Annotated in this window: 200 protein-coding genes, 2 tRNA genes, 2 pseudogenes and 1 riboswitch; of the genes and pseudogenes, 82 read left to right on the forward strand and 122 right to left on the reverse strand. The window is 67.7% G+C overall.

Annotated features, from left to right (window positions below; genetic code table 11):
* Both ACSFBE_RS20525 and ACSFBE_RS20530 read left to right on the forward strand, forming a co-directional pair.
* Positions 1-136: pseudogene (locus ACSFBE_RS20525) on the forward strand (ABC transporter ATP-binding protein); the annotation flags it as partial.
* On the forward strand, positions 133-1,377 hold the full coding sequence (locus tag ACSFBE_RS20530; RefSeq protein ID WP_435492277.1) for a phenylacetate--CoA ligase family protein: 1,245 nt from the start codon (positions 133-135) through the stop codon (positions 1,375-1,377). The pseudogene ACSFBE_RS20525 and the gene ACSFBE_RS20530, both read left to right, overlap by 4 nt.
* On the opposite strand, the gene ACSFBE_RS20535 is transcribed toward ACSFBE_RS20530, so the two are convergent.
* Positions 1,368-2,573 (reverse strand): glycosyltransferase, encoded by a 1,206-nt coding sequence (locus ACSFBE_RS20535; RefSeq protein WP_435492278.1) that lies wholly within the window; start codon positions 2,571-2,573, stop codon positions 1,368-1,370. The two genes, ACSFBE_RS20530 and ACSFBE_RS20535, sit on opposite strands and share 10 nt — an antisense overlap.
* A gap of 135 nt (positions 2,574-2,708) precedes the next feature.
* On the opposite strand from ACSFBE_RS20535, the gene ACSFBE_RS20540 reads away from it, so the two are divergent.
* The gene (locus ACSFBE_RS20540; protein WP_435492279.1) at positions 2,709-4,067 is read left to right on the forward strand and encodes a cytosine deaminase; all 1,359 of its coding nucleotides are present in this window, start codon (positions 2,709-2,711) and stop codon (positions 4,065-4,067) included.
* Positions 4,068-4,076: 9 nt separating this feature from the next.
* Here the strand turns inward: ACSFBE_RS20540 and ACSFBE_RS20545 are convergent, their stop codons facing one another.
* Positions 4,077-5,063 (reverse strand): SDR family oxidoreductase, encoded by a 987-nt coding sequence (locus ACSFBE_RS20545; protein ID WP_435492280.1) that lies wholly within the window; start codon positions 5,061-5,063, stop codon positions 4,077-4,079.
* A 194-nt stretch (positions 5,064-5,257) separates the two neighbouring features.
* On the opposite strand from ACSFBE_RS20545, the gene ACSFBE_RS20550 reads away from it, so the two are divergent.
* Together ACSFBE_RS20550 and ACSFBE_RS20555 are read left to right on the forward strand one after the other, a co-directional pair.
* The gene (locus ACSFBE_RS20550; RefSeq protein WP_435492281.1) at positions 5,258-6,235 is read left to right on the forward strand and encodes a tripartite tricarboxylate transporter substrate-binding protein; all 978 of its coding nucleotides are present in this window, start codon (positions 5,258-5,260) and stop codon (positions 6,233-6,235) included.
* Positions 6,236-6,380: 145 nt separating this feature from the next.
* Complete coding sequence (locus ACSFBE_RS20555) at positions 6,381-7,397, forward strand: Bug family tripartite tricarboxylate transporter substrate binding protein (protein ID WP_435492282.1); 1,017 nt, start codon at positions 6,381-6,383, stop codon at positions 7,395-7,397.
* Between the two features lies 1 nt (position 7,398).
* Here ACSFBE_RS20555 and ACSFBE_RS20560 read toward each other — a convergent pair whose 3' ends face one another.
* Positions 7,399-7,725, reverse strand: a complete 327-nt coding sequence (locus ACSFBE_RS20560; protein ID WP_435492283.1) for a DUF1840 domain-containing protein — start codon at positions 7,723-7,725, stop codon at positions 7,399-7,401.
* 5 nt (positions 7,726-7,730) lie between these two features.
* Positions 7,731-8,996, reverse strand: coding sequence for a class I SAM-dependent methyltransferase (locus ACSFBE_RS20565; protein ID WP_435492284.1), 1,266 nt, complete (start codon positions 8,994-8,996; stop codon positions 7,731-7,733).
* A 100-nt stretch (positions 8,997-9,096) separates the two neighbouring features.
* Here ACSFBE_RS20565 and ACSFBE_RS20570 point away from each other — a divergent pair, with 100 nt between their 5' ends.
* Genes ACSFBE_RS20570 through ACSFBE_RS20595 form a run of 6 tightly spaced genes read left to right on the forward strand, consistent with a single transcriptional unit; the run spans position 9,097 to position 15,982 of the window.
* Positions 9,097-11,448, forward strand: a complete 2,352-nt coding sequence (locus ACSFBE_RS20570) for a bifunctional salicylyl-CoA 5-hydroxylase/oxidoreductase (protein ID WP_435492285.1) — start codon at positions 9,097-9,099, stop codon at positions 11,446-11,448.
* The gene (locus ACSFBE_RS20575) at positions 11,448-11,933 is read left to right on the forward strand and encodes a MarR family winged helix-turn-helix transcriptional regulator (RefSeq protein WP_435492286.1); all 486 of its coding nucleotides are present in this window, start codon (positions 11,448-11,450) and stop codon (positions 11,931-11,933) included. The genes ACSFBE_RS20570 and ACSFBE_RS20575 overlap by 1 nt, the downstream gene beginning before the upstream one ends.
* Positions 11,930-12,784 carry an enoyl-CoA hydratase family protein gene (locus ACSFBE_RS20580; protein WP_435492287.1) on the forward strand — a complete coding sequence of 285 codons (855 nt, stop codon included), beginning with the start codon at positions 11,930-11,932 and terminating at the stop codon, positions 12,782-12,784. The genes ACSFBE_RS20575 and ACSFBE_RS20580 overlap by 4 nt, the downstream gene beginning before the upstream one ends.
* A 1-nt stretch (position 12,785) precedes the next feature.
* Entirely contained in the window at positions 12,786-13,973 is a 1,188-nt protein-coding gene (locus ACSFBE_RS20585) for an acyl-CoA dehydrogenase family protein (RefSeq protein ID WP_435492288.1), read from the forward strand.
* 3 nt (positions 13,974-13,976) lie between these two features.
* A complete protein-coding gene (locus ACSFBE_RS20590) occupies positions 13,977-15,587 on the forward strand; it encodes an AMP-binding protein (RefSeq protein WP_435492289.1) in 1,611 nt (536 codons plus the stop codon).
* Positions 15,584-15,982 carry a RidA family protein gene (locus ACSFBE_RS20595; RefSeq protein ID WP_435492290.1) on the forward strand — a complete coding sequence of 133 codons (399 nt, stop codon included), beginning with the start codon at positions 15,584-15,586 and terminating at the stop codon, positions 15,980-15,982. The genes ACSFBE_RS20590 and ACSFBE_RS20595 overlap by 4 nt, the downstream gene beginning before the upstream one ends.
* Before the next feature lie 147 nt (positions 15,983-16,129).
* On the opposite strand, the gene ACSFBE_RS20600 is transcribed toward ACSFBE_RS20595, so the two are convergent.
* The 18 genes from ACSFBE_RS20600 to rplN form a co-directional block, all read right to left on the reverse strand.
* Positions 16,130-16,206, reverse strand: a tRNA-Met gene (locus tag ACSFBE_RS20600).
* Positions 16,207-16,224: 18 nt separating this feature from the next.
* Positions 16,225-16,626 (reverse strand): 50S ribosomal protein L17, encoded by a 402-nt coding sequence (gene rplQ, locus ACSFBE_RS20605; protein ID WP_286646968.1) that lies wholly within the window; start codon positions 16,624-16,626, stop codon positions 16,225-16,227.
* 83 nt (positions 16,627-16,709) lie between these two features.
* Positions 16,710-17,699 (reverse strand): DNA-directed RNA polymerase subunit alpha, encoded by a 990-nt coding sequence (locus tag ACSFBE_RS20610; protein ID WP_435492291.1) that lies wholly within the window; start codon positions 17,697-17,699, stop codon positions 16,710-16,712.
* Between the two features lie 129 nt (positions 17,700-17,828).
* The gene (gene rpsD, locus ACSFBE_RS20615) at positions 17,829-18,452 is read right to left on the reverse strand and encodes a 30S ribosomal protein S4 (protein ID WP_140840879.1); all 624 of its coding nucleotides are present in this window, start codon (positions 18,450-18,452) and stop codon (positions 17,829-17,831) included.
* Between the two features lie 161 nt (positions 18,453-18,613).
* The gene (gene rpsK, locus ACSFBE_RS20620; RefSeq protein ID WP_009124825.1) at positions 18,614-19,018 is read right to left on the reverse strand and encodes a 30S ribosomal protein S11; all 405 of its coding nucleotides are present in this window, start codon (positions 19,016-19,018) and stop codon (positions 18,614-18,616) included.
* A 13-nt stretch (positions 19,019-19,031) separates the two neighbouring features.
* Positions 19,032-19,397 (reverse strand): 30S ribosomal protein S13, encoded by a 366-nt coding sequence (rpsM, locus tag ACSFBE_RS20625; protein ID WP_262073265.1) that lies wholly within the window; start codon positions 19,395-19,397, stop codon positions 19,032-19,034.
* A gap of 23 nt (positions 19,398-19,420) precedes the next feature.
* Positions 19,421-19,534, reverse strand: a complete 114-nt coding sequence (gene rpmJ / locus ACSFBE_RS20630; RefSeq protein WP_038201958.1) for a 50S ribosomal protein L36 — start codon at positions 19,532-19,534, stop codon at positions 19,421-19,423.
* 40 nt (positions 19,535-19,574) lie between these two features.
* The gene (gene secY, locus ACSFBE_RS20635; protein ID WP_435492292.1) at positions 19,575-20,885 is read right to left on the reverse strand and encodes a preprotein translocase subunit SecY; all 1,311 of its coding nucleotides are present in this window, start codon (positions 20,883-20,885) and stop codon (positions 19,575-19,577) included.
* A gap of 24 nt (positions 20,886-20,909) precedes the next feature.
* Positions 20,910-21,341 carry a 50S ribosomal protein L15 gene (gene rplO, locus ACSFBE_RS20640; RefSeq protein ID WP_435492293.1) on the reverse strand — a complete coding sequence of 144 codons (432 nt, stop codon included), beginning with the start codon at positions 21,339-21,341 and terminating at the stop codon, positions 20,910-20,912.
* An 11-nt stretch (positions 21,342-21,352) separates the two neighbouring features.
* Positions 21,353-21,541 carry a 50S ribosomal protein L30 gene (gene rpmD, locus ACSFBE_RS20645; protein WP_435452352.1) on the reverse strand — a complete coding sequence of 63 codons (189 nt, stop codon included), beginning with the start codon at positions 21,539-21,541 and terminating at the stop codon, positions 21,353-21,355.
* 14 nt (positions 21,542-21,555) lie between these two features.
* On the reverse strand, positions 21,556-22,074 hold the full coding sequence (rpsE, locus tag ACSFBE_RS20650; RefSeq protein ID WP_183028316.1) for a 30S ribosomal protein S5: 519 nt from the start codon (positions 22,072-22,074) through the stop codon (positions 21,556-21,558).
* An 18-nt stretch (positions 22,075-22,092) separates the two neighbouring features.
* On the reverse strand, positions 22,093-22,458 hold the full coding sequence (gene rplR / locus ACSFBE_RS20655) for a 50S ribosomal protein L18 (RefSeq protein WP_262073592.1): 366 nt from the start codon (positions 22,456-22,458) through the stop codon (positions 22,093-22,095).
* Between the two features lie 14 nt (positions 22,459-22,472).
* Positions 22,473-23,006: a 50S ribosomal protein L6 gene (gene rplF, locus ACSFBE_RS20660; RefSeq protein WP_262073259.1), complete on the reverse strand. Its 534-nt coding sequence runs from the start codon at positions 23,004-23,006 to the stop codon at positions 22,473-22,475.
* Positions 23,007-23,030: 24 nt separating this feature from the next.
* Positions 23,031-23,426 (reverse strand): 30S ribosomal protein S8, encoded by a 396-nt coding sequence (gene rpsH / locus ACSFBE_RS20665; protein WP_192194037.1) that lies wholly within the window; start codon positions 23,424-23,426, stop codon positions 23,031-23,033.
* Between the two features lie 20 nt (positions 23,427-23,446).
* Positions 23,447-23,752, reverse strand: coding sequence for a 30S ribosomal protein S14 (gene rpsN, locus ACSFBE_RS20670; RefSeq protein ID WP_093436359.1), 306 nt, complete (start codon positions 23,750-23,752; stop codon positions 23,447-23,449).
* Positions 23,753-23,760: 8 nt separating this feature from the next.
* A complete protein-coding gene (gene rplE / locus ACSFBE_RS20675) occupies positions 23,761-24,300 on the reverse strand; it encodes a 50S ribosomal protein L5 (RefSeq protein ID WP_286646972.1) in 540 nt (179 codons plus the stop codon).
* 11 nt (positions 24,301-24,311) lie between these two features.
* Positions 24,312-24,629 carry a 50S ribosomal protein L24 gene (gene rplX / locus ACSFBE_RS20680; RefSeq protein WP_286646973.1) on the reverse strand — a complete coding sequence of 106 codons (318 nt, stop codon included), beginning with the start codon at positions 24,627-24,629 and terminating at the stop codon, positions 24,312-24,314.
* A gap of 13 nt (positions 24,630-24,642) precedes the next feature.
* Positions 24,643-25,011 (reverse strand): 50S ribosomal protein L14, encoded by a 369-nt coding sequence (gene rplN / locus ACSFBE_RS20685; protein WP_068674584.1) that lies wholly within the window; start codon positions 25,009-25,011, stop codon positions 24,643-24,645.
* A gap of 247 nt (positions 25,012-25,258) precedes the next feature.
* Here rplN and proC point away from each other — a divergent pair, with 247 nt between their 5' ends.
* On the forward strand, positions 25,259-26,095 hold the full coding sequence (gene proC, locus ACSFBE_RS20690; RefSeq protein ID WP_435492294.1) for a pyrroline-5-carboxylate reductase: 837 nt from the start codon (positions 25,259-25,261) through the stop codon (positions 26,093-26,095).
* Positions 26,096-26,112: 17 nt separating this feature from the next.
* Here the strand turns inward: proC and ubiA are convergent, their stop codons facing one another.
* The 5 genes from ubiA to ACSFBE_RS20715 all read right to left on the reverse strand — a co-directional run bounded on the left by ubiA (position 26,113) and on the right by ACSFBE_RS20715 (position 31,978).
* On the reverse strand, positions 26,113-26,982 hold the full coding sequence (gene ubiA / locus ACSFBE_RS20695; RefSeq protein WP_435492440.1) for a 4-hydroxybenzoate octaprenyltransferase: 870 nt from the start codon (positions 26,980-26,982) through the stop codon (positions 26,113-26,115).
* Between the two features lie 96 nt (positions 26,983-27,078).
* Complete coding sequence (locus ACSFBE_RS20700) at positions 27,079-27,684, reverse strand: Dps family protein (RefSeq protein ID WP_435492295.1); 606 nt, start codon at positions 27,682-27,684, stop codon at positions 27,079-27,081.
* 140 nt (positions 27,685-27,824) lie between these two features.
* The gene (locus ACSFBE_RS20705; RefSeq protein WP_435492296.1) at positions 27,825-28,793 is read right to left on the reverse strand and encodes a LysR substrate-binding domain-containing protein; all 969 of its coding nucleotides are present in this window, start codon (positions 28,791-28,793) and stop codon (positions 27,825-27,827) included.
* A 39-nt stretch (positions 28,794-28,832) separates the two neighbouring features.
* Positions 28,833-30,926: an ATP-dependent DNA helicase RecG gene (gene recG / locus ACSFBE_RS20710; RefSeq protein WP_435492297.1), complete on the reverse strand. Its 2,094-nt coding sequence runs from the start codon at positions 30,924-30,926 to the stop codon at positions 28,833-28,835.
* Between the two features lie 65 nt (positions 30,927-30,991).
* Positions 30,992-31,978 carry a TIGR01777 family oxidoreductase gene (locus ACSFBE_RS20715; RefSeq protein ID WP_435492298.1) on the reverse strand — a complete coding sequence of 329 codons (987 nt, stop codon included), beginning with the start codon at positions 31,976-31,978 and terminating at the stop codon, positions 30,992-30,994.
* 129 nt (positions 31,979-32,107) lie between these two features.
* Between ACSFBE_RS20715 and queA the strand changes: the two genes are divergently transcribed.
* Positions 32,108-33,148, forward strand: coding sequence for a tRNA preQ1(34) S-adenosylmethionine ribosyltransferase-isomerase QueA (queA, locus tag ACSFBE_RS20720; RefSeq protein WP_435492299.1), 1,041 nt, complete (start codon positions 32,108-32,110; stop codon positions 33,146-33,148).
* Between the two features lie 4 nt (positions 33,149-33,152).
* Positions 33,153-34,325: a tRNA guanosine(34) transglycosylase Tgt gene (gene tgt / locus ACSFBE_RS20725; RefSeq protein WP_435492300.1), complete on the forward strand. Its 1,173-nt coding sequence runs from the start codon at positions 33,153-33,155 to the stop codon at positions 34,323-34,325.
* A 15-nt stretch (positions 34,326-34,340) separates the two neighbouring features.
* Here tgt and ACSFBE_RS20730 read toward each other — a convergent pair whose 3' ends face one another.
* The 9 genes from ACSFBE_RS20730 to ACSFBE_RS20770 all read right to left on the reverse strand — a co-directional run bounded on the left by ACSFBE_RS20730 (position 34,341) and on the right by ACSFBE_RS20770 (position 41,877).
* Positions 34,341-34,715, reverse strand: a complete 375-nt coding sequence (locus tag ACSFBE_RS20730; RefSeq protein ID WP_435492301.1) for a hypothetical protein — start codon at positions 34,713-34,715, stop codon at positions 34,341-34,343.
* Between the two features lie 138 nt (positions 34,716-34,853).
* Positions 34,854-35,237: a DUF3597 domain-containing protein gene (locus ACSFBE_RS20735; protein ID WP_435492302.1), complete on the reverse strand. Its 384-nt coding sequence runs from the start codon at positions 35,235-35,237 to the stop codon at positions 34,854-34,856.
* A 65-nt stretch (positions 35,238-35,302) separates the two neighbouring features.
* Positions 35,303-36,385: a serine endopeptidase gene (locus ACSFBE_RS20740; protein ID WP_435492303.1), complete on the reverse strand. Its 1,083-nt coding sequence runs from the start codon at positions 36,383-36,385 to the stop codon at positions 35,303-35,305.
* A gap of 36 nt (positions 36,386-36,421) precedes the next feature.
* Positions 36,422-37,228, reverse strand: a complete 807-nt coding sequence (locus ACSFBE_RS20745; protein ID WP_435492441.1) for a DUF2145 domain-containing protein — start codon at positions 37,226-37,228, stop codon at positions 36,422-36,424.
* Between the two features lie 83 nt (positions 37,229-37,311).
* On the reverse strand, positions 37,312-37,758 hold the full coding sequence (locus ACSFBE_RS20750; RefSeq protein WP_435492304.1) for a hypothetical protein: 447 nt from the start codon (positions 37,756-37,758) through the stop codon (positions 37,312-37,314).
* A 35-nt stretch (positions 37,759-37,793) separates the two neighbouring features.
* Positions 37,794-38,279, reverse strand: coding sequence for a YiaA/YiaB family inner membrane protein (locus ACSFBE_RS20755; protein ID WP_435492305.1), 486 nt, complete (start codon positions 38,277-38,279; stop codon positions 37,794-37,796).
* A 126-nt stretch (positions 38,280-38,405) separates the two neighbouring features.
* A complete protein-coding gene (locus tag ACSFBE_RS20760; protein ID WP_435492306.1) occupies positions 38,406-39,074 on the reverse strand; it encodes a phosphatase PAP2 family protein in 669 nt (222 codons plus the stop codon).
* The gene (locus tag ACSFBE_RS20765) at positions 39,074-41,005 is read right to left on the reverse strand and encodes an MFS transporter (protein WP_435492307.1); all 1,932 of its coding nucleotides are present in this window, start codon (positions 41,003-41,005) and stop codon (positions 39,074-39,076) included. Before ACSFBE_RS20765 ends, ACSFBE_RS20760 begins: the two co-directional genes overlap by 1 nt.
* On the reverse strand, positions 41,002-41,877 hold the full coding sequence (locus ACSFBE_RS20770; protein WP_435492308.1) for a hypothetical protein: 876 nt from the start codon (positions 41,875-41,877) through the stop codon (positions 41,002-41,004). Before ACSFBE_RS20770 ends, ACSFBE_RS20765 begins: the two co-directional genes overlap by 4 nt.
* Positions 41,878-42,017: 140 nt before the next feature.
* On the opposite strand from ACSFBE_RS20770, the gene ACSFBE_RS20775 reads away from it, so the two are divergent.
* Positions 42,018-42,776, forward strand: a complete 759-nt coding sequence (locus tag ACSFBE_RS20775) for a helix-turn-helix domain-containing protein (protein ID WP_435492309.1) — start codon at positions 42,018-42,020, stop codon at positions 42,774-42,776.
* A 187-nt stretch (positions 42,777-42,963) separates the two neighbouring features.
* A riboswitch (glycine riboswitch) is annotated at positions 42,964-43,070 on the forward strand.
* Positions 43,071-43,152: 82 nt separating this feature from the next.
* The gene (locus ACSFBE_RS20780; protein WP_435492310.1) at positions 43,153-44,382 is read left to right on the forward strand and encodes an FAD-dependent oxidoreductase; all 1,230 of its coding nucleotides are present in this window, start codon (positions 43,153-43,155) and stop codon (positions 44,380-44,382) included.
* On the opposite strand, the gene ACSFBE_RS20785 is transcribed toward ACSFBE_RS20780, so the two are convergent.
* Together ACSFBE_RS20785 and ACSFBE_RS20790 are read right to left on the reverse strand one after the other, a co-directional pair.
* Positions 44,383-45,645, reverse strand: coding sequence for an FIST signal transduction protein (locus tag ACSFBE_RS20785; protein ID WP_435492311.1), 1,263 nt, complete (start codon positions 45,643-45,645; stop codon positions 44,383-44,385). It abuts the gene before it with no gap.
* 66 nt (positions 45,646-45,711) lie between these two features.
* Positions 45,712-46,422, reverse strand: a complete 711-nt coding sequence (locus tag ACSFBE_RS20790) for a PhaM family polyhydroxyalkanoate granule multifunctional regulatory protein (protein ID WP_435492312.1) — start codon at positions 46,420-46,422, stop codon at positions 45,712-45,714.
* A gap of 213 nt (positions 46,423-46,635) precedes the next feature.
* On the opposite strand from ACSFBE_RS20790, the gene ACSFBE_RS20795 reads away from it, so the two are divergent.
* The gene (locus tag ACSFBE_RS20795) at positions 46,636-47,232 is read left to right on the forward strand and encodes a MarC family protein (RefSeq protein ID WP_435492313.1); all 597 of its coding nucleotides are present in this window, start codon (positions 46,636-46,638) and stop codon (positions 47,230-47,232) included.
* On the forward strand, positions 47,229-48,392 hold the full coding sequence (locus ACSFBE_RS20800) for a toxin-antitoxin system YwqK family antitoxin (RefSeq protein WP_435492314.1): 1,164 nt from the start codon (positions 47,229-47,231) through the stop codon (positions 48,390-48,392). Before ACSFBE_RS20795 ends, ACSFBE_RS20800 begins: the two co-directional genes overlap by 4 nt.
* A gap of 165 nt (positions 48,393-48,557) precedes the next feature.
* Here the strand turns inward: ACSFBE_RS20800 and ACSFBE_RS20805 are convergent, their stop codons facing one another.
* Positions 48,558-50,219 (reverse strand): ATP-binding protein, encoded by a 1,662-nt coding sequence (locus tag ACSFBE_RS20805; protein ID WP_435492315.1) that lies wholly within the window; start codon positions 50,217-50,219, stop codon positions 48,558-48,560.
* Positions 50,220-50,225: 6 nt separating this feature from the next.
* Positions 50,226-51,302 carry a fumarylacetoacetate hydrolase family protein gene (locus ACSFBE_RS20810; RefSeq protein WP_435492316.1) on the reverse strand — a complete coding sequence of 359 codons (1,077 nt, stop codon included), beginning with the start codon at positions 51,300-51,302 and terminating at the stop codon, positions 50,226-50,228.
* 97 nt (positions 51,303-51,399) lie between these two features.
* On the opposite strand from ACSFBE_RS20810, the gene ACSFBE_RS20815 reads away from it, so the two are divergent.
* The 3 genes from ACSFBE_RS20815 to ACSFBE_RS20825 all read left to right on the forward strand — a co-directional run bounded on the left by ACSFBE_RS20815 (position 51,400) and on the right by ACSFBE_RS20825 (position 53,838).
* Entirely contained in the window at positions 51,400-52,557 is a 1,158-nt protein-coding gene (locus tag ACSFBE_RS20815) for a DUF3108 domain-containing protein (RefSeq protein ID WP_435492317.1), read from the forward strand.
* A 107-nt stretch (positions 52,558-52,664) separates the two neighbouring features.
* Positions 52,665-52,943 carry a BTH_I0359 family protein gene (locus ACSFBE_RS20820; RefSeq protein ID WP_435492442.1) on the forward strand — a complete coding sequence of 93 codons (279 nt, stop codon included), beginning with the start codon at positions 52,665-52,667 and terminating at the stop codon, positions 52,941-52,943.
* A 124-nt stretch (positions 52,944-53,067) separates the two neighbouring features.
* On the forward strand, positions 53,068-53,838 hold the full coding sequence (locus ACSFBE_RS20825) for a ChaN family lipoprotein (RefSeq protein WP_435492443.1): 771 nt from the start codon (positions 53,068-53,070) through the stop codon (positions 53,836-53,838).
* Here the strand turns inward: ACSFBE_RS20825 and aptA are convergent.
* Positions 53,822-55,156 carry an omega-aminotransferase AptA gene (gene aptA, locus ACSFBE_RS20830; RefSeq protein ID WP_435492318.1) on the reverse strand — a complete coding sequence of 445 codons (1,335 nt, stop codon included), beginning with the start codon at positions 55,154-55,156 and terminating at the stop codon, positions 53,822-53,824. The two genes, ACSFBE_RS20825 and aptA, sit on opposite strands and share 17 nt — an antisense overlap.
* 115 nt (positions 55,157-55,271) lie before the next feature.
* On the opposite strand from aptA, the gene purU reads away from it, so the two are divergent.
* Genes purU through ACSFBE_RS20850 form a run of 4 tightly spaced genes read left to right on the forward strand, consistent with a single transcriptional unit; the run spans position 55,272 to position 58,751 of the window.
* Positions 55,272-56,117, forward strand: a complete 846-nt coding sequence (gene purU, locus ACSFBE_RS20835) for a formyltetrahydrofolate deformylase (protein WP_435492319.1) — start codon at positions 55,272-55,274, stop codon at positions 56,115-56,117.
* A 43-nt stretch (positions 56,118-56,160) separates the two neighbouring features.
* Complete coding sequence (locus ACSFBE_RS20840; RefSeq protein ID WP_435492320.1) at positions 56,161-57,663, forward strand: FAD-linked oxidase C-terminal domain-containing protein; 1,503 nt, start codon at positions 56,161-56,163, stop codon at positions 57,661-57,663.
* 11 nt (positions 57,664-57,674) lie between these two features.
* Positions 57,675-58,019, forward strand: a complete 345-nt coding sequence (locus ACSFBE_RS20845) for a CidA/LrgA family protein (protein WP_435492321.1) — start codon at positions 57,675-57,677, stop codon at positions 58,017-58,019.
* A gap of 6 nt (positions 58,020-58,025) precedes the next feature.
* Positions 58,026-58,751, forward strand: coding sequence for an LrgB family protein (locus ACSFBE_RS20850; RefSeq protein WP_435492322.1), 726 nt, complete (start codon positions 58,026-58,028; stop codon positions 58,749-58,751).
* Positions 58,752-58,758: 7 nt separating this feature from the next.
* Here the strand turns inward: ACSFBE_RS20850 and ACSFBE_RS20855 are convergent.
* Positions 58,759-58,983: pseudogene (locus ACSFBE_RS20855) on the reverse strand (YXWGXW repeat-containing protein); the annotation flags it as partial.
* A gap of 94 nt (positions 58,984-59,077) precedes the next feature.
* Between ACSFBE_RS20855 and ACSFBE_RS20860 the strand changes: the two are divergent.
* The 3 genes from ACSFBE_RS20860 to ACSFBE_RS20870 all read left to right on the forward strand — a co-directional run bounded on the left by ACSFBE_RS20860 (position 59,078) and on the right by ACSFBE_RS20870 (position 61,186).
* Positions 59,078-59,713 (forward strand): TetR/AcrR family transcriptional regulator, encoded by a 636-nt coding sequence (locus ACSFBE_RS20860; RefSeq protein WP_435492323.1) that lies wholly within the window; start codon positions 59,078-59,080, stop codon positions 59,711-59,713.
* Between the two features lie 48 nt (positions 59,714-59,761).
* Positions 59,762-60,673, forward strand: coding sequence for an arginase (gene rocF / locus ACSFBE_RS20865; RefSeq protein WP_435492324.1), 912 nt, complete (start codon positions 59,762-59,764; stop codon positions 60,671-60,673).
* Between the two features lie 114 nt (positions 60,674-60,787).
* The gene (locus tag ACSFBE_RS20870) at positions 60,788-61,186 is read left to right on the forward strand and encodes a response regulator (RefSeq protein ID WP_435492325.1); all 399 of its coding nucleotides are present in this window, start codon (positions 60,788-60,790) and stop codon (positions 61,184-61,186) included.
* Positions 61,187-61,192: 6 nt separating this feature from the next.
* On the opposite strand, the gene ACSFBE_RS20875 is transcribed toward ACSFBE_RS20870, so the two are convergent.
* A complete protein-coding gene (locus tag ACSFBE_RS20875; RefSeq protein ID WP_435492326.1) occupies positions 61,193-61,912 on the reverse strand; it encodes a DUF2242 domain-containing protein in 720 nt (239 codons plus the stop codon).
* Between the two features lie 85 nt (positions 61,913-61,997).
* Positions 61,998-63,272: a Glu/Leu/Phe/Val family dehydrogenase gene (locus ACSFBE_RS20880; protein WP_435492327.1), complete on the reverse strand. Its 1,275-nt coding sequence runs from the start codon at positions 63,270-63,272 to the stop codon at positions 61,998-62,000.
* Between the two features lie 193 nt (positions 63,273-63,465).
* Between ACSFBE_RS20880 and ACSFBE_RS20885 the strand changes: the two genes are divergently transcribed.
* Positions 63,466-64,320, forward strand: coding sequence for an IclR family transcriptional regulator (locus tag ACSFBE_RS20885; RefSeq protein WP_435492328.1), 855 nt, complete (start codon positions 63,466-63,468; stop codon positions 64,318-64,320).
* 11 nt (positions 64,321-64,331) lie between these two features.
* Here ACSFBE_RS20885 and ACSFBE_RS20890 read toward each other — a convergent pair whose 3' ends face one another.
* From ACSFBE_RS20890 to ACSFBE_RS20920, 7 genes are all read right to left on the reverse strand, one after another.
* Positions 64,332-65,492: an alpha-hydroxy acid oxidase gene (locus ACSFBE_RS20890; protein WP_435492329.1), complete on the reverse strand. Its 1,161-nt coding sequence runs from the start codon at positions 65,490-65,492 to the stop codon at positions 64,332-64,334.
* A 10-nt stretch (positions 65,493-65,502) separates the two neighbouring features.
* Positions 65,503-66,405: a 4-hydroxy-tetrahydrodipicolinate synthase gene (dapA, locus tag ACSFBE_RS20895; RefSeq protein WP_435492330.1), complete on the reverse strand. Its 903-nt coding sequence runs from the start codon at positions 66,403-66,405 to the stop codon at positions 65,503-65,505.
* Positions 66,406-66,446: 41 nt separating this feature from the next.
* Positions 66,447-68,237: an ABC transporter permease subunit gene (locus tag ACSFBE_RS20900; protein ID WP_435492331.1), complete on the reverse strand. Its 1,791-nt coding sequence runs from the start codon at positions 68,235-68,237 to the stop codon at positions 66,447-66,449.
* A gap of 3 nt (positions 68,238-68,240) precedes the next feature.
* Positions 68,241-69,338 (reverse strand): ABC transporter ATP-binding protein, encoded by a 1,098-nt coding sequence (locus ACSFBE_RS20905; protein ID WP_435492332.1) that lies wholly within the window; start codon positions 69,336-69,338, stop codon positions 68,241-68,243.
* Between the two features lie 34 nt (positions 69,339-69,372).
* Positions 69,373-70,458: an ABC transporter substrate-binding protein gene (locus ACSFBE_RS20910; RefSeq protein ID WP_435492333.1), complete on the reverse strand. Its 1,086-nt coding sequence runs from the start codon at positions 70,456-70,458 to the stop codon at positions 69,373-69,375.
* A 60-nt stretch (positions 70,459-70,518) separates the two neighbouring features.
* The gene (locus ACSFBE_RS20915) at positions 70,519-71,958 is read right to left on the reverse strand and encodes an FAD-binding oxidoreductase (protein ID WP_435492334.1); all 1,440 of its coding nucleotides are present in this window, start codon (positions 71,956-71,958) and stop codon (positions 70,519-70,521) included.
* A gap of 201 nt (positions 71,959-72,159) precedes the next feature.
* Complete coding sequence (locus ACSFBE_RS20920) at positions 72,160-75,123, reverse strand: L-glutamate gamma-semialdehyde dehydrogenase (RefSeq protein ID WP_435492335.1); 2,964 nt, start codon at positions 75,121-75,123, stop codon at positions 72,160-72,162.
* A 97-nt stretch (positions 75,124-75,220) separates the two neighbouring features.
* Between ACSFBE_RS20920 and ACSFBE_RS20925 the strand changes: the two genes are divergently transcribed.
* On the forward strand, positions 75,221-75,700 hold the full coding sequence (locus tag ACSFBE_RS20925) for an Lrp/AsnC ligand binding domain-containing protein (protein WP_435492336.1): 480 nt from the start codon (positions 75,221-75,223) through the stop codon (positions 75,698-75,700).
* Between the two features lie 2 nt (positions 75,701-75,702).
* Here ACSFBE_RS20925 and ACSFBE_RS20930 read toward each other — a convergent pair whose 3' ends face one another.
* Positions 75,703-76,614: a LysR family transcriptional regulator gene (locus ACSFBE_RS20930; RefSeq protein WP_435492337.1), complete on the reverse strand. Its 912-nt coding sequence runs from the start codon at positions 76,612-76,614 to the stop codon at positions 75,703-75,705.
* Between the two features lie 150 nt (positions 76,615-76,764).
* On the opposite strand from ACSFBE_RS20930, the gene ACSFBE_RS20935 reads away from it, so the two are divergent.
* Both ACSFBE_RS20935 and ACSFBE_RS20940 read left to right on the forward strand, forming a co-directional pair.
* The gene (locus tag ACSFBE_RS20935; protein WP_435492338.1) at positions 76,765-77,481 is read left to right on the forward strand and encodes an SDR family NAD(P)-dependent oxidoreductase; all 717 of its coding nucleotides are present in this window, start codon (positions 76,765-76,767) and stop codon (positions 77,479-77,481) included.
* A 6-nt stretch (positions 77,482-77,487) separates the two neighbouring features.
* Entirely contained in the window at positions 77,488-77,772 is a 285-nt protein-coding gene (locus ACSFBE_RS20940; protein ID WP_435492339.1) for a tautomerase family protein, read from the forward strand.
* Here ACSFBE_RS20940 and ACSFBE_RS20945 read toward each other — a convergent pair.
* A complete protein-coding gene (locus ACSFBE_RS20945; RefSeq protein ID WP_435492340.1) occupies positions 77,695-78,381 on the reverse strand; it encodes a YggS family pyridoxal phosphate-dependent enzyme in 687 nt (228 codons plus the stop codon). The two genes, ACSFBE_RS20940 and ACSFBE_RS20945, sit on opposite strands and share 78 nt — an antisense overlap.
* A gap of 39 nt (positions 78,382-78,420) precedes the next feature.
* On the opposite strand from ACSFBE_RS20945, the gene ACSFBE_RS20950 reads away from it, so the two are divergent.
* Genes ACSFBE_RS20950 through ACSFBE_RS20965 form a run of 4 tightly spaced genes read left to right on the forward strand, consistent with a single transcriptional unit; the run spans position 78,421 to position 82,052 of the window.
* Positions 78,421-79,464, forward strand: a complete 1,044-nt coding sequence (locus ACSFBE_RS20950) for a type IV pilus twitching motility protein PilT (protein ID WP_435492341.1) — start codon at positions 78,421-78,423, stop codon at positions 79,462-79,464.
* A 32-nt stretch (positions 79,465-79,496) separates the two neighbouring features.
* Positions 79,497-80,633 (forward strand): PilT/PilU family type 4a pilus ATPase, encoded by a 1,137-nt coding sequence (locus ACSFBE_RS20955; protein WP_435492342.1) that lies wholly within the window; start codon positions 79,497-79,499, stop codon positions 80,631-80,633.
* Between the two features lie 40 nt (positions 80,634-80,673).
* Positions 80,674-81,372, forward strand: coding sequence for a ligase-associated DNA damage response endonuclease PdeM (gene pdeM, locus ACSFBE_RS20960; protein ID WP_435492343.1), 699 nt, complete (start codon positions 80,674-80,676; stop codon positions 81,370-81,372).
* Positions 81,369-82,052 carry a Crp/Fnr family transcriptional regulator gene (locus ACSFBE_RS20965; RefSeq protein ID WP_435492344.1) on the forward strand — a complete coding sequence of 228 codons (684 nt, stop codon included), beginning with the start codon at positions 81,369-81,371 and terminating at the stop codon, positions 82,050-82,052. The genes pdeM and ACSFBE_RS20965 overlap by 4 nt, the downstream gene beginning before the upstream one ends.
* A 6-nt stretch (positions 82,053-82,058) precedes the next feature.
* On the opposite strand, the gene ACSFBE_RS20970 is transcribed toward ACSFBE_RS20965, so the two are convergent.
* The 3 genes from ACSFBE_RS20970 to ACSFBE_RS20980 are packed head-to-tail and all read right to left on the reverse strand — an operon-like array spanning position 82,059 to position 84,119.
* Entirely contained in the window at positions 82,059-82,577 is a 519-nt protein-coding gene (locus ACSFBE_RS20970) for a TPM domain-containing protein (protein WP_435492345.1), read from the reverse strand.
* Positions 82,578-82,579: 2 nt separating this feature from the next.
* Entirely contained in the window at positions 82,580-83,506 is a 927-nt protein-coding gene (locus tag ACSFBE_RS20975) for a TPM domain-containing protein (protein WP_435492346.1), read from the reverse strand.
* A 10-nt stretch (positions 83,507-83,516) separates the two neighbouring features.
* The gene (locus ACSFBE_RS20980; protein ID WP_435492347.1) at positions 83,517-84,119 is read right to left on the reverse strand and encodes a LemA family protein; all 603 of its coding nucleotides are present in this window, start codon (positions 84,117-84,119) and stop codon (positions 83,517-83,519) included.
* Positions 84,120-84,247: 128 nt separating this feature from the next.
* Here ACSFBE_RS20980 and ACSFBE_RS20985 point away from each other — a divergent pair, with 128 nt between their 5' ends.
* Genes ACSFBE_RS20985 through ACSFBE_RS20995 form a run of 3 tightly spaced genes read left to right on the forward strand, consistent with a single transcriptional unit; the run spans position 84,248 to position 86,252 of the window.
* The gene (locus ACSFBE_RS20985; protein WP_435492348.1) at positions 84,248-84,700 is read left to right on the forward strand and encodes a YybH family protein; all 453 of its coding nucleotides are present in this window, start codon (positions 84,248-84,250) and stop codon (positions 84,698-84,700) included.
* 34 nt (positions 84,701-84,734) lie between these two features.
* Entirely contained in the window at positions 84,735-85,700 is a 966-nt protein-coding gene (locus ACSFBE_RS20990; RefSeq protein ID WP_435492349.1) for a YheT family hydrolase, read from the forward strand.
* 21 nt (positions 85,701-85,721) lie between these two features.
* Positions 85,722-86,252, forward strand: coding sequence for a DUF2946 family protein (locus ACSFBE_RS20995; protein ID WP_435492350.1), 531 nt, complete (start codon positions 85,722-85,724; stop codon positions 86,250-86,252).
* Between the two features lie 64 nt (positions 86,253-86,316).
* Here the strand turns inward: ACSFBE_RS20995 and ACSFBE_RS21000 are convergent, their stop codons facing one another.
* From ACSFBE_RS21000 to ACSFBE_RS21015, 4 genes are all read right to left on the reverse strand, one after another.
* Entirely contained in the window at positions 86,317-86,925 is a 609-nt protein-coding gene (locus tag ACSFBE_RS21000) for a c-type cytochrome (protein WP_435492351.1), read from the reverse strand.
* 95 nt (positions 86,926-87,020) lie between these two features.
* The gene (locus ACSFBE_RS21005) at positions 87,021-88,442 is read right to left on the reverse strand and encodes an efflux transporter outer membrane subunit (RefSeq protein ID WP_435492352.1); all 1,422 of its coding nucleotides are present in this window, start codon (positions 88,440-88,442) and stop codon (positions 87,021-87,023) included.
* Positions 88,435-91,590, reverse strand: a complete 3,156-nt coding sequence (locus ACSFBE_RS21010; RefSeq protein ID WP_435492353.1) for an efflux RND transporter permease subunit — start codon at positions 91,588-91,590, stop codon at positions 88,435-88,437. The genes ACSFBE_RS21005 and ACSFBE_RS21010 overlap by 8 nt, the downstream gene beginning before the upstream one ends.
* A gap of 13 nt (positions 91,591-91,603) precedes the next feature.
* Positions 91,604-92,887 (reverse strand): efflux RND transporter periplasmic adaptor subunit, encoded by a 1,284-nt coding sequence (locus ACSFBE_RS21015; RefSeq protein ID WP_435492354.1) that lies wholly within the window; start codon positions 92,885-92,887, stop codon positions 91,604-91,606.
* 166 nt (positions 92,888-93,053) lie between these two features.
* On the opposite strand from ACSFBE_RS21015, the gene ACSFBE_RS21020 reads away from it, so the two are divergent.
* The 6 genes from ACSFBE_RS21020 (at position 93,054) to ACSFBE_RS21045 (ending at position 100,596) form a co-directional block, all read left to right on the forward strand.
* Positions 93,054-93,722 (forward strand): TetR family transcriptional regulator, encoded by a 669-nt coding sequence (locus tag ACSFBE_RS21020; protein WP_435492355.1) that lies wholly within the window; start codon positions 93,054-93,056, stop codon positions 93,720-93,722.
* A gap of 42 nt (positions 93,723-93,764) precedes the next feature.
* Positions 93,765-93,839 (forward strand) — tRNA-Arg (locus tag ACSFBE_RS21025).
* A 391-nt stretch (positions 93,840-94,230) separates the two neighbouring features.
* Positions 94,231-95,784 carry a class I SAM-dependent DNA methyltransferase gene (locus ACSFBE_RS21030; protein WP_435492356.1) on the forward strand — a complete coding sequence of 518 codons (1,554 nt, stop codon included), beginning with the start codon at positions 94,231-94,233 and terminating at the stop codon, positions 95,782-95,784.
* Positions 95,774-96,937 (forward strand): restriction endonuclease subunit S, encoded by a 1,164-nt coding sequence (locus ACSFBE_RS21035; protein ID WP_435492357.1) that lies wholly within the window; start codon positions 95,774-95,776, stop codon positions 96,935-96,937. Before ACSFBE_RS21030 ends, ACSFBE_RS21035 begins: the two co-directional genes overlap by 11 nt.
* Positions 96,938-96,947: 10 nt before the next feature.
* Positions 96,948-100,133, forward strand: a complete 3,186-nt coding sequence (locus tag ACSFBE_RS21040; protein WP_435492358.1) for a type I restriction endonuclease subunit R — start codon at positions 96,948-96,950, stop codon at positions 100,131-100,133.
* 19 nt (positions 100,134-100,152) lie between these two features.
* On the forward strand, positions 100,153-100,596 hold the full coding sequence (locus ACSFBE_RS21045; RefSeq protein ID WP_435492359.1) for a GIY-YIG nuclease family protein: 444 nt from the start codon (positions 100,153-100,155) through the stop codon (positions 100,594-100,596).
* Positions 100,597-100,602: 6 nt separating this feature from the next.
* Here ACSFBE_RS21045 and ACSFBE_RS21050 read toward each other — a convergent pair whose 3' ends face one another.
* Positions 100,603-101,217: a hypothetical protein gene (locus ACSFBE_RS21050; RefSeq protein ID WP_435492360.1), complete on the reverse strand. Its 615-nt coding sequence runs from the start codon at positions 101,215-101,217 to the stop codon at positions 100,603-100,605.
* Between the two features lie 4 nt (positions 101,218-101,221).
* Positions 101,222-102,361: a helix-turn-helix domain-containing protein gene (locus ACSFBE_RS21055; protein WP_435492361.1), complete on the reverse strand. Its 1,140-nt coding sequence runs from the start codon at positions 102,359-102,361 to the stop codon at positions 101,222-101,224.
* Between the two features lie 621 nt (positions 102,362-102,982).
* On the opposite strand from ACSFBE_RS21055, the gene ACSFBE_RS21060 reads away from it, so the two are divergent.
* Complete coding sequence (locus ACSFBE_RS21060; RefSeq protein WP_435492362.1) at positions 102,983-105,178, forward strand: AAA family ATPase; 2,196 nt, start codon at positions 102,983-102,985, stop codon at positions 105,176-105,178.
* A complete protein-coding gene (locus ACSFBE_RS21065) occupies positions 105,175-106,125 on the forward strand; it encodes an HNH endonuclease family protein (RefSeq protein ID WP_435492363.1) in 951 nt (316 codons plus the stop codon). Before ACSFBE_RS21060 ends, ACSFBE_RS21065 begins: the two co-directional genes overlap by 4 nt.
* A gap of 268 nt (positions 106,126-106,393) precedes the next feature.
* On the opposite strand, the gene ACSFBE_RS21070 is transcribed toward ACSFBE_RS21065, so the two are convergent.
* The 4 genes from ACSFBE_RS21070 to ACSFBE_RS21085 all read right to left on the reverse strand — a co-directional run bounded on the left by ACSFBE_RS21070 (position 106,394) and on the right by ACSFBE_RS21085 (position 110,371).
* Positions 106,394-106,675: a hypothetical protein gene (locus ACSFBE_RS21070; protein WP_435492364.1), complete on the reverse strand. Its 282-nt coding sequence runs from the start codon at positions 106,673-106,675 to the stop codon at positions 106,394-106,396.
* Between the two features lie 267 nt (positions 106,676-106,942).
* The gene (locus ACSFBE_RS21075) at positions 106,943-107,296 is read right to left on the reverse strand and encodes a hypothetical protein (RefSeq protein WP_435492365.1); all 354 of its coding nucleotides are present in this window, start codon (positions 107,294-107,296) and stop codon (positions 106,943-106,945) included.
* Positions 107,297-108,010: 714 nt separating this feature from the next.
* Positions 108,011-109,216: a tyrosine-type recombinase/integrase gene (locus ACSFBE_RS21080; protein ID WP_435492366.1), complete on the reverse strand. Its 1,206-nt coding sequence runs from the start codon at positions 109,214-109,216 to the stop codon at positions 108,011-108,013.
* A gap of 186 nt (positions 109,217-109,402) precedes the next feature.
* Positions 109,403-110,371 carry a LysR family transcriptional regulator gene (locus ACSFBE_RS21085; RefSeq protein ID WP_435492367.1) on the reverse strand — a complete coding sequence of 323 codons (969 nt, stop codon included), beginning with the start codon at positions 110,369-110,371 and terminating at the stop codon, positions 109,403-109,405.
* Between the two features lie 66 nt (positions 110,372-110,437).
* Here ACSFBE_RS21085 and ACSFBE_RS21090 point away from each other — a divergent pair, with 66 nt between their 5' ends.
* On the forward strand, positions 110,438-111,496 hold the full coding sequence (locus ACSFBE_RS21090) for an NADP-dependent oxidoreductase (RefSeq protein WP_435492368.1): 1,059 nt from the start codon (positions 110,438-110,440) through the stop codon (positions 111,494-111,496).
* Between the two features lie 73 nt (positions 111,497-111,569).
* Here the strand turns inward: ACSFBE_RS21090 and ACSFBE_RS21095 are convergent, their stop codons facing one another.
* Complete coding sequence (locus ACSFBE_RS21095; RefSeq protein WP_435492369.1) at positions 111,570-112,337, reverse strand: SDR family oxidoreductase; 768 nt, start codon at positions 112,335-112,337, stop codon at positions 111,570-111,572.
* Between the two features lie 147 nt (positions 112,338-112,484).
* On the opposite strand from ACSFBE_RS21095, the gene glf reads away from it, so the two are divergent.
* From glf to ACSFBE_RS21115, 4 genes are all read left to right on the forward strand, one after another.
* Complete coding sequence (glf, locus tag ACSFBE_RS21100) at positions 112,485-113,624, forward strand: UDP-galactopyranose mutase (protein WP_435492370.1); 1,140 nt, start codon at positions 112,485-112,487, stop codon at positions 113,622-113,624.
* Between the two features lie 41 nt (positions 113,625-113,665).
* Positions 113,666-113,956, forward strand: a complete 291-nt coding sequence (locus ACSFBE_RS21105; RefSeq protein WP_435492371.1) for a hypothetical protein — start codon at positions 113,666-113,668, stop codon at positions 113,954-113,956.
* A 105-nt stretch (positions 113,957-114,061) separates the two neighbouring features.
* On the forward strand, positions 114,062-116,539 hold the full coding sequence (locus ACSFBE_RS21110; protein WP_435492372.1) for a glycosyltransferase: 2,478 nt from the start codon (positions 114,062-114,064) through the stop codon (positions 116,537-116,539).
* Between the two features lie 21 nt (positions 116,540-116,560).
* Entirely contained in the window at positions 116,561-116,812 is a 252-nt protein-coding gene (locus ACSFBE_RS21115; protein WP_435492373.1) for a hypothetical protein, read from the forward strand.
* Between the two features lie 45 nt (positions 116,813-116,857).
* Here ACSFBE_RS21115 and ACSFBE_RS21120 read toward each other — a convergent pair whose 3' ends face one another.
* The gene (locus ACSFBE_RS21120; protein ID WP_435492374.1) at positions 116,858-117,115 is read right to left on the reverse strand and encodes a hypothetical protein; all 258 of its coding nucleotides are present in this window, start codon (positions 117,113-117,115) and stop codon (positions 116,858-116,860) included.
* Positions 117,116-117,231: 116 nt separating this feature from the next.
* Between ACSFBE_RS21120 and ACSFBE_RS21125 the strand changes: the two genes are divergently transcribed.
* Genes ACSFBE_RS21125 through ACSFBE_RS21135 form a run of 3 tightly spaced genes read left to right on the forward strand, consistent with a single transcriptional unit; the run spans position 117,232 to position 119,253 of the window.
* A complete protein-coding gene (locus ACSFBE_RS21125) occupies positions 117,232-117,516 on the forward strand; it encodes a hypothetical protein (RefSeq protein ID WP_435492375.1) in 285 nt (94 codons plus the stop codon).
* Between the two features lie 52 nt (positions 117,517-117,568).
* Entirely contained in the window at positions 117,569-118,723 is a 1,155-nt protein-coding gene (locus tag ACSFBE_RS21130) for a zinc-dependent alcohol dehydrogenase (protein WP_435492376.1), read from the forward strand.
* Positions 118,724-118,746: 23 nt separating this feature from the next.
* Entirely contained in the window at positions 118,747-119,253 is a 507-nt protein-coding gene (locus ACSFBE_RS21135; RefSeq protein ID WP_435492377.1) for a hypothetical protein, read from the forward strand.
* A 4-nt stretch (positions 119,254-119,257) separates the two neighbouring features.
* Here ACSFBE_RS21135 and ACSFBE_RS21140 read toward each other — a convergent pair whose 3' ends face one another.
* Entirely contained in the window at positions 119,258-123,406 is a 4,149-nt protein-coding gene (locus ACSFBE_RS21140) for a CheR family methyltransferase (protein ID WP_435492378.1), read from the reverse strand.
* Between the two features lie 123 nt (positions 123,407-123,529).
* On the opposite strand from ACSFBE_RS21140, the gene ACSFBE_RS21145 reads away from it, so the two are divergent.
* On the forward strand, positions 123,530-128,125 hold the full coding sequence (locus ACSFBE_RS21145) for a PAS domain S-box protein (RefSeq protein WP_435492379.1): 4,596 nt from the start codon (positions 123,530-123,532) through the stop codon (positions 128,123-128,125).
* A 100-nt stretch (positions 128,126-128,225) separates the two neighbouring features.
* Positions 128,226-129,119, forward strand: coding sequence for a manganese catalase family protein (locus ACSFBE_RS21150; protein WP_435492380.1), 894 nt, complete (start codon positions 128,226-128,228; stop codon positions 129,117-129,119).
* 52 nt (positions 129,120-129,171) lie between these two features.
* Here the strand turns inward: ACSFBE_RS21150 and ACSFBE_RS21155 are convergent, their stop codons facing one another.
* Complete coding sequence (locus ACSFBE_RS21155) at positions 129,172-130,581, reverse strand: sigma-54-dependent transcriptional regulator (protein WP_435492381.1); 1,410 nt, start codon at positions 130,579-130,581, stop codon at positions 129,172-129,174.
* A gap of 109 nt (positions 130,582-130,690) precedes the next feature.
* Entirely contained in the window at positions 130,691-130,963 is a 273-nt protein-coding gene (locus tag ACSFBE_RS21160) for a histidine kinase dimerization/phospho-acceptor domain-containing protein (RefSeq protein WP_435492382.1), read from the reverse strand.
* 229 nt (positions 130,964-131,192) lie between these two features.
* Between ACSFBE_RS21160 and rpoN the strand changes: the two genes are divergently transcribed.
* Positions 131,193-132,608, forward strand: coding sequence for an RNA polymerase factor sigma-54 (gene rpoN / locus ACSFBE_RS21165; RefSeq protein WP_435492383.1), 1,416 nt, complete (start codon positions 131,193-131,195; stop codon positions 132,606-132,608).
* A gap of 21 nt (positions 132,609-132,629) precedes the next feature.
* Here the strand turns inward: rpoN and ACSFBE_RS21170 are convergent, their stop codons facing one another.
* Entirely contained in the window at positions 132,630-133,292 is a 663-nt protein-coding gene (locus ACSFBE_RS21170) for a response regulator (RefSeq protein ID WP_435492444.1), read from the reverse strand.
* Positions 133,293-133,455: 163 nt separating this feature from the next.
* On the opposite strand from ACSFBE_RS21170, the gene ACSFBE_RS21175 reads away from it, so the two are divergent.
* Positions 133,456-133,692 (forward strand): KGG domain-containing protein, encoded by a 237-nt coding sequence (locus tag ACSFBE_RS21175; protein WP_435492384.1) that lies wholly within the window; start codon positions 133,456-133,458, stop codon positions 133,690-133,692.
* A gap of 50 nt (positions 133,693-133,742) precedes the next feature.
* On the opposite strand, the gene ACSFBE_RS21180 is transcribed toward ACSFBE_RS21175, so the two are convergent.
* From ACSFBE_RS21180 to ACSFBE_RS21195, 4 genes are all read right to left on the reverse strand, one after another.
* A complete protein-coding gene (locus ACSFBE_RS21180; RefSeq protein ID WP_435492385.1) occupies positions 133,743-134,231 on the reverse strand; it encodes a DUF4142 domain-containing protein in 489 nt (162 codons plus the stop codon).
* Between the two features lie 62 nt (positions 134,232-134,293).
* Positions 134,294-134,884, reverse strand: a complete 591-nt coding sequence (locus ACSFBE_RS21185; RefSeq protein WP_435492386.1) for a hemerythrin domain-containing protein — start codon at positions 134,882-134,884, stop codon at positions 134,294-134,296.
* Between the two features lie 106 nt (positions 134,885-134,990).
* Positions 134,991-135,350 (reverse strand): hypothetical protein, encoded by a 360-nt coding sequence (locus tag ACSFBE_RS21190; RefSeq protein ID WP_435492387.1) that lies wholly within the window; start codon positions 135,348-135,350, stop codon positions 134,991-134,993.
* 7 nt (positions 135,351-135,357) lie between these two features.
* Positions 135,358-135,609 carry a hypothetical protein gene (locus ACSFBE_RS21195; RefSeq protein WP_435492388.1) on the reverse strand — a complete coding sequence of 84 codons (252 nt, stop codon included), beginning with the start codon at positions 135,607-135,609 and terminating at the stop codon, positions 135,358-135,360.
* 254 nt (positions 135,610-135,863) lie between these two features.
* Between ACSFBE_RS21195 and ACSFBE_RS21200 the strand changes: the two genes are divergently transcribed.
* Entirely contained in the window at positions 135,864-136,481 is a 618-nt protein-coding gene (locus tag ACSFBE_RS21200; protein WP_435492389.1) for a pyridoxamine 5'-phosphate oxidase family protein, read from the forward strand.
* 5 nt (positions 136,482-136,486) lie between these two features.
* Here ACSFBE_RS21200 and ACSFBE_RS21205 read toward each other — a convergent pair whose 3' ends face one another.
* Positions 136,487-137,386: a LysR family transcriptional regulator gene (locus ACSFBE_RS21205; RefSeq protein WP_435492390.1), complete on the reverse strand. Its 900-nt coding sequence runs from the start codon at positions 137,384-137,386 to the stop codon at positions 136,487-136,489.
* A 164-nt stretch (positions 137,387-137,550) separates the two neighbouring features.
* Here ACSFBE_RS21205 and ACSFBE_RS21210 point away from each other — a divergent pair, with 164 nt between their 5' ends.
* Entirely contained in the window at positions 137,551-138,030 is a 480-nt protein-coding gene (locus tag ACSFBE_RS21210) for a nuclear transport factor 2 family protein (protein ID WP_435492391.1), read from the forward strand.
* Positions 138,031-138,046: 16 nt separating this feature from the next.
* On the opposite strand, the gene rsmI is transcribed toward ACSFBE_RS21210, so the two are convergent.
* A complete protein-coding gene (gene rsmI, locus ACSFBE_RS21215) occupies positions 138,047-139,015 on the reverse strand; it encodes a 16S rRNA (cytidine(1402)-2'-O)-methyltransferase (RefSeq protein ID WP_435492392.1) in 969 nt (322 codons plus the stop codon).
* Here rsmI and ACSFBE_RS21220 point away from each other — a divergent pair.
* The 3 genes from ACSFBE_RS21220 to ACSFBE_RS21230 all read left to right on the forward strand — a co-directional run bounded on the left by ACSFBE_RS21220 (position 139,015) and on the right by ACSFBE_RS21230 (position 140,815).
* Entirely contained in the window at positions 139,015-139,419 is a 405-nt protein-coding gene (locus tag ACSFBE_RS21220) for a YraN family protein (protein ID WP_435492393.1), read from the forward strand. The genes rsmI and ACSFBE_RS21220 overlap by 1 nt on opposite strands.
* 62 nt (positions 139,420-139,481) lie before the next feature.
* Positions 139,482-140,081 carry an SIS domain-containing protein gene (locus tag ACSFBE_RS21225; protein WP_435492394.1) on the forward strand — a complete coding sequence of 200 codons (600 nt, stop codon included), beginning with the start codon at positions 139,482-139,484 and terminating at the stop codon, positions 140,079-140,081.
* A complete protein-coding gene (locus tag ACSFBE_RS21230) occupies positions 140,078-140,815 on the forward strand; it encodes a BON domain-containing protein (protein ID WP_435492395.1) in 738 nt (245 codons plus the stop codon). The genes ACSFBE_RS21225 and ACSFBE_RS21230 overlap by 4 nt, the downstream gene beginning before the upstream one ends.
* 29 nt (positions 140,816-140,844) lie before the next feature.
* Here the strand turns inward: ACSFBE_RS21230 and ACSFBE_RS21235 are convergent, their stop codons facing one another.
* The 5 genes from ACSFBE_RS21235 to ACSFBE_RS21255 form a co-directional block, all read right to left on the reverse strand.
* A complete protein-coding gene (locus tag ACSFBE_RS21235; protein WP_435492396.1) occupies positions 140,845-141,747 on the reverse strand; it encodes an NAD(P)-dependent oxidoreductase in 903 nt (300 codons plus the stop codon).
* Between the two features lie 56 nt (positions 141,748-141,803).
* Entirely contained in the window at positions 141,804-142,109 is a 306-nt protein-coding gene (locus ACSFBE_RS21240; protein ID WP_435492397.1) for an NIPSNAP family protein, read from the reverse strand.
* A 104-nt stretch (positions 142,110-142,213) separates the two neighbouring features.
* On the reverse strand, positions 142,214-144,886 hold the full coding sequence (locus tag ACSFBE_RS21245; RefSeq protein WP_435492398.1) for a ligase-associated DNA damage response DEXH box helicase: 2,673 nt from the start codon (positions 144,884-144,886) through the stop codon (positions 142,214-142,216).
* The gene (locus ACSFBE_RS21250; protein WP_435492399.1) at positions 144,883-146,535 is read right to left on the reverse strand and encodes an ATP-dependent DNA ligase; all 1,653 of its coding nucleotides are present in this window, start codon (positions 146,533-146,535) and stop codon (positions 144,883-144,885) included. Before ACSFBE_RS21250 ends, ACSFBE_RS21245 begins: the two co-directional genes overlap by 4 nt.
* Entirely contained in the window at positions 146,532-147,587 is a 1,056-nt protein-coding gene (locus tag ACSFBE_RS21255; protein ID WP_435492400.1) for a ligase-associated DNA damage response exonuclease, read from the reverse strand. Before ACSFBE_RS21255 ends, ACSFBE_RS21250 begins: the two co-directional genes overlap by 4 nt.
* A gap of 206 nt (positions 147,588-147,793) precedes the next feature.
* Between ACSFBE_RS21255 and ACSFBE_RS21260 the strand changes: the two genes are divergently transcribed.
* The 10 genes from ACSFBE_RS21260 to hpxZ all read left to right on the forward strand — a co-directional run bounded on the left by ACSFBE_RS21260 (position 147,794) and on the right by hpxZ (position 158,222).
* Positions 147,794-149,815, forward strand: a complete 2,022-nt coding sequence (locus ACSFBE_RS21260; protein ID WP_435492401.1) for a sensor domain-containing diguanylate cyclase — start codon at positions 147,794-147,796, stop codon at positions 149,813-149,815.
* 22 nt (positions 149,816-149,837) lie between these two features.
* Positions 149,838-150,743: a LysR family transcriptional regulator gene (locus ACSFBE_RS21265; RefSeq protein ID WP_435492402.1), complete on the forward strand. Its 906-nt coding sequence runs from the start codon at positions 149,838-149,840 to the stop codon at positions 150,741-150,743.
* 157 nt (positions 150,744-150,900) lie between these two features.
* A complete protein-coding gene (gene atzD, locus ACSFBE_RS21270) occupies positions 150,901-152,076 on the forward strand; it encodes a cyanuric acid amidohydrolase (protein ID WP_435492403.1) in 1,176 nt (391 codons plus the stop codon).
* Positions 152,073-153,479: an amidase gene (locus tag ACSFBE_RS21275; RefSeq protein ID WP_435492404.1), complete on the forward strand. Its 1,407-nt coding sequence runs from the start codon at positions 152,073-152,075 to the stop codon at positions 153,477-153,479. Before atzD ends, ACSFBE_RS21275 begins: the two co-directional genes overlap by 4 nt.
* A complete protein-coding gene (locus ACSFBE_RS21280) occupies positions 153,476-154,696 on the forward strand; it encodes an FAD-dependent oxidoreductase (protein WP_435492405.1) in 1,221 nt (406 codons plus the stop codon). Before ACSFBE_RS21275 ends, ACSFBE_RS21280 begins: the two co-directional genes overlap by 4 nt.
* On the forward strand, positions 154,693-155,211 hold the full coding sequence (locus tag ACSFBE_RS21285) for a VOC family protein (RefSeq protein WP_435492406.1): 519 nt from the start codon (positions 154,693-154,695) through the stop codon (positions 155,209-155,211). Before ACSFBE_RS21280 ends, ACSFBE_RS21285 begins: the two co-directional genes overlap by 4 nt.
* Before the next feature lie 6 nt (positions 155,212-155,217).
* On the forward strand, positions 155,218-156,219 hold the full coding sequence (locus ACSFBE_RS21290) for an ABC transporter substrate-binding protein (RefSeq protein ID WP_435492407.1): 1,002 nt from the start codon (positions 155,218-155,220) through the stop codon (positions 156,217-156,219).
* Entirely contained in the window at positions 156,219-157,061 is an 843-nt protein-coding gene (locus ACSFBE_RS21295; protein ID WP_435492408.1) for an ABC transporter ATP-binding protein, read from the forward strand. Before ACSFBE_RS21290 ends, ACSFBE_RS21295 begins: the two co-directional genes overlap by 1 nt.
* Positions 157,058-157,828, forward strand: a complete 771-nt coding sequence (locus tag ACSFBE_RS21300; RefSeq protein WP_286647054.1) for an ABC transporter permease — start codon at positions 157,058-157,060, stop codon at positions 157,826-157,828. Before ACSFBE_RS21295 ends, ACSFBE_RS21300 begins: the two co-directional genes overlap by 4 nt.
* A 4-nt stretch (positions 157,829-157,832) precedes the next feature.
* Complete coding sequence (gene hpxZ / locus ACSFBE_RS21305) at positions 157,833-158,222, forward strand: oxalurate catabolism protein HpxZ (RefSeq protein ID WP_435492409.1); 390 nt, start codon at positions 157,833-157,835, stop codon at positions 158,220-158,222.
* A gap of 3 nt (positions 158,223-158,225) precedes the next feature.
* Here the strand turns inward: hpxZ and ACSFBE_RS21310 are convergent, their stop codons facing one another.
* From ACSFBE_RS21310 to ACSFBE_RS21375, 14 genes are all read right to left on the reverse strand, one after another.
* Entirely contained in the window at positions 158,226-159,353 is a 1,128-nt protein-coding gene (locus tag ACSFBE_RS21310; protein WP_435492445.1) for a Gfo/Idh/MocA family protein, read from the reverse strand.
* A gap of 40 nt (positions 159,354-159,393) precedes the next feature.
* On the reverse strand, positions 159,394-160,356 hold the full coding sequence (locus ACSFBE_RS21315) for a substrate-binding domain-containing protein (protein ID WP_435492410.1): 963 nt from the start codon (positions 160,354-160,356) through the stop codon (positions 159,394-159,396).
* 44 nt (positions 160,357-160,400) lie between these two features.
* Positions 160,401-161,408 (reverse strand): ABC transporter permease, encoded by a 1,008-nt coding sequence (locus tag ACSFBE_RS21320; RefSeq protein ID WP_435492411.1) that lies wholly within the window; start codon positions 161,406-161,408, stop codon positions 160,401-160,403.
* A complete protein-coding gene (locus ACSFBE_RS21325; protein WP_435492412.1) occupies positions 161,389-162,906 on the reverse strand; it encodes a sugar ABC transporter ATP-binding protein in 1,518 nt (505 codons plus the stop codon). The genes ACSFBE_RS21320 and ACSFBE_RS21325 overlap by 20 nt, the downstream gene beginning before the upstream one ends.
* The gene (locus tag ACSFBE_RS21330) at positions 162,903-164,072 is read right to left on the reverse strand and encodes an ROK family protein (RefSeq protein ID WP_435492446.1); all 1,170 of its coding nucleotides are present in this window, start codon (positions 164,070-164,072) and stop codon (positions 162,903-162,905) included. The genes ACSFBE_RS21325 and ACSFBE_RS21330 overlap by 4 nt, the downstream gene beginning before the upstream one ends.
* Before the next feature lie 226 nt (positions 164,073-164,298).
* On the reverse strand, positions 164,299-164,718 hold the full coding sequence (locus tag ACSFBE_RS21335) for a F0F1 ATP synthase subunit epsilon (RefSeq protein ID WP_435492413.1): 420 nt from the start codon (positions 164,716-164,718) through the stop codon (positions 164,299-164,301).
* An 18-nt stretch (positions 164,719-164,736) separates the two neighbouring features.
* The gene (atpD, locus tag ACSFBE_RS21340; RefSeq protein WP_435455744.1) at positions 164,737-166,152 is read right to left on the reverse strand and encodes a F0F1 ATP synthase subunit beta; all 1,416 of its coding nucleotides are present in this window, start codon (positions 166,150-166,152) and stop codon (positions 164,737-164,739) included.
* 46 nt (positions 166,153-166,198) lie between these two features.
* On the reverse strand, positions 166,199-167,074 hold the full coding sequence (gene atpG / locus ACSFBE_RS21345; protein WP_435492414.1) for a F0F1 ATP synthase subunit gamma: 876 nt from the start codon (positions 167,072-167,074) through the stop codon (positions 166,199-166,201).
* A gap of 32 nt (positions 167,075-167,106) precedes the next feature.
* Complete coding sequence (gene atpA, locus ACSFBE_RS21350; RefSeq protein WP_435455746.1) at positions 167,107-168,660, reverse strand: F0F1 ATP synthase subunit alpha; 1,554 nt, start codon at positions 168,658-168,660, stop codon at positions 167,107-167,109.
* Between the two features lie 45 nt (positions 168,661-168,705).
* On the reverse strand, positions 168,706-169,236 hold the full coding sequence (locus ACSFBE_RS21355) for a F0F1 ATP synthase subunit delta (protein WP_435492415.1): 531 nt from the start codon (positions 169,234-169,236) through the stop codon (positions 168,706-168,708).
* Positions 169,237-169,243: 7 nt separating this feature from the next.
* Positions 169,244-169,714, reverse strand: coding sequence for a F0F1 ATP synthase subunit B (locus ACSFBE_RS21360; RefSeq protein ID WP_435492416.1), 471 nt, complete (start codon positions 169,712-169,714; stop codon positions 169,244-169,246).
* Between the two features lie 33 nt (positions 169,715-169,747).
* Complete coding sequence (gene atpE / locus ACSFBE_RS21365) at positions 169,748-170,017, reverse strand: F0F1 ATP synthase subunit C (protein ID WP_140844704.1); 270 nt, start codon at positions 170,015-170,017, stop codon at positions 169,748-169,750.
* A 64-nt stretch (positions 170,018-170,081) separates the two neighbouring features.
* Entirely contained in the window at positions 170,082-170,960 is an 879-nt protein-coding gene (gene atpB / locus ACSFBE_RS21370; protein ID WP_435492417.1) for a F0F1 ATP synthase subunit A, read from the reverse strand.
* Positions 170,961-170,982: 22 nt separating this feature from the next.
* Positions 170,983-171,441 carry an ATP synthase subunit I gene (locus tag ACSFBE_RS21375; protein WP_435492418.1) on the reverse strand — a complete coding sequence of 153 codons (459 nt, stop codon included), beginning with the start codon at positions 171,439-171,441 and terminating at the stop codon, positions 170,983-170,985.
* 165 nt (positions 171,442-171,606) lie between these two features.
* On the opposite strand from ACSFBE_RS21375, the gene ACSFBE_RS21380 reads away from it, so the two are divergent.
* The 5 genes from ACSFBE_RS21380 (at position 171,607) to ACSFBE_RS21400 (ending at position 175,238) form a co-directional block, all read left to right on the forward strand.
* Positions 171,607-171,909 carry a YbeD family protein gene (locus ACSFBE_RS21380; RefSeq protein WP_435492419.1) on the forward strand — a complete coding sequence of 101 codons (303 nt, stop codon included), beginning with the start codon at positions 171,607-171,609 and terminating at the stop codon, positions 171,907-171,909.
* A complete protein-coding gene (lipB, locus tag ACSFBE_RS21385) occupies positions 171,906-172,616 on the forward strand; it encodes a lipoyl(octanoyl) transferase LipB (RefSeq protein ID WP_435492420.1) in 711 nt (236 codons plus the stop codon). Before ACSFBE_RS21380 ends, lipB begins: the two co-directional genes overlap by 4 nt.
* An 8-nt stretch (positions 172,617-172,624) precedes the next feature.
* Entirely contained in the window at positions 172,625-173,620 is a 996-nt protein-coding gene (lipA, locus tag ACSFBE_RS21390) for a lipoyl synthase (protein WP_435492421.1), read from the forward strand.
* Positions 173,621-173,628: 8 nt separating this feature from the next.
* Positions 173,629-174,318: an AraC family transcriptional regulator gene (locus ACSFBE_RS21395; protein ID WP_435492422.1), complete on the forward strand. Its 690-nt coding sequence runs from the start codon at positions 173,629-173,631 to the stop codon at positions 174,316-174,318.
* A gap of 65 nt (positions 174,319-174,383) precedes the next feature.
* Complete coding sequence (locus ACSFBE_RS21400) at positions 174,384-175,238, forward strand: DMT family transporter (RefSeq protein WP_435492423.1); 855 nt, start codon at positions 174,384-174,386, stop codon at positions 175,236-175,238.
* Here ACSFBE_RS21400 and ACSFBE_RS21405 read toward each other — a convergent pair.
* From ACSFBE_RS21405 to ACSFBE_RS21445, 9 genes are all read right to left on the reverse strand, one after another.
* Entirely contained in the window at positions 175,206-176,585 is a 1,380-nt protein-coding gene (locus tag ACSFBE_RS21405) for a HAMP domain-containing sensor histidine kinase (RefSeq protein ID WP_435492424.1), read from the reverse strand. The genes ACSFBE_RS21400 and ACSFBE_RS21405 overlap by 33 nt on opposite strands.
* Complete coding sequence (locus ACSFBE_RS21410; RefSeq protein ID WP_435492425.1) at positions 176,582-177,262, reverse strand: response regulator transcription factor; 681 nt, start codon at positions 177,260-177,262, stop codon at positions 176,582-176,584. Before ACSFBE_RS21410 ends, ACSFBE_RS21405 begins: the two co-directional genes overlap by 4 nt.
* 99 nt (positions 177,263-177,361) lie before the next feature.
* Entirely contained in the window at positions 177,362-177,814 is a 453-nt protein-coding gene (locus ACSFBE_RS21415; RefSeq protein WP_435492426.1) for a Spy/CpxP family protein refolding chaperone, read from the reverse strand.
* Positions 177,815-177,857: 43 nt separating this feature from the next.
* Entirely contained in the window at positions 177,858-178,220 is a 363-nt protein-coding gene (locus ACSFBE_RS21420) for a DUF4148 domain-containing protein (RefSeq protein ID WP_435492427.1), read from the reverse strand.
* Between the two features lie 130 nt (positions 178,221-178,350).
* Complete coding sequence (ptsP, locus tag ACSFBE_RS21425) at positions 178,351-180,153, reverse strand: phosphoenolpyruvate--protein phosphotransferase (RefSeq protein WP_435492428.1); 1,803 nt, start codon at positions 180,151-180,153, stop codon at positions 178,351-178,353.
* Positions 180,154-180,259: 106 nt separating this feature from the next.
* Complete coding sequence (locus tag ACSFBE_RS21430) at positions 180,260-180,529, reverse strand: HPr family phosphocarrier protein (protein ID WP_435492429.1); 270 nt, start codon at positions 180,527-180,529, stop codon at positions 180,260-180,262.
* A complete protein-coding gene (locus ACSFBE_RS21435; protein ID WP_435492430.1) occupies positions 180,498-180,953 on the reverse strand; it encodes a PTS sugar transporter subunit IIA in 456 nt (151 codons plus the stop codon). Before ACSFBE_RS21435 ends, ACSFBE_RS21430 begins: the two co-directional genes overlap by 32 nt.
* Positions 180,954-181,002: 49 nt before the next feature.
* A complete protein-coding gene (locus ACSFBE_RS21440; protein WP_435492431.1) occupies positions 181,003-181,524 on the reverse strand; it encodes a hypothetical protein in 522 nt (173 codons plus the stop codon).
* A gap of 53 nt (positions 181,525-181,577) precedes the next feature.
* On the reverse strand, positions 181,578-182,282 hold the full coding sequence (locus ACSFBE_RS21445) for a DUF4197 domain-containing protein (RefSeq protein ID WP_435492432.1): 705 nt from the start codon (positions 182,280-182,282) through the stop codon (positions 181,578-181,580).
* Positions 182,283-182,295: 13 nt separating this feature from the next.
* Here ACSFBE_RS21445 and ACSFBE_RS21450 point away from each other — a divergent pair, with 13 nt between their 5' ends.
* Positions 182,296-182,793, forward strand: a complete 498-nt coding sequence (locus ACSFBE_RS21450) for a TlpA disulfide reductase family protein (protein ID WP_435492433.1) — start codon at positions 182,296-182,298, stop codon at positions 182,791-182,793.
* Between the two features lie 63 nt (positions 182,794-182,856).
* Here ACSFBE_RS21450 and ACSFBE_RS21455 read toward each other — a convergent pair whose 3' ends face one another.
* Positions 182,857-183,312, reverse strand: a complete 456-nt coding sequence (locus tag ACSFBE_RS21455) for a c-type cytochrome (protein ID WP_435492434.1) — start codon at positions 183,310-183,312, stop codon at positions 182,857-182,859.
* Between the two features lie 154 nt (positions 183,313-183,466).
* Between ACSFBE_RS21455 and ACSFBE_RS21460 the strand changes: the two genes are divergently transcribed.
* Both ACSFBE_RS21460 and ACSFBE_RS21465 read left to right on the forward strand, forming a co-directional pair.
* Positions 183,467-184,177: a cytochrome b/b6 domain-containing protein gene (locus ACSFBE_RS21460; protein WP_435492435.1), complete on the forward strand. Its 711-nt coding sequence runs from the start codon at positions 183,467-183,469 to the stop codon at positions 184,175-184,177.
* A complete protein-coding gene (locus tag ACSFBE_RS21465) occupies positions 184,174-184,752 on the forward strand; it encodes a GNAT family N-acetyltransferase (RefSeq protein ID WP_435492436.1) in 579 nt (192 codons plus the stop codon). The genes ACSFBE_RS21460 and ACSFBE_RS21465 overlap by 4 nt, the downstream gene beginning before the upstream one ends.
* 18 nt (positions 184,753-184,770) lie before the next feature.
* Here ACSFBE_RS21465 and ACSFBE_RS21470 read toward each other — a convergent pair whose 3' ends face one another.
* From ACSFBE_RS21470 to ACSFBE_RS21540, 15 genes are all read right to left on the reverse strand, one after another.
* Positions 184,771-185,277 (reverse strand): peroxiredoxin, encoded by a 507-nt coding sequence (locus ACSFBE_RS21470; protein WP_435492437.1) that lies wholly within the window; start codon positions 185,275-185,277, stop codon positions 184,771-184,773.
* Positions 185,278-185,349: 72 nt separating this feature from the next.
* Positions 185,350-185,619 (reverse strand): 30S ribosomal protein S17, encoded by a 270-nt coding sequence (rpsQ, locus tag ACSFBE_RS21475; RefSeq protein ID WP_262073158.1) that lies wholly within the window; start codon positions 185,617-185,619, stop codon positions 185,350-185,352.
* 9 nt (positions 185,620-185,628) lie between these two features.
* Positions 185,629-185,835 (reverse strand): 50S ribosomal protein L29, encoded by a 207-nt coding sequence (rpmC, locus tag ACSFBE_RS21480; RefSeq protein WP_140844756.1) that lies wholly within the window; start codon positions 185,833-185,835, stop codon positions 185,629-185,631.
* Positions 185,836-185,897: 62 nt separating this feature from the next.
* A complete protein-coding gene (gene rplP / locus ACSFBE_RS21485) occupies positions 185,898-186,314 on the reverse strand; it encodes a 50S ribosomal protein L16 (protein ID WP_262073157.1) in 417 nt (138 codons plus the stop codon).
* Between the two features lie 52 nt (positions 186,315-186,366).
* Positions 186,367-187,290, reverse strand: coding sequence for a 30S ribosomal protein S3 (rpsC, locus tag ACSFBE_RS21490; RefSeq protein WP_262073583.1), 924 nt, complete (start codon positions 187,288-187,290; stop codon positions 186,367-186,369).
* 13 nt (positions 187,291-187,303) lie between these two features.
* The gene (rplV, locus tag ACSFBE_RS21495; protein ID WP_007838134.1) at positions 187,304-187,636 is read right to left on the reverse strand and encodes a 50S ribosomal protein L22; all 333 of its coding nucleotides are present in this window, start codon (positions 187,634-187,636) and stop codon (positions 187,304-187,306) included.
* A gap of 9 nt (positions 187,637-187,645) precedes the next feature.
* Complete coding sequence (rpsS, locus tag ACSFBE_RS21500; protein ID WP_007838132.1) at positions 187,646-187,924, reverse strand: 30S ribosomal protein S19; 279 nt, start codon at positions 187,922-187,924, stop codon at positions 187,646-187,648.
* 11 nt (positions 187,925-187,935) lie between these two features.
* Positions 187,936-188,760, reverse strand: coding sequence for a 50S ribosomal protein L2 (gene rplB / locus ACSFBE_RS21505; RefSeq protein WP_435452465.1), 825 nt, complete (start codon positions 188,758-188,760; stop codon positions 187,936-187,938).
* A gap of 2 nt (positions 188,761-188,762) precedes the next feature.
* Positions 188,763-189,101, reverse strand: coding sequence for a 50S ribosomal protein L23 (gene rplW, locus ACSFBE_RS21510; RefSeq protein ID WP_286647087.1), 339 nt, complete (start codon positions 189,099-189,101; stop codon positions 188,763-188,765).
* Positions 189,098-189,718, reverse strand: coding sequence for a 50S ribosomal protein L4 (gene rplD, locus ACSFBE_RS21515; RefSeq protein WP_140844740.1), 621 nt, complete (start codon positions 189,716-189,718; stop codon positions 189,098-189,100). The genes rplW and rplD overlap by 4 nt, the downstream gene beginning before the upstream one ends.
* Positions 189,718-190,398 (reverse strand): 50S ribosomal protein L3, encoded by a 681-nt coding sequence (gene rplC, locus ACSFBE_RS21520; protein WP_435452477.1) that lies wholly within the window; start codon positions 190,396-190,398, stop codon positions 189,718-189,720. Before rplC ends, rplD begins: the two co-directional genes overlap by 1 nt.
* A gap of 197 nt (positions 190,399-190,595) precedes the next feature.
* Entirely contained in the window at positions 190,596-191,144 is a 549-nt protein-coding gene (locus ACSFBE_RS21525; protein WP_435492438.1) for a hypothetical protein, read from the reverse strand.
* Positions 191,145-191,155: 11 nt separating this feature from the next.
* Positions 191,156-192,628 (reverse strand): hypothetical protein, encoded by a 1,473-nt coding sequence (locus ACSFBE_RS21530; RefSeq protein ID WP_435492439.1) that lies wholly within the window; start codon positions 192,626-192,628, stop codon positions 191,156-191,158.
* 254 nt (positions 192,629-192,882) lie between these two features.
* The gene (gene rpsJ / locus ACSFBE_RS21535) at positions 192,883-193,197 is read right to left on the reverse strand and encodes a 30S ribosomal protein S10 (protein ID WP_028250951.1); all 315 of its coding nucleotides are present in this window, start codon (positions 193,195-193,197) and stop codon (positions 192,883-192,885) included.
* Positions 193,198-193,218: 21 nt separating this feature from the next.
* A partial coding sequence (locus ACSFBE_RS21540) for an EF-Tu C-terminal domain-related protein (protein ID WP_475539687.1) occupies positions 193,219-193,334 on the reverse strand: 116 nt, incomplete at its 5' end.

The raw sequence follows: 193,334 nt of genomic DNA on the forward strand, positions 1-193,334 counted from the left end.
CGTGATGGACGGCGAGGCCAAGAGCCTGCGCGAGAACGAGGACGTCAAGGAGTTCTACCTGGGTGTCGGTGGTGGCGACCGCAAGAGCTTCAAGGACGTGAAGAGCTACAAGCGCAGGAAGCGGTGGTTGGCATGAGCGACTTCTACGACCGACTCGAGGTGCGCGACCCGGCCGAGCGCGAGGCCGACCTGCTCGCAGCCCTGCCCAAGCAACTGCTGCACGCGCAGACCGCAACCGCGGCCTTCGCCAACATCCTGCAGGGCATCGACTGCACCGCCGTCACCAGCCGCGCGGCACTGGCCCGCCTGCCGGTCACGCGCAAGTCCGAACTGCTGGAGCGCCAGAAGCAGCAACGCGCGCGCGACCCCTTCGGTGGCTTCAGCGCCATGGTGCGCGGCCCGGCGATGCTGCGCGTGTTCGCCAGCCCCGGCACCATCTACGAGCCCGAGGGCGCGTCGCGCGATTACTGGCGCACCGCGCGCGCGCTGCACGCCGCGGGCTTTCGCGCCGGCGACCTGCTGCACAACAGCTTCAGCTACCACATGACCCCCGCCGGCGCGATCCTGGAGAACGGCGCCCATGCATTGGGCTGCACCGTGTTCCCGGGCGGCACCGGCCAGACCGAGCAGCAGCTCGAGGCCATGGTCGAGCTGCGGCCCGACGGTTACGTCGGCACGCCGAGCTTCCTGCGCATCCTGCTGGAGAAGGCCGCTGCGATGAACGTCGCGCTGCCGAGTCTGACCAAGGCGCTGCTTACCGGCGAGGCCTTCCCACCGAGCCTGCGCGACTGGCTGGCCGAGCGCGGCGTGGTCGGCATGCAGTGCTACGCCACGGCCGACCTGGGCCTCATCGCCTACGAGACCCAGGCACGCGAAGGCCTGGTGCTCGACGAAGGCGTGCTGATGGAGATCGTGCGCCCCGGCACCGGTGACCCGGTGCCCGACGGCGAGGTCGGCGAGGTCGTCGTGACCACCTTCAACCGCGACTACCCGCTGGTGCGCTTCGGCACCGGCGACCTCTCAGCCGTGCTGCCCGGCGCTTGCCCGACCGGCCGTACCAACACCCGCATCAGGGGCTGGCTCGGCCGCGCCGACCAGACGACGAAGGTCCGCGGCATGTTCGTGCACCCCGGCCAGGTCGCGGCGGTGCTCAAGCGCTTCCCGTCCGTGCAGCGTGCGCGGCTGGTGGTCGAGGGCGAGATGGCCGATGACCGGATGACGCTGCGTGTCGAGACGCCGGCCGACGAAACCCTCGAGCCCCGCATCGCCGAGGCGATGCGCGAGACCACCAAGCTGCGCTGCGACGTGGTGCGCGTGGCACCCGGCACGCTGCCGAACGACGGCAAGGTGATCGAGGACGCGCGGAGCTACAAGTAGGCGCGCTGCGCAGCCACCGCGCGCAGCAGCTGCGCCGCATGGTCGGTGTCGGCGTCGGCCCAGGAGAAGTCGGTATCGGGGTAGTGACCCATCCAGTCGCGGTAGCGAACCAGGCCGGCGCGAACGCCGTGGTAGTGCGCGAAGCCGGGGCCGTACTCGGTGTTCGCGGACCAGTGCGTGGCGACCACCGGTGTGCCCATCTCGAGAAACTCGCGGATGTTCAGGCCATAGGCCTCGGCGCGGTGCAACGACAGGTAGACATCGGCCATGCGCTGGAACGCGACCTGTTCCACATCGGAGAAGTCCTGCTGCACCAGGCGGATGTTGCCGGCCGCGCCGATCATCTCGCGCAGCTCGCGTTCGACGACCCGCGTCGCCGACGAGCAGCGCAGCTTGATCAGCAGGACATGGTCGGCACTGTCGCCGAAGGCCTTCTGCCAGGCCTCGACATGGGCCCAGGGGTTCTTGCGCTCCGGGCACACCTTGATGTCCATGATCGCAATGCCGAGGAACGCATCGGAGGGCACATCGAACACGCCCCGCTCGGTGGCCAGGATCGTCGGGTCGACGGCGACGTGGTGGGGCACGACCACCACGGGCAGCGCCGAGGCGCTCTGGATGGCGGCGCGCGAGAAGGCCGACGGCGTCCAGATCTCGTCGACCAGGCGCAATGCAAAGCGCCAGGCGCGCGGAAAGACCTCGTTCTCCCAGGCCCAGAGGCCGGTGCGGTGGGCGCCGGCGAGCTGCTCGGGACGGAACAGCCGAAGCGCGCGCCGGTAGCGGTTGGGCTGGCACAGCAGATAGAGGCGCGACACCACGCCCGGCAGCTCACGTCCACTGACGGCAGGTGCCCCGGCAGGCTGCGCCGACAGGCTGAGCAGGATCAGGCCGGGATGGCGTAGCCGCAGCCGGGTGGCCTCGTATTGCGCCGCCCGGCACAGCCCGGTCTTGCCGCCGAAATCGCCGACGGCGACGACGCAGCCCTGATCCTCGGCCAGCAGCGCGGTCGCCGGATCGCGGCGGTAGGGCCGCGACACGCGCCAGTTGGTCAACTCCAGGCGCCAGCGCCTGAGCGGTTGACCAAGCCGCTGCAGCAACAGGCCGACGTTCCAGCGCCGCAGCGCACGCGGAAGGCGGCGGAACTGCTGCGGCGCGAGCGGCACGGCGAACGGCGGGTGGGAGTCGAGCAGGGACATGATCGGCGTTGGCGGGCGAGCCAGTGAAGCGGAGAGGCGGAGAAGCACCGGGATGGCGGGGAGGCGCTGCGCGATCCTACCTGCCGGCTCACCCGACCCTGGGCAGAGCCGAGCGTCTTCAGCCATACTTTTCCCATGACCCATTCCTTCTTCCAGCCGCCCAGGCAGGGCAGCTACACCCTGCGCAACCTGCGCGCGCCCCTCTGCCTGTTGCGCGGCGATGCGGACCTGGCCGACCGTCTGGCGCCCATCGGCGACGGCCATGGCGAACTGGTCGCGATCGACCTGCGCATCGCCGACGGCCGCATCGACGCCATTGCGGCGGCGGGCAGTTTCGATGCCGCGAGCGGCCCAGACCTCGACGCCTCCATGGTGCTGCCCGGCATGGTCGACGTGCACACGCACCTCGACAAGGGCCACATCTGGCCGCGCCAGCCGAACCCGACCGGCGACGGGGCCGGGGCCGGTGCGGCCACCGCGCGCGACCGCACGGCCAATTGGCACGCCGAAGACGTGCGCCGTCGCATGGACTTCGGTCTGCGCACCGCCTACGCCAAGGGCGTGGTCGCGATCCGCACGCACCTCGACTCGCTGGCGCCGCAGGCGGCGATCTCGTTCCCGGTGTTCCGCGAAATGCGCGAACGCTGGGCCGGCCGCATCGAACTGCAGGCCTCGTCGATCGCGCCGCTCAACATCTTTCTGACCGACGAGGGCCGGCAACTCGCCGACATCGTGGCCGAGAGCGGCGGGCAGCTGGGCTGTGTCACCAAGTCGATGACCTATCCGAGCCAGACCATGCCGCCCGATCTCGACGAAGCGCTGCTGCGGGTGTTCCAGCTGGCGGCCGAGCGCGGGCTGAACGTCGATCTGCACGTCGACGAGTCGACCGACCCAGCAGCGCGCGCACTGATTCGCGTGGCGCGCACGGCCGTCGCACAGAAGTTCACCGGCCGCATCCTCTGCGGCCACGTCACCTCGCTCGCGCTGCAGAGCGACGACTTCATCGAAGAGACGATCGCCGCCTGCAAGGACGCGGGCATCGACATCGTCAGCCTGCCGACCGTCAACATGTACCTGCAGGACCGCAGCCCCGACACGCGCACCCCGCGCTGGCGCGGCGTGACGGTGCTGCACGAGATGAAGGCACGCGGCCTGCGGGTGGCGGTAGCCGGCGACAACTGCCGCGATCCCTTCTATGCCTATGGCGACCACGACATGCTCGACACCTTCACCCAGGCGGTGAAGATCCTGCACCTCGACCATCCGCTGGGTGACTGGATCCGCGCCGCGACCGAGACCCCGGCCGCCATCATGGGCATCGACTGCGGCACCCTGCGCCAGGGCGGCGCGGCCGACCTGCTGGTGCTGCGGGCGCGCAACTATTCCGAGATGCTGGCACGCACGCAGTTCGACCGCACGGTGATCCGCGCCGGCCGCGCCATCGACACCACCCTGCCCGACTACCGCGAACTCGACGCACTGATGGTGGCCTGAGGCCGCCGATCAGATCGCGGCCACGTTGCCGGTGATCGGCAGCACGATGCCGGTGATGTAGCCGGCGCACACCGGCGACGCCAGGAACACATAGGCCGGCGACAGCTCCTCCGGCTGGGCCACCCGCTTGAAGTCGGTTTCCTTGCCGAACTTGCGCACGTCGGCGGCCTTCTTGTCGGCCGGATTGAGCGGTGTCCACACCGGGCCCGGTGCCACGGCGTTGACGCGGATGCCGCGGTCGATCACGTTGAGTGCCAGCGCCTTGGTGAAGGCGTGGATCGCCCCCTTGGTGGCGGAGTAGTCGATCAGGTTCTTGCTGCCCTGCAGCCCGGTACGCGAGCCCGTGTTGATGATCGATGCGCCGTTCTTCATGTGGGGCAATGCCGCGCGCGCCATGCGCATGTAGCCGCCGATGTTCGTCTGCAGCGTGAGGTCCATGCGCTCGTCGCTGATGTCTTCCAGCGCATCGGCATGCATCTGGAAGGCCGCGTTGTTGACCAGCACGTCGAGCTTGCCGAAGGCCTTGACGGTGCGCTCCACGGCCCGCTGGCAGAAGGCGCTGCGGCGCACGTCGCCCTGGATCAGCAGGCAACGCCGGCCTTCGGCCTCGACCGCGGCCTGCGTTTCTTCGGCGTCCACCTTCTCGCTCAGATAGACGATCGCGACGTCGGCGCCCTCCCGCGCGAACAGCACGGCCACGGCCCGGCCAATGCCCGAATCGCCACCGGTCACGATGGCGCTCATGCCGACCAGCTTGCCGCTGCCCTCGTAGCCGGGCGCGGTGTAGCGCGGCCGCAGCGCCATGTCCTTCTCGCGGCCGGGCTTGGGCAGCTTCTGACCCGGGAGCGTTTCGGGCTGCACGCGGGCGCCGGCCTGGACGGCCTTCGTGGCCTTGCGCGCTGCAGGGGCGGCGCGGTCGCGCGCATCCTGGCGGCGCTGGATGGCGCGTTGGCGCTCGACCAGCGGACGGGTGGCGGGGTTCGGTGTGGTGGCCATGGACAAGGTCTCCTGCGGATGTGGCAAAGCGCTTCATGCTCGGGCGCGGCGTTGCGCGCGGCTGTCGTCAAATACCGCACGCCCACGGGCGAAAAATCCGCCCTGGCCTACGCTCTCTTAGGGCTTTCCGGGGGCGGTCAGGTCCCGTTCAGTCGATAAGATCGGCGCCCCTTGACCCCCTCCGGAGTGCTCTCATGAAGAAACTGCTCGCTTTGGCCGCGATCGCCGCAGCCGCCTCGGGCGCCCTCGCCCAGGATTTTCCGGGTGGCAAGCCCATCACCATCGTCGTGCCCTTCGCTGCGGGCGGGCCGACGGACCGCGTCGCGCGCGACCTGGCCGAAGCGCTGCGCAAGCCGCTGGACGGCGTGAGCATCGTGGTCGACAACACCGCGGGCGCCGGCAGCACCATCGGCAACGCCAAGGTCGCGCGGGCCAAGAACGACGGCTACACGCTGCTGCTGACCCACGTGGGCATGGCCACCACCCCGGTGCTCTACCGCAAGCTGCCCTACAACTACGAGACCGACTTCGAATACCTGGGCATGATCAACGACGTGCCCATGACCGTCATCGGCAAGCCGCAGCTCGAAGCCAAGAACTTCAAGGAGTTGCGCGAGTGGATCGGCAAGAACCCGGGCAAGGTGAACCTCGGCAACGCCGGCATCGGCTCGGCTTCGCACCTGTGCGGGCTGCTGTTCCAGAGCGAACTGAAGGCCGAGATGACCACCGTGCCGTACAAGGGCACGGCCCCGGCCATCGCCGACTTGCTGGGCGGCCAGATCGACCTTCTGTGCGACCAGACCACCAACACCACGAGCCAGATCGAGGCCAAGAAGGTCAAGCCCTACGCGGTGACGACGCTCAAGCGCCTGACGACGCCGGCGCTGAAGGACATTCCGACGCTCGACGAGTCGGGCCTGAAGAACTTCCAGGTCACGATCTGGCACGGCCTGTATGCGCCCAAGGGCACGCCGGCACCGGTGCTCAAGAAGATCAACGACGCGCTGAAGGTGGCGCTGAAGGACCCGGACTTCATCAAGAAGGAAGAAGGCCTGGGCGCGGTCGTGGTGGCGGACAAGCGCGTCGAACCCGAGGAGCACAAGAAGTTCGTGATGTCCGAAGTCGCACGCTTCGGCCCGGTCATCAAGGCCGCCGGCGTCTACGCCGACTGAGCTTGTCGCTCGCCCCCTGGCAAATCACTGCACGGCCGCCGCGCCCTCGGGCCCGGCGGCTTTTTTGCGGGTGTGCGAGTCGACGGGACGGGCGACCGGGGTTTTACCTGCGACGGCTGTCACGGCTTCGCGGTACAACCCGCGCATGAACTTTTCTTTTTCCTCCTCTCGCCGTACGGCCCTCACCACCACCGCGCTGGCCGCGCTCACGCTGCTGGCCGGCCCGGCCGGCGCCCAGGCCACCTGGCCCACCAAGCCGGTGCGCATCGTGGTTCCCTTCGCTGCCGGCGGCACCACCGACATCCTGGCGCGCGCGATGGCGCCGGAACTGTCGAAGGCCTTCGGCCAGCAGTTCATCGTCGACAACCGGGCCGGCGCGGGCGGCAACGTGGGCACCGACATCGTGGCCAAGTCGGCAAACGATGGCTACACGCTGCTGATGGGCACGGTGGGCACGCACGGCATCAACCGCGCGCTGTACCCGAAGCTGCCCTTCGACCCCATTAAGGATTTCGTGCCGATCACGCTGGTGGCCGCGGTGCCGAACGTGATGGAGATGAACACCGAGAAGGCGAAGGAACTGAACATCCGCAACGTGCAGGACTTCATCAAGTACGCCAAGGCCAACCCGGGCAAGCTCAACATGGCCTCGAGCGGCAGCGGCACCTCGATCCATCTGGCCGGCGAGCTCTTCAAGAGCATGACCGGCAGCTTCATGACACACATCCCCTACAAGGGCTCGGGCCCGGCCCTGCTCGACATGGTCGGCGGCAATGCGGACGTGATGTTCGACAACCTGCCCTCGTCGATGCAGCAGATCAAGGGCGGCAAGCTGGTCGCGCTGGCGGTGACGAGTTCGAAGCGCTCGCCGGCGCTCCCGGACGTGCCCACGGTCGAAGAGGCCGGCGGCCCGGCGCTGAAGGGCTTCGAGGCGAGCTCATGGTTCGGCCTGCTGGCGCCGGCCGGCACGTCGCCCGACATCGTCAACCGCATTCAGCAGGAGGTGCGCAAATCGCTCGGCACGCCGGGCATGCAGGAAAAGCTGCTGGCGCAAGGCGCGATTCCCAGCGGCAACACGCCGGTCGAGTTCGCCAAGCACATCGACAACGAGCACAAGAAGTGGGCGAAGGTCGTGAAGGACTCGGGCGCGAAGGTCGACTGAGCTAGACGCCCCAGACGACGTCGCGGCCTTCCGCTTGCGAGCGCTTGAGCATGTCGATCAGCGGTGCGGCGCGCTGATGCAGGGCGATGTGCTCGCGCTCGGCGGGTTCTTCGTGGTTCTCGGCGGCGAACGCATCGCCGTTGTGGCGGTGCTGCTCATGCTCGCGGCTCACTGCGGCTTCAAGCGCCGAGATGGCCGCGGGGATCTGCTCGCGGGTGATGATGCCTTGCGGACCAGGGGCCTTGCCGATGATGTCCAGCAGCTGCCGGGCATTGGGTTCGAGCATCACGACATCGGCGGTCGCCTGCGATTTGAAGCGGTAAAGCATATTGTTTACTTGTAGATGAAGTCTCGGGCGAAAGGGTACACCGATTGGGCTCCCCGCATCGGGCCCTTCGTCATATCGCCGTCCGGTCGCGTGGCCAGCATCTGGTGCAGGGAGATCCACCCCCGCTCGAAACTCATTGCCGAGCCAGCCAGGTACAGCCGGTAGGCGCGCAGGATGCGCTCGGCCCGCGCGTCGTCGCCGCTGGTGCGGCGGAGCACCGCACGGGCGTCGTCGAGTCGCGACTCCAGCGCATCGGACCAGGCCCAGAGCGTGCGCGCATAGTGCGGCCGCAGGTTCTCGGTGTCGACCATCTCCAGCCCGGCGCCGGCCATGTCGCGCAGCACATGCGTCAAATGCAGCAGTTCGCCGCCCGGGAAGATGTACTTTTCGATGAAGTCGCCCATGCCGGCGCCCAGTTGCTGGTAGTCGAGCCGACCGGAGGTGATGCCATGGTTCATGACCAGGCCGCCCGGTGCGAGCAGGCCGTGGATCTGCTTGAAGTACGTCGGCATGTTGGCGCGGCCGACGTGCTCGAACATCCCGATCGACGAGATCTTGTCGAAAGGCTGCGCCGGATCGAGCGCCCTGTAGTCGCGCAATTCCACGCGCACCCGGCCCTGAAGGCCTTTCTCCTCGATCAATCGCGTGACGTGCGCATGCTGGTTCTTCGACAAGGTGATGCCGGTCGCGTCCACGCCGTAGTGCTCGGCCGCCCACAGCAGCAGCCCCCCCCAGCCGGAGCCGACGTCGAGGAAGCGCTCGCCGGGCTGGAGCATCAGCTTGCGGCAGATGTGATCGAGCTTGGCCTCCTGGGCCTCGGTCAGCGTGAGATCGGTGGTTCGGTAGTAAGCGCAGGAGTACACGCGCCGCGGATCGAGCCAGAGCGCATAGAAGTCGTCCGAGACGTCGTAATGGAACGCGATCTGCGCCGCATCCTTGCCCAGCGTGTGCGAGCCGCGGGACTTGGCGCGCCGCAGCATGCGCGACCACCAGCCGGTGTCGGTCTCGGCCGGATTGCCGGGCAGCAGACCGGCCGCGGCGTCGGTCAGGTCGCGCATGGCGCCTTCGATCTGTACCCGGCCTTCGACATAGGCCTCGCCGATCGCGCCGACCTGCCGCGCGGCCAGCTTGGCCAGCGAGGTCCAGTCGTCGAACGCCAGCTTGACCCGGGAGCCCGGCTGCGACACCGTCCTGCCGTCTGGCAGTTGCAGGGCGATGGGAACCGGCAGAGAAGCCAGTTGCGACTCGATCTTCGGTATCAGGCTTGGCATGGGAAGGGTTTTGCCAGTACCTTCGACGCGCGTCAACCGACCGCGGTCGAAGACCTTGTGCCCATTGACACCAGAATGTTTATGTCTAAACTATTTATTCATGAACATCCTTGCACCCGGACTCCAACGCATCCTCTGTATCGGTGGGGGCCCGGCGGGGCTGTATTTCGCGCTGCTGATGAAGGCGCGGCACCCGCAGCTGGAGATCACGGTGGTCGAGCGCAACCGCCCGTTCGACACCTTCGGCTGGGGCGTGGTGCTGAGCGACCAGACGCTCGCCAACCTGGCGCGCGCCGAGTCGGGCACCGCCGGGCTCATCGGTGAATCCTTCCACCATTGGGACGACATCCAGGTCTTCTTCAAGGGCGGCCAGGTGCGCTCGGGCGGCCACGGCTTCTGCGGCATCGGCCGCAAGCGGCTGCTGAACATCCTGCAGGAGCGCTGCCTCGAACTGGGCGTGAACCTGGTGTTCGAAACCGACGCCACCGACGACCAGGCCCTGGCCGCGCAGTACCAGGCCGACCTGGTGATCGCCAGCGATGGCCTCAACAGCCGCATCCGCACGCGCTACGCCGAGGTCTACCAGCCCGACATCGACCTGCGCAAATGCCGCTTCGTCTGGCTCGGCACGCACCAGACCTTCGACGCCTTCACCTTCGCGTTCGAAAAAACCGAGCACGGCTGGTTCCAGGCGCACGCCTACCAGTTCGACGACACGACCTCGACCTTCATCATCGAGACGCCGGAGGAAGTCTGGAAGGCCCACGGCCTCGACGAGATGGAGCAACCCGAGGCCGTTGCCTTCTGCGAGAAGCTGTTCGCCAAATACCTCGGTGGCCATTCGCTCATCAGCAATGCGTCGCACTTGCGCGGCTCGGCCAACTGGATCCGCTTCCCGCGCGTGATCTGCAAGCACTGGACGCACCGCGTCGACATCGGTGGCAAGGCGGTGCCGGTGGTGCTGATGGGCGATGCGGCCCACACGGCGCACTTCTCGATCGGCTCGGGCACCAAGCTGGCGCTTGAAGACGCGATCGACCTGGCCGACGAGTTCGGCCATGGCGGCAGCATCGACGAGGTGCTGACCGGCTACGAGGCGCGCCGCAGCGTCGAGGTGCTGAAGATCCAGAACGCCGCGCGCAACTCGACCGAGTGGTTCGAGAACGTCTCGCGCTACACCGGAATGCAGATCGAGCAGTTCGCTTATTCGATGCTTACCCGCAGCCAGCGCATCAGCCACGAGAACCTGCGGCTGCGCGACGCGAAGTGGCTGGGCGGCTACGAGAAGTGGCTGGCCGGCGGCCAGCAGATCCCGCCGATGCTCACGCCGTTCAAGGTACGCGGGCTCGAGCTAAAGAACCGCATCCTGGTCTCGCCGATGGCGACCTACAGCGCGGTCGACGGCGTGCCGCAGGACTTTCACCTGGTGCACCTGGGCGCACGCGCCATGGGCGGCGCCGCACTGGTCTTCGTCGAGATGACCAGTCCCACGCCCGAAGGCCGCATCACGCCGGCCTGCCCCGGCCTGTACACCGACGAGCAAGGTAGGGCCTTCAAGCGCATCGTGGACTTCGTGCACACGCAGAGCAGTGCGAAGATCGGCATGCAGCTCGGCCACAGCGGTCCCAAGGGCTCGACGCAGGTCGGCTGGGAAGGCACCGACGAGCCGCTGCCGACCGGCAACTGGCCATTGATGGCCGCGAGCGCCCTGGCCTATGGCGAGCAGAACCAGACACCGGCTGCGATGACGCGTGCCGACATGGACCGGCTGCGCGACCAGTTCGTCGCCTCGACGCGCCGCGCGGCGGACGCGGGCTTCGACTGGCTCGAACTGCACTGCGCGCATGGCTACGCGCTCGCATCCTTCCTGAGCGCGCTCACCAACCAGCGCACCGACGAGTACGGTGGCGACATCGCTGCCCGAGCACGCTACCCGTTGGAAGTGTTCGCCGCGATGCGTGCGGCCTGGCCGCAAGAGCGACCGATGAGCGTACGCATCTCGGCGCACGACTGGGCACCTGGCGGCAACACCGACGACGACGCGGTCGAGATCGCGCGCCTGTTCAAGGACGCGGGTTGCGACTTCATCGACGTGTCGTCCGGTCAGACCACGCGCGCGGCCCAGCCGATCTACGGCCGCATGTACCAGACGCCTTTCGCCGACCGCATCCGCAACGAAGTCGGCATCGCGACGATCGCCGTGGGTGCCATCACCGACGCCGACCAGGCCAACAGCATCGTCGCGGCCGGCCGCGCCGACCTGTGCGCCGTCGCACGACCGCACCTGGCCGACCCGGCCTGGACGCTGCACGAAGCCGCCAAGCTGCAGAGCCGCTACGTCGAATGGCCGAAGCAGTACACGGCAGGCCGCGACCAGATGTACCGCGAGATCGCCAAGCAGCAGGCGATGGCGGCGGTGCCGATGAACGTCGCGAGCGAAGAGGAGCGTTGATGGACCTCGAAGCCCGCGCCCACAGCGAACACCCCGACGAACTTCGGCTCTGGCTGCGGCTGCTCACCTGCACGCAGCTCATCGAGAAAGAAGTGCGCAACGGCCTGCGCGAGCAGTTCGCGACCACGCTGCCGCGCTTCGACCTGATGGCGCAGCTCGAACGTGCGCCCGACGGTCTGAAGATGAACGAGCTGTCGCGCCGCATGATGGTGACCGGCGGCAACGTGACCGGCATCACCGACCAGCTGGTGGCCGAAGAACTGGTCGAGCGCGTCAATGTCGAGGGCGACCGGCGCGCCTGGCGCGTTCGCCTCACCGTGCGCGGCCGCAAGCTGTTTCACGAGATGGCGCAGCAGCACGAGGCCTGGATCGTCCAGGCCTTCGCAGGCCTGGCCCCCAAGGAAATCACGCAGCTGCACAAGCTGCTCGGCAAGGTCAAGCAGCACACGACCTCCCCCCTCACGACAACGACGGAGACGGCATGAAGCACTACATCGGCGCGGGCAATCCCATGCATGCGCAATTCGAAGCGAAGGCCGGCTATACGGCAACGCACTTCCAGTGGTCGTACGAGGACGGTGTGGGCACCGTCACGCTCAACCGGCCCGAGCGTAAAAACCCGCTGACCTTCCAGTCGTACGCCGAACTACGCGACCTGTTCCGTGCCCTGCACTTCGCGACCGACGTGAAGACGGTGGTCGTTACGGGTGCCGGCGGCAACTTCTGCTCGGGCGGCGACGTGCACGAAATCATCGGCCCGCTCACGAAGATGAGCATGCCCGAGATGCTCGAGTTCACGCGCATGACAGGCGATCTGGTGAAGGCGATTCGCCAGTGCCCGCAGCCGATCATCGGCGCCATCGACGGCATCTGCGCCGGTGCCGGCGCGATGATCGCGCTGGCCTGCGACATTCGTTACGGCACGCCCGCCGCACGCACCGCCTTTCTGTTCACGCGCGTCGGCCTGGCGGGCGCGGACATGGGCGCCTGCGCCCTGCTGCCGCGCATGATCGGCCAGGGCCGCGCGTCGGAGCTGCTCTTCAGTGGCCGTGCGATGACAGCGGACGAAGGCCTCGCGTGGGGCTTCTTCAATGCACTGCATCCAAGCGATGCGGTGCTCGATGCAGCGACCAAGATGGCACTCGAGCTCGCGGCCGGCCCGACCTTCGCGCACGGCATGACCAAGACGATGCTGTCGCAGGAATGGTCGATGACCATCGAGCAGGCGATCGAAGCCGAGGCGCAAGCCCAGGCGATCTGCATGCAGACGGCAGACTTCACACGCGCCTACGACGCCTTCGCGGCCAAGCAGAAGCCGGTCTTCGGCGGAGACTGACATGTCTGCCTCCCAGGTCGATCCCTCGACGGCGCATCTTGCGCTCCCCTTCTTCGACGACGCGCACCGCGAACTCGCGCGCGGCCTGCTGCCGTGGGCTGCATCGCAGAACGTGGATGAACGCGACGACCGCGCCGCGTGCCGTGACTGGGTGAAGCGCCTGGGTGATGGGGGCTGGCTGCGCTACTGCGTGCCCGCCGCGTTCGGCGGTGCGCTCGAACGCCTGGACTCGCGCGCGCTCGTGCTGCTGCGCGAGATCCTCGCCTTTCATTCGCCGTTGGCCGACTTCGCCTTCGCGATGCAGGGGTTGGGCAGCGGCGCGATCACGCTGGCCGGCAGCGCATCGCAACAGGCGGACTACCTGAGCGCCGTCGCGCGCGGCGACAAGATCGCCGCCTTCGCGCTGAGCGAACCCGAGGCCGGCTCCGACGTCGGCGCAATGGCGATGCGGGCCGTCGACACCGGCACCGGCTGGCGGCTCGACGGTGTGAAGACGTGGATCAGCAACGGCGACATCGCCGACTTCTACTGCGTGTTCGCGAAGACCGAGCCCACCGGCGGCACGCGCGGCATCACCGCCTTCATCGTCGATGCCGATGCCCAAGGTCTCGACACGAGCGAGCATATCCAGGTGATGGCACCGCATCCGCTCGCGACGCTGCGCTTTGGTGCCTGCGAGGTGCCGCACGGTGCACAGCTCGGCGAACTCAACGGCGGCTTCAAGCTCGCGATGCGCACGCTCGACATCTTTCGTGCATCGGTGGCGGCGGCCGCACTCGGCATGGCACGGCGCGCACTGAGCGAAGCCATCGCGCACGCGAAGTCGCGCCGCATGTTCGGCCACACGCTGGCCGACTTCCAGCTCACGCAGGCGAAGCTCGGCGACATGGCTGCGCTCATCGACGGTGCCGCGTTGTTGACGTACCGCGCCGCATGGATGCGCGACGAAGGCGAGCGCACTGGCAAGCCGTTCGGCGACTACACCGCAGCCGCCGCGATGGCCAAGATGTGCGCCACCGAAAACGCGCAACGCGTGATCGACATGGCGCTGCAGATGCATGGCGGCAGCGGCGTGCAAGTGGGCACGAAAGTTGAGAGTCTCTACCGCGACATCCGCGCGCTTCGCATCTACGAAGGCGCGACGGAAGTCCAGCAACTGATCATTGGAAAATCCGTCTTGCGGGAGTAGACCTTGAGCGCACAAATCGACCGTTTCGTCCACGATGGGCTTCCACCGCCTGAGCTGCTGCCGGTCTTCCGGTACGACCTGCCGGAACTGCAGTTGCCCGACCAGTTGAACCTGGTCGAGGAGCTGCTCGACAAGGCCGTGGCGAAGGGCTTCGCCGACAAGCCGATGCTGCGTTCGCCCACGCGCACGCTCACGTACGCGCAGGCGGCGGTGGAAGTGAACCGCATGGCCCAGGTGCTGACCGAGGACCTCGGCCTGGTGCCCGGCAACCGCGTGCTGCTGCGCGGCGGCAACTCGATCCCGATGGCGCTCGCGTGGCTGGCCGTGGTGAAAGCCGGGCTCATCGCCGTGGCGACGATGCCTTTGCTGCGCGCGCGTGAGCTGGGCGACATCATCGACAAGGCGAAGCCGGCGGTCGCGTTGTGCGAAGCCAAGCTCATCGACGACATGCTGATCTCGCAGCAGGCGAACCCGGTATTGCGAAAGGTGCTCGCCTTCAAGTCCGACGCACCCGATGCACTCGAAGCACTGGCTGCGAAAAAGAGCGGCGTCTTCCCCGCGTGCCCAACCGCGGCTGACGACATCGCGCTGCTCGCCTTCACCTCGGGCACCACTGGCAAGCCCAAGGCGCCGGCCACCACGCACCGCGACGTGCTGGCGATGTGCGAGACCTGGCCGCGCCACATCCTGAAGGCGACGAGCGACGACATCGTGATGGGCTCGCCGCCGTTGGCCTTCACCTTCGGGCTCGGTGGCCTGCTGGTCTATCCGATGTGGGCCGGCTCGTCGATCTACTACCCCGACATCCCGTACACGCCGGAAGGCATGGTCAAGCTGATCAACGAGACCGGCGCAACCATCGTCTACACCGCGCCCACCTTCTACCGCCAGATGGCGCCCTTCGCCAAGCAGCATGGCGTGCCCACGCTGCGCATCACGGTGAGCGCCGGCGAGGCGCTGCCCGACGCCACGCGCCAGTTGTGGAAGGACGCGACCGGCATCGAGATGCTCGACGGCATCGGCGGCACCGAGGTGTTCCACATCTACATCTCGGCCGCAGGGCATGAGGTGAAGCGCGGCGCCATCGGGAAAGCGGTGCCCGGCTTCATCGCGAAGGTGGTCGACGACGATGGCAACGAGGTGCCGCGCGGCACCGTCGGCAAGCTCGCGATCCAGGGGCCGGTAGGCTGCCGTTACTTCGACGACGCGCGCCAGACCGCGTACGTGAAGGACGGCTGGAACTATCCTGGCGACGCCTTCATGCAGGACGATGACGGCTACTTCTTCTACCAGGCACGTGCGGACGACATGATCATCACGGCCGGCTACAACGTGGGCGGGCCGGAGGTCGAAGACGCGCTGCTGCAGCACCCGGCCGTCGCCGAATGCGGCGTGATCGGCAAGCCCGACGAGGACCGCGGCATGATCGTCAAGGCCTACTGCGTGCTCAAGCCCGGCCACACCGGCGACGCGACGCTCTGCAAGGCCCTGCAGGACCACGTCAAGGCCACCATCGCACCGTACAAGTACCCGCGCGAGATCGAGTTCGTCGACGTGCTGCCCCGCACCGAGACCGGCAAGCTCCAGCGCTTCAAACTGAGACAGAAACCATGATGAACAAGCTTCTTCAACCCACCGGCTGGTTGCCGCCCAAGGGCTATGCCAACGGCATCGCCGCGCGTGGCACGCAGATCTTCGTTGGCGGCCAGATCGGCTGGAACGGACAACAGCAGTTCGAGACGGACGACTTCATCGCGCAGTGTGGTCAGGCACTGCGCAACATCGCCGAGGTGCTGCGCGAGGCCGGCGCCGGACCCGAGCACATGGTGCGCATGACGTGGTACATCACCGACCGCGACGAGTACAACCGCCGCCTCGGCGAACTCGGCCCGGTGTACCGCGACGCGATGGGCCGCAATTTCCCGGCGATGACTTGCGTGCAGGTCGCTGCGCTGGTGGAGGCGCGTGCCAAGGTCGAAATCGAAGTCACGGCGGTGCTGCCGGACTGACCAGACACACCAACATCCACAAAAGAAAAATGGGGCTGCGGCCCCTTTTTTCTTTGCTCTCTTTGCCCTTCTATCGGCAGATACTCACCATCCAAAACTCATCACCCAAAACAAAAAGGCCCTGTTCGAAAACAGGGCCTTTCAATTTGGTTGCGCGAGCAAGATTTGAACTTGCGACCTTTGGGTTATGAGCCCAACGAGCTACCAGGCTGCTCCATCGCGCGGCAAGATGGAATTATAGCTTATTCTGAAGCAGTCTGCTCATCGGCAGCTACTTCTTTCACTTCGGGACGGTCAACCAGTTCGACCAGCGCCATGGGTGCATTGTCGCCCACGCGGAAACCCATCTTCAGGATGCGGGTGTAGCCGCCCGGACGCGTGTTGTAACGCGGGCCCAGTTCGGCGAAGAGCTTCACGACGCTGTCGCGGCTGCGCAGGCGGTCGAAGGCCAGGCGCTTGTTGGCGAGCGTGGGCTTCTTCGCCAGCGTGATCATCGGTTCGATGACGCGGCGCAGCTCCTTGGCCTTGGGGACCGTGGTCTTGATGACTTCGTGCTCGATGAGCGAATTCATCATGTTTTGCAGCATCGCAAGGCGGTGCGAGCTGGTGCGGTTGAGTTTGCGGAGTCCGTGTCCGTGACGCATGGTGCTTTCCTTTACTTTATAAAAACAGGCAGCCGTGTCAGGTACTGCCCGGTGCACTGGCCCTTGGGGGAGCCGATTTTAGATTAACGCTTGTCGAGACCGGCCGGCGGCCAGCTTTCGAGCTTCATGCCCAAGGTGAGGCCACGCGATGCGAGGACTTCCTTGATTTCGTTGAGCGACTTGCGACCGAGGTTGGGGGTCTTGAGCAGCTCGTTTTCGGTGCGCTGGATCAGATCACCAATGTAGTAGATGTTCTCGGCCTTCAGGCAGTTCGCCGAACGCACCGTGAGTTCGAGCTCGTCGACCGGGCGCAGCAAGATCGGATCGAACTGCTGGGCGCTGCGCGGTGCGGGCGTATCGAACGCAGCGAGTTCGCCACCTTCGAGCTGCGCGAACACAGCGAGCTGCTCCACCAGGATCTTGGCCGAGGCACGGACCGCGTCTTCTGCGGTGATGGCGCCGTTGGTTTCGATCTCGATGAGCAGCTTGTCCAGGTCGGTGCGCTGTTCGACGCGGGCGCTTTCGACGGTGTAGCTCACGCGCTTGACGGGCGAGAACGAGGCATCGAGAACGATGCGGCCGATGGACTTCGTCGGCTCGTCCGCATAGCGGCGCATCGTGCCGGGCACGTAGCCGCGGCCCTTCTCGACCTTGATCTGCATGTCGAGCTTGCCGCCTTGCGACAGATGGGCGATGACATGGTCAGGGTTGATGATCTCGACGTCGTGCGGCGTCTGGATGTCCGACGCCAGCACCGGGCCTTCGCCGTCCTTGCGCAGGCTCAGCGTGACTTCATCGCGGTTGTGGAGCTTGAACACCACGCCCTTGAGGTTCAGCAGGATGTTGACGACGTCTTCCTGGACGCCATCGATCGAGGAGTACTCATGGAGCACGCCGGCGATCGTCACTTCGGTGGCCGAATAACCGACCATCGACGACAGCAGCACGCGACGCAGCGCGTTGCCGAGCGTGTGGCCGTAGCCGCGCTCGAAAGGCTCGAGCGTGACCTTTGCCTTGTTGGCGGCCAGTTGCTCGACCTGGATGGTCTTGGGTTTCAGCAGGGTGGTTTGCATGCAGACTTCCTCTCAATACCCCCGGTTCGTTACACCGGTAAGGCTGGTGAAGTGCCCTGTCGCGGTGCAGCGCGGAGGGAACAAAAAATCACAAGGACGAGGCTGCGCAGCAGCCTCGTTATCGTCCGTTTAGCGCGAATACAGTTCGACGATCAGCGATTCGTTGATGTCGGCGGCGAATTCGTCGCGATCCGGAACCTTCTTGAAGGTGCCTTCGGCCTTGTCGGCGTTCACTTCCACCCAAGCCGGCATGCCGACTTGTGCAGCCAGCTGCAGCGCTTCGGCGATACGGGTCTGCTTCTTGGACTTGTCGCGCACGGCGATCACGTCACCGGTCTTCACCAGGTACGACGCGATGTTGACCGACTGGCCGTTCACCGTGATAGCACGGTGCGACACGAGTTGGCGTGCCTCGGCACGGGTCGAGCCGAAGCCCATGCGGTAGACGACGTTGTCCAGGCGCGATTCGAGGATGAACAGCAGATTGGCGCCGGTGTTGCCACGGCGGCGATCGGCTTCCTCGAAGTAGCGGCGGAACTGCTTCTCGAGCACGCCGTACATGCGCTTGACCTTTTGCTTTTCGCGCAGCTGCAGACCGAAGTCGGAGGTGCGTTGACCCGAAGTGCGGCCGTGCTGGCCGGGCTTGGAGTCGAACTTCGACTTGTCCTGAATCGAGCGACGAGCGCTCTTCAGAAACAGGTCGGTGCCTTCACGGCGGGAAAGTTTGGCCTTGGGGCCGAGGTAGCGTGCCACGTGATCTTCCTTTGTGTCATCTGCTGCAGCGGTGATCTGCAGGAGCCATCAGCGGCGTGCCGATGGCGGTGGGCTTGTGAAAACAAAATGCGCAGCCGCTGTGAAGCGGACTGCGCGGTGGCTTCGACGCTTGGATGCGACGACGCCTGATCGCCAAGCGATCAGATCCGGCGACGTTTTTGCGGACGGCAACCGTTGTGCGGAACCGGGGTCACATCGGCAATGGAATTGATCCGGATGCCGAGCGCCGCCAGGGCGCGCACTGACGATTCACGACCGGGGCCAGGGCCCTTGATCTCGACGTCGAGGTTCTTGATGCCTTGTTCGACAGCAGCACGGCCGGCCACTTCCGACGCCACCTGGGCAGCGAAAGGCGTCGACTTGCGCGAGCCCTTGAAACCCTGGCCACCCGACGAGGCCCACGACAGAGCGTTGCCCTGGCGGTCCGTGATCGTGATGATCGTGTTGTTGAACGAGGCGTGCACGTGGGCGATGCCGTCCGCAACGTTCTTGCGAACCTTCTTGCGAACGCGCTGTGCGGCGTTATTGGCAGGAGCTTTAGCCATGCTGTTTCAATCCTTATTTCTTCAGGGACTGCGCGGCCTTGCGCGGACCCTTGCGGGTACGGGCATTGGTGCGCGTGCGCTGGCCGCGCATCGGCAGGCCACGGCGATGGCGGAAGCCGCGATAGCAGCCGATGTCCATCAATCGCTTGATGTTCATCGTCGTCTCGCGACGCAGGTCGCCTTCGATGGTGAAGAGAGCGATCTGGTCGCGGATCTTTTCGAGATCGGCGTCGGTCAGATCCTTGATCTTCTTCGAATAGTCGATGCCGCTCGCTTCGCAGATTTGACGGGCGCGGGTGCGACCGATACCGAAGATGGCGGTCAGGCCGATCTCAGCGTGCTTGTGCGGCGGAATGTTGATGCCAGCAATACGTGCCATGTGCGTCCTCTAATACTCTTTGATCAACCCTGGCGCTGCTTGTGGCGCGGGTCGGTACAGATCACACGCACCACACCCTTGCGGCGGATGATCTTGCAATTGCGGCAGATGGTCTTGACCGAAGCCGAAACTCTCATATGACTCTCCTAAAACGTGTTCGATGTGTTGCAGCAGTGCTCAAGATGTCTTGAAGTTGGCCTTCTTGAGCAGCGATTCGTATTGCTGCGACATCATGTAGTTCTGTACTTGGGCCATGAAGTCCATCGTGACGACCACGATGATCAACAGGGAGGTGCCGCCGAAATAAAACGGCACGTTGTATTTGAGGATCAGGAACTCGGGCAGCAGACAGACGAAGGTGATGTACACCGCGCCAGCCAACGTCAAGCGAACCAGGATCTTGTCGATGTAGCGTGCCGTCTGGTCACCCGGACGGATGCCCGGAATGAACGCCCCGCTCTTCTTCAGGTTGTCGGCGGTTTCCTTGCTGTTGAACACGAGGGCCGTGTAGAAGAAGCAGAAGAAAACGATTGCAGCCGCGTAGAGCATCACATAGATCGGTTGACCCGGTGTGAGCGCGCCGGCAATGTCCTTGATCCAGCGCATGCTGTCGCCCGTGCTGAACCAGCCCACCACGGTGGCCGGCAACAGGATGATCGACGACGCGAAGATCGGCGGAATCACGCCAGCCATGTTCAGCTTCAGCGGAAGGTGTGACGACTGGCCACCGTAGACCTTGTTGCCCACCTGGCGCCGCGCATAGTTCACCAGGATCTTGCGCTGGCCACGTTCGACGAACACCACGAAGTAGGTCACCAGCACGACCACTGCCACGATGAACAGTGCAACGAGCACGTTCATGGCACCGGTGCGCACCAGCTCCAGCAGACCGCCGATGGCGTTCGGCAGACCGGCAGCGATGCCCGAGAAGATCAGGATCGAGATGCCGTTGCCCAGGCCGCGTTCGGTGATCTGCTCGCCGAGCCACATCAGGAACATCGAACCAGCCGTCAGGCTGATCATGGCCGTCAGGCGGAAACCGAAGCCGGGCGTGATCACCAGGCCGGCCGACGACTCGAGCGCCACCGCAATGCTGAAGGACTGGAACAGGGCTAGGCCCAACGTGCCGTAACGCGTGTACTGCGTGATCTTGCGACGACCGGACTCGCCTTCCTTCTTCAACTGCTCGAAGGTCGGCACCACATAGGTCATCAACTGCATGATGATCGAAGCGGAGATGTACGGCATGATGCCCAGCGCGAACACGGTGAAGCGCGACAGCGCACCGCCCGAGAACATGTTGAACAGGCTCAGGATGCCGCCCTGCTGGCCCTGGAACAACTGCGCCAGCTGGTCCGGGTTGATGCCCGGCACAGGGATGTGCGCGCCGATCCGGTAGACCACGAGCGCGAGCAGCAAGAAGACCAGCCGGCGACGGAGGTCACCGAACTTGCCTGTCTTTGCGAGCGTTGCCGCGTTAGTTGCCACGGAGATCTTCTTTCAGTCCGGTCTTTAGGCGACGCTGCCGCCAACGGCTTCGATCGCAGCCTTGGCGCCGGCGGTCGCGCCGATGCCCGTCAGCTTGACGGCCTTGGTCAGTTCGCCGGTCTTGATGACCTTGACGACCTTGATCATGTGACCGACCAGGCCCGCCTGCTTCAGCGTCAGCATGTCGACTTCGGCAGCGCCGAGGGCTTCGAGCGACGTCAGCGTGACTTCGGCGTTGTACTTGAGCGATTGCGACTTGAAGCCACGCTTCGGCAGACGACGCTGCAGCGGCATTTGACCGCCTTCGAAGCCGACCTTGTGAAAGCCGCCCGCACGGGACTTCTGACCCTTGTGACCGCGACCCGCGGTCTTGCCGATGCCGGAGCCGATACCGCGGCCGACGCGACGCTTCGCGTGCTTGGCGCCCGCTGCCGGCTTGATGCCATTGAGTTCCATATCAGTCTCTCTTACAGAACTTTGACCAGATAACTGATCTTGTTGATCATGCCGCGCACGGCGGGCGTGTCCTGCAGCTCGCTCACGCTGTTGAGCTTGCGAAGGCCGAGGCCACGCACGGTCGCACGATGCGATTCCTTGGTGCCGATCGGGCTCTTCACCAGCTGCACCTTGACGGTGGTTTGTTCTTGCGTCGTCATGTCGATGCTCCTGTTCAGGCGAACAGCTCTTCGACCGTCAGACCGCGCTTGGCAGCAACGGCAGACGCGGTCGTCGAGTTCTTCAGGCCGTCCAGCGTGGCACGGACCATGTTGTAGGGGTTCGACGAACCATGGCTCTTGGCCACGATGTCGGTGATGCCCAGGACTTCGAACACGGCGCGCATCGGACCGCCGGCGATGATGCCGGTACCCTTCGGGGCAGGGATCATGACGACCGAAGCGGCGCCATGGTGACCCGTCACGCGGTGATGCAGCGTGCCGTTCTTGATCGAGATCTGGAACAGGTTGCGGCGTGCTTCTTCCATGGCCTTCTGCACGGCTGCCGGCACTTCCTTCGACTTGCCCTTGCCCATGCCAACCTTGCCGTCGCCGTCGCCGACCACGGTGAGTGCCGCGAAACCGAGGATACGACCACCCTTCACCACCTTGGTGACACGGTTGATCGCGATCATCTTCTCGCGCAAACCGTCTTCAGGGCCTTCGTTCTGCGTTCTTGCTTGAATCTTTGCCATTTTGAATCTCGTGTCCGTTTAGAACTGCAGGCCGGCTTCGCGGGCGGCCTCGGCCAGCGCCTTGACGCGGCCGTGGTAGGCGAAACCAGCGCGGTCGAAGGCGACCTTCTCGACACCGGCAGCCTTCGCCTTTTCAGCGATGCGCTTGCCGATGGCCGTTGCAGCGGCGGCATTGCCACCCTTGCCCGAACCGCCCAGCGCCGTGCGCACTTCGGCTTCGGCCGTCGATGCAGTGGCGATCACCTTGGTGCCGTCGTCGGAGATGACGGTGGCATAGATGTGCAGGTTGGTGCGATTCACCGTCAGGCGCGCAACGCCTTGCGTCGCGATCCGGATGCGGGTCTGACGCGAGCGGCGCAGACGTTGTGCTTTTTTGGTCAACATCATTTTGCTGCCCCTTACTTCTTCTTGGTCTCTTTGATCACGATCTTCTCGTCCGAATAACGGATGCCCTTGCCCTTGTAAGGCTCAGGCGGACGAACAGCGCGGATCTCAGCGGCGATTTGACCAACGCGCTGACGGTCAGCGCCCTTGATCACGATTTCGGTCGGGGTCGCGGTGGCCACCGTGATGCCCTGGGGCATCTCGATGTTGACCGGGTGCGAGTAACCGACTTGCAGGTTCAACTTGTTGTTCGAGGCCGCAGCCTTGAAGCCCACGCCGACGAGGTTGAGCTTCTTCTCGAAGCCCTTCGTCACGCCGACGACCATGTTGTTGACGAGCTGACGGAACGTGCCGCTCATCGCGTTGGCTTCACGCGATTCGTTGGCGGGTTCGAAGCTCAGCTTGCCGTCTTTGTTGACGACGTTGACCAGGGCATTGCGCGTCAGCGCGAGCGTGCCGCCCGTGCCCTTCACGTTGATCTGGTCGTCTTTGATCGACACATCCACACCTGCGGGGATGGCGACCGGCATTTTTCCGACTCGGGACATTTCAGTGACTCCTCAATGTCTCGGTTAGGCGACGTAGCACAGGACTTCGCCACCGACACCGGTAGCGCGTGCCTTGCGGTCGGTCATCACGCCCTGGGGGGTCGTGACGATGGCGACGCCGAGGCCGTTCTGGACTTGCGGGATGGCTGCGCTGGCCTTGTAGACGCGCAGACCTGGGCGGCTCACGCGTTCGATACGCTCGATGACCGGGCGGCCAGCGTAGTACTTCAGCGTGATGACGAGTTCGGACTTGCCGGCTTCGGTCTTGACTTCGAAACCGTCGATGTAGCCTTCGTCCTTGAGGACTTGTGCGATCGCAGCCTTCACCTTGGAAGACGGGATCGACACGGTGGGCTTCGCCACCATCTGCGCGTTACGGATACGCGTCAGCAGGTCGGCAATGGGATCACTCATGCTCATGTTGTTTGCTCCTGCCTGGCTTACCAGCTGGCCTTGGTGACACCGGGGATGTCGCCAGCGAAAGCCAGTTCACGGATCTTGGCGCGGGCCAGACCGAATTGACGGAAAGTACCGCGGGGGCGACCCGTGATGGCGCAACGGTTGCGCTGACGCGTGGGGTTCGCGTTGCGCGGGAGCTTCTGCAGACCCAGACGGGCAGCAGCGCGCTCTTCGTCGCTCTTCTTCAGGTCGTTCGAGGCGGCCTTCAGTTCGGCGTGCTTTGCAGCGAACTTGGCGACCAGCTTGTCGCGCTTGAGTTCGCGTTGGATCAGGGATTGTTTAGCCACGGTTCGCCTCAGTTCTTGAACGGGAAACGGAAACCAGCGAGAAGCGCCTTGGCTTCTTCGTCGGTCTTGGCCGTCGTCGTGATGCTGATGTTGAGACCGCGCAGGGCATCGACCTTGTCGTATTCGATCTCGGGGAAAATGATCTGCTCTTTCACGCCGATGTTGTAGTTGCCGCGGCCGTCGAAGGCGCGACCGGAGATCCCGCGGAAGTCGCGAACACGCGGCAGCGCCACGGTCACGAAACGGTCCAGGAACTCATACATCTGCACGCCGCGCAGCGTGACCATGCAGCCGATCGGTTGCATTTCGCGGATCTTGAAACCAGCGATGGCCTTCTTCGACTTGGTGACGACCGGCTTCTGGCCGGCGATCTTGGTCAGGTCGCCGACGGCGTTGTCGAGAACCTTCTTGTCGGCGACTGCTTCACCCACACCCATGTTGAGCGTGATCTTGGTCAGACGCGGAACCTGCATCGGCGACTTGTAGCCGAACTTCTCGGTCAGGTCCTTCGCGATCTTGTCGCGGTAGATTTGTTGGAGACGTGCCATGTGAGTTCCCCTTAGGCGATCTTGATTTCGTCGCCGCTGGACTTGAAGACGCGAACGCGCTTGCCGTCCGCAACCTTGATGCCCACGCGATCGGCCTTGCCGGTCGCGGCATTGAAGATCGCCACGTTCGATTGGTGGATGGGCATGGTCTTTTCGACGATGCCACCGGTCGTACCCTTGAGCGGGTTCGGCTTGGCGTGCTTCTTGACGATATTGACGCCGTCGACGATCAGGTACGAGTCGTCGGTGCGCAGCGAGACCGTGCCGCGCTTGCCCTTGTCGCGCCCGGCCAACACGATGACCTGGTCGCCTTTGCGAATCTTGTTCATGGCGTAGTTGTCCTTACAGAACTTCGGGAGCCAGCGAGACGATCTTCATGAACTTCTCGGTACGCAGTTCGCGCGTCACGGGTCCGAAGATGCGGGTGCCGATCGGCTCCAGCTTGGCGTTGAGCAGCACGGCGGCATTGCCGTCGAACTTGACGAGCGAACCGTCTGCGCGACGGATGCCCTTGGCGGTACGCACCACGACGGCGCTGTAGATCTCGCCCTTCTTGACACGCCCACGCGGAGCAGCTTCTTTGATGCTGACCTTGATGACGTCGCCCACGCTGGCATAACGCCGCTTGGAGCCACCGAGCACCTTGATACACAGGACGGATTTCGCGCCCGTGTTGTCGGCCACGTCGAGCCGGGATTCAGTTTGGATCATTGCTAGTAGTTCCCAACTTGTACCGAGCAACCCCTCATGGCGCTGCGCAGTCAGTCTTGGGCCCGTCGTCGGCACCCCAAACCACTTGGAGTGCTTCCGTCTGGGCGGAATGCTTCGCCTTTTTGAAGCGAAGCCCGCGATTGTTGCACGGTGTTCCTGGCATGTCAACGCCCTGCCTTCAAAGATTTCGAGCAGCGGTGGGGCTGGAGCGACAATTCTGGCCTCTTCTGCCTTTTCCCAGCCCGCCATGCCCGACACCTTCGCCGCCGCCCTGCCCCCGATCGCCTTCATCGGAGGCGGCAACATGGCCAGCGCCATCCTGGGCGGGCTGATTCGCCAAGGCCTGCCGGTCTCGGCGGTCGAGGTGGTCGAGCCTTTCGAGGAAGCGCGCGCGCGCTTGGCGCGTGACTTCGGCATCACGCCACTGGCCTGTGCCGGCGAGGCCCTGGCGCGCTGCCAGGTCGTCGTCTGGGCGGTCAAGCCGCAGACCTTTGCCGACGCGACCCGGCCGGTCCGCGCCCTGACCACGGGCGCGCTGCACCTGAGCGTCGCTGCGGGCATTCCGTCTGGCAGCATTGCCGGCTGGCTGGGCACCGACGCGGTCGTTCGCGCCATGCCCAACACGCCCGCGCTTGTCGGCCAGGGCATGAGCGGCCTGTTCGCCCGTCCCGGCGTGACCGCCGCCGGACGCGCGCTGATCGAACGGGTGCTGGCACCGACCGGCCAGCTGCTCTGGGTCGATGCCGAGAGCGCCCTGGACGCAGTGACGGCCGTCTCGGGCTCCGGGCCGGCTTATGTCTTCTATTTCATCGAGGCGATGACCGAGGCCGGGGTCGAAATGGGCCTGCCGCTGGCCCAGGCGCAGCAACTGGCGATCGGCACCTTCACCGGTGCATCGGCGCTGGCCCAGGCTTCGAGCGAACCACCGTCGGTGCTGCGTGAGCGCGTCACTTCAAAGGGCGGCACCACCCATGCCGCGCTGAGCGCGCTGGAGGCGGCCGGCGTCAAGGCGCAGTTCAAGACGGCGATTCGCGCCGCCGAGCAACGCGCCCGGGAGCTGGCGCAGGAATTCGGCCGCGCCTGAGGCACGGCGGCCGCGATTCAGGGGGGCGTGTAGCCGGCCACGATGCCGACAAAGACGGCGAACCCGACCCAGTGGTTCAGCCGGAACGCACGAAAGCAGCCTTCGCGCGTCCGATCGTGGATCAGGCGCCAGTGCCAGACGACCTGCGCCGCTGCGGCGGCAAGGCCGGCCGCAAAGGCGACGCCCAGCCCCGCACGGAAGCCGACCGTGCCCCACAGCACCAGAAACAGGGCATAGCAGAGCATCACGGCCGCCACGTCGAAGCGCCCGAAGGTGATGGCCGAGGTCTTCATCCCGATCTTCAGATCGTCGTCGCGGTCGACCATCGCATATTCGGTGTCGTAGGCCAGCACCCAGCCCAGGTTGCCCAACAGCAACGCCCAGCCCGCCAGGGGCACGCGCGCGAAGGCCTCGGCCGCCGGCACCGACGGCCCGCCGGCTGCGCAAAAGGCCATCGGGATGCCGATCGAAAAGGCGATGCCGAGGACCGCCTGCGGGAGCGAGACGAAGCGCTTGGCGAAGGGATAGACCAGCGTCACCGCCAGGCCGACAAAAGCCCAGACGATCACCGCCGCATTGGTCGTCAACGCCAGGCCGAAGGCCAGCAGCGCCAATAGCGCGCCCAAGCCCAGTGCCTGCTTGACGGACACCGCCCCGCTGGTCACCGGCCGCTGCGCGGTGCGCTTGACGTGCCGATCGAAGTCGCGGTCGGCCACGTCGTTGACGCAGCAACCGGCGCTGCGCATGAGGATCGTGCCGAGCACGAAGACGGCCAGCAGATGCCAGCCGGGCCACCCGCCTGCAGCGAACCACAGCGCCCCCAGCGTCGGCCACAGCAGCAGCAGCCAACCGGCGGGCCGGTTCCAACGAATGAGATCCAAGTACAGCGCGAGTCGCCCGCCAGCCTTCACGAAAGCTCCAGAAACGAAAAGAGCGGCATTGTGCCGCTCCTCTTCATGACAGGGCTTGCGCCCCGCACGAACTCACTCCTCGAGCAGCGAGCGCAGCATCCATGCCGTCTGGTCATGCACCGTGCAGCGCGCCGTCAGCATGTCGGCGGTCGGATCGTCGCCTGCTTCTTCGGCCACCGGGATGAACTCGCGCGCGATGCGCGACACGGTCTCGTGGCCCTTCACCAGGATGCGCACCATTTCCATCGCCTTCGGCGGCACCAGCGGAACGTCGGGCACGGTAGCGATCTTGCTGAACTCGGCGTACGAGCCCGGCGCATAGTGGCCCAGCGCACGGATGCGCTCGGCGATGACGTCGGTCGAATTCCACAGCTCGGTGTACTGGCCCATGAACATCGCATGCAGCGAGTTGAAGTGCGGGCCGGTCACGTTCCAGTGGAAGTTGTGCGTCGTGAGGTACAGCGTGTAGGTGTCGGCCAGCACGCGGCTCAGGCCTTCGGCGATGGCGGCGCGGTCCTGGCGGTCGATGCCGATGTTGATGATCGGCGCATTCCGGCTGCCCGACTCTTGCGACACCTTCGCGTCGCCCTTGGTCGGCACCTTGCCGGCGCCGGCGGCGGGGGCCGCGCTGATCGTGGACTTGAGCTTCTTCTCGGGCTTGTTGGGGGCTTTGGCCATGACGACGATTTCCTTCGAAGGATTGAACAGGGAGACGTTGGCGACTGTAGAGGCCTGCCGGCTGCGTCGCAACAGCGAGACTCTATCGCAGCGATTGGCCCCCGCCGCGCCGTGGCGCGTAGGCAAAGGCCGCATCTCGATCAGGACAGCCGCGTCACACCCGGCAGTTCGCAGGCATAGATGGCGTTGCGCAGCGCTGCGATGGCCTCGTAGCGGGTGAAGCTGCGTCGCCAGGCGAGCACCACCCGGCGCGTCGGCGGTGCGCGTCCCTCGCCGTCGTGGATCGGCAGGTAGCGCACCATCTGCTCGGGCTCCTTGCTGCGGCCGCGGCCCTTGGGCTTGAGCGCTTCCGCCGGCACCGACAGCCGCGGCACCAGCGTCACGCCCATGCCCGAGGCCACCATGTGCTTGATCGTCTCGAGCGACGAGCCCTCGAAACTCTTGCGGATGCCCTCGGCATTGCTCGAGAAGCGCGCGAACTCCGGGCACACCTCGAGCACATGGTCGCGGAAGCAGTGGCCGGTGCCGAGCAACAACATCGTCTCGTTCTTCAACGCATCGGAGCTGATCGACTCGCGCACGGCCAGCGGGTGGCTCGTGGGCAGCACTGCGACGAAGGGCTCGTCGTAGAGCGGCGCCACGGCCAGGCCGGTGTCCGGGAAGGGCTCGGCCATGATGGCGCAGTCGATCTCGCCGGCGCGCAGCATCTCCAGCAGCTTGACGGTGAAGTTCTCCTGCAGCATCAGCGGCATCTGCGGCGTGCGCGCGATGTTCTGCCGCACCAGGTCGGGCAGCAGGTACGGCCCGATCGTGTAGATGATGCCGAGGTTCAGGGCGCCCGCCAGCGGGTCCTTGCCGCGCTTGGCGATCTCCTTGATGCTGGCCGCCTGGTCGAGCACGCTCTGCGCCTGCTGCACGATTTGCTCGCCCAGCGGCGTGACCGTCACCTCGCCGGCGCTGCGCTCGAAGAGCTTCACCTCGAGCTCGTCCTCCAGCTTCTTGATGGCGACGGACAAGGTCGGCTGCGAGACATAGCAGGCTTCCGCCGCCTTGCCGAAATGCCGCTCCCTGGCGACCGCGACGATGTATTTGAGTTCGGTGAGGGTCACCGCAGCGATTATGCGCAAGAGCCCGAAACGACGCCGGGCTCAGGCCTTCAGATATTCCGCCTTGCTGCCCAGCCAGCGGTCGACGTGCTTTTGCGCGAGTTCGGGATGCTGGTCGAGCATCTGCGGCGCCAGCGCGCGCGCCCAGTCCAGCAGCAGCGCGTCCTCGGTCAGGTCCGCGAAGCGCAGCAGCGGCGCACCCGACTGCTTGGCACCGAGGAATTCGCCGGGACCGCGGATTTCCAGGTCGCGCCGGGCAATCTCGAAGCCGTCGCCGGTTTCCGCCATCGCCTTCAGTCGCGCCCGGGCCGTCTCGCCCACGCGCCCGCCTTCGTTCGGCGCGTAGAGCAGCACGCAGGCCGACGCCGCGGCGCCGCGCCCCACGCGGCCGCGCAGCTGGTGCAGCTGCGACAGGCCGAAACGCTCCGCATGCTCGATCACCATCAGCGAGGCATTCGGCACGTCGACGCCGACCTCGATCACCGTCGTGCTGACCAGCACCTGCACCTCATTGGCCGTGAAGCGCGCCATCACGTCCTGCTTCTCGGCCGTCGGCATGCGCGAATGCAGCAGCCCGACCTGCACCGCGTCGCCCAGCATGCCGGCGAGTTCGTCGCGCGTCTCGGTGGCGTTGCGCAGGTCGACCGCCTCGCTCTCCTCGATCAGCGGACAGACCCAATACACCTGCCGGCCCTGCGCGAGCTGCGCCTGGATGCGGTCGATGACCTCGTCGCGCCGGTGCTCGGCCACCAGCTTGGTGACGATGGGCGTGCGGCCGGGCGGCAGCTCGTCGAGCGTGGAGACGTCCAGGTCGGCGTAGTAGCTCATGGCGAGCGTGCGCGGGATGGGCGTGGCGCTCATCATCAAAAGATGGGGTTCGAGGACGGCACCTGCCTTGCCCCCGGAGCTTCGGTCCACGGCCTTGCCGCGGAGTGCCAGCCGCTGCGCCACACCGAAACGGTGCTGCTCATCGATGATGGCCAGCGCCAGGCGCTTGAACTGCACCTTCTCCGAGATCACCGCATGCGTGCCGATCACCAGCGCCGCCTCGCCGCTCTCGACGGCCGCGGTCATGGCGTCGCGCTCCTTCTTTTTCTGGCTGCCGGTGAGCCAGGCCACGCACAGCCCGCGCTCGGCCAGCAGCGGGTCGAGCCAGCCGATCAGTTTGCCGAAGTGCTGCGCGGCGAGGATCTCGGTCGGCGCCATCAACGCGCACTGAAAGCCGGCGTCGATGCAGCGTGCCGCGGCGAGCGCGGCGACCACCGTCTTGCCCGAACCGACATCGCCCTGCAGCAGGCGGTGCATCGGTGCCGTGCGCGCCAGGTCGTGCGTGATCTCCTCGCCCACGCGCTGCTGTGCGCCGGTGAGCGCAAAGGGCAGCACCGCCAGCAGGCGCGCATGCAGCGAATCCGAGGCGGTCGACGGCGACAGCACCGGCGCGCGCTGCGCCGCCCGCTCGCGTCGGGCCTGCAGCTGCGACAGCTGCTGCGCCAGCAGTTCCTCGGCCTTCAGCCGCTGCCAGGCCGGGTGGCTGTGGTCTTCCAGCGCGGCGATCGACACGTCGGGCGTCGGGTAGTGCAGAAAGTTCAGCGCATCGCGCAGCGGCCACGCACCGCGCAGGCCGATCTGCGCGGGCACCGTCTCGTCGAGCACCGCGCGCGCCAGGCCGGCGCGCACCTCGCGCCGCAGCACCGGTTGCGCCAGGCCGGCGATGGTGGAGTACACCGGCGTCAGCGCATCGGGCAGCGCGGTGCCGGCCGCCTTCACCGTCGGATGCATCATCTGCCGCCCGAGGAAGCCGCCACGCGCCTCGCCCCGCACACGCACGCGGGCGCCGACCGCCAGTTGCTTCTGCTGCGACGGATAGAAATTGAAGAAGCGCAGCTGGCAGGTGTCGCTGCCGTCGTCGACCGTCACGACGAGCTGGCGGCGCGGGCGAAAGCTCACCTCGCTCTCGGTCACCACCGCCTCGATCTGGCCCAGATCGCCGTCGCGCAGATCGGCCAGCCGGACGATGCGGGTCTCGTCCTCGTAGCGCATCGGCAGGTAGAGCGCGAAGTCGATGTCGCGCGAGAGGCCGAGCTTGCGCAGCGCGCGCTGCACCAGGCTCAGGCCCGTACCCGGTGATACGGGCACGGACGGCGGGCCCGTCGGCTTTGATGACGGATCGGGCACGGACGATGAAGGCTTGCGCGGCACGTTCAGCAGAGGTCCTGCAGCGCGCTGCGCGCATCGGGGAAACGGAAGCGAAAGCCTGTATCGGTCAGGCGTTTCGGTGCCACGCGCTGGCCTTCGAGCAGCACGTCGGCCTGCTCGCCGAGTGCGAGGCGCACCGGCGCGGCCGGCACGGGCAGCCAGAACGGCCGGTGCAACACCTGGGCGGCGGTGCGCATGAAGTCTTCCTGCGCCAGGGCCTCGGGCGCCGTGAAGTTCCAGGCCTGCGGTTCGGTCGGCGCGCCTGGGGCTGCCCCGATGCGCCACACGTGGGCCATGGCGCCCAGCAGATCCTGCAGATGGATCCACGACACCCACTGCCGGCCGGTGCCCAACCGGCCGCCGGCACCCATCTTCACCGGCAGCAGAAGCCCCGGCAACGCACCGCCGTGCCCCAACACCAGGCCGAAGCGCAGGCAGGCCACACGCACGCCGTGCGCGGCAGCAGCGTGCGCCGACGCTTCCCACGCCTGGCACAGACGCGACATGAAGAGGGGTTGCGGCGGGCTCGCCTCGGTCAGTTCCGCCACAGCGCCCTGCGGCTGCACGCCGTAGTAGCCGATGGCCGAGCCGGACAGCATCAGCCACGGCTTGACAGGCCGGCGCGCGATCCACGCGACCAGCGCATCGGTCAGCCCCGCGCGGCTCGCAAGCAATGCGGCCTGGCGCGCAGCCGTCCAGCGCGGACCGACGATGCGCGCACCGGCGAGATTGACCACCACGTCGACCGCGGGCGTCGCAGGGATCTCGTCGAGCTGTCGAACGCAACGCACGGTCGCGCCGAATCGCCGGGCGGCGGCCGCCACATCGCGCGTCCACACGGTCACGCTGTGGCCGTCGGCCCGCAGCGCCGCGACCAGATGGCGGCCGACGAAGCCGGTGCCCCCGGTGACCAGCACATGCTGCGGCGCATCGCCGAAGCGTGGCGCCGACACGCCCGCGGCGTCGGGATTCGAAACGGGTGGCGTGGTCATGCACCGATTCTGCCGCGCCGCCCTGCCGCGCATCCGGCCTTTTCCGCCATGGGACAATCGCGCCCGATTTCCGTCTCCAGTCCGTCTCCCCCGCCTCCTTGGCACGGGCCCGTCCGGCCCTCAAGCACCATGCGCGCCTTCACGCTTTCCGATTTCGATTTCGCCCTGCCGCCCGATCTGGTCGCGCAGCACCCCGCCACCGAACGCACCTCGTCGCGCCTGCTCGATGGCACGGGCGCCGCACCGGTCGACCGCATCTTCCGCGACCTGCCCAGCCAGCTGAAGCGCGGCGACCTGCTGGTCTTCAACGACACCCGCGTGGTCAAGGCGCGGCTTTTCGGCGAGAAGCCGACGGGCGGCAAGCTCGAGCTGCTGGTCGAGCGCGTGCTGCAGGGTCAGGAGACGGTGTGCCACATGAAGGTCAGCAAGAAGCCGCCTGTCGGCACCACACTGCAGATGGTCGGCGGCTTCACCGCCACGCTGCTCGGCCGCTGGCCGGAAGAAGACGGCGCTCTCTTCCGCTTCGCCTTCGAAAGCCCGGCCGGCGAAGACCCCTACGCGCTGATGGCGCGCTGCGGCCATGTGCCACTGCCACCGTACATCGCGCACACCGACTCGGCCGAAGACGAAAGCCGCTACCAGACCGTGTTCGCGCGCGTCCCCGGTGCCGTGGCCGCACCGACCGCCGCGCTGCACTTCGATGAAGGGCTGCTGGCCGAGCTCGAAACGCGCGGCGTGCAGCGAGCCAGCGTCACGCTGCACGTCGGCGCCGGCACCTTCCAGCCGGTGAAAACCGAGAACATCGCCGAGCACACGATGCACGCCGAGCGCTACGAGGTGCCCGAAGCCACCCAGCGCGCCATCGCCGACTGCAAGGCGCGCGGCGGCCGTGTGGTCGCGGTCGGCACAACCACCGTGCGCACGCTCGAATCGTGGGCGAAGAGCGGTGAGGCGTCCGGCGATACGCGCATCTTCATCACGCCGGGCTTCGACTTCACGCACGTCGACCTGCTGATCACCAACTTCCACCTTCCCAAGAGCACGCTGATGATGCTGGTGAGCGCCCTCGCCGGCTACGAGCGCGTGATGGCGCTGTACGCCCACGCCATCGCCCACCGCTACCGCTTCTTCAGCTACGGCGACGCCATGCTGCTGGCACGACAGGACTGAACCCATGCTGAACTTCGAACTGCTCACCACCGACCCGACGAGCCATGCGCGCCGCGGCACGCTCACGCTCAACCACGGCCCGGTGCAGACGCCGATCTTCATGCCCGTGGGCACCTACGGCACCGTCAAGGGCGTGATGCCGCGCAGCCTCCAAGAGATGGGCGCACAGATCATCCTGGGCAACACCTTCCACCTGTGGATGCGCCCCGGCCTCGACGTGATGGCGAGCTTCGGCGGGCTGCACCAGTTCGAAAAGTGGGACAAGCCGATCCTCACCGACTCGGGCGGCTTCCAGGTGTGGTCGCTGGGCGCGATGCGCAAGATCAGCGAGGAAGGCGTGAAGTTCGCATCGCCGGTCAATGGCGACAAGCTGTTCCTCACGCCCGAGGTCTCGATGCAGATCCAGGCCATCCTCAACAGCGACATCGTCATGCAGTTCGACGAATGCACGCCCTACGATACGAACGGCCACATCACGACCGAGGCCGAGGCGCGCACGTCGATGGAACTGAGCCTGCGCTGGGCGCAGCGCTGCAAGACCGAATTCGCGCGACTCGAGAACCCGAACGCGCTGTTCGGCATCGTGCAGGGCGGCATGTTCGAGAACCTGCGCGAGGAATCGCTGGCCGCGCTGGTCGACATGGACTTTCCCGGCTACGCCATCGGCGGCGTGAGCGTGGGTGAGCCGAAAGAAGAGATGCTGCACATCATGGGCCACACGCCGCACCGGCTGCCGGCCCACAAACCGCGCTACCTGATGGGCGTGGGCACGCCCGAGGACCTGGTGCAGGGCGTGGCCGACGGCGTTGACATGTTCGACTGCGTGATGCCCACGCGCAATGCGCGCAACGGCACGATGTTCACGCGCTACGGCGACCTGAAGATGCGCAACGCGCGCCACAAGATGGACCCGCAGCCGGTCGACCCGAGCTGCACCTGCCACGCCTGCGCCGGCACATCCGGTGTGAGCTGGAACGACGGCGGCCGCGAGGGCTTCAGCCGCGCTTACCTGCACCACCTCGACCGCTGCGGCGAGATGCTCGGCCCGATGCTCTGCACCATCCACAACCTGCACTACTACCTGAACCTGATGCGCGAGATCCGCGAAGCGCTCGACGCCAGGCGCTTCGCCGAGTTCCGGCAGCAGTTCAAGGCCGAGCGCGCACGCGGGGTGTGAACCGGGCGTCAGCGGCTATTTGGCCGCAGCGATGAAGGGCTTGACCGGCAGCGGCGTGCTGTACGGCTCAATGCGCAGCAGCTCGCTCTTGAACACCGCGATCTGCCGCAGTGGCGCCTGCACCAGCGCACCGTCCGCCTCCTTGGCGGAGGCATATTGCCAAAGCGTGATCTGGCCCTTCTCGGCCAGCAGCGCGGCGAGCCGCTGCACCGCGGGCTCGTTGCCCCTGCCGAGCTGCTCGACGTCGACACCGACGACGATGTCGTCGCGCGGCGAGACGATCTTGAACAGTTTCACGCCGGCAGCGGCTTCGCCGTGGGCAGTGAGCGCCCAGGCGCTCGCCGAGACGAGGACGAGCCGCACCACGGCACGGCAGTAGGAAAAGGACATCGCTGGATCCCGTCGCATGGAAAGCCGGCAAGCGTAGGCGCGCACAACGGCGCTGCCCATTCGACGGAAGCCATACGCCGCTCGGCCCAAGCGTAAAAAAGCCCGTCGGCGACGGGCTTCGGATGCGAGCGCGGCGAATCAGTCGCGCAGTTCGGCCGGCACGGTGCCGCCGTTGGCGGCGATGCGGGTCATGACCTGGCGGTGCAGCCAGAGGTTCCAGCCCGCAGAGCCCGGCTCGTCGTTGCCGGTGTAGATCAACTCGTTGGCCAGTTCCTTGCGCGCGGCGAGGCTGCTGTCCAGGCCGAGCAGCTTCATCAGATCCACGATGGACGTGCGCCAGTTCAGAGCGCTCGCGCCGGGCATGGCATCCAGGATGGGGGTCACGTCGCCCAGCGGAATGGAGGGCGGCGGTGCGACCGGGGCCGGGGCGCTTGCCGAAGGTGCAGGTGCCGGCGCAGCCGTCACCTCGGCAGCGTTGGCCGACGGAAAAATCTTGGAAAAAATCTTGCCGAAAATGCTCATGAGTACTCCTTGAATATCAGACTGGTTCTGTGAAACGCGGCGCCGGGCGCCGCACGAAGCTTCTATCACGCAGGCAAGGCGCCAGCCACTGTTTGCTTGTCCGAAAGTGTTCGCGTCTGTGCCGACGTGCCGCATGCATGGCAGAACTTCGAGAAGGCGCTCTTGCGCGCATCGCAGGCACCGCAATGGTCGAACAGGCCGATGCCGCAGTGCGGGCAGAAATCGATCGCCGGGTTCTTCAGGTCCACCGGGCGCTCGCAGCCGGGGCACACGCTCTTGGCCAGGCGCGCCAGCGCGGTGTCGTAGCTCAGCTCCTCGCGCCGCACGATGTCCGGCTGTGCCTCGGCCAGCTTCTGACGGGCCAGGTAGCGGTTGAGCGCGACGATCGCATAGCGCCCGACCAGCACCGTCAGCACGATGCCCACCACGTAGCGCACATAGCCGCCGTAGCTCGGCAGGTAGGGCACCAGCTCGACGAAGAAGGCGAACAGCGCGAAGAAGATGAAGCCCCAGACGAAGGGCCAGTAGGTGCTCTTGCGCTTCTTCACGAACAGCCAGCCGGCCACGAGCAGCAGCGGCAGCGTGAGCGCCAGTCGGTAGCCGAACACGCGCAGCTCGACGCGGCGGTATTCGGCGTTGAGCTTTTCCTGTGCCGTTGCCTCGAGCTCGGCGAGTTTCTGCCGCGCAGACGCCTGCGCCTGGCGCGCGTCCAGCGCGACCTGCTCCTGCACGTCGACCTTCTGCTGGGCCTCGTCTTCCTTGGCCTTCAGGGCATCGAGCGCACGGGTGCGCGCGATCAGCTCGGCGTCCTGGTCGGGCTGCGCCGTGGCACGGCGCGTCGCCACCCAGTTGCCGAAGGTTTCGCGCGCCGTGCGGCTGGACTGCTGGGCCACGGACAGCTTCAGCTCGGCCTGCTCCAACTCGCGGGCCGCCTGCTGCTCGGTGCGCTCGGCCTCGCGCACACCGGCCCGCAAGGGCTCCGCCGCCGCACGGTCGATGAAGTCGTCGAGTTGCAGGGCCCGCTCGACCTGCGGCAGGTCACCCACCAGGGTGCCGCCGAGGCCGATCAGGAAGCTGGCGAACACCAGCGCCACCAGCCAGAGGCCGCGGCGAAACCATTTTTCAGAGAGGCGCAAGGATTTGCTCATTGTTCTTCTTTCCAGTGATGCGTTCCCTCGAACGCGTTACAGCCCGAGTGTGACCGGCGCCGCGCCCAGCCCGCTGCGCTGCAGCCAGGCGAACACCGAATCGGCGCTGACCGTCTCGATGCGATCGGCAAAGCGCTTCTCGTTGGGATGGTCGTCGAACGCCACGTTGGCCTTGCTCATGCGCCCACCCAGCCGCGTGAGCGGGCCGAGCGTGAGCGTGGTTGGCGCATAGCCCTTCAAGCGCAGCCACGCCTGCGCCTGGCTGCGGTCGGTCACGGTCGACGACTCCATGGCCAGCGCCAGCGTCTCGATCACCCACTGGTTCGACTGCTGGTATTTGTCGGCCCACACATAGCTCACCAGGCTGTAGGCCGGCGTGTGCAGGCGCCCGATGCCGGCCGCGGGTGGCGCCGCCAGCAGCGCCGCGAGTTGCGACTGCACCGCCGACGTGGGCACCGACCACGCGGCCTCGTAGCGCCACGGATCGTCGAGGAAGAACTCGCCCAGCCCCTGGCGGTAGAGGCCGGCCACCGCCGTGCCGCACTGGTTGAGCTTGTGTGCCACGCGCCACGGGCCGGCGTCGGTCTTGAAGGCGATGCCGACATGCGACCAGCGCAGCCCGTACTTGCCCAGGTCCTGGCCGGCGCGTGCCAGCAGCACCACGCGCGCGCCGCTGGCGTCCAGCGCCTGCGCCGTTCGCTCGGCCAGCGTCAGGCCCTGCTGCACCTGCTGCGCGGTGGGGCGGACCTGTTCGCACGAGCGGCCCGCGTGCGATTCGGTCGGAAAGAGGAACAGGCCGGCCAGCACGACCGCCGCCGCGAGCAGCGCGGTGCGCAGCGCCATGCGCACGCGCCAGGGCCAGCCCGGCGCCGCCACTTCGCGTCCGAAATCGTCGTAGTGGCCGAAATGGGTGGGGGCGCGCGGGTTCACATCAGCCTCTCGTTGTGAAGCAGCGCCCGGCCGATGGTGTTGGGAATGAAGGCGATCATCTCGCCCGCAGCGGACAGCACGACGCCGCTGCCGATCACGCTCACCGTGACGACGGTGCCGACCGCGATCGCGCTGCCCTGCACCGCATGACCGGCAAGCCGCACACTGGCACGTGCGCCGTCCGACGCGCGCTCGAGCAGGCAGACGGTGCCCGCGGCCGAGGCCTCGACCGCCACCACCGTGAGCGCGGCACCGCCCACCGACAAAGCGACCGGCACGGCCACCACGGCACTGGCGGCAGCGCCCGCCACCGAGGCGGTACCGACCACCGAGGCCACTGGCAGCAGCGACAGGGCCACCGAGGCTTCGCTCTGCGCGTGCGCCACGAAAGCGGTGCAGACGGTGCAGGCGGCCAGCAGGGAAACGATCAATGTCTTTTTCATCAGATTGCTCCTGAAAAGGGTCCGGGTACTGCGCGTCATTCCGCAGCGCTGTCAGCGCCACGGGCTTCGCGGCGGCCTTGCAGGCGGGCCTCGGCCAGATCGGCCTCATGGCGGTCCCGCAGCGTCTTGGCCAGCGTGAAGGCCGCGCTGATGAGGAACAGCCAACTCACACCGAGGAAGGCCTTGTAGGTTTCGTTGATGTCCATGCGCAGCAGGCCCCAGCCGGTCAACCCCATGGCGGTGAGGAAGCCGCCCCAGACCACCAGCTTCCACATCGGCGTGTCGCCGGCCGAGCGGGTCGCACCGTGCTGGTTGTCGCGCACAAACTTCGCCAACACGAAAGCCGCCGACAGGCAGAACACGTAGCCCATCACCATGAAGGCGCGGTCGAGCGCCGCACCGGGCAGCCAGCCGAGGCCGATGGCGCAGAGCGACACGGCGACGCCGAAGGAGGTCCAGACCTGGAACTGCCAGGCGCGGGTATCGCGTTGGACGGAGACGTGGAAAGGAAGGGGTTGCATGAAAGCCTCGCGGCGTTGTGAAGGTGATCGGATGATCGACTCCACTTCGCCGAGAAGGCGCATTTCAATGCACCAGGCCTCCTGTGCAGCGCCTTCAGTATCGAATTTCGATACCCATACGCCGCATCAGGTCCGTCGCAGATCGTCCCGGGTGTAGGGGCGCTCGATGCCGGCCAGCCGGACGGCGATGGCTTCGAGCAGGTTCTGCGTCGGCGCCGGCGCGCCGGGCGTCTGGAAGGCCAGCGGCAGCAGCAAGCCGAGCAGCATCGCCGGCCAGGGCACCCGGGGCGCCGGTTGGCGGCGCACAAGTCGCAGGAAGGCAAGGCAGATCGCGATGCCCAGCAGCAGGCCGGCTACCACCTCCGACGCCGAGTGCGCGAAGATCGCCAGGCGCGACGCACCGATGGCCGCGCCCAGGGCCCAGCCGGCCGCCACCGCGATGCGGCGCACCGCGGCCGACCGCCGCGCCGCCAGCATCCAGAGCGCCACCGACCACACGCTGGTGCTGATGGCCGTGTGGCCGCTGAAGCCGGTGAAGTTCAAGCGGGCGCTGCCGATGCCCCAGCCCATGAACGCGAGCTTCGATGCCACGATCAGCGCGCCACCGGCGCCGAAGGCCAGGCACCAGCTGAAGGCGGTCCAGCGGCTGCCGCCCGGCGACAGCCACAGCAGCAGCACGATCAGCACCGACGCCGGCAGCATCAGGCCGCTGTCGCCCAGCCAGGTGAAGGCGTGCCAGAACTCCGGCGGCACGGCGCCGAGCGTCCCCCAGAAGGCGTCGCGCAGCCCCGCCATCAAGCGGCGAGCAGTCCGCTGACGCGCGACTGGAGCGATTCGGGCTGCACCTGCGCGCCGGGCACGGCCGGCCCGACGTTGAGCCCCACACGGCTGAACAGCCCGCGGCGGAAGGGCCGCACCATGGCGACGTTCTGCCCGTCACGCTGCTCGATGCGACTGAAGAAGGAGCCCCAGAGGTTGGTCAGCGCCATCGGGATCACTGGCGGGTCGATGCCCTCGGCCCGTGCTGCCGCCAGGATCTTCATCACGCCGCCCTTGAAGGGCTGCAGCGTGCCGTCGCGGGTGATCGCGCCCTCGGGGAAGATGGCGAGCAAGTCGCCCTCGCGCAACACGTCGACCGCCTGCGCGAAGGCGCGCTCGTAGGCGACCGGGTCGTCCTTCTGCGGCGCAATCGGGATCGCCTTGGCCAGCTTGAAGAGCGCTCCCAGCACCGGCACCCGGAAGATGCGGTGGTCCATGATGAAGCGGATGGGACGCGGGCTGGCCGCCATGAGCAGCACGGCGTCGATGAAGCTCACATGGTTGCACACCAGCACCGCCGCGCCCTCGGTCGGGATGTGCTCGTCGCCGCGGATGCGAAAGCGGTAGATGAAGTGCGACAGCAGCCAGGACACGAAGCGCAGCAGGTATTCCGGCACCAGCATGAAGATGTAGAAGGCCACCACCGCGTTGGCGATGCCGGTGAACAGGAAGATCTGCGGGATGGTGAAGCCGGCCTTGAGCAGCGCGCCGGCGATGACCGCGCTGGCGATCATGAAGAGCGCATTCAGGATGTTGTTTGCCGCGATGATGCGCGCGCGGTGCGTCGGCTGGCTGCGCAGCTGGATCAGCGCGTACATCGGCACGCTGTAGAGGCCGGCGAAGAGCGACAGCAGGCCGAGATCGGCCATCACGCGCCAGTGCGCTGCCTGGCCGACGAAGGCGCCCAGGCCCATCTCCGGCGCCGCGGGCAGGCCGCGCGAGGCGAAGTACAGGTCGATCGCGAACACGCTCATGCCAATGGCGCCGAGCGGCACCAGGCCGATCTCGACCTGACGGCGGCTCAGTGTTTCGCACAACAGCGAGCCGATGCCGATGCCGATCGAGAACACCACCAAGAGCAGCGAGGCGACTTGTTCGTTGCCGTGCAGCACCTCCTTCGCGAAGCTCGGAAACTGGCTCAGGAAGACGGCGCCGAAGAACCACATCCACGAGATGCCCAGGAGCGAGCGGAACACGACCAGGTTGCCGTGCGCCAGCTTCAGGTTGCGCCAGGTTTCGCTGAACGGGTTCCAGTTGATGACGAGGTTCGGGTCGGTCGCCGGCGCGGTCGGAATGGCCTGCGCCACGCCACGCCCCACCAGCGCCAGCCCCACGCACGCGACTGCCACCGTCGTGTGGCCGACACCCGGCAGCGCCACCAGCAGGCCACCGGCCACCTGGCCCAGCAGGATGGCGACGAAGGTGCCCATCTCGACCATGCCGTTGCCGCCGGTGAGCTCGCGCGCGTCGAGCACCTGCGGCAGGTAGGCGAACTTGACCGGGCCGAACAGCGTGGAATGCAGGCCCATCAGGAAGACGCAGCCGAGCAGCACCGCGGCGTCGGCCCGCACGAAGCCCCAGGCCGCGATGAACATGATCGCGATCTCGAGGTTCTTGACGAAGCGGATCATCTTCGTCTTGTCGTACTTGTCGGTCAGCTGGCCGGCCGTTGCCGAGAACAGCAGGAAGGGCAGGATGAACAACGCCCCGATCGCCAGGCCGGCCAGCGCCGGCGGCATCCAGCTCAGCTGGAGCTGATAGGTCACCATCACGGTGAAGGCGAACTTGAAGAGGTTGTCGTTGGCCGCGCCGGCGAACTGCGTCCAGAAGAAGGGGGCGAAGCGCCGCTGGCCCAGCAGGGCGAACTGATTGGCGTGTGTCTCGGCGGCAGCGGCAGGTGATGTCATTCGAATGTCCCTGTCGGGCTCCTCAGACCGTCATGGCGGTGGCGCGTGGATTGTGCCGCAGGGCCCAGGCCAGCCAGCCCATCGATGGCCCGCAGCACCGGCCAGGCGGCGCAGGCGGCCACCAGATGCTTCAGGCTGTGGCCCGAGACGAACTGCCCGGTGGCCTCGAAGATCGCCTGGTCGCCCAGCTCGAACAGCTTGGCCACGGCATAGAACAGGACCACCGCGCCGAGCCGCAGGCCGATGGCACCGGGCACCGGCCGCAGCACGGCAAGCACCAGCACCAGCGCCATGCCACCGAACTGCACCACGGCCCAGGGCAGCACATCGCCGCGCTCGTGGTAGGCCGCTACCGCCAGCATGCCGCCGAGAAAGGCTGCGCAGGCCGCCGGCCAGCCGGCGCGCGAGCTGACCCGCTCGCACACCGCCAGGCCGACGATGCCGGCGAAGGCGATCGCCATGCCGGCGCGGTCGGCGGCGAGGCGCAGCGCGTCCGGCTGCAGGTGATAGAAGACCGAGCCGGCGGCGGTGAAGATCAGCCCGGCGAAGAACAGCCAGGCACAGTCGAGTGCGTTGGCTGCGCACAGCCGCTCATGCAGCGTGTCGAAGCGCCGCAGCCGCAGCAGGCCCCACAGGCCGAAGGCCGCGAATGGCAGGTTGCTCAGCACATCCACCGCGAACGGCAAGCCGCGCCAGGCGCGGTCGTCGGCGAAGGCGGCCCCGGCCGCCGCGCTCGGATCGGGCACGGCGGGCCCCAGGCAGGCAATGAGCACGAAGGCGGCGAAGGCGGCCAGCAGCCCGCGCTCGCGGGACGACAGATGCGAGAGACGGCGAAACAGCGGCACGGTCGGCGAACGGTCTGGGCGGTTCATGGCGGGGCTCCGGTGATGCAGGTGATGCGGTGGGAGCGGAATCTAGTTGCCGGCGGAACTATTTGGCATCGAAAATCGATACGGTCTGCCGATTCAGAACGATCGGTATCGAAAAACAATACCAAGGACGCTTCCACGCCATGAGCACCACCATCGACCTCGTCCAGGCGCTGAAGAACGAGCTGAAGAACGCCCGCATGACCTATGCCGACCTGGCCCGCGCCCTCGGCATGGCGGAATCCAGTGTGAAGCGGATGCTCGCCAAGGGCGACATGCCGCTTACCCGGGTCGATGCGATCTGCCGGGCGCTGAAGATCGACTTCGCCGAGCTGGCCCGCCGCGTGGCCGACGCCCAACCGCTGCTGCGCGAGCTGACGCAGGAGCAGGAAAAAGCCGTGGTGCGCGACAAGAAGCTGCTGCTGGTCGCCATCAACGTGCTGAGCCAGTGGACGCTGGAGCAGATCGTCGCAGCCTACCGCATCACCGAGGCCGAGTGCATCGCCTGCCTGGTGCAGCTCGACCGCATCGGCATCATCGAACTGCGTCCGCTCAACCGCTACCGGCTGAAGCTGGCCAAGACCTTCCGCTGGCGGCCGCACGGGCCGGTGATGGACTTCTTCCGCGAGAACGTGGTGCTCGACTACTACCGCGGCGGGTTCGACGGCCCGGCCGAGGGGCTGCTGCTGGTGCACGGCTCGATCAGCCGGGCGCTGGCGCCATCCTTCCTCGAGCGGCTGCAGCGGGTGGCGCAGGATTTCGCGCAGCAGCACCAGACGGACCAGAAGCTGCCGCCCAACGACCGCGAGGGCTACACCCTGCTGCTGGGCATGCGGAACTGGGAATTCGAGGCCTTCACCCGGCTGCGGCGCAGCGATGCCAGGCCGACCAAGTCCGCCTGAGGTGGGACGATCGATCGGGCGGGCATGGGCGGTCACGGAGGGATAGGCCAAATGGCCAGTTCTCGAATTTGTCAAGACGGGTAAACTCCAGGGTGCAGGAGAGCGGGTGTCCTCACCCCACCGTACGCGCAAACTCCCATGAACGCCGAGGTGAACCGCATGCCGGTTCGATGACTGCCGTCTATTGATCTAGCCGTCTGGAGAGCCATCGCCCCGCGCGATGCACCGAAGGAGCAACCCCGCTGCACGTCGCCGCGGGCGAATCTCTCAGGTACCAAGGACAGAGGGAGCGGCGAACCCGAACTCCGGATCCGGCCCGCAACCCCACGGTTTGTCGTGCATCCGCCGTTTGTGCCATCCCACAAGGATCTGGACCATGCGCGTGATTGTTCTGGGCGGCGGTCTTCTTGGCGTCGCTTCGGCCTACTACCTCCAGCAACTCGGCCACGAGGTGACGGTGATCGACCGCCACGGCACGCCCGCTGCCAAGGCCCGCGGCCTGGTCGAGCCGCCCGCGCCAGCACCGGCCCCGGCACCCTCCACGCGTCCGGGCTCGCCGTGGCGCGCGGCCGTCGACCGGCTGCGCCACCGGGTTCAGGCCTGGGCCGGCTACCTGACCGGGGCGGCGCACCGGCCCACCGAGCGGCTCGAACACCTGGTGCGCCTGGGCGCCTACAGCCGCGAGAGCGTGCGGGCGCTGCGCCGGGAAGCCGGCGTCAGCCTCTCGTCGCCGGGCACCGCCTGGATGCGCATCTACACCGACGCCGACGCCTTCGAGCAATTCGCCCGGCGTGTGCCACGGCTGCATGCGCTCGGCTGTGCGCTGCACCTGCTGTCGGCCGACGAGGCCCTGCGCCTGGAACCGGCGCTCGAGCCCTTGCGCGGAACGCTGGCCGGCGCCGCCTTCACGCGTGAAGACACCTCGCCCGACCCGGCCAGCTTCGCCGGCAGCACCCTCTTCATGTGCCGCGCGGCCGGTGTGCACTTCCTGACGAAGCACACGGTGACGCAGTTGCATGCGCTGGATGGCCGCGTGGACCATGTGGAACTGTTGAACGCCGACGGCGAACGCATCACCCTGCGCGCCGACGCCTATGTCATGGCGCTGGGCAGCGGCAGCGCGCCGCTGGCGCAGGCCCTGGGCGTGCCGCTGCGCTTGCGGCGGGTGCAGGAGTATTCCGTATTGCTGCCGCTGAAGGACCCCGCGCGCGCCCCGCAGCTCATGCTGTACGACGGCGTGGGCCGACTGCGCATGCGGCGCGTCAGCACGCCGGAGGGCGACCAGCTGCGGGTGTGGTCGACGGTGCGCATCGACGGCGCCGCACCGGTGCTGTCGGACCCGGAACGCCTCGCCCGCATGCTGTCGCGCGTCGAGGAACTGCTGCCCGGCCTGACCGAGCGCCGCGGCGCCACGCTGACCCTCCGGCCACATGTGCGCAGCGCCAGCGGGCTGCCGGTGATCGGTCGCACCCGCCTGCGCAACCTGTTCCTCAATGTCGCGCCCGGCGCACCGGGCTGGACCCACGTGTGCGGCGCCGGCAAGTCGATCGCCCGCATCGTCAGCGGGCTGTCCCCCGAGGTCGAGTTCGCCTTCGCGAAGGGCTGATCAGGCGACGAACACCGTCAGCACGCCGGTGTAGCCGTACACATGGTGGCGGGCGATCTCGCCGGCCGCGAAGAAGCCGACCAGCGGCACGTCGCCCAGCGCATGCCGCACGATCTGCATCTCGGCGTTGGGTGCGCCGAAGTGCGGCCCGCCGCGGCCCGAGCAGCTGACGTACACCGCACCGGCCACGCGGCGTGCCGGATGTGGCGCCGCCTCGGCCTCGCCGGCAGCCACCGCGCGTGCGGTCGCCAGCGTCTGCTCCTCGGGTTCGAGTTCCTCGCGGATCTCGGCGCAGATGCGCATCAGGTCGGCGCGCGCGGCCTGCGCGTTGCGCCGGCAGAAGCTCATGCGCATGCCGGCTTCGGCCAGGTCGGCGATCGCCACGCCACGGCGGGTCGGGTCGAGCCCGATGATGTGGCGCACCCGCACATCGGCCCCGAGGTCGCCGGTGCGGCGGACGCCGTCGCTGCCGGCATCGACCAGGCCCACGAGCGTCGCGCGCACCGCCTCGATCGCCGCCTGCGGCTCGTCGAGCGACACGCCGAGGTCGGACAGCAACACGTCGAGGGCCGGCTGGCCGTCGAGCTGGAGCAGCAGATTGCCGTCAGCCTCGGTGATCTCGCGCTCGCGCGAGACCGGCTGGCAGCCCTGCGTGACCCGCGACACCAGCCGCACGCCCTCGCCGAACACCACGCCCGACATGCCGCCGGAGAACACGCCGCCCGCGGCGCCATGGCCGCGGATGTTGCCGTTGCCGCCGACGGCGAACTGCAGCGAGCCTTCGCGGCCGGAGGACAGGCCGCCGAACAGGTAGCCGGTGTCGGTGCGTCCCGCCATCTCGCCGACCAGTTCGGCCAGCTCGGGCGTGCGCGGGTCGGCGTGGACGAGTGCGGTGTGCGGCTCGAAGCCTGCCATCTCCGAGCTGCCCAGCGGTGCCACGCCAGAGAACACCCGGTACTGGTCGCTCGGCAGCGCGCACAGCATGAGGCTCAGCGCGGGCTCGTCGAAGTACTCGGCATTGTTGGCCGACACGCCGACGCCCACGGTGCCCGACCAGTCGGTCACCTCCGGCAGCTCGGCGCCCAGGTGATCGAGGATGTCCTGCGCGTCGTCGGCGTAGTGGTCGGTGATGTAGAGCAGGCCCAGCGTCGGCGCGGAGGCGTATTCGGGCAGCGCCATCTGCGCACGCACCTGGGCCAGGGCAAGGCCGGCCGCCATGCGCCATTGCGGATGGGTGGCGTGGCCGGTGGGAAAGAGTTTCATGCGCGCATTTCCGGGGAAGTCCGGGTGTTCTCAGGGTTCAGGGGGGCAAGGGCAGGCCGCGCCGGCTCAGCGGCCCCGGGCACGCGGTGCGGCGGCGGCCTTGCGCGCTGCGGGGGTGATCTTCTTGGTGGCAGCCGCTTTCCGGGCCGCGGCCTTCTTGGCGGCCGGGGGACGCGCCGATGCCTTGGCCGTCGTGGCCGCGCCGGGCATCTTCAACTGCCCCGCATCGTGCATGGCCGTCTGCGCGATGTGCTGGAACTGCTGTGTCAACGCGTTCCACCACTGCAGCGGGTCGACCACGCCGGGCGCCGTTGCCTTGGCGTCGTCGCCGCGGCCATTCTCGGGTGCATCGGCGGGCGGTTCGGCGCCGTTCTCCTGCGCGATGGAGGGCGGTGCCGGCGCCTCGTCGGCCGGTTCGACCGATGCGGTGGGGGCCGATACCGGAGGCGCAACGGTCGCGGTGAAGGCCTTGGCCAGGTCTTCCATCTGGACGTTCATGCCGCGCAGGGTCGACAGCGTCATCTTCTGCACTTCGAGCGCCTGGATGGTCGCCCTCAGCGCATGGCCGTTCTGTTCGAGCCAGTACTGCACGGTCTTCAATTCCTGGATGCGCTTGTCGACCTCTTCGACCGACAGCGTGGGCGCTACCCAGCTGGACAGGCTCGGCATGCCGGCGACGCTGCCGCCGCCCGGAGCCGTGCCGCCGGCGAGGTTTTTCAGGAAGTCGAAGCCCGGGACGAACTGGCTGAAAGCGAAAGGGGATGTCGCATCGTTCATGGCTGCCTCCGGCGGTGATTTCGTCAGCTTACTCCACGCGCCCGTAGGCGGTCGGGGCTTGTGAGCGTGGGTGTTCGCTGGCAAGGCACTGCGGCCGATAATCCACCGCATGAACACTCTGTTTCATCTTGGCTTCCGTGCCCGCGCCCTCGGTCGGGCCGCGTCGGAAGAGCCCGGCCGGGCAGGCCCTCGGGAAGACATCGGGGCCACGGTTTGACCTACACCTTCGCTTCGGCCACGGTCCTGCTGCTGATCTGCGACCCGCTGGGCAACATCCCGATCTTCGCCAATGCGCTGCGGCATGTGGCGCCCGAGCGGCGTGCGGGGGTGATCCTGCGCGAGGTGCTGATCGCCTTCGTGCTGCTGCTGGCCTTCATGTTCGTCGGCGACAGCTTCCTGCGCGTAATGGGGCTGTCGGGCCTGTCGCTGCAAATCGCAGGTGCGGTGGTGCTCTTTCTCATCGCGCTGCGCATGATCTTCCCGAACCACACGGCCTACGAGAGTGCCGACACGCGCGAGCCGCTGATCGTGCCGCTGGCGATCCCGGCGCTGGCCGGCCCGTCGGCCCTTGCCACGGTGATGCTGCTGGTGTCGCAGGCGCCGCAGCGCCGGCTCGAGTGGATCGCCGCGCTCAGCGTGACGATGGCGGTCTGCGCCCTGGTGCTGGTGCTGTCCGACCGCATCCAGCGGCTGATCGGCGACCGCGTGGCGCTGGCGCTCGAGCGTCTCATGGGGCTGATCCTGGTGGCCGTCGCGGTGGAGATGATGATCCGCGGCCTCAAGTCGCTGGCGATGGAGATGAGCCGATGAAAGCGCTGGCGTTCGCACTGGTCTCTGCGCTGATGACTTTGGCCGGTGGCACCGCCCATGCGGTGCAGGACTGCGACCTCAACGGCGAGCGCGTCAACCCGGCCAACGGCAACACGACCCAGAGCAAGACCGGCGTCATGCGCTGCAAGGACCGCGACAGCGGCGAACTGCAGCGCGAGCAGGAGCTGCGCAACGGCGTCTTCATGGGCGCGGTGCGCTACTACGACCGCGGCAAGCTGGCCAAGGAGCACAGCGTGAACGCCAAGGGCAACCTGCACGGCCGCGCGCGCGAGTTCTACCCCGATGGCCAGGTGCTGCGCGAGGCGACCTACGACGACGGCCACGAGCTCGGCCTGGTGCGCAGCTTCCACCCGAGCGGGCAGCTGCGCCGCCTCGCCTTCTACGCCGAGCCGGGCGGCGAGCGCGCGTCGGCCGAATTCACGCCCGCCGGCCAGCTGTCCGCGCTGCGCTGCACCGACAAGCCGGTGCTGGCGCCGGTCGTGGACGATGTGCGGCTGTGCGGCTTCGCCGGCAGCGGCCCCTCGCCCGTGGACCTGTTCGGCGACAAGGGCGGGCTGCGCGCACGGATGTCCTTCGTCGCCGGCAAGCGGGTGCGCAGCGAACGGTTCTACGACAACGGCAAACCCGAATCGATCGACGAGCTCTCGGGCAACCAGCGCATCGAGCAGCGCTTCTCCTCCGAAGGCATCAAGCGCTACGAACTGGTGGCGCTCGTGGCCGAGCGCGGCAATGTGAAACAGCGCGAGGCGGAGTATTCGGAGCGCGGTTCGCTGGTGCGCGAGCAGCGCTGGTCGCCCACCGGTGCCGCGCTCACGGACGACAGCTACTACCTCAACGGCCAGCCGCGCAGCAAGACGGTCTACACCGGCGAAGGGCTGTCGCGGGTGGCCGACATCACCGAGTTCCACGACAACGGCCAGCGCGCCGCCCAGGGCCGCTTCGCCGCACCGGCGCCGCGCGGCCGCCTGCTGCCGGTGGGTCTGCATCGCCGCTTCGACGAACTCGGTCGACCGGTCAGCGAATCGGCCTACGACGCCAAGGGCCGCGTCACCCGCGAGCGCACCTGGGACGCCAACGGGCAGCCCGACCGCGACGACGAGGTGTTTCCGGACGGCTCTCGGCGGGCGTACGCGAAGTAGAAATCAGCCGGTCTTCACGGATACACCAACTCTTCGATGAGCGGGGCGCGCAGACACGACAGTGCTTTCTTCAGCCCCTTAAACTTGACTTCGGGCACTCAGGCACGCCCATGGTCTTTATAAGTGCTTGATTTTGAAGGACTATTTCACCCACCAAAGCTGCGCTTAAACCTTTTCCGGCCTGTCAGGGTTAAAGACAGGGGATTCCGCCAAATGCCACCGCGCCCATCGCCGCTGGCCCATCACACGAATAGCGCCCTCGTTGCGCAACTCGTCCAACAGGTGCTGCACCGCCTTGACCGGCAGCGCCGGCAGCACCTGCCGAAACTCGCTCAGCGGTGCCCCGGCCTGCCCTTGGTCTCGCAGGTGCTTCAGCAACAGCGCCTTGTTGGTTCCGTGATCGAGCCCGCGCTTGCGCGTGTAAGTGCCCTTGGCGCCCAGCGCTGCATAGAGCGCCGCCGCCAGGATGTAGCGTGCGCTCTTCCCACGGCCAAGCACCTCCACGGCGCCAACGGCCGCCAACGCCGGCAGGCGCTCTTGCAACGCAGGAGCCAAAGGCCGCTCGTGCTGCAGGCATTCCAGCGCCAGGTAGTCCAGGGTAGAGAACGATCGCAGCGTCTCTTCACCCAGGCGCTCCATAAAGCGAACGAAGGCAGGGTTGCGCACGCCGCCTTCCAACGTCAACCGCACTTCGTGCGCCGCTGTTCCGGCAAAGCTGGGTAACGGCTTGCCCTGCCGAACCGCGCTTTCCACCATCAGGTTCAGACCCTGGCCAGATCGCTCAATCAGACCGCACTTCGCCAAAGCCTCGGCCAAGCGGCGGTTGCGCGGATTCTGTTGATCGATGATGTTTTCGGGTGTGATGCCCGGCGGCAGACCGCCAGGGCTCACGACTTCCAGTCGCTTGGCGTACTGCCTCACGAACACCGAACCGCCCAAGCGATAGTCGCGATGCGCCAACGCATTCAGCACGGCTTCGCGCACCGGCACCTCGTCGAAAGTCGGCAGGTCCATGCGAAAGAAGTCGTCCTGGTAGCTTTGCCGATCGTTGCGCAGGTTGATCTTTTTCCACAGCTTGTCTTGCCAGGCCAAAAAACCTTCGCGGTACTCCTCGCGGTCTGCCGCCGGACCGGCAGCTTCGGACGACCGGTACTCGAAGACCAGCTCAGCCTGAGGCAGACAGCGACCCAGAACAGTTCGTGTGCCCAACAGGATCAGCGCCGCGTAGCTGACCTGGTCGCCCTCGACCAGTAGTTCGGCATTGCGCAGTGTTTCGGCATCGCTCCAATCGCGCTTGCGCCGATCGCCAGACTTTTGCGCCCAACGATCGCGGAACACTGCGACGGATTCCGGCGCCAGGTCGGCCAGCGTCGCCCCTGGACAGGGTTGTGCCGAGAAGTCCGGCCCCGTTTCCGCGAACACGGCTCGCAGTTCGTGATCGCTCAGCGGCGCGAGATCATCACCCGCCCGCTTGTAGTAACGCCCATCGATCTGCCACGCCGTGCCCGGCAGCCGCGAAGGCACATGCACGATCACGACCCGTCCCTCTGGCAACCGAAGCTCTTCCACGGGAATACGGTGGCCCAGCTTCTGATGCAGACCGGCCTCGGTGCGGCCCGGCTCATCGAAGGCCAAGGAGCCGACGATGCTGCGCGGCCGCTTGTCCGTCACACCGAGCACAACGGTGCCACCTCCTTCATTGGCAAGCGCCACACAGTACTTCAGCAACTTCTCAAAGTCGTAGCGCTGTTTGGCTTCCTTGAACTCCAGCCGATGACCTTCAGGTTCGGCGAGCCACGCTAACAACTGTTCAGGCGAAGTGGGCACAGCGCATCAGCCCCCGGCAACGTCTGCTGCGGCCTGCGCCTTGAGCGCATTCGCCGCAGCCGCCGCCCGCTCCCGCCCGCCCGGCGCCACGATCTCCTGATCGATCGCGCCGAACAGCGAGCGGCCGTCCAGCCCCTTCATCTCGATGCGGATGGTGTCGCCGTAGCGCATGAATTCGGTGCTCGGCTGGCCGTCCTGGATGGTTTCGATGCAGCGCTTTTCGGCGATGCAGGAGTAGCCCTTGGGCCATTCCATGCGGCCGTTCTTTTCCACACCCTTGTTGCTCACGGTGCCGCTGCCGACGACGCTGCCGGCGCGCACGTTGCGCGTCTTGGCGATATGGGCGATGAGCTGGCCGAAGTGGAAGGTCATCTCGTCGCCCGCATCGCACAGGCCGACCTTGCGGCCGTTCCAGGTGCTTTGCAGCGGCAGGTGGACGCGGCCTTCGCGCCAGGCCTCGCCCAACTCGTCGAGCGTGACGGCCACGGGGCTGAAGGCGGTGGCGGGCTTGCTCTGGAAAAAGCCGAAACCCTTCGCCAGTTCGGCGGGGATCAAGTTGCGCAGGCTGACATCGTTGACCAGCATGACGAGGCGGATGCCGTCGAGCGCCTGCTCGGGCGTGACGCCCATGCGCACGTCGCCGGTGACCACCGCGATCTCGGCCTCGAAGTCGATGCCCATCGATTCGCTCGGCACCACCACGTCGTCCATCGGGCCGATGAAGTCGTCGCTGCCGCCCTGGTACATCAGCGGGTCGGCGTAGAAGCTCTCGGGCACCTCGGCGTTGCGGGCCTTGCGCACCAGCTCGACGTGGTTGAGGTAGGCCGAGCCGTCGGCCCACTGGTAGGCGCGCGGCAGCGGGGCCATGCACTGGGCCGGTTCGAAGGGGAAGGCGTGGCGCGCGCGGCCGGTGTTGAGCGCGTCGTACAGATCCTGCAGCTGCGGGCTCATGAAGCCCCAGTCGTCGAGCACCTGCTGCAGCCGGCTGGCAATGCCGGTGGCGTAGTGGGCGAGCGTGAGGTCGCGCGAAACGACGACCAGCTGGCCGTCACGCGAGCCGTCCTTGAGGGTGGCGAGTTTCATGGGGGCGGCGAGGCCGGGCGGGCATCGCAACTAAACTGATTGAACGGGCGGCAGTGTACCGAGGTGAACCTCCGGCGCGTCGCGCGATCCACACCCGATGACGAGTTCTGCCCTCCCCCCGCACGCCGGCGCCATCGCGTCGGAGCGACCGGCGTGGCGCACGCTCGCGGCGGTGGCGGCCGTCGTCGTGGCCGCCCATGTGGCACTGCTGGGCTGGGTCTCCGGGTCGATGCAGCGCCCGGCCGCGACGATGGAGCAATTCGTCACCCGCACGATCGTGATCGCACCGCCGGCCCCACCACCCGCCCCACTGGCGGTCGAGGCGCCGAAGCCGCCGCCCGCGCCGGCGAAGGCCGCCCCGCCGCCCCCGAAGCCGAAACCCAGGCCGCGACCGGCGCCGCCTGCCGTGGCCTCGCCCGACCCCACGCCAGCGGCGGCGCCCGCGGAGGCGAGCGATCCGGCCCCGGCGTCGGCGGACGCCGGGAGCGGCGATGCGGCGTCCACGGCGCCTGCAGGCAGCGGCGACAGCACACCGGCATCCGCGCCGGCCGCAGGTGGCGCCGCCCCGACGGCCGCGTCCGGCACGGCCGACAGCCCGGCCGCCTTCAAGGTGCCGGGCTCGGTTCGCCTGAAGTTCGCTGCCAGCGGCCAGATGGGCGCTTCGCCGATGAACCTCTTCGGCGAGCTCGAATGGAAGCAGGACGGGCAGGCCTACGACGCGCGACTGTCGCTGGGCGCCCTGTTCGTCACCCTGCGCTCGCAGCGCAGCCAGGGCGTGATCGGCCCCGGCGGCATCGAACCCTCGCGCTTCTCCGACACCCGCAAGACCGAGGTGGCTTCGCATTTCGTCCGCGACAAGGGCCAGGTGGTATTCAGCAACAACGCCCCGCCGGTGCCGCTGATGCCCGGCGCGCAAGACCGGCTGAGCGTGATGCTGCAGCTGGGCGCCCTGCTGGCCGGCGACCCGGCCCGCTACCCGACCGACGGGGCGATCGCCGTCCAGACGGTGGGCCCGCGCGACGCCGACATCTGGATCTTCAAGATCGGCGAGGAAGAGACGCTGCGGCTGCCGGCCGGCGAATTCGTCGCCCGCAAGCTCACCCGCACGCCGCGCCGCCCCTACGACGACACGGTCGAACTCTGGCTGGCGCCGGCGCTGGGCTACCTGCCGGTGCGGTTTAAATGGACACAGGCGAACGGCGACTTCGCCGACATGCGTTTGCGTGAACAACTGCCTGCCGGCGGGCCGAATTGACCGGTCAATGGGGTTTCGTGCCGAGGAAGCTCAACCCTTCTTGAAACTGGCGCGTTGATAGCCATCTGACACCCATGAACGCCATCGACATCCTCACCGGACCCGCCATGAACATGCTGTACGACTCGGAATCGTTCGTCGTCGTGCATGTGCAGCCGACCGAGGGCGAAGCCCCGGTGCAGCCGCACCTGCCCGTGCTGGCGCGTCACGGCTTCGAGATCGTCGACAAACGCTCCGGCAAGGAGGTCTACCTCGACGGCTCCTGGGCGGAATTGTTCCAGCAGCAGATCGCCGCCTGGCAGCTCAACACGCCGACGCAGGAAGAGGTCGAAGACACGCTCGAAGGCTACGCCGAGCTGGCGCACACGCCCGTGCTGGTGCACTGATCCGCAGAGCGCCGCAGATCGAGACCGGGCGCCGCGCGTGGGCCTGGTGTGCCCTTGGTCTTAGTATTGCCCGATGCGCTCCTCACCCGCCCCCTGGCGCTTCGCCCTGCCCGCTTGCGCCGTAATGGCCCTCGCCGGCTGTGGCGTGTTTCCGCCATCCGCCGATGCGCCGGCGGCCCGCCGCGTGAGCGCCCTGTTGCCTGCCGATGCGGTGCTGCTGGGCGAGCAGCACGACGCCGCCGAACACCATGCCATCGAACGCGAAACCGTCGAGGCGCTGGCCGCGCGCGGCCGTCTGGCGGCCGTGGCGCTGGAAATGGCCGAGGAAGGCAATGCCACCGGCCACCTGCCGGCCGACGCCACCGAAGCGCAAGTCCAGACCGCCCTGAGCTGGAACGACAAGGCCTGGCCCTGGGCCCACTACGGCCCCGCCGTGATGGCCGCGGTGCGCGCTGGCGTGCCCGTGGTCGGCGCCAACCTGCCGCGCGAGCGCATGAAGGACGCGATGGCCGACGTCTCGCTCGATGCGCAGTTGAGCGACGCGGCCCGTCGTGCGCAGCAGCAGGCGGTGCGCGAGGGCCACTGCAATCTGTTGCCCGAATCGCAGATCGGGCCGATGACCCGCATCCAGATCGCCCGCGACCGCGCCATGGCGCAGGCCGTGGTGAAAGCACGGCAGCCGGGCAAAACGGTGCTGCTCATCGCCGGCGCCGGCCATGTGCTGCGGCCGCTGGGCGTGCCGCAGCACTTGCCGAGCGACCTGCAGGTGAAGAGCGTGCGGCTGGTGGCGGGCTCGCCATCGGCGGTCTCGGGCGCCACCGACTATGACGAGGTCTGGCAGACGCCGCCGCTGCCACCCCGGGACTACTGCGCCGGCGTCAAGCGGCCTTCTTGATCGAATCCGCCAGCGTGTTGACCAGCGTGTCGATGTGCGACTTCTCGACGATGTAGGGCGGCGCGATCACGACCACGTCGCCGGCCGGGCGCACCAATGCGCCCTTGTGGAAGCAGTCCACGAAGATGTCGTAGGCCCGCTTGCCGGGCGCGCCGGCGATCGGCGCCAGTTCCACCGCCGCAGCCAGGCCCAGGCTGCGGATGCCGATCACGTTGGGCAGGCCCTTGAATGCGCTGTGGAAGGCGTTGCCCAGCACCGGGCCCATCTCCCCCGCGCGCGAGAAAAGCTGCTCCTTCTGGAACAGCTCGAGCGTGGCGATGGCCGCGGCCGCCGCGACCGGGTGGCCCGAGTAGGTGTAGCCGTGGAAGAACTCGACGACGTGCTCGGGCGCGTCGTTCTTCATCATCGCGTCGTACAGCTTGTCGCGGCAGATCACGCCGCCCATCGGGATCACGCCGTTGGTGACCGCCTTGGCGAAGTTCAGCATGTCGGGCACGACGCCGTAGTAGTCGGCGCCGAAATTGGTGCCCAGGCGGCCGAAGCCGGTGATGACCTCGTCGAAGATCAAGAGGATGCCGTGCTTGTCGCAGATCTCGCGCAGGCGCTTCAGGTAGCCCTGCGGCGGCACGTACCAGCCGGCCGAGCCGGCGATCGGCTCGACGATGATGGCCGCCACGTTGCTCGGGTCGTGCAGCGGCAGGATGCGCTGTTCCAGCTCGAGCAGCGGGTCCTCGGCCCACACCGGCTCCTGGTTGTGGATGTAGGCATGGTTCACCGGGTCGTGGATGAAGCGCATGTGGTCGACGCGCGGCAGGAAGGCCGTGCCGAAAGCCTTGCGGTTGCCGGGGATGCCGCCGACCGACATGCCGCCGAAGCCCACGCCGTGGTAGCCCTTCTCGCGGCCGATGAACACGTTGCGGTGGCCTTCGCCGCGGGCGCGGTGGTAGGCCAGCGCCACCTTGAGCGAGGTGTCGGCGGCTTCCGATCCGGAGTTGCAGAACAGCACCTTGTTCAGGTCGCCCGGCGCCATCGCCGCGATCATCTCCGCCGCCTTGAAGGCCTTGTCGTTGCTGACCTGGAAGGCGGTCGCGTAGTCGAGCGTGTCGAGCTGCTTCTTGATCGCCTCGTTGATGGGCTTCCGGTTGTGGCCTGCACCCACGCACCACAGCGACGAGATGCCGTCGACGACCTTCCGGCCGTCGTGCGTGGTGAATTCCATGCCGTCGGCGGCGGTGAACACGCGCGGGTCCTTGCGGAAGGCACGGTTGGGGGTGAAGGGCAACCACTGGTTGTCCATGTTGAAGTCGGTGCTGGCCATGGGTCGCTCCTCTGCTGCTCGGACACGAAGAAAGGAAGGGCGATTCTGGCACTTCGACCGCGTTGCGACAGCGGCAGGACAAGGCCGGGGCAGGGCTGCGACAATCTCCGCCCTTATGAGCGCGTACATCCTGACCCTTTCCTGCCCGGACCGCACCGGCATCGTCCATGCCGTCTCGGGCTTCCTCTTGGAGCGCGGCGGCAACATCGAAGAAGCGGCGCAGTACAACGACCACGGCACCGGCCTGTTCTTCATGCGGGTGCGTTTCGCCTGCACCGCGCACGGCCGCGACGTGCTCGCCAAGGAGCTGGGCGAACTCGCCGTGGGCTTCGGCATGGACTGGAAGCTGCACGACGCCGCCCAGCCGGTGAAGACCGTCATCCTGGTCAGCAAGGAAGGCCATTGCCTGAACGACCTGCTGTTCCGCTGGAAGAGCGGCCTGCTGGCCATCGACGTGCGCGCCATCGTCTCGAACCACCGCGACTTCTACCAGTTGGCCGCCAGCTACAACGTGCCCTTCCACCACATCCCGGTGACGGCCGCGACCAAGCCGCAGGCCGAAGCGAAGCAGTTGGAAATCATCGAGGCCGAAGGCTCCGAACTCGTGGTGCTGGCGCGCTACATGCAGGTGCTGAGCAACGACCTCTGCACCAAGCTGGCGGGCCGCGCCATCAATATCCACCACTCGTTCCTGCCGAGCTTCAAGGGCGCCAAGCCCTACTACCAGGCGCACGACCGCGGCGTGAAGCTGATCGGCGCCACCGCCCACTACGTGACGGCCGACCTGGACGAAGGCCCGATCATCGAGCAGGACGTGGCCCGCGCCGACCACACCGACACGGTCGAAGACCTGACGGCCCGCGGCCGCGACACCGAGAGCCAGGTGCTGGCCCGCGCCGTCAAATGGCACAGCGAACGCCGCGTGCTGATGAACGGGCACAAGACGGTCATCTTCAAATAGTCGCCAGCCGCCCTTCGGCCTGGATTCGGCATAGAGTGACGCCATGAACGCGCCCACCACGCCCAGCCAGAATGACCTGATGCAGCGCACGGAGCGCCAGTCGCAGATCGTGCGTGCCCTGCAGGCCCATCTGCCGGCCCATGCGCTGATCTGGCACGCCGAGGACACCACGCCCTACGAATGCGACGGCCTCACGGCCTACCGGCAACGGCCGCTGGTGGTGGCGCTGCCCGAAACCGAGGCGCAGGTGGCGGCGGTGCTCAAGGCCTGCCACGCGCTCGGCGTGCCGGTGGTGGCACGCGGCGCGGGCACCGGCCTCTCGGGCGGCGCGATGCCGCATGCGATGGGTGTGACGCTGTCGCTCGCCAAGTTCAACCGCATCCTGAAGATCGACCCGGTCGCCCGCACCGCCGTCGTGCAGTGCGGCGTGCGCAACCTCGCCATCAGCGAGGCGGCCGCGCCCTTCAACCTCTACTACGCGCCCGACCCGTCGAGCCAGATCGCCTGCACCATCGGCGGCAACGTCGCCGAGAACTCGGGGGGGGTGCACTGCCTGAAGTACGGCCTGACGCTGCACAACGTGCTGCGGGTGCGCGGCTTCACCGCCGACGGCGAGCCGATCGAGTTCGGCAGCGAGGCGCTCGACTGCGCCGGGCTCAACCTGCTCGCGCTGGTCATCGGCAGCGAAGGCATGCTGGCCGTGACCACCGAGGTCACCGTCAAGCTGGTGCCCAAGCCGCAGCTGGCGCGCTGCATCATGGCCAGCTTCGACGATGTGCGCAAAGCCGGCGATGCGGTGGCGGCGGTGATCGCGGCCGGCATCATCCCGGCCGGGCTCGAGATGATGGACAAGCCCATGACGGCTGCCGTCGAGGACTTCGTCAAGGCCGGCTACGACCTCGATGCCGCTGCCATCCTGCTGTGCGAATCCGACGGCACGCCGGAAGAGGTGGAAGAAGAGATCGGCCGCATGACCGCCGTGCTGCGCCAGTGCGGCGCCACCGCCGTCGCCTGCAGCGAGAACGAGGACGAGCGCCTGCGTTTCTGGAGCGGCCGCAAGAACGCCTTCCCCGCGTCGGGCCGCATCAGCCCCGACTACATGTGCCTGGACTCGACCATCCCGCGCAAGCGGCTGGCCGACATCCTGCTGGCGATCCAGCAGATGGAAGTCAAGTACAAGCTGCGCTGCTGCAACGTGTTCCACGCCGGCGACGGCAACCTGCACCCGCTGGTGCTGTTCGATGCCAACGACCCCGACGAACTGCATCGCTGCGAGCTCTTCGGCGCCGACATCCTCGAGACCAGCGTCGCCATGGGCGGCACGGTGTCGGGCGAACACGGCGTGGGCGTCGAGAAGCTCAACAGCATGTGCGTGCAGTTCACCGCCGCCGAGAACGAGCAGATGTTCGGCGTGAAGCGCGCCTTCGACCCCGAAGGCATGCTCAACCCCGGCAAGGTGATCCCGACGCTGCAGCGCTGCGCCGAATACGGCAAGCAAGTGGTGCGCGGCGGTCGCCTGCCGCACCCGGACCTGCCGCGCTTCTAGCGCCTCTGCCGATGAAGGGCTTGCGCGGTCTGGCGTGGTTGCTGGTGTTCCAGTCGATCGGTGAGGTGCTGTCGCGCGGCTGTTCGCTGCCGCTGCCCGGGCCGGTGCTGGGCCTGATCCTGCTGGTGCCGGCACTTCGCTTCGCGTTCGTGCGCGAACCGGTGGCCGACTGCGCCGACTTCCTGCTCTCGCACCTGTCGCTGCTCTTCATTCCGGTGGGCGTCGGCGTGATGACGCACCTGGCGCTGCTGTCGCAATACGGCGGCCGCATGCTGGTGGTGATCGCCCTGTCGACCTGGATCGGGCTGGCCGTCACCGCGCTGGTGCTGTACTGGCCCGAGCGCAAGGCGGGCTGACCCACGATGCCACGCTTCGTCGAACTCTGGGTCTATCTCTCCGCCTCGCCATTGTTCGGGCTGACCGCCACGCTGGTGGTCTACCTGCTGGCCCAGGCGCTCTATGCACGGCTGCGCAATGCGCCCTGGGCCAACCCGGTGCTGTGGTCGGTGGTCGTGCTGGCCAGCGGCCTGACGATCACCCGCGTCGACTACCCGACCTATTTCGCGGGCGCGCAATTCATCCACTTCCTGCTCGGCCCGGCGGTCGTCGCGCTGGCGTGGCCGCTGTGGCAGCGCCGCGCGGAGCTTCGGGCCCGCCTCGGTCGGGTGCTGCTGGCCGCCGTGCTGGGCGGTCTGGCCGCCGGCGGTTCGGCCGTGGCCTTGGGCTGGGCGGTCGGGCTGCCGCACGATGTGGTGATGTCGCTGGCGCCGAAGTCGGTCACGGCGCCGGTGGCGATGGGCATCGCCGAGAAGATCGGCGGCATTCCCGCGCTGTCGGCGGTCTTCGCGGTGCTCACCGGCCTGATCGGTGCGCTCTCGGGCAAGTACCTGTTCGATGCCTTGCGCATCCGCACCAGCCCGGCCGGCTGGCGTGCCCGCGGCTTCGCGCTGGGCACCGCCTCGCACGGCATCGGCGCGGCCCGCGCCCTGCAGGTGAACGCCGATGCCGGCGCCTATGCCGGCCTGGCGCTTGGCCTGCAGGTGGTGCTGGCCGCCTTGCTGCTGCCGCTGGTCTTTCGGCTCTTCTGATCGCGCGTCAGTTGCGGTTGGGGTTGTTCGGGCGCCGGTCGGCTCGGTTGGGCACCCCGTCGCCATCGCGATCCCAGCCGCCTCGGTTGTATTCCCAACGGCCACCGCGATCACGCCACTCCGGCGCACGGTAGGCATAGCCCGGGCGCGCCCGCACGTACTCACCACGCACCCACACGTAATGGCCGCCACGCGCTTCGTAGTGGCCGGGCGCCCAGACATAACCGCGGCGCCGCGACGTGGGGCAGATCAGGGTTTGCGATAGCGTCCGACGCTTGTCACGACCCGGGGCGCCACCAACAATCCTACCCATAGGTAGAACAACAATGACAGCACAGCCCTCCCGCGCCACGTCCAAAACCACGGGCCGCCAGCGGGCCGCCACCGACGCAACCGACCTGCAGCGCGAACGCATCCTGCAGGCTGCGGCCACGCTCTTCGCCGCGCAAGGCTATGCGGCCACCACGATGGCGCAGATCGTCCGCAAGCTGGGCGTGACCAAGCCCTTCGTGTACTACTACTTCCGCGACAAGCAGGAGATCTTCGAGCGCCTCTCGTGGCGCCCCACGGTCGACTGCTTCACCGCGATGGACTTCCCCGCCGACGATACGCGCCCGGCGCGGGCCAAGGTGACCGAAGGCATCGAGCGGCTGATCCGGGCGACGATCGCGCATCATCCCTGCGCCGTGTTTCCATACCGCGAGCCCACGGTGTACCGCCCCGAGTACCGGGCCGCCCAGAAGAAGCTGGCGCGCCATTTCTATGGCCGACTCTGCGCCCTGCTCGAACAAGGCCGTGCCGACGGCGACTTCGATTTCGACGACGTGATGGTCACCGCGCTGGCCGCCTGCAGCCTGCCTGGCTTCCTCTACACCTGGTACCGCCCGGGCGGCCGACTGAGCCCGGAAGAGGCGGTGGCCGCGCTGTCGAAGCTGGCCTGGCGCGTGCTGGGCCTGCGCTGAGGGCTTTCTCCCACACACGCGACCGGCCTTGAGGGCCATCATGCAGCCATGACCCGAACCGTCGAACTGATCGGTGCACCGACCGACATCGGTGCCAGCGTGCGCGGCGCCGGCATGGGGCCGGACGCCCTGCGCGTGGCCGATCTTCCGGGCACGCTGGCGCGCCTGGGCTTCCAGGTCGTCGACGCGGGCAACCTGGCCGGTCCGGCGACGCCCTGGTCCGCACCGGCCGACGGCCTGCGCCACCTGGACGAGGCCGTGGCCTGGAATCGCGCCGTGTACGACGCGGTCGACGCGGCGCTCGGTGCCGGCCGGCTGCCGCTGATGATGGGCGGCGACCACAGCCTGGCGATCGGCTCGATCAGCGCGGTCGCCTGGCATGCCCGGCAGCGCCGCCAGAAGCTGCGCGTGCTGTGGCTGGATGCGCACACCGACGTCAACACGCACGGCACCAGCCCGAGCGGCAACATCCACGGCATGCCGGTGGCCTGCCTGCTGGGGCACGGGCCGGCGGCGTTGACCGGCTGGAGCGGCGAACGCGCCGCGCTCGCGCACGATGCCATTCGCTTCATCGGCATCCGCAGCGTCGACGGCGAGGAAAAGCAGGCCATCCGCACGCTCGGCCTCACCGTGTTCGACATGCGCCACATCGACGAGCACGGCATGCGCAACACCATGACCGAGGCGCTGCAGGACGTGGACGACGACACCCACCTGCATGTGAGCTTCGACCTCGACTGCCTCGACCCGGCCGACGCACCCGGCGTGGGCACCGCGGTGCGCGGCGGCCCGACCTACCGCGAAATGCAGCTCTGCATGGAAATGGCCGCCGACACCGGCCGCCTGGGCTCGCTCGACGTGGTGGAGCTCAACCCAGCGCTGGACGTGCGCAACCGGACGGCCGAAGTGGCGGTCGAGCTCATCGAAAGCCTGCTGGGAAAATCCACGTTGGTGCGTTGAGCCGCACAGCGCTTCAGTGGCCTTCCTACGTGGGAAAAGGGGCGCAAGGAAGTCGCTGGCGAGCGTCAGCGCGTAAAGTGGGCCTTTCCCAGCCCTCGTGACATGCCATTTCCTGTGACTCCAACCTCCGCCCCCGCCGACACGCAAGCGGCCTCGCGGCTGCGGATTCTGGTGGTCGAGGACGACCCCGCCACGCTCACGTCGATGGTCGAAATGCTGGAGTTGCTGGGGCATTGGGTGGCCGGCGTGAAAAGCGCCGAGGTCGCCCGCGATCGCTTCATCGAAGGCGCCTTCGACGTGCTGCTGACCGACGTCGGCCTGCCCGCGCTGTCGGGGCTCGACCTGGTGGACATCTTGCAGGCACAGCACAAGCTGCGCGTCATCTTCGCCACCGGCCAGCCGCGCCCGAGTCATCCGATTCCGGGCACGGTCTGGCTGCAGAAGCCGTTCGGTGTGAACGACCTGCAGGCGGCGCTCCAGGGCATCGAGCCGCCCGCCGACCGCGAACGCTGAGGCGGCTCAGCCGCGCTCGGGCGACGGCGCCACCGGCGTGCCGGCCGGCGCGCTCGGCGGCAGATTCAGGGGCGCGCCGACCGGTGCGCTCTGGGGAACGACCGGCGTGCTGAGCGCCGGTGCGGGCGCCGAGGCCGGTGCAGGGGGTGTCGGCTCCACGGCCTTTTCGTCCACCGCGCCTGACACCAGGTAGCGGTCGAGCAGCGCATAGAAGCGGTCGTAGAAACGCTCGTCGGTGAGCGTCTCGCTCGCCACCTTGACCATCGCGTCGTCGCTCGACGAGAAGGGCAGCGACAGCGAGCCGATGACCCCCACGCCCACGCTGGCCGCGTTGTTCGTCTTCTTGATGCCGTAGCGGTCCTGCAGCGCGGTGACGAAGGCGATGCTCTTGCGCTGGCCCTTCGCCGCCGCCTGGTCGCGCGCGCAGACCACGCGGAATTCGACCTCGACGTGCACTTCGCTGGCCGGCTGGAAGTTCTTGCGACCGGTCACCAGGTCGGCATTGGCCGCGGTGATCAGGTAGCCCTGGCTCAGCAGTGCGCGGCGCGCGGCTTCGCAGGTCTGCGCCTCGCTGGCGGCATAGCTGCGGGCATGGGTGGTGGTGGAGTCGAACTCTTCCGGGTCGTAGACGACGCGCCTGGTCGTGCCGCTGCAGCCGGCGATGAGCAGGGCGAGGAAGGCCGCGGCGAGGCGGCCGGGAGAAGGGCGGAAAGTGAGAGGCGACATCGGCGTGGAATGCTACCCGGTGGACACCGGCCGCCGTCTGAGCCTGCACGCCGCCGATTGTTCCCGCGCCGCTGCGCTCAGGGCATCAGGGGTACAGACCGCGCTCCTGGCGCGCCATCAGGATGCGCTCGCAGGCCACCGCGTAGGTGGCAGTGCGCAGCGTGATCTTGTGCTTGTCGGCCGTGTCCCAGATGTGGTTGAGCGCGTTCATCATGATGCGGTCGAGCCGCACGTTGATCTCGTCCTCGTCCCAGAAGAAGGACGAGAAGTCCTGCACCCATTCGAAGTACGACACCGTCACACCACCGGCGTTGCAGATCACGTCGGGCACGACCAGCACGCCGCGTTCGGCCAGGATGTCGTCGGCCTCCGGCACGGTCGGGCCGTTGGCGCCTTCCAGCACCAGCTTGGCCTGGGTCTTCTTGGCACGCTCGGCGGTGATCTGGCCTTCCAGCGCGGCCGGGATCAGGATGTCGCACGCGACGTCCCAGAACTGCTCGTTCGGCACCTTGTCGCCACCTTCGAAGCCGGCCGCGCCGGCCGGCGTGCGCGAAATCGGGACGAGCTTCTCGAGGTCCAGCCCGTTCTCGTTGACGACGGTGCCCGTGTGGTCCTGGACCGCGACGATCTTGGCACCCGCCTCGGCGAAGAGTTCGGCCGCGACCGAACCGACGTTGCCGAAGCCCTGCACCGCGATGCGTGCGCCGCGCAGGTCGAGCCCGAGCCGGCGCGCCGCCTCGCGCCCGGTGACGAACACACCGCGGCCGGTGGCCTTCACGCGGCCGAGCGAGCCGCCCAGGTGCAGCGGCTTGCCGGTGACGACGCCGGTGGCCGTGCCGCCGACGTTCATGGAATAGGTGTCCATCATCCAGGCCATGATCTGGCCGTTGGTGTTCACGTCGGGCGCCGGAATGTCGGTGTGCGGGCCGATGATGATGCCGATCTCGCTGGTGTAGCGGCGGGTGATCTTCTCGAGCTCTTTCTGTGACAGCTTCTTCGGGTCGACGCGGATGCCGCCCTTGGCGCCGCCGTAGGGCAGGTTCACCGCCGCGGTCTTGACCGTCATCCAGGCCGACAGCGCCATCACTTCTTCCAACGTCACGTCGGGGTGGAAGCGCACGCCGCCCTTGCCCGGGCCGCGGCTCATGTTGTGCTGCACGCGGTAGCCCTCGTAATGCGCGATGCGGCCGTCGTCCATTTCGATCGGCACGTCGACGATCAGCGCGCGCTTGGGGCGCTTGAGCGTCTCGGCCCACTTGGCCAGGTCTCCGAGGTAGGGCACAACGCGGTCGACCTGCTGCAGGTAGGTGCCCCACGGACTGTTGGGCGTGGGATGGACAAAGGACAGTTTCTCGCTCATGGGAAGACCCTCGGTGGATAGACTGGACGGACGATAGCTGGCGCCAGGGGCGGTGCCAAGCGTTATGCGCCGGGCGGGTCGTTTCATGCAGAAGCCGTCATCGGCGCGGCGCCGGCGCTCTCGGCTAAACTCGTTTTCCCCCTCTGCGGCTTTGGCGGCACGCACCGCGAACCCGGGACCTTTGGACCACCACATGCCAGCGACTCCAGGCGCCCGATTGCCGCCCCGACCCGACGACGCCAGCGCCGCCCCTGCCGCCAAGAAGGCGCCCCGGACTTCCTCGCTCTTCATCGGATCGACCGAAAAATCGTTCCAGGTGCTGCAGGCCTTCAACGGCTCGCAGCGCCACATGACGCTGGCCGACATCGCGCGCGCCGCCGAGCTGGACCGCAGCGCCACGCAGCGCGTGGTCTACACACTCGAGCAGCTCGGCTACCTGCGCCGAATTCCCGAGTCGCGCCACTACGGCTTGACCGCCAAGGTGCTGCAGCTGTCGTACAACTACCTGCGCGCCAACGAACTGATCGACAAGGCCTCGCCCTACCTGCTGGAGATCAGCCGCACGCTGGGCGAGACGGCCAACCTGCATGAACTCGACGGCATCGACATCGTGTTCGTGGCGCGCTTCCACGGCCAGCATCTGGTGAACATCGACTTCAACGTGGGCGCGCGGCTGCCGGCCTATTTCACCGCGTCGGGCAATGCCATCCTGACGCGCTTCTCGCACGAGGAGCGGGTGGCGATCCTGGAGCGCACGCCGCTGACGCAGATCACGCCCTTCACCGAGATCGACCCCCAGCGGCTGCTGGCGCGGGTGCAGTCGATGGCCGAGAAGGGCTATGCGGTCATGGCCAACGAGAACGTGCTGGGCGACATCTCGGTGGCCGCGCCGATCACCGACCACCGCGGCATGGCCGTCGCGGCGATCAACATCTCGGTGCCGACCACGCGCTGGACCGTGGCGCGCGTCGAGAAGGAGCTGGCGCCCCATGTGCAGGTGGCCGCAACCTCGATTTCGAAGGCGAAGTTCGGCGGGTACGCCGGTTAGCGCATGTCGGGCTACAGCCGCGCGAGCCGCGCCCGGTGGTCCGCCGAGAGCGCGTCGGTGTCGAGGTCGGCCGCACGCGGCACGCCAAGCAGGCGCAGCGTGATCTCGAACTCGTCGCGCAGCATCTGCAGTACGTCGGCCACGCCCTGCGGCCCCTGCGCTGCCAGGCCGTAGAGCGGCGCGCGACCGAGCAGCACCGCCTTGGCGCCCAGCGCCCGTGCCTTGGCGATGTCGCTGCCGCGGCGGATGCCGCTGTCGACGAAGACATCGAGCCCCATCCCCACCGCATCGACCACCTCGGGCAGGATCTCCAACGGACTCGGGGCGCTCTCCAGCTGGCGACCGCCGTGGTTGGACAGGATCACGCCGTCGACGCCATGGCGCAGCGCGGTGCGTGCGTCGTCCACCGACAGCACGCCCTTGAGCAGCACCGGGCCCGGCCAGTGCTTGCGCAGCCAATCCACCGCGCGCCAGTCGAGCGACATGTCCATCTGACGGCTCATGGCGGCGGCCTGCGCCTGCAGCTCGGCCTTCACGCCCGCGCTGCGCGCGAGGTTGACCAGCTGCGGCGAGCCGCCCTGGCGCAGCATGCGGACGCACCAGCGCGGGTGCGTGGCCAGGTCGAGCAGCAGCTTCGGCGTAAGGCGCAGCGGCATGCGGAAACCGTTGCGCACGTCATGGTCGCGCTTGCCATGCACCAGGGTGTCGACCGTGAGCATGAGTGTCGAGAAGCCGAGGCCGCGGGCGCGCCGCATCATGTCTTCGGCGATGCGGCGGTCCTGCTGGACATAGAGCTGCAGCCACAGCTCGCCCTCGGTCGCTTCCCGGACGCTCTCGAGCAGCGAGGTCGACGCGGTCGACATCGCGAAGGGCAGGCCCGCCGCGTGGGCGGCGCGCGCCAGCACCTCTTCGGCACGCGGCCAGTAGAGGCCGTTCAGCCCGGTCGGCCCGACCACCGCCGGCATCGCGAGCGTCTGGCCGAACACCTGCACCGAGGGGTCGATGCGGGTCACGTCCCGCAACACGCGGGGCCGGAAGATCAGTTGCTCGTACGCAGCGCGGTTGCGCGACAGCGTGCGGCCGTCCTCCGCGCCGCCATCGAGGTAGTCGAAGGCGAAGCGCGACAGGCGCCGACGCGCCAGCGCGCGGTAGTCCTTGACGGCGGGCAGCACGGGCGCCCGCTCAGCCCAGGCCTTCGGTGCGCGCGAGCTGCCGCGCGGCCTCGACGCGCAGGCGCGACTGCAGGTCGGCGGCCGGCGCCACCAGCGGCGCGAGCATGCCCGGCGCGTCGACGCCGATCAGGTCCATCACCGACTTCATCGGGCCGGGGTTGGTTTCGGCGAAGGCCATGTCCATCAGCGGGATCAGTGCGCGGTGCGCGGCCAGAGCGTCCGCCGTGCGGCCGGCGACGGCCAGGTCGTAGATCGCACGCCAGGCGCGCGGCAGCAGGGTCGCCGTCACAACGATGCCGCCGCGCGCACCGGCCGCGAGGTGCAGGGGGAACAGCGAGTCCTCGCCACTCAGCACTGCGAAACTGTCGTCCACGCCCGCCACCACGCGCAGGAAGTGATACATGTCGGTGTTGCAGGCCTTCATGCCGATGATGCGTTCATGCCGGGACAGCTCGTGCAGCACTTCCGGTTGGATCGCCACGCGCGTGCGGTATGGGATCTCGTAGATCAGGATCGGCAGCGGCGACGCGTCGGCGAAGCGCAGGAAGTAGTCGCGCACGCCCGCCTGCGTGGGGTTGGTGTAGTAGGGCGTCACGACCATGAGCGCATCGACGCCGGCATCGGCGAAGGCGCGGCCCGATGCCATCGCGTCGTGGTAGCCGGGGTCGAGTACGCCCGGCACCACCGGCACGCGGCCGCCCACGGCCTCCACGCACAGCGCCGCCATCTTGGCGCGCTCGGCACGCGACAGCGCGCCGTATTCGCCGGTACCGCCGAGCGGCACCAGGCCGTCGATGCCTTGCTTGAGCAGGTAGGCGATCAGCGTGCGTGTGGCCGCGACGTCGATGCTGTCGTCGGCGTGGACGGGGGTGGGGATGGCGGGCAGTACGCCGCGCAGACGGGTCGCGTCCATGGGAGATCCTTGAGGGAGTGTCGAGAGGGAAGAGAAAGCGCTCAGCGGGCCAGGCTGCGACGGCGCAGCCGGTCGGCCACGCCGATCAGCACGGCGACGAAGACGAAAAGGCAGGTCGAGACCGCGGCGATGACCGGCGAGATTTGAAGCGTGACCTCGTCCCAGAACTGCTTGGGCAACGTCGAGTTCAGGCCGCCGGAAGCGAACAGCGAGATGGTGAGTTCGTCGAACGAGGTCGCGAAGGCGAACAGGAAGGACGACATCAGGCCCGCCATCAGGATCGGGAAGGTCACGTAGCGCAGCGTCTGCAGCGGCCGCGCGCCCAGGCTCTGCGCGGCCAGGTCGAGCCGCGTGTCGTAGTTGCGCAGCACCGCCATCATCGTCATCACCACGTAGGGCACTGAGATCACGGTGTGGCCGAGGATCAGGCCCAGCGAGGTGCCGACGAGCCCGACCTTGGCGAACAGGTAGAACATGCCGACGGCGATGATCATGCGCGGCACGATGATGGGCGAGAGCACGAAGGCCAGCAGGAGCGACTTGCCGCGCATCTGCGAACGCGCCAGCAGGAACGCCATCGGCGTGCCGATCAGCATCGACAGCACGCCGGCGCCGGCGCCCACCACCAGCGAGCGCGTGAGCGCCTGCATCCACAGCGGCGACGCGAACATCTGCGCGTACCACTGCAGCGAGAAGCCGCGCGGTGGCCAGTTCAGGCCCGAGTTGCCGGCGAAGGACAGCGGAATCATCAGCACCGTCGGGATGCTGAGGAAGCCGAGCAGCACCAGCACCACCATCAGCATGCCGCGCGACTGGCCCGGCTCGCTGGCGTGCGTGCGACGACGGCGACGCGGCAGCAGGCGCGCGAGCGCATCGCTGGCCTTGCCGAGCGCGGCGAGGATCGCCTCGCCGGCCGCGTGCGACCAACCCGAGGCCGCCATCGGCCGTGCGCGGTCCGACGCGCTGCCGGTCATCGTCGACAGGCCCAGCAGCCGGTCGTAGAGCGCGAAGACCGCCAACACCACGATCAGCAGGGCCACCGACACCGCACCGGCGAAGCCCCAGTTCAGCGTCTGCTGCACCTGGTCGATGATGATCTGCGTGATCATGGTTTCGCGGCGGCCGCCCAAGAGCGCCGGGAAGATGAAGAAGCCGATGGCCGTGACGAACACCATGATGGCCGCCGCGGCCACGCCGGGCAGCGAGAGCGGGAAGTACACGCGCCAGAAGGCCGAGCCGGGGCGTGCGCCCAGCGTGAGCGCGGCGCGCGGCAGGTTGCGGTCGATGTTCTCCATCACCGACAGCATCGTGAGCACGGCCAGCGGCATCAGCGCGTGCACCATGCCCACGAGCGTGCTGCCGAAGCTGTAGAGCAGGCTCATCGGCGCGTCGACGATGCCCAGCGCCAGCAGCAGCTGGTTGACCACGCCGTTGCGGCCCAGCAGCACGATCCACGCGAAGGCGCGCACCAGGAAGCTGCTCCAGAACGAGAGCAGCACCCAGAACAAGAGCCGGCCCTTCTTCTGCTGCGGCAGCGAGGAGATGAGGTAGGCGATCGGGTAGCCGGCGAGGACCGAGAAGAAGGTGGTCCAGAGCGAGATCTTCAGCGTGATCAGCAGCACGTTGAGGTACACCGACGACGCGAAGAGCTGCCGGTACGACGCGAGGCTCAACGCGCCGTCCTTGTAGAAGCTCAGCAGCAGCAGCTGCGCCACCGGGTAGACGAGCAGCGCCAGCAGCAGGAGCAGCATCGGCGCCGCGAGCAGCAGGTTGCGGCGCAGCGCGCGCCCTGCGGGGCGCTTGGAGGCGACAGGATGAACGGCCGAGGACATGGCCTACTCCGAGATGGCGACCGCGTCGGCCGCCTGCCAGTGCAGCGAGAGCGTTTCACCGACGCTGTAGCGGGTGCTCTGCCGCGAGGTCGGGAAGGCGACGGTGATCGGCGTCTCGCCGGCGAAGGGCGCCTGCAGGTACAGCTTGGTGAGGCTGCCGGTGATCATCACGTCGAGCACCTGCGCCGACAGCGCCGGCGCACCGGGTGCATCGGGCACGGCGTGCTGCACGCCCAGGTTCTGCGGCCGCACCAGCACCTGCACCTTCCGGCCCGGTGCCGGCACGGTGCCGTGCACGGCGGCACCCGCCTGCACGCGGCCGCCGTCGAGCGTCACCCGCACGCCGTCACCCTCTGCGCCGGTGACGGTCGCCTCGAACAGGTTCGATTCGCCGAGGAAGTCGGCGACAAAGAGCGTGCGCGGGCGGAAGTACAGGTCGGCCGGCGTGCCGAGTTGTTCGATCTGGCCGCCGTTCATCAGGCAGATGCGGTCGGACATCGTCATCGCCTCTTCCTGGTCGTGCGTCACGTACACGATGGTCGTGCCCAGCTCGCGGTGGATGCGCTTGATCTCCATCTGCATGTGGTCGCGCAGCTTCTTGTCGAGCGCGCCGAGCGGCTCGTCCATCAGGATGATGGCCGGCCGATACACCATGCAGCGCGCCAGCGCGATGCGCTGCTGCTGCCCGCCCGACAGCTCCTTCGGAAAGCGCTGCGCCACGTGCGGCAGGCGCACCATCTCCAGCGCCTCCTGCGCCTGCTGGCGCGCCTCTGCCGGCTTCACGCCGCGCATCTTCAGCGGGAAGGCGATGTTGTCTTCCACCGTCATGTGCGGAAAGAGCGCGTAGTTCTGGAACACCATGCCGATGTCGCGCTCGTATGGCGCGCCGTAGGTCACGTCGACGCCGTTGATCAGCATCGTCCCGCTGTCGGGCTGCGAGAGCCCGGCGATCAGGCTCAGCAGCGTCGTCTTGCCGGAACCCGAGGGGCCGAGCAGCGTGAGGAACTCGCCGTTGGCGACCTCCAGGTCGGTGGGCGCGAGGGCGGTGACGTCGCCGTAGCGCTTGCACAGGCCGGAGATGGTCAGATTGGACGAAGGCATGGTGTGGACTCGGGAAGCGGTCGATGCGAAGTGGTCAGGCGAGCACCCAGCCGTTGAAGCGCTCGATCACCGCGGCCTGGTTGTCGAGCCAGTAGCGCGCGTTGATCTGCACGCCGCTCTTCATGTTCTCGGCGCTGGTCGGGCTGTTCTTCGCGATCTCGGGCTTCACGTAATTGAAGGCGCCCGGCTGCGTGAAGCCGGCGGCAAAGAATTCGGCCTGCACCGCCTGGCGCTTCGGGTCGGACGCGAAGCGGATGAACTCGCGGCAGGCATCGGCGTTGGGTGTGCCGGCGAGGATCGACCAGTTGTCGACGCCCCAGAGGTTCTGGTTCCAGACGATGGTCACGTCGGCGCCCTTGCCGATGGCCTGCTGCGGCCGCGACACCCAGGTAGCGACCATGTCGACCTCGTTCGACATCAGCATCTGCTCGACCTGCGCGCCGGAGTTCCACCACACGTCGATCTTCGACTTGACCTTGTCCAGGCTGGCGAAGGCGCGATCGAGGTTGGCTGGGTAGACCTGGCCGGGCGCCACGCCGTCGGCCATCAGCGCTTCCTCAATGGTGTCGAAGGGGTGCTTGCGCAGCGAGCGGCGGCCCGGGAAGTCCTTGGTGTTCCAGAAGTCGGCCCAGGAGTTGGGCGCCTTGCGGCCCTTGAACGCGGCGTTGCGGTAGGCCAGCACGGTGCTGTACACGTTGGTGCCCACGCCGTAGGGCGACATGTACTGCGCCGGGATGGTCGCGACGTTCGGGTCGGATTCGACGCCGTGCTTCTCCAGGTAGACCTTGCTGCCGCTGGTCAGGATGAGGATCGCCGGCTGGCTGATCTTCGCCATGTCCCAGGTGTAGTTGCCGGTCTCGACCATGCTCTTGATCTGCGCCGTGGGCTCGGCATTGGCCTGCACCGGCACGACTTCGATGCCGGTCTTGGCGGTGAAGGGCTTGTAGAACGCGGCCGCGTAAGCCTGGCTGTAGATGCCGCCGTCGTCACGCACCACGATGCGCTTGCCGGCGGCGCGCGCCGGCGTCCAGATCGTGGGCGCGGCAAGGGCGACGATGCCGCTCGCAGCCGCTTTCAGGGCGTTGCGACGGGACGGTTTGCTGGGAGGCAGTGTGTGCATGACGAACTCCTTCGGTGAAAGAAAGGGAAGCAGGGACGTGAACAGAGACGGGGACGGAAATCAGTGGGTGCGGGGCGGCGGCGCGTCGGGCACCAGGCGGCCTGGGTTGAACAGGTTCTGCGGGTCGATCGCCTGCTTCATGCGGCGCATCAGACCCAGTTCGACCGGCGATTTGTAGTGCGCCATTTCGTCGAGCAGCGTGCGGCCGATGCCATGCTCCGCGCTGAAGGTGCCGTGCAGGCTGTGCGCCACATCGTTCACGCTGTGGCGGATGCGCTGGGCCATCGCCTCGGGGTCGGCCACGGCCTCCCATTCGGCGAAGGTGAAGAAGGGGATGAAGTGCACGTTGCCGTCTCCCAGGTGCGCCACGATGACGATCGGCAGGCCGGGCACGATGGCATGCACCGCGGCGGTGGCGCGCTCGATGAATGCGGGCACCGACGACACGGGCACCGCGCTGTCGGTCGTCAGGCCCACGCCGGCCTTCTTGTTGGCTTCGGAGACGCTGTGCCGGATCTCCCACATCGCCGCACGCTGGACACCGCTGCTGGCCAGCACGCCGTCGAACAGCAGCGCCTGTTCGGCCGCGCGCTCGAGCACCTGTTCCAGCGTGGCCTGCAGCGCGTCTTGCGCGCCGGTGTCGGACAGCTCGATGAGCACGTGCCAGGGGTGCAGTTCGGACAGCGGGTTGCGCCGGCTGGGCAGTTGGTCGGTCACGATGCGCAACTGGTTCGCGTCGATCATCTCGAAGGCCGAGAGGCTGGCGCCGCAGGCCGACTGGAACATGCCCAGCAGTTGCAAGGCCGCCGCCGGCGTGCGTGGCGCCACCCAGGCCACAGCGTGCGAGGTCGGCAGCGGATGCAGCTTGAGCGTGGCGGCAGTGACGATGCCCATCGTGCCCTCGGCGCCGATGAACAGGTGCTTCAGGTCGAGGCCGGTGTTGTTCTTGCGCAGGGTGTAGAGCCCCTCCCAGACGGTGCCGTCGGGCAGCACCACCTCGAGGCCCAGCACGTTGTCGCGCGTGTTGCCGTAGCGCAGCACGCCGGTGCCGCCGGCATTGGTCGCGATGGTGCCGCCGATCTGGCACGAGCCTTCGGCACCCAGGCTGATCGGGTAGAGGCGCCCCTGCGCGGCCGCAGCCTCCTGCACGGCGGCCAGCACGCAGCCCGCTTCGACTTCCATGGAGTTGTTGGCCGCATCGACCGAGCGCACGCGCCGCATGCGGGCCAGGTTCACGATGACCGGCGCCACGCCGTCGGTGCCGGGCACCGCCCCGCCGCACAGGCTGGTGTTGCCGCCTTGCGGCAGCACCGGCACGCCGTGTTCCACGCACAGGCGCACGATGGCGGCCACCTGCGCCGTGTTCGAGGGCTGCACCACGCACGCCGCCGGGCCGCGGTAACGGCCACGCCAGTCCTCGGTGAAACCGGCCACGTCGTCGGCAGTCTTGAGGACCGCACCGGCCCCGAGGAGGGCCGTCAGCTGTTCGATCAAGGTCATCTTTGCACCATTTGGGTGAGGGCCATGCAGCCCGCGAATGCTTCAGGCCAGTGTACGCAAACCCCATGCCAATGAATTGCATAGTGCACTCTTCAATTGCAATGAGATTACTTTAGGGGAAAGCACTGAGCCCGGCCTGCGGCGAGAACGCCACAGGGCCGGGCCCAGGGAACCGATCTGCGCGTTGCGCAGGCGGCCATGTCAGTGCATCGCGGCAAGCAGCGCGGCGTTGCCGCCGGCCGCTGCGGTGTTGATCGTCACCGTCTGCTCGGCACAGAAGCGGTACAGGTAGTGCGGCCCGCCCGCCTTCGGCCCGGTGCCGCTCAGCCCTTCACCGCCGAAGGGCTGCACACCGACCACCGCGCCGATGGTGTTGCGGTTGACGTAGACGTTGCCGATGTGGGCCTGGGCGGCCATCGCGAGCGCGCGCGAGTCGATACGCGTCTGGATGCCGAAGGTCAGCCCGTAGCCGAGCGCATTGATCTCCTCCACCACCGCGGCCGGGTCGCCCGACCAGCGCACGATCTGCAGCACCGGGCCGAAGATCTCGTTGCGCACATGCGCGATGGAGGGCACCTCGAAGGCTTGGGGCGCGATGAAGTTCGGCATGGGTGCAGTCCCTGGCGCCGCCACCGGCGACGCGCCGATCGGACGGCCATGCACGGTCAGCGCGTCGATGGCGCGCGCCACGTTGTCGAGGGCCTCGGCGTCGATCAGCGGGCCGACGTCGGTGGTCAGCAACGCCGGGTCGCCGCCGGCCAATTCGGCCACCGCACCGCCAAGCATCTCGATCACGCCATCGGCGATGCGCTCGTGCACGCACAGCAGCCGCAACGCCGAGCAACGCTGGCCGGCCGAGCGGAAGGCGCTCTGCACCACGGCATCGGCCACCTGCTCGGGCAGGGCGCTCGAGTCGACCACCATGGCGTTGATGCCGCCGGTCTCGGCGATCAGCGGGACGATCGGACCGTCCTTCGCGGCCAGGGCGCGGTGGATGATCTTCGCGACCTGCGTCGAGCCGGTGAAGACCACGCCCGCCACGCCGGATGCCGCCACCAGCGCGGCACCGACAGTCTCGCCGGGCCCGTGCAGCAGTTGCACGGCCTCGGTCGGCACGCCGGCCGCATGCAGCAATTCGACGGCCGCCAGAGCCACGCCGGGCGTCTGTTCCGCGGGCTTGGCCAGCACCGTGTTGCCGGTGGCGAGAGCGGCCGCCACCTGGCCCATGAAGATCGCCAGCGGGAAGTTCCAGGGGCTGATGCAGACCCAAGGGCCGCGCGCGACGAGGCGCAGTTCGTTCGATTCCCCCGTCGGTCCTGGCAGCGCCACCGGCTGCATGATGCGTTCGGCCTCGTCGGCGTAGTAGCGCAGGAAGTCGACGGCTTCGCGCACCTCGGCCACGGCGTCGCCCCAGGTCTTGAAGGCTTCCTTCACCAGCAGCGCGCAGAAGCGCGGCAACGCCGCCTGCAGCGCATCGGCCGCATCGCGCAGCACCGCGGCGCGGCGCGCGACGGGCGTGCTGCGCCATGCCGGCAACGCGCGCAGGGCCGCGGCCACGGCGGCTTCGGCGCGTGCGGCATCGAAGAGCGGAACGGGCGGCACCTGCGTGCTCGCCAGCGCGGCCAGCAGCGGCTCGCGCATGGTGGCCACCGCGAGGTCCAGCCCTTCGCTGTTGCGTCGCGCCGGTGCCGGGCCGTAGAGCACGGGCGGCAGCGGCAGCGACGCGACCGGCGCGGCGTGCAGCGGGGAGGCCAGCAACTGGTCGACCGGCACCTGCACGTCGCCCAACTGGTTCACGAAAGAGGAGTTGGCGCCGTTCTCCAGCAGCCGGCGCACCAGGTAGGCCAGCAGATCCTTGTGCTGACCGACCGGCGCGTACACCCGCACATGCGCCGTCGTCGCCTTCATCACCTCGCGGTACACACCCTCGCCCATGCCGTGCAGGCGCTGCAATTCAAACCCCTGCTTGCCCGCCATCTGCAGGATGGCTGAGATCGTCCCTGCGTTGTGCGTCGCGAACTGCGGGTAGATGGCGTCGGGCGCGGCCAGCATGGCGCGGGCGCAGGCGAGGTAGCTCACGTCGCTGTGGTGCTTGTGGGTGAACACGGGGTAGTGCGGCAGGCCGAGCTCCTGTGCGCGCTTGATCTCGGCGTCCCAGTAGGCGCCCTTGACCAGGCGGCACATCAAGCGCAGTCCATGCCGGCGCGCGATGACGACGACCTCGTCGATGAGTTCGAGCGAGCGCGTCTGGTAGGCCTGCATCGCCAGTCCGAAGCCGCGCCATTGCGGCGTCTCGGCCGCGATCCGCGCCGCCAGGGTCTCGAAGACGTCCAGCGAGAGTTCGAGCCGGTCGACCTCCTCCGCATCGATCGTGAGGTTGAGGTTGGCATCGGCGGCCAGTGTGCAGAGCTGCCACACGCGCGGCACCAGTTCGCCCATCACGCGCTCGCGCTGCGCGTCTTCGTAGCGCGGATGCAGCGCGCTGAGCTTGATCGAGATGCCGTCGTTGTGCTCGGGCGCGCGCGTGGCGTCCGACTGCGTGCCGATGGCGCGGATCGCGTCGGCGTAGCTCTGCAGGTAACGCAGCGCGTCGGCGTCGGTGCGCGCGCCCTCGCCCAGCATGTCGTAGCTGAAGCACAGCGCCGGCTGCTTCTTCTGCGCGCTGCGCGCCTCGCCCATCGCCTCCTGGATCGTCTGGCCGAGCACGAACTGGCGGCCCAGCAGCTGCACCGCACGCAGCGTCGCCCCGACGACGGTGCGGGAGCCCAGGCGCGCCAGCAGGCCGGGCGGATGGTCGCCCTCGGGCAGGAAGCGCTTGGACAGCGCAATGGCCGACGAGGACAGCCGCGCCAGTGTCGAATCGGCCGCGCCGTCGAAGTCGGCGCGGCCGAGCTGGTCGGCGGTCAGGGCGATGGCGGTCTCGACATCGGGCACCCGCAGCAATGCTTCGGCCAGCCGCATCAAGGCCAGGCCCTCGGCACTGGAGATCGGGTATTCGCGCAGCAGGCTTTCCATGGCCCAGAACGGCGGCGGGTTGTCGCGCACCGCCTGCACCCAGGGCGCGGCGGTGACGGCGGCACGCTGCCAATCGAGTGCGCCCTTCAAGGCGGCCAGGCGGTGGGCGACGACGGCAGGTTCGGGGCGGTAGGGGGTGGGCAAGCGCATGGCGGAATCCAGAGGAAGGGCGATGGACCGATGGTGCCGCCGCACCATTCGAGTTATTCACCAATTTCATGTCGGCTCACCGGATAATCAGCTAGCAATGAGCAACGAATTACCAGACTTGGACCGCATCGACCTCAAAATCCTGAAGGTTCTGCAGGAAGACGGCCGCCTGTCGAACCTGAAGCTGGCCGAGACCGTCGCGCTGTCGCCCACGGCCGTGCTCGCGCGCGTGCAGCGGCTGACGCGCGAAGGCTTCATCCAGGGATACGAAGCCCGGCTCGACCCGCACAAGCTGGGGCGGGGCTTCATCGTCTTCGTCGAGGTGCTGCTCGACCGCACCACGCCCAACGTGTTCGACGCCTTCAAGGCGGCGGTGCAGGTGCGCGACGAGATCATGGAATGCCACATGGTCGCCGGCGGCTTCGACTACCTGATCAAGACGCGCATGGCCGACATGGCAGCGTATCGCGACTTCGCCGGCACGGTGCTGTGGCAGCTGCCCGGGGTGCGCGAGACGCGGACCTATGCGGTGATGGAAGAGGTGAAGAGCAGCGCGCGGATTCCGCTGCCTGGCTGAGGCTACGCGGAGCGCTGGCCGAGCAGATAGTCGACGAACACGCGCACTCGCAAGGGCACGAAGCGCCGGTGCGGATACAACAGGCTGTGGGGCCGCGAACGGCCGCCGAAGTCCTGCAGCAGTTCGACCAGCCGGCCCGCGCGCAGGTCCTCCTCGACCACGAAGCGATAGACCTGGAACACACCCGCGCCGTGGCGCGCCAGCGTGGCACCAGCCACCACATCGTCCGAGCATGCATAGCCGCCGGCGGTCTGCAGATCGAGATCCTGCCCGTGTTGCCGGAACAACCACGGCACGGTGCGCCCGCTGCTGGGCAGTTCGAACTGAATGCACTCGTGCGCGCTCAGGTCCTCGAGGGTCGAGGGCCGCCCGCGGCGCAGCAGGTAGTCGGGCGATGCGACCACGACCAGCGGCGTGTCCTCCAGATGCCGTGCCACCAGTGTCGAATCGCCCGTTGCCCGCGCCCGTACCGCCAGGTCGTAGCCCTCTTCCGCGAAGTCGATGTTGCGGTTGCTGACGTTGATCTCGACCTTCACTTCGGGATAGCGCTCGCGGAATGCCGGCACCAGCGGCAGCAGGCGGTAATGGCCATAGGTGGTCGGTGCGCTGATGCGCAGCAGGCCGGACGGCGCGAGCTGATGGCCGGTCACCTCCCGTTCGGCTTCGACCAATTGGTTCAAGGCCTGCCGGCACTGCTCGAAATACCCGCGCCCCGCTTCGGTCAGGCGCATCTGGCGCGTGGTCCGGGTGAAGAGCCGCACGCCAAGCCGCCGTTCCAGCCGGGAGATCGAACGACTGACGGCCGCAGGCGTCACCGAGGCGGCCGCAGCCGCGGCCGTGAAGCTGCCTTGCTCGGCAGCGAGGCAGAACAGTTCGATGCTGCCCAGCAGCAGGTCGTCGAACTGCCGGTTCATCGGGTGTGGCTCACTTGATTCATTACATCAGGTACTTTTAGATGTTCGTGAAACCTACTTTAAGCCATGAAAGCACATCAATAAAGTCGAGGCAACAGATCCAGCGACCCGCCGAGGTCTGTCAACCCCGCACTTCAAAGGACTGTTCTCATGACTTCCAACGTTTCCAAAGTCGCCGTCATCACCGGCGCCTCCAGCGGCATCGGCGCAGCGCTGGTCCAGGCCTATCGCCAAGCCGGTTTCCGGGTGGTTGCCAACTCGCGTTCGATCGGCGCCAGCGCCGATCCGGACATCCTGACGATCGCGGGCGACGCCGCGGAGCGCGCGACGGCCGAGCGGATCTTCAGCGAGGGCGTGGCGCGCTTCGGCCGCATCGACACGCTGGTCAACAACGCCGGCATCTTCACGGCCAAGCCGTTCACCGCGTTCACCGGCGAGGACTGGGCGGCGAACATCGGCACCAACCTGGCCAGCTTCTTCCACATCAGCCAACTGGCCGTGAAGCGGATGGAAGCGCAGGGCTCGGGCCACATCGTCCAGATCACGACGAGCCTGGCCGAGCAGCCGATCAACGGCGTGCCCTCGGTTCTGGCCTCGCTGACCAAGGGCGGCCTGAACGCCGCCACGAAGTCGCTGGCCATCGAGTACGCGTCGCGTGGCATCCGCGTGAATGCGGTCTCGCCCGGCATCGTGAAGACGCCGATGCACCCGCCTGAAAACCACGCGATGCTCAGTGGCCTGCATCCGCTGGGCCGCATAGCCGACATCGAGGAGATCGTCGACGCGGTCCTGTTCCTCGAGAACGCCAAGTTCGTGACGGGCGAGATCCTTCATGTCGACGGCGGGCAGTCCGCCGGCCACTGGTGATCCGCCATGCCGTACATCAAGATCGAGATCACGCGCGAAGGCGTGACCCAGGAACAGAAGAAGCAGCTGATCGCGGGCGCGACGGAGCTGATGGTGCGCGTGCTCGACAAGGACCCGGCAAGCACCTTCGTCGTGATCGACGAAGTTGATCTCGACAACTGGGGCGTGGGCGGGCGTCCGGTTGCCGAATGGCGCCGAGAGCAGGCCGCGGCCCTAGCGCTGGCCGAAGATCGCCGTGCCCACGCGGACCAGGGTGCTGCCCGCCGCGACCGCGGCCTCGAGATCGGCTGACATCCCCAGCGACAGGGTGTCGAGCGCGATGCCGGCCGCGCGGATCTCCTCGAAAACGGCCGCCGCGCGCAGGAACAAGGCCCGCTGCGCCTCGAAATCAGGCGCCGGTTCGGGGATCGCCATCACACCGCGCAGCCGCAGCCGTGGCAACGCCGCCACGCCCCGCGCCAGCGCCAGGGCCTCCTCGGCCGCCACCCCGGACTTGTTGGGGCCGCCGTCGACATTGACCTGCAGACAGACCTGCAGCGGCGGCAGCCCGTCGGGCCGCTGCTCGGACAGCCGCTCGGCGATCTTCAGCCGGTCGATGCTGTGCACCCAGTCGAAGTGTTCGGCCACCACCCGGGTCTTGTTGCTCTGCAGGGGGCCGATGCAGTGCCACTGCAGTTGCGCGCGCGCATCAGCCAGCGCCTGAATTTTGGCGACCCCTTCCTGCACATAGTTTTCGCCGAAGGCCGTCTGGCCGGCCGCCAGCGCCTCTCGCACCGCGGCGGCCGGCCAGGTTTTGGAGACCGCCAGCAGTTGCACGCCGGTCGGATCGCGGTCGGCCGCGGCACATGCCATCACGATGCGTTGGCGAACTTGGTGGAGGTTGGCGGCAATCATCGTCATAATCATTCAAAGCGTATCAAAACGTCACCGAGGACCTTCGTGGACATCACCCAACTGCTGGCTTTCAGCGTCAAGAACAAAGCCTCCGACCTGCACCTTTCGTCAGGGCTGCCCCCCATGATCCGGGTGCACGGCGACGTGCGGCGCATCAACGTCGACGCGCTCGACCACAAGGCGGTGCACGCCATGGTGTACGACATCATGAGCGACACGCACCGCAAGCACTACGAAGAATTCCTGGAGGTCGATTTCTCCTTCGAAATCGACGGCCTGGCGCGCTTCCGGGTGAACGCCTTCAATCAGTCGCGCGGCGCGGCGGCGGTGTTCCGGACCATTCCCTCGAAGATCCTCACGCTGGAACAGCTCAACGCGCCCAAGATCTTCGGCGACCTGGCGCTCAAGCCCCGTGGCCTGGTGCTGGTGACCGGGCCGACCGGCTCGGGTAAATCGACCACGCTGGCGGCGATGGTGAACTACCTCAACGAAACCGAGTACGGCCACATCCTGACCGTCGAAGACCCGATCGAGTTCGTGCACGATTCCAAGAAGTGCCTGATCAACCAGCGCGAAGTCGGCCCGATGACGCTGAGTTTCGCCGCCGCGCTGCGCTCGGCGCTGCGCGAGGATCCGGACGCGATCCTGGTGGGCGAAATGCGCGACCTGGAAACCATCCGCCTCGCCATGACCGCCGCCGAGACGGGCCACCTGGTGTTCGGCACGCTGCACACCTCGTCGGCCGCCAAGACCATCGACCGGATCATCGACGTGTTCCCGGGCGAGGAGAAGGAAATGATCCGCGCGATGCTGTCGGAGTCGCTGCAGGCGGTGATCTCGCAGACACTGTGCAAGACCAAGGACGGCCAGGGCCGCGTGGCGGCGCACGAGATCATGCTGGGCACCTCGGCCATCCGCAACCTGATCCGCGAAGGCAAGGTGGCGCAGATGTATTCGTCGATCCAGACCGGCAGCGGCCAGGGCATGCAGACGCTCGACCAGAACCTGACCGACCTGGTGCGCCGCGGCGTCATCAGCGCCGCGGAAGCGCGCGGCAAGGCCAAGATCCCCGAAAACTTCCCAGGCTGACGCGCTGCGCCACCTGTAGCCGAGAGACCATCATGGAACGCGATCAGGCCAGTCAGTTCATCAACGATCTGCTCAAGCTCATGGTGAGCCGCAAGGGCAGCGACCTGTTCATTACGGCGGACTTTCCGCCGGCGATCAAGGTCGACGGCAAGATCACCAAGGTGTCGGGCCAGTCGCTGGGCATGCAGCACACGGTGGCGCTGACGCGGTCGATCATGAACGACCGGCAGGTGGCCGAGTTCGAGCGCACGAAGGAATGCAACTTCGCGATTTCGCCCACCGGCATCGGCCGCTTCCGCGTCAACGCCTTCGTGCAGCAGGGCAAGGTCGGCATGGTGCTGCGGACCATCCCCGCCGTGCTGCCGACCATCGACGGCCTGAACATGCCGCAGGTGCTCAAGGACGTGTCGATGACCAAACGCGGCCTCACCATCCTGGTGGGCGCGACCGGCTCGGGCAAGTCGACCACGCTGGCGGCCATGGTCGACTGGCGCAACGAGAACTCCTTCGGCCACATCGTGACGGTCGAAGACCCGATCGAGTTCGTGCACCCGCACAAGAACTGCGTCGTGACGCAGCGCGAGGTGGGCATCGACACCGACAGCTGGGAAGCCGCGCTGAAGAACACGCTGCGCCAGGCCCCTGACGTGATCCTGATGGGCGAGATCCGCGACCGCGAGACGATGGAACACGCGGTGGCCTTCGCCGAGACCGGCCACCTGTGCATGGCCACGCTGCACGCCAACAGCGCCAACCAGGCGCTCGACCGCATCATCAACTTCTTCCCCGAAGAACGCCGCGCGCAGTTGCTGATGGACCTGTCGCTCAACCTGCGTTCGCTGATCTCGCAACGGCTCGTTCCCACCCAGGACGGCCTGGGCCGGGTCGCCGCCGTCGAGGTGCTGCTCAACACCCCGCTGATCTCCGACATGATCTTCAAGGGCGAGGTGGGCGAGATCAAGGAGATCATGAAGAAGAGCCGCAACCTGGGCATGCAGACCTTCGACCAGGCGCTGTTCGACCTGTTCGAATCGAACGCGATCAGCTTCGAGGACGCCATTCGCAATGCCGACTCGGCCAACGACCTGCGCCTGCAGATCAAGCTCAACAGCCAGCGTGCCCGCTCGACCGACCTGTCGGCCGGCACCGAGCACTTCGCCATCGTCTGAGGGCCGCTCCGTGTTCCGGGACTTCTGAGACACTCGTGCAGTGCCTTCCGACGTCTCCACCGCCTGCCTCGTCGACTGGGCGGGCGAATCCCTCGAACTGCTGCCCGAACGCGCCCTGTGGTGGCCCGCGCGGCGCACGCTGTTCGTCGCCGACCTCCACCTGGGCAAGGCCGCGACCTATCGCGCCCTGGGCCAGCCGGTGCCTGGCGGCACGACGCAGGAGAACCTCGATCGGCTCGACGCGCTCATCGCCCAGCACACGCCGGTCGCGATCGTCTTTCTCGGCGACTTCCTCCATGCGGCCCAGGCCCGCACACCACAGGTGCTGGCCGCGCTGCAAGCCTGGCGCGCGGCGCACCCGGCGCTGCGCATGACGCTGGTGCGCGGCAACCACGACAGCCGCGCGGGCGACCCACCGGCCGCGCTCGGCATCGCGGTGGTCGACGAGCCGTACCTGCTCGGCCCCTTCGCCTGCTGCCACCATCCGCAAACCCACCCGACGCACTTCGTGCTGGCCGGCCACTTGCATCCCGTCTGCAGCCTGCACGGCCGCGGCCGCGACAAGCTGCGGCTGCCCTGCTTCGTGCAGGAAGGTGGCCAGGCGATCCTGCCGGCCTTCGGCGAATTCACCGGTGGCTGGCAGGTGCCGGCCGGCCCCGGCCGGCGGTTCTACGGCGTCGGCGGCGAGGCCGTGTGGGCCCTGCCCGAGACGGCCACCGTCGCAGGAGTCGGGCGATGAGCAACCTACGGAATCCCGCCACCAGCCTGCGCGATCAGGCGGCGCTGATGCTCATGCGCGCGTCGCCGGTGGCCGAACTCGACTTCCATGACGCGGGCCTGGTGATCGACGCCATGCAGCCGGTCTTCGTCGAGGCAGGCACCGTCTTCATCGAGGAAGGCCAGACCGACGGCAACGAGTTCATGGCGCTGCTGATCGAAGGCCAGGTGCGCGCCGAGAACGCCACCGGCGCGCCGGGCGAGGACATGGTGATCTCGCTCATCGGCGCGGGCAACCTGATCGGCGAGATGGGGTTGATCGACGGCGCGCCACGTTCGGCCACCTGCACGGCGCTCACCGACCTGAAGCTCGCCATCCTCTCGCGCGAGGCGCTGCGCGGGCTGGTCGAGTTGCAGCCGGCCGTCGCGACGCGGCTGTTGCTGACCGTCGCCGGGCTGCTGGGTGTGCGGGTGCGCGAGAACAACCGCCGTCTGCGCACGCTGTCGCAGGTGGCCAAGGCGATGCAGCGCGAACTCGACGCCACCCATGCCATCAACCGTCGCCTGCTGAGTGCGCAAGGCGGCATGGAGGCGCCTACGAGCGTCCATGGGGCGCTGTCGCGGCCCGGCCCGGCCGCGCTGGATTCGGGCTTCGACACCGACCTGGCGCCCTCGAACTTCGGGCCGCTCAGCGACCGCTGAGTTGGGTCAGATCACGACCGGCGCGTCTGGCAGCTCGTTGCGCTCCGGCGCGTCCTCGCCGCGTGGAAAGTGCGCCACTAGCAGGGCGGAGATCTCTTCCAGCGCCTGGGTCAACCCATCCTCGAAACGGCCTTCGCGGAACGCCGCACCCATGCGCTGCGCCATCGCGCGCCATTCGTCGTCGCTGACCCGCCGGTCGATGCCGCGGTCGGCCACGATCTCGATCGCATGCTCGGCCAGCAGCAGGTAGATGAGCACGCCGTTGTTGTGCTCGGTGTCCCAGACGCGCAGCTTGCCGAAGAGCATCACTGCCCGCTCGCGCGCGGGGGCGCCTCGCCAGACGTAGCTCGCCGGCAGGCCGGCTTCGATGCACAGGCGGATCTGGCCGGTGTGGCGACGCTCGCTGGCGGCCACGCGGGCCTGCAGCTTCGCAAGCACCGCCGGCGGCAGCACACGGCGCACATCGGCTTCGTCGGTCGAGCGATGGCGCCAGAGCCGGGCCAGGGTGGTGATGAACGAAACCATGCTTACCAATCCCCCGAGGCGCCACCGCCGCCGAAATCGCCGCCGCCGCCCGAGCTGAATCCGCCGCCGGACGAGCCGCCGCTCCAGCCGCCGCCACCGCCGCCGGTGCTCCAACCGCCGAAACCGCCGCTGCCACCGCCGCCGCGCCGGCTGCCCGCCAGCATCGGTCCGACGCCGGCCATCAGCGTGACGACCAGCGCCGCGATGCCGGCGATCGCGGCCACCAGCACGGTGGCGGTGATCGCCATGGCGACGCCACCCACACCCAGCCCCATGACGAAGGGCGCGAGCCTGGCGCCGAAGAGGCGGCGCGCGATCGGCGCGCCGACGACGACCGCGAAGAACAGGAAGATCGCGAGGCTTTCCCAGTCGAAACCGAAGCCGCCGGAGCGCGCGTCGTCGCGCTGCTCGACCTCGGGCAGCGCCTCGCCGGAGATGCGGGCAATCAGCTGGTCGGCCGCGGCATTCAGGCCGCCGGCAAAGTCGTTGTCGCGAAAGCGCGGCTTCATCGCGTTGTCGATGATCTGCGCCGCCGCGATGTCCGGCACGGCGCCCTCGAGCGTCTTGGCGACCTCGATGCGCATCTTGCGATCGTTCTTGGCGACGATCAGCAGCACGCCGTCGCCGACCGCGCGGCGGCCGATCTTCCAGTCGTTGGCGACGCGGTTGGCGTAGCTGGCAATGTCCTCGGGCTCGGTCGTCGGCACCATCAGCACCACGAGCTGGCTGCCCTTCTGCTGCTCGAAGGCGGCGAGCTTGGCCTCGAGGGCCTGGGCCTGCGCCGCGTCGAGCGTGCCGGTCTGGTCGATCACGCGGGCCGAGAGCGCCGGCACCGGCAAGAGGCCCTGCGCGTGGGCGCCGCTGCCCAGCAGGCACAGCGCCAGCAAGGCGAGGCCGGCGATCGACCGCAGCAGCCGCGCCGCGTTCATGGCGCGCGACTCACTTCTTCGGCGTGCCGAAGTCGACCGTCGGTGGCGTGGAGATCTGCGCCTCGTTCTGCACGGTGAAGTTCGGCTTGGGGTCGTAGCTGAAGACCTTCGCCGTGATGTTGGTCGGGAAGCTGCGTGCGAGCACGTTGTACTCCTGCACCGTCTGGATGTAGCGATTGCGCGCCACGGTGATGCGGTTCTCGGTGCCCTCGAGCGTCACCCGCAGGTCGCGGAAAGCCTGGTTGGCCTTCAGGTTCGGGTACTGCTCGGAGACGACCAGCAGGCGCGACAGCGCCGATGAAAGCTCGCCCTGGGCCTGCTGGAACTTGGCGAAGGCCGCCGGGTCGTTGAGCGTCTCGGGTGTGACCTGCACCGAGGTCGCCTTGGCGCGCGCTTCGATCACCTTGGTGAGCGTCTCCTGCTCGAAGTTGGCCTCGCCTTTCACCGTGGCCACGATGTTCGGCACCAGATCGGCACGGCGCTGGTACTGGTTGAGCACCTCGCTCCAGGCCGATTTGCTGGCCTCGTCGAGCGACTGGAACTGGTTGTAGCCGCAGCCGGTGAGCAGGCTGAGCGACAGCGCCGCAAGGAGGGTCAGAAGCCAGCGTTTCATGGTGTGTGTTCCCTTGATCGATCGATGCCGGGCTGCACGGCAATGCGGCAGGCGGCGGGTGGGCGGCAAGCATAGCCCAGCCGACATCCGGCACAGGCAAAATCCCCTCTCCTCCTACATCTGCACCCATGTCCACCAAGACCAAGCTCCGCGCCGCGGCCGTCGGCGGCACCGCCGACGATGTCGAGATCGCGTTCTACGAGGCGCTGCAACGCGGCGACATCGAAGCCCTCATGGCCTGCTGGGCCGACGACGACGAGGTGTTCTGCGTGCACCCCGGCGGCCCGCGCCTGGTGGGCACCGGCGCCATCCGCGCGGCGTTCGAGCAGATGTTCGCCAACGGCGCGATCCACGTCCGGCCGGCGCGGGTGCGCAAGGTCGAGTCGCTGGCCAGCGCGGTGCACAACGTGCTCGAACGCATCGAAGTCCTGACCGCCGAAGGCCCGCGACACGCCTTCGTGCTGGCGACCAACGTCTATCACAAGACCGCCCAGGGCTGGCACCTGGTGGCGCACCACGCCAGCCCCGGCAGCGCGCACGAGCCCGACGACGACAACGACGCGCGCCAGACGCTTCACTGATCGGCTGCACGGATCTCCTGCACCCCCTGCACCGATGCGCTACATCGCACCGCGCTGGCTGCCTGGCGGCAACCTGCAGACCATCTGGCCGGCGCTCTACGCGCGCCGCACCGAGGGCCCGCCGCCCACCTACCGTCGCGAGCGCTGGCCCACGCCCGACGGCGATTTCGTCGATGTCGATTTTGTCGATGCCGCCGCGCCGTCGGCTCCGCTGCTGGTGCTCTTCCACGGCCTCGAAGGCTCGTCGCGCAGCCACTACGCCGAGGCCTTCGCCGCCTTCGCCGCCGCCCGCGGCTGGGGCTTCGCGGTGCCGCACTTCCGCGGCTGCAGCGGCGAGATCAACCTGGCGCCGCGGGCCTACCACTCGGGCGACTTCGAGGAAGTCGGATGGATGCTGGGGCACTTCGCGGAGCACCATCGTGGTCCGCTGCTGGCGGCCGGCGTTTCGCTGGGCGGCAATGCGCTGCTGCGCTGGGCCGAAGAGGCCGGCAGCGCGGCCGCCCAACGGGTGCGCGCCGTGGCATCGATCTCGGCACCGCTCGACCTCGCGGCCGGCGGCGCCGCCATCGGCCGCGGTTTCAACCGGCTGGTCTACACCCGCATGTTCCTGGCAACCATGAAGCCGAAGGCGCTGGCCAAGCTGGCGCAGCACCCCGGCCTGTTCGACCGCGACGCCCTGCTGGCGGCCCGCGACCTGTACACCTTCGACAACCTGTTCACCGCGCCGCTGCACGGTTTTCGCGATGTCGACGACTACTGGTCACGCGGCTCCGCGAAGCCGCACCTGGCCACCATCCGCGTGCCGACGCTGGTGGTGAACGCGCTGAACGATCCCTTCGTGCCCGCCGCCAGCCTGCCGCGGCAGGCCGAGGTCGGCGCGCACGTCACCCTGTGGCAACCGGCGCACGGCGGCCACGTCGGCTTTCCGCTCGGGCTGCCGCCCGGCCATGTACGCGGCTTGCCCGCGCACGTGGGCGATTGGCTGACGCAATACGTGTAGCACTGCGCGCAGAATCGCCGCATGGACGACATCGTCAAGCAAGCGCTGGCCAAATGGCCGAACGTGCCCCACTGCCACGGCTGGCTGGGGCTGGATGCCCGTGGCAACTGGTACATGCGCGACGACCGGACCCAGGCGGCAGGCCCCTTCCCCAGGTCGAAGGGCTCGCTGCTGCGGCATGACAAGCTGATCGACTTCATCCAGCGCAACTACGAGCACGACGAAGCCGGCCAGTGGTTCTTCCAGAACGGGCCGCAACGGGTGTATGTCGAACTGGAAGCCGCCCCCTGGGTCTGGCGCGTGGCGGAGGATTTCTCGGTGTCTTCGCACGCCGGCACTCCGACGACCATCGACGCCTGCCTGCTGGACGAAGCCGGCCGCGTGTACCTGGTGACGCCGCTGGGGCTGGGCCTGGTGCACACGCAGGACGTGGGCCTGGCCGCCGATGCCATCGAGCAGGGCCGCTGGCCTTCACCAGAGGAAGTCCGGGCCATCGACCTGCCGCTGCGCTTCGGCCATGTGCTGAGCCCGACAGCGCACCAGGCCGCCTGACCGGGCGGCACCATGAGAAAAGCCGGCATGCAGCCGGCTTCGGGGAGGGGCGACGGAACGCCGCTTACTTGGCGGCGACCGGCGCCGCGCCGGACGCTGCGCCATCGGCCGGCGCAGCCGCTGCGGCAGGACGGTCGGGCACCGGGAAGGTCGCACCGGCGGCGTTGGCCAGATAGACCACCGCACGGCCGATTTCGATGTCTTCGAAGTCGCCGCCGCCTTGCGGCGGCATCGCGCCCTTGCCCTTGAGGGCGTGTTCGAGCAACGTGGCGTAGCCCTGGCCAATGCGCGGCGCCCAGGCGGCCGTGTCGTTGAGGTGCGGGGCACCCGGGATGCCCGGGGCGCCATGGCAGGCGATGCACTGCGCCTTGAAGACCGCCTCGCCCGCCGCCAGCGCGCGGTTGGCATCGCGGATTTCGATCGCGCCGACCTTCTTGAGCCGCTCGCCGAGTTCGCGATCGCGCGCGTCCTGCGAAACCCCGTACAGCGCCATGCTGTCGCCCTCGGCCGTGCCCGAAGGCCGGGTGCCCGACACGACGAAGGCCACGAGGCCCACGATGATGGCGATGGGTGCGACGAACGAGAAAAAGACCGCCAGCAGCAGTTGTTTCGGGTTCTTGATCGGGCCGGTGTGGGCTTCTTCTGTGGCCTGGTAGTGCGGGTCTGCGCTCATGGCGTCCTCAAATCGGGGGCTTCTCGGGGGCTTCGAACCAACCGGCGATTATAGGGAGCCGCCCCGGCCGTCGGACCGGGGCGGTGCGATCCCGATCAGCGGCTGGTCCAGCCGCCGCCCAGCGCCCTGTACAGCAGCACCTGGTTCTGCAACTGCAGCAGGCGCGTCTGCACCGCCGCCTGTTGCGCGGCGAACAGCGAGCGCTGCGCGTCGAGCAGGTCGAGCGCGCTGGCGATGCCGTTGCGGTAGCGCAGGTCCGACAGCTTGAAGCGCACGCCCTCGGCATCGGCCTGCGCGCGCAGGGCACGCACCTGTTCGCCCAGCGTGGCGCGCCCGGCGAGCGCGTCGGCGACTTCGCTGAACGCCGTCTGGATCGATTTCTCGTACTGCGCCACCGCGATCTGCTGGCCGGCGCGTGCCGAGTCGAGCGTGGCCTGGTTCGCGCCCGCATTGAAGATCGGCAAGGTGATCGACGGTGCGAAGGACCACGCCTTGGTGCCCTTGTCGAACAGGTTGGAGAACTCGCTGCTGGCCGTCCCGACGCTGGTGGTAAGCGAGATCCGCGGGAAGAAGTTCGCCCGGGCCGCACCGATGCTGGCATTGGCCGCGATCAGTTGCTGTTCGGCCGCGCGGATGTCCGGGCGCTCGATCAGCAGGTCCGACGGCAGGCCGGCCGGCAGGTCGCGCATCGGTGCCGCGGCGTCGAGCCGCAGGGCACCGCCCGCCAGCGCTTGGGCGGGCACCGGCGCACCGAGCAGCAGCGCCAGCGCGTTCTCGTCCTGGGCGCGCAGCCGCTGCTGCTGTGCATAGGTGGCGCGCGCGTTCTCGGCCTGCGAGTTGGCCAGTTGGTAGTCGATCTCCGACACCACGCCGTTCTCGAAACGCAGCTTGGTCAGCCGCACCGATTCTTCGCGCGTGCCGAGCGTCTGGCGCGTGAGTTCGAGCAGCTCGTCGTCGGCGATGAGCGTGAGCCAGCCGTTGGCGACCGCGGCGATCAGGCTGATCTGGGCCGCCTTGCGCGACTCTTCGGTCGACAGGTACTGCGCCAGGGCCTGTTCCTTCAGGCTTCCGATGCGGCCGAAGAAGTCGAGCTCCCAGGCGGTGATGCCGAGGTTGACCGAATAGTTCGAGCTCACGCTGCCGCCCACGCCAAAGGCCTGGAGCGCGTTCGGGCTGGAGCGCGAGCCGCTGGCCGACACGCCGACCGCCGGGAACAGGGCCGAGCGCTGGATCTGGAACTGCGCGCGCGCCTGCTCGATGTTGAGCACCGACACCCGCAGGTCGCGGTTGTTGGCCAGCGCCGTCTGGATCAATCCCTGCAGGCGCGGGTCGGCGAAGTAGTCCTGCCACGGCACCGTGGCCGCGGCCGGGCCGGCCGGCTGCGCGGGGTCGCTGGGGAAGGTCGTCGGCACCGGGGCCGTCGGCCGCTCGTAGATCGGGATGAGCGAGCAGCCGGCCAGCAAGGCAGCCACAGCCACCACGCTCAGGGTGCCGCGAAAGTTGAATCGCTTAGTCATGGGTAGGCTCGATTCCTGCGGCCGCGGCGTGGCGCCGGTCCGCCTCCAGCTGACGCTTGCTGCCCTTGAACAAGGTGCGCACGACAACGAAAAACACAGGCACGAAGAACACGGCCAGGACCGTGCCGGTGATCATGCCGCCAATGACGCCGGTGCCGATGGCGCGCTGGCTCGCAGAGCCGGCGCCCGAGGCGGTCACCAGCGGAACCACGCCGAGGCCGAAGGCCAGCGAGGTCATGATGATCGGCCGGAAGCGCAGGTGCGCGGCTTCGAGCGCGGCCTGCACCACGCCCTTGCCCTGCGCCTGCAGGTCCTTCGCGAACTCGATGATCAGAATCGCGTTCTTCGCCGACAGGCCGATGATGGTGATCAGGCCGACCTGGAAGTAGACGTCGTTCGAGTACGAGCGCAGCATCGTCGCCAGCACCACCCCGAGCACGCCGAGCGGCACCACCAGCACCACCGACAGCGGGATCGACCAGCTTTCGTACAACGCCGCCAGGCACAGGAACACCGCCAGGATGGCGAAGCCGTAGAGGATGATGGCCTGCGAGCCCGCGAGCTTTTCCTCACGCGACTGGCCGGTCCATTCGAAGCCGAAGCCTGCCGGCAGCTGCGCCGCCAGTTTCTCCATCTCGGCCATGGCGTCGCCCGAGCTCGAGCCCGGTGCCGCGGAGCCGCTGATACGTACCGCCGGGTAGCCGTTGTAGCGCACCGTCTGCTGCGCGCCGTTGGCCCAGCGCGTGGACGCGAAGGTCGACAGCGGCACCGGGTTGCCCTGCGTGTTGGTCGCGTTGAGCTTGAGCAGGTCGTCGGGCTGCATGCGCGCCGGCGCGTCGGCCTGCACCACCACCCGCTGCAGGCGGCCCTGGTTCGGGAAGTCGTTGATGTAGCTCGAACCCAACGCGGTCGACAGCGTGGTGTTGATCGCATCGAAGGTCACGCCCAGCGCACTCGCCTTGTCGCGGTCGATGTCAATCTGCAGCTGCGGCGCGTCTTCCAGACCGTCCGGTCGGACCTGCGCGAGCAGCTTGCTCTTGCTGGCCATGCCCAGCATCTGGTTGCGCGCGTTGATCAGCGCTTCGTGGCCGGCACCGCTGCGATCCTGCAACCGGAAGGTGAAGCCGCTGGCGTTGCCCAGCTCGGGAATCGGTGGCGGACTCAGCGGGTAGATGAACGCATCGCGCACGCCCGACAGCGCACCGAAGGCGCGGCCTGCCAAGGAATCGGCCGACTGGCCGGCGTCCTTGCGCTCTTCCCAGTCCTTGAGCGTCACGAAGGCGAGGCCGGAGTTCTGCCCCTGACCCGAGAAGCTGAAACCCAGCACGCCCACCATGCTCTGCACTTCGGGTTGCTTGAGCATGAAGCCCTCGACCTGTTGCATCACCGACAGCGTGCGCTCCTGCGTCGCGCCCGGCGGCAGTTGAACGTTCACGATGATGTTGCCCTGGTCTTCCTGCGGCAGGAACGAAGTCGGCAAGCCGCGGAACAGCACCACCACCGCGCCGACGATGGCCACGTAGATGATCAGGTAACGCGCAGCGCGCTTGAGCAGTCGCGCCACCACGCCTTCGTAGCCCTTGGCGGTGCGCGAGAAGCTGCGGTTGAACCAGCCGAAGAAGCCCTTCTTCTCATGGTGGCCGTCTTCCACCGGCTTGAGCAGCGTCGCGCAGAGGGCAGGCGTGAGCGACAGCGCCATGAAGGCCGAGAAGGCGATGGACGTCACCATCACCGCCGAGAATTGGCGGTAGATGTTGCCGGTCGAGCCGGCGAAGAAGGCCAGCGGCACGAACACCGAGATCAGCACCACGGTCACGCCGATGATGGCGCCCGAGATCTGCTGCATCGCCTTGCGGGTCGCCTCGAGCGGACCCAGGCGCTCCTCGGTCATGATGCGTTCGACGTTCTCGACCACCACGATGGCATCGTCCACCACGATGCCGATCACCAGCACCATGCCGAACATGGTGAGCACGTTGATCGAGAAACCCAGCGCGGAAAGAACCGCGAAGGTGCCCAGCAACGCGATCGGCACCACGATGGTCGGGATGATCGTGTAGCGCCAGTTCTGCAGGAACAGGAACATCACGACGAACACCAGCGCGACGGCCTCGAACAGCGTCTTGACCACTTCGGTGATGGAGATGCTCACGAAGCGCGAGCTGTCGTAGGGAATGCTCCACTTCACGCCCTTGGGGAAGAACTTGGACAGCTCCTCCATCTTGGTGCGGACGGCCTTGGCGGACTCCAGCGCATTGCCGCTGGGCGCGAGCTGCACGCCCACGCCGACGGCCGGCTGGCCGTTCAGGCGGGCCGAGGTGGCGTAGCTCTGGCCACCGAGTTCGATGCGTGCCACGTCCTTGAGCCGCACGGCCGAGCCATCGGTGTTGGCGCGCAGCACGATGTTGCCGAACTGGTCCACCGTGTTGAGCTGGCCCTTGACCACGACGGTGGCGGCAATGGCCTGGCCGGTGATGTTGGGCAGGTCGCCGATCGAGCCGGAAGACACCTGCGCGTTCTGCGCGCGGATGGCCGCGTTCACATCGCCCGGCGACAGGTTGAAGCCCTGCAGCTTGGCCGGGTCGACCCACACGCGCATCGCGCGTTCGGTGCCGAACAGCTGCGCCTGGCCGATGCCCGGCACACGCTGCAGTTCGGGCAGCACGTTGCGCGACGCATAGTCGCCCAGCGCCACCGGATCGATCGCAGGATCGTCCGAGGACAGGATGGTGAACAGCAGGAAGTTGTTGCGCGACTTGTCGACGCGCACGCCCTGCTGCGTCACCGACGCCGGCAGACGCGGCGTGGCGCGTGCCAAGCGGTTCTGCACGTCGACCTGCGCCAGGTCGGGGTTGGTGCCGGTCTCGAAGGTCACGGTGATCGTGCCGGTGCCGTCGGCTTGCGCCACCGACTCCATGTAGATCAGGCCCTGCGCACCGTTCATCTCGCGCTCGATGACCGACAGCACGCTGTCCTCCAGGGTCTGCGCGGACGCGCCCGGGTAGGCCGTGTTGATGACGATGGCCGGCGGTGCGACCGGCGGGTATTGCGAGATTGGCAGCTGCGTGATCGACACGGCGCCCATCACGATGACGAACAGCGCGATCACCCACGCGAAGATGGGGCGATCGATGAAGAATTTGGCCATGCGGGCGGGCTCCTTACTGCTTGGCGGCCGAGGCCGGTGCGGCAGGCGCCGAAGCGGCAGAGGCCGGTGCAGCCGGCGCTGCAGCCGAGGCGCTCGGCGGCGTCCATGGCACCGCCTTCACCGGCGTGCCCGGCGGCAGCATCTGCAGCTTCTGGAAGCCGTCGACCATCACCTGCTCGCCGGCTTTGAGGCCGTCCATCACCACCCACTGGTTGTTCTTGGCGGTGCCGACCTTCACGGTGCGCTTGCTCAGCTTGCCGTCGGCGCCGACCACGGTGACCGTGTCGCCCTGCTGCGTGCGCGTCACGGCCTGCTGCGGCAGCGTGATGGCGTTGCTCACCTGGGCTTGTTCGATGCGCACGCGCACGTACAGGCCGGGCAGCAGTTCGCCCTTGGGATTGGGCAGCTCGGCGCGCAGCGTGACCTGGCCGGTGGTCGCGTCGACCGTGAGGTCGGAGAACAGCAGCTTGCCCGGCGTCGGGTATTCGCCGCCGCCTTCGAGCACCACGCGCACGCTGGCGGCGTCGGCACCGTCGGCGCGCTTGAACTGGCCGTCGGCCATGGCCCGGCGCAGCTTCAGCACGTCGTTGGCCGACTGGGTGAAGTTCACGTACAGCGGATTGATCTGCTGGACCACCGCCAGCGCGGTGGTTTCGCCCTGCCCCACCAGCGCGCCTTCGGTGACGAGCGCGCGACCGATGCGGCCCGAGATCGGCGCGGTCACCGCGGCGTAGCCCAGGTTGATGTTGGCGGTGGTCACCGAGGCGCGGGCCACGCCCACATCGGCTTCCGCGGACTTCTGCGACGCCACGGCATTCGCATACTCCTGCTTGCTCACGGCGTTGGCCTCGACCAGCGGCTTGTAGCGGTCGGCCAGCGCCTTGGCCTGCACCGCATTCGCCTCGGCACGTGCCAGGCTGGCCTGCGCGCTGCGCGACGCTGCGGCATACGGTGCCGAATCGATACGGAACAGCGGCTGGCCGGCCTTCACGTCGCTGCCTTCGCGGAACAGCCGCTCCTGCAGGATGCCGGCGGCACGGGCGCGAACCTCGGCCACGCGGGAGGCCTCGAGCCGGCCGGGCAGTTCGGTCACCAGGCCGACGTCGGTCGGCGTCGCGACCACCACGCCCACTTCCGGCGGCGGCGGCGCGGCACCACCGGGCGCGCCCCCTGCGGCGGCGGGCTCCTTGCCCTTGCCGCACGCCGTCAGCGCAACCGCGGCCAGCACCGCCATACCGGCGGCCGCCAGGCGCCACGAAGACAACGAACGACGTGAAGAGACATGCAATTGCGGCATGTGATTCCTTTGAAGCAGAAAAGGGGACGACGAAAGACGACGTGCGACGGCCTTGATCACCGTCAAGGCCTGGCGGTCAGCTGGGTCATCGAAGGCGACTAGTTTACATACATTCGTGCATGTATAGTCCAGGACATCGACAACAGATCGGATTGCAGGAGACAAATTGGCTCGCCACACCAAGGAAGAAGCCCTTGCCACACGCCATCGGCTGCTGGACGCGGCGGAGGTGCTGTTCCAGGCCCAAGGCGTTTCCCAGACCTCGCTGCAGCAGATCGCCGAACAGGCGGGTGCGACGCGGGGCGCGGTGTACTGGCACTTCAAGGACAAGGCCGACCTCTTCAACGCGATGATGGACCGGGTCACGCTGCCGCTCGAAGCCGCGGTCCAGGCGTCCAGCCAGGCCGGCGAGCACGACCCGCTGCGCGAGGTCGAGCGCGTGCTCATCGCCGCACTCAAGACCGTGACCACCGACCTGCAGGTGCGGCGGGTCTTCGATGTCGCCACCCACAAGGTCGAATACACCCACGACATGGCGTCGGTGCAACGGCGCCACCTGACCATGCGCAACGCCTGCGTGACCGACTTCGAACGCGCATTGCGCCTGGCCGCGCGCACGCGGCACCTGCGCCTGGCCATTCCCGCGCCATCCGCCGCGCAAGGGTTGCACGCCCTGATCAGCGGCCTGATCCAGAACTGGCTGCTCGACCCCGAAGCCTTCGACCTCGTGCAGGTCGGACGCCGCGCTTTCGGTGTGTATGTGAGCGGCCTGGGCTTCGCGCAATCACCGCTCCCGCCGGCCCCGGCCAGTGCGCCGTGCGCCCTGCCTGCGTGATGGGAGATAATCGCTGGCTCGCGGACCGATCCGCGAGATTTTCTCGCTGTATTTCAACGGATAGAATTCGGCCCTCCGAAGGCTGAGATCCAGGTTCGATTCCTGGCGGCGGGACCAAATTTGAGGCCGGAAGCATGCAAGTGCTTCCGGCTTTTTTCATTTTTCCCTCGACAGTCCGCTGCGTTCTGTCTGTCGTTGTCCATGAAAGTATGGATGAATCCGGGGGCACATGGGGGCACAACTGGGGGCATGAGTTTCCGGTTTGGGGGCACACCGCTGTGGCTTGGCGTTGGAGTCTGACGGATTCGGACAACGCAAGGCGAACGCGCTCAGGGCCCTCAGGCGTGGATACCAGCGATGGATACCACGTGGCACCCGGCCGGTTCGTAGCTTGGGCATCGGGGTCCCCACGTCTTCGGAGTTCTCGAGCTTCAGGCGCGCCGGCGTCGGCTGTGCGGAGAACTCATCGCGACGGACTGTCGCACGGTGAACTACATTCCCTGGCGACATGAATCAAGACATCAAGAAAGCCCTCTGGGCCACCGCCGACAAGCTGCGCGCCAACATGGACGCCGCCGAATACAAGCACCTTGTGCTCGGCCTCATCTTCGTCAAGTACATCTCGGATACCTTCGCCGCCCGCCGCGCTGAACTTGCGCGTCGTTTCGCCGACCCGACCGACGCCTATCACCTGCCCGAGAGCACCGACGAGGTCATCGCCGCCGAGCTCGAAGACCGCGACTACTACAAGGAGGTCAATGTCTTCTGGGTGCCCGAAGCCGCCCGTTGGGAAGCCCTGCGCGCCGCCGCGAAGCAGCCCGACATCGGCAAACGCATCGATGACGCCCTGTCGCTCATTGAGGTTGAGAACCCCAAGCTGAAGGGCATCCTCGACAAGCGCTTCGCGCGTGCCCAGTTGCCCGATGGCAAGCTCGGCGAACTGGTCGACCTGGTGTCCACCATCGGCTTCGGTGTGGACGCGGCCGAGGCCCGCGACGTGCTCGGGCAGGTCTACGAATACTTCCTCGGCATGTTCGCCAGCGCCGAGGGCAAGCGGGGCGGGCAGTTCTACACACCGCGCAGCATTGTCAAGACCCTGGTCGCCGTGCTCGCGCCACACCACGGCAAGGTCTACGACCCCTGCTGTGGCTCCGGCGGCATGTTCGTACAGAGCGAGCAGTTCATCGAGGCCCACGGTGGCAAGCTGGGCGACGTGTCGATCTACGGCCAAGAGGCCAACCCGACCACCTGGCGCCTTGCCGCCATGAACCTGGCCATCCGCGGCATCGAGTTCAACCTCGGGCGCGAACCGGCCGACACCTTCGTGCGCGACCAGCACCCCGATCTGCGGGCCGACTTCATCTTAGCCAACCCGCCTTTCAACATCAGTGACTGGTGGCACGCCAGCCTGACGGGCGATGCGCGCTGGCAGTATGGCGACCCGCCGCAAGGCAATGCTAACTACGCCTGGCTACAGCACATGCTGTACCACCTCAAGCCCAGCGGCCGGGCCGGCATCGTGCTGGCCAACGGCTCGATGAGTTCGAGCCAGAACAGCGAAGGCGAGATCCGTCGCGTCATGGTCGACGCCGACGTGGTCGAGGTCATGGTGGCACTCCCCGGTCAGCTCTTCTTCAACACCCAGATTCCGGCCTGCCTGTGGTTCCTGGTCAAGGAGAAGCGTACACGTCAGGGCGAGGTGCTCTTCATCGACGCCCGCAAGCTCGCCACCATGATCAGCCGCGTGCAGTGCGAACTGACCGACGAAGTCATCGACCGCATCGGCGCTACTGTCGCTGCTTGGCGAGGCGAGGCCGGAGCTGGCGAGTACCAGGACATCGCGGGCTACTGCCGCAGTGTGAAGCTGGCCGAGATTGCCGACCACGGGCACGTACTGACGCCGGGGCGGTACGTCGGCGCGGAAGAGGTCGAAGACAACGACGAGGACTTCGCAGACAAGATGCAGAAGCTCACCGAGAAGCTGGGCGAGCAGATGGCCAAGGCGGGGGAACTCGACCAACTGATTCGGCAGAAGCTGGGGGCGCTGGGGTATGAGTTCTGAATGGTTTGAGACCACCATTGGGGAGCAGGCGACCCTTCAACGCGGCTTCGACATTACAAAGGCTGCACAACGAGCTGGTTCGGTGCCAGTAGTCTCATCCGCCGGCATCAGTAGTCGACATGACACTGCGATGGTGAAGGGGCCTGGTGTCGTATTGGGCCGAAAAGGTGTTGTCGGTAGCGTTCATTACATTAGCGAGGACTACTGGCCCCATGACACGACGCTCTGGGTTAAGAACTTCCACGGCAATGACGAGTTGTTCGTCTATTATTTCTTTCTTGCCCATGCACGAGATCTGAGCGCACTCGACGTGGGGTCCGCAAATCCAACGCTAAATCGAAATCACGTCCACCCCATCCCAACAAGGTGGCCCCCCTTGCGTGAGCAGATAGAGGTCGGTGGATTTCTTGGCACCCTCGACGACCGCATCGCCCTCTTGCGTGAAACCAACACCACCCTCGAAGCCATCGCGCAGGCGCTGTTCAAGTCGTGGTTCGTCGATTTCGATCCGGTCCGTGCGAAGCAGCAGGGCATTGCCCTGGCAGGCATGGACGAAGCCACTGCGGCGCTGTTTCCGAACAGCTTTGAGGAGTCGGAGTTGGGGTTGGTGCCACAGGGGTGGACGGTCGGGACGCTGCAGGACCTCCTTGTGCTGCAACGTGGCTTTGATTTGCCGTCTCAAAATCGGATTCCGGGTGCCTATCCGATCATTGCTGCAAGCGGGCCAAGTGGTACGCACGTCGTGCCCATGGCAAAAGGTCCTGGGGTTGTGACTGGCAGATCCGGCCTATTGGGACGAGTCTTTCTTGAGTTGGAGGACCATTGGCCACTCAACACCACGCTGTGGGTCAAGGACTTTCGGGCTGCGACGCCGTGCTATGCCTACGAGGTGCTGAGGCGTTTGGACTTCGGTGCGTTCAATGCCGGTTCTGCTGTGCCAACGTTGAACCGCAACCATGTGCATAGCCTGAAATACTTGATCCCTTCGAGGAGCTGTGTGGTCGCCTACGAGGCTCTCGCCATTCAATTCCACCAAAAGGTTAGGCTGAATCTAAAACAAGCCGATACGCTTTCCATCCTCCGTGAAACCTTGCTTCCCCGCCTGATTTCCGGCCAACTGCGCATCCTCGACGCAGAGGCCCCCATCCAGTAGGACCGCCGCGATGACCGAAAACCAGCTCGAACAAGAAGCCATCGGCTGGTTCACCGACGTGGGCTACACCCACCTCCACGGCCCCGACATCGCGCCCGATGGCAACGATCCCGAACGCAGCAACTACCGCCACGTCCTGCTGGTCGAGCGCCTTCGCCGCGCCATCGCCAGCCTGAACCCGACCACCCCACCCTCCGCCCGCGACGACGCCCTCAAGCAGGTGCTCGACCTCGGCATCCCGTCGCTGCTTGCCGCCAACCGCCGCTTCCACCAACTGCTGATCGCTGGCGTACCGGTCGAGTACCAGAAGAACGGCGAAACCCGCGGCGACTTTGTCCGCCTGATCGACTGGGCCGAGCCGGTCCACAACGAGTGGCTCGCCGTCAGCCAGTTCTCGATCAAGGGACCGCACCACACCCGCCGCCCCGACATCCTGTTGTTCGTCAACGGCCTGCCGCTGGTGCTGCTGGAGCTCAAGAACCCCGCCGACCAGAACGCCGACATCTGGCGCGCCTACGATCAGATCCAAACGTACAGGGAGCAGATCCCGGACCTGTTCCAGTACAACGAGGTACTGGTCATCTCCGATGGCACCGAAGCACGGATGGGGTCGCTGTCGGCCGACCGCGAACGCTTCATGGCCTGGCGCACTATCGATGGCGTCACGCTCGACCCGCTGGGTCAGTTCAACGAACTGCAGACGCTCGTGCGCGGGGTGCTGGCCCCGGCCTACCTGCTCGACTACCTGCGCTTCTTCGTGCTGTTCGAGGACGATGGCGGTCTGGTCAAGAAGATCGCCGGCTACCACCAGTTCCACGCCGTGCGTGCCGCCATCGCGCAGGTTGTGGCCGCCTCCCGCCCCGAGGGCCCTGCCGTGACCAAGGGCAAGGGCGGCGTCGTCTGGCACACCCAGGGCAGCGGTAAGAGCATCACCATGACCTGCTTTGCGGCGCGTGTGATGCAGGAGCCCGCGATGGAGAACCCCACCATCGTGGTCATCACCGACCGCAACGACCTCGACGGCCAGTTGTTCGGTGTCTTCTCCCTCGCGCAGGACCTGCTGCGGGAGCAGCCGGTGCAGGCAGTGACCCGCCAGGACCTGCGCGCCAAGCTCGGCAACCGGCCCTCGGGCGGCATCGTCTTCGCCACCATCCAGAAGTTCATGCCAGGCGAGGACGAGGACAGCTTCCCGCTGCTCTCCGACCGCCACAACATCGTCGTGCTGGCCGACGAAGCCCACCGCACCCAGTACGGCTTCGAGGCCAAGCTCAAGACCGTCAAGCAACGAGCGGGCGCTGCGTCGCCCACCGTGCTGACCACCGGCTCGGGCGAGCCCGCCGCGCACGGTGTGGCCTTCGCGCCGCCGCCCTCTACCGTCGAGCGATACCAGGTCGGCTACGCCCAGCACCTGCGGGACGCACTGCCCAACGCCACCTTCGTGGCCTTCACCGGCACGCCGGTCTCCAGTGAAGACCGCGACACCCGCACGGTGTTCGGCGACTACATCCACGTCTACGACATGCAGCAGGCGCGCGAAGATGGCGCCACCGTGGCCATCTACTATGAGTCGCGCCTGGCCAAGCTGGGGCTCAAGGACGAGCTGGCCGACATCGACGCCGAGGTCGACGAGCTCGCCGAGGATGAGGAAGACAGCGAGCAGGCCAAACTCAAGAGCCGCTGGGCCGCGCTGGAGAAGGTGGTGGGTGCCGAGCCCCGCATCGCCAGCGTGGCGGCTGACCTGGTGGCTCACTTCGAGGAACGCGGCAAGGCCCAGACCGGCAAGGCCATGGTGGTCGCCATGAGCCGCGACATCTGCGTTCACCTGTACAACGAGATCATCAAGCTGCGCCCCGACTGGCACGACCCGGATCCCGAAAAAGGCGCGATCAAGATCGTGATGACCGGCTCGGCCAGCGACAAGGCGCTGCTGCGGCCCCACATCTACAGCGCCCAGATCAAGAAACGGCTGGAGAAGCGATTTAAGGACCCCGCCGACCCGTTACGCATGGTGATCGTGCGCGACATGTGGCTGACCGGCTTTGACGCTCCCTGCGTCCACACCCTGTACATCGACAAGCCGATGAAGGGCCACAACCTGATGCAGGCCATCGCGCGGGTCAACCGCGTGTTCCGCGACAAGCAGGGCGGCCTGGTGGTCGACTACATCGGCATTGCCAACGAGCTCAAGTCCGCGTTGAAGGAGTACACGGCCAGCAACGGCCGCGGCCGGCCCACGGTTGACGCTCATGAGGCCTACAGCGTGCTGGCCGAGAAGCTCGACATCCTGCGCGCGATGCTGCACGGTTTCGACTACAGCAACTTCATGACCGGCGGCCACAAGGCATTGGCGGGTGCCGCCGACCATGTGCTTGGGATCAAGGACGGCAAGAAGCGATTCGCCGATACAGCCCTTGCGATGAGCCAGGCGTTCACGCTGTGCTGCACGTTGGACGAAGCCAAGGCGGTACGCGAGGAGGTCGCGTTCTTCCAGGGCGTCAAGGTGGTTCTGACCAAGCGCGAGCTGACCCAGAAGCGCCGCACCGACGAGGAGCGGGAACTCGCCATCCGGCAGATCATCAGCTCGGCAGTGGTATCCGACCAGGTGGTCGACGTGTTCGACGCTGTGGGGCTCGAGAAGCCCAACATCGGCATCCTCGACGACGCCTTCCTCGCCGAGGTGCGCAACCTGCCAGAGCGCAACCTGGCGGTCGAGTTGTTGGAGCGCCTGCTGGAGGGCGAGATCAAGAGCCGTTTCGCTGGCAACGTGGTGCAGGACAAGAAGTTCTCCGACATGTTGGCCGATGTGGTGCAGCGCTACCAAAACCGTTCCATCGAAGCCGCGCAGGTGATGGAAGAGCTGATCCAGATGGCGAAAAAGTTTCGCGAGGCTGCAAGCCGAGGCGAGGCACTTGGGCTCTCCGAGGACGAGGTGCGCTTCTACGACGCCTTGGCAAACGATGAGTCGGCCGTGCGCGAACTGGCCGACGAAACGCTCAGAAAGATCGCCGGCGAGTTAGCGGCCAGTTTGCGTGCGAACTTGACCGTCGACTGGTCAGCGCGGGAGAGCGTACAGGCCAAGCTACGGCTGATGGTGAAGCGCATCCTGCGCAAGTACAAATACCCACCGGATCAGCAGGATGGGGCAGTGGAATTGGTGCTGATGCAGGCGAAGGCGTTGGCAGAGGACTGGGCATAGAGAGCCAGGGAATGACGAAATGTTTGCATTCGTCTATGTAGCGCATGAGCCCTCGAAGGGGCGGATAAAGATTGGCTACTCAGAGAATCTGCCTGGACGCCTTTACGCCGTTCGTGGTTGGCTGAAGTTCGACTTCTTGACGAGCCGTTGCCTCCGGCTATCTTCAGTAGGTGCCGCGCGCCGTTTGGAGAGTGAGTTGAAAGTGGCCTTTTCGTCATGGAAGGTGTGTTGTGATCCCAGCGAGCAATTCGCCGAGGGCTCAGGTGAGCTCTACGACGATGAGTGCATCTATGGGGTGCTCTCTTTCCTTGCCGCGAAGCGCGACTCGTTCTATGAGGGTCGTTCGCTCGAAGCCATCCCGATTGAGTGGCGGTGCCCACCCGACGAAGGCCCGCGCGCCTGTGCTTACTATCGGCCGAGAGGGATGCTCACCCCTTGGGAACTCAGGCGGCGCGGCTACTAGGAACGTTCAGCGCTTCGGTCCGAACACCTTGGCCAGCACCGTGTGCCGGGCCTCGCGCCAAGTGGCTGTGAGGTCGCCATTGACCTCCAACGCCTCGTAAATCTCGCGCACCAGTGCGTCACTAGCCACCTTGGCAGTGCGCAGCTTGGCCAGCAGTTCGAATCCGTGCCAAACCGTAATACCGAACTCCTGAGCCAGGGTGTGCATGCCCAGGTCGTCGGTCACCACGATGGCTGGGCGCACTTGGCCGAAGGCAAGCACACGGCAGTCGGTGGGACCGGGTGGCGAGCCGCCGCCCGCTAGGTAGCGATCCACGTCTAGCTGCACCCAGTCGTACAGGAAGCGGTTGGTACTGTCGATCAACTCGCGTTCGTCAGCGCTCAGGCGCATACGTTTAGCAAAGCGTTCTTGGACCAGCGCCGGGTCGGCGTCGAACCACGGGAAGTGGTAGCGCAGCCGGCCGCTGGCGTGCACTTCGTCTTCTACGTCGGGCAGGATGGTGAGCACGTAGCCCTTCTGACCGAATGGCCTGCCAAGTAGCGGGCGAATGCGTTTTGCCAGGCGCAGGTAGGCGTTGGTATCCAGCAGCACCAGCGTGGCGATTTCCGGTGCAACCGCCATGCGCTCAGGCGCGCGTCAGCGTTTGGTGCAGCGCGGTGGCGTCGGACATCGGAATGTCTAGCAGCTGCTGCACATAGCCTGGGCCGGTGCCGTGGGTGTGCAGCAGGCGACGCAAGGCGTTGAAGAAGTCGCTGCCGAAGACGTTGTGCGCCGCGGCGACGTAGGCCGCAGGTTCGGGCGGCAGCGGGTCGAACAACAGCGCACTGACCAACGCGCCCCGCTGATAGTTACGCACGGCATGAATGTCAGTCTTTTCGTTTAGTTCCAGCGTCGGCAGGCCCATGGCTTTGGCGTGAGCCTGGGCTTGGCAGTAGACGGTGAAGAGCGAGATCTGGTGTGCCTGGGCATGTCGCTGCAACGCGGCGATGGCACCGGCTTTACGCGGAGCGCCTGCCGCTTCGCGGTAAGCAACGGCGGCCAGGGGTTGCGGAAAGAGCAGCGCGCCGGCAAATGCGTCAGCAAAGTCTTCGCCCGCATCGGAGCCAGCTAGATCGGGCGTGTACACGTGGGCGAGCTCGTGTGCCATCCAGAACTTGAAATCCTCGATATAGGTGTCGAGGTTCAGGTAAATGAACGTCACGTGCAGCGCAGGCAGCAGGATGTGAAGCGCGTTGCCGTGATGCTGCTGGGCGCCCCACAACACAGGCACTAAGAAGGCGTCGTTGGCAGCGAATTCGCCAATGAGCGTGCCGTAGTCCAGCACCGCCTGCTGACCCAGGCCCAACTTGTCGCGGGTCTGGGCAACGGTTCGCTGCAGGTCGGTATAGGCAGCTGACGGCTGAGCGATGGCCGTGCGCAACGCGCGCAATGGCTGTAGGTGCGGGACGAGTGGCCCCAACAGTGCGCCCATAGCCTGGGCCTTAGCTATGTGGGCCTCAGTGGTCTTGGTGGCGGCACGGCGGCGGAATGCCACCACTGGCTGATTGACAGCACGTTCGGGCGAAGCAGCCACCAGTTGGTCGAGACGCAGTCGCAGAGTTGTGGCCAGCTTCAGCAACTTATCGGGCCGCGGAAAGTCTGCGCCCTTGAGCCAGTTCGTCACCGATTGGGCAGACACACCCACAGAAGCTGCTAGCTCCTTCTGCGACCATCCCTTGCCTCTAAGGGCGAGCTTGACGCTGTCGGCATTCAGGGTGTTATGCATCGGAGGGGATTGTGCCTTGAAAGCCTCCTCGAATCAACTTTCATCAACTTTCGCCTTGTTTTCAGGAGTGGGGAGATGCGGATCGGGTGCCCGCAAAGTGCACTTACCGACCCACTAACCGGCACGACGTAGTCGCGGGTTGCCACGCGCAGAGGGCGCTTGGCGTCGATACCAGGCGGCGAAATTTGGAAACCGCGCGGTCAAAGCAGCCAGGGTCGACCCACTTCCAGGCGATCAACCCCTGGCCCTGCGGAAGGCGCTGCGAGTCCTGCGCGGCCGGGACCCACTGCTGGACAAGTTGCTCGACAGTGGTGAGCCCGTGACGCGAGGAGGTATACCTAGGCGCGAACTACTGCGGAGATGCGCCGCATCCGCTACCAGCCGAGCTCGAGGCCCAATTGCCGGAGCCGCTTCGAATCTGGTCGGCTTATCAAGTCGATGCGTCGCTTCTTTTTGGCAATGAGCCGCCAAATGCGATGGAGAAGAAGGTGCTTCGACTGGACGAGAGGCCGCCTCACGTGGAAAACGGGTCGAACCTTGGATCCGCCGCCGAGGGCGACGGCGCTATTTCATTGGAGGGCCCGCCATAATGTTGACCCAAAGTTAAAAGGGTCGAGCAGGATGAAAAAGTGCGAAAAAAGCAAGGCGTTTGCACCGGCGTTCCTGAAGAGTAGCAGGGTGCAAGAAGCGCGCACGCGCTTGCGCCAACACTACGCACTTCCCGATGAACTGCGAGAGGTCAAGCGAGCCCCCGTCGACATCGAGTTGCTCAACAACCCGGAGGTCAACTCGTCATTGCGAGAGCTTTTCCACGATTCATGCGCCTTTTGCGAGAACCCAGCTTCTCGTTTTCGAAGCGCGGACGTGATTGATCACTTTCGCCCGTTGTCAAGCGCTGACGACGGAAAGGGCGCGACGAGCAACGATCACTACGGATGGTTTGCCTATGACTGGGAGAACCTACTTCTGGTTTGCCCCGCCTGCCAATCTTCAAAGCGCAATTTGTTTCCGACCCAACGCGCAAGGGCGCCAGTCCTCGGAACTTGGGAGGAAGCGGGGCGTTCGGAAGGGCCTATGCTTTTGGACCCGTGCGTTGATGAACCGTTGCGTCATCTTTGCATTTGGCGCGAAGGAGTCTTCGTCGCTCGCACCGAACGCGGGGACGCCACCATAGAAATCGTCGAGCTAAATCGAAAAACACTTGTGGAGGAACGCGCTGAACTGGTGGGCAGAATCATCGGTTCATTCCGACTTTTCATCGGCGGCGGCAATGGCGAAGATCTCAGACGCTTTGCGCGAGGAGCAGGTGAAAGACGGCCTGGAGCATGTTTACTAGTTTTGCGGACGATCTGTGATCTGCTTCCCGCGGGAGCCACCCTGGCGGGCAGGGGTAGAGGAAGCGCAAAGGCGTTTCGCCAGCATTTTGAATCGCTCTTGGCAACGCTGGACCTTTCGACATGGCAATCGGCGCTCACCCGGTATATGACCCTCGACGCTGGCGCATTGAAAAGGATCCTACGGCGCCCGACATTTGACGTCGTCCATCCACTCCTGTCGCAGCGAAGCGCAGCAGCGCGAGTGAGGCGTATAGCAATCCACGACTTCAAAGGCATCGAACTGCTGGAGCTGGAGGTGCCAACCGGCTCCAGACACTCGACGGGGTCCATGATGCTCTTGGGCGAGAACTCCACGGGCAAGAGTAGTGTGTTGCAGGCCATATACCTCGCGTTAGCCACCCCCGCACAGCGTCGCGGGCTGCGATTAGACGTTGAGGACTTTGTGAGCCGTGAGCGACATGGCTGGAAGATGGTGAACGAAAAACCAGCGCGAGTGGTCCTCGAACTCGACTCGGGCCAGTTGGTCAAGCTGGAAATCGATGTTAATTCGGGCGTTGAGCGCAACAGCGGGGACTTGGGTGTGTTGGTTTTGGCATACGGAGCACACCGGGTTTTTCGACGCGGACGATTGAGCGGCTCTGCCCAAGCAAGTCGAACTCTCTTTGACTCCTTGGCTCCGATCCCGGATCCCACACAGTGGCTCCGCGAGGCTAATGACGACGAATTCAAAGCCGTTGCGCGCGCATTGAACGAAGTGCTTGCTCTCAAAGCGGACGATCACATCAGCCGGGATGACGAGGGAAACGTGCAAGTTAAAGCGCACGGGCGCACCACGCCTATTGAACGCATGAGCGACGGCTATCGATCTCTGTTTTCTATGGCAGTTGATGTCATGAGAAGGATGGTCGAGCGCTGGGGTAATCTGGAAGAAGCCAGAGGCGTCGTACTCATCGACGAAGTTGAAACTCATCTCCACCCACGCTGGAAGATGCTAGTCATGTCGGCGTTGCGGCGGTCGATGCCTCAGGTCCAATTCATCGTCACAACTCATGATCCTTTGTGTTTGCGGGGAATGGTGGACGGTGAAGTGCAAGTTCTGGTGCGGAACGAATACGACGGAATTGAATCTCTTACGAATTTACCCAACGTCCAAGGCATGCGAGCGGAACAACTGCTGACTTCAGAGTATTTCGGTCTTGCCAGTACGACCGATCCTGAGATTGAGTTGCTCCTCGAAGAGTACGTTAGGGCTGCGACGACGAGTGTCGATGGTGAAGCTGCTTCGAAGAAGCTACTCGATACTCTCGCCCAACGTATTTCGCAAACGACTTTGCTTGGTGATGATCCGGCACAGCAGATCCTTGCAGAAGCCACTGCGCGGTATCTATCGATTCGCGCATCGTCGCCGTTGAAAACCGCTGCGGCGCGCGAGGACGCGGTACGCGCTGTACTTGACGTCCTCGACGGGAGCATTGCATGAGGCGGGTCGATCGCAAGGCGATTGCTTGCCCGAGTTCCTTGATCGACTCCCATTCTGATGCCGCTCGAGAGCAACTAGAGGCCCGTGCACACTATGGAAGAGCGCCGGAGCCGAAGGCGGCCTACAAGTTCGAAGCGTACAAGGCCGAGGATGTCCGCACGGCGCTTACGTCACTTTTCCATGGCAAATGTGCGTACTGCGAGAGCTTCTATCGCGGAACGCAGCAGATGGATGTCGAACATTACCGTCCCAAAGGAAGACTGCCAGGGGAGAAGCATCGGGGCTACTGGTGGCTGGCGCTGTGCTGGGAGAACCTCTTGCCGAGCTGTACCGATTGCAATCGTGCGCGTATGCAGCGTCTGGTTTCTCTCGCGGAAGACGGCTCCGTCAGCTACATGCAAAACGTCGCTGGTAAGCGAAGCTGCTTTCCCATTGCTGGCCCGAAGCGCGCTGAGTCGCAGGCTGATGATGAAAATCTCGAACATCCGATCCTGCTTGACCCCACGCGGGATGATCCCAAGAAGCACATTCGATGGGTCGTAGAGCACCTTGAGTTTCCCTTGGTCGCCTCCGTCCTGGAGGGTACGAAAGAGGATCGTCGTGGTCGGGTGAGCATTGACGTCTATGGGCTAAATCGAGATGGCCTAGTGGGAAGTCGGGCGATGCTTACACAGCAGATCGCATTGGAAATCACCCACATCCGAGAACTCCTCGAGACTACGCTGGATCTACCTGAGGAAGGACGTGCCAAGATTTTGAATTTGGCGATCAAGCAGATCGGGCGCCTCAAGCGCCATGAGCGTGCAAAGGGCGTTTACTCAGCGCTGGCGGCCTCTTTTATCCAGCAGGAATTAGGAAAATTGCGCGGAGAGTTCTCGCGACTTCTGTGCGCCCTCCCTCAAAGTGACAGTGATGCCTCCGACGAGGCCGCGATCAAGGAGGCGTGACACGGCACGATTGGCCGTACTGGGCAACTTACCGCAGGACAGCGCCCACCAAGTAAGTCGCAGAATTGGTGGGCGGGCCTGATGAAGGCTCGTGGACCGCAGGCCCCTTTGGAGGGGTGTGTGTCGATGGTACTTCTAGATGGTGTCCGTTTGCCGGGACAAGCGAGCAGCCCGAAAGGCTCGGACAGTCCCGACAGGCAGGACAGAGAAAGCATGCGCTGTCCCGCCGGGCGGTTCAGCTAAGCGCTCTCCTGTCCCGCCATTCGGGTTAAGGATCGCGTTTTTTAGGGCGCCACCATTTGTACGCAGAGCGCCGGAAAAGGAGCGCCGCGCCTTCATCGAAACCCCTGAGCCTTTCCAGAGGCTTCCATGTCACGGCATACCAACTGGCCCGGTTGGGACGGTGCCCCTTGACGGTCTCATACAACAAGCCGTGATCGATCAGCTCATTCTTGGCTCTTGTCAGCGTGTCATTCGAACTCCAGCCCAGCGGCTTCATGTGAGCTCTGGAACACAGCAGCGCGCCATTGTTGTCGCCACGGACCTGCATCGAAATGTCCAGCAGTAGGGCCCGAGCCGCCAGGGACAAGTCCCTGAACGCCTCGGACGCAAGCACTGCGAACGGCAGGGCAACGAAGCCTCCGCCATCTCGCGAGTCCGCGGCGAACTTCTTGGATCTCGCCACCCCTATGGTGCGAGAGCGGCCTTGGCGACGGTATCGCTGCCGGCGCGTGGTGGGGGCGTGGCATTGTCAAGTGTCGCTCCTGCGATTCCGTCAGGATCGTGCTGGTGAAACCAGTTCAGAACCTTGGCGCGATCATCGGGCGAAAGCGAGTATTGACCAGGCATGCAGCGTCGCCCGTCGCGGTCGGGCATGCACACCCGCTTGCACATGATCTCCACAGACAGGCCCTTGCGAATGTCCGCGATAAGGTCGGGGCCATTTGCGCAGCCAGCGATGTGATCCAATTTTGTGCGAAACAGCGGCGCCCTCAAGAGCGCCTTCAGCGCGCGGATTCGCATCCAAACGGAACTCGGCGACGGGCAGTTCGTCGTGCCGTTCGCCAGTAGCCGTTTTGAGCAACGCCACCGCCTTCATCGCAGTGGCGATGGACGCAATTGCGAAGGAGGGCGTGCCTGGCTTGGGGGAGGGGTGAGAATTGTTCAGCATCACACCTTCCTTAATGGCTGTCACGCCATTGCAGCCACTCATCGCGGTCACCGACCACGCAGCGCGTGGACAGGCGCCGCAACTTCGGCATGTCGTCGCGCGTGGCGAGCCAGTGATAGAGCGTCGAATTGGCGATGCCCAGAAGGCGGGCGATTTGCGAAGGCGCAGCGATTTCGCGGTTGCGGTTGACTGCGCGATGGTTGCTTGCCGGATTTGATCGGCATGACTGTGGGTGGTCTTCAAAATGAAGGCCTTTCTTCGTGGGTTGGAAGGCACCCGACCACCCGACTGGCGACGCGAATCCAAGCTGGACCGCGCGGCCGGTTTCACCTAAGCTCGTGCCACCTGGAGAAGGTGGGCATCAGAATCTCTGGTTCGGGTGCTCGAGTCGGCGTCGCTGCGATCACGGTTCAGGTGGCCGCAGCGACGACCTCTCACAGAGCTTCGCGAGGTGCGATGAGCTCTGCTGGAATCGAGTGTCGAGGATGCAGCAACGATCAACAAGTGGTCCCGTACCCTTCTTGAATCTTGTGCAAATTCAAAGCGGAACCACCCCAATCACGATCTGTTGGCCGGTCAACAGAACGTGTGAAATGGCGATGCCAAGAAAAGTTTTCGGCCTTTGTAGCGGCCGCACAACATTGGGGGTCCTTGGGGATGACCGGTGCTTGGCGTAGCGATTTTTGGATGAGAAGTTGAGCGAATACGCTCGGCTCATGCCTTGCGCCTGCGCAGCGCCAATACCTTGCCGCCCTTGCGGCCGTCGAGGTAGTCAGCCCACCATTGCATGAGCTTTTCGCGGTCTTGCAAATAAGTCGAGCGGTTGTACGCAGCGCGCACCTGATTGCGCTCCACATGAGCGAGCTGGCGCTCAATCACGTCGGGGTCCCAGCCCGCTTCATTGGCGACGGTCGAAAACAGCGAGCGGAATCCATGCGCGGTGGCCGTGCCCTTGTAGCCCATGCGCGCGAGCGCGCTGTTGATGGTGTTCTCGCTGAGCGGCTTGCTGGGATAGAACGGGCTCGGAAAGACCAGCTCTCGGTCAGCGCTCAACGGCTGCATCGCCTTGAGCACCTCGACGGCCTGCAACGACAAGGGGACTAGGTGCTCCGAGCGCATCTTCATGCGCTCGGCCGGGATGCGCCAAAGCGCAGCCTCGAGGTCGAACTCGGTCCAACGCGCGCCGCGCACTTCGCCTGGGCGCACCGCGGTCAGCATCAACAGGCGCAGAGCGTGCAGGGTGTGGGGGTCACCGTCGTAGGCGGCCAGCTTTTCGAAGAACGTTGGTAGTTCGCGCTCAGCGAGCGCGGGACGGTGCTGCACTCGGCGAGCCTTGAGGATCTCCGACGGCACCAGGTCGAGCATGGGGTTGTGCTCGATGCGCCCGTTGGTCACGGCATAGCGGAAAGCGCTTTTGATTCGCTGCAGGACCCGCGCCGCCATCTCGCCGGCGCCGCGCTTTTCAATCTTCCTCACCGCATCCATCACATCGCGTGCCGTGATGCTGGCCATCGGTCGGCTGCCGAGGGTCGGGAAGATGTCGGCCTCGAGCGAGGCCGTGGCGCGCCCGAGCGTCACCGCTTCCCAGCGACCGGCTTGGTGCCCGAGCCAGTCACGCGCGACGGCTTCGAAGGTGTTGGCCGTCTCGTGCACTGCCCTCGCCTTGGCAGTCTTGCGCAACGCTCCGGGGTCCTCGCCACGCTCAAGCGCCTGCTTGGCGGTAGCGCACTTGTCGCGGGCGTCCTTCAATCCGACCTCGGGGTACACGCCCAGTGCCAGGCGCTTCTCCCTGCCGGCGAAGCGGTATTTGAGGCGCCAGTAGCGCCCGCCGGCGGCGGTCACCTCGAGATAGAGGCCGCGCCCGTCGGCGTGCTTGCCGGTCTGGTTCAGGTTGCGCAGCTTGGCGTCGGTCAGTTTCATGGCATCCTTGTCCGGGTGGGGGCACATTTGGGGGCACATTTTGCCTCCGTCCCAACGACATCGAGATTCCATGCGGGCTGCAGCCAGATCTTTGATTCCTGGCGGCAATCCGGAAGAGTGCAAGCTCTTCCGGATTTTTTATTGTCCTGCTCACGCTTTGCTCGCACCCCCGGCGGGCCGTTTGCGTCACGGCGTGACGGCTGCCTGTCGCAAGGCGCCGGCTGCGATCGTGGCATCCCACGGCGCGGGTGACGGAAACACCTCCTCGAGAAACGAGATGAACGCCTTGACGTTCGGGCTTGCGCGTCGGCTCTCGGGCCAGACGGCGGTGATCGTCGCGCCGTCGACCGAGAACTCGGCAAGAACGGGCACCAGCAATCCCCGCTCGACGTAAGGTGCCGCGATCCATGACGCCGCCATGCCGATGCCGCCACCGGCGGCCAACACCTCCGCGACCGCGTCGCTGACATCCACCACGATCGCCGCGTCGGGCGTGAACTCGATGGTTCGGCTGGCGACCTTGAACATCCACCGCATCGTCTGCCCCGAGGTCTGGTAGCGAAAATTCACGCAGTCGTGATCCCGCAGATCCTCGGGCTTGCGAGGCGTTCCCCGCGCCGCCAGATAGGCCGGCGAAGCGAACGCGCCCACCCGGACCGAAGCGAAGCCGCGCGAGATCAGGTTGGAGTCTGCGAGATGGCCGATGCGTATCGCCACGTCGATCCCTTCCTCCACGAGATTGACGAACCGGTCATTCAGCCGCAGGTCGATGTTGAGCTTGGGATGGCGACGCCGAAATGCCGGCAGCGCCGGCGCGAGCAGGCGCGTGCCGATGGGCAGCGGCGCTGCGACCTTGAGCGTTCCGAAGGGCTCGGACCGCACCGCTGCCGCTGCCTGGACGACCTCTTCGGCAGCCCGCAGCAGGTGCAACGCGCGCTCGTGCATTTCGCGCCCCTCCGGCGTCAGGACGAGCGAGCGGGTCGTTCGTGTGAAGAGGCGCAGGCCCAGTTGCTGCTCGAGGCGCTGGATCGTCTTGCTGACGGCCGAGGGAGAGACGGACAGCGACTGCGCCGCCGCCGTGAAGCTGCCGTAAGACGCCGCGCGCGCAAACGCGACGATGCCGGTAAGACGCTCCAAGCTGATTTGTTCCGTCATGGCACTGAAGAAGTGAGTCTGTGAAGGATTATCAAACCGAAGGCGGATATCCACACTCGGGGCCTGATGTGTTCCAACACGAACAACCCCCTGAAGGTGAAAGAGAGAGCGATGACGTCAAAGACGATGAAGGCGATCCGGCTGCACGCGTTCGGCGGCCCCGAGGTGCTGCGCTACGAGGACGCACCGGTCCCCGAACCGAAGTCCGGCGAGGTGCGCGTTCGCGTTCACGCGGTGGGCATCAACCCGCCCGACTGGTACCTGCGCGACGGGCACAAGATGCTTCCTCCCGACTGGCGGCCGCCGGTGCCCTTGCCGGCCATTCCGGGGTCGGACGTGTCGGGCGTGGTTGAGGCCGTCGCGGCGGATGTCCGAGGCTTCGCCGTCGGCGACGAAGTCTTCGGCATGGTCCGCTTTCCCAGCTACGGGGAAAGCGCGGCCTATGCGCAGTACGTCGCCGCGCCCGCGTCGGACCTGGCGCTCAAGCCAGCCGGCATCGACCATGTGCACGCGGCGGGGGCGCCCATGGCAGGACTCACCGCCTGGCAGTTCCTGATCGCACTGGGGCACGAGCATCCCAACCCGCTGCAGGCGGAACGCCATCGCCCGGTTCCGCTCGACGGCAGAAAGGTGCTCGTCAACGGCGCGGCCGGCGGCGTGGGGCACTTCGCCGTGCAACTGGCGAAATGGAAGGGTGCGTCCGTCATCGCGGTGGCATCGGGCACGCAGGCGTCGTTCCTGCGCGAACTCGGGGCGGACGAATTCATCGACTACACCCAGAGCGCTCCCGAGGAGGCCGCGCGCGACCTCGATCTCGTCCTCGACACCCTCGGCGGTCCCACCACGGGTCGTTTCCTGCGCACGCTGAAGCGCGGCGGCGCATTGTTCCCGGTGTTCCCTTTGGGCTTCTCCGGCGCCGAGGACGCCGCAGCGCGAGGCCTCACGGTCTCAACGACCCAGGTGCGCTCGAACGGCCCGCAGCTCGCTGAATTCGGACGCTTGCTCGATGCGGGGACGGTTCGCGTCGCCATCGACAGCACCTTTGCGCTGGCGGATGCGCAGAAGGCGCACGAACGAGCCGCCCGCGGGCACATCCAGGGGAAGATCGTGCTCACGGTTGCGTGATGACGAAGGGGCTAGGAACGCGCCGCCTTGTGTTCGTCTGGCTGGCCCGGCAAAGCCGGTTGGCTTCTGCACGTCAACCGGCCCGATAGACCGACACCCCACCATCGGCCAGCAAGGCCGAGCCGGTAACGAAGGACGCGGCTTCCGACGCCAGGAAAAGCGCCACGCGCGCCAGTTCTTCCGGGCGCGCGAGGCGCTGCAGCGCGTGCAGGCTCGCCACCTTCGCCAGAGCATCGGGCGTGCTGTTCATCGCACGGGCCATCGGCGTGTCGGTGCCGCCGGGCAGCAGCGCGTTGACGCGAATGCCCTGCGCGCCGAACTCGGTGGCCAGGGCCTGCGTGAGGCCCACCAGGCCGGCCTTGCTGGCCGCGTAGGCGGCCACGCCCGGAAAGCCCGTCGTGTGGCCGACGAAGGTGGAGGTGAAGATCACGCTGCCCGAACCTTGCCGGACCATGGCCGGAATCTGGTGCTTGGCCGCCAGGAAGGCGCCGCTCAAATTCACTGCGATGGTCTCGTTCCAGTCGGCCAGGGCGATCTCGGGCGTGGGCCCCAGCGGCCCGAGCGTGCCGGCGTTGTTGAAGGCGGCATCGAGTCGATCGAAGCGCGAGAGCGCCAGGGCCACCAGGTCGGCCGCGAACTGCTCGTCGCGGACGTCACCGGCGAGCCGCACCGCGCACCCGCCGGCGGCACCGATGCGCGCGACGAGGGCATCCAGCGCCGACTCTCGCCGCGCACCCAGCACCAGCGCCGCGCCTTCCGCCGCGAACAGCAGCGCCGCCGCCTGCCCGATGCCCGAGCTCGCGCCGGTGATGATGACCGTCTTGCCTGCCAGCGAACCCATTCCGACCTCCCGTGATTGAAAGGTCGGAGTCTGCGAGCGGGCGCGTCAAAGCGCGCGCCGAAAGCGGACATCGAACCGCGATCTCGCCCGCGGGCATGCGCGTTGCCCTGTGACACCGATCTTTCAACGGCTCTCACAAGGAACTCCATGCCCGCCTCCTCCTTTCGCCTCGATCAGGGCGTCGACCATCTGGTGGTCGGCGGTGGCTTCGCCGGCTGCGTGCTGGCCGAGCGACTGGCCAGCCAGCTGGGTCGCAGCGTGCTCATCATCGATCGGCGCGACCACATCGGCGGCAACGCCTACGACGGCCTCGACGAGGCCGGCATCCTGATCCATCGCTACGGCCCGCACATCTTCCACACCAACTCGGAGAAGGTGCTCGACTACCTGTCGCAGTTCACCGCATGGCGGCCGTACGAGCACCGCGTACTGGCCGAGGTCGACGGCCAGCAGTTGCCGATGCCGATCAATCTGACGACGCTCAACAAGCTCTACGGGCTGCAGATGGATTCGGAGGCGGCGGTGGCATTTCTTGCCGCAAGGGCGACGCCAATGGCCGAGATCCGCAGCTCGCGTGACGTGGTGGTGAGCCAGGTCGGCGAGGCGCTCTATCGCACCTTCTTCGAGGGCTACACGCGCAAGCAGTGGGGCCGCGACGCGACCGAGCTCGACCGCTCGGTCACCTCGCGCGTGCCGACGCGCACCGATGCCGACGACCGCTACTTCCAGGACCGCTACCAGTGCATGCCGCGCGAGGGCTACACCCGCATGTTCGAGCGGATGATCGACCACCCCAACATCCACTTCCTGCCGAGCACCGACTACGCCGAGGTTCGCGACGTGATCCCGCACGACCACCTGGTCTACAGCGGCCGGGTCGACGAGTACTTCGGCTATTGCTACGGCAAGCTGCCCTACCGCTCGCTGCGCTTCGAGCACAGCACCCTCGACCAGCCGCAGCTGCAACAGGTCGCGGTGGTGAACTACCCCTCGCCGGAAGTGCCCTATACCCGCATCACCGAGTACAAGCACCTGACCGGCCAGACGCATCCGCGCACCAGCATCACGCGCGAGTTCCCGACCGACGAGGGCGACCCGTACTACCCGATCCCCGCGCCGGAGAACGCCGCGCTGTACCGGCGCTACGAGGCGCTGGCCGAACAGACGCCCGGTGTCAGCTTCACCGGCCGCCTGGGCACCTACCGCTACTACAACATGGACCAGGTGGTGGCGCAGAGCCTCGCGCTGTTCGCGCGCATCGCGCAGGACAGCAGCGTGCCCGCCTGAGCAGACCAACGTCGCTTGATTCTTTTACCCAGGAGATCCCCATGGCTCAGTCCAACCCGGTCAGCAGCAGCGGCGACGGTACCCGTCCCACCACCGACGGCGGCGTCGACAACATCGGCGCCGGCGAGAAGTTCACCGGCAAGCAGACGCCCGGCGGCGATGTGGCCGGGCCGGCGCCCAAGGAACGCATGAGCGACAAGCGCAGCGACGTGCGCAACGCGAAGCACGACGACCTCGACATCTTCGGCATGCACGAAGAACAGACCTCGGAAACCAACCGCGAACCGGTGCCCCGGCCCGAGGAGATGCCGGTGAACCAGCCCAAGGACTGAGCGCCGCGCCGGCGGGCCGACCGGCGGGCGAAGGGGGTGGCATGTCGGTTGCCATGCAGGCAGAGCGACATCGGCCTTCGATGAAGCGCCCACCTTGCCGCCAACGTGACGCCCCTCATCCCCTCCCCCGACGCACGCGCATCGACCGCGGGCCACGCGCACCCGGCTCACGAGACGCCCTTCCGTTCCTTCTGGATGGGCGGCTACGAGGGGGCCGACCACCTCAACAGCCACGGCATGGCGCTGAACCTGCGGCGCAGCAACGGCCACGTGGGCCGGCTCGACGAAGACCACGCCGCCTTGGCGCCGTTCGGCATCCGCACCATCCGCGAGAGCATTGGCTGGCGCGCATCGACCGATGCGCGGGGCCGGCTCGACCTGAGCGCGGCGCTGCGCACCGCGCGCAGCGCCCGTCGCCACGGCCTGCAGGTCATCTGGACGCTGCATCACTACGGGCTGCCGCCGGGCGTGGACTTTTTCGCTGAAGATTTTGCGCACCGATTTGCCGACTTCTGCGGGGCGGTGGCGCGGGCCCTGAAGCGCGACGGCGAATCAGCCCCCGTCTACCAGCCGATCAACGAGATCTCGTTCCTGAGCTGGGCCGCCGGCACGACAAACCTGGTCCACCCCTACCAGCCCGGCCCGGCCGCGCGCGGCTGGGAACTGAAGTGCCGACTGGCGCGCGCGGCCATCGCCGGCTGCGATGCGCTGTGGAGCGTGGCGCCGAATGCCCGCATCGTCCACACCGACCCGGTGATCCATGTGGTGGGCGAGCATGCCGACGAGCGGGCGATGCGCGATGCCGCCGCGCTCGTCGAGCAGCAGTACCAGGGTTGGGACCTGCTCTCGGGCCGGCTCGAGCCCGGGCTGGGCGGCGCGCCGCGCTACCTCGACCTGCTGGGCATCAACTACTACCACAGCAACCAGTGGGCCTGGCCGTCGGAAGAGCGGCTCTTCTGGCACCTGTCCGACCCGCGACGGCGGCCCTTCGATGCACTGCTGGACGACGTCTGGCAACGGTATCGGCGGCCGCTGTTCGTCGCCGAAACCGGCCACGTCGGCATCGGCCGCACCCCCTGGTTCGAGGACATCGCACAGGCCGTGCTGCGCGCCCAGGCGCGGGGCGTGCCGCTGCATGGCGTGTGCCTGTATCCGCTGGTCGACCGCACCGACTGGGAAACGCCCAGCCAGTGGCACCGCAGCGGGCTGTGGGACGTGCGCGGCGCCGCCCGGGCGCACCCCGACGACACCGCCGCGCTGCCGCGCGTGCTGCACGCGCCGCTGGCGCAGCGGCTTCGGCAGTGGCAGGCCCATGTGCCGGCGCCCGATGCCGCTGCGGCCGATGCCTTGGTTTCCGACCCCGCCTTCCCTTTCTCCATCCACTCCACAGGACCTGCCATGACCACTCTGATCGTCTTCTCCCATCTGCGCTGGGACTTCGTCTACCAGCGCCCGCAGCAGCTGCTGTCGCGCCTCGCCAAGCGATTCTCGGTGGTCTTCGTCGAAGAGCCGGTGCCCCACGCGGAACGTGCCGCGCTCGAGCGGCTGCAACCGTGCGTCGGCGTGGAGGTGCTGCGGCCGCACCTGACCGGGAGCGCGCCTGGCTTTCACGACGACCACATCCCGCAGCTGCAGGCCATGCTCGCCGACCACCTGAAGGCGCGGGCGATGAACGACTACTGGCTGTGGTTCTACACGCCGATGGCGATGCCGCTCGCGGCCGGCCTGCACCCCGGTGGCGTGATCTACGACTGCATGGACGAGCTGGCCGCCTTTCGCCACGCACCACGCCAGTTGCTGCAGCGCGAGAACGCCCTGTTCAAGATGGCCGATCTCGTCTTCACCGGCGGCCAGAGCCTCTACGAATCGAAGCGCGACCGGCATCCGCGGGTGCACTGCTTCCCGAGCAGCGTCGACGCGGCCCACTTCTCGAAGGGGGTGGACGGCGACACCATGCACGCCGCGCAGGCCCACATCGGCGGCCCGCGCATCGGCTACTGCGGCGTGATCGACGAGCGGGTGGACCTCGGCCTCATCGATGCGCTGTCGCAGGCGCATGACGACTGGGAGATCGTGATGGTCGGCCCGGTGGTCAAGATCGATCCGGCCTCGCTGCCGCAGCGCGGCAACATCCACTGGCTGGGCCAGCAGGACTATGCCGACCTGCCCGCGCTGATCGCCGGCTGGGACGTCTGCCTGATGCCCTTCGCGCTGAACGAGGCGACCCGCTTCATCAGCCCGACCAAGACGCTCGAATACATGGCGGCCGGCAAGCCGGTGGTGAGCACCCCGATCCGCGACGTGGTCACGCCCTATGCCGGCATCGTGGCCATCGCCGACACGCCCGATGCTTTCGTCGCCGCCTGCGAGCAGGCCCTGGCGCAGACCCCCGAGCAACGCGCACAGGCCGAAGCCGCATGGGCAGCGGTGGTGGCCGGCACCTCCTGGGACGGCACGGCCGCCGCCATGGTCGCGCTGATCGAAGCCCAGGCGCAGGGCAAGCCACGCACCGAGCGCGAGACCGCCGACCAGACACTGACCCCGACCGCGCCGACCGTGTTGCCGACGTCTGCCGTTGCCTGACATCGACACAGGAAAACGACCATGACAACCCCCGAACGTGCCACCCACAGCACCCCGGCCGAGAAGGCGATGAAGCAGACCGCGAAGACCACCGCGGAAACGCGCGGCAACGACCCGGACGACGACGCGGCCGTCGGGCCCAACGATGGCCCGGCCATCACGCGCGATCGGGAGGTTTCGCCGGGCGACGCACCCGTCGGCCGCTCCGGCAGCGACGGAAGCTCGCCGTACGAGGAGCCAAACCACCGGGCCAAGAAGCAGCGTTCGGATTGATCGCGCCGGCCGCTCACGAATGGGGTGGCGATCGGTGGCGCCGCTTCAGTGCGGTTTCTCCTGCCCGCCCGACTCGGCCGCATTGCGTGCGAGCAAGCGCCGGCCATCGGGCGTGATCGCCAGCACGCGGACCATGTGAACGCGCGCTGCGTTTTCCTCCTCCGGCGCCAGCGGCACGCGCAAGGGCAAGGCGGCGATCAGGCCGGCGGCCATCAGGACTCGCAGTTCGTCGACCTCGTCGTCGTCGGAGACATTGAGCGGCAGTTTTTGCCGCGCGACCTGTCTGAGCCGTGCAATCGACATCGGTTTCCTCCGGGCTGGGGTTGTGCGCCGCGTGGGAGCAATCGGCATGCCGGCCCGCCCCGATCGGTCGCCAGGCACGCCGGTTGCCCGCGCAGCCGCATCCACCACGGCACGCCATGACCTTGTCCCAGCACTATCACGCGGCGCAGGCGTTGAGCCCTAAGGCTGCCCGACTGGCGGCACGGCTGCTCGACGGCGCGGTCGACATTCCCTTCGAATGGCGGCTGTCGCTGCGCATGGCGCTGGTCGAGCGCGGTCGCACCGCGCGCCCCTTCACCACCACCGACCTGGCACCGTTGGCGGTCGACGCGGGCGACAGCCCCGATACGGAAGGCCGGCCGCAGGACCAGGCGCGGCGCTTCATGCGCGCGCTGCAGGGCGACGCCTCCGGCCGCGAGTGAGCGGCCCGGGCACGCGGTGTGCCCTGCGAAAGCACTCTTCGAAAGGACCTTCATGCGAGCGATGAACTACCGCGGGCCTTACCGGGTGCGGGTGACCGAGGTGCCCGACCCGGTGATCGAGCATCCCAACGACGCCATCGTGCAGGTCACGCGCGCGTGCATCTGCGGCTCCGACCTGCACCTGTACCACGGCCTGGTGCCCGACACGCGGGTGGGCACGGTCTTCGGCCACGAGTTCGTCGGCACCGTGGTGGAGATCGGTGCCTCGGTGCAGAACCTGAAGATCGGCGACCGCGTGCTGGTGCCCTTCAACGTCTTCTGCGGCACCTGCTACTGGTGCCAGCGCGAGCTCTACGGCAACTGCCACAACACCAATCCGCAGGCCACCGCGGTCGGCGGCATCTACGGCTACTCGCACACCGCCGGCGGCTACCAGGGCGGGCAGGCGCAGTACGTGCGCGTGCCGATGGCCGATGTCGGCCCGACCAAGATCCCCGACCAGCTGCTGCTGGAAGACGCGGTGCTGCTCACCGATGCCTTCCCCACCGGCTACCAGGCGGCCGAGATGGGCGGCATCCGCGAGGGCGACACGGTGGTGGTCTTCGGTGCCGGCCCGGTCGGCATCTTCGCGGCCAAGTCGGCCTGGCTGCTGGGCGCGGGACGGGTGATCGTGGTCGACTGCGTCGAGTACCGGCTCGAATTCGTCCGGCAGTTCGCGCAGTGCGAGACGGTGGACTTCAAGACGGTCGACGACATGGCGATGCACATCAAGAAGATGACCGACTGGCTCGGCGCCGATGTCTGCATCGACTGCGTGGGCGCGGAGGCCAGCGGCAGCGCGCTGCAGAGCCTGACCGGCGTCAAGCTCAAGATGCAGGCCGGCGCGGCCACCGCGCTGCACTGGGCGATCAACTCGGTGCGCAAGGGCGGCGTGGTGTCGATCGTGGGCGTGTACGGCCCGACCTTCAATTTGGTGCCGATCGGCAATGCAGTCAACAAGGGCCTGACGCTGCGGATGAACCAGGCCAGCGTGAAGCGCCACCTGCCGCGGCTGATCGAGCACATCCAGGCCGGCCGCATCGAGCCGCACAAGGTCATCACCCATCGGATACCGCTGGAGGATGCCGCCGACGCCTACCACCTCTTCTCGAGCAAGCTCGACCACTGCATCAAGCCGGTGCTGATTCCGCCCGGCGTGACCGTCTGAACATGGGAGAACCAGGAACCGCCATGGACACACCCGACCGCTACGCCCACATCCCCGGTTGGGGCGCCGACCTCGACCACGCCAATCGGCCGGCCTATCCGCGCGAGCGCACGCCGCCGCGGCTGGAGGGCGTGCACTGGGAGCAGCCCACGCCGCAACCCGAACGCATCGAGGTGCTGATGTCGACCGAACACCCGGTGCGGCCGCCGATCTTCGGCACCGGTCCCGCGCCGAGCGGCCTGAGCGGCAGCATCCGCCGCTATGCCTTCGGCTTCAGCGAGAACGACCTGCGCCACTGGCTGCTGCTGCTGTTCGCCGACCGGGTGAACGTGGGCGAAGGCCTGCTGTCGGACCTCGCACGCGGCCATGTGCCGAACGTCTATGCCGAGATGGGCGGCCGCGCCGAACTCCGACACAACCCGGTGGGGGCGGCCCGCAAGGCAGTCGTGCTGGCCGCCGTCGTCGGGCTGGCCTATGTGACGCTGCGACGGCGCAGCCCACGGCGCACACGCGCCGTGCCGCGGCGCTGAACGCTCAGCCGTGCGGGGTGGCGCGCAAGCGCAGGCCCGCCACCACGGTCTTGAGCGCCTCGAAGTCGACCGGCTTGGGCACATGGGCCTGGAAGCCCTCGCGCAAGGCGCGCTCCACATCCGCGGCGCGGCCGTAGCCGGTGACGGCGATCGCGGGCAAGCGCGCCATCGGCGGCGACTGGCGGATCTTGGCCATCAGCTGGTAGCCGTCCATCTCCGGCATGCCGATGTCGGAGATGAGCAGGTCGAAGCGCTCGTGCGCGAGCAACTCGAGCGCATCGGCGGCGCTTGAGGCGGTGCGCACCACCGCACCTTCGCTCTCCAGCACACTCGCGAAGGGCAGCAGGGCTTCAGTCATGTCGTCGACCGCCAGGATCCGCAGCCCCTGCAGCACATCGGCGCTGGCATCGCCGTGCGCCGCGCGGTCCACGCCGCCATCGACCGGCAGCCAGACGGTAAAGGTCGCGCCCTCGCCGATGCCGGGCGACGTCGCCAGGACGCGCCCGCCCTGCGCCCGGCTGAGCTCCTGCACCAGCGCCAGACCGATGCCCAGCCCGCCATCCTTGCTGCCGGGGGTGCCATGCGCCTGGTTGAACATGCCGAAGACCTTGGGCAGGAAATCCGGCGCAATGCCCACGCCGGTGTCGGCCACGGACAGGCGCAGGAAGCCCTCGTCGCGCGTCGCGGTGACCACGATGCGCCCGCCCGGTGGCGTGAACTTGATCGCGTTGTGCACCAGGTTCCAGACGATCTGCTCGGTGCGCACGCGGTCGCAGGGCAGCACCAGCCCGGGCGCGTCGCACACCCACCGCAGCGCGATGTTCTTGCTGGCGGCGTCCTCCTCGGCCGAGGCAACCACGGCTTCGATGACCGAGAGGGGCACCGGCTCCCGGTTGAGCTTGAGCTTGCCGGTGCGTGCGCGCGACAGGTCGAGCAGGTCGTCGATGATCTTCGCCTGGCTGCGGACGGCGCCCCGGATGCTGATGGCCACCCGCTGCACCGCGGGCAGCTCGCGCAGTTCCGGCAGCCGCATGAGCAGCTCCGCATTCACCTGGATCAGGTTCAGCGGATGCTTCAACTCGTGCGACATCACGGCCAGGAACTGGTCCTTGAGCTCGATGGCGCTGCGGGCCTGCGAACTGTCGCGCCGCTCCCGCTGGAGCATCGCCTCGCGGGCGGCTTCCTTCTGCTTGCTGTCGGTCACGTCGCGGGCGATCTTCACGAAGCCGCCGATGCTGGCGTCGGCGATCGGCGTCATGACGCCGCTGCAGAAGAAGATCGACCCGTTCTTGCGCCGATGCCAGCGTTCGTCCTCGACCCGCCCGACCGCGCGCGCCGTGCCGATTTCCCGCGCCGGTGCGCCGGAGGCGCGGTCCTCGGCCGTGAAGATGAGGTCGATCGGCTGCCCCACCGCTTCGTCCTCGGGGTAGCCGAACAGGCGGCGCGCGCCTTCGTTCCAGGTGTTGATGCAGCCGCCGTCGTCGGTGGTGATGATGGCGTAGTCGCGCGTGGTGAGGGCGGCAAGCCGCAGCCGCTCCTCGGTCGCGACCACCCGCTGCTCGGCGCGGCGCAGCTCGGTGACGTCGACGAAGCTCAGCACCGCGCCGGCGATCTTGTCGTCGGCGGTGCGGTAGGGCCGGATGCGCGCCAGGTAGTGCCGCTCGTCGATGCTGCGCACCGAGCGCTCCACGATGCGCAGTTGCTGGAACACCTGCTCGATGTCGGCGCTGAGGTCCTCATAGTCCAGCCGGTGCGTGATGTCCAGCAGCGAGCGCTCGAGGTCGGTGTTGATGACGTTGAATATCCGCGTCGCCTGCAGCGTGAAGCGCTTGATGCGCATGCCACTGTCGATGAAGACGGTCGCCACATCGGAGGCCACGATGAAGTTTTGCAGGTCGTCGTTGACCTTGCCGGTTTCCTCGACCTTGGTCTTGAGCTCGAAGTTGACGGTGATGAGTTCCTCGTTCATCGACTGCAGCTCTTCCTTGCTGGTTTCCAGCTCTTCGGCGGCCGAGCGCATTTCCTCGTTCATCGCCTGCAGCTCCTCGTTCGAAGCCTTCAGTTCCTGGGTCGACAGGTCGGCCTGCTCGATGGTGTGGCGCAGGTGGTCGCGCAGCTGCGACAGCTCGTTCTCCAGGTGGCCGATGCGCCGGAGTTCGACCGACTCCCCCGACAGCGCCGCCGAATCGGCCGGGGCCTCGCCCTCTTCGAAGCCCACCAGCGTGAGCGGCGATGGACCATCGTCGGACGGCACCAGTGCCGCCGAGATGTGGACGTAGTGGCGCTGGCCGTCGCGCTCGAACGCCACGTCGCGGACCACCGCCCGGCCGCCGCTCTGCGCGGCCTTGGCCATCGCGGTGCGCAGGTCCAGCCGCAAGGAAGGATGCACGTTTTGCAGCAATTCCGCCGTCGGCACGCCGCCCGACTGCTGCAGGTAGCGGCCGGCCCCTTCCGAAAGATGCAGGATGTTCATGTGGGCGTCGACCAGCACGCTCGGCGGCGCCACCCGCTCGCTCGCCCGCGCGTGCAGCTCCGCGACCGACGATCGGCTGCGCTCGCGCGGCGCTGCCTGGCGCGCGACGATCGGCCGCCCCGTCGGCACCGGCCCGGCGCCGGCCAGCGGCAGATGGCGCACCACGTTCGCATGCGGATTGGCGCGGTAGATACGGTGCTTCTTGTCCACCACCGTGAACAGGTTGGTCACCAGTTCGGCCGACTCCGAGCTGCCCAGAAACAGGTAGCCGCCCGGCCGCAGCGCCAGGCGGAACATCTCGAGGATGCTGGTCTGCGCTTCGCGCCCGACATAAATGAGCAGGTTGCGGCAGCAGATCAGGTCGAGCCGCGAGAAGGGCGGATCCCGCATGACGTTGTGCGCCGCGAACAGCACCGGCTCGCGCACCCCTTTGGCGACCCGGTAGTCGTCGCCATCCCGGTTGAAGTACTGCGCCAGACGCGCGGGCGGCACGTCGGCAGCGATGGCGGCCGGGTAGAGCCCCGCCCGGGCGATTGAAAGGGCCCGCTCGTCGATGTCGGTGGCGAAGATCTGCACGCCCGGTGTCAGCCCACGCCGCTCGGCACGTTCGCGCAGCAGGATCGACAGCGAATAGGCTTCCTCACCAGTGGCGCAGCCCGCCACCCAGGCGCGCACTGGATCGTCGGTTGGCCGGGCGTCCATCAACTCGGGGATCACCTCCCGCTCCAGCGCCTCGAAGGCCTCGCGGTCGCGGAAGAAGTTGGTCACGCTGATGAGCATGTCCTGCAGCAGCGCCGCGCTTTCCTCGGCGTGCTCCTGCAGATGGCGGCTGTAGCTGGGCAGGTCGGGCACGCCGCACACCTGCAGCCGGCGCTCGACGCGGCGCAGCACCGTGGCGCGCTTGTAGTGGCGAAAGTCGTGGCCGGTGCGCGCGCGCAGCTGGCCCATGATCGCCTGCAGCGCTTGCTCGGCCATGGCGAGTGGGCCGAGTGCCTCCGCCGGCAGGCTCTCTCCGTCGCCGTCGGGCGGCGGCGCGGGCAGCCAGATGCGCTGTGCGTTGCGCCAGAGGTCGAGCAGCCGTTGGGGCATCTCGGCCACCGGCAGCACGAAGTCGACCTGCCCGGTCGCGATGGCGGCGCGCGGCATCTCGTCGTATTCGGCGTCCTCGGGCGACTGCGCCAGGGTCAGGCCGCCTTTTTCCTTCACGCGCTTGAGCCCCACCGCGCCATCGGAGCCGGTGCCCGAGAACACCGCGCAGACGGCGCGCTCTTCGTGCACCTGGGCCAGCGCCCGAAAGAACAGATCGATGGCGACGTGGGGCCCACGCGTGCGGGTCGGCTCGGCCACGCGCAGCCAGCCATCGTTCATCGACAGGTCGCAGTTCGGCGCGATCACGTACACCCGGTTGGCTTCGACCGGCGTCGGCGCCAGCACCTGCAGCACCGGCATGCCGGTGCTGCGCTGCAAGATGGCCGCCGCGTTGCTTTCGTGGTGCGGCGACAGGTGCAGCACGACGACGAAGGCCATCCCGTTGTCGGCCGGCATGGCCTCGAGAAAACGCTGCAGCGCGGAGAGCCCGCCCGCGGACGCGCCGATGCCCATGACCGGGAAGGTCAGAGAGCTCTTGAGCAGCGTCGGCCGCTCTTCCGGATCAGTCGGCATCGCAAGGTCTGGTTGCATGGAAACTCCTCCCGCAATGTTAAGCGTGGCTGCGCCCCCGCGGGGGCCGCAGGCCGGGCGCTTGCGCAAAGCGGCGGTTTGGGCGACAACCGGACTTCCTGTCCCGCTCACCCCTCCAGCCGCATGCATGAAGCCGCCCCCGACCGCGCCGAAGAACAGGCCGATCTGCTCGACGATGGCGTGTCCCCCCGCGGCTACGCCATGACGCCGCTGGTCGGCCTGGGGGGCTCGGCGGGCGCCTTCGGCGCGCTGCAGCAGTTGCTGCCCGGCCTGCCCACCCGCAGCGGGCTGGCCTACGTGGTGGTGCTGCACCTGCCGGCCGACCACGACAGCATGCTGCCCGGGCTGCTCGCCAGCTGCACCGCGCTGCCGGTGGTGCAGGTCAGACAGCGCACACCGATCGCGCCCGACCACATCTATGTGATCCCGCCGGACAAGTTTCTGACCTCGGCCGATGGCGCACTCGACGTGATCGCGCGCCCCCGGGAACGCGGCGGCCGCATGGCGGTCGACGTCTTCTTCCGCACCCTGGCCGACACCCACGGGCCGCATGCGGCAGCGGTGGTGCTGTCGGGGGGCGACGGCGACGGCGCCATCGGCATCAAGCGCATCAAGGAGCGCGGCGGGCTGACCATCGCGCAGGACCCACGCGAGGCCCAGCACGCCAGCATGCCCGATGCGGCCATTGCGACCGAGATGGTGGACTGGGTGCTGCCCGTGGCGCAGATCGGCGAGCGCCTGCGCGCCTACTTCGAGATCGAGCCGCGCCTGCAGCTGCCCGGCGAAGACGGCTCGCTGTTCGGCGCTGCGCCGACGGGCAATCCGGACGAAGCGCTGCTGCACCAGGTGCTGGACTTCCTGCACGAGCGCACCGGTCACGATTTCGGCTACTACAAGCGCGCCACGGTGCTGCGGCGCATCGGGCGGCGCATGCAGGTCAACGGCGTGGAAACGCTGGCTGCCTACCTCGACTGCCTGCGCAGCCGCCCGGAAGAAAGCGGCGCCCTGCTGCAGGACCTGCTGATCAGCGTCACCAATTTCTTCCGCGACCCGGAGTGCTTCGCCGCGCTGGAGGCGCAGATTCCGGAGCTCTTTCGCAACAAGGGGCCGGGCGACGCGGTGCGCGTGTGGGTCACCGCCTGCGCCACCGGCGAGGAGGCCTATTCGATTGCCATCCTGCTGCGCGAACATGCGCGCAAGCTCAAGGCGCCGCCCTCGCTGCAGGTCTTCGCGACGGACATCGCGCCCGACGCGGTCAGCATCGGGCGCGAGGGGCTCTATCCGACCACCATCCGGGCCGACGTGTCCGAAGAACGGCTGCGGCGCTTCTTCATCCAGGAACGGCACGGCTTCCGGGTGCAGCACGAGCTGAGCGAGATCGTTCTGTTCGCGGTACACGACCTGCTGAAGGACTCGCCCTTCTCCCGGCTCGACCTGGCGAGCTGCCGCAACCTGCTCAACTACCTCAACCGCGACGTGCAATCGAAGGTGTTCGAGGTGCTCGACTTCGCGCTGCTGCCCAACGGCCGTCTGCTCCTCGGCACCTCCGAGGCGCCGGAGGACTGCAACGCGAGCTTCACGGTGATCGACCAGAAGCATCGGCTGTATGCCAAGCGCGCTCCGTCGGGCCGCGCAGCGGCGGTCGAGCGGACGGCGCCCGCCCAGGGCCCGCGAGGGACGATGACGCAGGCGCGGGCCAGTGCGCCCGCGGACACCGCACACCCCTGGCCAGCGCCGGCGGTGCGGGGCGACTCGTGGGGCGAGATTCACCTGAGCCTGCTGGAGCGACTGGCGCCGCCGTCGATCCTGATCGACGCCGAGCACGACATCGTCCACCTGTCGCCCAGCGCCGGCCGCTACCTGGAGCACTGCGCCGGCGAGCCCACCCGCAACCTGCTGCGGCTGGTGCCCGAGGCGCTGCGCATCGAGCTGCGCGCCGCCCTCTTCAAGGCCGCGCAGACCGGCCAGCCGGTCCAGACCACCGTGGCAGGCATCGGCGACACCGGCCCGGAGGGTCGGCCGCCCTTCCCGATGCGGGTGGTGCCGGTGCGCGAAGGCAAGGCCGCGCTGAGCCTCGTGCTGCTCGGTGCGCCCGAGCGCCAATTGGAGACCATCGCGCTGCGGCCGGTGTCCGAGAACCCCGCCGCGCACGAACTCGACCAGGAAATCGACCGGCTCCAGTTCCACCTGCGCGAGACGATGGCGCAGTACGAAGGCTCGACGCAGGAGCTCAAGGCCAGCAACGAGGAGTTGCAGGCCATCAACGAAGAACTGCGCTCGGCCACCGAGGAGCTGGAGACCAGCCGCGACGAGCTGCAGTCCATCAACGAGGAGCTGACCACCGTCAACCACGAGCTGAAGGCCAAGGTCGACGAGCTCTCGCATGCCAACAGCGACGTGCAGAACCTGATGAACGCGACCGCCATCGCGACCATCTTCCTCGACCGCGACCTGCGCATCGCGCGCTACACGCCACTGGCGGTCACGCTGTTCAACTTCATCCCCGGCGACCTCGGCCGGCCGCTGACCGACCTGACGCCGCGGCTGCAGTACCCTGATCTCGCGACGGATGCGGCGCGGGTGCTGGCGCAGCTGACGCTGCTGGAGCGCGAGGTCGGCATGGCCGACGGCAGCTGGTTCCTCGCCCGCCTGCTGCCCTACCGGACCATGGAGGACCGCATCGCCGGCGTCGTGCTGTCCTTCATCAACATCACGGAGCGCAAGCGCGCGGAGGAAGTCAGCCAGTGGCTGTCGGCGGTGGTGGCCTCGTCGATGGACGCGATCATCAGCTTCTCGCTGCAGGGCACGGTGCTGAGCTGGAACGGCGGCGCCCGGCGGGTCTTCGGCTATCCCGCCGAGGAGATGATCGGCCAGCCGCTGTCGATGCTGGCCGACCCCGAGCGGGCCGAGGAGAACGAGCGGATGCTGGAACGCATCGCCCAGGCGCTGAGCGTGGACGGCCTGGAGACGGTGGGCCGCGCGAAGGACGGCAGCGCGATCTACCTGGCGCTCACCGCCTCGCCCATCACCGACGCCGAAGGCCGCGTGGTCGGCGGGACCGCCAGCGTGCGCGACATCGGCGACGCCAAGCGCAGCGAAGAGGCACTGCGCCGCAGCGAGGAACGCCTGCGCCTGGTGATCGAGAACGCACGCGACTACGCGATCTTCTCCACCGATGTCGCACGCACCATCACCAGCTGGAACAGCGGCGCCGAGCGGCTGCTCGGCTACGCCGAATCGGAGGCCGTCGGCCGCTCGGCCGACATGATCTTCACGCCCGAAGACCGTGCCGCCAGCGCGCCGGAGCGCGAAGCGCACACCGCGATGATGGAAGAAGGCGCACCCGACGAACGCATCCACCTGCGCCAGGACGGCTCGCGCTTCTGGGCCAGCGGCACGCTGATGCGCATGGACGACAGCAGCGGCGGCGCGATCGGCTTCGTGAAGATCCTGCGCGACGAGACGCAGGCGCGCCACGCGCGAGCCGAGCTGCAGCGCAGCCAGGACGAGCTGCTGAAGGCGCTGGCCGCCAAGGAGCAGGCCCGCGCCGAGCTCGAGAAGGCCGACGCCGCCAAGGACCGTTTCCTCGCGGTGCTGTCGCACGAGTTGCGCAATCCGCTGGCCGCGGTGCTGACGGCATCGGAGCTGCTGGCCAAGCCCGACACGCCCGGCGGCGAGCAGGCCCGCGCCGCGGCGCTGCTGCAGCGGCAGGCGCGCACGATGAAGTCGCTGCTCGACGATCTCCTGGACGTGTCGCGGCTGGCCGTCGGCCGGCTCGAACTGCGCATGCGCGACGTCGCGCTCACCGAGGTGGTGGATTCCGCGCTGGAGGCGGTGGAGGTCGCGATGCGCAGCGCCGACCACCGCCTGCGGCTCAACCTGCCGACATCGCCGGTGCGGCTGCATGTCGATCCGCTGCGCATCAGCCAGGTGCTGGTGAACCTGCTGGGCAATGCCACCAAGTACACCCCGCCGCGCGGCGAGATCGCGCTCGACGTGCATGTCGGCCGCGACGAGCTGCGCATGGTGGTGAGCGACAACGGTGTGGGCATCGCCACCGAGCGCATGGAGCAGATGTTCGAGCTCTACTCCCAGGGGCCGCAGGCGGCGCACGCGCTGAACGACGGCCTGGGCGTGGGCCTGTCGCTGGTGCGCACCATCGTCGCGCTGCACGGCGGCACCGTCGAAGGCATGAGCGACGGCCCGGGGCTGGGCAGCCGCTTCGTCGTGCGGCTGCCGATGGCCGCCACCGAGGCGCCGCCGCCGCCAGCGCCTCCGCAGGCGCCGCAGGAGTCCCACGCACCGCAGGAGCCACCGGAATCGCACGGGGCGCCGCGCAACATCCTGGTGGTCGACGACAACGCCGACGCCGCCTGGGCGCTGGCGCAGTTGCTGCAGCGCACCGGCCATCGCACCTGGCTGGCGCACAGCGGTGCCGAAGCGCTCGACAGCGCCGCGGCGCACCGGCCCGAGGCGGCGGTGCTGGACATCGGCATGCCGGACCTCGACGGTGTGGAGGTGGCGCGCCGCCTGCGCGCCGCGCCCGCCACCGCCGACATGGTGCTCATCGCCCTCACCGGCTGGGGTGGAGAGGCCGACCGCGACCGCGCGCTGGCGGCCGGCTTCGATGCGCTGCTGAGCAAGCCGGCAGACCTGACGGACCTTCTGGCCGCACTGGACGCCGCCGCATCGAAGCGATGGGCCTCCGGCCCCGCGTGAACGGACGCTGAACGCAAGGCACACGCCTTGCCCGCCTTGCAGAGCGGCGATGCCGGTCGGTGTCGCCCCGTTTCCTCAACCCTCGATGCAAGGAGCCTTCATGTTTTCTCACAACAAGCGACTGCAGTACACCGTCCGCGTCGACGAGACCAATCCCGGTCTCGCCAATCTCATGCTGGAACAGTTCGGTGGCGCACAGGGCGAGCTTGCCGCCGCCTGCCGCTACTTCACCCAGGCCATCGGCGAAGACGATCCCGGACGCAAGGACATGCTGTTCGACATCGCCACCGAAGAGCTGAGCCACCTGGAGATCATCGGCACCATCGTCGGCATGCTCAACAAGGGCGCCAAGGGCCGGCTGGCCGAAGGTGTCGAGGAAGAAGGCGAGCTCTACCGCACCATCACCGCTGCGGGCAACGACAGCCACATCACCCAGGTGCTCTACGGCGGCGGCCCCCCGCTGGTGAACTCGGCCGGCGTGCCCTGGACCGCGGCCTACGTCGACACCATCGGCGAGCCCACCGCCGACCTGCGCTCGAACATCGCGGCCGAGGCGCGCGCCAAGATCGTCTACGAACGGCTCATCAACCTCACCGACGACCCGGGCGTGAAGGACGCGCTGACCTTCCTCATGACGCGCGAGATCGCGCACCAGAAATCCTTCGAGAAGGCGCTCTATGCCATCGAGCCGAACTTCCCGCCGGGCAAGCTGCCGGGCGACCCGCGCTTCGCCAACGCCTACTTCCGCATGTCGAGCGGCGAACCGGAGAGCCGCGGCCCGTGGAACAAGGGCGAGCAATGGGACTTCGTGCCGATGACGCAGGACTCGCCGCCGGTGGACGGCGGCTCCGGCGTGGCCAGCGTGCAGCTGGACGACGACGATGCGCAGACCCTGCGCACCATGGCGGCCCGCACCCTGTCCAACCCCGACAGCGACCCGCTGACCGGCGCCGAACTGGGCATGGGCCTGGGCCCGGCCGCCGAGAAGGCGTGAACGCGTGAACACGTGAACACGTGAAGGGAGGGCATCGCCGCGCCCGCGTCGCTCAGGACTGGTATTCCTTCAGCCGGTTGTAGAGCGTCTTCATGCTGATGCCGAGCGTGGCGGCGGTGCGTTCCTTCTGCTGGCCGCAGTGCGCGAAGGTGGCGAGGATCACCTGGCGCTCGACATCGGCCAGCCGGGCACCAATGGGAATGCGCAGTACCCCATCGGCCAGCAGCGCCACGACCGGCACGGCGTGGGCGGCCTGGGCGGCGTGGGCAGCGACCGGCGCTGCGGCCGCTGCCGCTGCCGGCCTGGGCCGGGCCGCCGGCAGCCACTCCTCGTCGATCGCCTCGCCGACGGCCATCACCCAGGCGCGCTGCACCATGTTGCGCAGCTCGCGCACGTTGCCCGGCCAGCGGTACTCCAGCAAGCGGGCCAGCGCACCGTCGGTGAAGTGCTTGCGCTGCTGCTCCTGCACGCCCATCTCCTCGAGGAAGCTGCGCGCGATCAACTGCACGTCGAAGCCGCGTTCGCGCAGCGGCGGCAGCCCGATCGGAAAGACGTTCAGCCGGTAGAGCAGGTCCTCGCGCAGCGTGCCGCGCGCCACCGCCTCGGCCGCATCGCGGTTGGTGGCCGCGATGATGCGCACGTCGGTCTGCTGCAGTTGCGTCGAGCCCACGCGCATGAAGGTGCCGGTCTCGAGCACGCGCAGCAGCTTCACCTGCAATTCCAGCGGCATCTCGGTCACCTCGTCGAGAAACAAGGTGCCGCCGTGCGCGCGCTCGAAGAAGCCCTGGTGCTGCCGCTCGGCGCCGGTGAAGCTGCCTTTCTCGTGGCCGAAGATCTCGCTCTCGATCAGGTGCGGCGACAGGGCGCCGCAGTTGACGGCCAGGAAGGGCTGCTCGCGGCGCCGACTCATGTCGTGCACCGCGCGGGCGACCAGCTCCTTGCCGGTGCCGCTCTCGCCGTGGATGAAGACGGTGACGGCGGTGCCGGCCACGCGCGAGATCTGCCGGTAGACCCGCTGCATCACCTCCGACTCGCCGATGAGTTCGCCGAAGCGCCCGGTCTCGCGCCACTGCTCGGTGATCTGCGCCAACTCCTCGCGCAGCCGCGACGGCCGGATCAGCCGCGACAGCAGCCCGCGCAGGTGGGCCGGGCTCACCGGCTTCACCAGGTAGTCGGCCGCCCCCATGCGCAGCGCCTGCACCGAGGTGTCGACGCTGGCTTGCCCGGTCATGAGAACCACCTCGGTGTCGCTCAGCAGCTCGGTTTCGCGCAGCAGTTCGAAGCCGCTGCCGTCCGGCAGGTGCAGGTCGAGCAGCAGCAGATCGGGAGACTGCATGGCGAGCAGCCGCCGCGCCGCCTGCAGCGAATGCGCGCTGGCCACGCTGTGGCCTTCGCGGCCGATCAGCGCACTGATCATTCGTGCCGAATCCTCGTCGTCCTCGACGACCACCGTGTGTCCCACGCGACCCCTCTTTCCAGCGTCTTTCGCCGTATTCCGTGTTGCCGACCGTGCGCAGCAGCACGCTGCGTCAACGCGACTGTTCAGTGCTGGCGGCAGCGCCGCGAGCGGGTCAGGGACCGACCTGCCGTGAGAAATCGCGCAGCGACTCTGTCAGCGAATGCAGGCGCGCGATTTGCCGCTCGAGCACCGCGACCGCGTCGCCATGGGCGGGCGTTCCGGGCGGTTCGTCGCGCAGCAGTGCGAGCGCGGCGGCCATGGTGCCGAGCGGCGTTCGAAGGTCGTGGTCGAGCCGCTGGAGAAAGGCGCGGTGCTCGGGAGACCAGGCTGCGGCCGGGGGACTTGCGCCGACCTGGCCACTCGCCTCACCGGCGTCCGAATTCATGCTGTCCATGGTCTCGGAGTGTGGCGCATGCAAGGCATGCGTGCCTTCCCCACCCCAAGCCAACCCAACCCAACCCCACCCAACCCAGCCGCAACATTTGCGGCAACGCTTGCGCTGCAGGCCAGCCTGCGGGCGAACAGGGGCTAGAAAGGAGTGCTTATGTATTCATATTCGGGTGGCACGGGGGTTGCGAATGCCTCCAGCCGCGACGCGCGGTGGAGCCCCTTTCATGACCGCCATCCGCCTGCAACCCCGACTCGCGCACAGCGCCAACTTCTCGCCTCGACTGCAGCAGGCGGTGCGGCTGCTGCAGATGTCGACGCTCGACTACGCGCAGGCCTTGCAGGAGGCCGCACTCGCGAACCCTTTTCTCGAGGTTGAAACGCCCGAGCCGGTCTTCGAGCCCGCCGGATCCGCCGACACCGCCGCATCGGCGACGTCGTCGGCCGACCAGGCAGAGATCGAATGGGCGCAGGGTCTGGACCGGATGGCCGGCAACGAGCCGGCCGCCAGCCAGCGGCTGTCGCACGACGACAGCTTCGACCTCATGCAGCAGGCGCCGGTGCGCGCCAGCCTGCGAGCCCATCTGCATGCGCAGCTCGGCGTGCTGCGGCTGAACGCGCAGGAGCGCTTCCTGGCCGAAGCGGTGGTCGAGGCGCTGGACGACGACGGCTACCTCCGGCTGTCCCTCGATGAACTGGCCGAGGCGCTGGGCGATCCAGCGGGTGGCCAGGGCGACGAGCTGCGCACCGCGCTGTGCCGGGTGCAGGCGCTCGACCCGGCCGGCGTGGCGGCGCGCAGCGTGTCGGAGTGCCTGGCGCTGCAACTGCGCAGCCTGGCCGACCCGGCGCTGCGCGCGCTGGCACAGCGCATCGTGGCCGAGCACCTCGAACTGCTGGCGACTCGCAAGCTGCCGCGGCTGGCGCAGCAGCTGGGCGCCAGCGCGGCCGAGACGCAGCGCGCCGTCGACTGCATCCTGAAGCTCGAGCCGCGCCCCGGCGCGCGCTACAACGACACCGAAGCCCGGGCCGTCGTGCCCGACGTCATCGTGCGCAAGGTGGGCGGTGTGTGGAAGACGGCGCTCAACGGCGGCGCCCTGCCGCGGGTGCGATTGCACCAGTCCTATGCGACCTTGTTCGAGCAGCATCGCCAGGGCGGCGACGCGGCGATGAAGGCCTGCCTCGACCAGGCTCGCTGGACGGTGCAGAACGCGACACAGCGGGTGTCGACCATCCACGGCATCGCCAGCGCCATCGTGGCGCGGCAGAAGCTCTTTCTCGAATACGGCCACCTGGCGATGAAGCCGCTGGGCCTGCGCGAAGTGGCCGATGCCGTCGGCGTGCACCCCTCGACCGTGTCGCGCGCGGTGCACCACAAGTACCTGGCCACACCGCATGGCGTGTTCGAGCTGCACCACTTCTTCTCGCGCGGCATGGTGCATGCGGGCGGCGGCGCGAGTGCGCCGGTGGCGCTGCAGGCGCTGATCCGCGAACTGATCGAGGCCGAGCCCTGCGAGACGCCCTGGAGCGACGCGGCGCTGGCCCGCGAGCTGGCGCAGCAGGGCTTCCGCATTGCGCGCCGCACCGTCACCAAGTACCGGCAAGGGCTGAGCATCGAGCCGGTCGAGCGCCGGCGTGCGGCCTGAACGCCCCGTGCCGCGCCGGCGTCATTCCAGCAGTTGGTGCTTGAGTGCGTAGTAGGTGAGGTCGTTGTTCGAATCGAGGTCGAGCTTGGCCAGCAGGCGGGCCCGGTAGGTGCTGATGGTCTTCACCGACAGGGCGAGATGGTCGGCGATCTTCTCGGTGCGCACGCCGCGCGCCAGCTTCAGCAGCACCTGCAGTTCCCGGTCGGTCAGGCCGGCGTGCGGCGGATGGTTGCGCGCGTCGAACTGCTGCGCCAGCAGTTCCGAGACCGTCGGTGTGAGGTAGCGCCGGCCGGCCCCCAGGGTGCGGATCGCCACCGGCAGCTCCGCCAGGTCGCAGGTCTTCTGGAGGTAGGCCTTCGCGCCCTGCTGCAGCAGCTTCACCGCGTACTTTTCGGCCGGGTAGCCGGTGAAGACCAGCACCGCCACCTGCGGGGCCTTGCTGCGCAGCATGGCCAGCATGTCGAGGCCGCTGCGCCCGGGCAGGTCGAGGTCGAGCATCAGCACGTCCAGCCGCCGGTTGCGCACCAGGTCGAGCGCGCCGACGGCATCGCCCGCTTCGCCGGCCACATGGATGCCGTCTTCGTACGAGAGGAGATCCGCCAGCCCGGCGCGCACGATCGGATGGTCGTCGACCACGCCGACCGATACGGGGGCCGCGCAGACGGGCGTGGCGTCAGAGCGCATGCCGCCGAATGCCGCGGCAGCGCCCTCCGAAGTGAGTCTTGAATCCATGCAGACCCTCTGGCAACCGGGATGCCTGCCCGGGGGTCGCGGGTATGCCGCTTGCCAAAGGAAGACCGCCGCCAGAACCGGCGGCGCCCCTCCCACCCTCATGGAAAGACCGATGATGACCGCTTCTCCCGCCGATTCGACGACTGCCCAGCGCCGCTCCCGACGCGGCTTTGCCAACATGGACCCGCAGCGCGTGCGCGAGATCGCCCGCGTCGGCGGACGCGCCGCGCACGCCAAGGGCGCGGCGCACGAGTTCACCCCGCAGGAAGCCCGGCTGGCGGGGCAGAAGAGCCAGAGCCTGCGCAGCCTGCGCCGGCGCGACGCCGCGGCGCAACCCGCGTCCGAAGGCTGAGTTCGCTCACGCCGGCAGGCGCTCCGCGCGAAGCGCCGGCCGGCGCACGTTCAGCGCTTCTTCGCCCGCGTGATCTGCTGGGCCTCGGCCAGGTGGCCGTGAACCACCGGGATCATCTTGGCGGCGAGCGCCTTCAGGTCGGGGTCCTTGGCACCGCGCTGGGTCTTCTGCAGCAGCTCATGCGTGCGGCGGTGGTCGCCCACGCCGGCCTGCGACATGTACTGCGTGTCGAAGGTGTCGCCCTGCAAGGCTTTGAGGGCCATGGCCACCGTCTTGTGCTTGGCGTCCGGGCCGTCGGGCAGCGACACGCTCTTGGTCTGCGCCAGTTGTTCCACTTCCTTCATGGCCGTGGTGTGGTCGTCGATCATGGTCTGGGCAAACTTGCGGACCTGTGCGTCCTGCGTCTTGTCGAGCGCGATGCGGCCGGTCTCGATCTCGGCCAGGTTGGCCTGCGCGATGTTGCGCAGCAGACGCTGGTCGGTACGCTGCAGCTGGGCGCTGGCGCCGGGCTTCGATGCGGTGCCGGCGGTCTGCGCCAAGGCGGGTGACGCGGCAAAAGCTGCCGCAAGCGCTGCGGCAAGGACCCACGAGCGGCGCGGCCTCACAGCCGCACCCGACGGTGCGAACGCCGGCCGTACCAGGCTGCCAGACACGCGCCCGACAGCGCGGCGCCCACCAGGGCCACGGTGCTGCCCGGCATCGCGCGTACCAGGTTGCCGGCGATCTCGCCGCTGCGCGGCACCGTGAGTTCCAGTCGCCGGCGGGTCATGGCGGCGCCGAGTTCGTTCAGGCGCTCGGGAAGGAGCCGCTCGGCTTCGGGCAGCAGCACCGTCTCTTCGTCGGCAACGTGGTGGAGCACGTCGCGCATCAGTTCCATGAAGGTCTCGTCGTACGCCGCGTCGGTCGGCGCCATGCCGCGCAGCCGGCCGATCAGGCGGCGCATCTCGTCGTGCTCGGGCACGCTCTTGCGGATCGTCTCGTTGTCGGTCACGGCGCGCACCGCCGGATAGAAGATCTCTTCCTCCAGCTGCGCATGGATTTCCAGCGCAGTGCAGGCGGTGTTCACCAGCCCGCGCTTCACGGTCGGCCGCGAATCGACCTCGTACTGATGGAAGGTGGCCATCACATGGGTGTGGTCCAGCCGGATCATGTTGATCGCGCTGGGGAACAGGTTGTCGGTGAATCTGGACATCGTGGTCTCTCGTGGCTCGTGGTCATCGTGGGTCCGGACGGCGCTTGGCGCACCCTCCGGGTCGTCCTCGGCTTCGGCAAGGGACGTGCCCCGCGGCTTCGCTCACTCAAAAGCGGCCCTGCCCGTCGCCGGTTCGGTCGTGCATCCACCGCACCGCCTGCTGTTCGGCATGCCGCAGCGCCTCGGCCGCCGTGGCATAGGGTTCGGTGTCGATCGGCAGCTGCGTCACGCCACCGTGGCCCTCCACCGCCTGGCACATCACCACGGGCTGGAACAGGCCGGTCTGCGTGCGCCGGGCGGCACAGACGAAGGCACGGCCGCCAAAGGAAAACGGCGTCGGCGTGACGAGTGCATCGGAAGACATGGCGCAGGCGTCATGCAGGTCGGGGTTGCGGTCGTTGTCGGCGCGGGTGCCGCTTCCTGGCTGCAGGAAGGGGTCGCGCTCCACAGGTCGGCTGCTTCGCATCGGGTCGTCACGCGGCGCCGGCCGACGGGTCGCGGCCTTTCCCGTCGTCCGGCTTGGGCACGACCTTCGTCACGCTGACCGACACCGGATCGCTGGCGGGGAAGGACTCCTCGATGCCATGGTCCAGCGCGTCCTCGGTCGGCTCCTGGGTCAGTGGTGGCGTCGGCGGCGGCGGCGCGTCATGCCGTTCCGCGGTGGGAAAGGGAAAGGGCTCGGTCGGGGCGGGCGCGTTCTTGCCGCGCGGGTCGGGTGTGCTCATGCGGGCTCCTGGTGCAAAAGCGCAGCGTGACGCCATCGCCGCCCGGACGGTGTGCGGCATGGAGTACACGGGCGTCAGCCATGGCCGACGAATGCACCGGAACGGGACGCCCGGGCCACCACCGCCGGTCGAGCCCGCGCACCGTTGCGCAAAGCGAAAGACTGACTTCTGCCGCGCACGGATTCACGCGCCGGCGCCTCGGTCGCACAGTCGAGGCATCGCAGCCCATGCTGCAAACGCCCCAGGAGCCCGCCATGTCCCATGCCTTCGCAGAGATCGCCTTCACGCCGTCGGTCAAGGCGGCTCAGCAGCGCGACGGCAGCCGCGCCAGCTACGCCCGCAACTTCGAGGACGGCGGCGAGACCACGCACGACCGGCTCGGCGAGGACGAGGCGGCCTTCATCGAGGCCCAGCGCAGCTTCTACATGGCGACCGTGTCCGAAACCGGCTGGCCCTATGTGCAGCACCGCGGCGGGCCGCGCGGCTTCCTGAAGGTGCTGGACGAACACACCCTGGCCTTCGCCGACTTCGCCGGCAACCGGCAGATGGTGAGCGTCGGCAACCTGGCGCAGAACGACCGGGTCGCGCTGATCCTCGTGGACTATGCGCAGCGGGTGCGCCTGAAGCTGATGGGCCGGCTCTCGGTGACCGAGCTGGCCCCGGCCGACCCGCTGTTCGCCCGGCTGGTCGCGCCGGCCTACCGCGCCCGCCCGCAGCGCGCGATGCGCATCCATGTCGAGGCCTTCGACTGGAACTGCCCGCAGCACATCCCGGTGCGCATCGATGCCGAGGACGTACAGCGCGCCATCGACGAACGCGACGCGCGCATCGCCGCACTGGAGGCGCAGCTGGCGGCGCAGCGCGCGGGCTGACGGCTTCAGCGCAGCGCGGGGTCGGCTCGCAGCGCCTCGACGATGCGGTCGATGAAGCTGCGCACCTTCTGCGTCGCATGGCGGCCTTCGCGGTGCACGATGTGGATCGGCAGCGGCGCCGGCTCGAAGGCTTCCAGCACGCGCACCAGCGTGCCGGCCCGCACCGCGTCGGCCACCTGGTAGCCGAGCAGCCGCGTGAGGCCGAAGCCGGCCGTGGCCGCGGCGATGGCCGAGTCGTTGGTGGTGGTGCGCAGGCGCGGCCGCACCCGCTGCGCCATCGGCTGGCCGTCGGCGTCGACGAAGCGCCACTCGGAACTTGCGCTGGCGCCGGCCCAGACGATCGAGTGGCCGTCGAGCGCCGCCGGGTCGGCCGGCGTGCCCTGGCGCTGCAGGTAGTCGGGCGACGCCACCAGCACCCGGCGCACCTGCCCGACGCGGGTCGCTTGCAGCGAGGAATCGGGCAGCTCGCCGATGCGCACCGCGACATCGATCCCCTCTTCCACCAGGTTCACCACCCGGTCGAGGAAGAGGCAGCGCGCGTCGACCTCCGGAAAGTCGGCCAGGTAGCGCACCAGCACCGGCGTGACGTGCAGGTGGCCGAACAGCACCGGCGCGGTGATGCTGAGCGTGCCGCGCGGCGCCGCATGCGTGCCGGTGGCGGTGAGCTCGGCCTCCTCGATCTCGCCGAGGATGCGGCGGCAGTCGTCGGCGAAGCGGGCGCCGGCCTCGGTCACCCGCACGAAGCGGGTGGTGCGGGTGAGCAGGCGCAGGCCGAGCCGCTGCTCGAGTTCGGCGACGGCGCGCGTGACGACCGGCGGCGACAGCTTGAGCTTGCGCGACGCGCTGGCGAAGCCGCCGCAGTCCACCACGGTGACGAAGGCGCTCATCGCCTGCAGCCGGTCCATCGCTTCTCCTCGTTGGGTTGCTCGTTGGTTGCTCGTTCGCCGCCGATTGTGCGGGCCGACGGCCCTTCCGCTTCCGGAAAGAAACTGTTGGTCCCGGCGCGGCTTCTGCCGCCTGCAGCTTTGCGCCACAGTCGGGGCCTCAGCCTTTTTCCCCTGGAGCCGCCATGAACACGCCGACCGATGCCCGCCCGCCCTTTCCGCCCTTCGACCGCGCCTCGGCGACGCAGAAGGCGCGCCTCGCGGAGGACGCCTGGAATTCACGCGACCCGCAGCGGGTGGCGCTGGCCTACACCGCCGACAGCGCCTGGCGCAACCGCGTCGAGTTCCCGGTCGGCCGCGCCGAGATCGTCGCGCTGCTCGAACGCAAGTGGGCGCGCGAGTTGGACTACCGGCTCATCAAGGAGCTGTGGGCCTGGCAGGACGACCGCATCGCGGTGCGCTTCGCCTACGAGTGGCACGACGATGCGGGGAACTGGTTCCGTTCCTACGGCAACGAGAACTGGGAATTCGATGCGCAGGGCCTGATGCGCCGCCGCTTCGCGAGCATCAACGACCGGCCGATTGCCGAAGTCGACCGGCTGTTTCGCTGGCCGCTGGGCCGGCGGCCGGACGAGCATCCGGGGCTGAGCGAACTGGGGCTTTGAGCGGACTCAGTCCGACTCAGTCTTCGCCGTCGTCGCTGCCGGTGTCGGCACCGGCACCGTCGGCGCGCAGCCGCAGCGCCGCGTCGTAGAGCTGGTTGCGCGGCGCGCCGCTGATCTCGGCCGCCAGCTTGACGGCGCCCTTGAGCGGCAGCTCGGCCAGCAGCAGGCGCAGCACGCGCAGCGACTCGGCGCCGTCGTCGGCCGCGACCGCCACCGGATGCAGCACCAGCGCGAACTCGCCGCGGGTGCGGTCGCGGTCGCCGGCGAACCAGTCGGGCAGCGCGCTCGCCGCGACGGTGGCAATCTCCTCGAACTGCTTGGTGAGCTCGCGGCCGACGGTAATGCGGCGCTCGCCCAGCACCGCGAGGGCGCGCGCCAGGGCTTCGATGCGGTGCGGCGCCTCGAGCAGCACCACGCTGCGCGGCTCGCGCGCCAGTGCCTGCACCGCGGCATCGCGCTCGCCGGCCTTGCTCGGCAGGAAGCCGGCGAAGACGAAGGCGCTGCGCTCGTCGCCACCCTCGGCCACCAGGCCGGCCGCGGCGATCAATGTGATGACGCTGCTGGCGCCGGGCAGCGGCAGCACGCGGTGGCCGGCAGCACGCACCGCGGCGGCCAGGCGCGCGCCGGGGTCGCTCACACCCGGCGTGCCGGCGTCGCTGACATAGGCGATGCGCTCGCCCTGCGCCAGGCGCGCCACCACGCTCTGGGCCGCCTCGGCCTCGTTGTGCTGGTGCACCGCGAGCAGTTGCGCGCCGGGCCGGTCGATGCCATAGGCCCGCAGCATGCCCTGCGTATGGCGCGTGTCCTCGCAGGCCACCACGTCGACGATCGCCAGCACATGCAGCGCCCGCAGCGTGATGTCGGCCAGGTTGCCGATCGGGGTGGCGACGACGTAGAGCGTGCCCTGCGGATAATGCTGTGCACCGGCGGCATCGCGCGCGGCCGACAGGGCGGCGCCGAAAGCGGCGGGAGCGAGAGCATTCAATGGGATTCCTTCAGAACAACGACAAGACGGCAGGGAGCACGACGACCAAGCAGCGCGGCGACGCGGCGGAAGACGCCGCGCTCGCGCATCTGCAGCAGGCCGGGCTGCGGCTGGTCGCGCGCAATTATCGAACGCCGGGGCGCGGCGGCGGCGAGATCGACCTGATCGTGCGCGACCCGCGCGACGGCACGGTGGTCTTCGTCGAGGTGCGCCAGCGCGCCAGCCGCAGCCACGGCGGTGCCGGCGGCAGCATCACCGGCGTGAAGCAGCGGCGCATCGTGTTCGCGGCGCGGCACTACCTGATGACGCAGCGCACGCCGCCGCCCTGCCGCTTCGACGTCGTGCTGGTCGAGCCCACCGGCATTGAATGGCTGGTCGCCGCCTTCGATGCGGGAACTGCCTGAGCACCCGCACGCTCCACGCATCACACCTTTTGTTTCATCACCCCCAGTTATCATCGCCGCCCATGCTCGAGCAACGGATCCAGCAGCACTTCATCGACAGCGCCGACCTCAAATACCAGGCAGGCCCGGCGCTCAGCAAACCCATTTCCCAAGCCATGCAGGCCGTGCTCGCCTGCGTGACCAGCGGCGGCAAGATCCTGGCCTGCGGTGCCGGCGTGTCCGGCCTGCTGGCGGCCCAGTTCGCCGCCCAGTTCGTCGGCCGCTTCGAACGCGACCGGCCCGAGCTGGCCGCCATCGCCCTGCCCGGCGACGCCACCGACCCCGCTGCCGACACGGCCGACGCCCGCGACCACGACCGCTTCGCGCGCCAGGTGCGCGCGCTCGGCCAGGGCGGCGACGTGCTGCTGGCGCTCAGCGCCACCGGCCAGTCGGGCGCGGTGCTCGCGGCCGTCGAGGCCGCCCATGCGCGCGACATGACGGTGGTGGCCCTGCTCGGCGCCAACGGCGGCGCGGTCGGACGCGCGCTGCGCGAGACCGACGTCCAGGTTTCCGTGCCGCACGAGCGTGCGTTGCGCATCCACGAAGTCCACCTGCTCGCGCTGCATTGCCTGTGCGACGGTGTGGACGCCCAGCTACTCGGAGAACAGGAAGCATCCACATGACGATCCCATCGACCCAGCGCCTCGTGCTGACCCTCACCGCCGCCGCCGCGCTGGCCGCGGCACTCTCGGCCTGCGTGCCGCTGGTCGTGGGCGGCGCGGCCGTCGGCGCCGGCCTGGTGGCCACCGACCGCCGCACCTCGGGCGCGCAGCTCGACGACCAGGCGATCGAGCTGCGCGGCGCGGCCCGCATCCGCGAAATCGCCAACGACCAGATGTACGTCAGCATCACCAGCTTCAACCGCCAGATGCTGCTGACCGGCACGGTGGCCAACGAGGCCGACCGCCGCCGCGTCGATGCGGCGGTGCAGGGCATCGACAACGTGCGCTCGATCGTGAACGAGGTGCAGGTGGGCGAGCCCCGCTCGTTCCAGGTGCGCTCCAACGACACCTTCATCACCGGCAAGGTCAAGGCCTCGCTGCTCGACGCCAAGGATGTCTTCGCGACCTCCTTCAAGGTGACCACCGAGAACGGCGTGGTCTACCTGATGGGCCTGGCCACACGGCGCGAAGTCGATCGCGCCACCGACATCGCGCGCGGCGTGAGCGGCGTGCAGAAGGTGGTGCGCGTGGTCGAAGTGGTGAGCGAAGCCGAGCTCGCCGGCCAACTGCGCCAGGGCGGCACGGCGGCCCCCGCTGCAGCCCCCGCACCGAGCGGCTCGCGCGTGCCGCTGCCGCCGATGGAGCCGCTGCCGGCCGCACCGTCGGGTGGCGCGACCGCCACGCCGATCCGCTGAACGAAACAAGCGCCCCGCGGGGCGCTTGTTTATTTGAGTCGCGTGATGAGGCTGGACGTGTCGTAGCGCGCACCGCCCGCCTGCTGCACGTCGGCATAGAACTGGTCGACCAGCGCGGTCACCGGCAGCCTCGCACCGTTGCGCTTGGCCTCGTCCAGCACCAGCCCCAGGTCCTTGCGCATCCAGTCGACGGCAAAGCCGTAGTCGAACTTGCCGTCGATCATGGTCTTGCCGCGGTTCTCCATCTGCCAGCTCTGGGCGGCGCCCTTGCTGATGACGCCCAGCACCGCTTCCATGTCGAGGCCCGCGCGCTGACCGAAGGCGATGGCTTCGCTCAGGCCCTGCACCAGGCCGGCGATGCAGATCTGGTTGACCATCTTGGCGAGTTGGCCGGCACCGCTCTCGCCCAGCAGCGTGACGGCGCGCGAGAAGGCCATGGCGATCGGCTTGACCGCGTCGAAGGTGGCGCTGTCGCCGCCGCACATGACGGTCAGCAGGCCGTTCTGCGCGCCGGCCTGGCCGCCGGACACCGGGGCGTCGATGAACTGCAAGCCCTTGTCGAGCGCGGTCTTCGACAGCTCACGCGCCACGTCGGCCGACGCCGTCGTGTGGTCGACGAACACCGCGCCCTTGGCCATGCCGGCGAAGGCACCGTCGTCGCCCAGCACCACCGAGCGCAGGTCGTCGTCGTTGCCGACGCAGCAGAACACGATGTCCGCACCGGCCGCAGCCTCGCGCGGTGTCGGCGCGCTCTGGCCGCCGAATTCGGCGGCCCAGGCGGCCGACTTGGCGGCGGAGCGGTTGTAGACCGTCACGCTGTGGCCCGCCTTGGCGAGGTGGCCGGCCATGGGAAAGCCCATCACGCCCAGGCCGAGAAAGGCCACCTTGCGCGAGGGAACGGAGTCGTAGGTTTTGGGGTTGAGGCTGCTCATGGGGGCAGCTTAAACGACCGACGCGTCTCTCGCCAATGGCCGTGGCCGCAGCCCCGTCACTCGAACACGGGGCGGAAGAAGGTGCGCTCGTAGCTCAGGAAACAGCGCGTCTCGGCACCGTACGCGAACGCGTCCTTGCATTCCTGGTCGTCGAAGGACTGGATCCGGTACGTCTCGTACGCCGCCAGCGACGGGAACGAGAAGGAGGCCAGCGCGATGTTGCTGGCGCCTTCCGACGGCAGCAGGTAGCCGTGGTGGACACCTCCGAACTTCCGCACCAGCGGGATCCAGAGCCGGGCGTAGTGCTCGAACTCGGGGAGCCGGGTCGGATCGAGCACGTAGCGAAGATGACAGGTGATCATGAACGGGCCTCCTGGGCGTTGGCATGCCGCGAGGGTTCGCCACGCATGCGCTCGTCAGCGTGGCTGGGAGCTCGGCGATTCTGAAGGCAAACATGCCCGTTTGTTCACAGCGGCGGCAGCGGTCGCGACGGCTTGCGCTCGCGCCGCGGCCGGCGGGGCGCGCCCGGCGCACCGCCGCGTCCGCTGGCGCCTTCCTGGCCGAAGGCCATGCCCGCCTTGACGTCCTCCACACCGCCGACCGGCACCGCCCCGCCGGCCGCCTTCTCCAGCTGCTCGACCATGCGCGCGATGCGGTCGGCCACGCTCTCGTTGCTGAGCTTCTCGCGGAAGCGCTCGACCATCAGCGGAAAGGCGAAGGGCGTGGGCCGGGCGAGCGGCTGCATCACCAGCCGCTGCGCGTTCATCCGCGCGAGGCTGGCGCGCAGCCGGCCGATCTCCAGCTCCTGCGCCAGCAGTTCCTGCTCGGCCTGCCGCAGCAGCCGGTTGGCCGGGTCGTATTTGCGGAAGACCTCCCAGAACAGCGAGGACGAGGCCTGCAGCTGCCGGTTGCTGCGCTTCTCGCCAGGGTAGCCCTGGAAGATCAGGCCCGACACCCGCGCGATCTCGCGGAAGCGGCGCCGTGCGAGCTCGCTGGCGTTGAGGCTTTCGAGCACCTCGTGCAGCAGCGCGGTGCGTTCGCCTTCGTCGCCGGCCGCGTGCGCGATGGCGTCCTGCGCGGCCGCATCGTGCCCGGAGCGCAGCACCTGCGGCAGCAGCGCCGGCCAGTCGACCTCGGTGGCGCTGAGCAGCTCGAAGCCGTAGTCGTTGACCGCGATCGAGAAGGTGCGCGGCGCATGCTGCGCGACACGCCAGGCGATCAGGTTGGCCAGGCCCAGGTGCACCTGGCGGCCGGCGAAGGGGTAGAGGAACAGGTGCCAGCCTTCGCGCGTCTTCAGCAGCTCGGCCAGCAGGGTTTGCGGCGTGGGCAGCGCCGACCACTGCTGCTGGATTTCGAGCAGCGGGCGCACGCACTGCAGCTCGGGCGTGTCGTAGCGGCCCTCGCCGGCCAGCGCGAGTTGCTGCACCACCGCGTCGGCCAGCGTGGTCGACAGCGGCATGCGACCGCCGTTCCAGCGCGGCACCGCCGGCCGCTTGCCGCTGGCGCGACGCACCCACGCCGTCATCTCGCGGATGCGCACCAGTTCGAGCATGCGGCCACCGAAGAGGAAGCAGTCACCGGGCTTCATGCGCGCCGCGAAGCTCTCTTCGACGCTGCCGATCTTGGCGCCGCCGACGTACTGCACCGTCATGCTCGCGTCGCTGACGATGGTGCCGATGTTCATGCGGTGGCGGCGCGCCAGCCGCGCATCGGGCACGCGCCAGACGCCATCCGCATCGGGCACCGCGCGCTGGTAGTCGGGATACGCCGCGAGCGACGGGCCGCCCTGCCGCACAAAGGCCAGGCACCAGTCCCAGCTGTCGCGCGAGAGCTTTGCGTACGCCGCCGTACCGCGCACCTCCGCGTACAGATCCTCCGGCACGAAGCCGCCGCCCAGCGCCACCGTCACCAGATGCTGCACCAGCACGTCGAGCGGTTGCTCCGGCGTGCTGCGCGCCTCGATGTGGCCCGCCGCGATGGCGTCGCGCGCCGCGGCGCCTTCCACCATCTCGATGCTGTGCGTGGGTACCAGCGTGATGCGCGACGGCCGGCCCGGCGCATGGCCCGATCGCCCCGCGCGCTGCAGCAGTCGCGCGACGCCCTTGGGGGAGCCGATCTGCAGCACCCGCTCCACCGGCAGGAAGTCGACGCCCAGGTCCAGGCTCGATGTGCACACCACCGCGCGCAACTCGCCGCTCTTGAGCCCCGCCTCGACCCACTCGCGCACCGCGCGGTCCAGCGAGCCATGGTGCAGCGCGATCAGCCCGGCCCACTCGGGCTTGGCTTCGAGGATCGCCTGGTACCAGATCTCCGATTGCGAACGCGTGTTGGTGAAGACCAGCGTGGTGCTGCTCGACGCGATCTCCTCGACCACCTGCGGCAGCATCGTCAACCCCAGGTGCCCACCCCACGGAAAGCGCTCGGCGCGGCCGGGCAGCAGCGAATCGATCACCAGCTTCTTCGGCACCTGGCCCTGGACCAGGGTGCCACCCTGTCCTTCATCTCGATGGCCGAGCAAGGTGTGCATCGCCTGGTCGAGGTTGCCCAGCGTGGCCGACATGCCCCACACGCACAGCGCCGGGTTCCAACGCCTCAATCGCGCCAGCGCCAGCTGCACCTGCACGCCGCGCTTGTTGCCCAGCATCTCGTGCCACTCGTCGACCACCACCATCTTCACCGTGCCCAGCACCTCGGCCGCATCGGCGCGCGACAGCAGCACCGACAGGCTCTCGGGCGTGGTGACGAGCGCGGTGGGCAGACGCACGTTCTGCGCGCTGCGCTCGCCGCTCGAGGTGTCGCCGCTGCGTGCGCCGGCGGACCAGTCGGGGGCGAGGGATTCGAGGGGTTGCTGCAAGGCGCGCAGGGTGTCGGACGCGAGCGCGCGCATGGGCGTGAGCCACAGCACGGTGAGCGGCGGTGCCACCCTCTTCGCGGTCGCACGCACGGCCGGCTTTGGCTTCGGCGCCATCGCGAAGGCCTTGAGCGCGCCGAGCCACACCGCATAGGTCTTGCCCGCGCCGGTGGTCGCATGCAGCATGCCCGACTGCCCGTCGCCTATTGCCTTCCAGACCTCGCGCTGAAATGCGAAGGGCTTCCAGCCACGGCCCGCGAACCAGGCGACAAGGTCGGCGAGCTTCATGCCGCGGCAGGCAACAACGCCCCCAGCGTCTCCAAGGTATCCGCCTCCTCCACCGGCTTGTCCTCCCGCCACCGCAGCATGCGCGGAAAGCGCACCGCGATGCCGCTCTTGTGGCGCGTGCTCTTCGCGATGCCTTCGAAGCCGAGCTCGAACACCAGCGTCGGCTTGACGCTGCGCACCGGGCCGAAGCTCTCGATCGTGGTCTTGCGAATCACCGCGTCGACGCGGCCCATCTCGGCATCGGTGAGGCCCGAGTACGCCTTCGCGAAAGGCACGAGCTTGCGGTCTGCCTGCTCGGGCGGCCCGTCCCACACGGCGAAGGTGTAGTCGCTGTAGAGGCTGGCGCGGCGGCCGTGGCCACGTTGGGCGTAGATGAGCACGGCGTCGATGCTCAGCGGGTCGATCTTCCACTTCCACCAGGTGCCGACGTCCTTGGTGCGGCCGACGCCGTAGTGCGCGTGGCGTTGCTTGAGCATCATCCCTTCGACACCCATCGCACGCGCCGCCTCGCGCTGGTGTGACAGGTCGGCCCAGCTGTCGCCGGTGAGCATCGGGCTGGCGATGAGCTGGGGATGCTGCACCTGCGCGACGAGGTCGTCGAGCAGCGCGCGGCGTTCCTGCTGCGGCAGCGCACGCAGGTCGCGGCCTATCCATTCGAGCAGGTCGTAGACCAGCAGCACCACCGGGATCTCGCGCAGCAGCTTGGGGCCCAGCGTCTTGCGACCGATGCGGCGCTGCAGTTCGGCGAAGGGCTGGACCTTGTCGTCTCTCCACACCACGATCTCGCCGTCGACCACCGTGCCGTCGGGCAGCGCCTCGCCCATGGTCGCGAGTTCAGGGAAGCGGTCGGTCACCAGCTCCTCGCCGCGCGACCACAGCGACACCGCGCCGGCGCGCTTCACGAGCTGGGCGCGGATGCCGTCCCACTTCCACTCCACGATCCAGTCGGCCGGCCGCCCGAGCAGCGCATCGAACTGCGCGACGGGCTGGTTGAACGGGTGCGCGAGGAAGAACGGGTACGGCTGGCCGCTGGTCTTCTGATTGAGCTCGCTGTCGTTCTCCGCGCCGACGAGCGCCGCGTAGTCGGCCGCGCTCGGCTGCCCGCTGATGTGCGTATAGCCCATGAGCCGCTGCGCCACCCGTTTGGGGTCGAGCCCCCCGACGGCTGCGAGCGCCTGCGTCACCTGAAGCCGCGACACGCCGACGCGGAAGCTGCCGGTCATGAGCTTGAAGTAGACCAGCCGCTCGTCGACCGCGAGCTGGCGCCACTGCGAACGCAGCGTGTCGGCGAGTTCGTCCGGCGGCGTCTTTCGCAACGGCAACAGGTGCTGCTCGATCCACACGGCCAGGCCGAGGTCGTGCGCCTCGGTCGGCGGCGGCAACAGCAGCGAGATGGTTTCGGCCAGGTCGCCGACGGCCTCGTAGCTCTCGTCGAACAGCCATTCGGGCAGGCCGGCCGCCTCCTGCGCGAGCAGGCGCAGCAGCTTGGTCGGCACCAGTTGCCGCGGCTTGCCACCGGCGAGGAAGTACACCGCCCAGGCGGCGTCTTCGGGGGCGGCGGCATGCAGGTAGCGTTGCAGGGCAGCCTGCTTGGCGAGGCTCGATGTGGTGGCGTCGAGTTCGCGATAGAGCGCGGCGAAGGCTTTCATGGCGCGGCGTCGGGGGCCGCTTCGGCATCGGCCGGCGCGGGCTTGGCGTCGCCCTGGTCGGCCACATCCTCGTCGCCGTACTCGGTCTTGAAGCCCTGCGCCTCCAGCCCGTTCTCGGTCAGCCAGCGCACCAGCACCGCGACGCTGCCGTGCGTGACGAACACGCGTTCCGCGCCGGTGCCGGCGATGGCTTTCTGCAGGCCGGGCCAGTCGGCGTGGTCGCTCATCACGAAGCCGCGATCGACGCCGCGCCGGCGCCGCGTGCCGCGCAGCTGCATCCAGCCGCTAGCGAAGGCGTCCGCGTAATTGCCGAAGCGCCGCATCCACGGCGTGCCCTGTGCCGAGGGCGGCGCCAGCACCAGCGCGCGCTTGAGCGTCTGCGCGTCGACGCCGGGGTCGGTCACGCGCAGCGTCGGCGGCAGCGCCACGCCGGCGGCGCGGTACACCGCGTTCAGTGGCTCGACCGCGCCGTGCACCACGATCGGCCCGATGCCCGCATCCACGCCATGCAGGATGCGCTGTGCCTTGCCGAAGGCATAGCAGAACAGCACCGACGCGCGGCCCTCGTCGGCATTGCGGCGCCACCAGTCGTCGATCTCCGCGAAGAGCACCGCCTGCGTGGGCCAGCGGTAGATCGGCAGGCCGAAGGTCGACTCGGTGATGAAGGTGTCGCAGGGCACCGGTTCGAAGGGCGGGCAAGTGCCGTCGGGCTCGGTCTTGTAGTCGCCGGATGCAACCCACACGCGGCCGCCGTGTTCGAGCCGCACCTGCGCCGAGCCGAGCACATGGCCGGCCGGATGCAGCGACACGCGCACGCCGTGGTGCTCGATGGCTTCGCCGTAGGGCAGCGTCTGGAGATGGATGTCCGTGCCGAGCCGGGTGCGCAGCGTGCCTTCGCTGTCGGTGTGCGCCAGGTAGTGGCCATGCCCCACGCGCGCGTGGTCGGAGTGCGCATGGGTGATGACGGCGCGCGCCACGGGCCGCCAGGGGTCGATGTAGAAGTCGCCGGGCGGGCAGTAGAGGCCTTCGGGGCGGGCGACGACGAGGTCCATGATGCGATGCTAGCCCGCAGCCCCTCGGAAAGAAGACGCTCACCGGCGCGTTGTGCCGTGTGGATTGACCTACAAGGACGCCCATGTGAATTTCGCCGAGGACCCTCGAAGACACGCGACAATATGTTTCGCGTGACCTGCCCACCACTGAATCCCGTTTGGAGCGCCTGGCTCAAGCTGCGCGCCTGTTGACCCATCGATTGCCCATGAACGGCCGCGACTTCCACTGGCCCGCTGCTCTCGGCTCGCTCAAGCTGCGCATCACCGCGGGCGGCATCGCGGCGCTGGTGGTCGGCATCGGGCTGATCACGGCGCTGCTCGTAACGCGGGCCGAGCGCGACACCCTGGAAGCGCAACTCGTGCGGGAGTCGAGCGAGACGGTGCGCACGGCAGGGTTGCTGTCGCGCCAGGTGGTCGAGTTGCAGCGCGCGCTGGCAAGCGTTGCGCCCCAATTCAGCGACATCGCGGCGGACGACCGGGGCGCGCTGCTGCGTCTGATCGAGTCGCAGCGGGTCTTGCGGCAGCTCTTCACCAACGTGTTCGCGACATCGGCCGATGGCCAGGTGCTGGTCGCCGCCGACAGCCGACAGGTGACCCTTCCGGCGTCGCTGAACATTGGCGACCGCGACTATTTCCAGAAAACCGTGCGCGAAAACCGCGCGATCATCTCCGACGCGACACCGAGCCGCGTGAACGGTCAACCGTTGATCATCCTGACGCAGCCGGTTCGCGACGCCGCTGGAACGCTGATGATCTTCAGCGGCTCGTTGCGCCTGAACACGCGCGACCTGCTCGACGGCCTGGTCGAAGACAACGATGACGCCACTGCGGCGCTGGTCGTTGTGACAGACCAGACCGGTCGCGTGCTTGCCCACCCGAACCGCGACCGCCTGCTGACGCTGCTGAGCAGCGAACCGCGTCTGGCACAGGCTTTCGCCGCCTGGCAGGCGATCGGCGCCCCCGTCGAACCGACGGGCGTCCGCCTGCCGCAGCACGGCGCGCTGGTCAGCGCGGCGGGCGTGCCGGGGCCGGACTGGATGGTCTGGCGCGTGCGTGCCGAAGCCGATGTGCTGGCGCCGCTGCGCGCGGCCCGGGCGGATGCGATCCTCGGTGCGGTGGTGCTGCTGGCACTGCTGTCACCGCTGCTCTTCGTGATGCTCTGGCGCGCGTTGCGGCCGCTGACGCTGCTCGAACACCGCGCGCAGCACCTGTTCGACGGCTCCCTGCAGCCGGACGCCGGCTGGCCGGGCGGGCGCGGCGAGATCGGGCGCCTGAGCGCCGTGCTCCGCCGCGTGGGCCTGGAGCGGCTCACGCTGGAAGCGCAGAACGCCAAGACCATGCGCAAGCTGAACTCGGTGATGAGCGCCGCGCCGGTGGGCATCGCCTTCACGCGGGACGACCGCTTCGAGCTCGTCAGCGCCGAACTCTGCCGCCTGGTCGTCGCCACGCCGCAGGACCTGCTCGGCCAGCCGCTGCGCACGCTGTTCGCATCCGGAGACGACCATGGCGCCTTCCTCGCACGCGAGCGCTCGGATTTCCGTGCGTTGCAGCCCTACACCGGCGAATGGCAGCTGCTGCGGCACGACGGGTCGAAGTTCTGGGCCGGCCTGCGCACCAAGCCGGTCGACCTGGCCGACCGCACGCTGGGCACCATCTGGATCGTCAGCGACATCGAAGACCAGCGCGCCGTACGCCAGCAGCTCGAGTGGTCGGCCACGCACGACGCGCTCACCGGCCTGGTCAACCGCGAGGCCTTCGAGCAGCAGGCGCGGCGGCTGGTCGAGACGCAGCCCGACTCACGGCCGGCCGCGCTGGTCTTCCTAGACCTCGACCGCTTCAAGCCGGTCAACGACACCGCTGGTCACCTGGTCGGCGACCTGATGCTGCTGACGGTGGCGACGGCGATCGCCGCGCACGTGCGCACCGGTGACCTGGTGGCCCGCATGGGCGGCGACGAATTCGCGCTGCTGCTGGAAAACTGCCCGCCCGATGCAGCGATGACCATTGCCGACGAGGTGCGCCGCGCCGTCACCGAGGTCGTGGTGCCCTCGACGCACGGCCCGCTGAGCGTGGGCGCCAGCATCGGCGTGGCGGCGCTGCAGGCGAACATCGCGACGGTGAACGACTGGCTGCAGGCCGCAGACGCCGCCTGCTACGCGGCCAAGTCCGCCGGCCGCGACACGGTGCGCGCCGCGCCGATGGGCGCGGGCAGCGCAGGCGGTGCGTGAAACCCGGGCACCGCCACCCGCCATGCTCCACCCGCCCCGCCATTTCGTCTACCTCGACGCCGTCGCGCGGGCCGGCTCGATCCGCAAGGCGGCCGAGAAGCTGCACGTGGCCTCGACCGCGCTCAACCGCAAGATCCTCGAAATCGAGTCCGACGTCGGCACGCCGCTGTTCGAACGGCTGCCGCGCGGCGTGCGGCTCACCTCCGCCGGCGAGGTGCTGATCGCGGCGGTGCGTCGCAGCATGGCCGACATGCGCTCGGCCGAATCGCAGATCGAGCAGCTGCGCGGCCTGGTGCGCGGCACGGTGCGCATGGGTTGCGCCGAATCGGTGGCGACCGACCTGGTGCCGGCCACCATCGCGCAGTACCAGCAGACGCATCCGGGCGTGCAGTTCCAGATCCTCGCCGGCGTGACCGGCGTGCTGGTGACTGCGCTGCTGGCCGACGACGTCGAGCTGGTTCTGATGCACGACCCGGCGCCGTCGGAATCGCTGCGCGTCATCGCCGCCATTCCGCAGCCGCTGTGCGCGATGCTGCGGCCCGACCATCCGCTGGCCGACCGCACCGCGCTGCGCCTGGCCGACTGCCAGAAGTACACCGTCGCGCTGGGTGACCGCTCCTTCGGCAGCCGACGCTTGCTGGACGACCTGATGGCGCGCTCGCGCATCGGCCTGCAGGTGGCACTGGAAGCCAGCACGGTGCAGACGCTCAAGGAATTCACCCGCCAGACCGGCGCGATCAGCTTCCAGTTCCAGATCGGCACCCAGAACGAGGTGCGACGGGGCGAGCTGGTGTCGATCCCGCTGACCGACCGGTCGCTGACGCACAGCCAGCTGGTGCTGGCCGCGCGCGCCGGCCGCATGCTGCCGATCGCCACGCTGTCCTTCATGGAAACGCTGGTCAACCGGCTGGCCGAATTGCCCGGCTGACACCGGCGCGGCATGCGGGCGGCAAGCCCGCCGGGCGCGCCCGAGAGCGAGCGCAATTTGTGTGCGGTGCGAGCGAAACTATGCGCTGGAGGTTTGCAGGGGCGCTGCCCATACTCGGTGCACCTGTTGCACCGCAGCACCCATGCACCCACCTCCGATGTCTTCTTTTCCCACGCCGGAACGCAACGCGCCCCCGGTCGACCACCGCCCGGCGCTGCGCGTGCACCGGCTGGAGATGGCGCACCCCGGCGATCTGTCCGCGCTGGCCGCGCTGCTCGACGCCGGCGCGCTGCGGGCGGCCGACATCGTGGCGGTGATCGGCAAGACCGAGGGCAATGGCGGCGTCAACGACTTCACCCGCGGCTACTTCACCCAGACGCTGATGGCGCTGCTGGCGGAGCGCACCGGCCGCCCGGTCGCGACGCTGCTGCGTGAGCTGCCCTGCATTCTTTCCGGCGGCACCGAAGGCGTGCTGAGTCCGCACTATGTGGTGTTCTCGCGCAGCGGCCGGCCCGATGCGTCGTTGGCGGACGCCGACGCGGCCGGCCAAGGCGCGCTCGCCATCGGCACCGCGCTGAGTGCACCGCTGGCTGCGCAGCACGTGGGCCGCTGGGCGCACGTGAGCTCGGTGGCCGACGCGGTGCGCACGGCCATGCGCGACGCCGGCATCGCGCACGCCGAGGACGTCGCCTTCGTGCAGGTCAAGTGCCCCTGCGTGACGGCCGCGCGTGCCCAGGCGGCGGCCGCCGCAGGCCACACGGTGCTCACGGCCGACGCCAACCGCTCGATGGCCACCGCGCGCGCCGCCGGCGCCTTCGGCGTCGCCATCGCGCTCGGCGAGTTGCCCGACGACGCGTCGCTCGAAGCCGCGATGCTCACCGACTTCAACCGCTTCTCGGCGCGCGCCAGCGTGTCGTCCGGGGTCGAGGTCGAGGCCAACGAGGTGATCGTGCTGGGCCACAGCACGCAGTGGCAGGGCGAGCTGCGCATGGGCTGCGCGCCGATGCGCGATGCGCTCGACCTGGGCGCCGTGGCGCTGGCGCTGCGCCCGCTGGGGCTGGCGGCCGAGCCGCAGCTGAGCGAGGCCGACGCGGCCCGGGTGGCCGCCGTCTTCGTCAAGTGCGAGCCCGACCGCCGCGGCCGCGTGCGCGGCGCGCGCCACACCATGCTCGACGACACCGACATCAACGCCCAGCGCCACATCCGCGGTGCGGTGGGCGGCCTGGTGGCCGGCGTGCTGGGCGACGGCCGCATCTTCGTGTCCGGCGGCGCGGAGCACCAGGGCCCCGACGGCGGCGGGCTGGTCGCCGTGATCGCGCGAGGCGTCGCATGAGCGCCCCCTGGCAGCTCGACATCGGGGCGCTGGCGCAGGCCTATGCCGCCCGCACGCTCTCGCCGGTCGAGGCGCTGGCCAGCGTGCTGGCGCGGCTCGACGCCGTCAACCCGCGGATCAACGCGGTGATCGCGCGCGACGACAGCGCCGCCTGCGCCGCGGCGCGCGAGAGCGAACGCCGCTGGCTGCGCGGCGCGCCGCTGTCGGCGCTCGACGGCGTGCCGATCAGCGTGAAGGACAACATCCCCGTGGCCGGCATGCCCTGCCGCTGGGGCAGTGCGCTGTACCCGGCGCATGCGCGGCTGCGCGACGAGTCGCCGGCACAGCGCCTGCGCGATGCCGGCGCGCTGCTGTTCGCCAAGACCAACGTGCCCGAGTTCACGCTGCAGGGCTACACCGACAACCTGATTTTCGGCACGACGCGCAACCCGTGGAACACCGCGCTGACGCCCGGTGGATCGAGCGGCGGTGCGGTCGCGGCCGTGGCGGCGGGCATCGGCCCGGCGGCGCTGGCCACCGACGGCGGCGGATCGATCCGCCGGCCCAGCGCCTACACCGGCTTGGTCGGCCTGAAGCCCTCGTGGGGCACGGTGCCGCGCGCGCACGGCCTGCCCGAGATGCTGCCGCTGCTGGAGGTGATCGGCCCCATCGCCCGCAACACGGCCGACCTGGTGCGCGTGCTGCAGGTGATCGCGCCGACCCTGCGCCGCCTCGACCCGCTCGCCCTGCCGGCGCCGCAGCCGCTGCGCATCGCGCATTGGTCGCACATCGCCGGCAGCCCGGTCGACCCGGTCATCGACCAGCGCATGGCCACCGTCGCGGCCCAGCTGCGCGGCATGGGCCACCACGTGACGGCGGCCGACGCCCCGGCCGCGGTGCATGTGTTCAACCGGCTCGCCTGGCCGGTGCTGAGCGCCACCGGCCTGGCCGCCGTGCTGCACGACAGCACGCCGAAGGACGATGCGCGCATGACGCCTGCGCTGGCCGCGATGCTGGTCACCGGCCGCTCGCTGCGCGCGGTCGACCTGTTCAATGCGCAAGTCCACCAGCACGCGCTGCGCGGTGCAATGGACCGTGTCTTCGAGGACGTCGACCTGGTGCTCACGCCGGCCTGCGCCGCCATGCCCTGGGCCGCCGAGCAGAGCCATCCGACCCACATCGCCGGTCAACGCGTCGACCCGCGCGGCCATGCGGTGTTCACCGCCTTCGTCAACGGCGCCGGCCTGCCCGCGCTGGCGCTGCCGGCCGCGCCCTCGCCCGACGGCCTGCCCATCGGCTTCCAGCTGATCGGACCGCAGGGCAGCGACGCGCTGCTGTGCGCGCTGGGCCTGGCCTTCGAGCGGCAGCAGCCGCAGACTCGCCGTTGGCCGCTCCCGTCCCTTTCCGAAAGTCAACCCGCATGAAAATCGTGATCATCGGTGCCGGCGTGGCCGGTGCCATCCTGGCGCGGCGGCTGGCCCTGCTGCCTGGCGTGGACCTGCACTGCCTCGAACGCGTGAGCCCCGAGGACCATTCGGAGGCCGGCACCGGCCTCAACGTCGGCCCCAACGCCATCAAGGCGCTGCGCCTGTGCGACCCGGCGCTGGCCGCCGATGTGGAAGCCGCCAGCCTGCCGTGGCGGCGCTGGCAGGTGTCGCTGACCGATGGCACGGTGCTGTTCGACCTGCCGATCGCGCAGGTGGCCGACAACCCCGGCATCCGCATCCGCTGGTCGGAGCTGTACCGCGTACTGCGCGCCGGTGCGGGCCCAGCCATCCGCTATGGCTGCGAGATCGAAGCCATTGGCGCGAGCGTCAACGACGCCACGCGGACCACCGTGCGCTACACGCAGGGCGGCGAGCACCACACGATCGACGACATCGACCTGCTGGTGGGCACCGACGGCCGCTACTCGGCCACGCGCGCCGCCTTCTCGGGCCTGCCCGAGCCGCGCCATGTGGGCGTGGCGATCGTGCGCACGCTGGTGCCTGACACCAGCGGCGGCCTCATCGACGACTACGGCCAGTGGTTCAACGGACCGCACCGGCTGCTGGCCTTCCGCGTGCCGCCGGGCCATGTGTACATCGCCGCCACCTTCCCGATCGAGCCCGGTGCACCCATCGACGAGGCCTGGAACACCGAGGCCGTGCTGCGCGCCGCCTACCGGCCCGCGGGCGGCGCCCTCGGCGCAGAGGCGCAATGGCTGATGGACGCGCTGTGCGCCAACCTCGCACAGACGCACTGGGCGCGCATGCAGGAATCGGACGTGCGCTTCGCCGAGCCGGTGCGCCAGGTGATGTACCTCGGCGACAGCGCGCACGGCATGGCGCCGACGCTGGGCCAGGGCGCGACGCAGTCGATGGAAGATGCCTGCGCGGCCGCGATGATCATCGCGCGCGAGATCGGCGCCGGCCGCCTGTCGCCGCGCGACTGGCTTGCGCAGGTCGAGGCCGCGCGGGGCGAGCGCATCCGCTTCGCGATGGCGCTGTCGATCGACGCGACCGACACGATGCTCGCCGGCTCGGACCCGGTCGAGGGCACGCGCTGGAAGACCGGGCCGGGCTTCATTTCCGACCTGTCGGCGCTGTTCCGCGATGTGGCGCTCGGCGCCTCGGTTGATCGGATGAAGGAGAGCGCATGAACGCGGCCATCACCCACGGCCTGTTCCACCTCGCGATCAAGACCGCGAACCTGGACGCCACGCGCGCCTTCTGGGTCGGTGTGATCGGCCTGCGCGAGATCGGCCGCCCCGACTTCGGCTACCCCGGCGCCTGGCTCGCCTGCGGCCAGCCGGGCGGCCAGGCCATCATCCATGTGTACGCGGGCGGCCCGGCGCTCGGCGCTGCGGGCCAGGTGCCGAGCGGCACCGGCGCCATCGACCATGTGTCGCTCGCCTGCTCGGGCTACCACGCGTACGTGGCGCGCTTCCGCGCGGCCCGGCTCGACTGGCGCGAGTTCCTGGTGCCGGGCACCACGCTGTGGCAGCTGTTCGTCTACGACCCAAGCGGCGTGCAGCTCGAGCTCACCTTCGAAGGCGCGGTCGAGCCGGGGGCGCCGCCCGACCTGTCGGCCCCACGCGTGTACCGCGCCGGGCACAGCTTCTTCGATCCGCCGTCCTACCCCACCCTTTCTTCGCCTCTCAATCTTTCGGAGTAACCCACGATGTCGCGTTCTGATTTCCTTTCCACGCCGCGGCACGCCAGCCGCCTCATCGCCGGTGCCCTCGCGCTCGCCGCCGCCACGCTCTGCATGCCGGCCGCCGCGGCCGACAAGATCAAGATCGGCGTGTTCCCTTCGAGCGCGGCGCTGCCCTTCTATGTCGCCGTGAACCGCGGCTACTTCAAGGACGCCGACCTCGAGATCGAGGAAGTGCCCATGACCAGCCATCCGCTGACGGTGCAGGCGCTGGTGTCGAACGGCATCGACGCGGCGGTGAACCTGGTGACGCTCGAAGGCGCCAACATGGAAGCGCGCCGGCCCAACACGCTGAAGTACATCTCGCTCAACGGCCAGAACGCGCAGCACGTGATCGAGCAGTTCGTCGTCAAGGCCGACAGCCCGGCCAAGTCGCTGAAGGACTTCAAGAACGGCTTCAAGCTGTTCTCGGCGCCGGGCCCCGCCAACATCGGCGCGGCGCGCGCGGTGCTCAAGAAGGTGGGCCTGGTCGAGGGCAAGGACTTCACCATTCAGGAGCAGCAGATCGGCGTGCACGTCGGCGCGCTGCAGTCGGGCAACTTCGACGGCGGCTACACGCTGGAGCCGTCGGCCACGATCATGGTTGCGCAGAAGGTCGGCAAGCGCGTGGAAACCGGCGTGATCGCCACCTACCTGCTGGGCAACAAGAGTGCCTCGGCCTTCGCAGCCGGCGCGGTGATGTCGGGCAAGTTCATGGCCGACAAGCCCGACGTGGCCAAGCGTTTCGCCGCCGCCTGGGCCCGTGGCGTGAAGGAAGCGCAGGCCGACAGCAGCGCGCGCGGCTACCTGGTCCAGGGCATGAAGGTGCCGCCGGAGCTGGCCGCCACCGTGCCGCTGCCGCGCATCGTGATGGTCAAGGACATGAGCGCCGCCGACGTGGGCGACTTCCAGAAATTCCTCGACATCGGCACCGAACTGGGCGTGGTGAAGGACAAGATCGACGGCAAGACGCTCACCCGAGCCTTCTGATGCGCGTGATGAATTCGAATCTGCCGATCGGGGCCGCATTGCCCGACACCGCGAGCAGCGACACCTCGCACCGCTGGTACCCCAAGGGCACGCACATCACCATCCGCGGCCTGACCAAGCGCTTCCAGGACGCGACCATCTACGACGACTTCGACCTCGACATCCCGAAGGGCAAGATCGTCTCGGTGTTCGGCCCCAACGGCTGCGGCAAGAGCACGCTGATCAACATGATCTCGGGCATCCTGCCTTACGACGCCGGGCAGATCCTGTTCGAAGGCAGGGAGGCGCGCGACACGCGCATCGGCTATGTCTTCCAGAACTACCGCGAGGCGGTGTTCCCGTGGATGCGCGCCATCGACAACATCCGCTACCCGCTGCAGTACCTGGACATTGCCAAGGGCGAGCGGCAGGCGCGGCTCGACCGGCTGGTGGAAAGCTTCGAGGTGAAGTTCGACCTGAACCGCTACCCGTACCAGATGTCCGGCGGCCAGCAGCAGCTGGTGTCGATCATGCGGGCGCTGGTGGTCGACCCCGAGGTGCTGTTCCTCGACGAGCCCTTCTCCGCGCTCGACTACGAGATGGTGATGTTCCTGCGCGAGCGACTGCAGAAGGTGCTGACCGAACGCCAGACCACCACCATGCTGGTCTCGCACGACCTCGACGAAGCCGTGCTGCTGGCCGACGAAGTGTTGCTGCTGACCAAGCGGCCCACGCGCGTGGCCGAGAACTTGCCCTTCGACGTGCCGCGCCCGCGCACGGCCGACACCACGCTCAGCCCCGCCTTCATCGCCACCAAGACCCGCGCGCTGGAGATCTTCCAGCGGGAGGTGCGCAAGCCATGAGCGCGATCTCCGAACGCACGGCAGCAAGGCTGCGCCCGCTCGTCGGCATGGCGGTGCTGATCGCCCTGTGGGCCTTCGTGCATGCGACGCGCGCCATCGACCCGGTCCTGCTGCCGTCGCCAATGGAGGCGCTCGCCGCCTTCTGGAACGGCATCGCGCATGGCACCCTGTGGGGCGACTTCTACAAGACCATCGTGCGCACGCTCAGTTCCTTCGGGCTGGCGCTGGTGATCTCGGTGCCGCTGGGCATCGTGCTGGGCTCGAACGAGAAGATCTACCAGTCGATCGAGTTCGCCATCGACTTCTTCCGCTCCACGCCGGCCTCGGCGATGTTCCCGCTCTTCCTCGTGCTGTTCGGCGTGGGCGAAGCCACCAAGATCGCGGTGGCGGCCTTCGGCGCGGCGCTGGCGATTCTCTTCAACGTGGCCTACGGCGTGATGAGCGCGCGCAAGCAGCGCCAGCTCGCGGCCAAGGTGATGGGCGCGCCGCGCTGGCGGGTGCTGACCGACGTGATCCTGCTGGAGTCGATGCCGCAGGTGTTCGTGGGCATGCGATCGGGCGTGTCGATCGCGCTGGTGATCGTGATCGTGGCCGAGATGTTCATCGGATCCACCGATGGCCTGGGCCAGCGCATCATGAATGCGCAGACCATCTTCGACATGCCCGACATGTACGCTTCGATTTTCGCGGCCGGGCTGCTCGGCTATGTGATGAACCTCGTGTTCCTGATGGCGGAGCGTCGCTTCGTGCATTGGGGTGGAAAGTAAGACCGTGACCGTTGCCCTCTCCGATATCAACCTGCCCGCCGTGCTCGAAGAAGTGACGGCCGCCTTCGCCGAGTACCAGCAGGCACTCGTCAGCAACGACGTGGCCGTGCTCGACAAGCTCTTCTTCGATTCGCCGCACACGCTGCGCTACGGCGCGGGCGAGAACCTGTACGGCTACGACGCGATCCGCGCCTTCCGCCAGGCCCGTCCGGCGGTGAACCTGGAACGCGAAGTGACCGTCACGGCCATCACAAGCTACGGCCAGGATTTGGCCGTGACCAACATCGAGTTCAAGCGTGCCGGCAGCGAGCGCATCGGCCGCCAAAGCCAGACCTGGGTGCGCCTGCCCGAAGGCTGGCGTGTGGTGTCGGCGCATGTCAGCCTGATGAGCTGAGCGCTACCAATCGGTCCACTTGGCGTCGCTGGCCGCCGACGCCACCGTGCGCTCGATGAAGCGCACGCCGCGCGCGCCGTCTTCCACGCGCGGATAGTCGGCGGCGAGCGGATCGGCCGGCACGCCAGTCAGGTGCGCCCGGATGTCCGCTACCACCCCCGCATAGACGTTGGCGAAGGCCTCGATGAAGCCTTCGGGGTGGCCGCTCGGCAGGCGGCTGGCACGGCGCGCCGATTCATGCAGCCACGGCGCGCCGCGCGTGAGGATGCGCTTCGGCCCATCGGCCGGAAAGTGCACCAGCTCGCTCGGATGCTCTTGCCGCCAGTCGAGCGTGCCCTGCGTGCCGGTCACACGCAGGCGCAGGTCGTTCTCCAGGCCGGTGTTGATCTGCGATGCCACCAACACGCCGCGCGCGCCGTTGGAAAAGCGCAGCAGCACATTGGCATCGTCGTCGAGCGCACGGCCCGGCACCAGCGCGCCGAGGTCGGCGCACAAGCGCTCGATCGCAAGGCCGGTGACGGTCGCGATCAGGTTCTCGGCATGCGTGCCGATGTCGCCGATGGCGCCTGCCGCCCCGCTCCTGGCCGGGTCGGTGCGCCAGCCGGCCTGCTTGTTGCCGCTGGCCTCCAGCGGTGCGGCGAGCCAGCCCTGGCTGTACTCGACGATGACCTTGCGCACGGCGCCGATCTCGCCGGCACGCACCATCGCGCGCGCCTGCCGCACCATCGGATAGCCGCCGTAGTTGTAGGTCACGCCGAAGACCGTGCCCTGCGCCCTCACTGCGGCGACCAGCGCATCGGCCTCGGCACGCGTGTGCACCAGCGGCTTGTCGCACACCACATGGAAGCCCGCCTCGACGAAGGCCTGCGCAACCGGGAAGTGCACGTGGTTCGGCGTGACGATCACGACGAAGTCGATGCGCTCGTGCGCCGGACGCTTCGCCTCGTCGGCCAGCAACGCCTGCCAGTCGCCATGGTTGCGGTCGTCCGCCAGGAACAGGTCATGCCCCGATGCGCGCGCCTTCTCCGCATTCGACGACAGCGCGCCGGCGACCAGCTCGCACTGGCCGTCGAGCGCGATGGCATGGCGGTGCACGGCGCCGATGAAGGCGTCACGGCCGCCGCCGACCATGGCGTAGCGCAGCTTGCGTGAAGCGTTGTCCGCAGTCACATCAGAACGGCGAGTTGGGGAAGTAGAAGTCCTTGGCGTTGTCCTTGGTGATCAGGACCGACGGGATGATCGTCGTGGCCGGCAGCTTCTCGCCCTTCAGGCGCGCCTCGGCCGTGAGTTTGATCGCGTCGTAGATGAACTTGGGCGAGTAGCTCACGTCGGCGTCGATCATCTTGTTCTTGCCGTCCATGATGGTCTTGACCATGCCCTTGGCGCCGGCGCCGCCGAAGACGACCTTGATGTCGTCGCGCTTGGCCTGCTCGATGGCCTTGAGCACACCCACCGCCATGTCGTCGTCGGCCGCCCAGATGGCGTCGATGTTCTTGAAGCGCGTGAGGTAGTCCTGCGTCACCTTGAAGGCGTCGTCGCGGTTCCAGTTGGCGTACTTGGCGTCGAGCAGCTTCACGTCGGGGTGGGCCTTGAGCACTGCGTTGAAGGCGTCCATGCGCTCGTTGTCGAGCGTGGTCGCGATGCCGCGCAGCGCCACCACGTTGCCCTTGCCGCCCAGCTTCTTCACGATGTACTCGGCCGGAATCTTGCCGAAGGCGGTGTTGTCGCCGGCGACATAGGCGTCTTGCGCGCTGGTGTCGGTCAGGCCGCGGTCGACCACCGTCACATAGGCGCCCTTGGCCTTCACCTGCGCCACCGGCTTGGTCAACGCGGCGGATTCGAACGGGAAGATCACCAGCGCGTTGATCTTGGTGACGGTCGTGAAGTCCTGCAGCTGGTTGGCCTGCTCGGGCGCGCCGCTGGCGGTCTTGATCGTGATCTTCAGGTCCTTGTGCTCCTTCTCCAGGTCCTTCTTCGCCTGGTTGGCCCAGTAGTTGATGCCGCCCATGAAGCTGTGGGTGGCGGCGGGGATCGACACGCCGAGGTTGACCTTCTCGGCGGCCCAGGCGGGCACGCTGGCAAGCGCTGCTGCGGCCACGGCCGTGAGGGCGAGGCGTCGGGTGATATGGATCATGCTGCTTGTCTCCTTGTGGTTGGATGGAACGGGAACGGAAGAGCTCAACGCCGGCCGCGCTGCAGGAACGCGACGATGATGATCACGAAGCCTTGCACCGCCGCGTTGAGGTACACGCTGATGATGCTGGTGAGGTTCAGGATGTTGCTGATGACCGAGAGCAGGATCGCACCGATCACCGTGCCGGTGATGCTGCCCGCGCCGCCCTTCAATGCCGTGCCGCCGACGATCACGGCCGCGATCGCTTCGAGTTCCCACAGCAGGCCGGTGGTGGGCGACGCCGAGCCCAGGCGCGGCACGTAGAGCAGCGTGGCGATGCCGACGCACACGCCGAGCAGCACGTAGGTCAGGATCTTCACGCGGTCGACGTCCACCGCGGCGTAGCGCGCCACCTGCTCGTTCGAGCCGATGGCCTGCACGTAGCGGCCGTAGGCGGTGCGGTTGAGGATGACGCCGCCGATCAGCGCGACGACGAAGAAGACCCACACCGGCACCGGAATGCCCAGCAGGTTCGCGTAGTACACCGGCGCGTAGAGGTCCGACAGCTCGTTGTCGAGCGTGAGCGCCCCGCCGTCGGCGAAGTACGTGAGGTAGGCGCGGAAGATGCCCAGCGTGCCCAGTGTCACGATGAAGGGCTCGATGCGGCCCTTGGTGATGAGCAGGCCGTGCGCCAGCCCGAACATCGCGCCCAGCACCACGGCGAGCGTGGCGCCGAGCACCACCGCCATCAGCGGTGAGCCGGTGGCGGGCCCGGCCCAGTTGATGAACATGATCACGCTGCCGGCGATGAGCGCGGCCATCGAGCCGACCGACAGGTCGATGCCGCCCGAGATGATCACGAAGCACATGCCCACCGCGATGATGCCGATGAAGGCCGTGCGCGTGAGCACGTTCATCGCGTTGTCGGCGGTGGCGAAGTCGCCGTTGAGCAGCGTGCCGGCGATGCACAGCAGCACCAGGCCGATGACCGGGCCGATGCCGTGCAGGCGCTCGGCCCAGCCGGGTTGGCTCTCGGCGCGGTGCGTGGCCGCCTCAGGCGTTGGCGTGTTCATGGGCTGTTCCTGTGGCATGGGCAATGAGTTGTTCTTCGGTGAGATGGTCAGCGTCGAGCGTGCTCACGAGCCGGCCGGCGCGCATCACCGCGACGCGGTGGCACAGGCCGATCAACTCCATCAGTTCGGACGAGACGACGATCACGGCGAGCCCTTCGCGGGCGAGTCGCTGGATCAGGAAATAGATGTCGCGCTTGGCGCCGATGTCGACACCGCGCGTGGGCTCGTCGAGCACCACCACCTTCGGTTGCGGCTGCAGCACCTTGGCGAGCGCGAGCTTCTGCTGGTTGCCGCCCGACAGCGACGAGGCGCGCGCGTCGAGGTTGCCGGTGCGGATGCCGTAGTCCTTCACGGCCTCGGCCAGCGCGGCCCGCTCGGCGTCGGGCCGGAGCCACGGCGTGGCATAGCGCTCCAGCGCCATCAGCGTGAGGTTCTGGCGCAGGCCGAAGTGCACATGCAGGCCCTTGCCTTTGCGGTCTTCGCTCAGGTAGGAGAAGCCGTGCTTCGCGGCATCGCGCGGGTTGCGCCAGCCCTTGCCGGTGGGCACCGGGCGGCCGAGCATCTCGACCTGGCCGCTCGCGGGGCGCAGGCCCATCAGCCCCTCGAACAGTTCGGTGCGGCCGGCGCCGACCAGGCCGGCGAAGCCGAGGATCTCGCCGGGGCGCACTTCGAAGCTCGCGCCCTGCGCCCAGCCGGGCACGCTGAAGTCGTGCACCTTCATCGCGGGAGCAACGTCGCGCACGACGATGTCGCGCGGCGGGTAGAGGTCGGTCAGCTCGCGGCCGACCATCCGATTCGCCATCTCGTGGCGGGTGATGTCGGACGTGGGCGAACGCATGACGAAGCGGCCGTCGCGCAGCACGATCACATCGTCGGTCACGCGTTCGACCTCGTCGAGCTTGTGCGAGATGTAGACGATGGTCACGCCCTCGGCGCGCAGCTGGGCGATCAGCTTGAAAAGGCGCTCGGTCTCGCCCGGCGTGAGCGTGGCCGTGGGCTCGTCCATGATGAGCAGGCGCGCGCGCCGGGCGATGGCCTTGGCGATCTCGACCAGCTGCTTCTCCGCGACGATGAGCCGGCGGACCTTCGTGCGCGGATCGATTTGCAGGCCGACCTGCGCGAGGGCGGCAGCTGCTTCGCGCTCCATCGATTCATCGTCGAGCAACCAGCCCTTCTTCTTCTCATGGCCGAGAAAGATGTTCTGCGCCACGCTCAGGTCTTCGGCGAGGTTGAATTCCTGGTGGATCAGCACGATGCCCAGTGCCTCGGCGTCGCGCGAGCTGGCGAACTGCTGCGGCGTGCCGTCGATGCGCAGCGTGCCGCCACTCGGCCGCTCGTAGCCGGCGAGGATCTTCATCAGCGTGGACTTGCCCGCGCCGTTCTCGCCCAACAGGCCGTAGACCCGGCCGGGCGCCAGCGAGAAGCTCACGCCGTGCAGCACCTGCACCGGCCCGAAGGCCTTCTCGATGGCATCGAAGTCGACGGCCAGTCCGTTCATGGCGCGACCCCTTTCACCTTCAGCGTTTCCTGCATGGCCAGCACGCCCGCGCCGGTGATGCCCGCCTGCGCGCCCAAGGGCGTGTACTGGATCTCCAGATGCCGCGTCGAGAGCGCCAGCGATCGCTGGTACACGCTCTGGCGCACGGCGGCGAGGAACAGCGGGCCGATGTGCGTGATGCCGCCGCCGATGAAGACGTGCGACGGATTGAAGAAGTTCACCACCGACGCCAGCATCTGGCCCAGCAGGCTGCCGGCACGCTGGATGATCGCGTTGGCTGCGGCGTCGCCGGCCCGGCCGGCATGGGCCACGTCGAGCGCGTCGAGCCGGCCCTGCGTGTGCAGGCGCTCGGCGAGCATCGTGCTCTCGCCCGCCTCTGCCGCCTGCACGGCCATGCGGGCGATGGCCGGGCCGGCGGCCATCATCTCGACGCAGCCCAGGTTCCCGCAATGGCAGCGCGGGCCCTCCTGGTCGACGCAGATGTGACCGACATCGCCGGCCGAGCCGGCAGCGCCGCGGTACACCTCGCCATGGCAGACGATGCCGCAGCCGATGCCGGTGCCGACCTTGATGACCAGGAAGTTGGAGAGCGTGCGCTTGAGACGCCAGAGCTCGCCCAGCGCCATCAGGTTGACGTCGTTGTCGACGAAAACCGGCGCTGCGTAGTCCTCGCGCAGTGCCTCGCGGATCGAGAAGCCGTCCCAGGCCGGCATGAGCGGCGGGTTGACGAGCTGGCCGATCTGGAAGTTTACCGGCCCGGGAACGCCGATCCCGATGCCCATCACCTTGGACGCGTCGAGCCCGCACTGCACGAGCAACTCGCGCATGAGGACCCGCACCCGCGCCAGCACGACCCCGGGCCCCTGCAGCACGTCGGCCGCTTCCGAACACTGGGCAAGCGGCTGCAGGTCGGGGCCGAGCACGGCGAGATCGAGGCTGGTGGCGCCGATGTCGATGCCGACCAGCACCCCGAGCGAGCCATTGATCTGCAGGTTCTCGGCGCGGCGACCGCCCGAGGAACGCTGCAAGCCGGCTTCGGCCAGCAGGCCCTGGTCGACCAGACCGGCGATCAGTGCATTCGCCTTGCTCTTGGAAAAGCCGAGCTGTTCGGCCATGCCATGGCGCGAGCCACCCGCCGACCAGAAGGTCGTCTCGAGCAGCTGCATCTCGTCGGCCGTCAGGCCGCGCCAGCGTTCCATGCGTTGTCTCCGTCTCTCGCTCGCTCGGCATCGGATGGCCGGGGCGGAAGCCGGATACTAGAGAGAGGGCTTCAGCCAGACAAGGCTGAACTTCGACCAATTAAAGGTCAAACCGTCCACCTACTTATCCGGCTTCGACCGCGCCAATGAAAAAGCCGCCCGAAGGCGGCTTCGTCGCAGACGGCGAACCGTCTTACCTCTTCTGGCGGTACTTGCGCAGCGCAGCGATCTGCGCGGCCATCACGGCCAGCTCCGACTGCGCCATCGCGATGTCGATGTCGCTCTTGGCGTTCTTCAGCGCTTCCTCGGCGGCGGCCTTGGCGGCGTTGGCCTTCTCGTCGTCCAGGTCCTTGCCGCGGATCGCGGTGTCGGACAGCACGGTGACGGTGTGGGGCTGCACTTCGAGGATGCCACCGGCCACGAAGACGAATTCCTCGCCGCCATCGGCCGTCTCGATGCGCACCGCCCCCGGGCGGATGCGCGTGATCAGCGGCGTGTGGCGCGGGTAGATGCCGAGCTCGCCGGCTTCACCGGGCAGCGCGACGAAGCGTGCTTCGCCCGAGAAGATCGACTCCTCCGCGCTGACGACGTCGACGTGAATGGTGTTTGCCATGTGCGTTCCTCAGCCGCTTTACGCGACTTTCTTCGCCTTTTCGAAGGCCTCGTCGATCGTGCCGACCATGTAGAACGCCTGTTCCGGCAGGTGGTCGCACTCGCCTTCCACGATCATCTTGAAGCCGCGGATGGTTTCGGTCAGCGGCACGTACTTGCCGGGCGAACCGGTGAACACTTCGGCTACGTGGAACGGCTGCGACAGGAAACGCTGGATCTTCCGGGCGCGAGCCACGGCCAGCTTATCGTCCGGTGCCAGTTCGTCCATGCCCAGAATGGCGATGATGTCGCGCAGTTCCTTGTAGCGCTGCAGCGTGCCTTGCACGGCGCGGGCCACGTTGTAGTGCTCTTCGCCGACGACGGCCGGCGACAACTGGCGCGAGGTCGAATCGAGCGGGTCCACGGCCGGGTAGATGCCCAGCGATGCGATTTCACGCGACAGGGCGACGGTCGAGTCCAAGTGGGCGAAGGTGGTGGCAGGCGACGGATCGGTGTAATCGTCGGCTGGCACGTACACGGCCTGGATCGAGGTGATCGAGCCGACCTTGGTCGAGGTGATCCGCTCTTGCAGGCGACCCATTTCCTCGGCCAGCGTCGGCTGGTAGCCCACGGCGGAAGGCATGCGGCCTAGCAATGCCGACACTTCGGTACCGGCCAGCGTGTAGCGATAGATGTTGTCCACGAAGAACAGCACGTCCTTGCCTTCGTCGCGGAACGACTCGGCAATGGTCAGGCCGGTCAGCGCGACGCGCAGACGGTTGCCCGGGGGTTCGTTCATCTGGCCGTAGACCATGGCCACCTTCGAGTCCTCGAGGTTCTCGAGGTTCACGACGCCGGAGTCGGCCATCTCATGATAGAAGTCGTTGCCTTCGCGGGTACGTTCACCCACGCCAGCGAACACCGACACGCCCGAGTGAGCCTTCGCGATGTTGTTGATGAGTTCCATCATGTTCACGGTCTTGCCCACGCCGGCACCGCCGAACAGGCCGACCTTGCCGCCCTTGGCGAACGGGCACACCAGGTCGATCACCTTGATGCCGGTTTCCAGCAGCTCCTGGGACGGCGACAGGTCGTCGTACGCGGGGGCCTTGCGGTGGATCGAAGCGGTAAGTTCCTGGCTGACGGGGCCGCGTTCGTCGATCGGCGCGCCGAGCACGTCCATGATGCGGCCGAGCGTGGCCTTGCCCACGGGCACGGTGATCGGCGCGTGGGTGTTGGTGACCATCAGGCCGCGACGCAGGCCGTCGGACGAACCGAGGGCAATGGTGCGAACCACGCCGTCGCCGAGCTGCTGCTGCACTTCCAGCGTCAGCGCGCTGCCTTCGAACTTCAGGGCGTCATAGATCTTGGGCATCTGGTTGCGCGGGAATTCCACGTCGACCACGGCACCGATACATTGAACGATCTTGCCTTGCACTGCATTGGCTTGAGCCATCATCTGCTCCAATTAATTTTTGAATCTGGTTGACGTCGAAACCGGCTCAGACGCCGGCGGCCGCCGCAGCGCCCGACACGATTTCCGACAGCTCTTTGGTGATGCCGGCCTGGCGGGTCTTGTTGTAGATCAGCTTGAGTTCGCCGATCACGTTGCCCGCGTTGTCGGTGGCCGCTTTCATGGCCACCATGCGGGCCGACTGCTCGGACGCCATGTTTTCCGCCACGGCCTGGTAGACCAGCGATTCCACGTAGCGCACCAGCAGCTCATCGATCACGCTGGGCGCGTCGGGCTCGTAGATGTAGTCCCACGCGTGCTGGCCGGCCTCGGCCTTCAGCGACTCCGACGCGAGCGGCAACAGCTGCTCGACCACCGACTCCTGGCGCATCGTGTTGATGAACTTGGTGTAGCAGAGGTAGACCGCATTGACCTTGCCCTCGGCGTACGCGTCGAGCAGCACCTTGACGGGGCCGATCAGCTTGTCGAGGTGCGGCTTGTCGCCCAGGTGCGTGGCGTGGGACACCACGCGCGCGCCGATGCGGTTGAGGAAGCTCAGGCCCTTGTTGCCGATCGCCACCGCCTCGACGGTCACGCCGGCGGCCTGCTCCTCGCGCAGCTTGACGGTCAACGCGCGCAGCACGTTGGTGTTCATGCCGCCGCACAGGCCCTTGTCCGTCGTCACCAGGATGTAGCCCGCCGCCTTCGCTTCGTTCGTTTTCATGAACGCGTGCGTGTACTCCGGGTTGGCCTGGCCGAGATGCGCCGCGATGTTGCGGATCTTCTCGCTGTACGGACGGGCGGCACGCATGCGCTCCTGCGCCTTGCGCATCTTCGACGCGGCCACCATTTCCATGGCCTTGGTGATCTTCTTGGTGTTCTCCACCGATTTGATCTTGCCGCGGATTTCCTTGCCGGCTGCCATAGATGCTCCTTAAGCCTTGCTGTCGATCGCCATCAGGCGAAAGACTTCTTGAACGTCGTGATTGCGGCGGTCAGTTCGGCCTCGGCGTCCTTGTCGAGCGCCTTGGCCTTCTCGACCTTGTCGAGCAGCGCCGCGTGACTGGTCTTCAGGAACTGGTGCAGGCCGTGTTCGAAGGCCAGAACCTTCTTCACTTCCAGGTCGTCCATGAAGCCCTTGTTCACCGCGAACAGCGTGGCGCCCATCAGCGAGATGGGCAGCGGGCTGTACTGCGCCTGCTTGAGCAGTTCGGTCACGCGGGCACCGCGGTCGAGCTGCTTGCGGGTGGCTTCGTCCAGGTCGGAAGCAAACTGCGCGAACGCAGCCAGTTCACGGTACTGCGCCAGGTCGGTACGGATACCGCCCGACAGGCTCTTGATGATCTTCGTCTGAGCGGCCGAGCCCACGCGCGACACCGAGATGCCGGCGTTGATGGCGGGGCGGATACCGGCGTTGAACAGGTTGGTTTCCAGGAAGATCTGGCCGTCGGTGATCGAGATCACGTTGGTCGGCACGAAGGCCGACACGTCGCCGGCCTGCGTTTCGATGATCGGCAGTGCCGTCAGCGAACCGGTCTTGCCCTTGACTTCACCCTTGGTGAAAGCTTCGACGTAGTCGGCGTTCACGCGGGCTGCGCGTTCGAGCAGGCGGCTGTGGAGATAGAACACGTCGCCGGGGTAGGCTTCGCGGCCTGGCGGGCGGCGCAGCAGCAGCGACACCTGGCGGTAGGCCACGGCTTGCTTCGAGAGGTCGTCGTACACGATCAGCGCGTCTTCGCCGCGGTCGCGGAAGTACTCGCCCATCGTGCAGCCCGAGTAGGCCGACACGTATTGCATGGCGGCCGATTCCGACGCGGAAGCGGCGACCACGATCGTGTAGTCCATGGCACCGGCTTGTTCCAGTGCGCGCACCACGTTCTTGATCGACGAGGCCTTCTGGCCGATCGCGACGTAGACGCAGGTCACGCCCTGGCCCTTCTGGTTGATGATCGCGTCAATCGCCACGGCGGTCTTGCCGGTCTGGCGGTCGCCGATGATCAGCTCGCGCTGGCCGCGGCCGATCGGCACCATGGAGTCGATCGACTTCAGGCCGGTCTGCAGGGGCTGGTCGACGGATTTCCGTGCGATCACGCCCGGTGCGACCTTCTCGATCACGTCGGTCATCTTGGCGTTGATGGGACCCTTGCCATCGATCGGCTGGCCCAGGGCGTTCACCACGCGGCCGATGAGCTCGGGGCCCACGGGCACTTCCAGGATGCGGCCGGTGCACTTGACCGTGTCGCCTTCGGAGATGTGCTCGTACTCGCCCAGGATCACGGCGCCGACCGAGTCGCGCTCGAGGTTCAGGGCCAGGCCGTACGACGGCGTACCGTCGGCGGTGGGCGTGAATTCGAGCATTTCGCCCTGCATCGCGTCCGACAGGCCGTGCACGCGCACGATGCCGTCGGTCACCGACACCACGGTGCCCTGGTTGCGAATGTCAGCGCTGACGCCAAGGCCCTCGATGCGGCTCTTGATCAGTTCGGAAATCTCTGCGGGATTGAGTTGCATGACTCTTTCCTTCTTTCAATAAATGGGGCCAACCGCCTCGCCGCATCAAGCGGTGAGCGCTGCTTTCATTTGCTCGAGACGCGCCTTGACGGACGTGTCGAGGACTTCATCGCCCACCACGGCACGGATGCCGCCGATGAGCGACGGGTCGAGTTCGACCCGCGTGTTCAGCTTGCGACCGAAGCGGCGTTCCAGCGACTCGGCCACGCTCTTGAGACCGGCTTCGTCGATCGGGAAGGCGCTGTAGACCACGGCATCCGACGCGCCGCGCTGGGCGTTCTTCAGCAGACGGAACTGGACGGCGACCTCGGGCAGCGCGGCCAGACGACCGTTGTCGATCACGGTGCGCAGGAAGTTCTGTCCGGCAGCCGGAAGGCCGTTGGACACGAACCCCGACACCAGGTCGAACACCTGCTCGGCCGAGACCTTCGGATCGGAAGCGAACTGCAGCAACTGCGGGTTGCCGGCGACGGCGGCAAGCTGGTCGAGCCAGCCGGCCGTGCCGTCGAGGTCGCTTGCCGAGGCCTTGAACAGCGCTTCGGCGTAAGGACGGGCGATGGTGGCGAGTTCGGCCATGTCGTCCTCAGAGCTCGGTCTTCAGGCGGCCGAGCAGTTCGGCGTGGACGCCGGCATTGACTTCCTTGCGGAGAATCTGCTCGGCACCCTTGACGGCCAGCGCGGCGACCTGCTCGCGCAGAACCTCGCGGGCACGCACCGATTGCTGCTCGGCTTCGGCTTGCGCGGCAACCACGATCTTGTTGGCCTCCACGGTCGCACGGCCCTTGGCCTCTTCGACGATCTGCTGGGCGCGGCGCTCGGCGTCGGCCAACAGATTGGTCGTCTCGTTGCGGGACTTCACCAGTTCCTGCTCGACGCGCTGATTGGCAGAAGCGAGTTCCGCCTTGGCCTTTTCGGCGGCCGCCAGGCCCGCGGCGATCTTTTGTGCGCGTTCATCCAGCGCCTTCGCGATGGGCGGCCACACGAACTTCATCGTGAACAGCACCAGCAGCAGGAAGACGATGGCCTGAACGAACAGGGTCGCGTTGATACTCACGGCAACACCTTTCTAGAGTGGCGTTGAACGGGATTACTTCGGCAAGTTGGCCAGGAAGGTCGCGGCAAACGGGTTGGCGAAGGCGAACAGCAGGGCGATGGCCACGCCGATCAGGAAGGCAGCGTCGATCAGACCGGCCAAGATGAACATCTTGGTTTGGAGGTCGTTCATGAGCTCGGGTTGGCGTGCCGACGATTCGAGGAACTTGCCGCCCATCAGTGCGATGCCGATGGACGCACCGATCGCGCCGAGACCGACGATCAAACCACATGCCAGAGCGACGAGACCGAGAATGTTTGCCATGATGACTCCTTAGATTACAGATGAAAGCGAAAAGAAAAAACGAAAGCGAGAAGGGTAACCAGGCCTAGTGGCCCTCATGCGCCTGACCCAGATAGATGAGTGTCAGCATCATGAAAATGAATGCCTGCAGCGTGATCACCAGGATGTGGAAGATCGCCCAGACGGTTCCGGCAATGATGTGCCCGACAGGCAGCAGCACTCCCGAGAACGAAGCTGCCATCGCACCACCCATGAGTGCGATCAGCATGAAGACGAGTTCACCGGCATACATGTTGCCGAACAGCCGCATGCCGTGCGAGACGGTCTTGGCAAGGTATTCGATGACCTGCATCAGCAGGTTGATGGGCCACAGCACCGGGTGCGCACCGAAAGGCGCGGTGATGAGCTCATGGCCCCAGCCGCCCAGGCCCTTGACCTTGATGCCATAGAACAGGCACAGCAGCAGCACGGAGGTCGACAGGCCGAGCGTGGTCGAGAGATCGGCGGTCGGCACGACGCGCATGTAGGCGTGATGCGGGTCGTGGCCCGCCGCGTCGAACGCCTGCGCCCAGAGCGCCGGAAACAGGTCGACCGGCAGCATGTCCATGGCGTTCAGCAGGAAGATCCAGACGAACACGGTCAACGCCAGCGGCGCGATGAACTTGCGGCTCTGCGCGTTGTGCACGTTGGCCTTGGCTTGGCTGTCGACCATCTCGACAAGGATTTCGACCGCGGCCTGAAAGCGGCCCGGCACGCCGGCGGTCGCCTTGCGCGCGGCGAGCCACAGCACGAAGCAGCCGATCACGCCGACCACCAGCGCCCACAGCACCGAGTCGAGGTTGATGACGTTGAAGTCGACGATGGCTTTTTGGGTCACCGGTTCGAGCGCCCAGTTCACCTGCCAATGCTGCAAATGGTGAACGATGTATTCACTCGCGGTCGGTGCGTGTCCTTCTGCGGCCATCTTTCAGCGTCTCTTTAAAGAATCAAATCCGGTTCAACAATCTGGGCCGCACCACAAGGGCGACCCAGTACATCTTCATCGCTGCCACGATGCCAGCCAGCATCGCCAGCCAACTCAGGCCCTCGATCACCCAGGGTGCCGCCGCCAGAAAGGCCACGGTCAACGCCAGCTTGATCAGCTCCCAGACAAAAAACCTCAGCATGGCGGCCGACGGATGCGCCGCCTGCGTGCCCCCCATGACGCCCTTCATCGCACCCCGGACAAACAACGCCGCCGGGATCGCCACTGCCAATGCCCCGTAAAGTGCCGACATGCCGGCCACCGGCCGGCCCGTCCAAGCCCAAGCGATGCCCGCCACGACCAATCCTGCGACCACTTGGGCCACGATCACCCACCAGGGCGAAGGTTCGGGGTTGGCATCGCGCAGCTGCTGCGCCTGTTCGGCGGTGAGCGGCTTGAAATCGGCGTCTTCGACATCCATCTCGGACTCTGACGTGCTTGTTGTCATGGTTGTGTGCACTGCCGGTGGCCGAGGGCTGCCTGAATTTTACAAAGCCATTGATTATAAGTAAAAACCCCTTGCATTCCGCCATGACCAAGCAGGTCAACAGGGAACTTCAACCGCTTGACATACTCGCCGACCCCCATGACGACCCCAGCCCCCACCCCTGACACCCCGACCGACCTCCGCAGCGAATCGCTGATCGAGTACCCCTCCCAGTTCCCGATCAAGGTGATGGGCCCGAAGGTCGACGGCTTCGTCCACGCGGTGACGCTGGTGGCGGAAAAGTTCGACCCGCAGTTCGATGCCAGCACCATCGAGCTGCGCAGCAGCAAGGCGGGCAACTACCTCGGCGTGACGATCACCGTGACCGCGACCAGCCGCGAGCAGCTCGACGAAATCTACCGCACACTGTCCTCCCATCCGATGGTCAAGGTGGTGCTTTGACCCTCGCCGACGCGCCGGTGCTGCCTGTGCGATCGGCGCTGGCGCCGGTGCTGCTCGGGCATGTACCGTACGCCGAGACGTATGAGGCGATGCGCCGCTTCGCCGCCGAGCGCGACGCGGTCACGCCCGACCTGCTGTGGCTGTGCGAGCATCCGCCGGTCTACACCCAAGGGCTCGCCGGCAAGCCCGACCATCTGCTGAACCCCGGTGACATCCCGGTGGTGCAGACCGACCGCGGCGGCCAGGTCACCTTCCACGGCCCGGGTCAGGTCGTGGCCTATCCGCTGCTCGACCTGCGCCGCACCGGCTACTTCGTCAAGGAGTACGTCTACCGGATCGAGGAATCGGTGCTCCGCACGCTGGCGCACTTCGGCGTCACGGGCCATCGCGTGGCCGGCTCGCCCGGCATCTACGTGCGGTTGGACGACCCGTTCTCCCATGCGGCGCTGACCGGCCCGTTTTCGCCGACGGACCCGTTCCGCGGCCTCGGCAAGATCGCTGCGCTGGGGATCAAGGTGGCGCGCCATGGCACGTACCACGGCGTGTCCTTGAATGTCGCGATGGACCTGGAACCCTTCTCCCGCATCAACCCTTGCGGCTACGCAGGGCTGAAAACGGTCGACCTTTCTACAATCGGCGTCCACACCACTTGGGAAGAAGCCGCGCACGTGCTGGGCCAGAAGCTCGTCACCTACCTGGCGCCTTGAGAGTCCGTATGAGCACCACCGAAGTCGTCCCCTCCCCCGTCGTGCGGGAGGCGCAGAGCGCCGAAACCTACAACCCCCTCGCCAAGCAGAAGGCGGCGGCGAAGCTGTCGCGCATCCCCGTCAAGGTGGTGCAGGGCGAGATGCTCAAGAAGCCCGAGTGGATCCGCGTCAAGGCCGGCTCGCCGACCACGCGCTTCTACGAGATCAAGCAGATCCTGCGCGAGAACAAGCTGCACACGGTGTGCGAGGAAGCCTCCTGCCCGAACATCGGCGAATGCTTCGGCAAGGGCACGGCCACGTTCATGATCATGGGCGACAAGTGCACCCGGCGCTGCCCGTTCTGCGACGTCGGCCACGGCCGGCCCGACCCGCTCGACCAGGACGAGCCGCTGAACCTGGCGCGCACCATCGCCCAACTGCGCCTGAAGTACGTGGTGATCACCAGCGTCGACCGCGACGACCTGCGCGACGGCGGCAGCGGCCACTTCGTCGAGTGCATCCGCAACATCCGCGAGCTCTCGCCGCTGACGCAGATCGAGATCCTGGTGCCCGACTTCCGCGGCCGCGACGACCGCGCGCTGGAAATCCTCAAGGCCGCGCCGCCGGACGTGATGAACCACAACCTTGAAACCGCGCCGCGCCTCTACAAGGAAGCACGCCCCGGCAGCGACTACCAGTTCAGCCTGAACCTGCTCAAGAAGTTCAAGGCGCTGCACCCGAACGTGCCGACCAAGAGCGGCATCATGGTCGGCCTCGGCGAAACCGACGAAGAGATCCTGCAGGTCATGCGCGACATGCGTGCGCACGACATCGACATGCTGACCATCGGCCAGTACCTGTCGCCGTCGAACTCGCACCTGCCGGTGCGCCGCTACGTGCACCCCGACACCTTCAAGATGTTCGAGGAAGAGGCCTACAAGATGGGCTTCAGCCACGCCGCCGTGGGCGCGATGGTGCGCTCGAGCTACCACGCCGACGAACAGGCGCACGCCGCCGGCGTCTGAGCCGCACCTTGGCCGCCGCCGGCACCCTGACGTTGCGCCACTACGGCGCATCGCACGGCAGCCATGCACACGACCACTTCCAGGTGCTGATCGGCCTCGACGGCGTGCTCGAACTCGAAGTCGAAGGCCACGGCAGGCGTATCGCTGCGGGTGACGGTTGCGTGATCCCGCCGGGCGAGCGCCACGACTTCGGCGCCGACGGCAGCAGCCGGTGCCTGGTGCTCGACAGCACCATGAGCGCTTGGGAGCGACATGCCGGACACACCACGCCGTCGACCCAGGCGCGCGCGCTGGCGCAGTGCCTCGCCCACAGCGTGGCGCAGGACCACGCGCTGGCCACGCTCTATGGCCCCTTGTTGCTGCTCGAGGCCTGGCACGGCACGCCGACACCGCGCAGCGCACGGCGCCCGATCGACTGGGCCGCGCTCGCCGCCTGGACCGTCGCCCGGCGCGGCGCACCGCTCGATGTGGCCGCACTGGCGGCGCGCTGCTGCCTCAGTGCCAGCCAGTTCAACGCGCGCTGCCGCGACGAGATGGGCACCAGCGCGATGCACTGGCTGCGCGACCTCCGTCTGGCGCAGGCACGCACGCTGCGCGCCGCCGGCACCAGCGTCGCCGAGACGGCCCGCCGCACCGGTTACCGCTCGCCCTCGGCGCTCACAGCCGCCCTGCGTCGCCAGGCACAGCCCGACGGCTGAGCCGAGGCGCGTTGCGCGACGATGCGCCGTCGCCCAGCGACGAGCGGCCCGCCTAAGCTCGGCGCATGTCTGCCGCCACCCTGCTCGCCCTTGGCGCGATCGCCTTCTGGGCCAGCCTCGCCTCGCTCGGCACCGCGCTCTCGCACCTGCCGCCCTTCCTGCTGACCGGCGTGTCGCTGATGGTCGGCAGCCTGCTCGGCCTGCCGGCCCTGCTGCGCAACCGCCGCGCCTGGGCGGTGCCGCCGCGCACCTTGGCGCTCGGCATCTACGGCCTGTTCGGCTTCCATTTCCTGCTCTTCATCGCACTGCGCCACGCGCCGCCGGTGGAGGCGAACCTGGTGAACTACCTGTGGCCGCTGTTCATGGTGGTGCTCGCCCCGCTGCTGCTGAAGGGCGTGACGCTGCGGCCGCTGCATGTCGTCGCCGCGCTGCTGGGCTTCGCCGGCGCGGCCGTCGCCATCCTCGGCGCGCGCGACACCGGCGGATCAGCGGCCGGCGCCGCCGCCGGGTACTGGGGCTTCGTGCCCGCGCTGGGCTCCGCCTTCATCTGGGCCAGCTACTCGCTCTGGACGCAGCGCGTGCCGGCCTTTCCCACCGCCGCCATCGGTCTCTTCGGGCTGGTGTCGGGCCTGCTCGCCCTGGCCTGCCATGCGTTGCTGGAACCTTCGGTGGCCGTCGGCGGCCGCGATGCGCTGCTGCTGGCGCTCTGCGGCCTCGGCCCGCTCGGTGCGGCCTTCTACCTCTGGGACATGGCCCTCAAGCGCGGCGATGCGCGGCAGATCGGCATCCTGAGCTACCTCACGCCGCTGGCGTCGACCGGCCTGTTGCTGCTGCTCACCGGCCGTCCGTTGTCATGGCCGATCGCGCTGGCGGCGGCCCTGATCATCTCAGCGGCGCTCATCGGCACGCGCGCCCGCTGAACGCTCGGCCGGCAACTGCACGGCGACGGCGAGGCCGGGGAGCGCCCGGCGCACGCCCAGCGTGCCGCCGTGCGCCTCCGCCACCAGGCGGCACAGGTACATGCCCAGCCCGACGCCACCGGTGGCGCGCTGGCGTGCGTCGTCGGTGCGAAAGAAGGGCTCGGTGAGGCGGACCAGGTGGGCATCGTCGACGCCCGGTCCGAAGTCCCGCACCTCGAGCACGACGCCGCCGTCGTCGGTGGGCCGCAGGCTCAGCACCGGTGGCCGCTCGGCGTCCGCGGCGTGGCGCAGCGCGTTGTCCAGCAGGTTGCGCACCAACAGCCGGACGCGGGTGCGGTCCAGCGCCAGCGGCGGCAGCGACGGTGCCAAGTCCAATTGCACCGCACGGGCCGTCGGCATGCCACCGACGGTCTCGCGCACCAGCGCGGCCAGGTCGATCGGCTCGCGGTGCAGTGCGGTGTGCGGGCCGGCCAGGCGCTCGCTCTCGAGCAGGTCGCTGATGAGGTCGCGCATCTCGTTGAGGTCGCGCAGCAGGGCGGTCCGCTCGACGGCACCTTCGGTCGTGGCGGGCAGCAGCTCGGCGTTCAGCCGGGCGCGGGTGAGCGGCGACCGCAGCTCGTGGCTCAGCGCCAGCAGCAGCGCGCGCTTGGCGTCGAGCATGCCGCGGATGTCGTGCGCCATCGTGTTGATGCGCTGCGCCAGGTCGCCGAGTTCGTCGCGCCGACGCAGCGGAATCGACTGGTCGAAGTCGCCGCGGCCGAAGCGCTCGGCCCCGACACGGATGTCGTCGAGCGGCCGCAGCAGCCGGCGCACATAGGCATAGGCGGCCAGGATGAGCGCGAGCAGCAGCGCCAGCGTCAGCCAGCCGATGCCGTGCGGCTTGTCCTGCCACGGCGAGGTGCCCAGGCCGAAGGTGACGACGTGGCCGTCCGCCGTGCTGCGGCGGAACCAGGCGTCGCGCGGGTCGCCATCACCGTCGTCACCGGTCGCCTGCCGGTCGCGCCGGTCAGGCCGGTCGGACCACCAGCCCCGCCGGTCCTTGTGGGGGTGCGAATCCCATTGCACGGCCGGCCCCTCGATGCGGATCGAGATCGGCAGCCGGGCGACCAGCGCCTGCGCACGCGCGACATCGGGCGGGCTGCCGATCTCGGCCACCAGGCGATCGGTGTAGTCGACCAGCAGCGGCTTGGCCGCTTCGCGCCAACCGGTCGTGAAGGCGCGTTGCATGCCGCCCAGGAACACCGCGCCCATGGCCAGCGCCAGCAGCACGAACACGGTGATGAGCCGCAGCCGCAGCGAATGCTTCCAGCGGTGCCTCCAGCGTCGCTCGGCGCTCGCGCGCCTCATGGGGCGACGGCCAATGCGTAGCCCGCGTTGCGCAGCGTCTTGATGCAATCGAGCGGCTCGAGCTTCTTGCGCAGGCGGCTGATCACGATGTCGACGGCGCGCGTGTACAGCTCGGCCTCCTGACCACGCAGCTGGTTCAGGATGTCATCGCGGTTCCACACCTTGCCCGGCTGCCGCGCGAGCAGCGCCAGCAGTTCGAACTCGGTGCCGGTGAGCTCGACCCGCTCGCCCTGGCGCAACACCTCGCGTCGGTCGAGGTCGATCACCAGCCCGTCGAAGGCCAGGCGCTGCGGCGCCCCGCTCGGCAACGCCGGCTTGCGCTGGCGCCGCAGGATGGTCTGCACCCGCGCCACCAGCTCGCGCGGCTCGAAAGGCTTGGGCAGGTAGTCGTCGGCCCCGAGTTCGAGGCCGACCACGCGGTCCATCACCTCGCCGCGGGCCGTGAGCATCACGATGGGAATGTCGCTCTCGGCACGGATCGCCCGGCACAGGGCGAAGCCGTCCATCTCGGGGAGCATGACGTCGAGGATGGCTGCGTCGTAGTGCGCCGCACGCAGCTTGGCCAGGCCGTCGCTCGGCCGCACCGCACTGTCCAACACGCAGTCGAAGCGCGCGAAGTAGGTCGCCAGCGGCGCGGCCAGGTGGGCGTCGTCGTCGATCAGCAGGATGCGGGACATGAGCGGATTGTGCCTAGTGGCGCAGGACCAGAGCAGGCCCGCGATCAGGCCGGCCGGCATGCGCGCGAGGGAGCAGAGCCCGGGCGGTGGGTCGGCCGGTCAGCCATGCCGGCCCCAGCGGCGGCCGCGTTCCATGAAGTCGCGCACCTTCTGCTGCTGCTCGGGCCGCAGGCTGTCGAAGAAGTCGGCGGCGGCGGCGATGACCTCCGGACTGCCGGCGCGCAGCGCCGTGGTCTTCTCCTCGACCAACCGGGCAGCGGCCGCCTGATCGAGCTTATCGCCGGCGAACAGCGCCCTGAACTGCGCCCGCGGGTCGCCGCTGCGCATGGCGCTGCGCTGGGCCTGCAGGCGTTCGGCCAGCGCGGTGAGTTTCAGTTGCTGGGCCTTGTCGAGTTCGAGCTTGCCGGCGACACGTTCGACCATGCGCTCGCGGAACTCGGCGGAATCGCGCTCGCCCCAGCCGTGGCGGTGTGCCGCGCAACCGGCGAGGCTGCCGACGAGGAGGGCGCCGCCGAAGAGGCCGACGAGGCTGCGTTGGATCCAGGTTTTCATGGGTGCACTCGCTGTGGAATCGGGGGGATGACAGAGGGGCCGCTCACAGCCGGCCGGTGGTGTCGCCGACAGCGCGCCGGTCGACCGGGTCGCGGGGGGGCGTGACCACGCGGCTGTTGACGCGCGAGCCGGCGCTGACGTTCTGGTGCGGTGCCGAGGCAGCACGGACGGCTTCAGCCATGACCGTCGCGCGGTCCTGCGACACGGCCATCGGATCGGCACCGCGCGAACCGCGCACGACGTTCTGGTCGGGCGACTGCGCCGCGCGCACCGCGTCGTGCATGACGTCGGCACGGCTGCGCCCCTGCGGTGCAGCGAGGACGCCGTCGTACTGTTCGGCCTGCGCGGCGGAGGCACCGAGCAGTGCAATCGCAGAGACGGCAAGGAAGGTCTGGCGGATGGTCATGTCGGGGCTCCTGAACGAGGAAGTGAAGGAGCCTCGATGGTCGGCCGCGCGCGTGCCGGCGTCCTTTCGCCGCCGTATCGGCGTGTTTCGTTTTATTGCGACGCCAGCGGCGACGCCGGGTGCAGACCGCTCAGCGCGGCGCGCTCAGCACGGCGGCCGGGTCGTCTGCTTCGAGCACGCCCTGGGCCCAGGCCACGAGCTTGCCGGTGTCGGCCCGCAGCACCTCCTGCTTGACCGCGAGGATCTGCGAGGGGTGCATCGAGAAGCTGCGCAGCCCGAGGCCCAGCAGCAGGCGCGTGAACGTCACGTCGCCGGCCATCTCGCCGCACACGCTCACGCCCTTGCCCTGCCGGCGGCACTCGGCGATGGTGTCGGCCACCAGGCGCAGCACCGCGGGATGCGCAGGGTCGTAAAGGTGCGCGACGGCCTCGTCGGCGCGGTCGATCGCCAGCGTGTACTGGATCAGGTCGTTGGTGCCGATCGACAGGAAATCGAAGTGCTTGAGGAAGATCCGCAACGTCAACGCGGCGGCCGGGATCTCGATCATCGCGCCCAGCTTGACCGGGCCGTGCACCGCACCGCGCCGGTCGAGCTGCGCGCGCGCCTCGTCGATGAGGCCGAGCGTCTGGCGGATCTCGCTGGCGTGGGCCAGCATCGGAATCAGCAGATGGATCTCGCCGTGCGCCGCGGCCCGCAGGATGGCGCGCAGCTGGGTCAGGAACATGGCCGGATCGGCCAGGCTCCAGCGGATGGCGCGCAGGCCCAGCGCCGGGTTCAGGTGCTCCTGACGGGCGGCCTTGCCGTCGAGCGGCTTGTCGGCACCGATGTCGATGGTGCGGATGGTCACCGGCATGCCCTGCATGCCGGTGATGGCCCGGCGGTAGGCTTGGTATTGCTCTTCCTCGTTAGGCAGGCGGGTGAGTTGCTGCGCCTCGCGGCCCATGAAGAGGAACTCGCTGCGGAAAAGCCCGACGCCGACGGCGCCGGCCTTGACCGCGCCGGCGGTGTCCTCGGGCATCTCGATGTTCGCCAGCAGGTCGACCCGCTCGCCGTCGAGGGTCACCGCCGGCTTGTGACGCAGCCGGGTGAGGCGGCCGCGTTCGAGTTCGCCCTGGCGCTGTTTGAACCCGTATTCGGCCAGGATGATCGGCGAGGGGTCGACGATCACCACGCCGGCATCGCCGTCGATGATGACCCAATCGTCCTGCCGCACCAGCTGGCTGGCGGTGCGCGCGCCGACCACTGCCGGAATGTCCATGCTGCGCGCCACGATGGCGGTGTGCGAGGTGCGGCCGCCGACGTCGGTCACGAAGCCGGCGAACACGCTCTTTTTGAACTGCAGCATGTCGGCCGGCGACAGGTCGTGCGCGATCAGCACCAGCGGCGCGTCGGCGCCTTCGCCGCTGGTCGGGTCGTGGTGCTCGTCGTCATCGGTCGCCGCCCGCTTGCGCTTGGGCGGCGTCGGCGCCAGCACGGCCGCGGTGCCCTTCATGCGATGCAGCATGCGCTCGACGACCTGCTCCAGGTCGGCCTTGCGCTCACGCAGGTACGCGTCCTCCATCTCGTCGAACTGACGAGCGATCACCTCCAGCTGGGTGGTGAGCGCCCATTCGGCGTTGTAGAGGCGCTCGGTGATCCAGTGCTTGACGCCGTCGCTGAGCGCTTCGTCCTGCAACAGCATCTGGTGCACCTCGAGCAGCGCCGCCAATTCGTGCGGCGCCTCGCTCGGGCCCATGAGCGCGACGTTCGCCTGCAGCTTGGTGAGCTCGTCGGCCACCGCGTTGCGCGCACTGCGCACCCGCTGGATTTCGGTCTCGACCTGCTCGGGCTGGATGAAATAGTGCGCGACGTCGATGCGGCTCGACACCACCAGCACTGCCCGCCCGATGGCAATGCCACGGGCCACCGGCAGTCCGTGGATCGCGAAAGTCATGGCATGAGGCGCACGGGCAACGGACGGCCGGCGCCGGGCCGCCCCAAGCCGGCCGCACCCCCTCGGGGGGCAGCGACGATACGCAGTGCGGAGCGTGGGGGCAACATCACTCGCCCTCGCCGAACTTGTCGTTCATCAGGGCCACCAGCGCGTCCATCGCCTGCTGCTCCTGCTCGCCGTTGGTCTCGATTTCGACGGTCACACCGATGCCGGCGGCCAGCATCATCACGCCCATGATGCTCTTGGCGTTGACGCGGCGATCGCCCCGCCCCAGCCAGACTTCACAGGGAAAGCTGCCGGCCAGTTTGGTGAGCTTGGCCGACGCGCGGGCGTGCAGGCCCAGCTTATTGCTGATGGTCACGGATGTCTTGATCACTGTGCTTTCTTCTTGCCTGGTTCTGGGGAGCCGCCACCGCGACCTGCATCACCCCCGCCGTGCCGCCGGCCATGGCCCGCTGCACCAGCGCCTCGAGCGGCTCGTTGCGGTAGCTCACCGCGCGCAGCAGCATCGGCAGGTTGACACCGGCGACAAGGCGCGAACGCGCGCCGTCGACCAGCTTCTGCGCCACGTTGCAGGGCGTGGCGCCGAACACGTCGGCCAGCACCAGCACCTGCGAGCGGGGCGTGCGCAGCGCCATCTCGAGCGTGATGCGCGCGGCCGCCAGCGTTTCTTCCGGCGACACGTTGGGCAACACGTCGAGCGCGGCGATGTTCTGCTCGCAGTCGGGAAACACATGCAGCGCGCACTGCCGCAGCGCCTGGGCGAGCGGAGCGTGCGCGATGAGAAAGATGCTGTTCATGCGATGCAGAAGGTCGAACGTCGATTATGCGGGGATGGCCGGGCGGCGCTCACGGCAGACGCAAGCCCTCGTCGAAGGTGACCATGGCGCCGGCGTCGGAGGGCCGGCCTGCCACGGTGGCCTGGTACAGCGAGACGCCGCCGGCACGTGCCTGCGCGAACCAGAGCCGGTGCGATGCGGTCGGCCCTTCGACGTCGAAGCGGACCGGTGCCGGTTGGGGCGCCGCGCGCGGCACCGTGGGGGCGGTTTCGGTGGCGGCCCCAGCGGCCAGCTGCGAGCGCGTGGCAGCGCGCCATGCCAGCAGCCAGGCCTCGGCCTGCGCGGTGTCGGCCGCGCGCGCGTGCGCCACCGCGAAGGTCGCCCCCCCCGCTTCGCAGCCCACCACCTCGACATCGACCGTGGCTCCCCCGAGCGGCACCGAACGGGTGGCGCGGTCGGGCTTGCAAGGCAGCATCGCGACCAGCCCGGCATCGCCGACAGGCACTTCGCGCCAGTTGAAAGTGGGACTGCAGGCCGCAAGGGCCGCGGCAAGAACGGGAGCAACCGCCAGGGTGCGGGACAGGAATGGCATCGGACGGCCATTATCGAGCGCCGCCCGCTCCACGGGGGCGGCATGGCTTCCGCTCAGCGCAGGGCGCCGAAGACCTTCTGCAGGATGGCACTGCCGCTGCCCACGGGGTCCTGGCGGATCTTGCGCTCCTCCTCGCCGATCATCAGGTAGAGGCCGTCGAGCGACTTGCCGGTGACGTAGCTCTGGAGGTTGGCGTCCTCCTTCTTCACCAGACCCAGGCCGGCGGCCTTGCCAGCGAACTTGTTGTACTTCTCGGCCAGCTTGACCTTGACGGTGGCGGCGGTGACGACGGGCAGGAAGCGCTCGGTCAGCGGCACCCGGGTCTTGCCGGCGAAAAACTGCGTCACCGAGTTCTCGCCGCCGGTGAGGATGCCTTTGGCATCGGTCACGCTCATGGTCCGGACGGCACCGATGAGCAGATCCTTCGCGGCCGGCACGGCCTGCTCGGCCGCCCGGTTCATCGCCGTCACCAGCTCGTCGATGCGGCTGCCCTGGCCCATCATGCGCAGCACCTTCGAGCCGTCTTCCAGGTAGCCGGGCAAGGGAATGCGCACCTTCGGATTGCCGAGGAAGCCGTCGGGGCGGCCCAGCAGGCCGACCGCAACGGTGGCGCCCTTCTCGAGCGCGGCCTTGACGCCGCCGGCGGCGTCGGCGCTGCTGAGGTCGCCGAGCGTCAGAGCCTGCGCCTGCCGCGTGGCCAGCAATACCAGAGAAGCCGGCACGGACAGGCAGGCGGAACTAAAATTACGGCGCTTCATCGATTCATCTCCCATGAAAAAACTCATCCCTGTCGCCGCCCTTGCGATCGCCCTGGCCGCCGGCGCAGGCGTCTACCTCAACACGGGGGTGTCGGCCGCACCCGCGTCGACCTTCGTGCTGCTCGACGGCAGCAAGAAGACCACCGAGGACCTCAAGGGCAAGGTGACGCTGGTGAACTTCTGGGCCACCAGCTGCGTGACCTGCGTGGGCGAGATGCCCAAGGTGATCGCCACCTACGACAAGTACAAGGCGCAAGGCTACGACACCTTGGCGATCGCGATGAGCTACGACCCGCCGAGCTACGTGGTGAACTTCACAGAAAGCCGCAAGCTGCCGTTCCAGGTGGCGATCGACAACACCGGCGCCGTCGCCAAAGCCTGGGGCGACGTGGCGCTCACGCCGACGACCTACATCGTCAACAAGCGCGGCGAGATCGTGAAGCGCTACGTGGGCGAGCCCGACTTCGCCGAACTGCACAAGCTGATCGAGAAGCTGCTGGCCGAGGCCTGAGCGACGCAGACCCCAGAAAAAAAGGCACCGCGAGGTGCCTTTTTCGTGGGTGATCCCCGCGGATCAGCGCGCCCTGAAGCTGTCGTGGCACGCCTTGCACGATGCGCCGGCCGGGCCGACGGCCGCCTTGATGGCGTCCAGGCTGCCGGTCTTGGCGGCGGCGGCCAGCTTGACCATCTCGGTGTCGGCCTTGCCGGCGAGGTCCTTGAACTTGGCCTGCTCGGTCCAGACTTCCGGCCGCGCCTTGCCACCCTCGGTGCCGGGGCCGAACGCCGCCCAGGGTTGCTTGATGAGCTCGGCCACGCGGGCTGCGCTCTCGTCGGCCACCTTGGCGTTGAAGTCGTCGCGGCCAGACGCCATGTCGGCGACCCGCTTGAAGTTCTGCTGCAGTTCCTTCAACGTGGCCTGACGGAACTTGATCGCGTCCTCGGGCTTGTCGAACTTCTGCGGCTGGGCCAGGGCGGGCAGCGCGGCGACGGCAAGCACCGCAGCACATGCCAGGGCGGCAAGACGAATCATGGTTTTCCTTTTTATGGATCGTGGAACGGCACCGCGGCGCAGCGCCGACGGCAGTTTAGGGGGCGCGCGTCGGTCCCGGCCTGGACGCAGGGATTTCCGATCGCCAGGCACGGATTTGCTAATCTGCGCCTTCCACAGTCCCTCCCACCCGACGATGCCCCCCGCTCCCTCCCCTGCGCGCCCCTCGACGCCGCCTGCCGACGAGGTGCGCACCCGCATCTGGGACTTGCCCACCCGCCTGTTCCATTGGCTGCTGGCCGTCGCGGTCCTTGGCGTGCTCGTGACCGGCTGGACCGGCGTGATGGACTGGCACTTCCGCCTCGGCTACGCGGTGCTCGCGCTGCTGCTGTTCCGGCTCGTGTGGGGCTTCGTCGGTGGGCGCTGGTCGCGCTTCGCGGCCTTCGTTCACCGGCCGCGCTCTGTGGTTGCTTATCTGCGAGGCCAGGCGCATCCGGACCACCTCGTCGGGCACAACCCGCTCGGGTCGCTCTCGGTCTTCGCGATGCTGGTCATCCTGATCCTTCAGGTCGCGACCGGCCTGGTCGCCGACGACGCGATCACCTACGCGGGGCCACTGGCACATACCGTGTCCGGGGCGTTGAGCGGCCGCGCGACCGGCTGGCATGCCGAGTGGGGCAAGTGGGCCGTGATCGCGCTCATCGTGCTTCACCTGGCTGCGGTGCTGTACTACGCCGTGGTGCGTCGCCACACACTCGTGGCGCCGATGATCACCGGCGACAAGATGTTTCCATCGGCCGCGTCGGTGGCACCCAGCCGCGACGGCGCCGGCTCGCGCTGGTTGGCCCTGGCCCTGTTCGCCGGATGCATCGCCGTGGTCGCCTGGATCAGCACGGTTCGCCCATGAGCTTCTCGCCATCCCGCCCACTGCCGCTGGTCGGTGCACCCGACATCGTGCTGCTCACGCCGGACGATCCGACGGCGCTCGCGGCCACCCGATCGATCTTCCTGGAATACGCGTCCGGGCTCGAGATCGACCTGTGCTTCCAGAACTTCGACGATGAGCTGGTGCGCCTTCCCGGCGACTACGCCGAGCCCCGCGGCGCCCTCCTGCTGGCGCTGGTCGATGCCGGTGCGCACGAGGCGCCCGGCGCGCCGGCGCTGACCCTGTCGGACGGCCGGGCTGCGCATGTGGCGGGTTGCTGCGCCTTGCGCCCGCTCGACACCGCCGACTACCCGAATGCGGCGGAGATGAAGCGGCTCTATGTGCGCCCCGGTTTCCGCGGCCTGGGGCTCGGACGCCGTCTGGCGGAATCCATCCTCGACGCAGCGCGCGCCGCTGGCTATGCCTGCGTGCTGCTGGACACCCTCGACGACATGGAGTCTGCCCGTGCGCTCTACGAGGACCTGGGCTTCGCCGAGATCCCGCCCTACTATCACAACCCCATCGCGGGCTCGCATTACCTCAAGGTCGAGCTGTAGCGCGAGCGGGGTTGAGTCTCAGCCCCTGGCTTGGGCCAGCAGCGTTTCGGCGTTGCTGACCTCGAACTTGCCGGGCGCTTCGACGTTGAGCGAGGCGACCTTGCCGTCTTTCACCAGCATCGAGTAGCGGTTGCTGCGCAGGCCCATGCCGCGGCCGGTGAGGTCGAGCGTCAGGCCGGTCGCCTTGGCGAAGTCGGCGCTGCCGTCGGCCAGCATGCGCACCTTGGTGCCGGTCTTCTGGTCGCGCGCCCAGGCGCCCATCACGAAGGCGTCGTTCACGCTCAGGCACCAGATCTCGTCCACGCCGGCGGCCTTGAAGTCGTCGTAGTGCTGCACATAGCCGGGCACGTGCTTGGCCGAGCAGGTCGGCGTGAAGGCGCCGGGCAGCGCGAACAGCGCGATGGTCTTGCCCGCCGTCGCCTTGGCCACGTCCACCGGGTTCGGACCGAGGCTGCAGCCCTCGCCCTCTACCTCCGAATACTCCTGCAGGGTGACGGAAGGAAGGGAATCGCCGACTGTGATCATGATGAAAGTGCTCCGCAAAAAAGAAAACGGCCCACATTGTGGGCCGTTTCCGGGGTGGGCGTGTGCCCAGGGTCAGACCAGGGCGGCCTTCTCGACCAGGCGGGTCACGACCCAGTTCTTGGTCTTCGAGATCGGCCGGCTTTCGGTGATCTCGATGGTGTCGCCCAGGTGGTACTCGCCCTTTTCGTCATGGGCGTGGTACTTGCTGGTCTTGGCCACGATCTTGCCGTAGAGCTCGTGCTTCACACGACGCTCGACCAGCACGGTCACGGTCTTCTCACGCTTGTCGCTCACGACCTTGCCGATCAAGGTGCGCTTGAGGGATTTTTTAGCTTCCGTCATGTCTGCTCCTTACTTGGCGGCGGTCTCTTGCGACTTCTGCGCAAGAATGGTCTTGGCGCGAGCGATGTCGCGACGTGTCACGCGCAGCGTCGAGGTGTTCGACAGCTGTTGCGTGGCCTTCTGCATGCGCAGGCCGAAATGGGCCTTCTGCAGATCCTTGATTTCAGTTGCCAGGCCGGCGACGTCTTTTTCGCGCAGCGTTGCAGCCTTCGACACCTTGACCGGCTTGGCCGCGGCGTCCTTCTTCTTACGTGTTGCCATGAGTGTTCTCTCCTCGATCAGGTGCCGAGCTGGCGCGCGACGAAGGTGGTACGCAGCGGCAGCTTGGCAGCAGCCAGGCGGAACGCTTCGCGGGCGAGTTCTTCGGGCACGCCGACGATCTCGAACACGATCTTGCCGGGCTGAATCTCGGCCACGTAGTACTCGGGGTTGCCCTTGCCGTTACCCATCCGCACTTCAGCGGGCTTGGTCGAAATCGGCTTGTCGGGAAACACGCGGATCCAGATGCGGCCACCGCGCTTCACGTGGCGCGAGATCGCGCGACGTGCCGCTTCGAGTTGGCGCGCGGTCAGACGGCCGCGGTCGGTGCATTTCAGGCCGAAGTCGCCGAAGGCGACCGAATTGCCCGTGGTCGCAACACCGGTGTTGCGGCCCTTTTGTTCCTTGCGGAACTTTCTACGTGCAGGTTGCAGCATGTTTTCTTACTCCGTGATGACCCCGGGCACTTGCGCGCCCGGGAGCGACCGATTACTCGGTCTTGGCACCGTCAGCTGCTGCAGCTGGCGCGGCTTTGCGGACGCGCTTAACGGCGGGTTTCGGGGCGTCTGCACCCGGTGCGGCTGCACCGGTGGCTTCTGCGGGCTTGTCGCTGCCATCGGCCGGTGCGGTGTTGCCACCGATCGGGCCACGGGCACCGGCGCGCGGGCCAGGACCGCGACGGTCCGAACCCGGACGGTCGCCACCCGGGCGGCCATCGCGACGCGGGCCGCGGGGGCGGCGCTCGTCGTCGGGACGCGGCGTTTCGACGGCCGGCAGGTCGTTGCGACCCAGCGTGTCGCCCTTGTAGACCCAGACCTTGACGCCGATGACGCCGTACGTGGTCTTGGCTTCCGAGGTGCCGTAGTCGATGTCGGCGCGCAGCGTGTGAAGCGGCACGCGACCTTCGCGGTACCACTCGCAACGTGCGATTTCGATGCCGTTCAGGCGGCCGGACGACATGATCTTGATGCCCTGGGCACCCAGACGCATGGCGTTCTGCATCGCACGCTTCATGGCGCGGCGGAACATGATCCGCTTTTCGAGCTGCTGCGTGATGCTGTCGGCGATCAGCTTGGCATCGATTTCGGGCTTGCGCACTTCTTCGATGTTCACTGCCACCGGCACACCCAGCTGCCGGCCGAGTTCGCGCTTGAGGTTCTCGATGTCTTCACCCTTCTTGCCGATCACGACGCCCGGACGTGCCGAGTAGATCGTGATGCGTGCATTCTTGGCGGGACGCTCGATCATCACGCGGGAAACCGACGCGTTCTTGAGCTTCTTCTTCAGGTACTCGCGCACCTTGATGTCCTCCGCCAGCATGCCGGCGAAGTCCTTGTTGCTGGCATACCAGCGGCTGGACCAGTTACGGCTGACCGCAAGGCGGAAGCCAGTGGGGTGGATTTTTTGTCCCATAGTCTTCCGGCCTTTAGTTGCCAACCGTCACGTACACATGGCACGTGGGCTTGCTGATGCGGTTGCCGCGGCCCTTGGCGCGGGCGGTGAAGCGCTTGAGCGTGGCGCCTTGTTCGACGTAGATGGTCTTGACCTTCAATTCGTCGATGTCGGCACCGTCGTTGTGCTCGGCGTTGGCAATCGCCGACTCGAGCACCTTCTTGATGATCACAGCGGCTTTTTTCTGCGTGAACTGCAGAACGTTGAGCGCTTGATCGACCTTCTTGCCGCGGATGAGGTCCGCGACCAGACGGCCCTTGTCGACCGACAGGCGGACACCGCGGAGGACTGCACGTGTTTCAGACATGGTCGTTCCTTACTTCTTCTGGACTTTCTTGTCCGCGGGGTGCCCCTTGAACGTACGCGTGAGCGCAAATTCGCCGAGCTTGTGGCCGACCATTTGGTCGGTGATGTACACGGGCACGTGCTGCTTGCCGTTGTGCACGGCAATGGTCAGACCGATGAACTCGGGCAGAACCATCGAGCGACGCGACCAGGTCTTGATCGGCTTCTTGTCCTTGGTCGTCACAGCCTTGTCGGCCTTGGCCACCAGATGGTGGTCGACGAAAGGACCCTTCTTGAGAGAGCGAGTCATGTGCTATCCCCTTATTTCTTGCGACGCGACACGATGAAGACCTGCGTGCGCTTGTTGTTACGGGTGCGATAGCCCTTGGTGAGATTGCCCCACGGGTCGACCGGATGACGGCCTTCGCCGGTCTTGCCCTCGCCACCACCGTGCGGGTGGTCGACCGGGTTCATCACCACACCGCGAACGGTCGGGCGAATACCCATGTGACGCTTCGCACCGGCCTTGCCCAGACGGCGCAGGCTGTGCTCTTCGTTGGCGACTTCGCCGATCGTGGCGCGGCACTCAACGTGCACGCGACGCACTTCACCCGAGCGCATGCGCACCTGGGCGTAAACGCCTTCACGTGCCAGCAGCGTGGCCGAGGTGCCAGCCGAGCGTGCGATCTGCGCGCCCTTGCCGGGCTGCAGTTCGATGCAATGGATGGTCGAACCCACGGGGATGTTGCGGATCGGCAGCGTATTGCCGGCGCGGATCGGGGCTTCCGAACCGCTCAGCAGCGTGGCGCCAGCTTCCAGACCGCGCGGGGCGATGATGTAGCGGCGCTCGCCGTCGGCGTAGCACACCAGCGCGATGTGGGCGGTGCGGTTCGGGTCGTACTCGATACGTTCGACCTTGGCCGGGATGCCGTCCTTGTTGCGCACGAAGTCGACCACGCGGTAATGGTGCTTGTGACCACCGCCGCGATGGCGAATCGTGATGTGACCGTTGTTGTTCCGGCCGGCAGCCTGGAACTGCGGCTCGAGCAACGGAGCGTGCGGTGCACCCTTGTACAGGTGGTCCCGCGAGATCTTCACCGCGCCGCGTTGACCCGGCGAAGTGGGCTTTATCTTGATGACGGCCATGATTAAGCGCCTTCCCCGACGAGGTTGAGCTCTTGACCCGGCTTCAGCGTGACATAGGCCTTGCGAACATTGTCGCGGCGACCGATGGACTTGCCGAAGCGCTTGGTCTTGCCCTTGGTGTTGAGCACGGACACGCCCTGGACTTCGACCTTGAACATCAGTTCAACAGCGGCCTTGATCTCGGGCTTGGTGGCGTCCTGCAACACCTTGAAAGTGACGGCATTCGACTTCTCGCCGACCATCGTTGCCTTTTCGGACACGATCGGTGCGACCAGCACGGCCATCAGGCGACCTTCAGCGAACTGAGTCCGGAAGGCAGGCGTAGGGTTCATGCGGCTCATGCGAACATCTCCTTGAGCTTGTCGACGGCGCCCTTGGTGACGATCACCTTCTTGTAATGCACCAGCGACACCGGATCGGCGTAACGCGGCTCGACGACGAGCACGTTCACCAGGTTGCGCGAGGCGAGGTACAGGTTTTCGTCGACTTCCTCGGCGATCACGAGGACCGACGCGAGATTCATCGCCTTGAACTTGTCAGCCAGCGGCTTGGTCTTGGGCGAGTCGACCTTGATCGAATCGACCACGGCCAGACGGCCTTCACGAGCGAGCTGCGAGAGGATGGCGGCCATGCCGGCGCGGTACATCTTCTTGTTGATCTTCTGCGTGAAGTTTTCGTCGGGCATGTTCGGGAAAATGCGGCCGCCGCCACGCCACAGGGGCGAAGACGTCATACCGGCACGGGCACGGCCCGTTCCCTTTTGCTTGAAAGGCTTCTTGGTCGAGTGATGGACCTGTTCGCGGTCCTTCTGGGCGCGCGTGCCTTGGCGGGCATTGGCCTGGAATGCAACGACGATCTGGTGGACCAGGTCTTCGTTGTAGTCACGGCCGAACACGGTTTCGGGGACGTCGAATTTCGACGCGGCCTGGCCTTGTTCGTTCAGGAGTTCGAGTTGCATTACTTCGCTCCTTCAGCCGCTTGCGGCTTGGCCTTGATCGCAGGACGCACGGTGACGAAGCCACCCTTCGAACCCGGGATCGCGCCCTTGATGAGCAGCAGTTGACGGGCTTCGTCAATGCGGATCACGTCGAGGTTCTGCGTGGTCACGGTGACGTCGCCGAGGTGGCCCGTCATGCGCTTGCCCGGGAACACACGGCCCGGATCCTGCGCCATACCGATGGAACCCGGCACGTTGTGCGAACGGCTGTTGCCGTGCGACGCGCGCTGCGAGCTCATGTTGTGACGCTTGATGGTGCCAGCGAAGCCCTTGCCGATGGAAGTGCCTTGCACGTCCACCTTCTGGCCCACCGCGAACACGCTGCCTGCGGCGATCACGCCACCGGCCTTGTGCTGACCGGCCGTATCGGCGGTCACGCGGAATTCCTGGATGATTTCACCGGCTTCGACACCCGCCTTGGCGAGATGGCCTGCTGCCGGCTTGGTCACGCGCGATGCCTTGCGCGAGCCGAACGTCACTTGAAGCGCGACGTAGCCGTCGGTCTCTTGCGACTTGATCTGGGTCACACGGTTGTTGGACACATCCACCACCGTGACAGGAACTGCGTCCCCGTCATCGGTGAAGAGACGCATCATCCCCACCTTGCGGCCCAGCAACCCGAGGGAGTTGCTCAGACTCATATGTTTTCTCCAAAAATGGAAGTCTCCCTTCGCCGCTGCCACTTCAATTGGCGACAGCGTTGGCTGCTCCGGTTGAGGGGAACCAGCCACGAAGGAAGGTTGATAAAGTCTGCCTGTCCCGCACCCCTGGAGGCGCAAAACGGGCAGAGCCGGCGATTATAGCCCGCGTCCGCCGATCCGCACAAGCGGGCCCGACCTCAAGGCACGGGGATCGTCAGGATCTTGTCGCCCGAAGGCGTCGACTTGAGGTCACCGCGCAGCTTGGGGGAAGCCGACTTGCCGACTTGCACGGCGACAGAGCTGACGCTGGTCAGCCCCTGTTGCGTGGTGAACACGTGGAGGTAGGCGAGGCCTTCCGACGTCGGGATCACGGGAACGGTCAGCGTGGGCGCGGATGCCCCGGCCGACAACGGGAAGTCGCCGCTGTAGGCCGATGGCAGCGTCAGACCGGCATCGACGGTGAACCGCACCCGAGCGCCGGCCGGATCGGTGACGCCGTCGAAGCTCAGGGCGATCGGCAGCGCCCCGCCCAAGCGGGCAGCACCGTCGATGCGGAACTGCACCTCGATGCCCGAGCCGTTCGACTTGCGCGGCGCCGCGGGCTTCATTGCCAGGCGGGGCGGGGCGCCGGCGGCGTCGACCGACGCCGGGCGCGCGCCGTCGGCGCAGGCCGGAAGCGCCGTCAATGCGCCGAGCAGGGTGGCCGCAACGGTTGCGCGGAGAGCAAGGTATGAATGTGCACGCATCGCAGCGCTCCTCAATTGATCGTCACGGCGAAACAGGACGTCGTCGCGATCCTGGAGGATGGCAACGGCGGCGCGTTCGCGTCCTCGAGTACCAGGATGCTCTCGCCGGCCGGCAGGTTCAGCGTTGCGTTCTCGATGCCCGCCCCGGAATTGAGACTGGCGTTGACCCAACCGCCTTGGTAGATCTCGAAGTTCGGGTTGGTCGCGGCAGGGCCAGTGACCGTGATCTGGTGCGCCCCCGCGCTGGCCAGGGTGAAGCGCAGGTAGGCAAAGTGTCCCAGCTTGTTGCCGCTCCCCGCCTGGTTGGTCACGCACAGCGAGGCGGGCGAGGACTGGTACAGAGGCGTCGCCTCGGTGACGTCGCCATTGTTCGTCTCGCTCCCGCCAAAAGGATCGGTGGTCGACGTGCTGATCGATTGGCCCGCGAGCAGGCTGACCAGCGTGCCCGTCTGGGACGGCGCTGCGTTGGCAAAGGCGACGGCGAAAGGGTGGATCGATGTAACCGCCAGCCCGGTCTTGAACGGTCCGGTCATGGCGCTGTGGATGGCGGCGAAACCGGCAGCGCGCTCCAGGTTCCAGAAGATGGATTGAATCGAGAACTCCCGGAACCATCCCCGGTTGGTCGCGGGCCCGACGCTCAGATCCAAGACACCACTTTCGGCGGGCCTGTTCGACAGAGAATCAGCATAGGTGGAGCGGCCCAGCGCAATGCCGGACCACGCGTTGCCCCATCCTTCGGAAAAGGCCAGGCGCCTGTCGAGCAGATCGGCGCCGCTGTGTGCGCCGCCAGGCGAATCGTCGCGACTGAAGGCCGATTGGTAGTAGTGGCCCCATTCATGCGAGATGACGGAGGCGTCGTATTCGTCGGTGTCGGTCGCGGCATCGCCCAGCACATAGATGGCGCGAGTGCCGCCACTGGTCACCGAGAACGAGGTTGTGCCGATCTGTCCGGAGGCTGGACTGCCGGAGGAACTTACGTTGTTGACGCTCCAGAAAACACGCAGGCCCGGAAAACTTGCCGTGGGCGACACGCTCAATACCTTGCCGATGTTCGTGTAGATCGTGTCGAGCAGTGCGAAAGGTCCGGCTGCCCGCTCGGCGGTGTAGCTCGCGCCTCCCCAGCCGGAGGGTGCATGGATGCTGCGTTGCAGCGTGGCTGAGCCGCCGCTCGAGAAGGTACTGGAGCCGATCGCATAAATCGCGTCGGAGGCGGTGTTGTCGCGCACCGTCACGTCCCAGCTCGGCGCGCTGCTGCGCACTAGCTGCGCACGAACCCGGAGTCTCACCATGGTGTTGGCAGGGATCGACAACGCGTAATCGCCGCTGTCGCTGGTGGTGCCGCTCGCCAACACCGCTTGACCATCTTCGCTCGTGAGTTCCACCGTAGCGCCCCGGAGGGGCTTGACCGCCGTTGCCGCGTAGTCAAGCGCGCCGCTGGGTGCATTCGGCACGGAGTCGAAGGTGGCGACGCCCTGGACGATCACCGCACTCGACGCAGAAGCCGCGCTCCCTCCGCCTCCGCCTCCGCCTCCGCTGCCCCCGCCCCCGCCCCCGCCGCCGCAGGCAGCTAGAGCGGCAATCGCCATCCAAAGGCAAGCCCGTGAAATGCACTTCCCCACCATGAACGACTCCTTGCCGGCCCAAGCCAAAGCGGCCAGCCCGAAGAATGCCACACCGCAAAGACAAAGCCCGCCGGCATTGCTACCGGCGGGCTTCGTTGCATGCAGGAAACGCGGTGTTACTGCAGCTTGATCTCGACGTCGACGCCGGCCGGGAGGTCGAGCTTCATCAGCGCGTCCACGGTCTTGTCGGTCGGGTCGACGATGTCCATCAGGCGCTGATGCGTGCGGATCTCGAACTGGTCGCGCGAGGTCTTGTTGACGTGCGGCGAACGCAGGATGTCGAAACGCTTCATGCGGGTCGGCAGGGGCACGGGGCCCTTGACGATCGCGCCGGTGCGCTTGGCGGTGTCGACGATTTCAGCGGCCGATTGGTCGATCAGCTTGTAATCGAATGCCTTCAGGCGGATGCGGATCTTTTGCTTGGTAGCCATGGTGATTCCTTTGCGTCCGGCTTAGATGTCGAGGATCTTGGCCACGACGCCCGAACCCACGGTACGGCCGCCTTCGCGGATGGCGAAGCGCAGGCCTTCTTCCATCGCGATCGGGTTGATCAGCTTGACGGTGATGC

The sequence above is a fragment of the Variovorax sucrosi genome, assembly GCF_051216635.1.
Taxonomy (GTDB): Bacteria; Pseudomonadota; Gammaproteobacteria; order Burkholderiales; family Burkholderiaceae_C; genus Variovorax.

What these genes read in the sequence shown, in the direction of transcription:
- ACSFBE_RS20540 (WP_435492279.1), top strand. Translation starts at nt 2,709, where the DNA reads ATGACCCATTCCTTCTTCCAGCCGCCCAGGCAGGGCAGCTACACCCTG.
- rpsQ (WP_262073158.1), bottom strand. Translation starts at nt 185,619, where the DNA reads ATGACGGAAGCTAAAAAATCCCTCAAGCGCACCTTGATCGGCAAGGTC.
- ACSFBE_RS21030 (WP_435492356.1), top strand. Translation starts at nt 94,231, where the DNA reads ATGAATCAAGACATCAAGAAAGCCCTCTGGGCCACCGCCGACAAGCTG.
- dapA (WP_435492330.1), bottom strand. Translation starts at nt 66,405, where the DNA reads ATGGACGCGACCCGTCTGCGCGGCGTACTGCCCGCCATCCCCACCCCC.
- rpsM (WP_262073265.1), bottom strand. Translation starts at nt 19,397, where the DNA reads ATGGCACGTATTGCTGGCATCAACATTCCGCCGCACAAGCACGCTGAG.
- rplX (WP_286646973.1), bottom strand. Translation starts at nt 24,629, where the DNA reads ATGAACAAGATTCGCAAAGGCGACCAGGTCATCGTGTTGGCCGGGCGC.
- ACSFBE_RS20850 (WP_435492322.1), top strand. Translation starts at nt 58,026, where the DNA reads ATGCCACGCTTCGTCGAACTCTGGGTCTATCTCTCCGCCTCGCCATTG.
- rplF (WP_262073259.1), bottom strand. Translation starts at nt 23,006, where the DNA reads ATGTCCCGAGTCGGAAAAATGCCGGTCGCCATCCCCGCAGGTGTGGAT.
- ACSFBE_RS20965 (WP_435492344.1), top strand. Translation starts at nt 81,369, where the DNA reads ATGAGCAACCTACGGAATCCCGCCACCAGCCTGCGCGATCAGGCGGCG.
- rpoN (WP_435492383.1), top strand. Translation starts at nt 131,193, where the DNA reads ATGACCGCCATCCGCCTGCAACCCCGACTCGCGCACAGCGCCAACTTC.
- ACSFBE_RS21405 (WP_435492424.1), bottom strand. Translation starts at nt 176,585, where the DNA reads ATGAGGCGCGCGAGCGCCGAGCGACGCTGGAGGCACCGCTGGAAGCAT.
- ACSFBE_RS21300 (WP_286647054.1), top strand. Translation starts at nt 157,058, where the DNA reads ATGAGCGCGATCTCCGAACGCACGGCAGCAAGGCTGCGCCCGCTCGTC.
- rplC (WP_435452477.1), bottom strand. Translation starts at nt 190,398, where the DNA reads ATGAGTCTGAGCAACTCCCTCGGGTTGCTGGGCCGCAAGGTGGGGATG.
- ACSFBE_RS21410 (WP_435492425.1), bottom strand. Translation starts at nt 177,262, where the DNA reads ATGTCCCGCATCCTGCTGATCGACGACGACGCCCACCTGGCCGCGCCG.
- rplB (WP_435452465.1), bottom strand. Translation starts at nt 188,760, where the DNA reads ATGGCCGTCATCAAGATAAAGCCCACTTCGCCGGGTCAACGCGGCGCG.
- ACSFBE_RS20825 (WP_435492443.1), top strand. Translation starts at nt 53,068, where the DNA reads ATGGCCCTCGCCGGCTGTGGCGTGTTTCCGCCATCCGCCGATGCGCCG.
- ACSFBE_RS20930 (WP_435492337.1), bottom strand. Translation starts at nt 76,614, where the DNA reads ATGAACCGGCAGTTCGACGACCTGCTGCTGGGCAGCATCGAACTGTTC.
- ACSFBE_RS21150 (WP_435492380.1), top strand. Translation starts at nt 128,226, where the DNA reads ATGTTTTCTCACAACAAGCGACTGCAGTACACCGTCCGCGTCGACGAG.
- ACSFBE_RS20910 (WP_435492333.1), bottom strand. Translation starts at nt 70,458, where the DNA reads ATGCACACACTGCCTCCCAGCAAACCGTCCCGTCGCAACGCCCTGAAA.
- rplP (WP_262073157.1), bottom strand. Translation starts at nt 186,314, where the DNA reads ATGCTGCAACCTGCACGTAGAAAGTTCCGCAAGGAACAAAAGGGCCGC.
- ACSFBE_RS20975 (WP_435492346.1), bottom strand. Translation starts at nt 83,506, where the DNA reads ATGAACGCGGCGCGGCTGCTGCGGTCGATCGCCGGCCTCGCCTTGCTG.
- ACSFBE_RS21105 (WP_435492371.1), top strand. Translation starts at nt 113,666, where the DNA reads ATGGCTCAGTCCAACCCGGTCAGCAGCAGCGGCGACGGTACCCGTCCC.
- ACSFBE_RS21285 (WP_435492406.1), top strand. Translation starts at nt 154,693, where the DNA reads ATGAACGCGGCCATCACCCACGGCCTGTTCCACCTCGCGATCAAGACC.
- ACSFBE_RS20770 (WP_435492308.1), bottom strand. Translation starts at nt 41,877, where the DNA reads ATGAACCGCCCAGACCGTTCGCCGACCGTGCCGCTGTTTCGCCGTCTC.
- ACSFBE_RS21440 (WP_435492431.1), bottom strand. Translation starts at nt 181,524, where the DNA reads ATGCCATTCCTGTCCCGCACCCTGGCGGTTGCTCCCGTTCTTGCCGCG.
- ACSFBE_RS20955 (WP_435492342.1), top strand. Translation starts at nt 79,497, where the DNA reads ATGGAACGCGATCAGGCCAGTCAGTTCATCAACGATCTGCTCAAGCTC.
- ACSFBE_RS21380 (WP_435492419.1), top strand. Translation starts at nt 171,607, where the DNA reads ATGACGACCCCAGCCCCCACCCCTGACACCCCGACCGACCTCCGCAGC.
- rpmJ (WP_038201958.1), bottom strand. Translation starts at nt 19,534, where the DNA reads ATGAGAGTTTCGGCTTCGGTCAAGACCATCTGCCGCAATTGCAAGATC.
- atzD (WP_435492403.1), top strand. Translation starts at nt 150,901, where the DNA reads ATGTCTTCTTTTCCCACGCCGGAACGCAACGCGCCCCCGGTCGACCAC.
- ACSFBE_RS21125 (WP_435492375.1), top strand. Translation starts at nt 117,232, where the DNA reads ATGACCTTGTCCCAGCACTATCACGCGGCGCAGGCGTTGAGCCCTAAG.
- rplN (WP_068674584.1), bottom strand. Translation starts at nt 25,011, where the DNA reads ATGATCCAAACTGAATCCCGGCTCGACGTGGCCGACAACACGGGCGCG.
- ACSFBE_RS20920 (WP_435492335.1), bottom strand. Translation starts at nt 75,123, where the DNA reads ATGCGCTTGCCCACCCCCTACCGCCCCGAACCTGCCGTCGTCGCCCAC.
- ACSFBE_RS21245 (WP_435492398.1), bottom strand. Translation starts at nt 144,886, where the DNA reads ATGAAGCTCGCCGACCTTGTCGCCTGGTTCGCGGGCCGTGGCTGGAAG.
- atpB (WP_435492417.1), bottom strand. Translation starts at nt 170,960, where the DNA reads ATGGCCGCAGAAGGACACGCACCGACCGCGAGTGAATACATCGTTCAC.
- ACSFBE_RS20560 (WP_435492283.1), bottom strand. Translation starts at nt 7,725, where the DNA reads ATGCTTTACCGCTTCAAATCGCAGGCGACCGCCGATGTCGTGATGCTC.
- aptA (WP_435492318.1), bottom strand. Translation starts at nt 55,156, where the DNA reads ATGGCCAGCACCGACTTCAACATGGACAACCAGTGGTTGCCCTTCACC.
- ACSFBE_RS21525 (WP_435492438.1), bottom strand. Translation starts at nt 191,144, where the DNA reads ATGCGTGCACATTCATACCTTGCTCTCCGCGCAACCGTTGCGGCCACC.
- rpsH (WP_192194037.1), bottom strand. Translation starts at nt 23,426, where the DNA reads ATGAGCATGAGTGATCCCATTGCCGACCTGCTGACGCGTATCCGTAAC.
- ACSFBE_RS21115 (WP_435492373.1), top strand. Translation starts at nt 116,561, where the DNA reads ATGACAACCCCCGAACGTGCCACCCACAGCACCCCGGCCGAGAAGGCG.
- ACSFBE_RS21040 (WP_435492358.1), top strand. Translation starts at nt 96,948, where the DNA reads ATGACCGAAAACCAGCTCGAACAAGAAGCCATCGGCTGGTTCACCGAC.
- ACSFBE_RS20530 (WP_435492277.1), top strand. Translation starts at nt 133, where the DNA reads ATGAGCGACTTCTACGACCGACTCGAGGTGCGCGACCCGGCCGAGCGC.
- ACSFBE_RS21330 (WP_435492446.1), bottom strand. Translation starts at nt 164,072, where the DNA reads ATGCAGCTGCTCGAGACGACCTTCTGGTCGGCGGGTGGCTCGCGCCAT.
- ACSFBE_RS21095 (WP_435492369.1), bottom strand. Translation starts at nt 112,337, where the DNA reads ATGGGTTCGCTGGCAGGCAAGACGGTCATCATCACCGGCGCGAGCTCG.
- ACSFBE_RS21005 (WP_435492352.1), bottom strand. Translation starts at nt 88,442, where the DNA reads ATGACTAAGCGATTCAACTTTCGCGGCACCCTGAGCGTGGTGGCTGTG.
- ACSFBE_RS21260 (WP_435492401.1), top strand. Translation starts at nt 147,794, where the DNA reads ATGAACGGCCGCGACTTCCACTGGCCCGCTGCTCTCGGCTCGCTCAAG.
- ACSFBE_RS20785 (WP_435492311.1), bottom strand. Translation starts at nt 45,645, where the DNA reads ATGAAACTCTTTCCCACCGGCCACGCCACCCATCCGCAATGGCGCATG.
- ACSFBE_RS20935 (WP_435492338.1), top strand. Translation starts at nt 76,765, where the DNA reads ATGACTTCCAACGTTTCCAAAGTCGCCGTCATCACCGGCGCCTCCAGC.
- ACSFBE_RS20740 (WP_435492303.1), bottom strand. Translation starts at nt 36,385, where the DNA reads ATGAGCAAATCCTTGCGCCTCTCTGAAAAATGGTTTCGCCGCGGCCTC.
- ACSFBE_RS21210 (WP_435492391.1), top strand. Translation starts at nt 137,551, where the DNA reads ATGAACACGCCGACCGATGCCCGCCCGCCCTTTCCGCCCTTCGACCGC.
- ACSFBE_RS20765 (WP_435492307.1), bottom strand. Translation starts at nt 41,005, where the DNA reads ATGACATCACCTGCCGCTGCCGCCGAGACACACGCCAATCAGTTCGCC.
- ACSFBE_RS21190 (WP_435492387.1), bottom strand. Translation starts at nt 135,350, where the DNA reads ATGCGAAGCAGCCGACCTGTGGAGCGCGACCCCTTCCTGCAGCCAGGA.
- rpsS (WP_007838132.1), bottom strand. Translation starts at nt 187,924, where the DNA reads ATGACTCGCTCTCTCAAGAAGGGTCCTTTCGTCGACCACCATCTGGTG.
- ACSFBE_RS21275 (WP_435492404.1), top strand. Translation starts at nt 152,073, where the DNA reads ATGAGCGCCCCCTGGCAGCTCGACATCGGGGCGCTGGCGCAGGCCTAT.
- ACSFBE_RS20700 (WP_435492295.1), bottom strand. Translation starts at nt 27,684, where the DNA reads ATGGCCAAAGCCCCCAACAAGCCCGAGAAGAAGCTCAAGTCCACGATC.
- ACSFBE_RS20780 (WP_435492310.1), top strand. Translation starts at nt 43,153, where the DNA reads ATGCGCGTGATTGTTCTGGGCGGCGGTCTTCTTGGCGTCGCTTCGGCC.
- ACSFBE_RS21250 (WP_435492399.1), bottom strand. Translation starts at nt 146,535, where the DNA reads ATGAAAGCCTTCGCCGCGCTCTATCGCGAACTCGACGCCACCACATCG.
- ACSFBE_RS20750 (WP_435492304.1), bottom strand. Translation starts at nt 37,758, where the DNA reads ATGAAAAAGACATTGATCGTTTCCCTGCTGGCCGCCTGCACCGTCTGC.
- ACSFBE_RS20900 (WP_435492331.1), bottom strand. Translation starts at nt 68,237, where the DNA reads ATGTCCTCGGCCGTTCATCCTGTCGCCTCCAAGCGCCCCGCAGGGCGC.
- ACSFBE_RS21035 (WP_435492357.1), top strand. Translation starts at nt 95,774, where the DNA reads ATGAGTTCTGAATGGTTTGAGACCACCATTGGGGAGCAGGCGACCCTT.
- ACSFBE_RS21130 (WP_435492376.1), top strand. Translation starts at nt 117,569, where the DNA reads ATGCGAGCGATGAACTACCGCGGGCCTTACCGGGTGCGGGTGACCGAG.
- ACSFBE_RS20885 (WP_435492328.1), top strand. Translation starts at nt 63,466, where the DNA reads ATGCCAGCGACTCCAGGCGCCCGATTGCCGCCCCGACCCGACGACGCC.
- ACSFBE_RS21055 (WP_435492361.1), bottom strand. Translation starts at nt 102,361, where the DNA reads ATGCATAACACCCTGAATGCCGACAGCGTCAAGCTCGCCCTTAGAGGC.
- ACSFBE_RS20610 (WP_435492291.1), bottom strand. Translation starts at nt 17,699, where the DNA reads ATGCAAACCACCCTGCTGAAACCCAAGACCATCCAGGTCGAGCAACTG.
- ACSFBE_RS20995 (WP_435492350.1), top strand. Translation starts at nt 85,722, where the DNA reads ATGGACGACATCGTCAAGCAAGCGCTGGCCAAATGGCCGAACGTGCCC.
- ACSFBE_RS21120 (WP_435492374.1), bottom strand. Translation starts at nt 117,115, where the DNA reads ATGTCGATTGCACGGCTCAGACAGGTCGCGCGGCAAAAACTGCCGCTC.
- rplD (WP_140844740.1), bottom strand. Translation starts at nt 189,718, where the DNA reads ATGCAACTCGAACTCCTGAACGAACAAGGCCAGGCCGCGTCGAAATTC.
- ACSFBE_RS21075 (WP_435492365.1), bottom strand. Translation starts at nt 107,296, where the DNA reads ATGCTGAACAATTCTCACCCCTCCCCCAAGCCAGGCACGCCCTCCTTC.
- glf (WP_435492370.1), top strand. Translation starts at nt 112,485, where the DNA reads ATGCCCGCCTCCTCCTTTCGCCTCGATCAGGGCGTCGACCATCTGGTG.
- ACSFBE_RS20820 (WP_435492442.1), top strand. Translation starts at nt 52,665, where the DNA reads ATGAACATGCTGTACGACTCGGAATCGTTCGTCGTCGTGCATGTGCAG.
- ACSFBE_RS20860 (WP_435492323.1), top strand. Translation starts at nt 59,078, where the DNA reads ATGACAGCACAGCCCTCCCGCGCCACGTCCAAAACCACGGGCCGCCAG.
- ACSFBE_RS21240 (WP_435492397.1), bottom strand. Translation starts at nt 142,109, where the DNA reads ATGATCACCTGTCATCTTCGCTACGTGCTCGATCCGACCCGGCTCCCC.
- ACSFBE_RS20760 (WP_435492306.1), bottom strand. Translation starts at nt 39,074, where the DNA reads ATGGCGGGGCTGCGCGACGCCTTCTGGGGGACGCTCGGCGCCGTGCCG.
- ACSFBE_RS21045 (WP_435492359.1), top strand. Translation starts at nt 100,153, where the DNA reads ATGTTTGCATTCGTCTATGTAGCGCATGAGCCCTCGAAGGGGCGGATA.
- ACSFBE_RS21435 (WP_435492430.1), bottom strand. Translation starts at nt 180,953, where the DNA reads ATGAACAGCATCTTTCTCATCGCGCACGCTCCGCTCGCCCAGGCGCTG.
- ACSFBE_RS21185 (WP_435492386.1), bottom strand. Translation starts at nt 134,884, where the DNA reads ATGTCCAGATTCACCGACAACCTGTTCCCCAGCGCGATCAACATGATC.
- ACSFBE_RS20945 (WP_435492340.1), bottom strand. Translation starts at nt 78,381, where the DNA reads ATGACGATGATTGCCGCCAACCTCCACCAAGTTCGCCAACGCATCGTG.
- rplW (WP_286647087.1), bottom strand. Translation starts at nt 189,101, where the DNA reads ATGAGCCGCATGAACCCTACGCCTGCCTTCCGGACTCAGTTCGCTGAA.
- ACSFBE_RS20925 (WP_435492336.1), top strand. Translation starts at nt 75,221, where the DNA reads ATGAGCAACGAATTACCAGACTTGGACCGCATCGACCTCAAAATCCTG.
- ACSFBE_RS21220 (WP_435492393.1), top strand. Translation starts at nt 139,015, where the DNA reads ATGGGATTCCTTCAGAACAACGACAAGACGGCAGGGAGCACGACGACC.
- ACSFBE_RS20810 (WP_435492316.1), bottom strand. Translation starts at nt 51,302, where the DNA reads ATGAAACTCGCCACCCTCAAGGACGGCTCGCGTGACGGCCAGCTGGTC.
- ACSFBE_RS20555 (WP_435492282.1), top strand. Translation starts at nt 6,381, where the DNA reads ATGAACTTTTCTTTTTCCTCCTCTCGCCGTACGGCCCTCACCACCACC.
- ACSFBE_RS20990 (WP_435492349.1), top strand. Translation starts at nt 84,735, where the DNA reads ATGCGCTACATCGCACCGCGCTGGCTGCCTGGCGGCAACCTGCAGACC.
- ACSFBE_RS20970 (WP_435492345.1), bottom strand. Translation starts at nt 82,577, where the DNA reads ATGGTTTCGTTCATCACCACCCTGGCCCGGCTCTGGCGCCATCGCTCG.
- ACSFBE_RS21415 (WP_435492426.1), bottom strand. Translation starts at nt 177,814, where the DNA reads ATGAAAACCTGGATCCAACGCAGCCTCGTCGGCCTCTTCGGCGGCGCC.
- ACSFBE_RS20595 (WP_435492290.1), top strand. Translation starts at nt 15,584, where the DNA reads ATGATGAACAAGCTTCTTCAACCCACCGGCTGGTTGCCGCCCAAGGGC.
- ACSFBE_RS21235 (WP_435492396.1), bottom strand. Translation starts at nt 141,747, where the DNA reads ATGAGCAGCCTCAACCCCAAAACCTACGACTCCGTTCCCTCGCGCAAG.
- ACSFBE_RS21320 (WP_435492411.1), bottom strand. Translation starts at nt 161,408, where the DNA reads ATGAACACGCCAACGCCTGAGGCGGCCACGCACCGCGCCGAGAGCCAA.
- ACSFBE_RS20875 (WP_435492326.1), bottom strand. Translation starts at nt 61,912, where the DNA reads ATGTCGCCTCTCACTTTCCGCCCTTCTCCCGGCCGCCTCGCCGCGGCC.
- ACSFBE_RS21145 (WP_435492379.1), top strand. Translation starts at nt 123,530, where the DNA reads ATGCATGAAGCCGCCCCCGACCGCGCCGAAGAACAGGCCGATCTGCTC.
- ACSFBE_RS21225 (WP_435492394.1), top strand. Translation starts at nt 139,482, where the DNA reads ATGCTCGAGCAACGGATCCAGCAGCACTTCATCGACAGCGCCGACCTC.
- atpG (WP_435492414.1), bottom strand. Translation starts at nt 167,074, where the DNA reads ATGGCAGCCGGCAAGGAAATCCGCGGCAAGATCAAATCGGTGGAGAAC.
- ACSFBE_RS21460 (WP_435492435.1), top strand. Translation starts at nt 183,467, where the DNA reads ATGCCCCCCGCTCCCTCCCCTGCGCGCCCCTCGACGCCGCCTGCCGAC.
- atpE (WP_140844704.1), bottom strand. Translation starts at nt 170,017, where the DNA reads ATGGCAAACATTCTCGGTCTCGTCGCTCTGGCATGTGGTTTGATCGTC.
- ACSFBE_RS21315 (WP_435492410.1), bottom strand. Translation starts at nt 160,356, where the DNA reads ATGATCCATATCACCCGACGCCTCGCCCTCACGGCCGTGGCCGCAGCA.
- ACSFBE_RS21230 (WP_435492395.1), top strand. Translation starts at nt 140,078, where the DNA reads ATGACGATCCCATCGACCCAGCGCCTCGTGCTGACCCTCACCGCCGCC.
- queA (WP_435492299.1), top strand. Translation starts at nt 32,108, where the DNA reads ATGCGCGCCTTCACGCTTTCCGATTTCGATTTCGCCCTGCCGCCCGAT.
- ACSFBE_RS21000 (WP_435492351.1), bottom strand. Translation starts at nt 86,925, where the DNA reads ATGAGCGCAGACCCGCACTACCAGGCCACAGAAGAAGCCCACACCGGC.
- ACSFBE_RS21255 (WP_435492400.1), bottom strand. Translation starts at nt 147,587, where the DNA reads ATGGACCTCGTCGTCGCCCGCCCCGAAGGCCTCTACTGCCCGCCCGGC.
- ACSFBE_RS20535 (WP_435492278.1), bottom strand. Translation starts at nt 2,573, where the DNA reads ATGTCCCTGCTCGACTCCCACCCGCCGTTCGCCGTGCCGCTCGCGCCG.
- ACSFBE_RS21455 (WP_435492434.1), bottom strand. Translation starts at nt 183,312, where the DNA reads ATGATTCGTCTTGCCGCCCTGGCATGTGCTGCGGTGCTTGCCGTCGCC.
- ACSFBE_RS21065 (WP_435492363.1), top strand. Translation starts at nt 105,175, where the DNA reads ATGAGGCGGGTCGATCGCAAGGCGATTGCTTGCCCGAGTTCCTTGATC.
- tgt (WP_435492300.1), top strand. Translation starts at nt 33,153, where the DNA reads ATGCTGAACTTCGAACTGCTCACCACCGACCCGACGAGCCATGCGCGC.
- ACSFBE_RS20565 (WP_435492284.1), bottom strand. Translation starts at nt 8,996, where the DNA reads ATGCCAAGCCTGATACCGAAGATCGAGTCGCAACTGGCTTCTCTGCCG.
- ACSFBE_RS20545 (WP_435492280.1), bottom strand. Translation starts at nt 5,063, where the DNA reads ATGGCCACCACACCGAACCCCGCCACCCGTCCGCTGGTCGAGCGCCAA.
- ACSFBE_RS20800 (WP_435492314.1), top strand. Translation starts at nt 47,229, where the DNA reads ATGAAAGCGCTGGCGTTCGCACTGGTCTCTGCGCTGATGACTTTGGCC.
- ACSFBE_RS20585 (WP_435492288.1), top strand. Translation starts at nt 12,786, where the DNA reads ATGTCTGCCTCCCAGGTCGATCCCTCGACGGCGCATCTTGCGCTCCCC.
- atpD (WP_435455744.1), bottom strand. Translation starts at nt 166,152, where the DNA reads ATGGCTCAAGCCAATGCAGTGCAAGGCAAGATCGTTCAATGTATCGGT.
- ACSFBE_RS20790 (WP_435492312.1), bottom strand. Translation starts at nt 46,422, where the DNA reads ATGAACGATGCGACATCCCCTTTCGCTTTCAGCCAGTTCGTCCCGGGC.
- ACSFBE_RS21450 (WP_435492433.1), top strand. Translation starts at nt 182,296, where the DNA reads ATGAAAAAACTCATCCCTGTCGCCGCCCTTGCGATCGCCCTGGCCGCC.
- ACSFBE_RS21375 (WP_435492418.1), bottom strand. Translation starts at nt 171,441, where the DNA reads ATGGATGTCGAAGACGCCGATTTCAAGCCGCTCACCGCCGAACAGGCG.
- ACSFBE_RS21200 (WP_435492389.1), top strand. Translation starts at nt 135,864, where the DNA reads ATGTCCCATGCCTTCGCAGAGATCGCCTTCACGCCGTCGGTCAAGGCG.
- ACSFBE_RS21420 (WP_435492427.1), bottom strand. Translation starts at nt 178,220, where the DNA reads ATGACCATCCGCCAGACCTTCCTTGCCGTCTCTGCGATTGCACTGCTC.
- ACSFBE_RS21175 (WP_435492384.1), top strand. Translation starts at nt 133,456, where the DNA reads ATGACCGCTTCTCCCGCCGATTCGACGACTGCCCAGCGCCGCTCCCGA.
- ACSFBE_RS21010 (WP_435492353.1), bottom strand. Translation starts at nt 91,590, where the DNA reads ATGGCCAAATTCTTCATCGATCGCCCCATCTTCGCGTGGGTGATCGCG.
- ACSFBE_RS21310 (WP_435492445.1), bottom strand. Translation starts at nt 159,353, where the DNA reads ATGGTCGGCGGCGGCCGTGACGCCTTCATCGGCGCCGTGCACCGCCAT.
- ACSFBE_RS21135 (WP_435492377.1), top strand. Translation starts at nt 118,747, where the DNA reads ATGGACACACCCGACCGCTACGCCCACATCCCCGGTTGGGGCGCCGAC.
- ACSFBE_RS21015 (WP_435492354.1), bottom strand. Translation starts at nt 92,887, where the DNA reads ATGCCGCAATTGCATGTCTCTTCACGTCGTTCGTTGTCTTCGTGGCGC.
- ACSFBE_RS21085 (WP_435492367.1), bottom strand. Translation starts at nt 110,371, where the DNA reads ATGACGGAACAAATCAGCTTGGAGCGTCTTACCGGCATCGTCGCGTTT.
- ACSFBE_RS21160 (WP_435492382.1), bottom strand. Translation starts at nt 130,963, where the DNA reads ATGAATTCGGACGCCGGTGAGGCGAGTGGCCAGGTCGGCGCAAGTCCC.
- rpmD (WP_435452352.1), bottom strand. Translation starts at nt 21,541, where the DNA reads ATGACGACGCAAGAACAAACCACCGTCAAGGTGCAGCTGGTGAAGAGC.
- ACSFBE_RS20575 (WP_435492286.1), top strand. Translation starts at nt 11,448, where the DNA reads ATGGACCTCGAAGCCCGCGCCCACAGCGAACACCCCGACGAACTTCGG.
- ACSFBE_RS21205 (WP_435492390.1), bottom strand. Translation starts at nt 137,386, where the DNA reads ATGGACCGGCTGCAGGCGATGAGCGCCTTCGTCACCGTGGTGGACTGC.
- ACSFBE_RS21170 (WP_435492444.1), bottom strand. Translation starts at nt 133,292, where the DNA reads ATGCGCTCTGACGCCACGCCCGTCTGCGCGGCCCCCGTATCGGTCGGC.
- rpsK (WP_009124825.1), bottom strand. Translation starts at nt 19,018, where the DNA reads ATGGCTAAAGCTCCTGCCAATAACGCCGCACAGCGCGTTCGCAAGAAG.
- ACSFBE_RS20735 (WP_435492302.1), bottom strand. Translation starts at nt 35,237, where the DNA reads ATGAGCATTTTCGGCAAGATTTTTTCCAAGATTTTTCCGTCGGCCAAC.
- ACSFBE_RS20755 (WP_435492305.1), bottom strand. Translation starts at nt 38,279, where the DNA reads ATGCAACCCCTTCCTTTCCACGTCTCCGTCCAACGCGATACCCGCGCC.
- ACSFBE_RS21355 (WP_435492415.1), bottom strand. Translation starts at nt 169,236, where the DNA reads ATGGCCGAACTCGCCACCATCGCCCGTCCTTACGCCGAAGCGCTGTTC.
- ACSFBE_RS21050 (WP_435492360.1), bottom strand. Translation starts at nt 101,217, where the DNA reads ATGGCGGTTGCACCGGAAATCGCCACGCTGGTGCTGCTGGATACCAAC.
- ACSFBE_RS21465 (WP_435492436.1), top strand. Translation starts at nt 184,174, where the DNA reads ATGAGCTTCTCGCCATCCCGCCCACTGCCGCTGGTCGGTGCACCCGAC.
- ACSFBE_RS21325 (WP_435492412.1), bottom strand. Translation starts at nt 162,906, where the DNA reads ATGAACGGACTGGCCGTCGACTTCGATGCCATCGAGAAGGCCTTCGGG.
- ACSFBE_RS20915 (WP_435492334.1), bottom strand. Translation starts at nt 71,958, where the DNA reads ATGACCTTGATCGAACAGCTGACGGCCCTCCTCGGGGCCGGTGCGGTC.
- purU (WP_435492319.1), top strand. Translation starts at nt 55,272, where the DNA reads ATGAGCGCGTACATCCTGACCCTTTCCTGCCCGGACCGCACCGGCATC.
- atpA (WP_435455746.1), bottom strand. Translation starts at nt 168,660, where the DNA reads ATGCAACTCAATCCCGCAGAGATTTCCGAACTGATCAAGAGCCGCATC.
- ACSFBE_RS20940 (WP_435492339.1), top strand. Translation starts at nt 77,488, where the DNA reads ATGCCGTACATCAAGATCGAGATCACGCGCGAAGGCGTGACCCAGGAA.
- ptsP (WP_435492428.1), bottom strand. Translation starts at nt 180,153, where the DNA reads ATGACTTTCGCGATCCACGGACTGCCGGTGGCCCGTGGCATTGCCATC.
- ACSFBE_RS21280 (WP_435492405.1), top strand. Translation starts at nt 153,476, where the DNA reads ATGAAAATCGTGATCATCGGTGCCGGCGTGGCCGGTGCCATCCTGGCG.
- ACSFBE_RS21070 (WP_435492364.1), bottom strand. Translation starts at nt 106,675, where the DNA reads ATGCAGGTCCGTGGCGACAACAATGGCGCGCTGCTGTGTTCCAGAGCT.
- ACSFBE_RS20715 (WP_435492298.1), bottom strand. Translation starts at nt 31,978, where the DNA reads ATGACCACGCCACCCGTTTCGAATCCCGACGCCGCGGGCGTGTCGGCG.
- rplE (WP_286646972.1), bottom strand. Translation starts at nt 24,300, where the DNA reads ATGGCACGTCTCCAACAAATCTACCGCGACAAGATCGCGAAGGACCTG.
- ACSFBE_RS21265 (WP_435492402.1), top strand. Translation starts at nt 149,838, where the DNA reads ATGCTCCACCCGCCCCGCCATTTCGTCTACCTCGACGCCGTCGCGCGG.
- rocF (WP_435492324.1), top strand. Translation starts at nt 59,762, where the DNA reads ATGACCCGAACCGTCGAACTGATCGGTGCACCGACCGACATCGGTGCC.
- rpsC (WP_262073583.1), bottom strand. Translation starts at nt 187,290, where the DNA reads ATGGGACAAAAAATCCACCCCACTGGCTTCCGCCTTGCGGTCAGCCGT.
- lipA (WP_435492421.1), top strand. Translation starts at nt 172,625, where the DNA reads ATGAGCACCACCGAAGTCGTCCCCTCCCCCGTCGTGCGGGAGGCGCAG.
- rpsJ (WP_028250951.1), bottom strand. Translation starts at nt 193,197, where the DNA reads ATGGCTACCAAGCAAAAGATCCGCATCCGCCTGAAGGCATTCGATTAC.
- ACSFBE_RS21445 (WP_435492432.1), bottom strand. Translation starts at nt 182,282, where the DNA reads ATGAAGCGCCGTAATTTTAGTTCCGCCTGCCTGTCCGTGCCGGCTTCT.
- ACSFBE_RS20775 (WP_435492309.1), top strand. Translation starts at nt 42,018, where the DNA reads ATGAGCACCACCATCGACCTCGTCCAGGCGCTGAAGAACGAGCTGAAG.
- ACSFBE_RS21295 (WP_435492408.1), top strand. Translation starts at nt 156,219, where the DNA reads ATGCGCGTGATGAATTCGAATCTGCCGATCGGGGCCGCATTGCCCGAC.
- ACSFBE_RS20880 (WP_435492327.1), bottom strand. Translation starts at nt 63,272, where the DNA reads ATGAGCGAGAAACTGTCCTTTGTCCATCCCACGCCCAACAGTCCGTGG.
- rplO (WP_435492293.1), bottom strand. Translation starts at nt 21,341, where the DNA reads ATGGAACTCAATGGCATCAAGCCGGCAGCGGGCGCCAAGCACGCGAAG.
- ACSFBE_RS20550 (WP_435492281.1), top strand. Translation starts at nt 5,258, where the DNA reads ATGAAGAAACTGCTCGCTTTGGCCGCGATCGCCGCAGCCGCCTCGGGC.
- ACSFBE_RS20730 (WP_435492301.1), bottom strand. Translation starts at nt 34,715, where the DNA reads ATGTCCTTTTCCTACTGCCGTGCCGTGGTGCGGCTCGTCCTCGTCTCG.
- ACSFBE_RS21080 (WP_435492366.1), bottom strand. Translation starts at nt 109,216, where the DNA reads ATGAAACTGACCGACGCCAAGCTGCGCAACCTGAACCAGACCGGCAAG.
- ACSFBE_RS21400 (WP_435492423.1), top strand. Translation starts at nt 174,384, where the DNA reads ATGTCTGCCGCCACCCTGCTCGCCCTTGGCGCGATCGCCTTCTGGGCC.
- ACSFBE_RS20845 (WP_435492321.1), top strand. Translation starts at nt 57,675, where the DNA reads ATGAAGGGCTTGCGCGGTCTGGCGTGGTTGCTGGTGTTCCAGTCGATC.
- rplQ (WP_286646968.1), bottom strand. Translation starts at nt 16,626, where the DNA reads ATGCGTCACGGACACGGACTCCGCAAACTCAACCGCACCAGCTCGCAC.
- ACSFBE_RS21060 (WP_435492362.1), top strand. Translation starts at nt 102,983, where the DNA reads ATGAAAAAGTGCGAAAAAAGCAAGGCGTTTGCACCGGCGTTCCTGAAG.
- ACSFBE_RS21290 (WP_435492407.1), top strand. Translation starts at nt 155,218, where the DNA reads ATGTCGCGTTCTGATTTCCTTTCCACGCCGCGGCACGCCAGCCGCCTC.
- ACSFBE_RS21470 (WP_435492437.1), bottom strand. Translation starts at nt 185,277, where the DNA reads ATGATCACAGTCGGCGATTCCCTTCCTTCCGTCACCCTGCAGGAGTAT.
- ACSFBE_RS21335 (WP_435492413.1), bottom strand. Translation starts at nt 164,718, where the DNA reads ATGGCAAACACCATTCACGTCGACGTCGTCAGCGCGGAGGAGTCGATC.
- ACSFBE_RS20580 (WP_435492287.1), top strand. Translation starts at nt 11,930, where the DNA reads ATGAAGCACTACATCGGCGCGGGCAATCCCATGCATGCGCAATTCGAA.
- ACSFBE_RS21140 (WP_435492378.1), bottom strand. Translation starts at nt 123,406, where the DNA reads ATGCAACCAGACCTTGCGATGCCGACTGATCCGGAAGAGCGGCCGACG.
- ACSFBE_RS21195 (WP_435492388.1), bottom strand. Translation starts at nt 135,609, where the DNA reads ATGAGCACACCCGACCCGCGCGGCAAGAACGCGCCCGCCCCGACCGAG.
- ACSFBE_RS20570 (WP_435492285.1), top strand. Translation starts at nt 9,097, where the DNA reads ATGAACATCCTTGCACCCGGACTCCAACGCATCCTCTGTATCGGTGGG.
- ACSFBE_RS20905 (WP_435492332.1), bottom strand. Translation starts at nt 69,338, where the DNA reads ATGCCTTCGTCCAATCTGACCATCTCCGGCCTGTGCAAGCGCTACGGC.
- proC (WP_435492294.1), top strand. Translation starts at nt 25,259, where the DNA reads ATGCCCGACACCTTCGCCGCCGCCCTGCCCCCGATCGCCTTCATCGGA.
- rplV (WP_007838134.1), bottom strand. Translation starts at nt 187,636, where the DNA reads ATGTCTGAAACACGTGCAGTCCTCCGCGGTGTCCGCCTGTCGGTCGAC.
- rpsE (WP_183028316.1), bottom strand. Translation starts at nt 22,074, where the DNA reads ATGGCAAAGATTCAAGCAAGAACGCAGAACGAAGGCCCTGAAGACGGT.
- ACSFBE_RS20980 (WP_435492347.1), bottom strand. Translation starts at nt 84,119, where the DNA reads ATGAAACGCTGGCTTCTGACCCTCCTTGCGGCGCTGTCGCTCAGCCTG.
- rplR (WP_262073592.1), bottom strand. Translation starts at nt 22,458, where the DNA reads ATGTTGACCAAAAAAGCACAACGTCTGCGCCGCTCGCGTCAGACCCGC.
- ACSFBE_RS21090 (WP_435492368.1), top strand. Translation starts at nt 110,438, where the DNA reads ATGTGTTCCAACACGAACAACCCCCTGAAGGTGAAAGAGAGAGCGATG.
- ACSFBE_RS20840 (WP_435492320.1), top strand. Translation starts at nt 56,161, where the DNA reads ATGAACGCGCCCACCACGCCCAGCCAGAATGACCTGATGCAGCGCACG.
- ACSFBE_RS20815 (WP_435492317.1), top strand. Translation starts at nt 51,400, where the DNA reads ATGACGAGTTCTGCCCTCCCCCCGCACGCCGGCGCCATCGCGTCGGAG.
- ACSFBE_RS20985 (WP_435492348.1), top strand. Translation starts at nt 84,248, where the DNA reads ATGTCCACCAAGACCAAGCTCCGCGCCGCGGCCGTCGGCGGCACCGCC.
- ACSFBE_RS20745 (WP_435492441.1), bottom strand. Translation starts at nt 37,228, where the DNA reads ATGGCGCTGCGCACCGCGCTGCTCGCGGCGGCGGTCGTGCTGGCCGGC.